We start from the raw sequence: 170,662 nt of genomic DNA, 5'->3' as shown, positions 1-170,662 counted from the left end.
GTCGTCGGAGCCCGGCGCGGTCTCGCCGTCGAGGAGGAGGGAGGCGGCGACGTCGGCGCGCAGCTGGCCGAGGGTGCGCTCGTCGTGGGGGAGGTCCTTCAGGCTGCGCGCGGCGCGGTCGGCGCGGTCGAAAGCTCCGTGCGCTTCCGGGGCGGGGAGGTGGAGGTGCAGGGTGGCCATGCCGTCGAGGTCGCTGTCGAGCCAGACGCCGCGGCGGGCGGCGCACCGCGTGTGGCGGTCGGTGAGCGACTCCGGGTGCAGGCGTTCGCGCAGCGACCGCAGGCGCCGCCGGAGCTGGGGAGGGGTGCACTCGCGGGCGATGACCGCTGCGGAGTCGTCGAAGCGGCCGCGCACCTCCGCGGGCTCGCGCAGCGACCGCAGGCGCCGCCGGAGCTGGGGAGGGGTGCACTCGCGGGCGATGACCGCTGCGGAGTCGTCGAAGCGGCCGCGCACCTCCGCGGGGAGATCCAGTGCGGCCCGGATGATCACGCGCGCGTGCTCGGGTGCGATCGCGGCCTCGCGCAGGGCCGTGAGTGTTTCGGGCAGTTCGTTGACGAGCATCCGGCTCTCCTCCACGAGGACGCCTGCCAGGGATTCCGAGACCCGCATGCCTGTCGCGAGCTCGGCGATCAGGGCGCGCATCGCNTTCGTTGACGAGCATCCGGCTCTCCTCCACGAGGACGCCTGCCAGGGATTCCGAGACCCGCATGCCTGTCGCGAGCTCGGCGATCAGGGCGCGCATCGCTGCCTCCTCGCGGTCGACGTGCGCCTGCATGCTCGGATCGACGAGCGCATCCGGGAGCGTCATCGCCGTGCGGCGGGCGAGCTCGATCAGCTCCGCCCTCTGCGCTTCCGCTCGGGAGCGGAACGCGTCGACCGCGCAGGCGGCTCCGACGGCGGCGACGAGGGCGTCGTCGAAGCACTCGCGCACGCTCGGACCGCCACTCGCGGGCCGTGCTTCGACATCCAGGAGAACCATACGCGGATGACACCAGGGACCACCGACACCACAGCCGCAATCGCGCCACGAGGCGGGGGAACGCGCCAGGGAGGGGGTCGGAGGTGGGGCTGCTGGTGGACGTGGATCTCGATACGCCCGCTGCGCGGGCTACCCGATCAGCAGAGGTGGGGGCTTGGCGGGCTGGTCTATCAGTAGAGGGTCGATCCGCGGGGTGTGCTCGGCGCTTGGGCTACGCCCGCCGGTCGCTGCTCCGGCCAGGCGCGGCGGGGCGCGCGGGGGCGGCAGGTACCCTCGGTCGGATGGACGACAGGTACGGGCAGGACGTGCTCGCCGGGGACTGGCGGGCGAAGCACAAGGTCGAGGTGGCGGTCGTCGAGGCCGTGCGCGACCTCGTGGTCGAGGAGGTCGCCTCCGGGTTCGTGGGCGCCGTGCTCGGCGTCGAGATGCGGATGGTGCGGCTCGAGGACCGGTTCGGGAAGGTGCGCGTGTTCCCGATCGGGCCCGGGTTCCTGATCGACGGCAAGCCGGTGTCGCTGAAGGCGCCCGGTCTCAAGCGCGACGCGAACCTCGGCCGGGCGCGCTCCGCCTCCGGATCGTTCCACGTCGCCGACGCGAAGGCGCGCGTCGCGCTGCCCAGCCGCATCTACGTCGAGGGGCGGCACGACGCCGAGCTCGTCGAGAAGGTGTGGGGGCACGACCTGCGGATCGAGGGCGTCGTCGTGGAGTACATCGAGGGCGTGGACCACCTCGACGAGCTGGTCCGCGCGTTCCGTCCGGGCCCGGGCCGGCGCATCGGGGTGCTCGTCGACCACCTCGTCCGCGGGTCGAAGGAGTCGCGGATCGCCGACACCGTCGCCGCCGGCCCGCACGGCGAGCACGTCCTGGTCGTGGGCCACCCCTACATCGACATCTGGCAGGCGGTGAAGCCGGACCGCGTCGGGCTCGAGCGCTGGCCCGAGATCCCGCGCTCGATCGAGTGGAAGCACGGCATCTGCAAGGCGCTCGGCTGGCCGCACGAGGAGCAGGCCGACATCGCCCGCGCGTGGCAGCGGATCCTGGCGACGGTGACGACGTTCCGCGACCTGGAGCCGGCGCTGCTGGGACGGGTGGAGCAGCTGATCGACTTCGTGACGGAACCCGCGTGAGAGCCGCGGTCGCCCTCGCGTTCGACGTCGTCCTCGTCGCGGTGTTCGTCCTGATCGGACGTCGCAGCCACGAGGAGGGAGGCGAGCTGCTCGGGTTCCTGACCACGTTCTGGCCGTTCCTCACGGGACTGCTCGCCGGCTGGGCGCTCGCGCGCTCGTGGCGTGCTCCCGACCGGATCGTGCCGACCGGGCTGATCGTCTGGGCGGGCACGGTCGTCGTGGGGCTGCTGCTCCGGATCGTCTCGCAGCAGGGCGTGCAGTGGAGCTTCGTGATCGTCACCGCGCTCGTGCTGGGCGCGTTCCTCCTGGGGCGGCGGACCCTCACGCGGCTCGCGGCACGGCGTCGAAGGCGCTGACCCTCAGCCCAGCACCTGCACCCCGAAGTGCTGCGCGAACAGCGGCAGCATCAGGCTCAGCTGCAGCTCCGTCAGCGCCGCTCCGCGCAGGCCGTCGAGCCCGCCGAGCACGTGCAGCTCGGCGCCGCGCAGATCGAGGTGCTCGAGACGGGCGCCGCCGAGCTCGAGGGAGCGGACGTCGCAGTCGACGAGGCGGACCCGGGCTCCGGTGGCCCCGCCCAGGTCGAGTTCGTCGATCGTGCAGCGCTCGAGCAGGACGTCGCGGAGCGCGGCCCCGCGCAGGTTCACGTAGCCGAGCTTGCAGTCGGCGATCCGCACCTGCTCGAGGGTGCTCTCGTAGAGCTCGGCCGAGCCGAGCCTCGAGCCGAGCAGCTCGACCGAGCGCCATCGGCTGCGGGCCGCGGAGAGGCCGGGCACGTCGATCCGCTCGACGCGCGACTCGACGACGGAGGCGGCGCGCAGCTGAGCCCCGGAGAGGACGGCGGCGGAGAGCAGGCACTCGCTGATCGAGAGGGCGGTGAGGTCGGCCCCGGTGAGGTCGACCCCGTCGAAGTGCAGGCCCTCGGCGTGCTCGCGGGCACCGAGATCACCGGCGAACCCCTCGGCGAGGGAGTCGAGGCGGAGGGGATCGAGTCGGGGAGCGGGGATCGCGGCGCGCATCCGGGGAGCCTAGCCCGCACCGCCGACGCGGATCCCGCTCCGGCGCCCCTCTCACCCCGGCGTCGGTGCGGCCTGGGAGGATGGACGGATGAACCCGACGCTGCTCGAACGGATGCCGACGCCCGACGCCGACGGGCGCGTGGACGACGACGCCGTCTACCTGGCGTTCACGGAGTGGGCCGAGGCGCGCGGACTGCCGCTCTACCCGGCGCAGGACGAGTCGATGCTCGAGATCGCCTCCGGAGCGAACCTGATCCTCTCGACGCCGACCGGCACCGGCAAGTCGCTCGTCGCGATCGGCGCGCATGCCGCTGCCCTCGCCGCCGGGAAGCGCAGCTACTACACGGCGCCGATCAAGGCGCTCGTGTCCGAGAAGTTCTTCGCCCTCGTCGACGTGTTCGGGGCGGCGAACGTCGGGATGGTGACGGGCGACTCCTCCGTCAACGCCGACGCCCCGATCATCTGCTGCACGGCCGAGATCCTGGCGAACCTGGCGCTGCGCCACGGGGCCGGGACCGCCGTCGACCAGGTGGTGATGGACGAGTTCCACTTCTACGCGGACCCCTCGCGCGGCTGGGCCTGGCAGGTGCCGCTGCTGACGCTGCCCCACGTGCAGTTCGTCCTGATGTCGGCGACGCTGGGCGACGTGACGGCGCTCGCCGCCGACCTCACCCGCCGCACGGGACGCGAGACGGCCCGCGTGACGGGCGTGGAGCGTCCGGTGCCGCTGCACTACTTCTACGAGATCGCGCCGATCCACGACTCGATCGAGGAACTGCTCGCGACGAACCAGTCGCCCGTCTACGTCGTGCACTTCTCGCAGGCTGCGGCTCTCGAGCGCGCGCAGGCGCTCACGAGCGCCAACATCGCCAGCCGCGAGCACCGCGACCGCATCGCCGAGGTGATCGGCGGTTTCCGCTTCACCACGGCCTTCGGCAAGACCCTCTCGCGGCTGCTGCGGCTGGGCATCGGCGTGCACCACGCCGGCATGCTGCCGAAGTACCGACGGCTCGTCGAGCAGCTCGCCCAGCAGGGAATGCTGCGGGTCATCTGCGGCACCGACACCCTGGGCGTCGGGATCAACGTGCCCATCCGCACGGTGCTGCTCACGGCGCTGACGAAGTACGACGGCACCAGGATGCGTCAGCTCTCGGCGCGCGAGTTCCACCAGATCGCCGGCCGCGCCGGTCGCGCCGGCTACGACACCGCGGGCACCGTGGTCGTACAGGCGCCCGAGCACGAGTCCGAGAACCGCAAGGCGCTCGACAAGATGGGCGACGATCCGAAGAAGCGGAGGAAGTGGGTCGCCAAGCGCGCGCCGCAGGGCTTCGTCAGCTGGGGCGAGCCGAGCTTCCGCAAACTCGTCGACGCGGAGCCCGAGACGCTCACCTCGCACATGACCATCACCTCGGCGATGCTCCTCAACGTGATCGCGCGCGGCGGCGACGCCTTCGCGAACGTGCACGCGCTGATCTTCGACAACCACGAGCCGTGGAAGCGGCAGCTGCAGCTCGCCCGTCGGGCGCTGGGCATCTACCGGACGCTGCGCGAGGCGGGCGTGGTCGAGCAGAGCGTCGGCGCCGACGGCGTGGTGCGCATCCGCCTGACCGTCGACCTGCAGCCCAACTTCGCGCTCAACCAGCCGCTCTCGCCGTTCGCGCTCGCGGTGTTCGACGTGCTCGACCCCGAGTCGCCGACCTTCGCGCTCGACGTGATCTCGGTGCTCGAGTCGACGCTCGACGACCCGCGGCAGATCCTCGGCGCCCAGCAGTTCCAGGCGCGCGGCGACGCGGTGGCGGCGATGAAGGCCGACGGGATCGAGTACGAGGAGCGGATGGAGCTGCTCGAGTCGGTCACCCACCCCAAGCCGCTCGAGGAGCTGCTCGAGGCGACGTTCGCGACCTACACCGCGGCGCAGCCCTGGGTCCGCGACTTCGAGCTGTCGCCGAAGTCGGTCGTGCGCGACATGTACGAGCGGGCGATGTCGTTCGGCGAGTACACCGCGTTCTACAAGCTGTCGCGGTCGGAGGGACTCGTCCTGCGCTACCTGTCCGACGCGTTCCGCGCGGCCCGGCAGACGATCCCCGACGAGATCAAGAACGAGGAGCTGCACGACCTGATCGAGTGGCTCGGCGAGCTCGTGCGCCAGGTCGACTCGTCGCTCGTCGACGAGTGGGAGGAGCTGGTCAACCCGGCCCTGCACGACGCCGACCAGGCGATCGTGCCGCCCGCCCCGCGCCGACTCACCGCGAACCAGCGGGCGTTCCGCGTGCTCGTGCGCAACGAGATGTTCCGCCGGGTGTCGCTGGCGGCGCTCGACGACCACGAGGCGCTGGGCGAGCTCGACGCAGCGGCCGGCTTCGACGCGGACGCGTGGGGGGAGGCGCTGGACGACTACTACGACGAGCACGACACGATCGGCACGGGCCCCGACGCCCGCGGGCCGGCGATGCTGCTCGTCGAGCAGACGCCGACGCAGTGGCGGGTGCGGCAGATCCTCGACGACCCGGCCGGCGACCACGACTGGGGCATCTCGGCGACCGTCGATCTCGCCGAATCGGATGAGGCGGGAGCCGCCGTGGTGCGGGTCACGGGCGTGGGGCGGCTCGACGGCGGGAGCTGAGTCGGAGGGTCGTTCCCGCCGCGCCGTCCGTCAGCGTCGGCGCTGCTCGCGCTTGCGCATCTCGGCGGCGATGTCGTCCTCGGTGATCTCCTTCTTCACCGGGCCCCAGATCGAGGCGGCCTGGCCGATGACGCCGATCCCGATGCCGAGCATCGGCCAGATCGGCCAGAAGTAGCCGTCGCCGCCCGAGGCGAACCAGACGGTCGTGGTGATCGCCGAGACGCTCGCCCAGCCGCCGACGGAGCCGAAGAAGTCGCGCTTGCGCTTGAGCTCGCGGACGGCGATGGCCCGGTCGGCGTCCTCGACCCGCTCGGGCGCCGACGGCTCGGCTCCCGTCGCCGGCTCGACGGCCTTCGCGTCCCGTCGTGCTGCGGGATCCGGGGACCCCCACTGGTCGCTCATCCGGCCCCCTCCGTGTCGCTCGCTCCAGACTACGCACGGGCCGCGGCGCCCGCACCGCCGTCAGGACCGGGCGTGCACGTGGGTGCGCTCCATGATGGCGCTGGTCAGCGCCTCGACCGGCTCACGGGCGGCGGTGCTGCTCTCGAGCAGGCGGAAGTCGATGTCCTCGAGCTCGGGCAGGCCGGCGCGGTCGCCGACGGTGACGAGATCCTCCGGGATGAGGGAGCGCGGGAAGACGGCGACGCCGATGCCGGCGCGGACCGCCGCGAGCACGCCGTTCACCTCGCGGGTGTTGCAGGTGATCCGCCAGGTGCGTCCGGCCGCCTCGAGGGCGTCGATCGCGATCTGCCGCGAGACGCTGGGGCCGCGGTAGGCGATCAGCGGCACCGTCTCATCGCGCTCGACGACCGTCTTCTCGTGCGCGACCCAGACCATCGTGTCGCGGCGCACGAGCCGGCCGTCCGTGGATCCGGGAGCGGTCTTGACGAAGATGAGGTCGAGCTGGCCGGCCTCGAGTCGTCGCCGCAGCGGCGCGCTCTGGTCGACGGTCAGCTCGAGCTTGATCTGCGGATGCAGCTGCCGGAAGTGCCGGAGGATGCGGGGGAGCTGCGTGATCGCGAGGTCGTCGGCCGAGCCGAAGCGGAGCCGGCCCTTCATCGCGGTGCCGCTGAAGTAGTCCTCGGCGGCGGCGTGCGCGGCGAGGATCGTGCGGGCGAAGCCGGCCATGGCGACTCCGTTGTCGGTGATCTCGACTTCGCGGGTGTCGCGGACGACGAGGATGCGGTCGGCCGCCTGCTCGAGCCGGCGGACGTGCTGGCTCACGGTCGGCTGGCTGATGCCGAGCCGCGCCGCCGCCCGGGTGAAGCCGCGCGTCTCGGCGACCGCGAGGAAGGTCCGGAGGAGGACGGGGTCGTACACGGAGGCCTCCCGGGGGTCGCGGTCATTGCGAGGGGTGATGCGGGCTCCCTCCCGAATTTACGGGCTCGATGCGCGGAGGGGGAGTCCCTGAGCCTCAGGACGGCTCGGGCTGGCAGTGCGGGCACCACCACGTGCGGCGCCGCTCGGGGTCGTCGGGGACCTCGGCCCGCACGAGCACGACGGTGCCGCAGCGGCGGCACGGACGACCGGCCCGGCCGACCACCCAGTGGCGCTCGCCGGCGCGGGTGTCGCCGGTGGTGGTCTGGAACATGCCGGGGATCGTGACCGAGGCGCGCAGGGCCCTCGCCGAGGTGGCGACGAGTGCGCGGACGTCGAGGGAGCCGACGGGGCGCCAGGGGAACGCCCCGCGGAGGAAGCAGACCTCGTTCGCCCAGAGGTTGCCGAGCCCGGCGAGCATCCGCTGGTCGAGCAGTGCCGCGATCACCGGCCGCTCCGGCGCGCGGAGGAGGCGGGCGACGGCCTCGTCGGCGCTCCAGTCGTCGCGGAGCGGGTCGGGACCGAGGTGCCCGATCGCGGTCGGGAGGTCCCGCTCGTGCAGCAGCTCGACGACCGGGAGCTCGAGGCCCCACAGCGTCGTGCCGTCGTCGAGGCGGAGTCGGACGCGCACGTCGGGGAGGACCCGGCGCGGGACCGCGCGGCCCGGCGCGGTGACGGTCCACGAGCCCTGCATCCGCAGGTGCGTGTGCAGGACCAGCTGCTGGTCGAAGTGCGTCAGCAGGTGCTTGCCGTGCGTCTCGTGGCGGAGGACATGCAGGCCGGTGAGCGCGGTGCCCGCGGCGTTCCCGGAGCGGAGCTCGCCCTCCACGACGAACCGCCCGTCGGCCGCGGAGCGGAGACGGGCGGCGAGTCGGTGGACGCTGTCTCCCTCGGGCACGGGCCGCACTCTAGAGTGCGCGGCCCGTGCCTTCCTGGGGAGTCGGCCCGCCTCAGCGGGCGGGGTACGCCTCCTGGACGGTGCGCTCGGACCCGTCGGGCGCGGTGACCACGATGGTCGCGACGCCCGCGGTGAGTGCGCGCTCGTGCGTGTTGAAGGTCACGCTGAACTCGCGGCCCGGCTTGAGCTTCTTGGTCGACTTGGTCCCGTAGTCGGTCGAGACGACGACCGAGACGGGTTCCGGTCCGTTGTTCACGGCCGTGACCGTGATCGTCGCGAACGGGCCGCGGGCTCCGGTCTCGGCGCTCGTGGCGACGTCGATGGAGGTGACGGGCGCCTCGGGCAGGTCGAGGCCGACGACCACGGGGTCGTGGTCGCTGGAGCGGAACGCGGAGGTGTCGTAGAAGATCGTCGCGTTGTAGTCGTAGCGGCTGTACTCCAGCGCCACGGACTCGCCGCTGTTGATGTTCCAGGTGTCGACTCCGGTGACGATCGCATCGGCGGCGGGGGAGGCGAAGACGTGGTCGAGCGAGCCGACCGCGCCGTCGAACGAGTAGGAGTACTCGCCGCCGTCCTTCGCGCCCTGGTCGAGGTAGCCCGCGTCGGTGATGACCTTCACCGGGTCCTCCTGCGAGTAGGCGTTGAAGTCGCCGAGCAGGTAGACGAGCTCGGTCGCCTTCTCGGTCTTCAGCCGGTCGGCGAAGGCGACGAGCGCGGTGGCCTGGGCGACGCGCGAGGCGTTGGAGGCGCCCTGACCGTCTCCCTGGTCGGCGTCGGCGCCGGATCCGGAGCCCTTCGACTTGAAGTGGTTGACGATCGCGACGAACTCGCTCTCGGCGACGCCGATCAGGCGGAACTCCTGGGCGAGCGGCTTGCGTGCGTTCGAGAACGCGGTGGTGTCGTTCAGGATGACCGACTCGCCGACGGGCTCGATCACGGCCTTCTTGTAGATGAAGGCGGTGCGGATGACGTCCTCGTCGGCCAGCGCGGGGAGCGCGGCGGGCGAGGCGACGTACGCCCACACCTCCGAACCGGCGGCGGCGTTGAGGGCGGCGGTCAGCGTGGCGAGGGCCTCGTCGCGCGGCTTGCCGAACTTGGCGGAGTTCTCGATCTCCTCCAGCGACACGACGCCGGCACCGAGGGCGTTGATCGCGGTGACGATCTTGGCCTGCTGGCGCTCGAGGTCGTCGGCGTTGGCGGCGCCTCGGGCGTCGCAGCCGCTGTTGACGGTGACGGGGTCGCCGTCGCGGTCGGTGTAGAACGTGCAGCCGGCCACCGAGTCGCCGGTGGTCGAGAAGTAGTTGAGCACGTTGAAGGACGCGATCGCCACGTCGCCGCCGACGGCCTCGGGAGCCGCGGTGCGGGTGTCGGCGAACTCGGCCGGCTGCACCGTCTCGGCGTTCTCGACGGTCAGCTGCGTGACGGGCTGGAAGGCCCAGCCGTTGTTGCGGTAGTCGAGCACGACCGGCCCGGTGAAGGTCGTCGGGGCTCCGACGCGGATCGGCTCGGTCGGCGTGAGGTAGGGCAGCGGGATCGCCTTGTTGGCGGCCGACCCGAGGAAGTTGATCGAGGCTCCGTCGTCGAGCACGACGGCGCGGGCCGCGTTGTCGGCGACGACCGCGGCGAGCTCGGGCGATCCCGGGCGGGCGACCTCGGTCGGGGTGAGCAGCGGAGAGGTCCCCGCGGCGAGCCCGATCGAGCCGAAGCTGTTGAGATCGAAGGTGTCGGTCACGGTGAAGGCGCCCTGCGGGGCGATCAGCATGCTCTCGAGCAGTTCGCGCTCCTCGGCCGTGCGGGGCAGCTCGACGGCGGCCGGGACGACCGGGGCGGCGGGTGCCTCGAGGCGGACGACGGTCGCGGCCGAGGTCGGGGTGAGCTCGGTGAGCCCGTTGAACTCGCTCACGGTGCCGGTGATCTCGAGGTGGTCGCCGATCGCGACGGAGCCGACCGACCCGGAGGAGTAGACGAAGACCGCGTCGGAGGCGGTGCGGCCGGTGGTGCTGCCGCCCGTGCCGGGCGTCTGGATCACGTAGCCGTTGTAGCCGCCGGAGGGGTAGCGGGCAGTGACGACTCCCGTCGTGGTGACGGTGCGGCCGACGAGCGGCGACGCGGCTCCGCTGCCCTGGATCTCGGCGATGGTCGCCTTCTCGGCGGGCGCGGGAGGAGTGACGGGCGGCGTCGTGGGGCCGGGGGTGGGCTCCGGCTCGGCGTCGGTGCCGCTCGAGCGGGGCGTCGGCGCTCCGACGGAGAAGTCGGCGCTGTTGACGTCGGTGTCGCCGGCGGTGCCGTCGGCGCGCGAGATCGACTCGGTGTTCGTCGGGACGGCGGCGGCGGTCGTCTCGAAGGTGTTCGAGGTGCCGTAGCCGAGGAGGTCGAGGACCGTGCCGGGCTGCGGGGCGGTGCCGGTCGGCGGGGCGACGAGCGGAGCGGTGCCGTCGACGAGGAAGAGGGTGCCGCCACCCGCCGCGATGTTCAGGCCGTTCGCGACCTGGTCGGGATCGGGCAGCGCCGCGCCGTTCGTGCCGTTGCTCGCGCCCTGCACGAGGAAGTGGCCGCCGGCCGGGACGACGCCCTGGAGTGCGACGGTCGTCGAGGGGTTCGCCGTGCCGGTCGCGGAGCGGTACTGCAGGCTCGTGCCGGCCAGGGCGATGTCGGAGCCGGTGGGGTTGTGGAGCTCGACGTAGCGGTTGCTGTAGACCGCTCCGCTCGAGCCGCCGCGGGTGAAGATCTCGCTGATGACGAGCTCGTCGCCGGCCGGGGCGGCCGAGGCGGACTGGGCGACGAGCGGGGCGGCGACCAGCGCGAGGCCCGCGAGCCCGGCGCCGGCGAGTGCGCGCCTGCGTCGGCGGAAGGGGATGGCGGTGTCGTGCACCGGGGTGTCGGGCATGGGTGTCCTCTCGATCGCCGTCCCGGTGGGGACGGTCTGTCGCGCGTGCGTCGGCGCTGATGGAGCGCGGCCGGTGGTGCTCGTGCCCCTGTAAGGGGCACGAGTAGCCACGCTATGCAGTCCAGATGCCCGCTCCGTGAACCGGGTGTTTCATGAGTGTGAACTCAGCCACCGACATCGCGTCGCGACGGACACGACGGCGCGCGCCACTACGGTCGAGCCATGAGCGATCCCCACGATCTGCGCCGCCGTCTGGTCCGCGCGCACGGCGACTCCCGGGATCGGACGGACGGGTACGCCTCGGCCGACGTCACCGGCTGGTGGCGGGATCCGGGCCTGCTCGCGGCCCTCGGCCCCGGCCTCTCCGCCCTGTTCGCCGACGAGGAGGTGACGGTCGTCCTCGGTCCGCAGACGCGGGGCACTCCGCTGGCCGCCCTGGTCGCCCTGCACCGCGGCGCCGGGCTCGTCGAGGCGCGGAAGGCGTCGGCGCCCGTCGAGGACGGCGTCGACTGGTGGGAGTCGGCGCTCCCGCGCGACTACCGCGACGACCCGATCCACTTCCGGGTGCGCCGCGCCGTCCTGGCTCCGGGGGACCGCGTGCTGCTCGTCGACGACTGGATCGAGACCGGGACGCAGGCCGCCGCCTGCCGTCGCCTGGTCGCCCTCGCCGGGGCGGAGTGGGTGGGCGCGGCCGTCGTGGTCGACGGCCTGGAGGACGACGCGCGGCGCTCCGATCTGCGCGTGCGCTCGCTCCTGCGCGACGCCGAGCTCTGAGCGCTCGCGGCGGACGTCCGGGAACGGCGGCCATGATCGGGGGATGATCTCCTTCGAGCTGGCCCGAGCGCTGCGCACCGCGGGCGTGCGCTGGTCACCGGTCACCGGCGACCGCTTCCGCATCGAGCGGGAGGGGTTCGACGGCGACGTCTTCACCGTCAGCGACATGACGATCGAGGCGCACGAGTACCCCAGCGGCACCGTGCTGGGCTTCAACGGCACCACCGAGTGGGCGCTGGACTCGGTCTCGCTCGAGGACTCGCTCTGGATGCCGCGCGAGGACCAGCTGCGCGAGCTGCTGCGCGGCACGTTCCGCTCGCTGCGCCGCGAGGAGGGCGAGCCCGCGCGCCACGTCGTCGAGATCGTCCTCGGCGGGGTCGCGCGCACCTTCGAGGACGCGGCGCCCGAGAACGCCTACGGCGAGGCGCTCCTGGCGCTGGTGAGCTCGGCCTCGGTCGATCTCGACGACGTCGACGAGCTCGTCTGAGCCGCTGAGGCGCCGGAGGCCCCCGCCGTCCGCGTCAGGACGCGGCCTTCTCCTCGTCGCTCTTCGCGGCCGTCCGCTTCGCCGCGGGCTTCTTCGCGGCGGGCTTCTTCGCCGGGGCCTTCTTCGCGGCCGGCTTCGATCCGGCCGCACCGGACGCGTCGTCCTCGGCCGCCGTCGACGAGCCCTTCGCGGTGCTCTTCTTCGCGGGCGCCTTCTTCGCAGGCGCCTTCTCCGGAGCGTCGCCCGTCGCCCCGCCCTTCGCCCCGCGGCTGCGCTCGACCGAGCGCTTGAGCGCCTCCATCAGGTCGAGCACCTCGCCGCCGCCCTCCTCCTCCGGCTTCTCGCCGAAGGTCGCGGCGGTGTCGAGCGCGTCGCCCTGCTCGATCTTCGCGTCGATCAGGGTGCGCAGCTCCTCCTGGTACGCGTCGGTGAACTTCGACGCGTCGAAGTCCTCGGAGTAGGAGTCGACGAGGTGCGAGGACATCTCGAGCTCGCGCGCCGCGATCCGGGTCGTGCCCTCGAGGGAGGGGAACTCGACCTCGCGGACCTCGTCGGCCCAGAGCAGCGTCTGCAGCATCAGCAGCTTGCCGCGTACGCGCAGCGCCGCCAGACGGGTCTTCTGCCGCAGGGCGAACTCGACGATCGCCGTGCGGTCGGTCTGCTCGAGGGTGCGCCGCAGCAGCACGTACGCCTTGGGGGAGGAGGAGTCGGGCTCGAGGATGTACGCGCGGTCGAACATGATCGGGTCGACCTGGTCGCTGGGCACGAACTGCACCACGTCGATCTCGCGGTCGCGCTCCTCGGGCAGCGCCTTCAGCTCGTCCTTGGTGAGCACGACCGTGTGCTCGCCGTCGTCGTAGGCCTTGTCGATGTGGTCGAACGAGACGACCTCGCCGCAGACCTCGCACTTGCGCTGGTACCGGATCCGCCCGCCGTCGCGGTCGTGCACCTGGTGCAGCGCGATGTCGTGGTCCTCGGTCGCGCTGTAGATCTTGACCGGCACGTTGACCAGGCCGAAGGTGATCGCGCCCTTCCAGATGGCTCGCATGGGTTCAGTGAACACCGTGCGCACCGGCGGCGGGAAGCCCTTCCGGCACTCGACGTCCTCCCGGCCCGCGGGTGTGGAATGGGCGGATGACGAGTGAGGACACGACCAGGAGCGACGAGGACCGGCCGTCGGACCGGCTCCGAGCGGCGCTCCACGCGTCGAACGCGTCGTCGAGGCTGCAGGCGGCGATGAGCGCGGGGACGAGGCCGGCCGACGAGTACGTCCCGGTGCTGGTCGCGCGCTGCGCCGTCGAGCCCGACTTCGGCGTGCGTGAGATGCTCACCTGGGCGCTGGTGCGGCACGACGCCGCGGTCACCGTCGATCCGCTGATCGCCGAGCTGGTCTCGGAGTCGCCGCAGGCCCGCGCGCAGGCCCTGCACACGCTGTCCAAGGTGGGCGATCCCCGGGCGTGGGCCGCGATCACGCCCGCGCTGCTGCACGACGAGCACCTCGAGGTCGCGAAGGCCGCCTGGCGCACCGCCGCCCGCCTCGCACCCCCGGAGGAGCGTTCCGCGCTCGCCCGGCAGCTCGCCGAGCACCTCGGCGACGGCGACCGTCCCGAGCAGCGGAGTCTCACCCGCGCGCTCCTGATGCTCGAGGAGGCCGCGGCGCCCGCCCTCGAGACCGCCGCGCAGTCGGAGGAGCAGCCGAGGCGGATCCACGCGCTCGCGACCCTCCGCCTCCTCGCCGACCCGGACGAGGACGTCGAGGACGCCTTCGATCGCGCCCGCCGCGCCTGACGAGCCCGCACGCGGAGGAGCCCCGGGCGTCGAGGGAGCCTGCAGCAGCAGGCGGCCTCGACGGCCCGGGGCTCCCCGGTCGCGTCGCGCGTGGACTACACGCCGACGCCCGTCGGCAGTTCGCGGTCGGCGAGGTACTCGCGCACCAGGCGCTCGACCGTCGCGCGGTCGAGGCCGAGACTGCCCAGACCTGCGTCGAGGTACTGCTCGGCGTTCTCGGCGGTGATGCCGATCTCGGCGATGATCTCGCGGTAGGTCATGCCCGAGGCGAGCAGTCGCAGGATCTCGGCCCTCGTCGGCAGAGTGACCGGCGTGGGCTCCGGCGTCGGCGGGGTCGGGTTCTTCTCCCCGTCGATCGCCGAGGTGTCGTCGGCGAACGAGGCGGTCACGAACGCGATCGCCTTCGAGGTGATGCCGAGCGCCTCCTGATTGATGTTCGCCAGGTCGTCACCGGCCGAGTGGTAGTTCGGGTCGTGCGGGATGCCGGCGGTGCCGCCGAAGAGCGCGACCTCCTCCTCCGTCTTGATGTCGTCGGCTCCGGTGAAGACGCCCGACGAGGGGATCCCGACCGAGATGAAGCCGTCGTAGTCGCTGCGTCCGTCGAACGCGGTGTCGATCCACGGCTGGCCGATGGAGTCGAAGTAGTCCGTGAACGCCTTCTCGGTGGCGATGGAGCCCGCGGGCACCTCGACCGGGGCCTCGTAGGTGGACTCGTTCGCGTCGTAGACCGACACGACGTAGTTGGGCGAGGCGACCATGTCGAAGTTCATGTACGTCGCGATCTTCGCAGCGTCCTCCTCCGTCAGCGAGTCGACGTAGGTGTAGGAGCCGACCAGGCCGACCTCCTCGGCGCCCCACCAGGCGAAGCGGACCGCGTTCGTGGTCTCGCCGGCCTCGGCCAGCTCGACCGCCGTCTCGAGCAGCGTCGCCGATCCGGAGCCGTTGTCGTTGATGCCGGGGCCCTCGGGCACGCCGTCGAGGTGCGCGCCGAGCATGACCACGTTGTCGTGGTCACCGCCCGCGGTCTCGGCGAGGATGTTGAAGGTGTCGGTGTCGGTGGTCGTCTGCTCGAGGACGAGCGTCGCGCTCGTGGGCAGCGCCGCGAGCAGCGCCTGACCCTCCTCGAGGGTGACGCCGACCGACGGGACGTAGGCCTCGTCGGGAGCGCCGAGCGTGCCGTTCAGCGGCTCGGCGGGGGCGTTGTTGTAGATGATGACCGCGGAGGCGCCCGCCGCTCCCGCGGCCGCGCTCTTCTCCGCGAAGGAGCAGGTGCCGCGGCTGACCAGGGCGACCTTGCCCGTGGCGTCGAGGCCGGCCCAGGCGTCGGCCGTGCAGCCGAGCGGGTCGACGGGAGCGATGAGCTCGCCGGTGACGCCCCCCTCGGGCGTGGACGGCGTGAACGACATCGGGATGCCCTCGACGGCCGGGGTCGTGGTGAGCGAGAACGCGTCGATCGTCTGCGTCGTGGTCGTGAAGTCCTGACGCTCGGTCTCGTAGCCGGCGGCCGCGAGGACGGATTCGACGTACTGCCCGCTGAGCTCGTAGCCGGGCGTGCCGATGGCCCGGTTGCCGCCGTTCGCGTCGGCGATGGCCTGGAACGCCTCCAGGTGCTCCATGATGCCGTCGACCGTGACGGCGTCGGCGAGGTCGGCGGCCTCGACCGCGCTCGCGCTCGGGGCGAAGACGAAGCCGGCGACGAGGGCGCCCGCTCCGATCATCGCGCTGGTGCCGAGGAGTGAGCGCCGGCGTCGTGCGCCTGGTGCTCGGGGTGTGCTGTTCGCCACAGGGGTGTCCCTTCGTCGATGACAGGGGCCGCCGGGTGGGCGGCCGACGCACCCGAATCCTGCGAACGGGGTGCGCTGTGGGCGAGGCTATTCTCAGGTCGACCGAAAAGACACCCTTCCGGGGCTGATTTCACGTCGGCGAAACACGGCGGGCTCGTCCCCGCGGGTGCCGTCTGCAGAGCTCAGACGGTCGCCGGGCTCTCCGCCCACTCCCTCAGCATCGCGACGGTCTCGGCCGGCCGGTCGCGGTGCGGGCTGTGCCCCGCTCCCGCCACGACCGCGTACCGCACCCGCGGATTCGCCCGCAGGACCTCGGCCGCGAGCCGCGGGCCGAAGAACGTGAACACCTGCGGGTCGCCCGCGAGCACCAGCACCGGCGCCGTCAGCGCGGGCACGTCGGCCAGCAGGTCCCACGGGTCGTTGTCGTCGACGACCGCGGCGACGGAGGAGGGGTCGGCCGCGTGCGCCGCCCGTAGCTTCTCGGCGCGGTCGCGCGCGTCCCAGTCGGGCACCGCCTCGGCGAGCTGCTCCTCCGTCGCGGTGAGGGCGTCGAGCTCGTCGGCCCGTACCTCGGCCCGCATCTCCTCGGGCAGGCGCAGGACCGGATCGATCAGCGCGAGCCGCGCAGCCCACTCCGGATCCCGCGCCGCGGCCCGCACGGCCACCGCTCCGCCGAGCGAGTGGCCGACCACCAGCCCCCACGGTCCCGCGCCGTCCGGCCGCAGCGCGAGGACGTCGTCGGCGAAGTCGTCGTGCCGTGAGGAGCCGCCGCGCGGCCCATCGCCGTGGCCGCGCAGGTCGGGCGCGCTCACCGTCCAGCCCGCGGCTCGGAGCGCCTCGGCCACCCGCCACCAGGTCCCCCCGGCGCCGCCGAGTCCGTGCAGGAGGAGTGCCGTCCGTGTCGTCATGGGGGAAGGCTAAGGGGACGTCAGTCGAAGCGCGGGTCCCTTCCGGTGCGCTCGCCGGTCGCGAGGGAGGCGATTCCTGCCAGATCCTCGGCGTCCAGCTCGAAGCCGAAGACGTCGATGTTCGCGCGGATGCGCTCGGGAGTGACGGACTTGGGGATCACGACGATCCCGTTCTGCACGTGCCAGCGCAGCACGATCTGCGCGGGCGAGACTCCGTGGCGCGCGGCGAGCCGGGCCAGCAGGGGCTCCTCCAGCAGGCGACCCCGGGCCAGCGGCGACCAGGCCTCGGTCACGATGCCGCGGGCGGAGTCGAACGCGCGCAGCTCCTCCTGCGGCAGGCGCGGGTGCAGCTCGACCTGGTTGACCGCGGGGACGACCCCGGTCTCGGCGCCCAGGCGCTCGAGGTGCTCGATCGCGAAGTTCGAGACGCCGATCGAGCGGGCCCGGCCCTCCTGCTGCAGTCGCTCGAGCGCGCGGTAGGTGTCGACGTAGCGGTCGCGGGAGGGGATCGGCCAGTGCACGAGGTAGAGGTCGATGTAGTCGGTGCCGAGGAGCTCGAGGCTCCGGTCGAACGCCTCGAGGGTCTCGTCGTAACCGTGGTCGTCGTTCCACACCTTCGTGGTCACGAAGACCTGCTCGCGCGGGATCCCGCTCGCGCGGATGCCCTCGCCGACGCCGCGCTCGTTGGCGTAGAGGGTGGCGGTGTCGATGTGCCGGTAGCCCGCCTCCAGCGCGGTGCCGACGGCGCGGGCGGCCTCGGCGTCGCCGATCTTGTACACGCCGAGTCCGATCTGCGGGATCGCGCGGCCGTCGTTCAGAGGGATCAGGGGGACGCTCATGCCCTCCATGCTGGCACGCGGCCCGGCGCCGTCCCTGGGCGCGGGAGGAGCTCAGAGCTCCCAGTCGAGCTCCCCGTGCGGCCCGACCCGCACCGCGTCCTCGATCAGCGCGGCGAGCCCGGCGACTCCGAACAGCAGTCGCCGCTCGGCCGCTGCGGTCTCGTCGCCCGCGCCGAAGCGGCGGACCGCGAAATAGTGGTCGTGCCCGGGCTGCAGCCCCTCGACGCTCTCGGTGTCGGCGAGGGCGAGCAGGCCCCGGTGCGGCCGGCGACCGGGCCCCAGCCCCAGCCAGAGCGAGCCCGTCTCGAGCACGACCGCCGTGCTCGGCACCAGCGCGCCGTCGCGCATCGACCGCGCCGTGATCATCCAGCCGAAGCCGAGGTGGTGCAGCTGCACCGTGTGCGGCCCCCGCCACGCGTGCGACGGGTCCTCGGCGCGGTAGTAGACGGGGGAGGGGCGGAACGCGCCCTGCCAGAGCGCCGCGGCCAGCTCGCCGCACCACTCCGGCGCCTCGGGATCGGCCCAGGGCTCGACCGCCTGCGCCTGCTCCACCGCGCGTCGATGCGCGCGGACGAGCTCCTCGGCGTCCTCCCGCAGTCCCATCGTCGCCTCACCTCCGGCCGCCGCGTGGGGACCACTTTAGGGGGCGGGCTCCGGAAGGCTCCGAGCGGGCCGACGATCAGGTCGGCAGCTCGACCGGCTCCGTGTCGGGGAGCGGGCTCGAGTCGCGGCCGCGCAGATCCGGGTGGTAGCGGCGGCCGACCGCCGGCACCACGAACCCGACGAACGCGAAGACGGCGGCGACGACGATCGCCGCGGTCGGGCCGTTGCTGTCGATCTGCACGCCGGCGATCGCCGAGCCCAGCGCGGCTCCGATCAGCTGACCGGTGCCGACCCAGCCGTACGCCTCCGCGGTGTCCGAGAACTTCACGCTCGCGGCGGTGATCGTGAAGAGGGCGGCGAGGGCCGGAGCGATGCCGACGCCGGCGAGGAAAAGCGTGATCGAGAGCCACCAGAAGTCGGTCGAGAAGGCGGCGAGCCCCATGCCTACCGTCACGATCAGCATGCGGCGGGCGGTGGCCCAGCGGCTGATCGGGATGTGCCCCAGCGTCAGACCGCCCACGAGCGAGCCGGCCGCGAAGACCGCGAGCACCACTCCCGACTCCACCCCGCCCTCGCCGAACACGGCGACGACGCCCGCCTCGACCGCCGCGCACGCGCCGACCAGGAGGAACCCGACCACGGTCGCCAGCAGCACCGGCGGCTTGGTCAGCACCACGCCGATCCGGCGCTTGGAGCGCGGGATGCGCACCCGCCCGACCTCGGGCGACGCGATGAACCAGATGCCGCCGCCGATCAGGAACACCGCCGCGGTGAGGATGCCCGCCACCGTCGAGATCTGGATCGACACGAAGGTCGTCAGCACCGGCCCGAGCACCCAGATGATCTCCTGCGCCGAGGCGTCCAGCGAGAAGAGAGGGGTGAGCATCGAACTCGGCACCATCTTGGGGTAGATCGTGCGGACGGCGGGCTGCACCGGGGGCATGCTGAGCCCCGCGAGGAAGCCGATCGCGACGAACTGCCAGACCTCGAGCGGCAGCACCGCCATGGCGATGATCGCGGCGGCGCAGACGATCAGGGTCAGCGTGAGCACCCGGCGCATGCCGAGGCGGCCCATCAGCCGGCTGGTCAGCGGGCCGGCGATCGCCTGCCCGATCGACATCGAGCCGAGCACGAGGCCCGCCGCCGCGTACGAGTCGTGCACGTGCTCGACGTGCAGGAGGAAGGCGAGCGAGAGCATCCCGAACGGGAAGCGCGCCGTGAGCTGCGCGGCGATGATGCGCCCCACCCCGGGGGTTCTGAGGAGTTCGGTGTAGCTGCCCACCGGACGACACTAGCCGCCCACGGGGGCCATCGGGGACACGGCCCCGAGGCCGCCGATCAGCCCGCGAGGACCTTCCGGATCCGCTGCAGGGACACGCTCTCGGCGGTGCCCAGCGACTGCGCGAAGAAGCTCACGCGCAGCTCCTCGATCATCCAGCGCGCGCGCTGCAGGTTCTCGGGGGAGTGCGGCGGCAGCGGCAGCACACCGCCGGCCGAGCGGTAGAGCTCGAGTGCCGCCTGCACCTCGTTCAGCCAGACGCGGTCGCGGCCGACGTTCTCCGAGATCTTGCCGAACCGCTCGGTGATCGCCGCGAGGTAGCGCGGCAGGTGCCGCAGCCGCTCGAGGCCGGTGGCCGACACGAAACCCGGATGCACGAGGGCCGACAGCTGCTCGCGGGCGTCGGTCAGTGCCGGCAGCAGGGCCATGCTGGTCGAGTTCTTGAGCGCCTTCTCGGCGGCCCGCGCGGTCGTGAGCACCGTGGTGACCGTCTTCACGGTCTCGAACATCGAGTCCATGACGCTCGCCGAGACCCGGTCGCGCACCGCGTCGAACTCGGCACGGAGGAACAGCATGCCGTCGGGCTTCATCCGCCAGAGCACGGAGTCGACGCAGGCGAGCAGGCAGTCCGTGAAGAGCGCCGTCGTGTTCTGGTACGGGCTCTGCGCGAGCACGAGCTTCTCGTTCGAGCTCAGGTGCTGCTGCACGTAGGCCACCGGGCTCGGCGTCGCGAGCAGGAGCAGGCGCCGCACGCCGCGGGGGTGCTCGCGGGCCTGGTCCTCGGGCGTCGCCATCAGGCGGATCGACACGGAGTCGCCGTCGTCGATGAGCGCCGGGTACGCGCGGATCGTGTTGCCGCCCTGACGGGTGTCGGTGGTGCGCGGCAGCTCGGGCATGTCCCAGGTCTTCAGACCCCGGCGCTCGAGCGCATCGGGCACGCGCGCCTCGACCACGCGGGCGACCTCGTCGCGCACGCGTCCGCGCAGGCGCTCGGCCAGCGGGGCCAGCTCCTTGCCCGCCGCGATCGTCCGGCCGCGCTCGTCGGCGATCGCGAACGTGACCCGGAGGTGCGCCGGGATCCGCTCGAGATCGAAGTCGGAGGCGTCGATCACCACGCCCGCCTCGCGGCGGATCGCTCCGGCGAGCGTCGCGGCGAACGACTCCGTCGGCGGGTTCGGCACGTCCTGCGGCAGCGAGGCGGTGAGCCGCTTCGCCCAGTCGTTCGCGGGGACCACGTTCCGGCGCAGGTGCTTGGGCAGCGCCTTGATCATCGCGGTGACCAGCTCGGCGCGCAGCCCCGGCACGAGCCAGTCGAAGCCCAGCGGAGTGACGCGCGGCAGGAGCGCGAGCGGCACGTGCACGGTCACGCCGTCCTCCTCCGTGCCCGGCTCGAACCGGTAGGAGAGACGGAAGCGCTGGTCGCCCTGGCGCCACTGGGTGGGGAACGCGGTCTCGTCGATCTCCTCTGCGTCCTCGGGCAGCAGGGTCTGCTGCGTCATGGTCAGCAGGTCGGGCTCGTCGTGCTGCTTCGTCTTCCACCAGGAGTCGAAGGAGCGGACGGAGGTGACGTCGCGCGGGATCCGGCGGTCGTAGAAGTCGAAGACGGCCTCGTCGTCGACGAGCAGGTCGCGGCGGCGGGTGCGCTCCTCGAGGCGCTCGAGCTCGGCGCGCAGGGCGCGGTTCGTGCGGTCGAACGCGTGCCGCGACTCCCACTCGCCCTCGACGAGAGCGTGGCGGAGGAACAGCTCGCGGGCGTAGGAGGGGTCGATCCGCGAGAACTGCACGCGGCGGCGCGCGACGAGCGGCACTCCGTAGAGCGTGACGCGCTCGTAGGCGACGGCCGCGCCCTGCGACTTCTCCCAGTGCGGCTCGCTGAACTGCCGCTTCACGAGGTCGCCGGCGATCGCCTCGGCCCAGGCCGGGTCGATGGCGGCGTTCGAGCGGGCGAACAGGCGGCTCGTCTCGACGAGCTCGGCGCTCATCACCGCGTCCGGCAGCTTCTTCGCGAGCGCGCTGCCCGGGAAGATCGAGAACTTGGCGTTGCGGGCGCCGACGTACTGCACGTTCTGGCGCTCGCGGCTCTTCGCCGCTCGCTGCGCCTGCTGCGAGGTCGTGTCCTTGACGCCGATGTGCGAGAGCAGCCCGGCCAGGACCGAGCGGTGGATGCCGTCCGGATCCACGCGCGGCTCGCCGAGCTCGAGGCGCAGCGGCTTCGCGAGCTGGCGGAGCTGGCGGAACACGTCCTGCCACTCCCGCACCCGCAGGTAGTTGAGGTACTCGGCCTTGCAGAGCCGGCGGAAGGCGCTGGAGGAGAGCTCCTGCTGCTTCTCCTCGACGTAGTTCCAGAGGTTGAGCAGCGTGAGGAAGTCGCTCGTCGGGTCGACGAAGCGGGCGTGCTGCTGGTCGGCCTGCGCGCGGCGCTCGAGCGGGCGCTCGCGGACGTCCTGGATCGTGAGCCCGGCGACGATCGCCATGACCTCGCGGCTGGTGTGGTGCGTCCGCGACTCGATCACCATGCGGGCGAACCGCGGATCGATGGGCAGGCGCGCGAGGTCGCGGCCGATGCGGGTGAGCTGCGGGCCCTGCTCCTTCCGCGAGCTGCCACTCCGGCTCGCCTTCTGCGGCGTGTCGCGTACTGGAGTGGCATCTCGCGAGGGAGAGCCGGAGGAGGACGCGCCGGGCGCGCGGATCGCGCCGAGCTCGGTGAGGAGGTCGAGGCCGTCCTTGATGCCGCGCGAGTCGGGCGGCGTGAGGAACGGGAACTCGGCGATGTCGCCGAGGCCGAGCGAGATCATCTGCAGGATGACCGCCGCGAGACCCGTCCGCAGGATCTCGGGGTCGGTGAACTCCGGGCGGCGGAGGTAGTCCTCCTCGGAGTAGAGGCGGATCGCGATGCCGTCGCTGGTGCGGCCCGAGCGGCCGGAGCGCTGGTTCGCCGACGCCTGCGACACGGCCTCGATCGGCAGGCGCTGCACCTTCGACCGCGCGCTGTAGCGCGAGATGCGGGCCGTTCCTCCGTCGATCACGTAGCGGATGCCCGGCACGGTGAGGCTGGTCTCGGCGACGTTCGTCGCGAGGACGACGCGGCGGCGCACGCCCGGAGTGCGCGAACGCTCGAAGACGCGGTGCTGGTCGGCGGCCGACAGCCGCCCGTAGAGCGGCAGCACCTCGGTGCCCGGCAGGGAGAGTCCGCGGATCGCGTCCTCCGCGTCGCGGATCTCGTTCTCGCCCGAGAGGAACACCAGCACATCGCCCGGATCCTCGCGCGCGAGCTCGGCGAGCGCATCGGCGATGCCGGTCATCAGGTCGCGGCTGCCCGCGGTGGCGTCCGGGGTGTCGGAGTCGTCCTCCTCCTCCGGCTCCTCGGCGACGAGCGGGCGGTAGCGGACCTCGACCGGGAACGTGCGCCCCGAGACCTCGATGATCGGCGCGGGCTTCCCCTCGGCGTCGGCGAAGTGCGCGGCGAAGCTGAGCGGATCGATGGTCGCCGACGTGATGATCAGCTTGAGGTCCGGCCGCTGCGGCAGGAGCCGGTGCAGGTAGCCGAGCAGGAAGTCGATGTTGAGGCTGCGCTCGTGCGCCTCGTCGATGATGATCGTGTCGTAGCGGCTGAGCAGCCGGTCGTGGTTCATCTCGTTCAGCAGGATGCCGTCGGTCATCAGCTTGATCCGCGTCGACGCGCTCGCCTTGTCGGTGAAGCGCACCTGGTAGCCGACGACGCCGCCGACCTCGTCGTCGAGCTCCTCCGCGATGCGCTCGGCGATCGTGCGCGCCGCGATGCGCCGCGGCTGCGTGTGCGCGATGCTCTCGCGCCCCAGCTCGAGGCAGATCTTGGGGAGCTGCGTCGTCTTGCCCGATCCGGTCGCCCCGGCGACGATGACGACCTGGTGATCGCGGATCGCGGCGGCGATGTCGTCGCGCCGCGCCGAGACGGGGAGCTCGGGCGGATAGCGGATGCTGAGGACGTCTGACATGAGCCCTCCATCCTACGGCGCCGTGGCAGAATGCCCACGTCCCTCCGCGAGATCCGCCGAGGGCTGCAGACCCTCGAGCGGAGAGCACGGCGTGAATCCGCAGTCCCTGCTCGTCGTCGTGAACATCGTCCTGCTGCTCTTCGCGATCCAGGGCGTGCTGGCGAATCCGCGCCTGGGCCGGGTGGGCAAGGTCGGCTGGGTCGCGTTCATCGTGATCGCCCCGTTCCTCGGCAGCATCGCGTACCTGGTGCTCGGCCGCCGGGGCGGACGGACCGGAGGCGGTGCCTCGCCGAGCGGACCGCAGCGGCCCAGCGGCTGGTTCTTCGAGCGCTGACACGGAGCGCTGACACGGAGCGACGCCCGTCCCCGTCCCGCCTCCCGGCACCGGTAGCCTCCTGGGCACCGTCCCGCTCGCGACCCTGGAGCACCGTGCCCCGCACTCCCCGCCCCTGGCTGATGCTCGCGATCGGAGTGGCCGCGCAGGCCGCGACGACCGTGTTCGTGTCCGTCCCGCCGTTCCTGATCCCCCTCCTGCACACGCAGTACGGCTACTCCCTCGCCGAGGCGGGCCTGCTCGCCGCCGCGCCGAACGTCGGGCTCGTGCTCACCCTCGTCGCGTGGGGAGCCCTCGCCGACCGGTACGGCGAGCGGATCGTGCTCGCGACCGGAGTGGCGGCAACGGCGCTCGCGGGGGTCGGCGCGATGCTCACCGGCGATCTCGTGCTCCTCGGCGTCTTCCTCCTGCTGGGCGGCATGGCGTCCGGCAGCGTCAACGCCGCGAGTGGCCGCGTCGTGATCGGCTGGTTCCCGCGCAACCGCCGCGGGCTCGCCATGGGCATCCGGCAGATGAGCCAGCCGCTCGGAGTCGCGGTCGCGTCGCTCACGGTGCCGCCGCTCGCGAGCGCCGCCGGGGTGCCCGCCGCGCTCGCCCTGCCCGTCGTGCTGCTCGTCGTGCTCGCCGTCGCGTGCACGATCGGCATCGTCGATCCGCCCCGTCCGCCGCGGACCGAGGCCTCGGCTCAGGTGCGGAACCCCTACCGCTCCGGCGCCGCGCTCTGGCGCATCCACGGCGTCTCGGCGCTGCTGGTCGTGCCGCAGTTCACCCTCTCGACCTTCGGACTGGTCTGGCTGATCGCCGACCAGGCCTGGGAGCCGTGGGCGGCCGGCGTGCTGGTCGCCGTCGCGCAGTTCGCCGGCGCGTTCGGGCGCATCGGAGTCGGGGTGCTGAGCGACCGCGTCGGGTCGCGGCTGCGTCCGCTGCGCTGGGTCGCGGTGGCCGGAGTGGCGGCGCTGCTGCTGCTCGCCGCCACGAGCGCGATCGACGGGGCGGTGGCCGTCGCCGCGGTCCTGTTCGTCGCGGCGACGACGATCTCGGTGGCCGACAACGGACTCGCCTTCACCTCGGTCGCCGAGATCGCCGGGCCGTTCTGGTCGGGCCGCGCACTCGGAGCGCAGAACACCGGCCAGTTCGCCGCGGCGGCGATCGCGGCGCCGGCGGTGGGAGCGCTGATCGGCCTGGTCGGCTATCCGTTCGCCTTCGCGATCGTGGCGCTGACGCCCGCGCTGGCGCTGCCGCTCGTGCCGTCGCCGCAGGTGGAGGAGCAGGACCGGAGCTGAGAGGCCCGGACACCGCCCCTTCTGCAACCCCGTGACCGTCCGCGGCGCCGTGTCTAGCCTGTAGCCATGGCCGAACGACTGCGCTCGAGTGTCAGCCCCTATCTCCGCTCGCACGCGGACAACCCCGTCGACTGGTTCCCCTGGGGCGAGGAGGCGTTCGCCGAGGCCGAGCGGCGCGACGTGCCCGTGCTCGTCTCGATCGGCTACGCGACCTGCCACTGGTGCCACGTCATGGCGCGCGAGTCGTTCTCGGATCCGGTCCTCGCCGAGCGGCTGAACGGCGGCTTCGTCGCGGTGAAGGTCGACCGCGAGGAGCACCCCGACGTCGACACCGCCTACCTCACCGCCGCCAGCGCCTTCACGCGCAACCTCGGCTGGCCGCTCACGGTCTTCACCACCCCCGGCGGCGAGCCCTTCTACGCCGGCACCTACTTCCCGCCGCGGGCCGTGGGCGGCGTGCCCGCCTTCTCGGACGTCCTCGACGCGGTCGGCGAGGCGTGGCGGCTGCGGCGCGACGAGGTGCACGCCACCGCCGGCTCGCTCGCGAACGCCCTCCGCGAGGCGACCGCCGCCCTCCCCGCGTCGACGGCGCTTCCCGGTGCGGCCGACCTCGACGCGGCCGTCGAGCGCCTCGCCGCCGAGGAGGACCGCGTGCACGGCGGCTTCGGCACGGCGCCGAAGTTCCCGGTGGCGCCCGTGCTCGGCTTCCTCGCCTCCCGGGCGGGCGGCGCCGAGCTCGCCGAGCGCACCCTCCTGACCCTCGCCGCCTCGCCCCTGCGCGACCGCGACGGCGGCTTCTTCCGCTACGCGACCCAGGAGGACTGGAGCGAGCCGCACTACGAGCGGATGCTCTACGACAACGCCCAGCTGCTCGACGTCGCCGCCCTGCTCCTGGGCCGCACCGGCACCTCCGACCGCGCCGCCGTCACCGGGATCGCGGAGGGGATCGCGTCGTTCCTGATCAGCACTCTGCAGCGGCCGGGCGACGGCTTCGCCAGCGCCCAGGACTCCGAGAGCATCGTCGACGGCCGGCGCTCCGAGGGCGGCTACTACCTCGCCGCGGACCGCTCCGGCCTGGAGCCGCCCGCCCTCGACGAGAAGGTCGTCACGGGCTGGAACGGTCTCGCGATCCAGGCGCTCGCACGCGCCGGGCGTCTCCTCGGGCGATCGGAGTGGCTCGACGCCGCCCGACGCGCCGCCGACTTCCTGCTCTGCCGCCACGTCGTCGACGGCGTGCTCGTCGTGCGCGCCTCGCTCGACGAGCGCGTCTCGGCGGCCCGGCCCGCGCTCGAGGACCTCGGGATGCTCGCCGGCGGGCTCGTGCAGCTGGCGCTCGCCGACGGAGCACCGCGCTACGCCCTCGCCGCCCGCTCGCTGATCGACGGCGCGCTCGACGCCGCCGAGGCGTGGCCGCCGTTCGCCCTGCCCGGCGGCGGCGACCCGGCGCTCGTCGCGCGCGGGCTGCTGCTGGCGGCCGATCCGTCCGAGGGTGCGTACCCCTCCGGCCTGTCGGCGACAGCCGGGGCAGCGCACGAGCTCTTCCTGCTCACGGGGGAGCGGCGCTACCGCGACGCGGCCGACGCGGTCGTCGCCGCGGTGGCTCCCGGAGCCCTGCAGCAGCCGATGGGCTTCGGTGCGGTGCTCGCGCTCGCGTCGTCGCTGGCCGAGCCCGTGACGCAGCTGGTCGTGGTCGCTCCGGAGGCGGCACCGCTGGCCGATCTCGCGCGGGGCGCCCTGGCGACAGAGGTGGGCGTGCTCGCCCTGGTCACCGACCGCGCCGCCGCCGAGTGGTCGGACGCGGGCTTCGAGCTCTTCGAGGGCCGGACCTCCCGCGAGGGTCTGCCGACCGCCTACTCCTGCGAGGCGTTCGTCTGCGCACTGCCGACGACAGACCTGCCGGAGCTCGTCAGGCGGCCGTGACCACCAGGGGCGCGTCCGGGTCGGCCGCCCACTCGTTCAGCGACCCGTCGTAGATGGCCACCTCGCTGACGCCGAGCAGCGTGAGGGCGAGCGCGTCCGCCGCCGCCGCGACGCCTCCTCCGCAGTACAGCACCACCCGCTCGGCGTCGAGCACGTCGCCGAAGAGCGTGCGCAACCGGTCGTGCGGCAGGAGGGTGTTCGTCTCGCGATCCACCAGACGGGCGGCCGGCACGCTCCGGGAGCCGGGGATGTGGCCGCGGCGCGGGCGCTGGCCGGCCTCGCCCGTGAACTCCTTGGGCGGCACCGCGCAGACGAGAGCGCCCGGAGCCTCTCCGCGGACCACCCGCTCGACCTCGGCCTTGTCGACCCAGAGCGGGCGCTCCTCGCGCACGGTGAGTCCGTCGCGCGGTGTCGGAGCGACGTGCCCTGTCTCGAGCGGGCGCGCCTCCTGCCGCCATGCCGTCAGGCCGCCGTCGAGCACCGCGACGGAGTCGAGACCGGCGGTGCGCAGCAGCCACCAGAGCCGCGAGGCCCACTGGCCGACCGCGGAGTCGTAGACGACGACCACCGAGTCGTCGTCGATCCCCAGCGCGCCGACCGCCGCGGCGAACCGCTCGGGGTCGAGCCTCGTGAACGGATGCGGCGCCTCGGCGTCCGAGAGGTGCTCGAGCAGATCCGCGAAGACCGCTCCGGGCACGTGCCCCTCGACGAGGTACTGGTCCTCGCCGGTGAGGTAGCGGTAGCGGCCGTCGAACGCGGGCACGAAGAGCACGCTCGCGTCGATGACGACGAGTCCGTCGCGGCCGAGCTGGTCGGCCAGCCACTGCGTCGAGACGATCGGCCGGGCGAGGTAGGGGGAGCTGCTCACCCGGCCCACGGTAGGCGCCGGCCGTCGCGGCCGCACTCCCGCGCGTAACCCGGGTTCACCTCAGCACTCGATGACGTTGACCGCGAGGCCGCCCTCGCTCGTCTCCTTGTACTTCGAGGACATGTCGATGCCCGTCTGCCGCATCGTCTCGATCACCGTGTCGAGCGAGACCCGGTGCGTCCCGTCCCCGTGCAGGGCGAGCCGCGCGGCGCTGACCGCGGTCGACGCCGCGATGGCGTTCCGCTCGATGCAGGGGATCTGCACCAGTCCGCCGACCGGGTCGCAGGTGAGCCCGAGGTGGTGCTCCATCGCGATCTCGGCGGCGTTCTCGACCTGACGGGGGCTGCCGCCCAGCACGGCGCAGAGGGCGCCGGCCGCCATCGCGCAGGCCGAGCCGACCTCGCCCTGGCAGCCCGCCTCCGCTCCCGAGATCGAGGCGTTGGTCTTGCAGAGCGAGCCGATCGCGGTGGCGGTGAGGAGGAACTCCCGCAGCCCCGCGCGACCGGCCCCGGGCACGAAGCGCAGGTAGTAGTGGCCGACGGCGGGGATGATGCCCGCCGCTCCGTTGGTCGGTGCCGTGACCACGCGCCCGCCCGCCGCGTTCTCCTCGTTGACGGCCAGCGCGAAGGCGTGCAGCCACTCCACGGATGTCGCCCGGGCGCGGTCGAGCGGGTCCTCCTCCAGCGCCTCGAGGCGCTCGCGCATCAGCGACGCGCGGCGCTGCACGGCGAGGCCGCCGGGGAGGACGCCCTCGGTGGCGAGGCCGTGCTCGACGCAGGCGGCCATGGCGTCCCAGATCGCGTCGAGCCGGGCGTCGACGTCGAGGTCCGGATGCAGCGCCGCCTCGTTCGCCGCGGCGATCCCGGCGATGCGCGACCCTGTCCGCTCGCAGATCGCCAGCAGGTCCGAGCCCGAGACGAAGGGGTGCGGATGCGCCGCCAGCGCCGCCAGGTCGGCCCGCTCTCCCGCGCGCCGGATGAAGCCGCCGCCGATCGAGTAGTACGTCTCCTCCCACTCCGGCAGCGCCTCCTCGCCGAGCCAGACGCTGAACGTGAGCGCGTTGGGGTGCTCGGGCAGGCGGGTCCGCGGCTCGAACGCGATGTCGTCGCTCGACATCGGCAGCGGCTGCTCGCCCGCCAGGAGGATCGACCCGTCGACGTCGAGGCGGCGCCAGGCCCCGCGCACCTCCTCGGGATCGCAGGTCTCGGGGTCGAGCCCCGCCAGGCCCGCGACCACCGCGTCGGGGGTGCCGTGGCCGATCCCGGTGGAGCCGAGGGACCCGTACAGGGTGCAGCCGATCCGGCTCACCCGGGGGAGGAGTCCCGCCGACCGCAGGCGCTCGGCGAGGGCAAGGGCGGCGCGCATCGGGCCGACGGTGTGCGAGCTCGACGGACCGATCCCCACGCTGAACAGGTCGAGGACGGAGACGTAGGCGCTCATGACGGGAGACTACGCCCGGTGCGTGCGGAAGGGGCGGGCGCCGATCGGCACCCGCCCCTCGAGTGGTCCTGCGCCTCAGAAGGAGCAGTGCACGTGATCGGCGTGACCGGCGTCACCGGGGCCGAGCGAGCTGCCGGCTCCCATCGCGTCGCAGGCGGCCTGCACCGGCAGGTGGTCGGCGCCGCCCGAGACGGTGACCCCGTCGATCATGTCGATGTCGAACGCGCGCCCGGTGTAGTGCAGCGAGCCCGCGCTGTGCTCCTCGCCCGCGATCGAGGTGACGCGGACCGAGAAGCCGTGCTCGGTGCTCAGTCGCAGGAGGGCGTCGAGCATCACCGGGTCCAGCTGCACGGGACCGGACCCGGCGTGACCCTCGGGACTCGTCATCGCCGGCCGGCCGGCCGCCGTGTCGGTGACGTTCTGCAGGGCTGTGGAGGCGGGATCCGGGGTGAGCGCCACGAACTCGATGCCCGGGTCGTCGAGGATCGCCTGCGCGGTCGCCGCCGCGTCGCCGCTCGGCGGGGGAGTGGTGCCGCCTCCGGTCCCGGCGATCAGCGCCTTCCAGGTGGCAGGTCCGACGATGCCGTCGGCGGTCAGCCCGGCACCGCTCTGGAAGCTCTTCACCGCGGCATCGGTGCCGGAGCCGAACGCCCCGTCGACCGCGATCGAGGCGCCGTTCGCGTTGAGCTGGGTCTGCGCCGCGCTCACGGCGTCACCGGAGTCGCCGCTCCGGACGGTCGTGGCCAGTGCGCCCCACGTCTCCGCGCCGATGACGCCGTCGGCCGCCAGGCCCTTCGCCGACTGGAACGCGGTGGTGGCGCTCGCCGTGCCCGCGCCGAACTCCCCGTCGACGGCGAGCGACTGACCGGAGCCGCGCAGCAGGTACTGCGCGGTGGTCACGTCCTCGCCGCTGGAGCCGGAGGAGAGGACCGGCCAGTCGGCCGCCTGCGCGCTCGTGGCGCCGCCGACGACGACGCCGACGGCGAGGAGCAGGGCGGTGAGGACGGCCAGGGCGCGGGCGCCCAGGCTCCGCGGCCGCTCCTCGACGATCGGGGTGGTGGTGGTCTCTGTCGTGATGCTCATGATCCTCATCCCTCGCTCTCGACGGCCTCGCGGGCCAGGGTCTCCCACTTCGCGTACGCGTCCGGGTAGGCCGAGACCTGCACCGTCTGCGCCGCCTCGGTCACGCTCATCGACTCCCAGCCCGGCACGTCCGTGAGGCCCGTGCTTCCGGTCGGGCTGTTCGCTGCTCCGTAGAAGGCCCGCGACGCGAACACCGGGTCGACGAGGTCGGCCGCGTCGCCCCAGCCGGTCGACGGCCGCTGCTGGAAGAGGCCGACCGAGTCGCGGTCGCCGCCCTCGAGGTTCCGCAGCCGCGACTCCTGCATGGCCGTCGCGATCGCGATGACCCAGCCGTACTCGGGCACACCGGCAGTCTTCCCCTCGGCGATGATCGTGCGCACGTTCGCGAGCTGCTCCTCGCTGAGGGACGCGAACGTCTCGCCGGGCTGACCCGGATCGGGGGTCGTGCCCGAGCCCGAGCCGACGAGCGACTGCCAGGTCTGCGGACCGGCGACGCCGTCGACCGAGAGCCCGGCCTCCGACTGGAAGGCCTCCACCGCCGAGGCGGTCGCCGGCCCGAACGAGCCGTCGACGGTGAGCCCGGCACCGGTCTTGTTCAGCTGCACCTGCAGCGCGGTGACGGCCTCGCCGCTGTCCCCGGAGGAGAGCGTCGTGATCAGCGCGGACCAGGTCTGCTCGCCCACGATCCCGTCAGAGGAGAGGCCGCGCTCGCTCTGGAACGCCCGCACCGCCTCGGCGGTCGCGGGGCCGAAGACGCCGTCGGCGTCGACCGGATGCCCGGCCGCGGTGAGCAGGTGCTGCACCGTCCGCGCGTTGGCGCTGTTCTCGCCCTCGGCCACGACGCTCCACGCGGCGGCCGCGACCTGCGCCGTACTGGTCGCCGCCGCCGGGGCGGCGACGGCGGGGGTGGCGGCGATCGGGCCGAGCGCGAGCGCGCCGCAGGCGACGCCGGCGATCAGGAGGCGCCTGCCGCGGTGCGGGGGCCTCGGCCGCGACGCTGCGCTCGCCGCCGATCCGGTGGTGCTGGGTGTGAAGGTCGTGTTCCTCATCGTCCGTCCAGTTCCTCGATGCCGCGAGCGGCTCGATCGTTGTCCGATCCCGGAGAGTCCGTTCTCCCGTGCACCTCCTGCCTACTCGCCTCGTCGCTGCCCTACGGAGGATCGGAGGGGCCGTCCAGAGACCGTCCACGCGATGCGGAGGCGAATCCGTCGCGCGGGGGAGGCGGCGCGCCGACGCGGAGGAGGACCCTCCTCCTGCCCGCGGACAGCGCGACACGCCCGGGTTGCACAGGTCTCGCCCGCGCTGCTACGGTCGCCGAGCGCGCCACCGGAGCGCGCACCCCCGACGCCTGGAAGGAGCAGTCGCATGACCACGAGACTGCTCGTCGCCGACCGCACGGTCGCGTCCCGCGAAGTCCGCACGGTCGCGTCCCGCGAACATGCGCTGCCCCTCTCGGGCGAGCGCACGCCCGCGAACCTCCAGCCCGGCGTCCTCCGGCTCTCCTAGGCAGCTGCCCAGGCCCCGGACGACACCGGTTCGGGGCCCCACCGCTTCCGCACTCCTCTGCAGGGGAGGCGGCGCGTGCACGGCTCGCGGCATCCCGCCGTCCCGAACGCGTCTCCCCCTATCCCGGCGACCGCCGGGCCTTCACGAGAGGAAGGACCATGCAGAAGACCAGCACCATGCAGAAGATCGGCGATCGCCTCGTCTCCTGGGCGAGCATCCTCGACGACAACGCGCGGGAGCAGGCGCTCACCGCCTCGCGGATGCCGTTCGTGTTCCCGCACTTGGCGCTCATGCCCGACGCGCACCTCGGGCGCGGCGCGACCGTGGGGTCGGTCATCCCGACCCTCGGCGCGATCATCCCCGCGGCCGTCGGAGTCGACATCGGCTGCGGCATGATCGCCGTGCGCACGGGGTTCACGCGCGACGACCTGACCGGCCGCGACCTCGCGGCACTCCGCGAGCAGATCGAGCGCGCCGTGCCGCTCTCGGCGGGCGCCGCGAACCGCAAGGTCGTGGCGACCGCCGAGCCGCGCGTCGCGGAGCTCGCCGCGCTCGCCGAGGCGGCGGGCTTCGACCCGGCGCGCTACTCGAAGCACTGGAGGCTGCAGCTGGGCACGCTCGGCAGCGGCAACCACTTCATCGAGGTCAGCAGCGACGAGACCGGAGCCGTCTGGCTGTTCCTGCACTCCGGCTCCCGCGGTGTGGGCAACCGGATCGCCGGCGAGCACATCCGGATCGCCCGCGACTACTGCGCGCGCCACTGGATCACGCTGCCCGACCCCGACCTCGCCTACCTCGTGGAGGGCACGGCGGAGTTCGACCGGTACATCGCCGAGCTCCGCTGGGCGCAGACGTACGCGCTGCTGAACCGCGAGGAGATGATGGACCGGGTCGTCCGGCAGTTCTCCGAGTGGATCGGCGCGCCGGTCGAGGAGGTGGAGCGGATCAACTGCCACCACAACTTCACCGAGCAGGAGCGCCACTTCGGCCGCGACGTCTGGGTGAGCCGGAAGGGCGCGATCCAGGCCGACGCCGGGCGTCCGGGGCTCATCCCCGGCTCGATGGGCACTGCGTCGTACGTGGTGGTCGGTCGCGGGAACGCGATGTCGCTCGACTCGTCCCCGCACGGAGCCGGTCGCGAGTACTCGCGGGCGGCGGCGCGCCGGACCTTCACGCACGACCAGCTGCGCGAGGCCATGACGGGGATCGAGTACCGCGACACGGACGCGTTCCTCGACGAGATCCCGGCGGCGTACAAGCCGATCGACCGGGTGATGGCCGACGCCGCCGACCTCGTCGAGGTGCGGCACACGCTGCGCCAGCTGGTGAACGTCAAGGGCGACTGAGACGCAGAGGGCGACTGGGACGCAGAGCGCGACTGACGCTCGACGGGCCGGCCGGGGACTCCCCAGCCGGCCCGTCGAGTGTCAGCGGATCGTCTTGCGCGCGGTGATCTGCCCGGTGTCGAAGCCCAGCAGGTGCAGGCCGCCGTGGAAGCGGGCGTGCTCGACCTTGATGCAGCGGTCCATGACCACCGTCAGGCCCTTCGACTCGCCGTACTCGGCCGCCTCCTGGTTCCAGATGCCCAGCTGCACCCAGACGGTCGGGGCGCCGATCGCGACGACGTCGTCGATGACGGAGGGGATGTCGCTCGCCTTGCGGAAGACGTCGACGATGTCGGGCACGACGGGCAGGTCGGCGAGGCTCTTGTAGACCGGCTGCCCGAGGATCTCGGTGGCGTTGGGGTTCACGAAGAACAGCTCGTAGTCGCTCGACTGCTGCAGGTAGGTCGAGACGAAGTACGACGAGCGCGCCGGATTCGGCGAGGCGCCCACGATCGCGACGGTCTTCGCGCGGCGGAGGATGTCGAGGCGCTGCTTCGCGTCCGGGCCGACCCAGGTGCGCTGCGAGCGCAGCATCTTCGCCAGCGGCGAGTTGGTCGGGACGGAGCAGCTGAGCCCGTTGGACAGCTGGACGACGGTGCCGGTGTCGCTCATCGGTCAGACCTCCACGGTGGGGGAGAGGAGGGTCGCGGAGGCGTCCTCCGGGAGCTCGCTCGGCGCGTCCGGCGTGCCGTGCTTCTCGACGGCCGCCGTGAGCGCCTGGTCGAGGTCGTAGATGATGTCGTCGGCGTCCTCGATGCCCACCGAGAGGCGGACGAGGCCGGGCAGCACGCCCGCGTCGAGCAGCTGCTGCTCGGTGAGCTGGGCGTGCGTCGTCGAGGCGGGGTGGATGACCAGCGTCTTCGCGTCGCCGATGTTGGCGAGGTGGCTGGCGAGGTCGACCGATTCGATGAAGGTCTGGCCGACCGCGCGGCCGCCCTTCACGACGAAGCTGAACACCGAGCCCGGCCCCTTCGGCAGGTACTTCTGCGCGCGCTCGTGGTGCGGGTGCGCGGGCAGGCCCGCCCAGTAGACGGCCTCGATCCGCGGATCGGCGTCGAGCCACTCCGCCACGCGGCGGGCGTTGTCGACGTGCGCCTGGATCCGGTACGGCAGCGTCTCGACGCCCTGGGCAAGCAGGAACGCGGAGTGGGGAGCGAGGACCGGGCCGATGTCGCGCAGCTGCTCGGCGCGCAGGCGGGTGAGGAACCCGTACTCGCCGAAGTTGCCGTCCCACGAGAGGTCGCCGTACGAGGCGACGGAGTCGTGCAGCAGCGGGAACTTCTCGTGCGAGTAGTGGAAGCGGCCCGACTCGACGACGACGCCGCCGAGCGTGGTGCCGTGGCCGCCGAGGAACTTGGTGGCCGAGTGGATGACGATGTCGGCGCCCCACTCGATCGGGCGCACGAGATAAGGAGTCGCCACGGTCGAGTCGATGACGAGCGGGATGCCCGCGGCGTGCGCGACGGCCGCGAGGCCCTCGATGTCGGCGATCTCGCCGGAGGGGTTCGCGATGGTCTCGGCGTAGAGGACCTTGGTCTTCTCGGTGATCGCCGCCGCGTAGTCGGCCGGATCGCTCGACTGCACGAAGGTCGTCTCGACCCCGAAGCGGCGCAGCGTCACGTCGAGCTGCGTGATCGATCCGCCGTAGAGGTTGGCGGAGGAGACGACGTGATCACCCGAGCCGACGAGGGCCGCGAAGACGATGAACTGCGCCGAGAGGCCGGACGCGGTGGCGACGGCGCCCAGGCCGCCCTCGAGGCTCGCGACGCGCTCCTCGAACGAGGCGACGGTGGGGTTGGAGAGGCGCGAGTAGACGTTGCCGTACTTCTGCAGCGCGAAGCGCGCCGCGGCGTCGGCGGTGTCGTCGAAGACGAACGCGCTGGTCTGGTAGATCGGCAGCGCGCGCGCACCGGTCACCGGGTCGGGGATGTTGCCCGCGTGGATTGCACGCGTCTTGAAGCCGTACTCGCGATCTGCCATGCGATCGACGTTACCGTCGCCCTCCGACAGCGCGGCGCGAGAGCTGTCGCAGTCCGTAACAGTCCCAGGATCAGACCGTCGCGTGCACCGCCGCCAGCGCCATCGCGGCGATCGCGAACCACGAGCCGAGCGCCACGACGAGCGCCCGCCAGCCGGTCGTCACGAGAGCGCGCAGCCGCACGCCGGTGCCGAGGGCGAACAGCGCCGCCGCGAGCAGCCAGGTCTGGGCGGTGTCGGCACCCGTGAGCAGCCCCTCCGGCAGCGGCACCCAGGTGCGCACGAGCACGGCCGCGAGGAAGCCCACCACGAACAGCGGCACGATCGCGGGACGCGGTCCGACCGCCTCGCCGCCGCGCCGCGTCGCCGCCGCGGCGATCGCGACCATCGGCGCGAGCATGACCACGCGCGTGAGCTTGACGACCACCGCCACCGCGAGGGCCGACGCCCCCGCGACCTGCGCCGTCGCGACGACCTGGCCGACGTCGTGCACCGACGCGCCCACCCAGTGCCCGAACTGCTCCGCCGAGAGTCCCAGCGGATGCTGCAGCGCCGGCAGCACCGCGATCGCGAGCGTCCCGCAGAGCGTCACCAGCGCGACCGGCACGGCCTGCTCCGACTCCTTCGCCCGCGTCGCCCCGGCCATCGCGCCGATGGCGGAGGCGCCGCAGATAGAGAACCCGGCGGCCAGCAGCAGGGGCTCCCGACCCGGCAGTCCGAGCGCCCGCCCGAGCGCCCAGGTGAGCGCGAACGTCGCCAGCACGATGCCCACCACCACGAGGATCGCCGCCCAGCCCAGTGCCGCGATGTCCACGAGCGAGAGCTTCAGCCCCAGCAGTACGATCCCGGTGCGCATGAGGGTCCGGGACGAGAACTTCAGACCCGGCGAGAGCGCACCGCCCAGCGCCGGACGGGCCGCCGGCACCTGAGCCACCACGATCCCGAGCGCGACGGCGGCCGTCAGCATCGGCACCGCCGGCACGAGAGCGTGCACGACGGCCGCGAGCACCGCGGCGGCCGCGCAGACCGCGACTCCGGGTCCGAGACGCCCGATCAGACCCACGACGGGAGCCACATGTGCGCCTGCCAGAAGGCGAACGAGGTCTGCTGCCCGGTCCAGACGGGGTAGAAGAAGGCGGTGAGCGCGGCGGCGAGCACGACGAAGCCGAGCACGAGGACGATCCCGCGGGTCCGCTTGCGGACGGGGTCCTGCGGCGAGCCCATCACGATCCCCGCCGTCATCGCGAGCGCGAGCATCATGTACGGCTGGAACACGACGCAGTAGAACTGGAAGACCGTGCGGTCCAGGTACAGCATCCACGGCAGGTAGCCCGCGACGATGCCCATCAGCACGAAGCCCGCGCGCCACTCCCGGTACCGCGCGAGGCGGTAGAGCAGGTAGAGCAGCGCCGCGACTCCGGCGTACCAGATCAGCGGATTCGCGACCGAGGTGATCGCCTCGGCGCAGCGCACCGCGGTGCAGCCGTCCACGCCCTCGGCGCCGTCGACGAAGTACATGCTGGTCGGCCGGCTCATCAGCAGCCAGGTCAGCGGGTTCGCCTCGTAGGGGTGCGTGGCGCGCAGGTTGATCGAGTAGTCGTACATCTGCACGTGGTAGTGCCAGAGGCTCTGCGCCCAGTCGGGCACCCACGCCAGCGCACCGGTCCAGGCGTTGCCCGGGGCCTCCGTCGCCCACTGCCGGGCCCAGCCGCCGGAAGTCCGGAGCCAGCCGGTCCAGGTGAGGAGGTAGGCGACGAGCGCGATGGGCACGACCAGGAGGAAGGACACCGGGCCCTGCTTGAGCACGGCTCCGCTGCCCCAGAAGGGGACGCCCGCGCGGCGGCGCATCAGCGCGTCGACCACGACGAGGTAGACGCCGTAGGCCGCCAGGAAGTAGATCCCGGTCCACTTCACGCCGGCCGCGAGACCGAAGACGAAGCCCGCCACCAGGAGCCACGGCCGCCACCAGAGCACGGGACCCCAGCTGGGCAGCGCCCCCGCGGCGACCTTCTCGGCGAGCCGCAGCTCCGCCCAGCGGCGGTCCAGCAGCACGGCCGTCACGCCGCACAGCGCGACGAACATGAGGATCCCGTCGAGCAGCGAGACGCGCGACATCACGATCGCGTGGCCGTCGAGGGCGAGGAAGAGGCCCGCGAGCGAGGCGATCAGCGTCGAGCGGAAGAGCAGCCGGCCGACGACGATGACGAGCGCGACCGCGAGGATCCCGACGACCGCCGTCGAGATCCGCCAGCCGACGCTGTCGTCGGCGCCGAACGCGCCCATCCCGAGTCCGATGATCCACTTGCCCAGCGGCGGGTGCACGACGAACGACGGCGCTCCCGTGAACGTGTCCACGTCGCCGGCCGCGAAGCCCGGGTCGGGATCCTCCGGCCACGCGCCCTCGAAGCCGAGGTTCCAGAGCGTCCAGGCGTCCTTCACGTAGAAGGTCTCGTCGAACACGAGGGAGCGCGGGTGCCCGAGGTTCCACAGCCGCAGCACGGCGGCGAGCACGACCACGGCGATCGGCAGACCTAGATCCCACAGCCGTCGCCGGAGCGGGGTGAGGGTCAAGCGTGTGAAGACGTCGTCGAACCAGGAGCCCCGCGGCACGTCGGGCTGCGGCTCGCGCACCCGGGGTGCCGCGGCGACGTCCTCCGCGGGCTCGACGGGAACCGACCGGGTCGCTCCGGCGGAGTCGAGGAGCAGGTCGTCGAAGTCGCGCTGCGGTCGGTCCGTCACCCGGCCATGCTAACGGGGCGTCACGGCACCACGACCGCCCGCCCGCGCACCTTCCCGTCGTGCAGACCGCGGTACGCCTCCGGTGCCTCGTCGAGCGAGAAGCGCTCGGTGTGTACGCCTGGTCCATCCTGCGCATGTCCACTCGACCAGCACGCGTCTGCCGCAGCACGACCTCGAGTCACCGCCCTCGTCGCGGCGGCGGGGACCGCGCCAGGCGTCAGCTCGCGAGGGGCGCGGCGAGCTCGACGGGCGCTGGGAAGAGACACCCGCCTTCTTGCTGATCGACTAGCCCCGAAGGGGCGTATCGAGACCCACGTCTCCCGGAGGGGCTGTCTCTTCCCCGCCCTGCGCTGGTGCCAAAGGGGCCCGTCCGCTCGATGCAGGTCGCATCACCGAGATCATCCAGCGTCGAACTCGCCTACGAGGGTGATCCCGTTCGAGTCGTCGACGGGGACGGTGCGCGTGACGCCCTTGTTCTGCTCCTGCCGTTCGAGGGCGTGCTCGGGGCAGTTCTTGTCGGGTCACCGCACCTCCGTCACGGTCGGAGCGAGAAGAGCTCCTGGGGTGACGTGCCGAGCGCATCGCAGACCAGGGTGAGCGTGGTGAAGCGGATCGCCTTGGCGCGGTTGTTCTTGAGGATCGACAGGTTCGCCATGGTGATCCCGGTCCGCGCCGACAGCTCGGTCAGCGTCACTCCGCGCTCGGCCAGGACGGCGTCGAGATGGCAGACGACGCGGTGGGCGCCTCCGACCTCGTCCCGGGGGTCAGACGACACCATCGACGTCGTCCTCCAGGCGAGCGCCTGCGCGGAAAGCGGCGGTGAGGGCGGCGGCGACGAGCCCGGCGACGATGACGGAGACCGGCCACTGCGGCAGATTCGTGCCGATGCTCTGGTAGTCCCCGCCCAGGAACGCGTCCTGCTGCTCCGGCGTCACCCGTCCGGCTCCGAACAGCAGCCCGATGCGCGTGTTGAGGTAGGTGGTCGCGATCGTGTCGGCGAGCGCCTGGGTGACGCCTCCGGCCAGGAGAGCGATGCTGAGCCGACGCCAACTCGTGAGCACGAACAGGTCGAACGGCCGCGCGAGCGCGATGCCGCGGAGTGCCCGCAGGAGGAAGACCGTCGCAAGCACGATCGTGACCGCGTGCAGCACCGACGGCAGGGCGCAGAGCAGCCGGAGGGAGAGGTCGGCGTCGGCGAGCGTTCCCGACGCGCCGTCGCGCAGATCGGCCTGCAAGAGTTGCGGCAGAGAGCTCAGCGGCAGACGATCGTCGACGCCACCGGTGGCGATCAGCACTCGGCCGGTCGCGATCGTCACTGCCCGGGTCGCCTCGGAGACGACCGTGAATGCGGCAACGATCAGCAGCACGGCCCGTACGACACGCAGAAAGAACGGCCGGTCCCGTACGCGTCCGCTGGCGATCGCCGTCGAGTTCCCCATGGCATCTCCTTATCGATTATCGATGTTATTGAGCAACGATATGCACGGGGTGGCTTCCCTGCAAGGCAGTCGCCGTCCGGCTTGTGCGCATCAGACCTCCCGAACGAGCGGGCCGACTCCTGCTCCTGGGTCCCCGCAGGGGGCTTGCGCTGGTTCGGGGCTGGGAGACTGGCCGCATGATCATCCTCGCGGGCACGCCCATCGGAAACCTCGGCGACGCCTCTCGGCGGCTCGTGGAGGCGCTCTCGACCGCGGAGCACGTCGCCGCCGAGGACACCCGCGTCACGATCCAGCTGCTGCGGGCGCTCGGCATCGAGAACAGGCCGACCCTCTACGCGCTGCACGACCACAACGAGCGCCAGCGGGCGGCCGAGCTGGTCGAGCTCGCCCGCGACCAGGACCTGCTCGTGCTCAGCGACGCCGGCATGCCCACCGTGTCCGATCCGGGCTACCACCTGGTCGAGACCGCGGTGGCCGCCGGAGTCGCGGTCACGGCGCTCCCCGGACCCTCGGCCGTGCTCATGGCGCTCGCCGTCTCGGGGCTGCCGACCGACCGGTTCAGCTTCGAGGGCTTCCTGCCGCGCAAGCACGGCGAGCGAATCTCGACCTTCCGGTCCCTCGTCGACGAGCGCCGCACCATGGTGTTCTTCGAGTCGCCGCACCGCATCGGCGACGCCCTCGCCGACCTCGTCGAGGCGATGGGGCCCGAGCGCCGGGTCGTGGTGTGCCGCGAGCTGACGAAGATGTTCGAGGAGGTGCGCCGGGGCACGGCGGCCGAGCTCGCCGAGTGGGCGGCCGGCGGGCTCCGCGGCGAGATCTGCCTGGTCGTGCAGGGCGCTCCGGAGCGGGAGGCGTCGCAGGAGGACGCGCTCGCCGACGTCCTCGCGCGGGTCGCCGCCGGGGCGCGGCTCAAGGAGGCGTCGGCCGAGGTTGCCGAGCGCACCGGCCTCTCGCGACGCGAGCTCTACGAGGCGGCGCTGGCGTCGCGCCGCGGCTGAGCTCGTCGGGTCGTCACACGGCAGAGCCGGGGCGTCGTCACACAGGAGGAGCGGCACCGCGCGGTGAATAGGATGGTCGCCATGTCCGACGGCGCCTCCTTCTATCTCACGACCCCGATCTTCTACGTCAACGACGTCCCCCACATCGGGCACGCGTACACGGAGGTCGCGGCGGATGTGCTGACCCGCTGGCACCGTCAGGCCGGCGATGACACCTGGCTGCTCACCGGCACCGACGAGCACGGCCAGAAGATCCTGCGCACCGCGACGGCGAACGGCACCACTCCCCAGGAGTGGGCGGACCGACTGGTCGAGACCGCATGGCAGCCTCTCCTGAGCACCATCGACATCGCCAACGACGACTTCATCCGCACCACGGACGAGCGGCACGAGGTCAACGTGCAGAAGTTCCTCCAGACGCTCTACGACGGCGGCGCGATCTACACGGGCGAGTACGAGGGCTACTACTGCGTCGGCTGCGAGGAGTACAAGCAGCTCTCGGACCTCGACGAGGGCACCGGCGACTACGAGGGCCAGTACGTCTGCAAGATCCACTCCAAGCCGGTCGAGCTGCTCAGCGAGAAGAACTACTTCTTCAAGATGAGCGAGTACACCGAGCGCCTGCTCGCGCTCTACGAGGAGCGCCCCGACTTCGTGCAGCCGGAGTCGGCCCGCAACGAGGTCGTCAGCTTCGTGCGCCAGGGCCTCGCCGACCTCTCGATCTCGCGCTCGAGCTTCGACTGGGGCGTGAAGGTCCCGTGGGACGACTCGCACGTCGTCTACGTCTGGTTCGACGCCCTGCTCAACTACGTCACCGCCGTCGGCTACGGTCAGGACGACGAGGAGTTCGCCCGCCGCTGGCCGGCGACCCACATCGTCGGCAAGGACATCCTCCGTTTCCACGCGGTGATCTGGCCCGCCATGCTGATGGCCGCAGGGCTCGACGTGCCCAAGCAGGTCTTCGGCCACGGCTGGCTGCTCGTCGGCGGCGAGAAGATGTCGAAGTCGAAGCTCACCGGCATCGCGCCCGAGCAGATCACCGACACCTTCGGGTCCGACGCGTTCCGCTACTACTTCATGCGCGCGATCACGTTCGGCCAGGACGGCTCGTTCTCGTGGGAGGACCTCTCTGCGCGCTACCAGGCCGAGCTCGCCAACGGGTTCGGCAACCTCGCCTCGCGTGTGATCGCCATGCTCAACCGCTACTACGAGGGTGTCGTGCCCGGGCCCGGAGTCGCCACCGAGGCGGAGGAGCGCGTGCAGCGCACCGTCGCCGCAGCGGCGGCCACGGCGGACGCGGCGATCGACGCCCTCGCCATCCACGACGCGATCACCGCGGTGTGGACCATCGTCGACGAGCTGAACGGCTACATCACTGAGCAGGAGCCGTGGGCGCTCGCCAAGAACGACGCCGACCGCGAGCGGCTCGGCACGGTCCTCTACACGGCGACGGAGGGGCTGCGCGCCCTCGCCGTGCTGCTCTCGCCGGTCGTGCCCCGCGCGACCACGAAGCTGTGGACGGCGCTCGGCGTCGAGGAGTCGCTCGGCTCCCTCGCGGCGCAGCCGATCCGCGAGGCCGGCGACTGGGGCCGCCTGCCCGTCGGCACGACGGTCGGCACCCTCGAGGCCCTCTTCCCCCGCATCGAGACCCCGGCGAGCTGACCGCCCGGCCCCTCCCTCTGCTGATCGAGTAGCCCGCGGAGCGGGCATATCGAGATCCCCGATGTCCGGAGCCGGTGGGTCTCGATACGCCCCTGTGGGGCTGCTCGACCAGCAGCGGGAGGAGGGGCGACCGTTGTCCTCCGGAACGCGCCCGGCCGGACATCCGTCACGAACGGCCGTCCGGGAAGCTCAGGGGCGGCGCTCTGCGACGGCTCAGTCGGCGGTTCGCCGACGATGTGCGCTTGCGCGCCGCTGATGCGTCGTGAACGGAGCTCCACGTCGGGCGCTTCTCTGCTGATCGAGTAGCGCGCGGAGCGCGCGTATCGAGATCCACGGGGTCTCGGAGCCGGTCGGTCTCGACACGCCACTGCGGGGCGACTCGACCAGCGGGCAGGGGCGGCGGGTGCTTCGAGGTCCCCCTCACTCCGGACGCGGGCCGTCCGGACCCTCCCGGTAGCCTGGAGCGCATGACCGACAGTCAGCACGTCCGCGCCCGCGAGAACACCTCCGGCCGCGACCTGACGTACCCTCCGCTGCCCGAGGCCCTCGTGGTCCCCGTCTACGACAACCACACGCACCTCGAGATCGCCGACGGCCTCGAGCCGCTCGACTACCGGGAGCAGCTCGACCGCGCCTCCACGGTCGGCGTCCGCGGCGTCGTCCAGGTCGGCACCGATGTGGCGACCAGCCGCTGGTCGGCCGAGATGGCCGCCTCCGAGCCGCGCATGCTCGCCGCCGTCGCGATCCACCCGAACGAGGCCCCCGAGCTCGACGCGCGGGGCGAGCTCGACGACGCCCTCGCCGTGATCGCCGAGCTCGCGACCCAGCCCCGCGTGCGCGCCGTCGGCGAGACGGGTCTCGACTACTTCCGCACGGGCGAGAGCGGCCGCGGGGCTCAGCAGCGCTCGTTCGAGGAGCACATCCGCATCGCGAAGGAGGCGGGCATCGCGCTGCAGATCCACGACCGCGACGCCCACCGCGAGGTGATGGAGACGCTCCGCCGGGTCGGCGCCCCCGAGCGCACCGTCTTCCACTGCTTCTCCGGCGACGCCGAGATGGCCCGGATGTGCGCGGAGGAGGGCTGGTACCTCTCGTTCGCCGGCAACGTGACCTTCAAGAACGCGGAGCCGCTCCGCGAGGCGCTCGCCGTCACTCCGCGGCACCTGATCCTCGTCGAGACGGACGCGCCGTTCCTCACTCCGATGCCGCTGCGCGGGCGCCCCAACGCCCCCTACCTGCTCCCGCACACCCTGCGCGCCATGGCCGCGCACCTCGAGACCGACGTGGGGCACCTCGCCGCGACGATCGCGTCGAACACCGAGCAGGTGTACGGCGAGTGGGGCGGCGAGGTCGGGTCGGAGCCGACGGAGCCGGTGGGGCAGCTCGCATGAGCGGCCGTCACGCGGCCGAGGTGGAGGCGGCGTCCGTCCCGCGCCTGCTCGGCCCCGCCGAGATCCGCGATCTCGCGCAGCTGCTCGACGTCACTCCGACCAAGAAGCTCGGCCAGAACTTCGTGCACGACGCCAACACCGTGCGCCGCATCGTCAAGCTCGCCGGAGTGCGGGCGGGCGAGACGGTCGTCGAGATCGGCCCGGGCCTGGGCTCGTTGACGCTGGGCCTGCTCGAGGCGGGCTCTCAGGTCGTCGCCGTCGAGATCGACGGGCGCCTCGCCGAGCAGCTGCCGCGCACGGTGGAGCTGATGGCCCCGCGCGCCGAGCTGCACATCGTGCACGCCGACGCGATGCGGGTGCTCGAGCTGCCGGGCGAGCCCGTGCGGCTCGTCGCGAACCTCCCGTACAACATCTCCGTGCCGGTGCTGCTGCACTTCCTCGAGCACTTCCCGAGCATCCGCTCGGGCGTCGTGATGGTGCAGTCCGAGGTCGGCCTCCGCCTCGCCGCGGGTCCCGGCTCGAAGGTCTACGGCGGGCCGAGCGTCAAGGCGGCGTGGTTCGGCTCGTTCTCGACCGGCGGCACCGTCTCGCGGCAGATCTTCTGGCCCGTCCCGAACGTCGACAGCGTGCTCGTGTCGTTCCAGCGCGGCGAGGAGCCGGGCGACGAGGCCCTGCGCCGAGCCGTCTTCGCCGTCGTCGACGCGGCGTTCGCCCAGCGGAGGAAGATGCTGCGGCAGTCGCTCGCCACGCTCTTCGGCGACAGTGCTGCGGCGATCACCGCCCTCGAGTCCGCGGGCGTCCCGCAGACCGCGCGGGGCGAGGAGCTGACCGTGGAGTCGTTCGTCGCGCTGGGCCGGACCCTGGACCCGGCACTCGTGCCGACCCGGGGCGGGGTGCTGCCCGACTCGGGGTCGGACGACCCCGACGAGGACGGCTCGGACCGGGACGAGGGCTCCTCCACCACCCTGTAGCTTGGAGGCATGGCTGCTCGCGCGACGTCGACCGTGGTCCACGCGCGGGCTCCCGGCAAGATCAACGTCTTCCTCAAGGTGGGGGCGGTCCGCGACGACGGCTACCACGAGCTCGCCACGGCGTTCCAGTCTCTGTCGCTCTACGAGGACGTGCGCGCCAGCGCGGCTCCGGACTTCTCGGTCGCCTTCTCCGGCTCGATCGACACGTCCGGCCTCGCGGTCGACGGCAGCAACCTCGCCATCAAGGCCGCGAGAGCGCTCGCTCGGGCCACGGGATACCGCCGGGGCGTGCATCTCGAGATCGAGAAGAACGTCCCGATCGCGGGCGGCATGGGCGGCGGATCGGCCGACGCCGCCGCCACGCTCCTCGCCTGCGACGCGCTCTGGGGCACGGCGTGCACCCGTGAGCAGCTGCTGGGCATCGCCGCGAGCCTGGGCGCCGACGTGCCCTTCGCCTTCACCGGCGGCACGGCGATCGGAGTGGGCCGCGGCGACGAGCTGAGCCCGGCCCTGGCCAAGGGCCGGTTCGAGTGGGTCCTCGTGTTCTCGGAGCAGGGGCTGTCGACCCCCGAGGTCTACAGCGAGCTCGACCGGCACCGCGAGCGCCACCTGCACGACTTCCGCCCGATCTCGGCGTCGCCGTCCGTCGACCCGAACGTGCTGCAGGCGCTCCGGGCGGGCGACGCGGCGATGCTCGCCGACGCGATGCACAACGACCTGCAGGCGCCGGCGCTGCACCTGCAGCCAGGGCTCGCGCGCATCCTCGAGCGCGGCGAGCAGAGCGGAGCCCTCGGCGGCCTCGTGTCCGGCTCCGGCCCCACCGTCGCGTTCCTCGCCGCCGACGCGGATGCGGCGCTCGAGCTCCAGCTGGAGCTGACGACGGCGCGCTACAAGGCGGTCCGCGTGACCGGACCGGTCCACGGGGCGCGACTGCTCTCGATCTGACGATCGACGCCCCAGCCCGCACTCCGGGCGGTGGCTTAGAGTGCGGCCATGCCCCCCAGAAGAGCCGCACTGCTCGCGATCCTCACGGGGATCGTCGCCGCCGCCGTCGCCCTCGCGAGCGCCGAGCTCGTGGCCGTGTTCACCGGCGCGGGAGGCGGTCCGCTCGTCGCGGTCGGCGGCTTCGTGATCGACATCGTGCCCGCCGGGGTGAAGGACGCGACCATCGCGCTGTTCGGCACCGGCGACAAGCTCGTCCTCCTCCTCTCGCTGGCCTTCGCCGTCGCGTTGCTCGCGATCGCCGCGGGACTGCTGGAGTTCCGCCGTCCGCCGTTCGGGGCGCTGCTGCTGGTCGTGGTCGCGGGCCTGGGGGCTCTGGCCGCGGTGACGCGGGAGGGGGCGACCGGCCTGGCCGCAGCTCCGAGCATCGTCGGGATGGTGGCGGGCGTCCTCGTCCTCCGCACCGCCGCGGCACGGCTGCGCGGCTGGGAGCAGGAGCCCGCGCGGGGCGGGACCGACCGCCGCTCGTTCCTCCGCCTCGTGGGCGTCGCGGGTGCCGCGGCGGTCGTCGTGGGCGTCGGGGCGCGGATGGCGACCGCCGCGTCGGCCGCCGTCACCGCGGTGCGCGAGGCCGTGGCGCTGCCGCGCGCCGCCTCGCCCGCTCCGGCCGTCCCTCCGACGGCCGCGCTCGACGACGTCGAGGGGATCAGCTCCTTCGTCACCCCCAACGCCGAGTTCTACCGCATCGACACCGCGCTCTCGGTGCCCTCCGTCGACCCGGCCGAGTGGTCGCTCCGGATCCACGGCATGGTCGAAGAGGAGGTCGAGCTGACCTGGGACGAGCTGCTCGCGCTGCCGCTCGAGGAGCACCTCGTCACGCTGTCCTGCGTGTCGAACGAGGTCGGCGGCGACCTGATCGGCACGGCGCTCTGGCTCGGCTACCCGATCCGCGAGCTGCTGGCCAGGGCGCGCCCGACTGCGGGCGCCGACATGGTGCTCTCGCGCAGCATCGACGGCTTCACCGCCTCCAGCCCGCTGGACGTGCTGCAGGACGAGGGCCGCGCGAGCATCCTCGCCGTCGGCATGAACGGCGAGCCGCTGCCGCTCGAGCACGGCTTCCCGGTGCGGATGGTCGTGCCCGGCCTCTACGGCTACGTCTCCGCGACGAAGTGGGTCACCGAGCTGGAGGTCACGACCTTCGCCGACGACCTCGCCTACTGGTCGACGCGCGGCTGGAGCGAGCGCGGGCCGATCAAGGTCGAGTCGCGGATCGACGTGCCGCGGCAGGGCCAGGCGGTCTCGGCGGGCACCGTCGCCGTCGCCGGAGTCGCCTGGGCGCCTCACACGGGCATCTCGAAGGTCGAGGTCCAGGTCGACGGAGGGGAGTGGCGGCAGGCCCGCCTCGCCGAGGCGGTCACGGCCGACACCTGGATCCAGTGGGTGCTCGAGTGGGACGCGACGCCCGGCGACCACGTGCTGAGCGTCCGGGCCACCGACTCCGAGGGGCTCGTGCAGACCGCCGACGAGGCGCGGCCGGCGCCCGACGGCGCGACAGGCCACCACCGCCGCACGATCGCGGTCGCCTGACCGCGGAGCCCCGCGGAAAAAGGGGACGGTCGAACCCGGCAGTGGAGAGCCCCGTAAAATCGATCCCTATGGCACATCTCCTGGGCGCTGAGGCGCTGCGACTCGAGTACCCCACGCGGGTCATCTTCGACGACGTCTCGCTCGGCATCGAGGAGGGCGACCGCATCGGGATCGTCGGCCGCAACGGCGACGGCAAGTCGACCCTCCTGCGCCTGCTCGCGCAGCGCATCGAGCCGGACTCCGGCCGCGTCACCCACCGCCGCGGCGTCACCCTCGGCATGCTCGACCAGGCCGACACGGTGGACGAGGACCTGACGGTCGCGCAGGCGGTCGTCGGCGGTCTCGAGGAGCACGAGTGGGCGGGCGACGCGCGCACGCGCGACGTGATCGCCGGGCTGCTCCGCGATGTGCCGTGGGACGGCGTCGTCGGCTCCCTCTCGGGAGGGCAGCGCCGCCGCGTCGCGCTCGCGAAGCTGCTGGTCGGCGACTGGGACGTCGTGTTCCTGGACGAGCCCACCAACCACCTCGACGTCGAGGGCATCGCCTGGCTCGCCGAGCACCTCAAGCGCCGCTGGGCCACCGCCTCCGGCGGACTCGCCGTCGTGACCCACGACCGCTGGTTCCTCGACGAGATCTGCACCGCCACCTGGGAGGTGCACGACCGCCTCGTCGAGCCCTTCGAGGGCGGCTACGCGGCGTACATCCTGCAGCGCGTCGAGCGCGATCGGATGGCGACCACGATGGAGGCCAAGCGGCAGAACCTGATGAAGAAGGAGCTCGCGTGGCTGCGCCGCGGAGCCCCCGCCCGCACCGCGAAGCCCAAGTTCCGCATCGACGCCGCCAACCAGCTGATCGAGGACGAGCCTCCCGTGCGCGACTCCGTCTCGCTGTCGCAGCTCGCCGTCTCGCGGCTGGGCAAGGACGTCGTCGACCTGCTCGACGTCACGGTGCGCTACGGCGAGCGGACGGTGCTCAACCGCATCGAGTGGCGCATCGCCCCGGGGGAGCGCACCGGGATCCTCGGCGTGAACGGCGCCGGCAAGTCGACCCTCCTGGGCCTGGTCGCCGGCGGCGTGCAGCCCACGAGCGGGAAGGTGAAGCGCGGCACGACGGTGCGCGTCGCGATCCTCGACCAGCAGCTGCGGGAGCTGACCGAGGTGCAGGACCAGCCGGTCCGCGAGATCATCGCGCAGCAGCGCACCAGCTACTCCATCGGCGGCAAGGACATGACGCCCGGGCAGCTGCTCGAGCGGCTCGGCTTCTCGAGCGCTCAGCTGTCGACGCCGGTGAAGGACCTCTCGGGAGGCCAGCGTCGGCGCCTGCAGCTCCTGCTGATCCTGCTGAGCGAGCCGAACGTGCTGATCCTCGATGAGCCGACCAACGACCTCGACACCGACATGCTCGCCGCGATCGAGGACCTGCTCGACTCCTGGCCCGGCACGCTGCTGGTCGTCTCGCACGACCGGTACCTGCTCGAGCGGGTCACCGACCAGCAGTACGCGGTGTTCGAGGGCGCGTTCCGGCACCTGCCCGGAGGCGTGGAGCAGTACCTGGAGCTGCGCAAGGCGCTCGAGAAGGCGGGCCCGGCCGCGCTGTCGGCGACCGCCTCCGCTGCGCCCTCCGGACTCGGCGGCGCCGAACGGCGCACCGCCGAGAAGGAGGTATCGGCGATCGACCGGCGCCTGCACAAGCTGACCCAGCTGACGAAGACCGTCCACGAGAAGATGGCGACGCACGACCAGGACGACTACGACGGCATCCTGGCGCTGAACGCGACGCTCCGCGGCTACGAGGACGAGACCGCCGAGCTCGAGCTGCGCTGGCTGGAGCTCTCGGAGCAGCTGGAGGGCTAGGGCCCTAGCCGAAGTCGAGCGAGAGCTTGCGGAGCAGCTGCGCGAGCCGCTCCTGCTGCGCGTGCGTCAGCGCGCCCAGCAGCTCCTGCTCGGCGTCGACGAGCCGCGTGATGGCGGCGTCGACGCGAGCGAGCCCGGACGGCGTCATCTGCACGAGGACTCCGCGACCGTCGTTGGGGTCGTCGAGGCGCTCGACCAGGTCGCGCTCGACGAGGCGGTCGATGCGGTTGGTCATGGTGCCGCTGGTGACCATGGTCGCCTGCAGCAGCTGCTTGGGGGAGAGGCGGTAGGGGGCGCCCGCGCGGCGCAGCGCCGACAGCACGTCGAACTCCCACGTCTCGAGCTCCGAGCGGCCGAACGCCGTGCCGCGGGCGCGCTCGAGCTGCTTGGCCAGCCGCCGCATGCGGGAGAAGACCTGCAGCGGCGTGAAGTCCAGGTCGGGTCGTTCCCTCACCCAGGCGTCGACGATGCCGTCGACCTCGTCGTTCGCGCTCACCCCTCCATTGTGGCGGGTGCGGGCCGGTGAGGTTCCCTGGAGGAGACGCCAAGGGGCGGACTCCGGGTTCTCTGCGGGTCCCGGCCGGATGGCAGGATGGACGACGCGCGCGAGCGCGGTCCGCCATGGTGTAACGGCAGCACGGCAGCCTTTGGAGCTGTCCGGTCCAGGTTCGAATCCTGGTGGCGGAGCGGGGATGACGAGCGCGCACCGACCCGGGTGCGCCCGCCGAAGAGGAGACGCGATCATAGACAGCACTCTCGCGGTCGTGATCCTGGCCGCAGGCCAGGGCACCCGCATGAAGTCCAGGACGCCCAAGGTGCTGCACCGGCTGGCGGGACGGCCGCTGCTCGGCCACGTCCTCGACACCGCCGCCTCGCTCCAGGCGCAGCACGTCGTCACGGTCGTCCGGCACGAGCGCGAGCGGGTCGCTCAGGCGGTGCTCGAGCACACGCCCGCAGCCCTCGTGGTCGATCAGGACGAGGTGCCGGGCACCGGCCGCGCGGTCGAGCTCGGGCTCGGCGCCCTGCCCGCCGACTTCGACGGGACCGTCGTGGTGCTCAGCGCCGACGTGCCCCTCCTGGACGCCCCGACGCTCCGGCGCCTCGTCGACGCGCACCTCGCCGAGGCGAACGCGCTGACCATGCTCTCCTGCGTCCTCGAGGACCCGACGGGCTTCGGGCGCATCGTGCGCGGCTCCGACGGCGGCTTCGCCTCGATCGTCGAGCAGAAGGACGCCGACGACGACCAGCTCGCCATCGCCGAGATCAACGCGGGCGTCTACGCCTTCGACGCCAGCGCCCTGCGCGCCGTCATCGGCGGCATCGGCACCGACAACGCGCAGAAGGAGATGTACCTCACCGACGCCGCCGCGGCACTCAAGGCCGCCGGCCGCGCGATCGAGGCCGTCCCGGTGCAGGACCGCTGGCTCGTCGCCGGCATCAACGACCGTGTGCAGCTGGCCGACGCGGCGCTCGAGCTCAACGCGCGCATCGTCCGCCGCTGGCAGCTCGAGGGCGTCACGATCCAGGACCCGGCGACGACCTGGATCGACGTCGACGCGGTCCTCGCGCCCGACGTCGAGATCCTCCCCGGCACGCAGATCAAGGGACCGACCGTCATCGCGACGGGCGCGGTCATCGGCCCGGACACCACGCTCGACTCGTGCGAGATCGGCGAGGACGCGGTCGTCAAGCGCTCCGACGCGACGCTCGCCGTGATCGGCGCGGGCGCGCAGGTCGGCCCCTTCTCGTTTCTCCGCCCGGGCACGGTGCTCGGCGCGAAGGGCAAGATCGGCACCTACGTCGAGACCAAGAACGCGACCATCGGCGCGGGATCGAAGGTCCCGCACCTGTCCTACGTGGGCGACGCGACCATCGGCGAGGAGTCGAACATCGGCGCCGGCTCGATCTTCGCCAACTACGACGGAGTGACCAAGGCGTCCTCCGTGGTCGGCTCCCACGTGCGGGCCGGGTCGCACAACGTCTTCGTCGCCCCCGTTAGAATCGGGGACGGAGCGTACACGGGCGCCGGCACGGTCATCCGCAAGGACATCCCCGCCGGAGCCCTCGGCATCACCGTCGCTCCGCAGCGCAACATGGCCGGTTGGGTGCAGACCCACCGTCCCGGAACCGCGGCGGCGACCGCCGCCGAGGCGGCCGGGGTGCCCGAGCCCGAGGGCTCGGACCGGCCGACCGGAGGAAGCGGAGAACAGTGACGGGCATCACCGCCAGCAACAAGAAGAGCCTGGTCCTGGTCTCGGGGAGGGCGCATCCGGCACTGGCGGAGGCCGTCGCCTCCGAGCTCGGGACCGAGCTGGTCACCACCGAGGGGCGCACCTTCGCGAACGGCGAGCTCTACGTGCGCTACGGCGAGTCCGTGCGCGGTGGCGACGTGTTCGTGCTGCAGTCGCACACCTCGCCGATCAACGAGTGGCTCATGGAGCAGCTGATCATGGTCGACGCGCTCAAGCGCGCCTCGGCCAAGCGGATCACCGTCGTCGCCCCGTTCTACCCCTACGCCCGCCAGGACAAGAAGGGCCGCGGCCGAGAGCCGATCTCGGCCCGCCTGGTCGCCGACCTCTTCAAGGCCGCCGGCGCCGACCGCATCATGTCGGTCGACCTGCACGCCGCGCAGATCCAGGGCTTCTTCGACGGACCCGTCGACCACCTCTTCGCGATGCCGGTGCTGCTCGAGCACTTCCGCGAGAAGCTCGACCCCTCGACCCTCACGGTCGTCTCGCCCGACATGGGCCGCGTGCGCGTCGCCGACATCTGGAGCGACAAGCTCGGGGTGCCGCTGGCGATCATCCACAAGCGCCGCGACCCCAAGGTCGCCAACCAGGTCTCGGTCCACGAGATCGTCGGAGAGGTGAAGGGGCGCGTCTGCCTGCTCGTCGACGACCTCATCGACACCGGGCGCACGATCGCGAAGGCCGCCGAGGCGCTGAAGAACGCCGGAGCGATCGGCGTCGTCGTCGCCGCGACCCACGCGGTCTTCTCGGATCCGGCGCGCGAGCTCCTCAGCTCCGAGTTCATCGACTCGGTCGTGGTCACCGACACCCTGCCGCTCCCGGAGGAGAAGAAGTGGGACCGTCTGACGATCCTGCCGATCGCGCCGCTGCTGGCGCGCGCGATCCACGAGGTGTTCGACGACGGCTCCGTCACCTCGATGTTCGACGGCGACGCCTGATCGACCGGGCCTGAGTTCCGCGCGTGCCCGGGCGAGTGAGCGCTGATCGCGCTCGGGCGCGCCCCGCGGAGCCGACCGGGGCGATCACGCTCGCCGGTCTCTTCCTCGTCTACTCGCCCGCCGCGCTCGAGGCCGGCTGGTGGCTGCTGCTCGGGATCGGCGTCGCCGCGGTGCTGACCGCGATCAGTGCGCTCGCCGACTCCGATCGAGAGCAGCACGACGGTCCGACGGCGGAGTGGCTGGCGCTCGCCGGCCGGGCGCTCGGCGCCTCCGCGCTCGCGCTGACCGCCGCGGACTCGGTTCTCGGCGCGTCCGCGCGGCCCGTCGCGGTGCTGATGCTCGTCGCGGTGACGGTCTTCGTCCTGCGGGGCGGAGTCGTGCGTGCGGGTCTCGCGCGCGGACTCGGCGCCCTGGTGCTCCTCCTGCTGGTGGCCGCCGCCGTGATCGTCGCCGTGGCGCCGCCGGTGCTCCCCGAGTCGGACGTGCGTCCGGGGGGAGTGGAGGGCACCGCGTCCGCCGCGGCGCTCGCGCTGCTGCTGTTCGCTCCGCCGGCATCGGGGACCCTCGTGCGGCTCCGGTCCGCGCTCGTCTCGACGGGCGTCGTCGCCCTCGTCGCCGGTGCGCTCGGGGCGGGACTGCTGCTGCTGGTCGGACCGGCCGTGCTCGCCGGCACCGCCACTCCGCTCCGAGCCGCCGCACTCGGCACCGCTGCCGAGGTGCCCGTCGCGGTCGCCGCCGTGCTCGCGGGGCTGCTCGCCCTCGTCGTGCTGCAGCGCCGCGACGCGGGCGGTCTCGTCCGCCTGGCCGACGCCGACGAGATCCCGGCCGTGCTCGCGCAGCCTTCGCGGCGGACCGGGGTCCCGGTCGTCGCTCAGCTCGTCGTCTGCCTCGTCTCGGTGGTCGCGGTCGTCGTGCTCGACGCGGATGCGCTGCTCGCCTTCGCGGTCGCCGCCCAGCTGGTCGCGCTGATCGTCCGCCGCGTGGAGTGGGGAGCGGCGGCGTTGCGCCTGCCGGCGCTCGTCTCGGCGGTCGGTGCGCTGGTCCTGCTGCTCGCCCTGCCCGCGGCGACCGCGGCCGCGGTGGCGGTGCTGCTCGGGCTCCTGCTGATCGTGCGGGCGTTCCGGCGCTGAGCCGGGCCCTCAGCCTCCGGTCGCCGCCCTCGCGGAGGCGCCGCCGTTCAGGCGCAGGGCGAGCGGATCCGCGCGGACGCGGTCCAGACCCGCTCGGACCGCTCCGAGCGCGACGGCGCGGTCGCCGAGGGTCGAGGGCACGATCCGCGGTGCCGGCGCGTGCACGAGGGTGGCGACCCGCTCCGACACGTCGGCGAGCAGCGGTCCGGCCGAGGCGGCGAGCGCGCCGCCGACGACGAGGAGCGAGACGTCGAGGAGGTTCGCGAGGGTGGCTGCGACGGCCGTCAGCCGGGCGGCCAGGCGGTCGACGACCTCCCGGGCGAGCGGATCGCCCGCCGCGGCGGCGGCCAGCACCTGCTCGGCGCCCGGGTGCTCGACGGCGTCCAGGAGCGACGGGGCGCGACCCGGAGCGGCGAGGGACTCCTGCGCCCACGACCGGGCGAGTGCGGCGACGCCCTCGGCGGATCCGACTCCCTCGACGAGGTCCAGGTAGCGCATCTCGCCGGTAAGCCCGCGCGCGCCGCGGAGCAGCGTGCCGCCCAGGACCACACCGCCGCCCAGGCGCTCGCCCGAGAGCAGGGCGATGTAGTCCGAGCAGCCGATGGCGGCGCCGCGCCAGCCCTCGGCGAGGGCGGCGAGATTGGCGTCGTTGTCGACGACGGCCGACCAGCCGCGCGCGGCGAAGCGGTCGCCGAGGCCGGGGTTCATCGCGCTCCAGAAGCCGTTGTCGCCGACGGGGGAGCGGCCGTCGGCGTCGACGGGCGCCGGGACCCCGAAGGTGACGGCGAGGACCTCGTCGTCCGGGACTCCGGCCCGGCGCAGTGTGCGGTCCAGGATCCGCTCGATGTCCGCGAGGCGGCGCTCGCGCGGCAGCTCCTCGACCGGCTCGTGGTCGACCGGCTCGACGTGGTGCGCGATTGTGTCGCCCAGGAGGTCGGCGACGTCGACTCCGACGCTGTGCTGCCCGGCGTCGACTCCGACGATCACACCGGCCGTCCGCCGAAGCGCGTAGCGGCGCGCGGGGCGGCCCTTCACGTAGTCGCCCGCCGCGCGCTGGTTCGCGAGCTCCTCGATCCAGCCGAGCTCGATGAGGTCGTCGCAGACGGCGATGACGGTCGAGCGGGTGAGGCCGGTGCGCTCGATCAGATCGGAGGCGGTCAGCGGCTCCCCGCTCCACGCGCCCTGCAGGATCTCGAGGGCGTTGCGGCGTCGCTGGAACGAGAACGTGTTCTCGGACATCGGATCCGCCTCCCCTCTTGACCCGGAGCGGATCGGCTGCAACAGTACATCGCGTACTAGATTTTTTACCTAGATTTAGTCGATGAAGCAACTTTTCCACACATACGGGAGACGACGACGTGCCCCTCACCACCCCACCCCTCGGCGGCCTGAGCCGCCGATCCCTCCTCGCCGCGGCGGGAGCGGGCGCCGCCGCGCTCGGCCTCGCCGCCTGCGCCTCGCCCTCCGGCTCCGGCCGCCCCGTCGAGATCGTGTTCCACCAGTCCAAGCCCGAGGTCATCGGCTACTTCGACGAGGTGATCGAGAAGTTCCACGCGGCGCAGTCCCGCGTCCGCGTCGTGCACGACTTCTCCTCCAACCTCTCGGCCGGCTTCGTGCGGTCCAACCCGCCGGACCTCGGCTGCCTGAACTACAACTTCGAGGTCGCGCGCTTCGTCGAGCGGGGCGCGTTCAGCGACCTGTCCGACCTGCCGGAGGCGCAGCGCATCAATCCCGCGCTGCAGCCGCTGATCGAGCAGACCGCGTCCTACCCCGACCGCACCAGCGTGCTGCCCTACTCGCTGATGATGTCGGCGGTGCTCTATAACCGCGAGATCTTCGCGCAGCAGGGGCTCGAGGTGCCGACCACCTGGACCGAGTTCGTCGCCGTCTGCGAGGCGCTGAAGGCCGCAGGCATCACTCCGCTCTACAGCACCTACAAGGACCCGTGGACGGTCTCGCAGGGGCTGTTCGACTACTCCGTCGGCGGCACCGTCGACCTCGAGTCGTTCTTCTCGCAGCTGAAGGAGCAGGGCCCGGATGTGGGCCCCGGGTCGCCGGTCTCCTTCGAGAAGGACTTCGCCGCTCCGGTCGACCAGATGCTGCAGATCGCCGCGTACTCGAACCCGGATGCGGCCAGCCGGGCGTACGGCGACGGCAACCTCGCGTTCTCGAACGGCGAGGCCGCGATGTACTTCCAGGGGCCGTGGGCGCTGAGCGAGATCGCGAAGACCGCGCCCGACCTCTCGATCGGCGCCTTCCCGCTCCCGATGACGGACGACCCCGCGGAGCGCCGGGTACGGGTCAACGTCGACCTCGCGCTCTGGATCCCCGAGGCGTCCACCAAGAAGGAGGCCGCGCGCGAGTTCCTCGCGTTCCTGATGCAGCCCGAGATCATCGACGCCTACAACGCCGACAACAACGCGTTCGGAGTGACGACCGACGCGCCCGCGGTCACCCAGCCCACGCTCGTCGAGCTCCAGGAGTTCTACGACCGGGCCGCCTTCAGCCTCGGCGCCTCGCAGCTCGTGCCGCAGAACATCCCGCTGCAGAACTACCTGCAGGGCATGGTCCTCGGCTCCGATCCGGCCCGCACGCTGCGCACGATCGACGCCGACTGGGCGCGCATCGCGTTCCGCTCCTGACCCCTCCTCCCGCCGACCACTCTCCCCGCCGACCACTCTCAGAGACGAGACACCATGGCCACCACCCTCCCCGCGCGGACGGAGGAGCGGCGCCCCGCCGCCGCCCGCCCCGTCGCGCGCACCACGCCGAAGCGGCGCCGTGACCTCACGTTCCCGCTGTTCCTCCTCCCGGCGCTGATCCTCTTCACGCTCGCGATCACCCTGCCGGCGGTGATGGGCATCTTCTTCAGCTTCACCGACTCCATCGGCTTCGGCGAGTGGAGCTTCATCGGGCTCACCAACTACGTCGCCCTGTTCTCGGACCCGGCGATCCTCGCGTCCTACGGCTTCACCGTCGGGCTCGCGCTGGTCACGGTGCTGCTGGTGAACGTGATCGCGTTCCTGCTCGCCATCGCCCTCACGACGCAGATCCGGGGCAAGGTCGCCCTGCGGGCCGTCTTCGTGCTGCCGATGGTCGTCTCGGGCATCATCATCGCGTTCGTCTTCAACTTCCTCTTCTCGAACTCGCTGCCCGGCTTCGCCGCGTCGATCGGAGCGACTCCGCTGGCGAGCAGCATGCTCGCGAACCCGGATCTGGCGTGGCTCGCGATCGTGATCGTCACCGCCTGGCAGGCGGTCCCCTCCGCCCTGCTGATCTACATCGCCGGGGTGCTCTCGATCCCGGGCGACGTCTACGAGGCGGCCTCGCTCGACGGCGCGTCCAGCTGGGGGCAGCTGCGCTCGATCACGCTGCCGCTGGTCGCGGGCTACGTGGTGATCAACCTCGTCATCGGCTTCAAGAACTTCCTGAACTCGTACGACATCATCGTCGGCCTCACCAACGGCGGACCGGGCACCTCGACCCGCAGCGTCGCGATGACGATCTTCTCGGGCTTCACCAGCGGCGACTACGCCTACCAGATGGCCAACGCCACGATCTTCTTCCTCATCGCGCTCGTGATCGCGCTCGTGCAACTGCGCGTCTCGCGCGGAAAGGCGGCCTTCTGATGACCAGCCAGGTCCCCCTCTCGCCGGCGCTGCCCGGCACCCGCCCCGCGGCGAACGCCGACGCCCGCCGCGGCGGACGCCGGAACCGCTCGAACCTGCTCCTGACCCTCGTGCTCGCGGTCTGCGCACTGACCGTCATCGCTCCGCTCTGGGTCACGGTGACCATGGCGTTCAAGACGACCGCGCAGGCGGTGGACGGCAACGCCTTCTCGATCCCGGCTCCGATCTCGATCGACGGCTTCGTGCAGGCCTGGAACCTCACCGACTTCCCCCGCGGCTTCGCGATCTCGCTGCTCGTCACCGCGATCACCGTCGCCGGGACCATCGTGCTCAGCGCCCTCGCGGCCTACGCCATCTCGCGCAACTGGGAGAAGAAGTTCTACCGCTACTCGTTCTTCTACCTGCTAGCCGCGATGTTCCTGCCGTTCCCCGTGCTCGCCCTCTCGCAGGTCTCGCTCACCGGACTCGTCGGCCTCGACAACCCGATCGGCGTCGCGATCCTGCACGTGATGTTCCAGCTCTCCTTCAGCGTGATGCTGTTCACCGCGTTCCTCCGCTCACTCCCCGAGGAGCTCGAGGAGAGCGCGCGGCTCGACGGAGCGACCACCAACCAGGTCTTCTGGCGACTGGTGTTCCCGCTGCTCGCCCCCATGAGCGCGACCGTCGGCATCTTCGCCTTCCTCGCCTCCTGGAACGACTTCATGATGCCCTCGCTCATCACCTCCGACCCGACGCTGCAGACCCTGCCGGTGCTCCAGAGCATCTTCCAGACCCAGTTCAGCAACGACTACAACGTCGCCTTCGCCTCCTACCTGATGGCGATGGCGCCGGCGATCCTCGTCTACCTCTTCACCCAACGCTGGGTCATGTCCGGCGTGACTCAGGGGGCGATCAAGTAAGTCTCGCGGGTCTCGGGGCGGCGATCTGCGGCGTTGTCGTCGGTCGTCGTAGCTCCGCTACGCCTTCCCTCCTCCGCCTTGCAGCTCACCACCCCGAGACCCGCGACCTCTGCTGGAGGCGCATCCGGCCGTGCTGCGCACGAGCAGACGGGGGAGGGGCCGTGCTGCGCACGAGCCGGGGTAGGAGGGGCCGTGCTGCGCACGAGCCAGGGTAGGAGGGGCCGTGCTGCGCACGAGCCGGGGTAGGAGGGGCCGTGCTGCGCACGAGCAGCTGCTCAGGGGAGGGGCCCACCTCTGCTGATCGAGTAGCCCGCGGAGCGGGCGTATCGAGATCCACGTCCGCCAGAAGGCGGGCGCAACCGACACGACACAACGAACGGAAGGAACGGCATGACCGAGACCCTGCTCACCAGGAGCGGCACCGCGGAGGACGCGCTGTGGTGGCGCCAGGCGGCGGTGTACCAGATCTACCCGCGGAGCTTCGCGGACGCGGACGGGGACGGGATCGGCGACCTGCGAGGGATCATCGCGCGCATCCCCTACCTCCGCGAGCTCGGGATCGACGCCGTGTGGCTGAGCCCGTTCTACCCGTCGGCGCTGGCCGACGGCGGGTACGACGTGGCCGACTACCGCGACGTGGACCCGCGGATCGGGACGCTCGCCGAGTTCGACGAGACGACGCGGCTGCTGCACGAGGCGGGCATCCGCGTGATCGTCGACATCGTGCCGAACCACTCCTCCGATCTGCACCCCTGGTTCCAGGAGGCGCTCGCGGCGCCGAAGGGCTCGCCCGAGCGCGAGCGCTACGTGTTCCGCGACGGCCGCGGCACCGACGGCTCCCTCCCGCCTAGCGACTGGGAGTCGGTGTTCGGCGGGTCGGCTTGGGAGCCGGTCGGCGACGGCCAGTGGTACCTGCACCTCTTCGCCAAGGAGCAGCCCGACTGGAACTGGGCGAACCGCGAGATCCGCGACGACTTCCTCGACACCCTCCGCTTCTGGTCCGACCGCGGTGTCGACGGCTTCCGGATCGACGTGGCCCACTCGCTCGTGAAGGACCTCAGCGAGCCGCTGCCCGCGGCCGCCGAGATCGAGGCCCCGCGGATCGACGGATCGCACCCGTTCTGGGACCGCGACGAGGTGCACGAGGTCTACGCCGAGTGGCGCGCCCTGTTCGACTCCTACGACCCGCCGCGCACCGCCGTGGCCGAGGCCTGGGTCGACGCCTCCCGCCGCGCCCGGTACGCGAGCCCCGAGGGCCTGGGCCAGGCGTTCAACTTCGACCTGCTCGAGGCCGACTTCGACGCGGAGGAGTTCCGCCGCCTGATCTCGTTCAACCTCGAGCTCGCCGCCGAGTCGGGCTCCTCGACGACATGGGTGCTGTCGAACCACGACGTGGTCCGCCACCCGACGCGCTACGGACTGCCGGCCCGCGGGGACGCGGTGACCGCGCCCGCGAAGCAGTGGCTGCTCAGCGGGGGAGCGGAGCTCGAGCTGGACGCCGAGCGGGGACTGCGCCGAGCTCGCGCCGCGACGCTCCTCCTGCTCGCTCTGCCCGGCTCCGCCTACCTCTACCAGGGCGAGGAGCTGGGCCTGCACGAGGTGCCGGCGATCCCGGATGCGCAGCGCCAGGACCCGACCTTCTTCCGCAGCGGCGGCACCGACGTCGGCCGCGACGGCTGCCGGGTGCCCCTGCCCTGGGCGGAGACGGGCGAGTCCCTGGGCTTCGGCCCCGGCGGCGCGCACCTGCCGCAGCCGGAGTGGTTCGCGGACTCGTCCGTCCAGGCGGAGGAGCTCGATAAGGAGTCGACGCTCGCGCTCTACCGCCGCGCGCTGGCCCTGCGGCACGAGCTGCAGTCCGGCGAGCACCTGGAGTGGCTCGACTCCGAGCCCGACGTGCTGCACTTCGCGCGCCCGAACGGCTGGCGCTCGGCGACGAACCTGGGCGCGACCCCGGTCGCGCTGCCCGCCGGCGAGGTGCTGCTCGCGAGCGGTCCGCTGGGCGACGGAGTGGTGCCTCCCGAGACCACGGTCTGGCTGCGCTGAGCCGCTGGACGCGAGAGCGCCCCCGCACCCGATCCGAGGATCGAGGTGCGGGGGCGCTCCGGCGTGTCAGGCGGTCAGTGCGTCGACGGGTCCTGCTCGACCTCGGAGCGGTCGCCCGACCACAGCGTGTGGAAGGTGCCCTCCTTGTCGACGCGCTGGTAGGTGTGCGCGCCGAAGAAGTCGCGCTGCCCCTGCACGAGGGCGGCGGGGAGGCGCTTCGAGGCGAGCGAGTCGTAGTAGGACAGCGCGGCTCCGAAGCCGGGGATCGGCACGCCCGAGAGCGCGGCGGTCGAGACGATGCGGCGCCAGGCGGCCTCGCCGTTCGCGACGGCCTCGGCGAAGTACGGGTCCTCGAGGAGGGTCGAGATGCCCGCGTTCTCGGCGTACGCGTCGACGATGCGGTTGAGGAACTGCGCGCGGATGATGCAGCCCGCGCGCCAGATCTTGGCGACGGCGCCCTTGTCGATCTCCCAGCCGTACTTCTCGGCTCCGGCGATGATCGCGTCGAAGCCCTGCGAGTAGGCGACGACCTTCGAGGCGTAGAGGGCGGCGCGGACGTCGTCCTCGAAGCCGTCGTAGAGGGCGACGGGCGTGGGGCGCGAGGTGGCGCGGTTCTGCACCGCGGCGCGCTGCTCCGGCTTCGACGAGACGGCGCGCGCGAAGACGGCCTCGGCGATGCCGCCGACGGGCACGCCCAGGTCGAGCGCGTTCTGCACGGTCCAGACGCCGGTGCCCTTGGAGCCGGCCTGGTCGAGGACGACGTCGATGAACGGCGAGCCGGTCTCGGCGTCGACCTGGCGCAGCACCTCGGCGGTGATCTCGATCAGGTACGACTCGAGGTCGCCCTTGTTCCACGCGTCGAAGACCTCGGCGATGGCGGCGGGCTCGTGGCCGCCGACGGTGCGGAGGAGGTCGTAGGCCTCGGCGATGAGCTGCATGTCGGCGTACTCGATGCCGTTGTGGATCATCTTGACGAAGTGGCCGGCGCCGTCGGTGCCGATGTGCGTGACGCAGGGCTCGCCCTCGGCGACCGCCGCGATCGAGGAGAGGATCGGGCCGAGGGTCTTGTACGACTCGACCGAGCCGCCGGGCATGATCGAGGGGCCCTTGAGCGCGCCCTCCTCGCCGCCCGAGATGCCGGTGCCGACGAAGTGGATGCCGGTCTCGCGGACCGCCTTCTCGCGGCGGATCGTGTCGGTGAAGAGCGCGTTGCCTCCGTCGACGATGATGTCGCCGGGCTCGAAGACCCTCGTCAGCTGGTCGATGACGGCGTCGGTGCCGCGGCCGGCCTGGACCATGATGATCGCGGTGCGCGGCGTCGCGAGCGAGGCCGCGAAGTCCTCGATGGTCTCGGAGGCGACGAAGCCGGCCTCGGGGTGCTCGGTGATCAGCGTCTCGGTGCGCCCGTAGGAGCGGTTGAAGACGGCCACGGTGTTGCCCTCGCGGCTGGCGAGGTTGCGGGCCAGGTTCGAGCCCATCACCGCCAGACCGACGACTCCGATGTTGGCTGTGGCGGTGGGCTTGTCAGACACGGTTCTCCTCGACGTACGCGTTCAGGGACGCGCCCAGGCTACCGAAGCGGCCCGGCGGCGGCCCGGTCCCGAGCGTGCACATCGGTCGCGGCGGCGATTCACGGCCGTGCGGAGGAGCTCACACGGTGTGGTCGGCCGGCACCCGCTCCGAGGGGATCGGGGGAGGCGGAGGAGTGCCGTCGCCGAAGGGCCGCCCGCCCAGCTCCTCGCGGTGCGACGGGACCCGCCAGCCCGACAGGTCCGGGCCCTTGGGGGCCACTCCGGTCGGATTGATGTCGCGCTGCACCTCGTAGTAGTGCGACTTGATGTGCGTGAAGTCGATGGTGTCGCCGAATCCCGGAGTCGCGAAGAGGTCGCGCGCGTAGCCCCAGAGCGCGGGCATCGCCGAGAGCAGGTTCCGGTTCGCCTTGAAGTGGCTGTAGTAGACGGCGTCGAAGCGGGCGAGCGTCGTGAACAGGCGAACATCCGCCTCGGTGATCGTGTCGCCGACGAGGTAGCGCTGCGTGCTGAGGCGCTCCTCGAGCCAGTCGAGACGGGCCCAGAGCGCGTCGTAGGCACGCTCGTACGACTTCTGCGAACCGGCGAACCCGCACTTGTAGACGCCGTTGTTGACGTCGTGGAAGATCAGCTCGGCGACCTCGTCGATCTCGTCGCGGAGGTGGTCCGGGTAGAGCTCGGGGGCCCCGTCGCGGTGGAACGCGGTCCACTCGGTCGAGAAGTCGAGGGTCATCCGCGGGTAGTCGTTGGTGACGACCTCGCCGGAGGGGATGTCGACGATCGCCGGGACCGTGATGCCGCGCGGGTAGTCGGGGAAGCGCTTCAAGAACGCGTCCTGCAGGCGCGGGATGCCCAGGACCGGGTCGACGCCGCCGGGATCGAGGTCGAACGTCCAGCTGCGCTTGTCGTGGGTCGGACCGCAGATGCCCATCGACAGGGCGTCCTCGAGTCCGAGCAGGCGCCGGACGATCACGGCGCGGTTCGCCCAGGGGCAGGCCCGCGAGACCACGAGGCGGTAGCGGCCGGCCTCGACGGGGAAGCCGTCGCTCCCGTCCGCGGTGATCCGCGTGGGGATGTAGTTCGTGTCGCGGTGGAACCCGTTCTTCTCCACGTAGGAGCCGAAGTCGTCGTCAGTCATGGCCCGAACGCTAACGAGTGCTCCTGATCGCCTCCCGGCAGGAGCCCTCGGGTGGCGGGGGAGGGGATCGGCCGGTAGGGTGGGCAGCTGAACTTCGGCGAGGGATGCACCACGCATCCGTGATCGACGCGGTGGAAGCAGGCGAGGCCCCGAGAGGGGCGCCGCGGACTTTTCCTCACGCTGACATGCGTTCGAGTCGAAACCCCGTCCGTGGCCCCGGCCACGACCCCGATCCGGTGGCGTGCGCGCCGCCCAAGGAGAACATCATGGCTGAACTCACCAACAAGGTCGTCGCGGAGCTCCGCACCTCGTTCGGCAAGGGAGCGGCGCGGAAGATCCGCGCTCAGGACAAGATCCCCGCGGTCCTCTACGGCCACGGCACCGAGCCCCAGCACGTCACGCTGCCGGGCCACCAGGTCCTGCTGCTGACCCGCAAGGCGAACGCGATCCTCGAGCTCGACATCGACGGCACCCCCCAGACCACCCTGGTCAAGGACATCCAGCGCGACCCGGTGCGCCAGATCATCGAGCACATCGACCTCGTGGTCATCAAGCTCGGCGAGAAGGTCTCGGTCGACATCCCCGTGCACGTCGAGGGCGAGGCCGCTCCCGGCACCCTCGTGTCGATCGACGCCAACACGCTCTCGCTCGAGGTCGACGCGACCAAGATCCCGCAGAGCATCGTCATCTCGGTCGACGGCCTCGAGGCCGGCACCCAGATCGCCGCCGGCGACGTCGTGCTGCCCGACGGCGCGACCCTCGTCACCGAGGCCGACGTGCTGGTCGTGAACGTCACCGCCGAGGTCGAGCAGGACCTGGGCGACGAGGACGAGACCCCGGCCTCGGGCGACGTCGTCGCCGAGACCGCCGAGTAGTCTCCCCACCTGCACCACCGGACGGGCCCGCCGCGATCGCGAGCGGGCCCGTTCCGCATCCGGCACGTCCGCATCCGGCACGAGAGAAGGACCACCATGGGCGACACCTGGCTCGTCGTCGGGCTCGGCAACCCGGGCGCGCAGTACGCGCGCAACCGGCACAACGTGGGCCAGATGGTGCTCGACGAGCTCGCGTCGCGGATCGGCGGCTCGTTCCGCCGGCACACGCGCGCGAACGCGACGGTGGCCGAGGGGTTCCTCCGCCCCGGCGGCCCCAAGCTCGTGCTCGGCAAGCCGAACAGCTTCATGAACCTCTCGGGCGGCCCGACCTCGCAGCTGCTCGACTTCTACTCCCTGGCTCCCGAGCGCCTGATCGTCGTGCACGACGAGCTCGACATCCCGTTCGACACCCTGCGCTTGAAGCAGGGCGGTGGCCACGGCGGCCACAACGGCATCCGCGACATCCTCGCCGCGACCGACGGAGCCGACTTCCTCCGCGTGCGCGTGGGCATCGGCCGCCCGCCCGGACGCCAGCCCGCCGCCGACTTCGTCCTCAAGGACTTCGCCGGCCCCGAGCGCGAGACCCTGCCGATCCTTCTGCAGGACGCCGCCGACGCCGTCGAGCTGATCGCCGACTCCGGCCTCGCCGCCGCCCAGCTGAAGTTCCACACGAGCGCCTAGCCCTTCCCTCCCCTGCTGATCGAGTAGCCCGCACCGCGGGCGTATCGAGATCCCCGTCACCAGCTCCGTGTCGGGGGTCCGCAGTAAACTCGGACGGTGCCCCTCAACGAGATCATCTCGGCGCTTTCGCGCGCCTCCACGTTCGACGACGCACTGGCGTACGCGGTGCGCGACGCCGACTTCTCCGTCACCGACGGCCTCCGGGTCCCGCTGCTCGCGGGGCTGCTCGAGCGCCGGGCGGAGGCGGGCCGCCCGCAGGCCGCGCTCGTCGTGACCGCGACGGGCCGCGACTCCGAGAACATCCGCGCCTCGCTCAGCTGCGTGATGCCCGACGCCGACGTCGTCGAGTTCCCCGCGTGGGAGACGCTGCCGCACGAGCGGTTGAGCCCGAGCGCCGAGATCGTCGGCCGCCGCCTCGACGCGCTGCGCCGCATGAAGACCTGGACGGCCGAGAAGCCGCTGGTCGTCGTCGCCTCCGTCCGCGCCGCTCTGCAGCCGGTCGCCGACAACCTCGCCGACATCGCGCCGATCCGCCTGGTGAAGGGCACGCGCGGCTACGACCTCGGCCGCATCTCGGCCGAGCTGGTCGACCTCGCCTACGCGCGCGTCGACATGGTCACGCGGCGCGGCGAGTTCGCCGTCCGCGGCGGCATCCTCGACGTCTTCCCCGCCGTGGCCGAGCACCCGAGCCGCATCGACTTCTTCGGCGACGAGGTCGACTCGATCCGCGCCTTCTCGGTCGCCGACCAGCGCTCGCTGCCCGGCGAGTCCGACTCCGTCGTGCTGCCGCCCAGCCGCGAGCTGCTGCTCGTCCCGGCGGTCCGCCAGCGTGCACGCGAGATGCTGCACGAGTTCCCGAGCCTCTCGGCCATGCTCGCGAAGATCGCCGAGGGCATCCCCGTCGAGGGCATGGAGTCGCTCGCGCCGGCGCTTCTCGAGCGCCTCGTGCCGATCTCGCACTACCTCCCCGAGGGCGCGGCGGTGGCCGTGCTGGCCCCCGAGCGCGTCGCCACCCGCGCCATCAGCCTCGCCGAGACGAACCGCGAGTTCCTCCAGGCCGCCTGGAGCGCCGCGACCGCCGGAGCCGAGGCGCCGATCGATCTCGCCTCGGGCGAGTTCATCCCGCTGGGCGCCCTGCGCGACTCGGTGAAGTTCAGCGCCCCCGGCGCCGCCGCTCCCGACCACCCGTGGTGGACCATGAGCACCTTCCGCCAGGGCCCCGCCGCGGGCGAGGCCGAGGTGCTCCCCGAGGACCTGGGCATCGACGAGATCCTCGCCGTCCGCGTCGAGGGCGAGCCCGTGCCCGGCTTCGGCGCCAACGTCGAGGGCGCGCTCGCGCACGTCCGCTCGCGCCTCGCCGACGGCTGGACCGTCGTGCTGACCGCGCCCGGCACGGGCACCGTCGAGCGCACCGATCAGGTGCTCGCCGAGCACGAGGTCGCGGCGCGCATCGTCGCCGATCTGCCCGGCGAGGTCGAGTCCGGTCTCGCCTACGTGCTCCAGGCGTCCGTCGACCACGGCTTCGAGGTCCCGGAGGCGAAGCTCGCGCTGCTCACCGACACCGAGTTCTACGGACGCACCGTCGGCTACGACTCCCGCGCCGTCAAGAAGCTCGCGTCGCGCCGCAAGAACGTCGTCGATCCGCTGCAGCTCACCCCCGGCGACCACGTCGTGCACGCCACGCACGGCATCGGGCGCTTCGTCGAGCTCTCGCAGCGCGAGGTCTCGAGCGGCGGACGCAACGCGGTGAAGACCAAGCGCGAGTACCTCGTGCTCGAGTACGCGCCGAGCAAGCGCGGCTTCCCCGGCGACAAGCTCCTGGTGCCCACCGATCAGCTCGACCTGCTCTCGCGCTACGTCGGCGGAGAAGCGCCGGCGCTGAGCAAGATGGGCGGCAGCGACTGGGCCCAGGCCAAGAGCAAGGCGCGCCGCGCCGTCCGCGACATCGCCGTCGAGCTCGTGAAGCTCTACTCCGCCCGCATGGCGTCGCCCGGCCACGCGTTCCCGCCGGACACCCCCTGGCAGCGCGAGCTCGAAGAGGCGTTCCCCTTCGCCGAGACGCCCGACCAGCTGACCGTGATCGACGAGGTGAAGGCCGACATGGAGCGGCCGATCCCGATGGACCGCCTGCTCTCGGGCGACGTGGGCTTCGGCAAGACCGAGGTCGCCGTGCGCGCCGCGTTCAAGGCGATCCAGGACGGCAAGCAGGTCGCGATGCTCGTGCCGACGACGCTGCTCGTGCGCCAGCACCTCGAGACCTTCCAGGAGCGCTTTGCCGGCTTCCCGGTGCACCTGCGCGCTCTGAGCCGCTTCCAGAGCGCGAAGGAGTCGAAGGAGACGATCGACGGACTCGCCGACGGCACCGTCGACATGGTCATCGCGACCCATCGCCTCCTCTCGGACAACATCGTCTTCAAAGACCTCGGCCTCCTCGTGATCGACGAGGAGCAGCGCTTCGGCGTCGAGCACAAGGAGAAGCTGAAGGCGCTGAAGAAGAACGTCGACATCCTCTCGATGAGCGCGACCCCCATCCCGCGCACCCTCGAGATGGCCGTCACCGGCATCCGCGAGATGTCGACGCTGGCGACCCCGCCCGAGGAGCGGCACCCGATCCTCACCTTCGTCGGCCCCTACTCCGAGAAGCAGGTCGGCGCCGCGATCCGCCGCGAGCTGCTCCGCGAGGGCCAGGTGTTCTTCGTGCACAACCGCGTCTCGACGATCAACCGAGTGGCCTCCCAGCTCGCCGAGCTGGTGCCGGAGGCGCGCATCGCGGTCGCGCACGGCAAGCTGAGCGAGGCGCAGCTCGAGCGCATCATCGTCGACTTCTGGGAGCGCAAGTTCGACGTGCTCGTCTCGACGACGATCGTCGAGACCGGCCTCGACATCCCCAACGCCAACACCCTCATCGTCGATCGGGCCGACAAGTACGGACTCTCGCAGCTCCACCAGCTGCGCGGACGCGTGGGCCGCGGCCGCGAGCGCGCCTACGCCTACCTGCTCTACGACGAGACGAAGCCGCTCAGCGAGACGGCGCACGACCGTCTGCAGACCCTCGCCGCCAACACCGATCTCGGCGGCGGCATGCAGATCGCGCTGAAAGACCTCGAGATCCGCGGAGCGGGCAACCTGCTCGGCGGCGAGCAGTCCGGTCACATCCAGGGCGTCGGCTTCGACCTCTACCTGCGGATGATCGGCGAGGCCGTCGACACCTTCCGCGGCGACGTCGCCGAGGGCCAGACCGAGCTGCGGCTCGAGCTGCCGGTCGATGCACGGATCCCGGAGGAGTACGTCGACAGCGAGCGGCTGCGCCTCGAGGCGTACCAGAAGCTCTCGGCCGCGTCGTCGCCCACCGCGAAGGAGGGCAGCGTCGAGCTGGTCGTCGAGGAGCTCACCGACCGCTACGGCGAGCTGCCCGAGGCGGTCGAGAACCTGATCCTCGTGTCACGCCTGCGGATGCGCGCGCAGAAGGCCGGGCTCAGCGACGTCGTCGCGATGGGCTCGAACGTCCGGGTCGCCCCGGCGCATCTCGCCGACTCGATCCAGGTCCGGCTGCGCCGGATGTACCCGAGCGCCAAGTACCTGCAGCAGGCGAACGCCGTGGTCGTGCCGATGCCCGTCATCGATGGCGTCCCGCTCAACGACCGCGCGCTCATCGACTGGGTCGCGAACCTGCTCGAGGCGCTCTTCCCCGAGCCGGCCGCGGTCGCGAGCTGACCGACCCCGAACGAAGGATCCACGATGACCGCACCCGCCGACCACTCCGTTCCGCCGCGCGTCCCCGCGCCCGACGAGCCGAGCATCCCCGAGCTCGAGGACGACGAGACGATCGCACCGCGCCCCGAGGAGGAGGTCGCCGACCTCGGCCGAGCCGAGCCCGACCTCGACGACCACTCCTAGCCCGACGACTCTCCGTGAGAGGCCACTTCAGCACGCGACGCGTACCGGAGTGGCCTCTCGCGGCGGTCGTCAGTGCCCGAAGTGCGCCCGGACCTCGGCCTTCCAGCGGTCGCGGTCCTCGGCCGAGATGAACGCGGCGTCGAACGAGTTGAGCGCGAGCTGCTCGAGCTGCTCGTCGTCCATGCCGAGTTCCTCGACCAGCGCGCGGTAGTTCGCGTCGACGTAGCCGCCGAAGTAGGGCGGGTCGTCGCTCGACACCGTCGCGATCAGTCCCTGGCGCAGCATCTCGGGCAGGGGGTGGTCCTTCATCGTGTCCACCGCGCGCAGCGCCACGTTCGACAGCGGGCACACGGTGACCGGCACCTTCTGCACCCGCAGCATCGTCACGACCGCCGGGTCCTCCATCGCGCGGATCCCGTGGTCGATCCGCTCGACCTTCAGGAGCTCGAGGGTCGCGGCCACGGTCTCGGGCCCGCCCTCCTCACCGGCGTGGGCGACGAGGTGCAGCCCCTCGGCCGCGGCCCGCGCGTAGACGTCGACGAACAGCTCCGGTCCGAAGCCGACCTCGTTCGAGTCGAGCCCGACTCCGATGATGTGCTCGCGGTAGGGGAGGATCGCCGTCAGCATCTCGTCGGCCGCCTCGGCGCCCAGATCGCGCAGGAAGCACATGATGAGGTCGGTCGAGATCCCGTGCGTCTCCAGGCTCGTGCCGAGCGCGCGCGTGAGTCCGGCCATGACCGTCTCGAGCGCCACTCCGTTGCCCAGGTGCGTCTGCGGGTCGAAGAAGATCTCGGCGCGCCGCACGTTCGCGAGCTTCGCGCGGTCGAGGTAGCCGGTGGCCAGCTCGAAGAAGTCGCGCTCGGTCTTCAGCACGGTGAGGTTCGAGTAGTGCAGGTCGAGGAACGAGCCGAGGTCCGTGAACGCGTACCGGGCGCGGAGGGCGTCGATGTCCTCCGTCGGCAGCGCGACTCCGTTGCGGCGCGCCATCTCGACGATGTGCTCGGGCTCGATGGTGCCCTCGATGTGGATGTGCAGCTCGGCGCTCGGCGGCGCTCCTCGATCGAGGGGAGTGGTGTCGGGCACGGTGATCCTGTTCCGGGTCGCCGGATGCGCCCCGCGGTGACCCTAGCCGCGTCGTGTTACGTCCCGATGACCGGCGGATGTGGACTCCGCTGGCCGACGGATGCGGCGTGCGCAGTCCGCCGACAGGATGGGGGCATGCCGCTGCTCGCCCGTCGTCGCCGACCCGCGCCCGCGCCCTCCGACGCTCCGCTCGTCCGTCTCCGAGAGGTCGCCGTGCGGACCAGCGAGGCCGAGCTGCTCGCGCCGCTCTCGCTGGAGGTCGAGCCGGGCGAGGTCGTCGCCGTCACGGGCCCCAACGGCAGCGGGAAGACGACCCTGCTCCGCGTGATCGCCGGGCTGACCGCTCCCACCGCCGGCACCGTCGAGGTCGCGGGCGCTCCGGTCGACGAGCGCTCCCGCGAGCACCGGCGCCGCGTCGCCGCTCTCGTCGGCACCCCGCCGCTCGAGCGCGACCTCACCCTCGAGGAGCACCTCGCGATGGTCGCGCTGTCGTGGGGTGCGACGCTCGCCGAGGCCCGCGAGGGTGCCGTCCAGGGCCTCGACTCCCTCGGACTCCTGGCCCTCGCCCGCCGCTTCCCGCACGAGCTCTCCTCGGGCCAGACCCAGCTCGTCTCTCTCGCGCTCGTGCTCGCCCGACCGAGCGAGGTCCTCCTGCTCGACGAGCCGGAGCAGCGTCTCGACGTCGACCGCGTGCCGCTCGCGGTCGAGGTGCTGCGCGAGGCGGCACGCGATCGCGCGGTGCTCATCGCCACGCACAGCCCACTGGTGACCGACGGCCTCGCCACGCGCGAGCTCCGGCTGGGTCGCCGATGAACCGGATCCGCGCGGTCCGCGCCCTGCACCGCTCCCGGTCCGATCATCGCGACCGCGCCTACTCCGGCTACCTCGCCGCCCTCACCGTGCTGGTCGTCGTGCTGCCGGTGCTGCGCGCCCTCGCGCTGCTCGCCGGCGATCCGGCTCCGGCGCTCGCGGGCCTCGAGGCGCCGGTGGTCGTCGGAGTCGCCGCCGGACTGCTCCTGCCCGCCGCGGTCCTCCTGGGCCGGGTCCGCGGCCCGGCGGTCGACGAGCCGCACCCCACCGCCGTGCTCCTCGACACCGACCTGCCCCGGCGCCTCATCCTCCGCCGCCCCCTCGCGCTGTCGAGCGCGTCCGTCGTGCTCGCCGGCACCGGTGGCGCCGTCCTGATCGCGGTCGCGACGGAGTCGTCCCTGCCGCTCGCCGCCGTTGCGGGAGCCGCGGGCGCGGCGGTCCTCGCGGTCGCGTGGCTCGCAGGCGAGTGCCTCCCACCGCGCCGGTCCGCCGGGCTGGCCGCGGCGACGGCCCTCGCGGTGCTGCTGCCCGTCGGGCCGGGAGCCGTCGTCTCGGCCGCGCTCACCGGGTCGGACCTCTCCGCCGCGATCGCCCTCGCCCTGTCCGCCTCCCTCGCGCTGGCCATGGTGCCGCGTCTGCTCGACGCCGTGCGCGGGCCGCTCGTGCTCGCCCAGTCCCGGCAGTGGCGTGCGACGCGCGACCGCGGTGCGATCGGCGAGGTCGCCGACGCGCTCGGGGGCTACCGGGCCCGCCCGCGCCGCCTCCGCGGGCTCTCCGCCGTGCGGATCGCACCGTTCGTCCTCGCCGTGCCGGTCCGCGATGCCGTGGGCGCGCTGCGCACGCCGGGCCGTTCTCTCGCGGGGGCCGCCGCCCTCGCCGCCGCCGGAGTCGCGCTCGCCGCCGCCGCCGTGGCGCCCCCGTCATTGCTCGCCCTGCCCGCGGTGCTCGCCGGCGTCCTCGCGTACTGCGGAGCAGGTGTCTGGAGTGACGGGTTCCGGCACGCCGCCGCGACCGCCGGACAGCCCGCGCTCCTCGCCCCCGCCCCGCTCGACCTGCTCCTCCTGCACGGGATCCTGCCGCTCGTGCTGGCAGTCGGCCTGGTCGTGCTCGCCGCCGTCCTCTCCTCCGGCCCGTGGGCACCCGCCGCGGCCGTGGCCGTCGTCGCGGTCGCGGCGCGCGCGATGGACGCGACACGAGGCCCGCTGCCCCCGTCCCTGCTCGGCCCGGTCCCGCTCCCGATCGGCGACGGCGCCGGTGCCGTCGTGCTGCTCTGGAACCTGGCCGGTGTGCTCGTGACGGGCGCCGCGGCCGTCGGAGTCGCGGCCGCCCCGGGTCTCGTCGCCGCCGTGCCGCCCGTGGTGCTCGCCTGCCTGCTCACCGCGCGGCGCCGCCTCGCCCGAGCCTGAGGAGCGCCGTCGGCCGCGGATGCGAGGATGGCCGGGTGACCGCGCATCCCCTGCTCGACGAGCTCATCCGCACCGTCCACGTCCTCCGCGCTCCGGGCGGCTGCCCGTGGGACGCCGAGCAGACCCACGAGTCGCTCGTGCGCTACCTGATCGAGGAGTCGCACGAACTCGTCGACGCCATCGAGGCGGGCGACCGGGACGACCTCATCGAGGAGCTGGGCGACGTGCTCTACCAGGTGCTCTTCCACGCCGATCTCGCCGCCGACGGAGCCGAGCCCTTCACGATCGAGGACGTCGCGGCGCACATGAACGCCAAGATGATCGGCCGCCACCCGCACGTCTTCGGCGACGCGACCGCCGAGACCGCCGACGACGTGATCGCGGTCTGGGACGAGCTGAAGCGGACCGAGAAGCCGCACCGCACCAGTGTCCTCGACGGCATCCCGCAGGGCATGCCCGCGCTCGCCCTCGCCGACAAGGTGATCGGCAAGGCGACGACCCTCGGCATCGTCGACGCGGGGGAGGGGCCGCTGCCGATCGAGTCCGAGGACGACTTAGGCCCCCTGCTGCTCGCGATCGTCGCCTCCGCTCGGGCGCAGGGCCTGGACGCCGAGCGCGCCCTCCGCACCGCCACCCGCGACCTGCAGGACGAGATCCGGGCCGTCGAGCGCGAGCGCGCCGCCGACTAGCCGCGGTCAGGCGACGCGGCGCCCCTTCGGCAGCCGCGCCGCCGGCGTGGCCGTCCGCCGGATCGCTCCGAGCACCAGTCCGACCGCGAGCACCAGTTGCAGAGCGAGGCCGACGAACCACGACGGCACCGTCTCGGCGAACGTCTCCGCGGGCCCGCGGTACCCCTGCTCCGACGCCCCGGTGCAGTCGATCTCGACCTCCAGCTCCGGCGGGATCTGCGCCTGGCGGACCCCGAGCGCGATGCTCCCGAACAGGTCGGAGGGCTGCCCGTAGGCATCGAGCTGCGCAGGCACCGCGTCGGCGAGGACGACGAACGGATTGAGCGCCAGCAGCCCCCAGTAGTAGTCGTAGCGCGGAGTGACGCTGTCGTACGCCGAGCCGCACGAGGGATCGGGGTTCCCCTCGCCGTCGACGAAGACGGTGCGCGTCTCGGACGTCGTCACCGTCGTCAGGAGGCCGAACGCGATCAGCGATCCGACGCTCAGCGCCGCCACCACGAGGTAGGTGGTGACCACCGACATCAGCGGCCGATCGAGGATCCCGCTGAGCCCCACTCCGATCGCCGCGACCACTCCGAGCTGCACGGCCAGCACGAGCACCGAGACGAGCGCCGAGACCGCCGAGACGCCCCCCACCAGCACCGCCACGAGCAGGAACGGCACTGTGCTGACGAGGAACGCGAGGGCGACCAGCCAGGCCGAGGCGAGCTTGCCGAGCACGAGCTGCGGAGTGGTCAGGAGCGTCACCTGCATCGTCGCCAGCGTTCCCGCATCGCGCTCGCCGTTGATCGCGGCGCCGGACAGCGCGGGCGTGACCAGGCTGCCCAGCAGCAGCACGAAGTAGACGAGGACGGAGTAGATCCAGCCGCCGACCTGGGCGCCGCTGCCCGACAGGACGCCGCTCGCGACGACGAGGAGCCCGGTGACGGCTCCGACCAGCAGGAAGAACAGTCCGAGCAGCACGAAGGACGAGACGCCGCGGACGCGCTGGGCGAGCTCGAGCCGGACGACGAGGCCCGCGCCCCGGAGGAACGGCAGCGCGCGGACGGGCTCGGGAGCGGTCGTCGTGGTCATCGTGTCGACTCCTCGGTGCTCGATCGCCGCAGGTCGGCGAAGGTGTGCTCGAGCTCCCCGACGGCCGGGGCGAAGCGGCTGACCGCGACCCCCGCGCCGACGAGCGCGGCGAGGAGGGCCGCCGCGGCCGCGTCGTCGGCGACGGGCACGAGCACCGCGTCGCGATCCTCCCGGGCGGTGGCGCCCGTCACCCGCGCGACGAGACCGGCGAGCTCGCGCCCGCCGACCGACACCGCCTCGATGCGCCAGATGCGGAGCGATCCGGCCGCGTGCGAGACCGCCTCCTGCGACGCCGTGGTGCCGGAGTCGAGGAACACGGCCGCATCGGCCATCTCGTCGAGCTCGGCGAGCACGTGGCTGGAGACGAGCACCGTCCGTCCCTCGCCCGCGAGCCGCAGGACCAGGTCGCGCAGAGCGATCCGCGCGCCGGGATCCAGGCCGGAGGCGGGCTCGTCGAGCACGAGGACGGCGGGGTCTTGCACGAGCGCCCGCGCGAGGCTCAGGCGCTGCTTCTGCCCGCGAGACAGCACGCGCGTGGGACGGTCGGCGAGCTCGACCAGATCGACCAGGCCGAGCAGCTCGTCGGCGCGCGCCTCGGCGTCGGCGCGGGGCAGTCCGTAGAGCATGCCGGTGGTGCGCAGCGTCGCCCGCGAGGTCAGAGCCGCCCAGGAGCCGAGCACGTCGGGCATCCAGCCGAGCGATGCGCGCACGGCGGCCGGCTCGGCGACCGGGTCGTGCCCGGCCACGAGCAGTCGGCCCGCGTCGGGCCGGAGGAGCGTGGCGAGCAGGAGCATGAGCGTGGTCTTGCCCGCGCCGTTGGGGCCGACCAGCGCGGTCACCTCGCCGGGGCGCGCTTCGAAGGTCGCGTTCCGCACGGCGTGCACGGACCCGAAGGAGCGCGAGACGCCCTCGGCGACGATGCCGCCGATCCCGGATCCGGCGCGGAACCCGCGGCGCACCGCGTCGGGCCCGTCGTCGTAGCGGGCGAACCAGTGCTGGTCGAAGTCGTGCTGGTCCGCGTGCATCCGGTCCCCGTCCGTCGCCGCCCGGAGGTCCCCTCGACCGTCCGGGCGCGGCGAGCCTAGCCGACGCCCGTGTCGGACGGCTCGGCGGCGCCGGGCGCGCGTCCGATGGTCTGGGAGAATCGTCGCCATGGCCTCCTCGATCACCCCGCCCCGCGGCATGCGCGACTTCCTCCCGGCCGACAAGGCGAAGCGCGAGCACGCGCTCTCGGTGATCCGCCGGGTCTACGCGTCGCACGGCTTCGACGAGATCGAGACCCCCGTCGTCGAGGACTTCGAGCGCCTGCACTCGGGACTCGGCGGCGACAACGAGAAGCTCGCCTTCAGCGTGCTGCGCCGCGGCCTCTCGCACGAGGACCTCGCGGCGGCCGCCGACTCCGACGACCCGTCGGCGCTCGCCGACCTGGGGCTCCGCTTCGACCTCACGGTTCCGCTCGCCCGCTTCTACGCGACGCACCGCGCCGAGCTGCCGACCGTGTTCCGCTCGGTGCAGATCGCTCCGGTCTGGCGCGCCGAGCGCCCGCAGAAGGGCCGCTACCGCCAGTTCGTGCAGTGCGACATCGACATCATCGGAGAGCCCGGCCAGCTGGCCGAGGTCGAGCTGATCACGGCGACCGCCTCGGCACTCGACACGCTGGGCCTGCGCGACTGCACCATCCGCATCAACGACCGCCGGCTCCTCCTGGGCATCCTCGAGCACTGCGGATTCGCTCCCGAGCGCTTCCCGCAAGCACTCATCTCGATCGACAAGCTCGACAAGATCGGCGCCGCGGGCGTCGTCGCCGAGCTCGACGCCGACGGTCCCGACGCCGCGGCCGTGCTCGGCGGCTACCTCGCGCGCATCGAGGACGCCGTCGCCGCAGGGGGAGTGCCGATGGAGGAGTCCGCGATCCTCGCGATCCTGCCCGAGGGCGTGGACCCCGAGGCGGTGCTGGCCCTCGAGACCCTGGCCCGCGCGCTGCGCTCCCTGCCGGACGGCGTCTCCCTCCGCTTCGACCCCACGCTCGTGCGGGGCATGGGCTACTACACCGGCACGATCTTCGAGATCGCGCACCCGTCCTCCGGCTCCTCGGTCGGCGGAGGCGGCCGCTACGACGGCATGATCGGCCGGTTCCTGGGCCAGGACGTCCCCGCCTGCGGCTTCTCGATCGGCTTCGAGCGCATCGTCGAGCTGATCGACGTGCCCGTCGCCGAGCGCCCGGACGCGGTGGTGCTCGTCCACGAGCGCGACGCCGCACCGGAGGCGCTGCTCGCGCTGAAGCAGGCGCTGATCGCCCAGGGTTCCCGGGTCCGGCTGGAGCGCCGCAGCAAGAACCTCACTCCGCTGCTCGACCGGGCGACGGCCGCGGGCTTCACCCGCTTCGCCCTCGTGCCCCGGGACACGGCCGGGCTCGACTCCCTGTCGTTCAAGCCACTGGGCTGAGCGCGAGGGGTCTGAGAGGGGTCTCACCCGATCCGCCGGAGTCGACGCGTTCCGTGGCGCGATCCTTGGCGGATCCGTGAGAGCCTTAATACCCGCGAAATCTGCGGACACACCCGAGAAATCTCCCGAGGATAGCGTCGAGGCACCCGATCGGCGCGACTTGGCGCGCCTGGACGGGTACCACGCCGCCACCCGCGCACCACAGCAGCAGCATCACCGCGGCCGCGTCCTGCAGCCCGACGATCTCGACCCGAGGAGTCCCCCTTGACCCTGTCGCCCTTCCGCACCCCGGCCTTCGACCGCCGCAGCCTCCTCCGCATGGCGGGGGTCGCCGGCCTCGCGATCGGCGGCGCGTCCGTCCTCGCCTCCTGCGCCTCCGACTCCTCGGCCTCCACCGGCGGGTCCGGCGAGGGTGGGGACCTCGGCACCCTGAAGGTCCAGCTCTCCTGGATCAAGAACGAGGAGTTCTCTGGCGAGTTCTTCGCCGACTCCAAGGGCTACTACACCGACGCCGGCCTCTCGGGAGTGACCCTGACCGCGGGCCCCTCGACCGGCACCGCCGAGCTGCTCTCGGGCTCCGCCGATGTCGCGCTGAGCGACGCCGTCTCGGTCGGCACCGTGATCGCCCAGCAGGAGGCGCCGCTGAAGATCATCGGCGCGACCTTCCAGAAGAACCCCTTCACGGTCCTCTCCATCGCGACCGCGGGCAACATCGCGACCCCGGCCGACATGGCCGGCAAGAAGATCGGCGTCCAGGCGTCGAACACCTCGCTGTTCCAGGCGCTCCTCGCCGCCAACGGGCTCTCGGAGTCGGACCTCACCGTCGTCCCCGTCGAGTACGACCCCTCGGTCCTCATCAACGGCACGGTCGACGGCTTCATCGCCTACCTGACCAACGAGTCGATCACCGTCGCGAACGAGGGCTACGAGGTCGTCAACCTGCCCTTCGCCGACAACGGGCTCCCGTTCGTCGCCGAGACCTTCACGGTCACCGACCAGACGATCGCGGAGAAGCGCGACGCGGTCAAGGCGTTCCTCGTCGCGGAGATCAAGGGCTGGTCCGACGCGGTCAAGGACCCGGAGGCGGGCGCGATGCTCGCCATCGAGGACTACGGCAAGGACCTCGGCCTCGACGAGGCCTCCTCGAAGGAGGGCGCCACGATCCAGGCCGAGCAGCTCGTCGTCTCGGACGACACCGTCGCCAACGGCCTCTTCACGATCTCGGACGAGCTGCAGAGCGAGACCATCGCGTCCCTCGCCGGCGCCGGCATCGACATCTCGGCGGACGATCTCTTCGACATGACCCTCCTCGCCGAGGTCTACGAGGAGAACCCCGAGCTCGTCGACTACACCGCCTGATCCGGCACTGATCCACCTCCACGAAGGGCACCACCCGTGACCGACACGACCGACGCCGGCATCCTGCGCGAGCAGGATGCCGGCGGCACCGGCATCCAGATCCACGGCCTGTCGAAGACGTTCCGGATGGGCGCCCGCAGCGTCACGGCGCTGCAGGACACCGATCTGCACACCGATCAGGGCAGCTTCCTCGCACTGCTGGGCCCCTCGGGCTGCGGCAAGTCGACGATCCTCCGCATCCTCGCGGGGCTGGAGGAGCCGACGTCCGGCTCCATCCGGGTCGACGGCCGCACCCCCAAGGAGCTGCGCCGCGACAACAAGCTCGGCATCGCGTTCCAGGACCACGCGCTCCTCCCGTGGCGCAGCGTCATGTCGAACATCCGCCTCCCGTTCGAGATCGCGGGCAAGTCGGTCGACCAGTCCTACATCGACGAGCTCATCGACCTCGTCGGCCTCCGCGGGTTCGAGAAGGCCAAGCCCGCGCAGCTCTCGGGAGGCATGCGCCAGCGCGTCTCGATCGCGCGCTGCCTCATCCTCAAGCCCGAGGTGCTCCTGCTCGACGAGCCGTTCGGCGCGCTCGACGACATGACGCGGCAGAAGCTCAACCTCGAGCTGCTGCGCATCTGGACCGAGAAGCCCGCCACCACGCTGCTCGTCACGCACGGCATCTCGGAGGCGATCTTCCTGTCCGACCGCGTCGCCGTGATGAGCCCGCGGCCGGGTCGGGTGAAGGAGATCATCGACATCGACCTCCCGCGCCCGCGCACCCCCGAGATGCAGCGCACGCCCGAGTTCCACGCGTACGTCGACCAGGCGTCCGAGCTCCTGTTCGGCGACGGCGGCGCGGCCGCCGACGACCACTAGGAGGGGCCGCATGGCCACGGCTTCCCCCGCTCCCGCCGTCGAGCGGCGCTCCTTCTCGCTCCCGCCCTGGGCCGCCGGGCTCCTCGGCGTGCTGGGCATCGTCGCCGTCTGGTGGGTGATCGCGCTCGTCAGCGCGCCGACCGGCTCCTCGACCTACGCCGTGGTGCCCACTCCGGTGCAGGTCGTGCAGGTGGCGATCGACGACGGATTCGGCTTCTACTGGCGCAACTTCTCCGTCACGATCGGCGAGGCGGCGGTCGGCTACTTCTGGGGCAACCTCCTCGCCCTGGTGCTCTCGGCTCTCGTCCTCGTCGTGCCGTGGCTGGAGGGGGTCGTGTCGCAGCTCGCGGTCGTCACCTACTGCGTCCCGATCGTCGCCATCGGCACGCTCGTCCTCCTCATCATGGGCGGCGCCGAGGCTCCCGGTCTGCCCAGCGCGACCGCGGTGTTCCTCGCCGGCCTCTCCGTCTTCTTCACCACCGTGGTCGGCAGCCTCCTGGGGCTGAAAGCCGCCGACAAGGCGTCGCTCGACGTGGTCACGGTCTACGGAGGCACGAAGTTCACGCAGCTGCGCAAGGTGCGGATCATCGCGGCGCTCCCCAACATCCTGTCGGCGCTGCAGATCGCGGTCCCCGCGGCCTTCCTCGGCGCGATCCTGGGGGAGTACTTCGGCAAGATCGAGACCGGCGTCGGGCCGATCCTGGTCGCCGCGCAGGTCTCGCTCAACTCGCCCCGCGTCTGGGCGCTCTTCCTGCTCTGCGCGGGCGTCGCGCTCCTGGGCTACGGCATCGTCGGACTGATCGGCCGCCTCGTCGCGCCCTGGTCCTCCGGAAAGCAGGCGTGATCATGACCCTCACCCGAGGCAGGACCGAGCAGTCCACCGAGACGTCGATCCTCGCGGTCGACGAGCTCCGCCGTCAGCTGCGCTCCGCCGCACTCGGAGCGACCCTCAAGAGCCTGCGCAAGAGCGCCCTGATCGCGCTGTCGACGATCGTGATCGTCCTCGCGATCTGGATCGGCGTCATCCTCTTCAGCGGCGTCTCGCCCTACGTCATCAAGGGCCCGTGGGACGTCTGGGACCACCTGGTCGCCGGCGAGAGCGCGGCCGAGCACCGCGCCGAACTGGGAGCGCTCTTCGCGGTCACCCTCTGGGACTCCTTCATCGGCTTCGCCGCGGGACTCGTGGTGGCGATCCTCGTCGCGATCCTCTTCCGGCTGTCCAAGGGCGTCGAGCACGCCCTCATGCCGTTCGCTCTCCTGCTGCGCTCGGTGCCGCTCATCGCGATGGCGCCGCTGATCATCCTGGTCTTCGGCCAGGGCACGATCGCCTCCGTCGCCGTCGTCGGCGGCATCGTGGTGCTGTTCCCCGCGCTGGTCACCATCGCGTTCGGCCTGAACAACGCGTCGCCGCAGATGCTCGACGTGGTCTCGGTCTACGGAGGATCCACCCTCACCGCGATCCGCAAGGTCGCGATCCCCGGCGCCCTCCCGTCGCTGTTCGCCGCGATCCGGGTCTCGGTGCCCGGCGCCATCACGGGCGCCCTGCTGGCCGAGTGGCTGTCGACCGGCAACGGCATCGGCGGCTCGATCTCGGCCTGGTCGGCGCAGGCCCGCTTCGACGACGTCTGGTCCGCGGTCGTGCTCGTCACCGGCGTCTCGCTGGTGCTCTACATGGTCGTGCAGGTCGTCGAGACCTTCGTGCTCTCGCGGATGTCGCTCTCGCTGAACTGAGGCGGGCGCGCGGGGTCAGACGGTGACGAGCGCGTCCACCCGGCTGCCCGCGAGCAGCTCGCGGCCGCCGAGGCCGTCGAGCTCCATCACCACGGCGATGCCCTCGAGGCTCCAGCCGGCCCGCTCGATGAGGCGGCGGCTCGCGTCGAGGGTGCCGCCGGTCGCGAGCACGTCGTCGACGAGCAGGAGGCGCGCGCCCTTCGGCGCCGCGTCCTCGTGCACCTCGAGCGTGGTCGTGCCGTACTCGAGCGTCGCGTCCTCGCGCAGGAGGGCGCGGGGGAGCTTGCCGGGCTTGCGGATGGTGACGACGCCGAGGCCGGCCGAGTAGGCGGCCGCCGCCGCGAGCAGGAAGCCGCGGGCCTCCACTCCGGCGATCGCGTCGATCCGGCCGCGGTAGGGCTCGAGCAGGGCGTCGGCGACCGCCCGCAGCGCCTCGCCGTCGCCGAAGACGGGAGTGAGATCGCGGAACAGGATGCCCGGCTCGGGGAAGTCCGGGACGACCTCCGTGAGGCGCTCGACGAGGGCGGCGGCGGTGCTGGTCACGGGATCCTCCGGGAGGCTCGGGCGGCGCGGTGCGCCGACGTGGGCGCCGTCGCCGCCGGCTCGGGTTCAGGGCCCTGGAAGTCTACGCACGCCCGGCGTTCCCCTCCCGTTCGAAGGCGGTCAGTAGACTCCTTCCCGACCGCTCCCACCCTCCGGGAGCGCACCCGTCAAGAGGAGATAGTTGTGGCCCTTATCGAGGCAGTCGTCGCCCGAGAAATTCTGGACTCCCGTGGCAACCCCACGGTCGAGGTCGAGGTCCTGCTCGAGGACGGCGCGTCCTCGCGTGCGGCCGTGCCGTCGGGCGCGTCCACCGGGGCCTTCGAGGCCTACGAGCTGCGCGACGGCGACTCCGAGCGCTACCTCGGCAAGGGCGTGCAGAAGGCCGTCGATGCCGTCATCGACGAGATCGGCCCGGCCATCGAGGGCTTCGACGCCACCGACCAGCGCCTCGTCGACGCCGAGCTGATCGAGCTCGACGGCACCGAGAACAAGTCGCGCCTGGGCGCGAACGCGATCCTGGGCGTCAGCCTCGCCGTCGCGAAGGCCGCCGCGCAGTCGGCCGACCTCGACCTCTTCCGCTACGTCGGCGGCCCGAACGCGCACACGCTGCCCGTGCCGCTGATGAACATCATCAACGGAGGCGCGCACGCCGACACCGGCGTCGACATCCAGGAGTTCATGGCGGTGCCGCTGGGCGCCGAGTCCTTCTCGGAGGGCCTGCGCTGGGGCGTCGAGATCTACCACGCCCTCAAGGCGCAGCTGAAGAAGGCCGGCTTCGCCACGGGCCTGGGCGACGAGGGCGGCTTCGCCCCCGACCTGCCCACCAACCGCGAGGCGCTCGACTTCATCCTCAAGGCCGTCGAGGCGGCCGGCTTCACGCCCGGCAAGGACATCGGACTCGCGCTCGACGTGGCCTCCTCCGAGTTCTACAACGACGGCGCCTACACGTTCGAGGGCAAGAAGCTCACCGCGGAGGAGCTCTCGGCGTACTACGCGGACCTCGTCGCGAACTACCCGCTGGTCTCCATCGAGGACCCGCTGGACGAGGACGACTGGGCCGGCTGGACCCACCTCACCGCCGAGATCGGCGACAAGGTGCAGCTCGTCGGAGACGACCTCTACGTCACGAACCCCGTGCGCCTGGCCCGCGGCATCGCCGAGAAGGCCGGCAACTCGATCCTCGTGAAGGTCAACCAGATCGGCACGCTCACCGAGACGCTCGACGCCGTGGCGCTCGCCCAGCGCAGCGGCATGACCGCGATCCTCTCGCACCGCTCCGGCGAGACCGAGGACACCACCATCGCCGACCTCGCGGTCGCGGTGGACGGCGGCCAGATCAAGACGGGCGCCCCGGCCCGCTCGGACCGCGTCGCGAAGTACAACCAGCTGCTGCGCATCGAGGAGATCCTGGGAGGTGCGGCGACCTACGCGGGTCGCTCCGCCTTCCCGCGCTTCTCGGCGTAGCCTCGGCCGACGGCCCCGGTCGTCCCGCACCTCGGTGCGGGCGCCGGGGCCGCTCCCGTTCCCCGTCCGTCCCGCCCACCGCGATCGAGGAGGCACCGCCATGGCCCGCCCGCCCCGCCGACCCTCCGCGCCCGGCTCCGCGCCCCGGCGTCCCGAGCCGGAGACGACCGCGGCCCCGGTGAAGCCCGGCGGGAAGAAGCCTTCCCCGTCCTCCGGTCCGGCGGCCGGCTCCTCCACCGGGGCGAAGCGCAGCGGCTCCTCGAGCCGCACCGGATCCCGCCCCGGCACCCCCCGCGCGGGCGGCTCCCGCCCCGCTCGGCCGAAGCAGCCTCCGGCGCCGCCCTCGTCGGCGTGGGTCGCCGGCGTCCGCGGCTCCGGGTTCACGCTCCTGATCATGGGCATCCTGATCCTGGCGGTCGTCGTGCTCGCGCCGAGCATCAAGACCTTCGTCGAGCAGCGTGCCGAGATCGCCGAGCTCCAGCGCACCGTCGACGAGGCGAAGACGCAGTCGCAGAACCTCGACGAGCAGCGCACGCGCTGGTCCGACCCCGCCTTCATCCGTGCGCAGGCCCGCGAGCGGCTCTACTTCGTCATGCCGGGCGAGGTCAGCTACCTGGTGCTCGACGACATCGCCGTCGCCCAGCAGGCGGAGCAGCCGGCGAGCGACTCCGTGCAGCAGACGCCGACCGACTGGGCGGGCGCGCTGCTGTCCTCGATCGCGGTCGCCGGCCTGGGCGAGCCGACGATCGACGAGCTCGCGCCGGCCGAGGAGCCCGCCCCGGCTCCCGCGGCCACCCCCGCACCCTGACCGCCCCGGCGTAGACTGGACCGTTCCGTCCGGTCCGACGTCCCCTGGAGCCCCCGTGACCACGCCCCCCTTCGACCCGCCCACCGAGCGCGACGTCGCCGTCGTCTCCGCCCAGCTGGGGCGTCCCGCCCGCGACGTGGTCGGCATCAGCGCGCGCTGCGTGTGCGGCAACCCGACGGTCGTCTCGACGAGTCCGCGGCTCGCCGACGGCACGCCGTTCCCGACCTTCTACTACCTCACCCACCCCGCCGCGACGGCCGCGATCTCGCAGCTCGAGGCGACCCAGGTGATGGCCGAGTACAACGAGCTCCTCGCCGAGGACGAGCAGGTGCGCGAGGCGTACGCCGCCGCGCACCGCGCGTTCCTGGCCGACCGCGAGAGCGTCGGCTCCGTGCCCGAGATCGCGGGCATCTCCTCCGGCGGCATGCCCGCCCGGGTCAAGTGCCTGCACGCGCTGGCGGCGCACTCGCTCGCGGCCGGTCCCGGAGTGAACCCGATCGGCGATCTCGCGCTCGCGCGGGCCGACTGGTCGCCCGAGCGCTGCGTCTGCCGCCCGTTCGAGCCCGACGGGGCCTGAGCGCTCGATCCCGCCGCCCGGGAACGCCCCGGTCGGCCCGCACTTCGCTAGACTTCCGATTCGTCGGGGTCAGTGCTGCCACCCGCCGTCGAGAGCGGGCACTTCGCGAGTAGTAGGGTGTTCGCACAGTCCATCCCTCTGGAGAGTTCACCGTGCCCAAAATCCTCATCGTCGGTGGCGGCTACGCCGGTTTCTACACCGCGTGGAAGCTCGAGAAGTACCTGCGCGCCGGCGAGGCCGAGGTGACGATCGTCGACCCGCTGCCGTACATGGCCTACCTGCCCTTCCTCCCGGAGGTGGCCGCCGGCTCGATCGAGCCGCGTCACGCCATCGTGTCGCTCCGCCGTCACCTGAAGAAGACCGCGATCCTCGCCGCGAAGGTCACGAAGATCGACCACGCCGCGAAGACCGCCGTGATCACTCCGACCGTGGGCGAGCCCTACGACTTCGAGTACGACCAGATCGTCATCACCGCCGGATCCGTCTCGCGCACCTTCCCGATCCCGGGCGTCGCCGACAACGCGATCGGCCTCAAGACGATCGAGGAGGCGACCGCGATCCGCGACCGCATCCTCACCAACTTCGACAAGGCGGCCACGCTCCCCGCCGGCCCCGAGCGCTCGCGCCTGCTGACCGTCACGGTCGTCGGCGGCGGCTTCGCCGGCATCGAGGTCTTCGCCGAGCTCCGCTCCTTCGCGAGCGCCCTGCTCAAGCGCTACCCCGAGATCGACTTCGAGGAGACGCAGTTCCACCTCGTCGAGGCGATGGGCCGCATCATGCCCGAGGTCGCCCTCGAGACGAGCCACTGGGTGCTGAAGAACCTCGACCAGCGCGGAGCGACGGTCCACCTCGATACGCAGCTCAAGTCGGCCGAGGGCGGCGTCATCGAGCTCTCGACCGGCCAGACCTTCGAGTCCGACCTGATCATCTGGACCGCCGGCGTCATGGCGAACCCGTCGATCAAGAACTCCGACCTCCCGATCGAGGAGCGCGGGCGCCTGCGCGTGCGCCCCGACCTCCGCGTCGGCCACGACGAGGTCCTCGTCGAGGGCGCCTGGGGCGCGGGCGACGCGACCGCCGTGCCCGACCTCACCGGCGGCGGCGTCGGCGGCTACTGCGTGCCGAACGCCCAGCACGCGGTGCGCCAGGGCAAGCTCATGGCCAAGAACATCGTGGCGGTCCTCCGCGGCGAGAAGCCGAAGGACTACTTCCACAAGAACGTCGGAGCGGTCGCCGGTCTCGGCATCGGCGTCGGCGTCTTCCAGTCCGGCAAGATCGCGATCAAGGGGTTCCCGGCCTGGGTCATGCACCGCGGCTACCACGGCCTGGCGATGCCCTCGTGGGAGCGCAAGTTCCGCGTGGTGTGGGGCTGGTGGAACAACCTCTGGCTCGGCCGCGACATCGCCTCGATCGAGGCCCGCGAGTACCCGCGCGGCTCCTTCGAGACCTACGCGTCGCGCCCGAAGCCGGCTCCGGCCGCCGCCGCTCCCGCCGCAGGCACCCCCGGCCCCGCCGGAGCGCCCGTCACGGTCGGCGGAGAGCCCGCGAAGTCCTGACCCCGCTCTCGCGGGGCGCGTGATCGCGCCCCGCGGAAGCCGCCCCCATAGCCCAATCGGCAGAGGCAGACGACTTAAAATCGTCTCAGTCTGGGTTCGAGTCCCAGTGGGGGCACCTCGCGAGCGAGCGTCGAGCGCTCAGGCCGCTCGGGCGTGCTCGCTCCGCAGCCGGGCCGGGTCGGCCAGGAACCTGGCGGCGAGCACCTCGGTGATCTCGCCGGGGGTGCAGTCGGCGCAGAGGACCATCAGGTCCTCCGGGAAGGCCTCGTCCGCTCCGGAGCGATCGAGGACGACGGCATCGGTTCCACAGCTGCTGCATTCGATCATGCGGGTACCGTACGTCCGACCTCCGACATCCGGACCGAGTGGCCCGGCGGGTCCCGCGATCCGCAGGAGGAGTACGGCCGCGGCTACCGGTCGGTGCGGACCCCGTCAATCCCCGATCCGGCGCCGGCGGCTCGAATAGAGTCGTGGCCAGGCGGTTCCTCTGCCGGGATCGCGCGTGCGCCGTCCCCGCGGGAGCCGGAACCGTCCGTATCATCGGAGGGCGAGGTCGTACGGCCCCGTCCTCTTCTCGTGCCGCAGGGCACCGTACCGCACCGCCCGGAGACGGGTGGCAGGAGACCTCCATGGGGAAGCTGCTCTACGGCGCCTCGGGCGTCGAGATCGAATTCGACGACCGCACGCTCACGCACGTCCAGATCGTCATCGCGAACAAGCTGCGCCGTCGCGAGAGCTTCTTCTTCTCCTGGCGCGACGACCCGGCCGTGGGCGACGGCCGCTCGAGCATCTGGCTCGATCCCTCCGTGCCCCTCTACTTCAAGTACTTCGGCGGCCGCGTGCCCTCGATCAACCGCACCTGGATCGACCTCCTCACGGCGTCGGCCAACTCCTCCGGCGGACTGCAGCTCGTGCAGGAGCCGGACGCCGCGCCCACGCCGCCCCCGAAGGGCGAGCAGGGCCCGTAAGGGGTCTGCGCGCCCGCCGTCCTGCACCTCCCCGCACCCGTCAGGAAGAGCGACCATGAAGCGCGACGTCTCCGCCCACCTCACCCTCGACGTGGCGCGCCCCGCGTTCCTCGTGCTCTCGCTCGCGGTCGCGGCGGACTACGCGGCCGAGGAGTCGCTCACCGTGACCCTCGGCGGCGAGGCCGTCCGGCCCCGCGAGGTGCTCGACCAGCACGGTACGAGGCTGCACGTCCTCGAACCCGGGGTCGGCGAGCTGGTGATCGACTACTCCGCCCGCATCGAGGGCCGCCTCGCCCCGCTCGAGGGGGAGGAGGTCGACCGCCTGCGCTACCTGCGGCCGAGCCGGTACGCCGAGTCGGACATCCTGTGGGCGACCGCCCGGGCCGAGTTCGCCGGTCTCGCGGGCTCTGATCTGCTCGCCGCGGTGAGCTCCTGGGTGGGCACCCGACTCGCCTACGTCCCCGGCTCGAGTCTGCCCACCGACGGCGCCGAGCGGACGCTGCTCGCGCGGCAGGGGGTCTGCCGCGACTTCGCGCACCTCGTCGTGGCGCTGCTCCGGGCCCTGGACGTGCCGGCGCGCCTGGTCGCGGTGTACGCACCGGGCCTGCAGCCGATGGACTTCCACGCGGTCGCCGAGGCCTGGGTGGACGGGCAGTGGCGCGTCGTCGACGCGACCACCCTCGCTCCGCGGGGGAGCCTCGTGCGGATCGCCACGGGACGCGATGCCGCCGACACGGCGTTCCTCAGCGTCTACGACGGCGTGGCGACGCTGGGGGAGTTCACCGTGGGCGCGGTCGTGGACGTCCTGCCGGACGACGACGTGCGCGAGCCCGCGTCGATCGGCTGACGCCGCGCACGCGGAGCCGCTCCCGGCGCTACTGCTCCGGTTCGACGAACCGGCGCCACGCCCAGACGGACGTGCAGACGACGGTGAAGGCGACGACGGCGAAGACGACCGGTCCGGCGCCGCCCTCGGTCGCCCAGGCCGCGATCGTGGGCGTGAGCAGCAGGAACAGCACCGTCGTCGCTAGCAGCGTCAGTCCGAGCCACAGCGCGGGCGACCAGCGCAGGATGCTCTGCCCCGCCGGACGGCCCACGGGGAACAGGAGCACGACGCTCGAGCCGACCGCGAGCAGCGTCGTCGCGCTGAGGACCTCGGCGGTGAGGGCGCCGACGAAGGAGCCTCCAGCGGGGACGACGGCCGAGAGGCCCCACGCGAGACCCGCCAGACCCAGGAGGGAGACCACGCGCACCACCGCGAGCTTCGCTCGGTCGACCGCGGTCGCTCCGTCGGGCAGCATCAGGCCGATCACCACGCCGAACAGGAAGGCGGGATCGAGTCCGGCGAAGCGGGAGAGCAGCGCCGCGCCGGCCACGAGCAGCAGTGCGCGCGGGGACGCCACGACGCCGATGCCGGGCAGGCCCAGGCGCCGGCCGACGAGCGCGGGCACGCCGGCCGCCACCGCGTTCACCACGGCCGTGGCGAGGATCACGGCGATCAGCAGGCGGAGGTAGGCGGGCTCGCTGTCCACGCGGCCCGAGAGCAGGGCGAGGCCGGCTGCGCAGCCGATCATCCCGACCACCATCGTGCGGGTCGAGGCGGGCGCGCGGTCCGGCTTGTCGTCGTACTCCACTCGGGCGCGGTTGCGGCCCGTCAGCTGGAAAGCCCGCTCCTGCCGCGGTCCGCGCCCGGCGACGGCCAGACGGGCGGGGACGACCACGAGCGCCAGCGAGGCGACGGCCAGGGCGAGCGACCGCATCCAATCGGCTGCGGTGCCCAGCGGGGCTCCGGAGGAGAGGGCGGTCGTCATGCCGGTCGCCGCACTCCAGCTGCCCGGCTTCGGCGCGCCGCCGACGCCGGGGTCGGGGGCCGGCGCCGCTTCCGGGGTCGTCGGCTCGGGCAGCGGCACGGCGGTGGCGCCGCCGGTCGACTCCGGAGCGGGAGCGGCGGTCGGGGTGCTCGGCCGCACGGGCGCCGGAGTCCGGGTGGGCCGGGGCGACGCGGTGCTCGGCGCGGGGGACGGTGAGCCGGGGACGGCCGACGGCGCGGCGCCCGGCGTGGTGGCTCCGGGCGTCGCGGCGGGGGTCGGAGCGGTCGCCGAGGGTGTCGGCGTCGAGGCCGCGAACGTCGCGTCGATCCACGGGCTCGGGGAGCCGTAGTTGCCGGCGGCGTCGCCCAGGATCGCCGAGACGCGGTGCGGGCCCGCGGTGACGGTGCCGCCGGTGCAGGTCCAGACGCCTCCGCTCACCGCCGCATCGCAGGTGTTGACCCGGTCCACGTAGACGTAGGCGCGCGTGCCGTCGACGCCGGTGCCCGCGTAGACGGCCCCGGTGATCGGGAGGGAGGCGCCGGCACCGGGGGAGGTGATCCGGGGTGCGGGTGGTGCGGCGGTGTCGACCACGAGCCGGACGGCGGCGCTCGGCTCGGAGACCGTGCGCCCGGCGAACGAGGCGCTCTGCGTCGCGGTCACGCGGTAGCTGCCGGGGGTCGGAGTGGGCGCGAGCTGGCAGAACCACGCGCCGGAGCGATCCGCGGTCGCCAGGCACGCCGCTCCGCCGTCGCTCGTCACGGCCACGGCGGCGCCCGGGTAGGCGGTGCCGCGGACGGAGCCCGCCGACGTCGCGGAGCCGTCGACCGACTGGATGACCGGGGGGCTGAGGACGGCGACCTGCACGGTCGCGGTGGTCGTGCCTCCGGAGGCGAGGAGCTCGACCGCGTTCAGCACGAGGGGGCCGTCGTCGAGGTCGGCGCGGCAGCTCCAGGTGTCATCGGAGGCGACCGTCGTGATGCAGAAGGGATCGCCGCCGCCGCGCACACCGACCTGGATCTCGTTCCCCGCCGTTCCCGTCCCGGTGACGGTCGTCGGGCCGCCCGAGATCACGGACCGTGCCGCGGGGGAGGTGATCGAGAGCGGGGCTGCGGCGATGGCGCTCGGCGCCAGCACGGCCGCGGCGAACGCGAGGAGGGCGAGGAGGACGGCGGGTCGCCGTGATGCGCGTGCGGCCCGACGGCTCGGCGTCCTCGCGTCCGGACCCCGGCCCGCGAGGGCTCGACGGCGCAGGGTCATCGGGACGCCCGATGAACCCCCCGGTACTGCTGCGTCGACTCTCGGTGGCACTGTGCGTCCATTGCACGGGCGCCCGCGGGCACTGTCAAGCGGGCACGCCCGTCGTCACCGGATGGACACCGAACCGGTCCTGTGCGGGGGAGCGCGCACCCGGTGGGAGAGCGCTTCCGCGAGAATACCTCCATCGACCCTTTCGGAGGAAGCATGAGCGAGGACGCGGCGCGCGGACGCGACAGGCGGCAGGTGCGCGCCGAGGCCGCGCGCTTCGACGACCCGCGCGAGCTGGGACGGCTCCTGCCCTCCGGGCTGCGGATCGGCCTGGCGCAGAGCGCCTTCCAGACCGAGGGATCGCTCGAGACCGGCGACCGCGGCCGATCCGTGTGGGACGACTTCGCGCTGCGGCGCGGCACCATCGCCGAGGAGGCGACGCCCGAGGTCGCGACCGACTTCCTCCTGCGCTGGCGCGAGGATCTCGCCCTGCTCGTCGATCTCGGCGCGGACGAGCTGAGGCTCTCGCTCTCGTGGCCGCGCGTGCAGCCCGACGGCAGGGGGCCGCTGGACCGCGGCGGGATCGGCTTCTACGACCGCCTGCTCGACGCGCTCGCCGAGGCAGGGATCCGCGTGGTGCTGACGCTGCACCACCGCGACACCCCCTCCGCCCTCGGCGCCGGCTGGATGGACCGCGACACCGCGTTCCGCTTCGGCGACCTGGCGTTCGACGTCGGCGCGAAGCTGGGCGACCGCGTCGACGACTGGGTCACGCTCGACCAGCCGTCCACCGTGATGCTCGAGGGGTACGCGCTCACCCGGCAGGCGCCGGCGGCGGGGCGCCTCCTGAACGCCCTGCCCGCGCTGCACCACCAGCTGCTCGGCCACGGCGTCGCCGTCGAGGCGCTGCGGGCGGCGGAGGTGCGGGGCAGGATCGGTCTCGTCGACGCTCTGGCGCCGGTCGAGCCCGCGAGCGGCTCCGAGGCCGACATCGCGTGGGCCGGGCTCGCCGACGTCCTCCGCAACCGGCTCGTGGCCGACGCGGTGCTCACCGGCGCGTACCCGCAGGGTCCCGAGGAGCTGCCGCCGTTCCTCGAGCGCCTGGCCCGGGTCGATCCCCGGGACCTCGAGCGGCTGTCGGCCCCGCTCGACTTCTACGCCGTGGCTCCGCTGCCGCCGCAGCGCATCGCGGCGGGACGCGATCCGCACGCGCCGACCGGCGTCGGTGCGCCTCCGGTGCTGCCGTTCCACGAGCGGCCCTGGCCGGAGCTGGACCGGACGGGCGACGGCTCGCCCTCGGCCCCGTGGGCGCCGGTGTCGGTCCTCCGGGCGCTGGTCGAGCGGTACGGCGAGGCGCTGCCTCCGCTGGTCGTCACCGCCCTCGGCGCGAGCTTCCCCGACGTGCTCGACCAGGACGGCGCGATCGTCGACACCGAGCGGATCCGCTGGCTCGGCTCGCACCTCGGTGCGCTCGCCGAGGCGGTGCACGAGGGCCTCCCGGTCGAGTCGGTGCAGCTCTGGACTCTCGTGGACGCGTTCGAGTGGCAGCACGGCTACACCCGCCCGCACGGGCTCGTCGCCCTGGACGCGCGCGGCGGCGACCGGGTGCCCAAGGCGTCGTTCGACTGGCTGCGACGGGTGCTCGACGCGCGCTCCTGACCGCTCGTCCGGCCGTGCGTGCGAGACTTCCGCGGTGCGCAGCCTCCTCGCCCTCGCCTCGATCCTCCACGCCGAGCCCGCTCCGGCGCTCGCCGCCCTCGCCGACGTGCTCGCCGTCGACGACGGCTTCGCCCGCACGGCGGACGGGTTCGAGCGGCGCCTGCCGGTAGCGGGCCTCGAGCAGTGGCGGGTCCTCGCCGACGAGGAGGGAGCCCGCGTCGAGTGCGAGTTCGTCGCGCCGGCGGCCTCCTCCGCTCTCGCGGGCGTCCTCGGGCGGCGACGCCTCCGCGAGGCGCCGGAGCGGTTCCGCGCCGTCGTCACGGCGGTCGCGGATCGCGTCGAGCCGCGCTGAGCGTCGCGCATCCGCCCTGGTCGCGACGCCGATCGGGGAATGCCCGAGCACTACTCGGTGTTGTCTAGGGATGACGGGGCGGGGCTCGGAGCCCGGCCCACCGGACCGCTCGGAGGAGCACGACGCAGATGGCAGGAACAGGCATGAACAAGGGACGTGGGACGCGCGGCGGCGACGAGGAGATCGTCTACCGCCGCCACGCGAACGGACGCGGCATGGTCGCACCCGGCTCGCGCGTCTCGGCGTCCGCGTACGTCGAGACGGGCGCCTACGTGGAGCCCGGCGCGACGGTCGGCGAGCGCGCCTGGATCGGCGCCGGGAGCTGGGTCGACCGGGACGCGATGATCGGGCACAGCGCCTTCATCGGCGCGAACGTGCACGTCGGGCCCGAGGCGATCATCGGGCCGGGAGCCCGCATCGGCAGCTACACCCGCATCGGCGGCTCGGCCGTCGTCGCGACGGGTGCACGGGTCGACCGCGACACCGTCGTGCCGGCCGGCGGCCGCTACGGCGCCGAGGAGAGCACCCGCGAGGCGGGCAGGCGCGCCGCCTGAGCCCTCCCACCAGGACGACCCTGTTCCGCCGCCGCCCGGTCTCAGGTGGCCCGGAATAGGGTCGTTCCCATGTTCGAACTCCACCACCTCAGCGCCCAGGAGCAGTGGGACTGGCTGCAGCGCGGCGAGGTCTCGCCGCTCGAGCTGGTCGACCACTACCTCGCCCGGATCGAGCGCTGGAACGGCGAGCTGGGCGCCTTCACGACCGTGACGCCCGACGCGGCCCGGGAGCGCGCCGTGGACCTCGCCCACGGATCCGTCCCGCGCACGGCCGCCCTCTGGGGCCTGGCGAGCGGGGACAAGGACCTGTGGCGCCGCCGCGGCGTCCGGACCACGTCCGGATCGCGACTGCGCGAGTCCTTCGTGCCCGACGCCTCCGACGAGATCGTCGAGGTGCTCGACGCGGCGGGGGCGATCAGCGTGGGCAAGACCGCGGCTCCCGAGTTCGGCATGCCCTCCTACACCGAGAGCCGGGTCGGACCGCCCACGGTGACGCCGTGGGACACGCGCCTGGGTGCCGGGGGGTCGAGCGGAGGAGCGGCGGCGGCCGTGGCCGCGGGGCTCCTGCCGTTCGCGCCGGCGTCCGACGGCGGCGGCTCGATCCGCATCCCGGCCGCCGCGTGCGGACTGGTGGGGCTCAAGCCCTCGCGCGGGCGCGTGCCGGCGATGTCGGGGGTGGGAGGAGTCGGCGGGCTCGTCGTGGCGGGTCCGATCGCGCGCTCGGTCGCCGACGCGGGGCTCCTGCTCGAGGGGCTGCTTGAACGCCGCAACGGCCGAATCCCGCATCCCTACTCGGTGGCCGCTCCGGAGGATCGCGAGGGCTCGTTCCTGGGCGCCGCGATCCGAGGGGAGGGGCGCTTCCAGATCGGCGTGCTCACCGCCTCGCCGTGGGACGACGTGCAGGACATCCGCCTCGAGCCCGAGGCGCAGGCCGCTTTCGACGAGGGGATCGCCGCCCTCTCGGCACTGGGCCACGGACTCGACGACGCCTTCCTGCCGCCGAGCAGCGCCTACCCGGCCGCGTTCAGGACCCTGTGGCAGAGCGGCGCGTCGACCCTGCCGGTCGAGGCGCCCGCGGACCTCGAGCTCCTCGAGCCGCTGACCCGCTGGCTCGTCGTCGAGGGCCGACGTCTCGGCGCCCGCGACGTCGTGGAGGCGGTGTCGGTCCTGACGGCCTTCGAGCGCGCGCTGATCGCCGCCTTCTCGAGCTTCGACGCCGTGCTAGCGCCCGCGATGACGATGACCCCGCGCCCGGTCGGCTGGTACGACGCCGAGGACCCGGAGCGGAACTTCGCGCAGCAGGTGCAGTACACGCCGTTCACCTCGTTCGTGAACGTCGCCGGGCTCCCGGCGATCACTCTGCCCCTCTCGATGACGGACAGCGGCCTGCCGATGGGGATCCAGCTGATCGGACGGCCCGGCGGAGAGGCGGTGCTCCTGTCGATCGGCGCGCAGCTGGAGCGCCGCGCGCGCTGGCAGCGGCGGCATCCCCCGCAGTGGTGACCCGTCACTCCGGCAGATCCTCAGCCGGAGCACTATCCGCTTAGGTAAGGCATGCCTATACTTGCCTCGATGTGCATGTTCGAGGGACGAGACGGCTCGGAGCCGGTCGACGTCAAGCAGTACCTGATCGCGGGTGACGAGACCGTCGTGCCATGGATCCAGAGCGTGCTCGACTCCCTCCCCGCGAACGCCCGGGGCCAGGTGTTCGTCGAGGTCGACGACGCGCGAGGACTGCCCCCGCTCTCGGCTCCCGGCCGCGTCACCGTCACCTGGCTCGGCCGCTCGACGCGCTCCGGCGCCCCGGGCACGGGCGCCCTGTGCCGCCGCGGAATGGCCCTGGAGCGCGCTGTGCGGGCCTGGGTGGGCGAGATGTCCGTCGTCGACGGCGACTACCCGTGGTCGGACGAGCGTCACGACTTCTGCGCGTGGGTCGGGGGAGCGGGGCCGCTCATCGCCGAGCTCGCTGCCGATGTCGAGGCGCGACTGCGCGTCTCGGCCGAGCACGCCGCCCGCTGAACTGTCCGCGGGGTTAGGTGAGGCTCACCTCACCGTGCGATACTGAGCCGATGCCTCCGACGACCGCCGCCCCCGCCCGCCCGGCCTACCGGCCGTACCTCGCGACCGTCTCCCGGGCGACGAGGATCGCTCCGCACTTCATCCGGGTGACCCTCACGGGCGACGACCTCGACTCCGTCGGCTGCACCGGGCCCGACCAGCGGATCAAGCTCGTGGTCCCGACCGCGACCTCCAGCGCCCGCGACTTCCTGGCGTCCGTCGCCGATGCCGACGGCCCGGACGGAGTCGCCGCCGACTGGTACGGCCGCTGGCGCACCCTGCCCGACGAGCAGCGGAACCCCCTGCGCACCTACACGATCCGCGCCGTCCGACCGGACGCCTCCGAGATCGACGTCGACTTCGTCGCGCACGGCGACTCCGGCCCCGCCTCGGCCTGGGTCGGCACCGCCGCGCCCGGCTCCGAGGTCGTCATCATCGCCCCCGACACCCGCTCCGAGCTGCCCGGCGGCGGCGTCGAGTGGCACCCCGGAGCGGCGACGTCGCTCCTGCTCGCCGGCGACGAGACCGCCGTCCCCGCGATCGGCGCGATCCTCGAGAGCCTCCCGGCCGACGCCTCCGGAGCCGCGTTCCTCGAGGTGCCCACCGCCGAGGATCGCCTGACGCTGCGCCACCCGGCCGGTGTGCAGGTCACCTGGCTCGTCCGCGAGAGCGGAGCCGACTGCGGAGCGGCGCTCGACGCCTCCGTCCGCGCCTGGTCGACCCGCTTCCTCACGGCGCACCACCGCGGCGTCGAGGTGTCGGACGTCGACATCGACAGCGGGATCCTCTGGGAGGTGCCCGAGGAGAGCACCGACCCCGGCCTCTACGCCTGGATCGCGGGCGAGGCCGGAGCGGTCAAGCGCATCCGCCGCTGCCTCGTGACCGAGCTCGGCGTCGACCGCAAGCGCGTCGCCTTCATGGGGTACTGGCGCCTCGGCCGCTCCGAAGCCAACTAGCCGAGCGGGCCGCGGGAACGCCGTCTGCAGCGTTGTCGTCGCACCGCGTGGTTCCACCACGCGGAGCTCCTCCGCCTTGCAGCCGACGCCCCCGCGACCCGCTCGCAGGCGTCGCGATCAGAGCGTCGGGGACACCCCCACCAGGCGGCTCGAGAGGTCCCAGAGGTCGGTCCCGAGCACGCGGTCGCGGGCCTGCTTGGCGACGCCTCCGTGGGGCTTGAGGCCGTCGAAGTAGGTGCCGCTCGCGGCGCCGACGTCGGGCTCCGAGCAGAGCGTGATCAACGGCACGGCGCCGGCCTCGGCGGTGATGCCGTAGGAGCCGGACGTGAGCGTCTGCATCGCCTTCATCACGCGGGAGTCGGCTCCGAAGCCGGTGGCGACGAAGCCGGGGTGGAACGAGTAGGCGTCGACGGCGGTCGGCAGCAGGCGCTCGGCGAGCTCGCGGATGAAGAGGATCGTGGCGAGCTTGGAGGTGCCGTAGGCGCTCCAGCCGCCCAGCCACGGGCCCTTCCTGCGGTCGAGGTCCTCGAGCGATAGGCGGCCGAACCGGTTGGCGACGCTCGCCGTCGAGACGACGCGGGCGCCGGGCCGGGACGCCCCGGTCTCGATGAGGCGCGGCAGCAGGAGCCGGGTGAGCAGGAACGGCGCCAGATGGTTGCTCTGGATCGTCCGCTCGTGGCCGTCGGCCGTCGTGCCGCGCTCCGAGACGAGGCCTCCGGCGTTGTTGGCGAGCACGTCGATCCCGTCGAAGCGCTCGAGGAGCGACGCGGCGAGGGCCCGCACGTCGTCGAGGCGGTCGAAGTCGGCGACGAACGGCAGGCCTCCCACGTCCTCGGCGACGGAGCGGGTCCGCTCGGGGTTGCGGCCGACGACCGCGACGGTCGCCCCCGCCTGGGCCAGCTCGCCCGCGGCGACCTTCCCGATCCCGGAGCTCGCTCCGGTGAGCACGACGACGCGCCCCTTCATGTCAGCGACCACGGAGGTATCCGCCCTTCTCGAGACCGGCTTCGATCTCGAATCGATTGCGCAGCGGATCGCGACCCGCCACGAGGTACGCGAACGGGAACCACATCCCGTAGCGCTTCCACTGCTGCACGTGCACGGCCTCGTGCTCGAGGACGCGGTCCGACGCGTTGGCACCCGTCAGATAGCTGATGCCGACGCACGACCCGCCGCGCCCGTAGGCCCAGTCGGGCAGTCCGCGGAAGACGACGAGGCCGTTCCGGCGCTCGATCCGCCCGGTGCTCCAGACGAACCCCCACACGAGGCCCACCGCGCAGGCGAAGAGGTAGCCGGGGCGGGTGACCGCGGGGTCGAGGGCGACGACGGCGACCGCCCGGCGCAGGGCGCTCACGCGCTGTCGCGCCCGTAGGTCTCGAGCAGACGCAGCCACACCTCGCTGATGGTCGGGTAGGAGGGCACGGCGTGCCAGAGGCGCGAGAGCGGCACCTCGCCGACGACGGCGATCGTCGCGGAGTGGATCAGCTCGCCGACCTCCTTGCCGACGAAGGTGACTCCGAGCACGACCCGGCGCTCCTCGTCCACGACCATGCGGGCGGTGCCGGTGTAGCCGACCGCGGCCAGCGAGGCTCCGGCGACCGAGCCGATCTCGTAGTCGACGACGCGCGTGCGGTAGCCCGCCTCCTCGGCGGCGGCCGCCGTCAGTCCGACCGAGGCGACCTCCGGGTCGGTGAAGACGACCTGGGGAACGGCCTCGTGGTCGGCGGTCGCCACGTGCGCACCCCACGGGGCGTCGAGCACGGCGGCGCCGGTGGCGCGGGCCACGATCACGTCGCCCGCGGCGCGCGCCTGGTACTTGCCCTGGTGGGTGAGGAGCGCCCGGTGGTTCACGTCGCCGACTCCGTAGAGCCACGGCGAGGAGCCGCCGATCGGTGCGCCGTCGGCGCCGAGCACGAGCATCGTGTCATCGACGGTGAGCGAGGTCCCGGGCTCGAGGCCCACGGTCTCGAGCCCGATGTCGCGCGTGTGCGGGGCGCGGCCCGTCGCCGCCAGGATCTCGTCGGCCTCGATCGCGGCGCCGCCCTCGAGGGTGACCGCGACGCCGCCGTCGGAGCGGCGCTCGACCGCGGCGGGCGAGGCGCCGAGCCGGACGTCGACACCGAGCTCGCGCAGGGAGTCGCCGACCAGCGCCCCGGCGAACGGCTCGAACGGAGCGAGCAGCCCGCTGCGCGCGAGCAGGGTGACGGCGGAGCCCATGCCGGCGTAGGCGGTCGCCATCTCGACCGCGACGACTCCGCCTCCGACGATCACGAGGCGCGGCGGAACGGTCTCGGCGCTCGTCGCCTCGCGGCTCGTCCAGGGAGCGGCGTCGCGGAGCCCCGGCACGTCGGGCACGAGGGCGGTCGTGCCGGTCGCCACCGCGACGGCCGCACGCGCGCGGAGGACCCGCTCCGTGCCGTCGGGGGCCGTCACGGTCACCTCGCGCTCACCGCTCAGGCGGCCGTGGCCGCGGACGAGCTCGATGCCCGCTCCCTCGAGCCACTGCACCTGGCCGTGGTCGTCGAAGCCGCTCGTGACGGAGTCGCGGTGCGCGAGGAGCGCGGCGACGTCCACTCCGCCCGAGACCGCCTGGGCCGCCCCGGGGAGGTCGCGTGCGGCGCGCAGTGCCATCGGCGCCCGCAGCAGCGCCTTCGACGGCATGCACGCCCAGTAGGAGCACTCGCCGCCCACGAGCTCGCTCTCGACGATCGCGGCGGTGAGGCCGCCCTGCACGGCCCGGTCGGCGATGTTCTCGCCCACGGGGCCGGCTCCGATGACGATCAGGTCGAACTCGTCGGCCGTGCTGCTGTCGGTGCTCATGGTGTCCAGATCCTTCTCGGGCGGCGGCCCGTGACTGCTGACCCGGGACGGTGCGTCCCGGAGGGGGCCGGCGTGCGCCGGCGGGGCTCAGTGGGCGGGCACGATCTCGGCGCGCCAGCCGTCGTAGCGGCCGCCCTCGCTCTCGACGGTCTCGACCACCTGGCGGAGGAAGGCGGTCGTCGCCTCCTCGTCGACGGCCGCGTGGTGGCTCGCGACCAGCACGTGCCGCAGGCGCAAGCGGGAGATCGCGATCTCATAGCCGGAGGCGACCAGCGCGCGACCGGCGCGGCGGGCGCGGCTCGCGCGGGTGAAGACGGCGAAGTGGTCGACCTCGCGCAGCTCCCAGACCTGGTCGCCGTAGCGCAGCCGGATCTCGAGCTGACGGGCGGCGCGCTCGCGCTGCGCCTCGAGGGCGGAGCCGGTGGTCTCGGCGGGGCGGGCGGACTCGAGGATCTCGTCGCTCATCGGCCGGTGAACTCCGCCGTCGTGCGGGCGAGGAACGCCTGCAGGCCGATCGCGGCGTCCTCGGAGGAGGCGAGCCGGGCGAGCTCCGCGGGCAGCGCGGCGGCGGCGGCGTCGGGCGAGGCGACCGCGAAGCGCGCGTTGGCGAGGGCCGCCTGCACGGCGAGCGGTGCCTGAGCGGCGATCCGCTCGGCGAGGGCCGAGGCGGCCTCGGCGACCGTGCCGTCGGGCACCACCTGCTGCACGAGTCCGATGCGGTGCGCCTCGGCGGCGTCGAACAGGTCGCTCGTGAGGATCCAGCGCATCGCGTCGCCCCAGCCGGTCGCCCGCGGGAAGCGCAGCGTGGCTCCGCCGAACGGGAGGATGCCGCGCGCAACCTCGATCTGCCCGAAGCTCGTCGACTCCTCGGCCAGAACCACGTCGCTCGCGAGGGCGAGCTCGATGCCGAGGGTGAGGCACGTGCCCTGCAGGCCGATCACGACGGGCTTGGAGACCGGACGGGTGCGCAGCCCCCACGGGTCGAGTCCGCCCTCGGGCACGAAGTCGAGCCCGCCGGAGGCGATCCGCGGGCCGATGTCGGCCAGGTCGAGGCCGGCGGTGAAGTGGAGGCCGGAGGCCAGGACGACCCCGACGCGCAGATCGGGATCGCGGTCGAGTTCTCCGTACGCGGCCGCGAGGGCCGACAGCAGGGCGAGATCGGCGGCGTTGCGCTTCTCGGGCCGGTCGAGGACGATCTCGAGCACGTGGCCGCGGCGCGCGGTGCGCACGCGTGGGTTCTCGCTCATCGGTCCTCCGCTCGGTCGCGTCCGTCCATCTTGCCCGGTGCCCCCGACACTCCCCGGCTCCCGGTCGCGGATTCGGGGTGCTCGCTCAGGCCCCGCGGGCGAGGGCGCCGACGAGGCGGAGGATCGTGGGCAGGTCGTCGACGGCAGCGGCGGGGGAGGAGGGGGCGAAGGAGGTGAGTCCGGCGCCCGCGAGCGGGAACCGCGCTCGCAGCGCCTCGAGGCTCGCCACGAGCCGTCCGGCCGGCACGCCGAACGGCACGGGGTCGAACAGCCCCGCGAGATCGGCAGGATCGAGCACGTCGAGGTCGATGTGCACGTACACCGCGACCGCCCCGGTGGCCTCGACGGCGGCGACGAGCGCCTCCGGATCGAGCTCGTCGGCCGTCAGGCTGCGGGCACCGCGCTCGAGCAGGCCCTCGAGCTCGCCCGGATCGGTCGACCGCACTCCGGCGAGCACCACGCGGGCGTCGTCGACCCGCTCGTCCGCGCCCGCGCTCAGGAGGCCGACGCCGCGGCCGAGGACGGCCGAGACGACCATGCCCGAGAAGGCGCCGCTGGGCGAGGTGGCGGGGGTGTTCCCATCCGGATGCGCGTCGAGCCAGACGAGCGCGACCGGGCCGTCGGTCGTGCGGACCGCGTGGCCGACGGCGGCGAACTCGACCCCGCAATCGCCTCCGATCGTGATCACGGGGCCGGGACGGCCGACCAGTGCCTCGCGGACGCGCTCCGCGGTCGTCGCGACGGAGGCGTAGCGGCGGATCCCGGTGTCCTGCGCGTCGCCCGCCTCGGCGGGGACCTCGACGATGACGGTGGCGGAGGAAGGGAGGTCGCCGCGGATCGCCTCGGCCCCGTCGACGAGGCGCATGGCCCGCGTCGACGCCGAGCCCTGCCACTGCGGGACCACGAGGAAGGACGCCATGCGTCTCAGTCTGGCACGGGGCGGCGCTCGTCCTCAGACCGCCGGCAGCACGCCGAGCGCGGGGTCGGCGCTGGCCGCCGCGGGCGCCTCGGCGGCGGGCGCGTCGGACCCGTCCAGGTCGACGATCGCCTCGTCGAGAGCGGAGCGCGAGCGCTCGACCGCCCGCCGGGCCTCCTCCAGTGCACCCGCGGGGTCGGCGGCGGCGAGCCGGACCGCGGCGTCGAGCTGCGCGAGCGTCTCCTCCGCGAGGATGCGCGGCGCCGAGGTGATCCGGTCGCCGTGCACGAGCACCAGCAGGCCGACCGCGTCCGCGCCCAGACGGGCGGCCGTGCGGGCGGCCTCGACGAGCAGGAGCTGGCGCTCTGCCTGCGCGTGCGGGTCCCGGTACCCGGCGACGACCGCGTCCAGCGCGGCATCGGCGTCGAGGAGGAGGGAGAGCACCGCGGCGGGGTCGTGCCCGGTCGACGCCGCGCGCGCCTCGTCGGCGTCGAGCAGCAGCCCCCTGGCGGTGGCTCCGGCCGTCGCGACGTCGGCGGCGGAGGCGACCTGTGCGGCCGTCCGCACGCCGGAGAGGGTGTCGGCCCGGTCGAGGTCGTCCCGCACCGAGCGCTCGAGGCCGCTCAGCTGGGCCTCGGCGCGGGCGAGGAGCGCGGTCATCGCCTCGACGCCGGCGAGCAGGGCCTCGGCGTGCTCCTCCGGGGCGTCGGCGGCGCGGTCCGCGGCCTCGCGCAACGGGCGCACCTGCCGCTCGGAGGCGAGGCCGGCGAGGACCGAGACGTCGGCACGGGCGCGCTGCAGCCGCTCCGGGAGGGGCGGGGGAGCGGAGGTCACTCCGCGATCGTACGGCCCGCGTGTTACGGACCGTGTCGCCTCCGCTCGACCGTGCTCGCCGGGGTGCGCAGGATGGACGGCATGACCCGCTCGCTCGCCATCGTGGAGGTCGCCCGGACGCGGCCCGGACGCGACGAGTACCACGCGTACGTGCAGATCCTGAACGGCCGCCTCCTGACCCTCGCCCGCGAACTGGGCTGGGACGCGCAGCGGTACGCGGCCGAGGACCTCGGCGCCGCCCGACTGCTCGCCGAGACCGACGGTGCCGACGCGATAGTGCTGGCCGGCGGCGAGGACATCGCGCCCGAGCGCTACGGAGCCGCCCGCGGCTATCCCGGCGAGGGCCCGCACGCCGAGCGCGCCGACGATGCGCAGATCGCCCTCGTGCACCGCGCTCTCGCCCGCCGCACGCCCCTGCTCGGCATCTGCCGCGGCCTGCAGGTCGTCAACGTCGCCCTCGGCGGCACGCTCGTCCCGGACCTCGGCCCCGACGCCGCGCACGTGAACGCCGCCGCCCCCGCGCACGAGCGGATGCACAGCCACCCGGTGGAGCTCGCCGCGTCCTCGACCCTCGCCGGGCTCTTCGGCGCGGAGGTCCTGGCGGTGCAGAGCGCGCACCACCAGGCCGTCGACCGCCTCGCGCCCGGGCTCGAGATCGTCGCGCGCGCGGACGACGGGGTCGTCGAGGCGATCGAGCACCGCAGCGCCCCGATCGTGGCCGTGCAGTGGCACCCGGAGGATCCGAAGGCCCCCGCGGGCCAGCTCGCGGTGCTCCTCGAGGGCCTCGCGCTCGCGACCGCTCAGGGCGCGTTCGCGGCTCCGGCGCTCGCCGCCTGAGCGGCGCGGCGCCTCAGCGGGCCAGCCGCGCCATCCAGGCCTCGATCTCGTCGGCCGAGCGCGGGATGCCGGCCGACAGGTTCTCGACGCCGTCCTCGGTGACCAGCACGTCGTCCTCGATCCGCACGCCGATGCCGCGCAGCTCCTCGGGCACCGTGAGGTCGTCGGGCTGGAAGTACAGGCCGGGCTCGATCGTGAAGACCATGCCGGCCTCGATCACTCCGTCGAGGTACATCTCGCGCCGGGCCTTCGCGCAGTCGTGCACGTCCAGGCCGAGGTGGTGGCTCGTGCCGTGCACCATGTAGCGGCGGTGCTGCTGGTTGTCGGCTTCGAGCGCCTCCTCGGCGCCGACGGGGAGGAGCCCCCACTCCGCCGTGCGGCGAGCGATCACGGCCATGGCGGCGGCGTGCACCTCGCGGAAGCGGATGCCGGGGCGGACGATCGCGAACGCGGCGTCGGCCGCCTCCCGCACCGTCTCGTGCACCCGGCGCTGCGCCTCGGTGTAGACGCCGTCGACCGGGAAGGTGCGGGTGATGTCGGCGGTGTAGTAGCTCTCCTGCTCGACGCCCGCATCCAGAAGGACGAGCTCGCCGGCGCGCACGGGTCCGTCGTTGCGGGTCCAGTGCAGGATGCAGGCGTGCGGACCGGCGGCGGCGATCGTGTCGTAGCCGACCGCGTTGCCGTCGGCGCGGGCGCGGCCGTTGAACACGCCCTCGATCAGGCGCTCGCCGCGCTCGTGGGCGACGATGCGCGGCAGGTCGGCGAGCACGTCCTCGAAGCCCCTGGCGGTCGCGTCGACGGCGGCACGCAGCTCGGCGATCTCGTAGGAGTCCTTCACCAGGCGCAGCTCGCTGAGGTCGCGCTCGAGGGCGGCGTCGGAGTCGTCCGACGTGCGACCGGCGAGGCGCTCGGCGACCAGCGGGTCGGCCTCGCGCAGCACGGCCACGGACACGTCGTCCTGCGCGTCCAGGACCGCGTCCAGCTCGTCGATGCCGCGGGCCTCGAGCCCGAGGTCGGCCGAGACCTGCGCGAGGGAGGGCCGCGGCCCGATCCAGAACTCGCCGATCTCGGGGTTCGCGTAGAACTCGTCGGAGTCGCGGCCGGCGCGCTCGCGGAAGTACAGCACCGCGCTGTGCCCCGACTCGCCGGGCTCGAGCACGAGGACGGCGCCCGGCTCGGAGTCGGCGCCCCAGCCGGTCAGCCAGGTGAAGGCGGAGTGCGCGCGGAACGGGTAGTCGGTGTCGTTCGCCCGCTGCTTGAGCCGGCCCGCGGGGATCACGACGCGCTCGCCGGTGTGCAGCGCCGAGAGGCGCTCGCGACGGGCGGCGGCGAAGGAGGCCTGCTCGCGCGCGGCGGGCAGCGGCTCGTCCCGCTCGGCCCAGCCGGAGGCGATGAAGTCGCGGAAGCGGTCGGAGGCGGGGGTCGTCGAGCGGTTCGCGGTCGCGCGCGGGGTGGGCGCGGCGGCGGGGTCGGGCGTCGGGGTGGTCTGCTCGTCCGTGTTCGTCATGCCCCCATTCTCCTCCTCGTCCGGGGGAGGGGTCAGGACGTCTCCTTGACCAGACCGCGCACCGAGAGCTGGGCGAGGACCGGCCGGTGGTCGCTCCCCGCGTCGTCCCGGTCGTCGACGACGACGTAGCCCGAGACGTCCCAGCGCCCGGAGAAGAGGACGTGGTCGATGGGAGCGCCCAGCGGCGTCGGGAGCGACGCGGGCCAGGTCCCGAGGGCGGCGCCGCCGGCGAGCGACCCGGCGTCGGTGCAGCCGCCGAGGTCCGCCGTGCCGGGCAGGCCGGCCCAGTGGTCGAGGGTCGAGTTGAGATCGCCGACCACGACCACGTCCTCCTCCGTGCTGCAGAGCGCGGCGAGGCGGGAGAGGTCACTGCGCCAGTCGGCCATCAGCGAGGGGATCGGCGGAGCGGCGTGCACGGCGGCGATCACCGGGCGCTCAGGGGTGTCCGGTCGGACGACGAGTGAGGCGAGGGTGCCGGTGGGGGTGCTCTCGGGGTCGACGGAGTAGGCGCCGAGCGACGGCGCGAGCAGCAGCGCCGTGCCGGCCGTGCTCTCGCTCCCCGCCGCGTAGTGCAGGGTCATCGGGCGGCCGGCGGCACCGAGCGCGGCGGCGATCTCCTGCGCGGGAGCCTCCGACACCTCCACGAGGCTCAGGGCGTCGACCGCGTTCTCGGTCGCGAGTGCGACGACCGTGTCGACGGGCACGGAGTCGAGCGTGTTCCAGGTCAGGATCCGCAGGTCCGCGAGGCGGTGGGCGCGGGGCGGCGAGGAGTCGTCGCCCCGGACGGCCTGCAGACCGGCGAGGACCACGGCGAACGCGAGTCCGAGCCCCGCGATCACGAGCGCGAGCCGGCGCACCGGGCGCACCAGCACCGCCACGACGACGAGGACGACGGCCACCGCCACGGCGCCGAGCGCCGTGCCGAGCCGGAACGAGACGAGCTGGGCGAAGGGCGCCTCGCGAGCGAGACCGAAGAACCCCGGCGCGGTCGCCACGAGCAGGACGATCGCCACCGCCGCGGCCACCGCGGTCTTCACCAGTCTCGTCCCCATCCCGGTCAGGGTAGGGCATCCTCCCGGCCTCGGGCGCAGGACGCGCGTCTACGATGGGGGGCATGCATGTCGCGGGAGGCGGGTTCGACCTCCACACCCACTCCCTCGTCTCCGACGGCACGGAACCGCCCGAGGTGCTCGTGCGCGCGGCGGCCGACGCGGGCCTGGCCGGAGTGGCTCTCACCGATCACGACTCCACCGGCGGCTGGGCCGCCGCGATCGACGCGGCCCGCGATTGCGGCATCGAGCTGGTCCCGGGCATGGAGCTCTCGTCGCGCGTCGGCTGGGCGAGCGTGCACGTGCTCGCGTACCTCGTCGATCCGGAGGATCCGGGTCTCGTCGCCGAGACCGCGCGCATCCGCTCGGAGCGGAGGCACCGCGCCGAGGCGATCGTGACCGCGATCTCGGCCGACTACGACCTCACCTGGGACGACGTCCTCGCGCAGACCCGCCCCGGATCCACGATCGGACGCCCGCACATCGCCGACGCCCTCGTCGCCCGCGGCCTCGCCACCGACCGCTCGGCGGCCTTCGCCGGGATCCTCGACTGGCGCGGCGGCTACTACCGCCCGCACTACGCCCCCGACCCGGTCGACGCGGTCCGCCTCGTCCGCGCCGCGGGCGGCGTGCCGGTGATCGCGCACCCGGCGACCAGCACCCGCGGCATCGTCGTCGAGTCGATGCTGCCGGACCTCGTCGAGGCCGGGCTGTTCGGCCTCGAGGTCGAGCACCGCGAGAACACGGCGGGCGGCCGGACGCGACTGCGGGAGCTCGCCGAGCGCTACGGCCTGGTCACGACCGGGTCGAGCGATTACCACGGCACGGGCAAGCCGAACCGGCTCGGCGAGAACACGACCCCGCGCGCGACGGTCGACGCGATCCGCGCCTCCGCTCGGGGCTGACGCCGACGCTCACCCTCGGGTGGACGCACGAGCCCCCTCGCGCGATCGCTCGCGGAGGGGGCTCGTGAAGGAGTGCGTCAGACCTGCGCGTCGGGGCGCGGGCTGCGGCGGCGCTGGCGCGTCCGGCGGCGCGGCTCGCTGTTGCCGTCGTGGTGCTCCTTGCTCTCGCTCGAGGGCGCCTGGCCGGTCTGCGGTGCGGCGGCCTCGGACTGCTCGCCTGCGCCGCGGGTGCGGCGACGGGGCTCGCGGCCCTCGCGCGGCTCGCGCGGCTCGCGCTGACGGGTGCTGCGCTCGGGCTGCGCGTCGGCCTTCGCCTCGGCGGGGATCGGAGTCGGCTTCAGCCGGCCCTTCGTGCCCACGGGGATGTCGAGGTCGGTGTAGAGGTGCGGCGACGAGGAGTACGTCTCGACCGGGTCGGGCTGGCCGAACTCGAGCGCACGGTTGATGAGGGCCCACTTGTGCAGGTCCTCCCAGTCGACGAACGTGACGGCGATGCCGGTCTTGCCCGCGCGGCCGGTGCGGCCGACGCGGTGCAGGTAGGTCTGGTCGTCGTCCGGGATCGTGTGGTTGATCACGTGGGTGACGTCGTTCACGTCGATGCCGCGGGCGGCGACGTCGGTGGCGATCAGGATGTCCTTCTTGCCGGCCTTGAACGCCGCCATCGCCCGCTCGCGCTGCTCCTGGTTGAGATCGCCGTGCACCGCGGCGGCGTTGAAGCCGCGGTCGTTCAGCTCCTCGACGATGCGGGCCGCGGCGCGCTTGGTGCGGGTGAAGATGACGGTCTTGCCGCGTCCCTCCGACTGCAGGATGCGCGCGATGACCTCGTCCTTGTCGAGCGAGTGCGCCCGGTAGACGATGTGCTTGATGTTGGCCTGCGTGATGCCCTCGTCGGGATCGGTCGCGCGGATGTGGATCGGCTTGTTCATGAAGCGGCGCGCGAGCGCGACGATCGCGCCGGGCATCGTCGCCGAGAACAGCATGGTGTGGCGGGTCTGCGGGGTCTGGGCGAACAGCTTCTCGATGTCCGAGAGGAAGCCGAGGTCGAGCATCTTGTCGGCCTCGTCGAGCACCATCACCTGGACGTTCGCGAGCGACAGCAGGCGCTGACCGGCGAGGTCGAGCAGGCGGCCCGGGGTTCCGACGACGATCTGCGCGCCGGCCTTCAGCTGCTCGATCTGGCCCTCGTACGCCTTGCCGCCGTAGATCGAGACGATCTTGGTGGGGCGGTTCGAGGCGGCGAGCTCGATGTCCTCGGTCACCTGGACGGCCAGCTCGCGCGTCGGGACGACGATGAGCGCCTTGACGCCCGGCTCCGGGTCGGTGCCCAGCGCCTGGATGAGGGGGAGGCCGAAGCCGAAGGTCTTGCCGGTGCCGGTTTTGGCCTGGCCGATGATGTCCTGCTTCTGCAGGGCCAGGGGGATCGTCTGCTCCTGGATGGGGAACGGCTCGAGGATGCCCTTGGAGGCGAGTGCGGCGACGATGTCGTCGTCGATGTTGAGATCGGAGAAAGTCACGGGAGTGAAGCGCCTGTCGTGTCGAACGGTCTACGCCCCTGTACGACTCCGGGCGCAGGGTCACCGATCCAGCGCCGGTGACATCCCGGCGAGTCTACCGCCACGCTCTCTCCGCGGCCCCGAAGGCGGCGGCGGGGCGCACCGCCCGCGCTCTAAGCTGGGCGAATGGCAGCCTGGTTCCGACGCCGACGTCCCTCCGGAGAGGCCCCGCGTCTGACCCCGCGGGGCGAGTCCGCCAAGCGCGACCGCGTCGACCTGGCGGATCTGACCCCCGAGGTGCTGCCCTACCTCGGGCAGGTCGCCTACCTGCAGCTCGCGATCTTCGAGGCGCTCGCCCGAGCCGTCGCCGACACCGACGACCTCGCCGACAAGGAGGCGATCTCGGCCGCGGCCGGCACCGCGCTCTCGAAGCACCACGCGGTGGTCGCCGAGCTCCGCCGGCGCGAGGTGGAGCCGGGCGAGGCGATGGCGCCGTTCCGCCCCGCGATCGACACGTTCGAGCGGCTGACCCGCGGAGCGGACCTGCACGAGACGCTCCTCTCGGCCTACATCACGGCCGGGCTGCTCGACGACTTCTTCATCCGCCTGACCGGGGGGCTCCCGAACGACGTGGGCCCGCGGATCGCCCAGACGCTGGGCGCGGACACCGGCATCGACGGGCTGATCACCATCCTGCGCCGCGAGATCGCCGCCGACGAGCGCCTCGGCTCGCGCCTGGCGGTCTGGGGCCGCCGCCTGGTGGGAGACACCCTGCTCGTCGCGCGCTCGGCGCTGATGGGGTCGGGCAACCCCGACTCGGACGAGTCGCGCATCGAGCCGGTGTTCACCGAGCTGATCGCCTCGCACACCCGGCGGATGGACGCGCTCGGGCTGACCGCCTGAGCCGCCGGCGTCACTCCGCCGAGAAGCCGGGCACGTCGGCGAGCGTCGCGATCGTGCGCTGCCGCCCCCACTCGACGTGCGCGTGAGCCACGGAGGAGGCGAGGCCCGCGTCCCCCGCGGCGACCGCCTCCGCCAGACGCACGTGCTCCTCGTGGCGCACGCGCGGCTCCGCCTGGATGTTCGCGATGTTGAGGCGGTTGCTCCGCTCGTCCAGCGGCCCCATGGTCGAGATCAGCAGCCGGTTGCCGGCGATCGCCTCGATCGCGCCGTGGATGCGGCCGCTCTCGGAGTGGAACCGCGCGAGGTCTCCGTCGGCGAGGGCCGTGCTCGCGTCCGTGACGACGGCGACGAGCGCCGTGGCATCGGCACCGCGGGACACCGCTTCGGCGGCCTTCCGCGCCACGAGGGGCTCGAGCGCCGAGCGGATGTCGTAGAGCTCGTCGACGTCGCGTCGCGTGACGATCGTCACGACGGCGGTGCTCCGAGGCCGCACGGTGACGAGGCCGGCCAGCTCGAGCCAGGGGAGGGCCTCGCGGATCGGGACGCGCGAGACGGCGAGCTCGGCGGCGAGATCGCGCTCCCGGATCGGCTCCCCGGCGGGGAGTCTGCCGTCGAGGATCCTGCGGCGCAGCTCCTCGTAGACGGTCTGCGACATCGTCTTCGCCGGGCTCTTCTCGACCATGGCGCCTCCTCGGGTCTACCTGTGCGGGTGGGGCCAGGGTAACGGGCGTCGCGATCGCCAGCCGTAACAGCGATTTCACGCGGCCGAAACACGCGGGTGGGAGCGCGACCGTACCGTTGGCGAGGTGCTTCGGTATACCGAGCGCCTCCCTGACTCCGTTCGAAAGGATCCGCCCATGAGCACCGTCACGAACCCTCCGCCCTCGACGACGATGGGGGACCGCATCGAGGCCGCCTACTCGCGCATCGGAGTCACGAGCGCGCACGTCGGCATCGTCGCGATGATCCTGTTCGGCGTGTTCTTCGACGCGATCGAGCAGAACACGGTCGGAGTCGCCGGGCCGGTGCTTGCCGCGGACTGGGGCCTGGCCGGGGCGCAGCTCGGTCTGCTCAACACCGCGACGTTCACCGCCGTGGCGCTCGGCCGCGTGCTCGCGGGAGTCGTGATGGACCGGGTCGGCCGGCGGACCCTCCTGGGCGCGAACCTGATGGTCTTCGCGGTCGGCAGCCTGCTCTGCGCCCTCGCGCCGAGCTACGAGATCCTCGTCGCGGCGCGCTTCCTCGTGGGCCTCGGGCTCGGCGGCGAGATCGCGACCGCCGTGATCATGCTCGCGGAGTTCTTCTCGGCCAAGCACCGCGGGACGGCAGTCGGTCTCATCAACGTCGCGGCGGCCGGGCTGGGCAACATGCTCGCCCCGCTGTTCGGAGTCATCGTCTTCACGGTGTTCACGGGCGACGACCGCTGGCGCTGGCTCTTCGGCCTCTTGGTGATCCCCGCCCTCGCCGTCGTGGTCTACCGCCGAGCGCTGCCCGAGACGCCCCGCTACCTCGCGGCCCGCGGACGCGTCGCCGAGGCGAACACGGTCGTCAACCGTCTGGCCCAGGGGCGGCTGCACCGGCCGCTGAACGAGGAGATCGACTACCTCGGTGCTGCCGAGACCGCAACGACCGCGGCCGTGGCGACTCCGCGCTGGACCGAGCTCTTCGGCCGGCGCCACCGCCGCACGACGATCGCCCTCGGAGTGGCGGTGTGCATGTCGTACGCCGCGCAGATCTCGATGCTCACGCTCATCCCGCTGATCCTCACGTCCCGCGGCTTCGACATCACCAGTGCGCTCTGGTATACCCTCGTCATGCAGTCGGGCTCCCTGGTCGGAGCGCTCGTGGCCGCTCTCGCCGCCCGCCGCCTGCCCCGCAAGCTCACGCTCACGGTCGCCGCGATCCTCGGAGTCGGGGCGGGACTGGGCTTCGGCTTCCTCGGCACGACCGTCGCCCTCGTGCTGATGTTCGGCTTCCTCTTCAACTTCTCGGTGATCGTGCTCAACACCACCATCTGGCTGTTCGCCCCGGAGCAGTACCCGACGCGGATCCGCGGGCTCGGCACCTCCGTCATCCTCGCGCTCGGGTCGCTCTCGGGAGGCCTGTTCCCGCTCCTGGCGGGAGCGGTGCTGGACGCCTCCGGGGTCGGCGGCATGTTCGCCCTGCTCGCGGGCCTCTTCGCGATCTGCGCGATCGCCGTGCAGTTCCCCCGCGAGACGGTCGGCCGCCCGATGGCGGAGGACTGAACCGTGCGCACCCTCGTCGTGCTGAACCCGAACACCTCCGCGACCACCACGCGGCTGCTCGTGGGCATCGCCCGGGATGCGGTGCGGGGCCTGGACGTCCGGATCGCGGGGGAGACGGCGGCGAGGGGACCGCGGATCATCACCGATCCGGTCGCGCTCGCGGCCGCGGCGGGCGAGGTCGTGGCGGCGGCCCGGCGCTCGGTTCTGTCGCACGCACCCGACGCCCTCGTCGTGGCAGCGTTCGGCGATCCTGGTGCGGAGGGGGCGGCCCGCGCGACGGGGCTCCCGGTGATCGGGATCGGCGCCGCTGCGGTGCGCGCGGCGGGGCTCGGCGGCCGTCGGTTCGCGATCGCGACGACGACGGCCCGGCTCGAGACGACGCTCCGTTCCTTGGTCGTCTCGGCGGGGCGGTCGGAGGACTACGTCGGGTGCTTCCTGACGGAGACGGCGGCGGAGGAGCTCGAGGACCCCGAGCGCCTGCTCATCGAGCTCCGCGGCGCCGTGCTGCGCGCCGAGGCGGCCGGCGCGGAGGCGGTGATCATCGGCGGAGGACCGCTGAGTGCGGCGGCGCAGGTGCTCGTCGCGGAGTTCACCGGTCGGCTGCCGATCGTCGAGCCGATCCGGGCCGCCGTGGCGGAGGCGCTGCTCGCGACGGAGGTCGCGGCGCCGGTCTGACCCCCCACGGACGACGAACGGCGCGGGAGTCCAGGACTCCCGCGCCGTTCGTTCGTGTCGTGGTCCGCCTAGGGGGTGGCGCGCCCAGCCAGCATCGCCTCGAGCGAGGCGTCGTCGCGGCGGGCGCGCGATCGGCCCAGCACGAGGTCGACGACGATCACGGCGACCGCGGTGAGCGCCAGGACGAGGACCCAGATCAGGCCGCCGTCCCAGGGCAGCCCCGCCCAGGTCAGCGCGACCCAGAGCACCGCGGCGACGACTCCGCCGACCGCGGGCACGAGCACCGAGCCGTGCAGGTGGCGGTGCGGCAGCGAGTACCGGGCGGCGAGGCCCAGCAGGACCCCGCCGATGCCGATGAAGAGGAGCTCCACGTCGTGCTCGGGAAGTGCTTAGGCGACGAAGCCGACGCGGCGCGACTCTTCCGAGCCGAGCTCGACGAACGCGATGGTGTCGGTGGGGACGATGTAGATCTTGCCCTTCTCGTCGCGCAGGCGCAGAACCTTCGCACCGGCCTCGAGAGCGGTGGTGACCGTCTTCTCGACCTCGGTCGCGGACATCGAGGACTCGAAGTTGAGCTCTCGCGGAGTGTTGACGATTCCGATACGGATTTCCACCAGCAGTTGCCTTTCGGGAGGAGGGACGTGGCTGTCACGATACGGCACCGTGCCGAGGCCCCGACGCGGGTTTCGCGCTGAGCGGACCGGGGTCGCGAGCTGCCGCGCCGCGGGCGCCGGGCAGTGTCGGCGGTGTTGGCTAGCGTGGTCGCGTGCCCGCTCCTGGAACCCCCTCCGCCCCTGCCGTCTCCGTCGAGGAGCGGCCGGAGGCCGGCGCACGGATCGAGCTCGACGCCTCGCAGCGAGCCGTTCTGGCACTGCCGGACGGACGCAGCGCCGCCGTGCTCGGAGCGCCGGGTTCGGGCAAGACGACGACGATCGTCGAACTCGTCGCCGAGCGGGTCCTCGAGCGCGGCTACGCCCCCGAGTCCGTCGCCGTCCTCGCCGCGAGCCGCACCGCCGCCACCTCCCTCCGCGACGTCCTCGCCCTCCGACTCGACGTGCCGACGCGCGGGCCCCTGGCGCGCACCGCGACGTCGCTGGCGTTCGAGGCGGTCACCGCCTCCGCCAAGGAGCTCGGCATCGAGCGGCCGACGCTGCTCACCGGCGGCGAGCAGGACGTCCTCCTGTCGGAGCTGATCGAGGGGCACCTGGCCGAGGGCACCGGGCCGCGCTGGCCGGACGGGTTCGGCCCCGAGGTGCTCCGGCTCCGCACCTTCCGCACGGAGCTCCGCGAGTTCGGGATGCGGGCGACCGAGCACGGGCTCGACTCCGCGGCGATCCGGGCGCTCGCGGTCGACGCCGAGCGCGGCGAGTGGGCGGCGGCCGCCGAGTTGATCGACGAGTTCCGCGAGGTCGTCGATTGGATGTCGCCGGACGTCGGCACGAAGCTCGACGCCGCCGAGTTCGCCGCGTTCGCGGCCGAGACCATCCGCGGCGGAGGCGGGGGCGAGCGGATCACCGCGCTGCGACTCGTGGTCGTCGACGACCTGCAGGAGGCGAGCGAGTCGACCGTCGTGCTGCTGCGCGCCCTCGCCGCGCGCGGGGTGACGATCATCGCGTTCGGCGACCCCGACGTGGCGACCAGTGCCTACCGGGGCGCCTCCTCCGACACCCTCGGCCGCTTCTCCGCGAGCATCGGCGTCCCCGACGCCGAGACGCTCGTCCTCGAGCGGGTCCACCGGCATCCGGCCTCGCTGCGGGCGCTGGTCTCGCGGGCGACCCAGCGCATCGGAGCGGCGGCGGCCGGCCGCCAGCGCGCAGCCGGCGCCGACGACGACGCTCCGGGCGCCCCCGCGCCGATCCTCGTGCTGCAGGCGCCGACGGCAGCACGCGAGGCCGCGACCCTGGCGCGGCTGCTGCGCGAGCGGAGGCTGCGCGACGGAGTGCCGTGGCACCGCATGGCCGTGGTCGTGCGGTCGGGCGCGGCGGTGCAGCCGCTCGTGAAGGCGCTCGCCGTGGCCGAGGTGCCGGTGCGCTCCGTCCTCGCCGGCCGCGCGCTCCGCGACGACCACGCCGCCCGATCGCTGCTCGTACTGGTCGGCGTCGCCATCGGCGAGCGACCCCTCGATGCCGCGCTCGCCGCCGAGCTCCTGCTCGGGCCGTTCGGCGGCGTCGACCGGCTGGGCCTGCGCCGACTCCGGCTCGCCCTGCGCGCCGAGGAGCTCGCGGGCGACGGGATCCGCCCGAGCGACGCCCTGCTCGTCGAGGCGCTCTCGGCCCCCGGCCGCTTCGCGACCATCGACTCCGGCCCCGCGCGGCAGGCCGAGCGCCTGGCGGTGACGATCGACCGGGTCCGGCGGCTGCACGACGACCACGGCTCGATCGAGGAGCTGCTCTGGTCGGCCTGGGAGTCGAGCCGGGTCGCGACGTCCTGGCGCGAACTGGCGCTCGGCACCGGGCTCACGGCCGCCGAGGCGAACCGCAACCTCGACGGCGTGGTCGCCCTCTTCAGCGCGGCCCGCCGCTTCGTCGAGCGCGCCGCGGCATCCTCGGCGGTCGGATTCGTCACCGAGATCCTCGAGGCCGAGGTGCCGGAGGACACCCTCGCGCCGCGCTCCCTCGACGACGCGGTGCTGATCGGCACGCCCTCCTCCGTCGTCGGGCTCGAGTTCGACGTGGTGGTCGTCGCGCGGCTCCAGGACGGCGTCTGGCCCAACCTCCGCCAGCGCGGCTCCCTCCTGGATCCCGACGGGCTGGTCCGCGCCGCGCGCGGCGAGGGAGGGCTGCCGCTCGACGGGCGCAAGGCCACCCTCGACGACGAGCTGCGGATGTTCGCGCTCGCCGCCTCCCGCGCGCGCCGCCAGCTCGTGCTCAGCGCGGTGTCCGGCGAGGACGAGACCCCGTCCCTCTTCTTCCGGCTCACGCCTCCCGACGTGCCCCACCTCGACGCCGCCTCGGCGGTGCCCCTCACCCTGCGCGGAGCGGTCGCGGCGCTGCGGCGCACGGCGACCACTCCGAACTCGCCCGACGCCCCGGCGGCGATCCGCGGGCTGCGCGCTCTGGCGCTCGCCGAGGTGCCCGGGGCCGATCCGGTCTCCTGGTACGGAGTCCTCGAGCCCTCGACCAGCGAGCCGCTGTTCGAGCTCGACGACCCGGAGCGACCGGTGTCGGTCTCACCCAGCCGACTCGAGGCGTTCGAGAGCTCGCCGCTCAACTGGTTCGTCGACGCGGTGTCCGGATCGACCACGAGCACGGCGATGGGCGTCGGGACGCTCGTGCACTGGGTGCTCGAGAACGCCGCCGAGCCCGACACCGAGACCCTGTGGGCGCAGCTCGAGTCGCGCTGGCCCGAGCTCGTCTTCGAGTCGCCCTGGCTCGGCGAGCGGCAGAAGCGGCTGACCCGACGGCTGGTCGAGGGGCTGGCCGAGTACCTCGTCGACTTCCGCGAGGCGGGGGGCGAGGTCCTCGGCCGCGAGCAGCAGTTCGAGATCGGAGTGCCGCCGGCCCGCGTGCGCGGATCGATCGACCGCGTCGAGCGCTCGGCCGACGGCTCCGTGACCATCGTCGACCTCAAGACCGGCCGCAGCATCCCACCCCAGGCCGCAGTGGCGGAGCACGCCCAGCTCGGCAGCTACCAGCTCGCGGTCGCGAGCGGGGCCATCGAGGCGGCGGGCTCGGCCGAGCGGGGCGGTGCGAAGCTCCTCTTCGTCTCGGGCGGGGTGCGCGGCAGGCGCTACCGGGAGGTCGTGCAGCCGCGCTTCGGCGAGGAGGAGCTCGAGCGCCTGCGCGAACGGGTGCGCGCCGCGGCGACCGGCATGGCCGCTCCGGCCTTCTCGGGCCTGCTCGACGCCGTGCCGTTCTCTCCGGGGGACGCCCTGCGCTACCGCCAGCACGCCGTGCCGGAGGTCTCGGGGGACGGCACCCTCGCGCTCGACGAGGTCGAGCCCGACGACGACTCCGATGAGGGACAGACGGAGGTGTCCGCGTGATCGACGCCCTCACCATCGCCGAGAAGCTCGACCTCCGCCCGCCGACGGCCGAGCAGCGCGCCGTGATCGAGGCGCCGCTCGCCCCTGCGCTCGTCGTCGCCGGAGCGGGGAGCGGCAAGACCGAGACCATGGCGAACCGCGTGCTGTGGCTCCTCGCCAACGGTCTCGCCGCCCCCTCCGAGGTGCTCGGACTGACGTTCACCCGCAAGGCGGCCGCCGAGCTCGGCGAGCGGATCGGCCGGCGCATCGACCAGCTCGGCGCCGCGGGGCTCCTCCCGCTCGCGGAGGGTCAGACCGAGCCGGATCCCTTCGACGCCGCGACGGTCTCCACCTACAACGCCTTCGCCAACACGATCTTCCGAGACAACGCCGCGCTGATCGGGCGGGAGGGCGACGCGACGGTGCTGTCCGAGGCCTCGGCCTGGCATCTGGCGCGCGGAGTGGTCGCCGACACGTCCGACCCTCGCATCCTCGACGTCGAGGCGAACATCGACCGCCTCACCGACCTCGTCATCGCCCTCGCGCACGACCTCGCCGACAACCTGGCCGACCCGGCCGCCGTCGCGGGCTTCGCCGAAGACTTCATGCGGATCGCCGAGCTGCCCCGGGGCTCGAAGGGGAGCGGTGTCTACCGCGAGGTCGAGAAGGCCGTCCAGGCGGTCGGCGCATTGCCCGTCCTCACCTCCCTCGCCGAGCGCTTCCAGGAGGCGAAGGCCGAGCGCGGCTTCGTCGAGTTCTCCGACCAGGTCGCCCTGGCGCTGCGGATCACCGAGCGGGTGCCGAAGCTCGTCGACGAGCACCGCGCGCGCTACCGGGTCGTGCTGCTGGACGAGTACCAGGACACCTCCGTCCTGCAGACTCGTCTGCTCTCGCGCCTGTTCGCCGGGCAGGGCGTCATGGCGGTCGGCGACCCCCACCAGTCGATCTACGGCTGGCGAGGCGCGAGCGCCGAGGGTCTCGGCCGGTTCGGAGTCGACTTCGGCTCGGCGGCGCGCTTCTCGCTCAGCATGAGCTGGCGCAACGGCCATCGCGTCCTCGCCGCGGCGAACGCGATCGTCCAGCCGCTCGAGGCGACCAGCGGAGTGGCGGTCGACCGGCTCGAGGCCGGTCCCGCCGCGAGCGGGCACCCCGTCGAGCTGACCTTCCCCGAGACCATCGAGGACGAGGCCGACGACGTCGCCCGCTGGTTCGCGGGCCGGCTCGCCGAGAGCCCCGAGCCGCCGTCGGCCGCCGCCCTCTTCCGCGTCCGCGCCCACATGGACCGCTTCGCGGCGGCCCTGGCGAAACACGGCGTGCGGTACCACATCCTCGGGATCGGGGGGCTGCTCCGCCAACCCGAGATCGCCGATCTGGTCGCCGCCCTCACCGTGGTGGAGGATCCGGCCGCCGGCAGCGAGCTCGTCCGCCTCCTCGCCGGCGCGCGCTGGCGGATCGGGGTCAGGGATCTCCGCGCCCTGCGCGACCTCGCCTCCTGGCTCGCCTCGCGCGACCACGCGCACCGGCTGCTGCCCGAGGACGTCCGCGAGCGGATGCGCGCCTCCGTCACCGAGGGCGAGGGCGGCTCGATCATCGAGGCGCTCGATTTCATCGCCTCGCGCCGCCCCGGCGAGGACGGCAGGCTCGACCACTCCGCTCTCTCGGCCTTCAGCGAGCAGGGTCTCGCGCGGATGCACGACGCCGGCACGCTCTTCGCTCGGCTCCGGGCCCGGGCCGGACTCGACCTGCTCGACTTCGTCACCCTCGTCGAGCAGGAGCTCGGCCTCGACATCGAGGTGGAGGCGAACGAGTCGCGCAGTGACGGGCGCGCGAACCTCGAGGCCTTCCGCGAGGCCGTCGCCGGCTACCTGCAGACCGACGACCGGGGCGGCGGCACCGGGTCCTCGCTCCGCGGCTTCCTCCGCTGGCTGGTCCTCGCCGACAAGCGCGACGGCCTGGCGCCCCGACCGGAGGATCCGGAGCCGGGAACGGTGCAGCTGCTGACGATCCACGGCTCGAAGGGCCTCGAGTGGGACCTCGTCGCGGTGCCGCGGATGGTCGACGGCGAGCTCCCGGGTACGCCGGTCGAGGGCTTCCGGGGCTGGGTGCGGCTGGGCGCCATGCCCTACGCCTTCCGCGGCGACGCGGCCGAGCTGCCCGATCTCGACTGGCGGAGCGCCGAGACGCAGAAGGACGTCGTCGACGCGATCGGCGAGTTCGGCGACACCCTGCGCGAGCGCAACGAGTCCGAGGAGCGGCGCCTCGCCTACGTCGCCGTGACCCGCGCCCGCCACCACCTGCTGCTGAGCGGATCGTGGTGGGCGGGGCAGTCCAAGCCCCGCGGGCCCGGCGTGTTCCTCCGCGACCTGGCCGAGGCCGGCACGATCCCCGAGCTCCCCGTCGAGCCGTCCCACCTCGAGAACCCCCTCGAGCGCGCCCCGCGCACCTTCCGCTGGCCGCACGATCCGCTCGGATCGCGGGGGGAGCGCGTGCGCGCGGCCGCCGAGCGGGTGCGGATCGCCGAGCCGGGGCTCCAGGGCCCGCGCGGCGACGACATCCGGCTGCTGCTCGCCGAGCGCGCCGTGCGACTCGCCGGCGGGGAGCGCGTCGCGCTGCCCGTGCGCATCCCCGCCTCGCGCTTCAAGGACGTCATCAGCGCGCCGGAGGAGGTCGCCGCCCAGCTGCGCCGGCCGATGCCCGAGCGCCCGTACCGCCAGACCCGGCTCGGCACGACGTTCCACTCCTGGGTCGAGAACCGCTTCGGCGTCCAGGGCGAGGCGGAGGCGGTCGACACGTTCCCCGACGAGCTCGACGACCTCGGCGGGGCGAGCGTCGAGCAGGAGCGGCTCGCCGCCCTCGTCGAGACCTTCGAGCACTCGGAGTGGGCGGCCCGCCGCCCGGAGGCCGTCGAGATCGAGATCCACCTGCAGCTCGCCGAGCACGTCGTCGTCTGCAAGATCGACGCCGTCTACCCCGTCGCAGGCGGCTACCAGATCGTCGACTGGAAGACCGGCCGCGCCCCGAAGGACGCGGCCGACCTCGAGCTGAAGCAGTTCCAGCTCGCGCTCTACCGGCTGGCCTTCGCGAAGTGGAAGGGCGTGCCGCTCGAGAGCATCGACGCCGTCTTCTACTTCGTGGCCGACGACCTGGTGCTCCGGCCCGAGCGGTTCTACTCGGAGCGGGAGCTCTCGGAGTCGCTCTCCTCGGCCCTCGGGGCGAGGCCGCGGCCGTGAGCCGAGGCGCCGGTCCGGGCGCCGGGCGTGCGGTTCAGCAGCTCCTCGACCTCCGAGACCTCGAGCACGGGGCCCGTGTCGGACGACAGCGGGGCGGAGAGGTCGCCGAGCACGCTGTCGACGAGCGTGTCGAGCATCGCCACCGCGTCGTCGACGATCGCGGAGTCGTCGGTCTCGGTGCCGTGCAGCAGCCAGCGCGCCAGCTCGAGCTCGGCGTAGAGCTGCGCCCGCTGGCGCAGGGTCCGGTCGACCGCTCCCGCGCGCATCCGCGAGTAGGCGGCGAAGGCGGTGCCGGCTCCGGGGGCGCTCAGCAGCCAGTGCAGATCGCGTGCCGGGTCGCCGACGCGCAGCGCCGCCCAGCCCAGCACCGCGGTGACGACCTCGCCCGAGCGCAGGAAGGAGTCCGACGTCATCGAGCCGTTCACCACGGTCGGGTCGAACTGCCAGAGCGACTCGTCCGAGGACGCCGTCTCCCAGCGCGCGACGAGCGCCGCGGGGACGTGCCCGGTGTCGGCGGCGCGCTCGATCACGGCGACCGTCTCGTTCACGCTGTCGCGGGCGGTCGAGACGGGCAGGCCCGCCTCCTGCACGAACGACGCCGGCAGCGAGTGGATCGCTCCGATCGCGCGACCGATCGAGTCGGCGAGCCCGCTCGCCGGGGCGACGTCGTCGATGAGGACGCGGTCGCCGTCGAGGAACTCGTAGACCACGGCCCGGGTGCCGTCGAAGGGCGCCTGCCCGACGCTCGTGTGGAGGTCGAACGGCAGGCGGCTGCGGATCCCCGCGGTCAGCGCGCGCAGCGCGACGAGGTCGCCGAGCTGCTCCTGCTCGGCCAGGGGCGAGGTCGGCACGCGCACGAGGAGCCGGGCCCCCTCGCGGGTCGAGAGCAGGGCGGAGTCGAAGTCCCCGTGGGTCGAGTGGGTGAACGCGCGCGCGGTCCGGACGTCGAGGCCCTCGACGGCCGAAGTGGCCAGCGCGGCTAGAGTGAGATGGGATCTGGCCATGGCTCCAGGTTAGGTCGCTCCGCCCCCGACCGGCCCGTCCGCCACGCGCTCTCCCGCCGATGCCGTGCTCGGGAGACGGCTCCGGCCCAGCGGCTCCGCCCGACCCTTCCCGCGCCTCCCGATCCCGCGGCACCGCCTCCTGGAAAGAGCTCCGAATGACCACGCCCTTCATCGAACGCCTCCCGCTCGCCCGCCAGGCCGTCGATCGCGACTACCTCACCCGCGCCCGTCCGGATCTCTACGACGAGCTGCTCGCCGATCCCGCCACCCGGGTCCTCGCTCTGCGGAAGGATCGCGCCCTCGTCGACGGCGACGCCCTCGCCCTGCAGAGCGCGAGCGCGGTCACGGCCGGCACCCTCCGCGTCTACCTCGGCCGCACCACCGTCGACGCCCCGGGTGAGCCCGCGGGCACGCCCGTCGTCGCCACGGTCCTCACCGAGGCCGCCGCGCTCGAGCTCGAGCCGGACGAGGAGCGCTGGAGCGCGCTGCGCCCGATCGCCGAGCGCCTCAGCCGCCGCGACGCCGGCCTCTTCACCGAGGCGCTCGCGATCGCCAACTGGCACGCCTCCCACGCCTACTCTCCGCGCAACGGCGACCCGACGGTCGTGGAGCAGGGCGGCTGGGTGCGCCGCTCGCCCACAGACGGCAGCCAGGTCTTCCCGCGCACCGACCCCGCGATCATCGTCTGCGTCCTCGACGCCGACGACCGCCTGCTGCTCGGCTCGAACGCGATGTGGGGGGCCGACCGCTTCTCGCTCCTCGCCGGCTTCGTCGAGCCGGGGGAGTCCCTCGAGGCCGCCGTCGTCCGCGAGATCTTCGAGGAGTCGGGCATGCGCGTCGTCGATCCCGTCTACCTCGGTTCGCAGCCGTGGCCGTTCCCCGCCTCGTTGATGGTCGGCTTCACCGCCCGCCTCGCGCCCGACCAGGAGCCGGCCGCGCTGCTCCCCGACGGCGAGGAGATCGTCGACCTCCGCTGGTTCACCCGCGACCAGCTGCGCGACTCGCTCGAGTCGGTCCTGCTGCCGGGCCGCTCCTCCATCGCCCGCGCCATGATCGAGGACTGGTACGGGGGCGAGCTCGAGAACGGGCCCATCGCGTGAGCCTGCTCGACGGACTCGACGAGGGGCAGCGCGAGGCGGCGGAGGCGCTGCTCGGCCCGGTCTGCGTGCTCGCGGGAGCGGGCACGGGCAAGACCCGCACCATCACGCACCGCATCGCCCACGGCGTCGCGACCGGCGTCTACACGCCGAGCCGGGTGATGGCGCTGACCTTCACGAGCCGGTCCGCAGCGGAGCTGCGCTCGCGCCTGCGCGTCCTCGGCGCCGGGGGAGTGCAGGCCCGCACGTTCCACGCCGCGGCGCTGTCGCAGCTGGGTTACTTCTGGCCCCAGCTCGTCGGCGGAACGATGCCGCAGCTGCTCGACGGCAAGGCCCGCCTGCTCGGCCACGCCGCCGAGCGGCTCCGGCTGAAGCTCGACACCGCGACGCTGCGCGACCTCTCGGCCGAGATCGAGTGGCGGAAGGTCTCGGCGCTGTCGCTCGAGCAGTACGCCGTCGCGGCCCGGACCCGTGCGCTCCCCGGTCGGCTGACGCTCGAGCAGACCGTCGCCCTCGTCGACGAGTACGAGGGGCTGAAGGACCAGCGCCGCCAGATCGACTTCGAGGACGTCCTGCTCGTCACTGCGGGCATGCTCGAGTCGGAGCCCGCGATGGCCATGCAGGTCCGCGAGCAGTACCGCTTCTTCGTCGTCGACGAGTACCAGGACGTCAACCCGCTCCAGCAGCGCCTGCTCGAGCTGTGGCTCGGCGACCGCAGCGACCTGTGCGTCGTGGGCGACGCGAGTCAGACCATCTACTCCTTCGCCGGCGCCCGCGCCGACTACCTCCTCGACTTCCCGGGCCACTGGCCCTCCGCCACCGTGGTGCGGCTCGAGGAGAACTACCGCTCCGCGACTCCGATCGTGCAGACGGCGAACCGCCTGATGCGCGGTCGCCCCGGCGCGCTCGTCCTGCACGCCGTCGAGAAGGGCGAGGCGCCCGAGCCCTCCATCGATGCCTACCCCGACGACATCGCGGAGGCGCGCGGCGTGGCCGAGCGGGTCGCCGCCGACATCCAGGCGGGCGTCCGCCCCTCCGACATCGCGATCCTCTTCCGCACGAACTCGCAGTCGGCGGTGCTCGAGCACGCGCTCACCGAGCGCGGCGTCAGCGCGCACATGCGCGGCGGCAAGCGCTTCTTCGACCTGCCCGAGGTGAAGCAGGCGGTCATGCAGCTGCGCGCCGCCTCGGTCTCGATCGCCGGCGAGCCCCTCTTCAAGTCGGTCAGCGACGTCCTCCGCTCGCTCGGCTGGAGCGCCGAGCCGCCGTCGGCCCCCGGCGCCGTCCGCGATCGCTGGGAGTCGCTCGACACCCTCGCCCGCCTGGTCGACGAGGCCCCCGCGGGCTGGAGCTTCCGGCAGTTCACCGACGACCTCCTCGCCCGCCAGCAGGTGCACCACGAGCCCGACCGGGCGGCGGTGACCCTCGCGACCATCCACTCCGCGAAGGGCCTGGAGTGGGAGTCGGTCCACCTGATGGGCCTGTCGGAGGGGCTGCTGCCGATCTCGTACGCGAGCGGTCTCGAGGGCATCGACGAGGAGCGGCGACTCCTCTACGTCGGCATCACCCGCGCCCGCAGGCGGTTGCGCCTGTCGTGGTCGCGCTCGACCGTGGGCCGCGTCACGAGGCGGGAGCCGTCGCGGTTCCTGGAAGAGCTCGGCACGCGCACTCGCGGTGCGGCTCCAGCCTCCGCTCGCTGAAGCCGCCCGAGGCGTCGGAGTAGGTGCGCTCGGTCTCGCGCAGCGCCGTTGATCCCGCGAGGACCCGGCGGAGCACCGCATCGGCCGCCACCACGGCGATCGAGGCGCTGGCGAGGCCCGTCCTGGTCGGGGCGCGGCGGCCGAGCACCTGGATCACGAGCCGCGGCCACTCGGGGTCGAAGTCGATGCGGTCGCGCTCGGCGCAGTGCAGGCAGGGCCCCGCGCCCGGCTCGACCAGCGGACCGACCCGGACGGCCTCGTCGCCGAAGACCACCGCGAGGTGGGGGACGTCCGCCGCCAGCCAGTGCGCCGCCCGTGCGGGAGCGACGGCGAAGTCGGCGAGGAGCACCGCCACGTCCGGGACCTCGTCCTCCGCCACCAGCTCGCAGCCTTCGCCGCGCAGCAGGGTGCGCAGGGCGTCCGCCGCGGCTCCATCGCCCTCGACGACGACGCGCGGCGCCGGCGGCGGGGCGGGGGAGACGTTGCGGGAGAGCACCGGGCGCAGCGTCTCGAGCAGGTCGTCGATCCGGTCGTCGGAGGCGCCCGCCCGTCGCGCGATCAGCCGAGCGGTGCCGGCGCTCGTCCCGACCCGCAGGGCGTGCAGCAGCAGCTCCTCCGCGTAGCCGACGCCCTCGAGGACCGCGTGCGGGCGGTCGAGGCCGATCTGCACCGCGGTCGCGGAGCGCCAGAGGACGGGGAGTCGGGGATCGAGCCGGAGGACCATGCCGAGAGCATGGCCGAAACGACGGAGGGGCCCGCGGAGTTCTCCACAGGCCCCTCGCGCGTCGTCGGATCAGACGGGACGGTCGCCCGTCGGGCCGGTGCCGTCCTCGGAGGAGGCGTCGGGCGTCCCGCCGTTCAGGAGCTCCTCGAGCGCGAGGTCCATCTCGTCCGGCTCCGGAGTCTCGCCCCGGGCCTCCGCGCTGAGCCGCGCCACGAGGCGGCTCGGGTCGTCCAGGTCCTCGGAGCCGGGCAGCAGGTCGGGGTGCGACCACAGGCTGTCGCGCGCCTCCGCTCCGACCGCGTCGGTGACGGCCTGCCACATGGCGGCGGCGTCGCGCAGACGCCGCGGCCGGAGCTCCAGGCCCACGAGGGTCGCGAACGCCGACTCGGCCGGCCCCCCGGAGGCGCGGCGGCGGCAGACGGTCTCGGCGATCGCTCCGGCACTGGGCAGGCGCGTCGTCGCGGCGGCGGTCACCACGTCGACCCAGCCCTCGATGAGCGCGAGGACCGTCTCGAGGCGGGCGTGCGCAGCGAGCTGCTCCTCCGTCTTCGGCGGGATCAGCGCGCCGGAGGTCATCGCGTCGCGCAGCTCCTCGGGGTTCGAGGGGTCGAAGGTCTCGGCGAGCTCCTCGAGGCGGGTGGTGTCGATGCTGATGCCGCGCGCGAAGTCGGTGATCTGCGAGATCAGGGCCAGGCGGAGCCACTTGCCGTGGCGGAAGAGGCGGGCGTGGGCGAGCTCGCGGACCGCCAGGTAGATCTGGACCTGGTCGATCGGGATGTCGAGGCCTTCGCCGAACGCGGCGACGTTCTGCGGCAGGATCGCGGCGTCGCCCTCTTCGAGCAGCGGGATGCCGATGTCGCCGCCCGAGACGACCTCGGCCGCGAGCTGCCCCACGACCTGGCCGAGCTGGAGGGCGAACAGCGTGCCGCCGATGCCGCGCATCATGTTCTCGGCGCCGGCGATCATCGCGCGCATCTCCTCCGGAGCCTGCTCGCGCATCACCCGGGTCAGAGCGTCCGAGATGCTCAGGGCGACGGGCTCGGCGAGCTGCGTCCACACCGGCATCGTGAGAGAGATCCACTCGAGGCGGCTGATGCTGCGCGGCGCACGGCTGAGCTCGGACACGTGGGCGACCTCGTCGAGCCAGAGGGCGGCGACGCCGAAGGCTCCGTCGAGCGGTGCGCGCACGGAGTCGGTGACCGGCACCGAGTCGGTGCGGGCGAGCTGCTTGGCCTGCTCGCTCGCGAGCGTCCAGTTGATCCCGTCGCCGTTCTGCTGCATCGCGCTCTGCAGCTGCGAGAGCAGGTTCTGCAGCGCGACCGGGTCGTTGGGCAGCCCGGCGGCACCGGCCAGCTGGGAGGGATCGATCGGCCCGTCGCCCGAGAGGAACCGGCTCAGCATCTCGCGGAACTCGTCCTCCGAGCCCTCGCCGGGTCGGTCAGCACTGTCGCCTGCGGCCATTCGGATCAGCCCTCCGTCGTTCGCGTGAACGCCCGGGATCGTGACTCGACTCCCAGTCGTGCAAGCTACGTTAGCCCGAGTGCCCGGGCGATCGGCCTGAAGACGACCGCAACCGCAGGGCCCGCTTCCGCCCGCCGCGAACACTCCGGCGGAGCTTCCCCGCACGCCCTGAGGAAGGCCCCCGTGACGCTGTTCTCCGACGATCCCCGGCGCTCTCCCACGCGGGAGCGGCGGGCCTGGGTGGGGCCGGCCGTGCTGTTCTCGGGAGTCGCGCTCGTCGTGGTGCTGGGCGTCGCCCCGGCCCCCTACGTCATCGAGCAGCCGGGCCCCGTCTTCGACACCCTGGGCACGAGCGAGGCCGACGGCGAGGACGTGCCCCTCATCTCCATCCCCGACGAGCCGACCTACCCCACCACCGGAACCCTCGACATGCTGACCGTCTCGGTCGTCGGCAACCCCGAGAGCCTGCCGAGCTGGGTCGAGATCGTCGGCGCCTGGTTCGATCGCAGCAAGGCGGTCGTGCCGGTCGAGTCGATCTTCCCGCGGTCGGTCACCGTCGAGCAGCGCGACGAGGCGAACCAGGCCGAGATGACGGATTCGCAGCAGGAGGCGATCGCCGCCGCGCTGACTGAGCTGGGGTACCCGGTCGATCAGCGCGTGTCCGTCGTGCAGATCCCCGAGGGGTCGCCGTCGGTCGACGTCCTCGAGCCCGGAGACGCGGTCGTCGCGGTCGGGGGTGAGCCGATCGCCGACGTGGCCGCGCTGCGCGAGGCGGTGCAGGCGTCCGGAGCGGGCTCGCCCGTCGACCTGACCGTCGAGCGCGACGGGGAGCAGCAGGACGTCCGCGTCGTGCCTGTCGACCGCGACGGCTCCGCGGTCCTCGGCATCGTCGCCGGCGCCGCGTTCGACTTCCCCTTCGAGGTCGACATCCAGCTCGACGACGTGGGCGGCCCCAGCGCCGGCATGATGTTCGCGCTCGGCATCATCGACAAGCTCACCGAGGGGTCGCTCAACGGAGGAGCGGAGGTGGCCGGCACCGGCACCATCGACGCCGCCGGCGAGGTCGGGCCGATCGGGGGGATCCGGCAGAAGATGTTCGGAGCGGTCGACGCCGGAGCCGACTGGTTCCTCTCTCCTGCGCAGAACTGCGGAGAGGTCGTCGGGCACGTGCCGGACGGCCTGCAGGTGCTCAGTGTCTCCACGCTCGACGAGGCGCTCGCCGCGCTCGAGGGCATCGCCGCGGACGACGTCTCCGGACTGCCGACCTGCGACGCGGCCGAGCCGATCGACTGACCTGCGGCTCCCGCCGGTCGGGGCCGACGCTCAGGTGGGCCGGACACCCGTCGCATAGCATGGGTGCCCTCCCCTCACATCTCGACAGCAAGAGGCTTATCCGTGAGTTCCACAGCAACCGAAACCCCGCCGCGGAAGAGACGGAGCGCCCTCGCCGTCACTGTCGTGGTGGTGGCCGCTCTGGTGGTGGCGTTCTTCGTCTTCGCCGGTCTCTACACCGACATCCTCTGGTACGACCAGCTCGGCTTCCTGTCCGTGCTCACGACGCAGTGGGCGGCCGCGGGCGGGCTCTTCGCCATCGGCTTCGTCGCGATGGCCGTCCCGGTCTTCATCAGCCTCAGCCTCGCTTACCGCCTCCGGCCGGTCTACGCCAAGCTCAACTCGCAGATCGACCGCTACCAGCAGGTGGTCGAGCCGCTGCGGCGCCTCGCAACCTTCGGGATCCCCGCGGTCCTGGGCCTCTTCGCCGGAGTGTCCTCCGCGTCGCGCTGGCAGACCAGCCTGACCTTCTGGAACCGCACGCCCTCGGGTGACGTCGACCCGCAGTTCGGTCTGGACACCTCCTTCTACCTCTTCGAGCTGCCCTTCTACCAGAGCATCGTCGGCTTCGCCTCCGCCGTCCTCATCATCTCGGCGCTCGCCACCCTGGCCACCGGCTACCTCTACGGAGCGATCCGCGTGAACGGCCGCGAGGTGCGCGTCTCGAAGTCCTCCCGCATCCAGGTCGCCATCATCGCTGCGCTCTACCTGCTGGTGCAGGCGGTCAGCCTCTGGCTCGACCAGTACGCGACCCTCACCGACCAGGGCGCGCGCATCACCGGAGCGACCTACGCCACCGTCAACGCCACGATCCCGGGTCTGCAGATCCTCGCGCTGGTCGCGGCGCTCGTCGCGGTCCTCTTCGTCGTCACGGCGTTCATCGGCCGCTGGCGCCTCCCGGTCATCGGAACCGCGCTGCTCATCGTGTCGAGCCTGCTCGTCGGGTCGCTCGCCCCCTGGGTCGTGCAGACCTTCCAGGTGGTGCCGAACGAGCGCACGCTCGAGTCCGAGTACATCCAGCGCAACATCGACATGACCCGGCAGGCTTACGGCGTCGACGACGTCGAGGTGATCCCGTACGACGCGACGACCGATGCCGCTCCGGGGGCGCTGCGATCGGACGCGGAGACCACCGCGAACATCCGCATCATCGACCCCGCGGTCGTGACCGACGCGTTCTCGCAGCTCCAGCAGTTCCGCCAGTACTACTCCTTCGGCGACGACCGCAACTCGCTCGATGTCGACCGCTACTCGATCGACGGCTCGACCCAGGACGCGGTCGTCGGCGTCCGCGAGCTGAACCTCAACGGCCTGGGCAACAACCAGACCTGGTACAACCAGACGCTCGTCTACACCCACGGCTACGGCCTCGTCGCCGCCTACGGCAACCAGCGCTCGGCCGACGGTGAGCCCGTGTTCATCGAGTCCGGCGTGCCCACGACCGGCGACCTCGGCGACTACGAGCCGCGGATCTACTTCGGCGAGAACTCGCCGGCGTACTCGATCGTCGGCGGCACCGAGTCGCGCGACATCGAGCTCGACTACCCCTCGGGCACCGACGGGGCGCAGCAGACGTACACGACCTTCGACGGCGAGGGCGGTCCGTCGCTCGACAACGTCTTCAAGAAGCTCGTCTACGCGATCAAGTTCCAGTCCGAGCAGATCTTCCTGTCGGACGGAGTGAACAGCGAGTCGCAGATCCTCTACGACCGCAACCCGGTCGACCGCGTGCAGAAGGTCGCTCCCTACCTGACCCTCGACTCCGACGCGTACCCGACCGTCGTCGACGACCGCGTGGTCTGGGTGGTGGACGGCTACACCACGTCGGCCGAATACCCCTACTCCGCTGTGCAGAGCCTCTCGCAGGCGATCGCCGACACCAACACCCAGCAGCAGTTCCCGACCGACGACGTGAACTACATCCGCAACTCGGTGAAGGCCACGGTCGACGCCTACGACGGCAAGGTCACCCTGTACGCCTGGGACACCGAGGACCCGATCCTGCAGACCTGGCAGAAGATCTTCCCGTCGACGGTGAAGCCGGTCAGCGACATGTCGGCCGATCTGATCAGCCACGTCCGCTACCCGGAGGACCTCTTCAAGGTCCAGCGCGCGGTGCTCGGCACCTACCACGTGACCGAGGCGGGGTCCTTCTACTCCCGTGAGGACGCCTGGTCGACGCCGAACGACCCGACGAGCGGAGCCGCGACCACGGCCGCCGCGACCGGCGACACCCTGCAGCCGCCGTACTACCTGACGCTGCAGACCCCCGACCAGGACGTCCCGTCGTACTCGCTCTACTCGACGTACATCCCGGCGAGCGTCGCGGGCAGCCAGACGAGCCGCAACGTGCTCACCGGCTACCTCGTGGCCGACTCCGACGCGGGATCCGCGGACGGCGAGGTCGCCGACGGCTACGGCACGCTCCGCCTCCTCGAGCTGCCCAAGGACGACACGGTCCCCGGACCCGGCCAGGTGCAGAACGCGTTCACGACCGACCCCACTGTCGCGAACGAGCTCAACATCCTGTCGCGCGGTGACACCACGGTCACCCGAGGCAACCTGCTGACGCTCCCCGTCGGAGGCGGTCTGCTGTACGTGCAGCCGATCTACGTCCGCTCCAACGGCGACACGAGCTTCCCGCTCCTCCAGAAGGTGCTGGTCGCGTTCGGTGACGACATCGCGTTCGAGGACACCCTCGACGCCGCGCTCGACAGCCTCTTCGGCGGCGACTCGGGAGCGACGGCCGGCGACACGGGCACGCCCACGACTCCGGACACCGGCACCGACCCGGGCACCGACGTCGGGACGGATCCGGGAACGGACACCGAGACCGGTGGATCGGACGCCGACACCGGCGACCAGACGCCGCTGCAGCAGGCGCTCAGCGACGCCCGGACCGCGCTCGACGCTCGCGAGGCGGCCCTGCGCGCCGGCGACCTGACCGCGTTCGCGGCGGCCGACGAGCAGCTGACGGAGGCCCTCGCCCGGGCCCTCGAGGCCGAGGGGGCGCAGTAGCACGATGGTTCAGGTCGACCGCGGCGAGCACCTGCGCTCGGGGGAGTGGCTCGATCTGAACCGCGCCCTCTGGGACGAGCGCGTCGCCGCGCACGTCGACAGCTCGTTCTACGACCTGTCGGCGCTGCGCGGCGGGGCGGGCCGGCTCTTCCCCGTCGAGGAGGAGTCGCTCGCCCGCGTCGCGCCCGACGGCTGGGAGGGCAAGCGGGTGCTGCATCTGCAGTGCCACTTCGGCGCCGACACCCTGGCGCTCGCCCAGCGCGGCGCGGACGTCATCGGAGTCGACTTCTCGATGCCGGCCGTGCGCAAGGCGCGCGAGCTCGCGGCGGAGCTGGGCCTCACGGACCGCGCCCGCTTCGTCTGCGCCAACCTCTACGAGCTGCGGCACATGCTGCCGGAGCCCGACTCGTTCGACGTCGTCGTCACCACCTGGGGCACCGTCGTCTGGCTGCCGGACCTCGTCGAGTGGGCGCGCATCGTGGAGTGGTTCCTCGCTCCCGGCGGCTCCTTCGTCTTCGTCGACACGCACCCCGCAGCGGCGGTCTTCACCGGCTCGCCCGAAGGGCAGGAGCCGCGGTTCCAGCAGCCCTACGACGGCCGCGGCGAGCCCGTCGTCGTCGAGAACTCGGGCGACTACGCGGTGTCGGACGCCTCGTTCGAGAACGTCCGCGCCCACGAGTTCAGCCACCCGATCGGCTCGATCGTGTCGGCGCTGCTCGGTGCGGGCCTGTCTCTGACGGAGCTGCGCGAGGAGCCGATCGCGCCGTGGCGGGTCGTTCCGCAGCTCGTCGAGAGCGACGGAGTGTGGTCCTGGCCCGACCGGGAGTGGCTGCCGCTGGCGCTCGCGATCACAGCCGTGAAGCGGCGCTGAGGGTCGGCCCCTCCCGCTCCTGGCTCTCGATTTGCATTGCTCCCGATCCGCGTGTAATGTCTTCTCTTGTGCCGCGGGGTGGAGCAGTTCGGTAGCTCGCTGGGCTCATAACCCAGAGGTCGTAGGTTCAAATCCTGCCCCCGCAACAAGAAAGCGAAACCCGGTCTCCTCGGAGGCCGGGTTTCGTCGTTAACGGGCACCCGATGGTCGCCCCTCCGCCGATCGAGCAGCCCGCGCGGCGGGCGTCCCTGCTTGCTGATCGAGTAGCCGCGCAGCGGGCGTATCGAGATCCACGTGCTCCAGCAGCCCCGCCTCCCGCGCTCCGTGCTGTGAGGGTCGCGGCACGGTGACCGACGGTCAGGGGATGCGGGTCTCGATACGCCCCTGCGGGGCTACTCGACCAGCAGGCAGACGGGGTCTCCTGTCTGGAGGTCTGCCTCCGCGTGCCCGGCCCGTGGAGGTCGCCTCTCCTCGTGCTGATCGAGCAGCCCGGGCAGCGGGCGCATCGAGCTCCGGTTCAGTCCGCGGCGATCACGCTCAGCACGTTGCCCGCCGGGTCGCGGAACCACGCGATCTCCGGGCCGTGTCCGCGCATCACTCCGGTCGCGTCGGTGGGGAGCTCGTCGTCGTCGTAGATCTTCGTCACGACGTCGGCGCGGTTCAGCTCCGCCACCGCGTCGTCGACCGACTCGACCGAGAGGTTCAGGATCGTGAAGGTCGCGGGCACGTGGTCCTGCTTGGGATACGCGATCGCATGCCCTCCGCCGGGGAGGGCGATCTCGAGGATGCCCATCGAGTTGAGCGACACGTCGAACCCCAGCGTCGTCCCGTAGAAGGCCCTCGCCGCCTCGATGTCGTCGACGCTGAATCCGCTGAACACGCGCTCGCTCCGGACCACGGTGCACCACTTCCCTCCGCGGGTGGCGCCGTTGCCGCCCTCTCGGGCCAGACGCTACTCTGGTCGGCTGCCCGCGTCACCACCGCGGAGGAGGGATCGGCATGGCCCCGGCCCTCCCTCGCGCGCTCCGCCCCTTCGAGACGCGCGGCTACCGCTTCCTCGCCGGCTCCCTCGCGCTCTCCCTCCTCGCGAGCGGGGTGTGGATCGTCGCCCTCGTCTGGCAGGTCATCGCCCTCGGCGGCGGCCCCGGGGACGTCTCGCTGGTGGCGACGGCCAGCGCCCTCGGCCTCGTGCTCGCGGTCCTGCTCGGGGGAGTGCTGGCCGATCGGGTGCCGCAGCGGCGCATCCTGATCGTCGTCGAGGCGGTGCGGGTGCTCGTCGTCCTCGCCGCGGTCGCCCTCTCCTCGGCCGGGATCCTCACGGTCTGGCAGCTGACCGCGGTCGCGTTCGTGCTCGGCGTCGGCGAGGCGTTCTTCTTCCCGGCGTACTCCGCGCTCCTCCCTCGCCTGCTGCCGGCCGATCAGCTCCTCGCCGCGAACGGCGTCGAGGGGGCTCTGCGCCCGATCGCTCAGAGCGCCGCCGGGCCCGCGATCGCGGGTGCGGTGATCGCGGTGTCGGCGCCGTCGGCGGCGTTCGCCGTCGCGGCGGTCGGGTACGCGCTCGCACTCGCGGGACTGCTCCTGGTAGGACCCGTCCCGTTCGAGCGGGCCGCAGACGCCGGAGGGAGCGCGCTCGGCTCGGCGGTCCGCGACCTCCGCGAAGGTTTCGGCTACATGGTGCGCACGCGGTGGCTGCTCGCGACGCTGCTGTTCGCGATCGTCCTCGTGTTCCTGGTCGTCGGTCCGATCGAGGTGCTCGTGCCCTTCGCGGTGCGCGATCAGACCGGGACCGGCGCCTCGGGCTACGCGCTCGCCCTGACGGCCTACGGCGTGGGCGGCGTCGTCGGATCCCTCGTCGTCTCCTCGCGCCCCGTGCCGCGCCGCTACCTGACCACGATGATCCTGCTGTGGGGCTTCGGTGCGCTGCCCTTCGTCCTGCTCGGCGTCGTCGACCAGCTGTGGATGATCGCGGCGATCCTCTTCCTCGACGGCGTCACCGGGGCGGCGGCGCAGGTGCTGTGGGGGACGCTCCTGCAGCAGAGGGTGCCGTCGGCGCTGCTCGGGCGCGTGTCGAGCCTCGACTTCTTCGTGTCCCTCGCTCTGATGCCGGTCTCGATGGCCGTCGCGGGCCCGGTGGGCGAAGCGGTCGGGATCGCGCCGACGTTCGCGGTGGTCGGCGTGCTCGCGGCGGTGTCGGCGGTCGTCACGCTCCTGCTCGCACGGCTGGGCCCGGACGAGCTCGCCCATCCCCTCCGGGACGGGTGAGGAGGGTCGCCGTGCCGGGTGTCGCAGGGCGGTGTGTCGGAGGTGGTCGGCCGGTATCCTCGACGGGGACGCGAAGGGTGACGGTGTGACGGACGAACAGGTGGACGGGACTCCGACGGCCGGCGACGGATCCGGAGCGACCGACCACCCGACCCGGCGCAGTCGCCGGGCCGCCGAGGCGTCGCCGGCGTCCTCGCTCTCCGACTCCGTCCCGGGAGAGGCCGCCCACCGCGGCGATCGACCCGCTCGCGCCGCCGCCGGCCGCCGCGCGGCCCCGGACGCTCCCGTCCTCGCCGTGACCTCGCCCGTCCTCGCTCCGCGGGTCCCCTCCCTTCCGCCCGTGCGCCGCCGCAAGGCCGCGGTGCTCCGTGGAGCGGTCAGCACCGCCGCGGTGGCCGCGATCGCCGGCATGGTCGCCGTCATGGCGCTCCCCGCCTACTCGTTCGACCCCGCCGACGACTCGCAGGCCGCGATCGAGGCGGAGGCGCGCATCCGCGCTCTCGGCACGCAGAAGCTCACCGTGTCGGCATCGGCCGCCCAGGAGCAGGTGATCCGCGACTCCTTCACCGCGCCCACCCAGCAGCAGCTCGACGAGGCGGCCGCCCAGGCGCGCGCTCTCGCCGAGGCCGCCGAGAAGGCCGCCCGCGAGGCCGAGCTGGCAGCGTCGGCGGCCGCGGACCCGACGGCGGCACCCGGCTCCTCGAGCACCTCCGTCACTCCCCGAGAGGAGGGCGACGACTACCCCTGGCGCGACCAGCTCACCGACGACCAGGGCGGCGGCCTCTCGCCGCTGCGCTACTACTACCGCGAGTGCGTCGACTTCGTGGCGTGGCGCCTCAACCGCGACCAGGGCTCGACCGGTGCGCCGTGGAAGTGGACCTGGGGCAACATGACCCCGGGCGGCGGCAGCGCCTACGCGTGGGCGGGCCAGTGGGCCTCCCACGGATGGCAGACCAGCACCACCCCGGTCCCCGGCAGCGTCGCCTGGTTCACCGGCAACCACGTGGCGTACGTGCAGTCGGTCAACTCCGACGGCACGGTCTCGCTCGAGGAGTACAACTGGGGCAACGACCACTCGTACCACACGCGCACGATCCCGGCCTCGAGCGTGCCGCTCTTCCTCTACCCGCCGAGCTGATCGTGTCCACCCGACCCGCTGCGGGCATCGGATTCGCCGTCGCCCAGTTCGCGCCGGTCGCCGACCGCGACGCGAATCTCGCGACAATCCGGCGACTCGTCGAGGTCGCTGTGCAGCGCGGCGCGCGCGTGGTCGTGCTCCCCGAGTACAGCTCGTCCTTCGCCGACCCGCTCGGTCCCGGGACGCTCGCCGCAGGAGAGCCGATCGACGGCGCCTTCGTGCAGGGGCTCGGAGCGATCGCCCGCGAGCTCGACGTGTTCGTGGTCGCCGGCATGGTCGAGGCGATCGAGGATGAGCGTCGCGTCGCCAACACGCTCGTCGCCGTGGATCCCGAGGGCGCGCTGGTCGCGCACTACCGCAAGCTCCACCTCTACGACGCGTTCGGGCAGACCGAGTCGGAGTGGATCGCCCCCGGCGAGATCGGCGTGCCCGAGACCTTCGCCGTCGGCGACCTCGTCGTGGGGCTCCAGACCTGCTACGACCTCCGCTTCCCGGAGGTGACGCGCTGGCTCGTCGACGCGGGGGCGGATGTCGTCGCCGCGCCCGCCGAGTGGGTCAGGGGGCCGCTCAAGGAGGCGCACTGGCGCACGCTCGTCACCGCACGGGCGCTCGAGAACACGATCTACCTCGTCGCCGCCGACCAGACGCCGCCGATCGGCGTCGGGAACAGCATGATCGTCGACCCGATGGGCGTCGAGATCGCGACGCTCGGCGAGGCAGAGGACGTGGCGGTCGCCTGGCTGTCCCGTGAGCGGATCGACGCGGCGCGCGCGAAGAACCCGGCGCTCGCCCTGCGGCGCTTCACGGTCCGTCCGCTGTAGGAGCTGCCGACGGGTCCGCGGAAGACCCCGTCAGGCCCCCAGGCGGGCGAGCCGCCCGGCCGCCTCCTCGAGCACCTCGAACCGCTTGCAGAAGGCGAAGCGCACCAGCGAGCGGTACCCGGCCGCGTCCTCGGGTCGACAGAAGGCCGAGACCGGCACCGCGACCACACCCGCGAGCTCCGGCAGCGACCGGCAGAAGGCCGTCCCGTCGGTCCAGCCCAGCGGGGCGACGTCGGCCACGACGAAGTAGCTCCCGGACGAGGGCGACACCCCGAAGCCCGCGGCCGCGAGACCGGCCGAGAGGATGTCGCGCTTGCGCTCGAGGGTGCCCGCGATCCCGCGGAAGAAGGAGTCGTCGAGCCCCAGACCCCGGGCGACCGCCCCCTGGAACGGCGAGCCGCTGACGTAGGTGAGGAACTGCTTCACCGCGAGGACCGCCGTGATGAGCTCGCGCGGCCCGGTGATCCAGCCGATCTTCCAGCCGGTGGTGCTGAACGTCTTGCCGGCGGAGGAGATCGTCAGCGTGCGCGCCCACGCCCCCGGCAGGGTCGCGATCGGCAGGTGCGGCGAGTCGAAGCGGAGGTGCTCGTAGACCTCGTCGGTCACGATCAGAGCGTCGTGCCGGTGTGCGAGCCGGACGATCAGCTCGAGGGTCTCGACCGGCAGCACCGAGCCGGTCGGGTTGTGCGGGTCGTTGACGAGGATGACGCGCGTGCGATCCGTGACCGCCGCCTCCAGCTCCGCGTGGTCGACCGAGAAATCCGGTCCGCGCAGCAGCACCGTCCGGTGCACGCCCCGGGCGAGGGCGATCAGCGCCCCGTACGCGTCGTAATGCGGAGTGAACGTGACGACCTCGTCCCCGGGCTCCAGCAGGGCGAGGAGGGTCGCGGCGAGGGCCTCGGTGGCGCCGGTCGTGACGAGGACCTCGCCGTCCGGATCGGGCTGGAGACCGTAGAAGCGCTCCTGGTGCGCGGCGACCGCGGTGCGCAGGACCGGGAAGCCCGGACCCGGCGGGTACTGGTTGAGTCCCGATGCGATGGCCTCCCGCGCGGTCTCGAGCACCTCTCGCGGTCCGTCCTCGTCGGGGAAGCCCTGACCGAGGTTGATCGCGCCGGTGCGCTGCGCGAGCGCGCTCATCTCGCTGAAGACGGTGGCGGCGACCTCGCCGCGGGGACCTAGTAGGCCGGCGCCCGCGGCGGCGCGGGTCCAGGATCCGTGGATGCTCACGGCCCCAGTCTGCACGCTCGGGCGGGCGTCGACTTCGAGTCCCGCTTCCAGCCCGGTCATAAGGAACCCCCAGGTTCGGTGGCCAAGCTGACTGAGCTTGGAAGGAGCACTACCCATGACCGAGAGTCACGAGGGTCCTCGTCAGCCCGAGGATCCCACCACGCCGACGGACCCGCAGGCGTCCCCGGCGGCCGAGCAGGGCCGCGGGTCCGAGCACCCCACCCTCCCGCTGCCCGAGGCGTCCGCGCCCCGCCACGAGGCACCCGCGCACCCTGCGGCGGCCCCCCAGCCCACCTCCACCGCGGGTGACGAGGCGCGCCCCGTCGCACCCGCCCCCCGGTACGGCCAGTACGCACCGCCCGCGGCGAGCACGGTCCACAGCTCCGAGAACCCGCCCTCCTCGAGCGCGTTCGGCCCCGGCGGCGAGCAGCCGCCCGCGCCGGCGCCCGCACCCGCCAAGCGCCGTGCGGGCGTCAGCGTCGTCGCCGCCCTCGCCATCGGCGCGGTCGTCGGGGGAGTGGCAGGCGCCGGAGTGTTCGGCCTCTGGTCGGCCTCGAACGGCTCCGCCACCCGCGTCGTCTCCGCCGGCGGCGGTCAGACCATCACGGTGAACAACGCCGAGGACGCGACGACGGCGACCGCGGTGGCCGCGAAGGCGACTCCGAGCGTCGTGACGATCGCGGTGAGCGGCGGCTCATCGGCGGGCACCGGCTCGGGCATCGTCCTGTCCGACGACGGCTACGTGCTCACCAACACCCACGTCGTCACCCTCGACGGAGGCGTCGCCGACGCCGCGGTCACGGTCACCACGAGCGACGGCCGGATCTTCGACGCGACCATCGTCGGCACCGACCCGACCCTCGATCTCGCCGTCATCAAGCTGGCCGACGCGAGCGATCTCACTCCGATCACCTTCGCCGACTCCTCCGAGATCAACGTCGGCGACACCGCCGTCGCGATCGGAGCGCCGCTGGGCCTCTCGGGAACCGTCACCGACGGCATCGTCAGTGCGCTCAACCGCAGCATCCAGGTCGCCTCCTCCGCGGCGCCCGACGACTCCGGCGACAGCTCGAGCGGCGGCACCGACAGCCCGTTCAACTTCGACATCCCGGGTCAGGCTCCGCAGACGCAGGCGACGAGCACGATCTCGCTGCCGGTCATCCAGACCGACGCGGCGATCAACCCGGGCAACTCGGGCGGCGCGCTGCTCGACAGCGACGGCGAGCTCATCGGGGTCAACGTCGCCATCGCGAGCGCGGGCTCCTCGAGCTCGGGCGACCAGAGCGGCAACATCGGAGTCGGCTTCGCCGTACCGAGCGCGGTCGCCGAGCGCGTCGCGAAGGAGATCATCGAGAACGGATCGGCGACGCACGGCCTGCTCGGGGCGAGCGTCACCGACTCCACGGAGGACGTCCTCGGTGCGGCCATCCGCGAGGTCACGTCGGGCGGCGCCGCCGAGGCCGCGGGTCTCCGAGCGGGCGACATCGTCACGGGGATCGACCGCACTCCCATCACGAACGCGTCCGACCTGACCGCGCAGGTGCGCGCCCGCGCGGCCGAGGCCGACGTGCAGATCACCTACGTCCGCAGCGGCCAGAGCTACGAGCTCGACGCGACGCTGGGCACCATGGCGACCAGCTGATCCGCTCCTTCCGCACCATCGGCAGCCCCCGGGGATCCGTCCCCGGGGGCTGCTGCTAGTGTGGGGCGGACTTCTGCCCGGACGCCCTCGAGCGGCCGGATCCTCCCGCACGAACTGGACACATGCAGCCCGAGAACCCGACGGACCAGGCCTCGACGGACGACCTCTCCGGCCTGCCCGGCGTCTCGTATGTCATGCCCGTGCTGAACGAGGTCACGCACGTCCGCGCCGCGGTCGACTCGCTGCTCGCCCAGGACTACACCGGTCCGTTCGACGTCGTCCTCGCCGTCGCCCCGAGCATCGACGGCACCGAGGCGCTCGTCGAGCAGCTGAGCGCGGCCGACCCGCGGATCCGGGTGGTGCCCAACGGCGTCGGCTCCACTCCCGCCGGCCTGAACGCGGCGATCCGCGCCTCCCGTCACCCGGTCGTCGTGCGGGTCGACGCCCACTCGGTGCTGCCGCGCGACTACGCGCGGGTGGCGGTCGAGACGCTCCAGCGCTCCGGCGCGGACAACGTCGGCGGCGTCATGGCGGCGGAGGGGCTCACGCCGTTCCAGCGCGCGGTCGCCCGGGCCTACGGCTCGCGCATCGGCCTCGGCGGCACCCCGCACCACGTCGGCGGCGCGGAGGGACCGGCCGAGACCGTCTACCTCGGCGTCTTCCGGCGGTCGGCTCTCGAGCGGGCCGGCCTGTTCGACGAGCGCTTCAAGCGCGGCCAGGACTGGGAGCTGAACCGCCGCCTGCGCGAGCAGGGCGGCACGGTCTGGTTCACTCCGCGGCTCACGGTCACCTACCGCCCCCGTCCGTCGATGCGCGCGCTGCTCCGCCAGTTCCTCTCGACGGGGATGTGGCGCGGCGAGCTGACCCGCCTGTTCCCGGCGTCCCGGTCGCTGCGCTACTTCGCTCCGCCCGTGCTCGTCGCGCTGCTCGCCCTGGGGCTGCTCCTCGGTCTCGCCGGGGTCGTGCAGGCGCTCGTCGGCGCGGCGCCCTGGCTGCTGCTCGGATTCGCGGTCCCTGCCGGATACCTCCTGCTCGTCGCGGCCGCCACCGTCGCCGTCGCCCGGGTCGACGGCCCGCGTGCGATGCTGTGGTTCGCCGTCGTGATCCCGTCGATCCACGTGGCGTGGGGCACCGGGTTCGTCCTCGGCTTCGCCGGGCTGACGAGCAACATCTCGGCCGCCCGCAACCAGCCGCGCACGCAGGGAGTGCCGACCGGCACCGACGGCACCGACACTGCGAGGGGCGCATGACCGCGACCACGAGACCCCGATCCATCGCCGAGCTGAAGGCCGTCGCGCAGCCCCCCGAGGTGCGCGGGCGTCGCAACGCCGAGCACTGGACGGCATCGCTCTACCTCCGCCGCTTCTCGCCCTACCTGACTTGGGTGCTGCTGCGCACGTCGATCTCGGCGAACGGCGTCACGGGTCTGATGATCCTCGTCGGCTGGAGCGCGGCCGCCGCGCTGCTGATCCCGGGAGTCGCCGGCGCCGCGCTGGCACTGCTCCTCGGGCAGCTGCAGATGCTGGTCGATTGCTGCGACGGCGAGGTCGCCCGCTGGCGGCGCACCTCCTCGCCGGCCGGCGTGTTCCTCGACAAGGTGGGCCACTACACGACGGAGTCGCTCATCCCGATCGCTCTGGGCCTCCGAGCCGCGGGCTTCCCGTTCGAGGCGCCGGGCGACTTCCTCTGGACCACGATCGGCCTCGCGCTGGCGCTGGTCATCGTGCTGAACAAGGCGCTCAACGACATGGTGCACGTGGCGCGCGCGAACGCCGGGCTGACGAAGCTGGCCGACACGAAGGGCGAGGCCGTCCCGTCGTCGTCCGGGCTCGCGGCGCTGCGCCGAGCCGCGCGCTTCGTGCCGTTCCACCGCCTCTACCACTCCGTCGAGCTCACGATGCTCGCCTTCGCCGCCTCGCTCGTCGGCCTGGTGATCGGAGCGGGCACCGCCGACCGCGTGCTGGTGTCGGCGCTCCTGCCGCTCGCGCTGCTCGCCCTCGCCGGGCACTTCGTCGCGATCATGGCCTCGCAGCGTGTCCGCTCCTGACGCGGTTTCGGAGGCGCTGCCCCGCGTCGGCGTCGTCGTCCTGACCCAGGGCACGCGGCCCGACGACCTCGCGGCCGGACTCGCGAGCGTCCTCGCCCAGCGCGGCGTGGAGCTCGACGTGGTCTGCGTCGGCAACGGCTGGACCCCCGAGGGCCTGCCCGAGGGCGTGCGCGCGCTCGCGCTCCCCGAGAACCTCGGGATCCCGGCCGGGAGGAACGCCGGTGTGCCCGCGACCCGCGGCGAGTACCTGTTCTTCCTCGACGACGACGCGCGCGTGCCGTCCCCGGACTTCCTCCGCGACGCGACCGCACTGCTCCGGTCTCCGCGGCGCATCGGACTCGTGCAGCCGCGCGTCGACAGCACCGACGGCACTCCCGCCCCGCGGCGCTGGATCCCGCGGATCCTGAAGGGCGACCCGCGGCGCTCCGGACCGGTCTTCTCGGTCTGGGAGGGCGCCGTCGTGCTGCGCCGCGACGTGTTCGAGGAGATCGGCGGCTGGGCCGATCCGTTCTTCTACGCCCACGAGGGCATCGAGCTGGCCTGGCGGGTCTGGGACACGGGCCGCACCACCTGGTACGCGGGCGAGCTCGTCGCGCAGCACCCGGTGATCCAGCAGACCCGGCACGCCGACTACTACCGGCTGAACGCGCGCAACCGCGTCTGGCTCGCGCGGCGCAACCTGGCCGCTCCGCTGGCCCTCGCCTACGTCGGCTCGTGGACCGCGATCCAGTGCCTGCGCTGGGCGCGGGACGCTCCGGCCCTGCGCGCGTGGTTCGCGGGCTGGCGGGAGGGGTGGCGCACGGACGCCGGTCCGCGACGCGTGCTGTCGTGGCGGACGGTGCTCCGCATGGGTTTCGCCGGTCGTCCGCCCATCGTCTAGCATCGGGGCAGCCGCTCCCGCCGGGGCGGATGCCCCCCGGAAGGACGACGGTGTTCGATTCGACGCAGCTGCTCTCCACGGTGCGCGAGCACCTCGACGAGGGGGACGTGGTCGGCGACGACGACGAGTTCCGCGCTCGTCTCGAGGCGCACCTCCCGCGCCTGGTGGAGCTGCTCGCCCAGGTGTACGGTCACCGCGAGGACCTCGCCGAGCAGATCCTCGGCGTCGTGGCCCTCGCCGCCGCGGCCAGGGCCCAGCGCCCCGAGGAGCTCCGCGCTCTCGACCGCACCCGCGAGCAGCAGCCCGACTGGTTCCTCTCGAACACGGCGCTCGGCGGCGTCTGCTACGTCGACCGCTACGCCGGCGATCTCGAGGGCCTCCGCGCCGAGATCCCCTACTTCCGCGAGATCGGGCTCAACTACCTGCACCTGATGCCGCTCTTCGACGCGCCCGAGGGCGAGTCCGACGGCGGCTACGCGGTGTCGAGCTACCGCCGGGTGCGGCCGGACCTCGGAGACATGGACCAGCTGCGCCTGCTCGCCGCGGACCTCCGCGCGCAGGGCATCGCCCTCGTCGTCGACTTCGTCTTCAACCACACCTCGAACGAGCACGAGTGGGCGCAGCGGGCGCTCGCCGGCGAGAAGCGGTTCGAGGACTACTACTGGATCTTCCCGGACCGCGAGCAGCCGGACGCCTTCGAGCGGACGACCCGCGAGATCTTCCCCGAGGACCACCCCGGCTCCTTCGTCCCTATGGAGGACGGCCGCTGGGTCTGGGCGACGTTCCACCGCTACCAGTGGGACCTCAACTACTCCAACCCCGAGGTCTTCCGCGCGATGGCGGGCGAGATGCTGTTCCTCGCCAACCAGGGGATCGACGCCCTCCGGATGGACGCAGTCGCGTTCATCTGGAAGGAGCTCGGCACGACGTCGGAGTCGCGCCCCGAGGCGCACCTGCTGCTGCGGGCCTTCAACGAGGTGTGCCGCCTGGCCGCTCCGTCGCTGCTGTTCAAGTCCGAGGCGATCGTGCACCCGGACGAGGTCGTCGAGTACATCGACGTGCAGGAGTGCCAGCTCTCGTACAACCCGCTGCAGATGGCGCTGACCTGGGAGGCGCTCGCGACGCGCGACGTCCGCCTCCTCACGCAGGCCCTCGAGCGCCGCCACGCGCTGCCGGAGGGCACGGCGTGGGTCAACTACGTGCGCGGCCACGACGACATCGGCTGGACCTTCGCCGACGAGGACGCCGCGGAGCTCGGGATCGACGCGGGCGGGCACCGCCGGTTCCTCAACGACTTCTACACCGACCGCTTCGACGGCAGCTTCGCGCGGGGCGTCCCGTTCCAGGAGAACCCGCGCACGGGCGACCGGCGCGTCTCGGGGACGACGGCCTCGCTCGCCGGCGTCGAGGCCGGCGATCCCTACGGCATCGAGCGGGTCCTCCTCGCCCACTCGATCGCGCTCAGCACGGGGGGGCTGCCGCTGCTCTACCTCGGCGACGAGGTCGGCCAGCTGAACGACTACGGCTACCGGGAGGACCCGACCACGGCGGGCGACTCGCGCTGGGTCAACCGGCCCCGACGCCCTTTCGAGCGCTACGCCCAGCGGGAGACCCCGGGGACCGACGCGGGCGAGATCTTCGGCGGTCTGCTGCACCTCATCGCGATCCGCAAGGCGGTGCCGCTGTTCGCCGGCAACGCCCTCACCGTCTTCGACGCGCAGAACCGCCACGTCCTCGGCTACCAGCGCCCGGGCGACGGCGAGGCCCTGCTCGTGCTGGCGAACGTCTCGGACGAGGTGCAGGAGATCGCGCCGGAGCGCTTCGGCGGACTCGATCCGGTGGCCCTGGATCTCGTGACCGAGATCACGGTGGACCTGCGCGAGGGCTTCCGGCTCGCTCCGCTGCAGTTCGTCTGGCTCCGGGTGACGACTCCGCGCTGAGCGCGCCCCCGGCGTGCGCGGGGAGGCTTGTAGCCTGGAACGATGACGTCCCGCGATCTCCTCCACCGTCTCGTCCGGGATGCGCGACTGGCGCGGAAGGTCGGCAGCGACCTGCTCGCCTCCCGTCGGGCCAGGGCCACCGTGGCGCGGATCCTCGCCGAGCGGGCGCCCCTGCCCGAGGACCGCTTCGAGATCGGCGTCTACTTCGCCGACGGCGACATCAACCTGTACCAGGTGCGGCAGTGGTACCGCCCGCTGGTCGAGCTCGCGAAGACGCATCCGGTCGTCCTGCTGACCCGGAACGCGAGCGCCGCCGCGGTCCTCCTGCGCGAGAGCCCGGTCCCCGTCGCCTACGTCCGGTCGGTCGTCGACCTCGAGGACACGATCGCCCGCCAGCCGCTGAGCATCGTGCTGTACGTCAACCAGAACGCGCGCAACTTCCAGATGATGCGCTACGGGCGCCGCTGGCACGTCTTCGTCAACCACGGCGAGAGCGACAAGATGTACATGACCACGAACCAGTTCAAGGCCTACGACTACAGTTTCATCGCGGGGGACGCCGCCCTCACCCGCCTCCACCGCGTGCTCTGGGACTTCGACTTCGCCAAGCGGGCGATCCCGATCGGCCGTCCGCAGGCCGACCACTTCGCCGGCCGCACGCCGTTCACTCCGGACGAGCGCCAGGTGGTCCTGTACGCCCCGACCTGGGAGGGCGACCGGGCGGCCGCGGGCTACGGCTCCGTCGCGAGCCACGGCGTCGCCCTCAGCAGAGCGCTCCTCGCCGATCGCCGCTTCCGCCTCGTCTACCGACCGCACCCCCGCAGCGGAGCGGTCGACCCCGCCTACGGGGCGGCGAACCGCGAGATCGTCGCTCTGATCGCCGCGGCGAACGCGGCCGACCGCAGTGCGCAGCACGTCCACGACACGGGAGGCGAGCTCGGCTGGCAGCTGGCCGCCGCCGATGTCGCGATCCTCGACGTGTCGGCGATGGTCTACGACCGACTCGCGACCGGGCGCCCCCTGATGGTCACGCGACCCGTGAGCGCCGACGCCGACGTCGACGAGTCGGGCTATCTCGGCGACGCGGAGTGGCTCCTCGCCCGGGACGCCTCGTCGATCGCGTCCCGGATCGACGGTCTCGAGCACGACGCCGAGGCAGTCGAGCGTCTGCAGCGCTGGGTGGGGCACTACTTCGGCGATACCCGGCCGGGAGCGGCGACCGAGCGCTTCCACGCCGCGATCGAGCACCTGCTGGAGGAGTGGGAGCACCACGCCGCCCTGCACCGCGACGATCCGGCCGTCGACGACCACGATCCGGAGGGCTGACGGCAGGACGACGGCACCCGCGTCAAGTCCCGGTCGAGGCGGAGGGGCGCCTTCTGGGCGCCGCTACGCTCGTCCCATGAGGACCAGACGCATGTTCGCCCGCGCCCGACGGCGCACGGCGGCGCCGACACCGCCCGCGGTCGACTCCGACATCGTCGTGTCGGCCGACCAGGAGCGCCCGGTCTTCACCATCCGCTCGTTCCGAATCGGCCTCTTCGGCGGTCTGGGCGTGCTCGTCGCGCTGGTGCTCGGCGGCCTCGTGGTCGAGCTCAGCACGGTGCTCACCTACGTGTTCGTGGCGCTGTTCTTCTCGCTGGGCCTGGACCCGCTGGTGTCGTGGCTCGAGCGCAAGAGGATCCCGCGCGCTCTCGCGATCACTATCGTGTTCGCGGTCGTGCTCCTGGGCTTCGCGGGGCTGCTCCTCTACATCATCCCGATCCTGGTGGCGCAGCTCACTCTGTTCGTGACCGACGCCCCGCGGATCGTCACCGACATCGCTTCGCAGCCCTGGGTCCTCGATCTGGAGCAGCAGCTGCGGGGCGTGATCAATGTCGACGAGCTGATCCAGACCGTCCAGACCTTCATCGGCGACCCGCAGAACCTGCTCTCGCTCGGCGGCGGCCTGCTCGCTGTCGGGACCGGCATCGCCAGCGGCGTCACCGGCGCGATCATCGTGCTGATCCTGACCCTGTACTTCCTCGCGTCGCTGCGCTCGATGAAGTCGGTCGCCTACCGCTTCGCCCCGGCCTCGCACCGCGCGAAGGCCCGCGAGGTCGGCGAGGAGATCACCGGAGCGGTCGGCCGCTACGTGGTGGGCCAGGTGACGCTCGCGGGCGTCAACGGCGTCCTCACGTTCATCCTCCTGGTCTCGATCGGCGGACCGGTGCCGGCGCTGCTCGCGTGCGTGGCGTTCCTCGGATCGCTGATCCCGCTCGTCGGCACGATCTCGGGCGCGGCGATCATCTCGCTCGCCTGCCTGCTCGCCTCGCCGCTGACCGCCCTCGTCGCGGCGATCTACTACCTCGTCTACATGCAGATCGAGGCGTACGTGCTCAGCCCGCGCATCATGGCGCGCGCTGTCTCCGTTCCCGGCGCTGTCGTCGTGATCGCGGCCGTCGCGGGAGGCACCATCGCGGGCGTGCTCGGCGCGCTCGTCGCGATCCCGGTCGCCGCGTCGATCATCATCGTCGTGCAGAAGGTCGTGTTCCCGCGGCAGGACGCGAAGTAGGGCGCTGCTGCCCGTGCAGCCCGTCGATCAGGAGTGGTCGGGCCGGGTCGCGTCGACGCCCCGGACGAACGCCTCCACCGACGGCGGGGGCGAGCCCTGCACTCCCGTCGCGAGGACCGGCGGCAGCGTCCGGGTGACCAGCGGCACGACTCCGGCCCAGACGCCGTCCGTCTGCTCGGCGTCGTCGGAGGGCCCTGCCGCGCGGATCTTGACGCTCGCCTCGGTCAGCGGCATCCGGAGCACCAGGGTCGCGGCGATCTCCCGCGAAGTGGTGGGGCGCACCTCCCGCGCGCGTCCGGGGAGCAGGCGGTCGACGAGCACGTCGAGCGCCCGGCGCTTCTCCTCGCCCTCCAGGGTCTCGGCCGCGCCGAGGATCATCGCCGAGCGGTAGTTCATCGAGCTGTCGAAGGTGGACCGCGCCACCACGAGTCCGTCGAGGAGCGAGACCGACACCGTCAGCAGCGAGCCCTGTGCGGCGGAGCGCAGCAGTCCTCCTCCGCTGGACCCGTGCAGCAGGAGGGAGTCGCCGTCGCGCGCGAACAGGATCGGCAGCACGATCGCGGCGCCGTCGCGCACCACGGCCACGTGCGCGACGAGCGCCTCGTCGAGCAGGGCGTCGAGGACGGCGCGGTCGGTGACCTGCCGCTCGCGGATCCGGGTGACTCGGGTGCGGTCGGTGACGGGGAGGGTGCTCATGCTCCGATCCTGGCGCGCGTCTGGATCTGTCAGAATGCCACCGGGCCCCGATCCGAGTGGTCCAGAGCGGAGGGCTTCATGGCATCCGGCGACCTCGAGATCCCGCTGCTGCTGGCACCGTCGCCCCGGGGGTCGGTCCGAGCGCACCTCGCGGAGGCGCTGCGCGCCGCCGTGCTCGACGGCCGCTACGCCCCCGGCGAGCCGATCCCGTCGAGCCGTGTGCTGGCCGGGCAGCTCGGAGTCTCGCGCGGGTCGGTCGTGGCCGCGGTGGACCAGCTGGTGGGCGAGGGCTACCTCGTCGCCGAGCCTCGCGCCGCCGTGACGGTGGCGGCGGACGGAGTGGTGGTTCCGGTGCGCGTCACGAGGCCGAGCGGGGAGCGTGCTCCGACCGAGCGCACCGCGCCGCTCCTGGACCTGCGGCCCGGCCGTCCGGACACCCGCGGTCTCGACACCCCCGAGTGGCGCGCGGCCTGGCGGCCGGCCCTCGCCGCACCGCCCTCGGCCCTTCCCGCGCCGACCGGCGATCCCGGCCTCCGCGCGCAGATCGCCGACCAGCTCCGGCGCTCCCGCGGCGTCGACGTCACTCCTGCCGACGTCGTGGTCACGAGCGGCACCGCCGACGCCGTCGCGCTGCTCGTCCGCGCCGCCTCGACCGCGCTTGGCCGCTCCGTGCGGGTCGGAGTGGAGGACCCGGGCTACCCGGCCGTGCGGCGCCGCCTCCTCGCCGAGGGTCACGAGGTGGTCGGCATCGGTCTCGACGCCGACGGGATCGACCTCGCGGCGCTTGCCGCGGCCCGACCCGACGTGGTCGTCGTCACTCCCTCGCACCAGTACCCGACCGGCGGCCGGCTCGCCCTCGCCGCGCGCCTCGAGCTCGTGCGGCGCGCGACGAGCGAGCGGATGCTCGTGATCGAGGACGACTACGACAGCGAGTTCCGCTACGTCGGCGCTCCGCTGCCCGCGCTCGCCTCGCTCGACGCGACCGGGGGAGTGGCGCACGTCGGCTCCTTCTCGAAGACCGTGTCGCCCTGGCTGCGGGTCGCGTTCCTCGCGCTGCCGGCCGCGTCGTGGCTGCGCCCGGCGCTGGCCGGTCTCGACTCCGAGCGCGACGCCTCGGTCTCGGGTCCGACGCAGGAGGCGCTCGACGCGTTCATGGCGGGCGGCGCGTTCCGCCGGCACCTCACCCGCACACGGCGGAGGTACGCGCACCGGCGCGAGCTGGTCCGCGCGTTCTCGGAGCGGATCGGCTGGGGCGAGGCCCAGGGGCTCGACGGAGGGCTGCACGTCGTCCTCTCGTTGCCCCGATCCCTCGCGGCGGCCGACGTCTCCGCCGCGCTGGCCCGGGAGGGGCTCGAGGTGGCGACGCTCGACGCGTACGCGCTGTCGGGCAGGGCGGACCGACCGGCACTGGTCCTGGGCTACGGCCACCTCACCGACCTCGAGCTGACGGCCTCGCTCGGGACGATCGACCGCGTGGTCCGGCGTCTCGCCGACGAGCGTGGTATCCCTGAGGGATGACCTCCGACGCGCTCCACATCACCGACGACCCGGACGCCGACGCGCTGCTGACGCGCGATCCGCTCGCCCTCCTGATCGGCATGCTCCTCGACCAGCAGGTCGCGATGGAGACCGCGTTCGCGGGCCCGCTCAAGATCGAGCAGCGTCTCGAGGCCCTCGGCGCGTCCTTCGACGCCGAGGTGATCGCGGCCCTCGACGAGGAGGCCTTCTCGGAGCTCTGCCGCACCCCGCCGGCCGTCCACCGCTACCCGGCCAACATGGCGGGGCGCGTGCAGACGCTCTGCCGGGCGATCGTCGACGACTGGGGCGCGGACGCCTCCGCGATCTGGACCCGAGACGAGCCCGACGGGAAAGCCGTGCTCGCGCGCCTGAAGGCCCTGCCCGGTTTCGGCGACCAGAAGGCGCGCATCTTCCTCGCGCTGCTCGGCAAGCAGCGCGGCTTCGACGGTGCGGGCTGGCGCGAGGCCGCCGGCGCCTACGGCGAGGAGGGCTCGTTCCGCTCGGTCGCCGACATCGTCTCCCCGGAGTCGCTGACGACGGTGCGCGCGACGAAGCAGGCAGCCAAGGCCGCGGCCAAGGCCTCGAAGTAGCGGAGCCCCGCTAGAGCCGGTCCTCGACCGCGGCGATCAGCGCCGGTCGGTCCTCGCGCAGGATCGAGGATCCCGCGCCGGGGACGCTGCGCACCTCGATGCCGTGGTCCGAGAGCACTCCGGCGAGCGACGGATGCGCGATCGGGTCCTCCGGGAGCACCGCGAGCGTCGGCACCACGACGATGTCGGGGGCGTCGGCGGCACCGCGTGCGGTGAGTCCGGCGGCGGACGCCGGATCCCAGAGCCGGTGCGCCGAGACGTCCAGCTCGATCTGCTCGTCGGTCCAGATCGGGTGGCGGCGCCGCAGCTCGCCGGCGTCGCCCTTCTCGACCTTCGTCAGGGAGCGGGAGCCGCGCAGAGCGGCGGCCGGCCCGCGGGAGTCGGAGAAGGCGGGGTCGAGCAGGATCACGCGCTCCGGCCGGTACTCGTCCGCCAGTCGAGCCGCGACGACCGCGCCGAGGCCGTGCCCGATGATCAGGTCCGGGGTCTGCAGCACCGAGCCGCGCACGTCCGACGCCCAGCGCTCCGGCGAGTAGGCGGTCGATTTCGGCGACCCGCCGTGCCCCGCGAGATCCGGAGCGATCACCCGGTAGCCGTGCTCGTGCAGCGTCGGCACGAGGGCGTACCAGGTGCGCGAGTCCGAGGCGAGTCCGTGCAGGAGGAGCGCCACCCGGTCGCCCTCGCCGCCGTAGTCGCGGACGTGCAGCTCGAGCGGCTCGTATGTGCCGGCGGTCAGCGCGCGCTTGCGCTCGGAGCGGGTCGGCTCGATCACCAGGGCGTTGCCGAAGACCTGCGGGGCGGGACCGAAGGCGTCCCGGGCGTTCTGGACGACCTTCCGGCCGAGCATCGCGTTGCCGACACCTCCGATGGCCGCGCCCACGCCGAAGGGCATGGCGCGCCCGACGAGGCCCGCACCCTGCTGCGTGAGGAAGTGCCGGGTGAAGGAGCGCTTCGCGCGATCGGCGAGCTCCCCGACGAGGAACGAGGGGAGCCCCTTGGTGACCACCGAGCCCCAGTACTGGGTGAGGCCCGCGCCGCCCGCGGCCTGCCCGGCGACCTGGCGCACGAGCTCGCTCCCGGAGGAGCCCATCATCAGCGTGAGGACGAGGGCGCGGGCGCGCTCCGGGTCCTCGAGCCGGATGCCGTGCACCTCGGTGACCGACTGCGCGAAGAGGGCGCTCGCCTCGAGGAACCCGACGGCGCCGGCGCCCGAGAGCGCCACGGAGGCGGCGGTGCCGATGCCGGGGACGACGGCCGTCGCTCCGATGGCCGCCCCGCCGGCCGCGACGCTCGAGAGGTACTGCCGCTCGAGCGAGGTGATGAGCTGCTCCGGGCTCGCATCCGGCCGGCGGCGGCGCAGCGCCCGGATGTTCGCGAGCACGGCCGGCCGCTGCACGGCGAGCACCCTGTCGAGGAGCTTCGCGAACTGCGCGGGGTCGACCGCTCCGGGCTCCGACTTCTCGACGTCCCGGCCGCGGTCCTTCGGCGCCATGTGCTGCAACTCCTGCGTCGTCCGGATGCCGATCGCTCGGCTCCGTCGTCAGTCGGCGGGAGTCGGCGGCTTCGGCGCGTAGTCCTCAGCGTAACGCGCGAGCACCTGATCGATCGGTGCATCCAGCACCAGGGAGCCCTTGTCCAGGTAGAGCCCGCGGGTGCAGAAGCGGCGGAGGTCGCGCTCGTTGTGCGAGACGAAGAACAGCGTGCGCCCGGCCGCCAGGAGCTCCTCGATGCGGGCGTAGCACTTCTCGCGGAAGGCCTTGTCGCCGACCGCGAGCACCTCGTCGACGAGGATGATCGGCTCCTCGAGCCGCGAGACGACCGAGAACGCGATGCGGACCTTCATGCCGCTCGAGAGGTGCTTGTACGGGGTGTCGAGGAAGTCCTGGATCTCGGCGAACTCGATGATCGAGTCGAAGCGCTCGTCGACCTCGCGCCGCGACATGCCGTGCAGACCCGCCGTGAGGTAGACGTTCTCGCGCACGCTCAGATCAGCGACGAACCCGCCGGTGATCTCGATCAGCGGAGCGACTCCGCCGCGCACCTCGACGACGCCCTCGTCGGGCAGCACCACTCCCGCGACGAGCTTCAGGAGGGTCGACTTGCCCTGGCCGTTGCGGCCCACGACCCCGATGGCCTCGCCCCGCCGCACCTCGACGTCCAGACCGCGCAGGGCCCAGAACTCGCCGGGGCGCGAGCGGCGCGCGCGGCCGGCGAAGAGGTCCTTGAAGGAGCGGGTGCCCCGGCGGTTGCGCCGGAAACGGATCCCGAGACCGCGGCACGCGATGACGACCGGTTGCTGATCGGGGGAGGACGTCGAGGTCATCACAGCTCCTTCAGCACGGCGCGCTCGGAGCGGCGGAACACGATCAGGCCGACGACGAGCAGGAGCACCGAGATCAGGGCCGAGGTGAGGATCAGCGGCACGTCGAGCTCGCTCGCGAAGAAGGTGGAGCGGTAGAGCGCGAAGATCCCGCTCAGCGGGTTGAGCGCGGCCCACGGCTGGATCTCGACCGGCAGGTTGTCGGTCGAGTAGATGATCGGCGACGCGTAGAAGAGGAAGCGCAGCACGAGCTTGATGACGCGCTCGAGGTCGCGGAAGAAGACGACCAGCGGAGCGACCAGGAGCCCGACGCCGAGCGTCAGCACACCCTGCAGGAGGATCGCCACCGGGAACAGCAGGACGGCCCAGGTCACCTCCGCCCCGGCGACGACCGCGAACAGCACCAGCACGGGGATGCTCGCGACGAACTCGATCCCCTTCGACAGCACGATGCGTCCGACCCAGATCGTGCGGGGGATCGACGTCGAGCGGACGAGCTTCGCCTCCTTGAGGAACGCGCGCGTCGCGTCCGAGGTGGCCTGGTTGAACCACATCCAGGGCAGGAGCCCGGCGAGGAGGAAGACGATGTACGGGTCCTCGCCGACCGAGCGGTCGAAGACGACGGTGAAGACGAAGTAGTAGATGCCCGACATCACCAGCGGGTCGAGGATCGACCAGAAGTAGCCGAGGGCGCTGGTCGCGTAGCGGACCGTCAGATCGCGGCGGGTGAGCAGCCAGAGGGAGTGGCGGTAGCGCCAGCCCGACGAGCGCCGGTGCCGATCGGCGACCGCGGTGCTCGTGCCGCCCGCGGTGCTCGTGCCGTCCGCTCTGCTCACTGCGCGCGACTCCTCACCCGGCTCGGATCGAGCCGGGGAGGATCCGGGCGTCAGACGAAGAGGTTCGCGCGCTCGAGGTCCTCGGCGAAGTCCACCTCGACGGCGTAGAGGTCGGAGATGTCCATCGGCTCGACGAGCAGTCGGTCCTGCTCGATCGCCAACTCTATGCCACGCTCGAAGTAGTCCTGGGCGTCGACCCGGGCGAGCTGGCGGATGAGCGCGGGCTTGTCGGCCGCCGAGACGTAGTTGATGCCGACGGCCTCGCCGAGACCGCCGCGGACGGTCTTCGAGAGCTCCTCGATGTAGCCCTCGGCGCTCGTCGTGTACTTGACCTCCTCGTCCGAGACTTTGGCGGTGTTCACCGTGACGAAGGACGCGTCCTTCGCGATGAGGGCCGCGGCGCGGTCGAGGATGCGCGGGTCGAAGACCACGTCGCCGTTCATCCAGAGCACGCCGCCCTGGCCCGAGGCCTGGAGGGCGCGGAGCAGGCTCTTGGAGGTGTTGGTCTGGTCGTACTGCTCGTTGTAGACGAACGACGCCGACGGGAACGCCTCGATGATGTGCTCGAGCTTGTAGCCGACCACGATGCTCACGGGCACCGAGGTGCCGAACGCGTGGTGGATGTTGTCGAACTGCTGCTGCATGATCGTGCGGCCGTCGCTGAGCGGCGTGAGCGGCTTCGGGAGGGAGCGGCCGAGGCGGCTGCCCATGCCGGCGGCGAGGATCACGACGGTGGCGGGCGTGCTGCTCGTGCTGCTCGCCTGGCCCCGGTTCGTTCCGTTGTTCGTCATCGTCTGCTCGTCTCCTCGAATTAACCGCTGCGTATCGATCTGATTGCTCCTCGGGTCGAGAGATAGTGTACAGTCCCCGCCCTCGAGGGCCAGGGTGGTTGACCTCGGCCGTGTCGGCGGGTGCGGCGCGGGCCCGGCCGACCGCCGGTCGGGCTTGGTACCGTTGCCGGATGACGTCGACGAACGCCGAGGGGACCGAGCGCTCGCCGCGCCCCGCCGACCCGGAGGGCGCCGTCCGTCCCGATGCGCCCGCCGATCCGGCGCCCGAGGGGCACCCCGTCGTCTACGAGCTGCACGCCGTCACCCGGACCTTCGGCCGCACCGTCGCGGTCGACCGCATCGATCTCGCGGTCCGTGCCGGGACGTTCTACGGCATCATCGGCCCGAACGGTGCGGGCAAGACGACCACGCTGTCCATGATGACGGGGCTCCTGCGCCCCGACACCGGCCGCGTCCTCGTCCACGGCGTCGACGTCTGGAAGGACCCCGCGGCGGCCAAGAGGCTGATCGGCGTCCTGCCCGACCGCCTCCGCCTGTTCGACCGCCTGACCGGGGCGCAGTTCCTCTTCTACGCGGCGGCTCTCCGCGGGATCGACAGAGCCACCGCCAAGCAGCGGGCGCAGGAGCTCGCCGAAGCGCTGGGCCTGACGGACGCGCTCGAGCGCCTCATCTCGGACTACTCGGCCGGCATGGCCAAGAAGGTCGCCCTCGCCGGAGCGATGATCCACGCGCCGCGGGTGCTCGTCCTCGACGAGCCGTTCGAGTCCGTCGACCCCGTGTCCTCGGCGGCGGTGATCACCGTGCTCCGCCGCTTCGTCGCGGGCGGGGGCACCGTCGTGCTCTCGAGCCACGGGCTCGACTTCATCGAGCGCGTCTGCGACGACGTGGCCGTGATCGTCGGGGGCCGGGTGCTCGCCTCCGGAGCGGTGGAGGACGTCGCCGGGACCGTCACCCTCGAGGAGCGCTTCCTCGAGCTGGCGGGCGGCAAGCAGATCGCCGAGGGGCTGCAGTGGTTGCACGACTTCTCCGGCTGAGGCTCGACGTGCTGCTCGGGGCGTTCCGCTCCGGGCCGGCGCGCACCGCCGGGGTGCTCCTGGGAGTCGTCGTCGCGATCGCGGCCGCCGCGGGGATGCTCGCCGGTCTCGGCGCCCTGCGCGAGGATCCCGCCCTCGCGGCCGATGCGACCATCGCGGTCGGCGCCCTCGTGACGGCCGGGTTCCTCGTGCTGCCCTTCCTCCTCGGTCCGCTGGATCCGATGGACCCGCGGGCGTTCCGGCTCTTCGGGATCCCCAGCGCCCGCCTGGCGGCCGCGCTCGCCCTCGCAGGGCTGATCTCGGTGCCGGTGCTGGCGCTGCTCGTGGTCGCTCTCGCGCTGGTGCCCGTGTTCGCCGGTGCAGGAGTCCTCGCGGTGCTCGGGCCCCTGGTCGCCGTCGCCACCGCGGTCCTCTGCGCGCGGATCGGTCTCGCCGCCTCGGCGGCGCTGGTCCCCTCGCGCACCGCCCGCGAGCTCCTCGCGATCCTGGGCCTCCTGCTGCTCCTGGCGGTCCCCGCGGTGCTGGTCGTCGTCACCGGACTCGACTGGGGTGGAGCCGGGACGCGCGCTCTCGACTCCCTCGCGACGGCGCTCGGCGCGACTCCGCTCGGTGCCGCGTGGGCGATCGCCCCGAGCGCGGTCGCGGGCGATCCCGCCGGTCCGCTCGTCGTCGCCCTGCTCACGCTCGCCGCCCTCGGCGGGCTCTGGTGGCTGCTCGTGCGCCTGCTCGTCGAGCGGCCCGAGCGCACCCACCGTCCGGCGCGGGGACTGCGCCTGGGCTGGTTCGACGTCCTCGGCGCCTCGCCCGCCGGAGCGGTCGCCGCCCGCAGCATCACCTACTGGATCCGGGATCCGCGGTATCAGGCGTCACTCGTCGCCGTGCCGGTGCTGCCCGTCGTCGTGATCGTGCTGCTGGCCGTCGTCCAGGTGCCGTTCCCGCTGCTGTCGCTCCTCCCGGTGCCGCTGGTGGTGCTCTTCCTCGGCTGGTTCCTGCACAACGACGTCGCCTACGACGGCTCGGCGTTCTGGCTGCACGTGGCGGCCGGAGTGAGCGGGCGCGCCGACCGCCTCGGCCGCGCGTTCCCGACGCTCCTGCTCGGCCTCCCCGTCGTGGTGCTCGGCTCGCTGGTGTCGAGCGCCACCTCGGGGCTCGACGGTGCACTCCCCGTCCTGCTCGCCGCCAACACCTGCCTCCTGCTGGTGCCGGCCGGAGTGGCGAGCGCCGTGTCCGCGCGGCTCGCGTACCCCGCACCGCGACCGGGCGACAGCCCGTTCGTGCAGCCGCAGGCACCGGGAGCCAGCGGAGCCGGGCCGCAGGCTCTGGCGTTCGGGCTCGGACTCCTGCTGGCCGCACCCGCCGTGGTGCTGGCGATCCGCGCGCTCTTCCTCGATCCGGAGGCGGCGTCGGCCGCGGTGCCGACGGGCTTCGGCAGCGCCGTCGTCGTCTTCGTCCTCGGCGTGCTGGTCGGCGGATGGCTCTTCGACCGCCGGACCGCCGAGCTGGTCTCGTTCACGAGCCGGTACTGAGCCCGGCTGCGAGTCCTCCCGACCCCCGACCCCGCGGTCGTCCGCGCGTAGGATCGAGGGCATGACGACCCGCCCCGAGAACAGCAGCACCGACCCTCTCGAGGGAGGCGGAGGAACCGCCACCCTCGACCGCGAGCTCGAGGAGCTCCTCAATCAGGAGACGATCGAGCCGGGAGACCACGAGCGGTTCTCCCACTACGTGCAGAAGGACAAGATCCTCGAGAGCGCCCTCACCGGCAAGCCGGTCAAGGCGCTCTGCGGCAAGAAGTGGCTGCCGGGACGCGACCCGGAGAAGTTCCCGGTGTGCCCCTCCTGCAAGGAGATCTACGCGCGGATGAAGTGACGCGCGGGGCCCGTGCCGCCGTCGGCGGTGCGGGCCCTCACACGTAGCGCGTCGGGATGACCGGGTCGCCCCGGCCCAGGCGCAGCGCGTCGAGGGGCAGCTCCCCCACTGCCGATGCCCGGTGCTCGCGCGCCGCGGCCGTGCCGGCGGCTCCGAGCGCCTCGTCCAGGATCTCGCCGCTCTCCACGAGCGGCACGAGCAGCGGACGCTCTCCCGCTCCGACGCCGCCCTCCGGTCCGGCGCCCACGTGCACGACCTCCTCCTCGGCCACTCCGTCCGAGAGCAGCCGGCCCGCCGCCTTGCGGCCGCCGATCGAGGCCTTCGAGGCCGACTTCTTCGCGACGGCCACCCAGTCGCCCGCGTCGTCCTCGTGGGCGACGAGCTTGTAGACCATGCCCGCCGTCGGGTGACCGGATCTCGTCGCGACCGAGGTGCCGACGCCGTAGGAGTCGACGGGGGACGCGGCGAGGCCGGCGATGCCGTACTCGTCGAGGTCGTTCGTCACGGTGATCCTCGTGCCCGTGGCCCCCAGGGCGTCGAGCTGCGCGCGCACGGCGGCCACCTGCTGCGGCAGATCGCCGGAGTCGATCCTCACCGCGCCGAGTCCTGTTCCGGCCACGCGCACGGCCAGGTCCACCGCTGCGGTGACGTCGTAGGTGTCGACGAGGAGCGTGGTGCCGGGGCCGAGGGCCGCGACCTGCGCGCGGAACGCGTCCTCCTCCGAGTCGTGCAGCAGCGTGAACGCGTGCGCGGAGGTGCCCATCGTCGGCACGCCCCAGCTGCGGCCCGCCTCGAGGTTGGAGGTGGCACCGAAGCCGGCGATGTACGCGGCGCGCGCGGCGGCGACGGCCGATCGCTCACCGGCCCGCCGCGAGCCCATCTCGGCGAGCGGGCGGCCGTCGGCGGCCGAGACCATGCGGGCGGCGGCGCTCGCGACGGCGCTGTCGTGGTTGAGCACCGAGAGCGCGAGCGTCTCGAGCAGCACGCCCTCGGCGAAGGGCGCCTCGACGATCAGGACGGGGGAGCCGGGCAGGTAGACCTCGCCCTCGCGGTAGCCCCAGACGTCGCCGCTGAAGCGGTAGTCGGCCAGCCAGTCGAGGGTGCGGGAGTCGACCACGCGGTTCTCGCGCAGCCAGTCGAGCTCGGGCTCGCCGAACCGGAAGCGCGAGACGAGCTCGAGCAGCCGCCCGGTGCCGGCGAGGATCCCGTACCGCCGGCCGGCAGGCAGGCTCCGGGCGAAGACCTCGAACATGCACCGCCGATCGGACGTGCCGCTGCCGAGGGCGCCCTCGACCATCGTGAGCTCGTACCGGTCGGTGAGGAAGGCGGTCGCGTCCATGTCCGCAGTCTTCCACGAGGCGGACGGAGCGCGGAGGGGGCTCGCGGTGGCGCCGCTGGGACGGCGGGCTCGCGACGCCGCGGAGGGTCGCGGGTAGGCTGGTCGATCGTGACCGACGCGCCCCTGGGAATCTTCGACTCCGGTGTCGGCGGCCTCACGGTGGCCCGGTCGATCATCGACCAGCTGCAGAACGAGTCGATCGTCTACCTCGGCGACACCGCGCACTCGCCTTACGGCCCCAAGCCCCTGGCCGACGTCCGCGCCTACGCCCTCGACACGCTCGACACCCTGGTCGACCAGGGGGCGAAGCTGCTCGTCATCGCCTGCAACACCGCGTCAGCGGCCATGATGCGGGATGCGCGCGAGCGGTACACGATCGGCCGCGGCATCCCCGTGGTCGAGGTGATCCAGCCTGCTGTGCGCAGCGCCGTGCGCGACACGCGCAACCGCCGCGTCGGCGTCATCGGCACGGTCGGCACCATCCGTTCCCGGGCCTACGACGACGCGTTCGTCGCCGCTCCCGATCTCGAGCTCGTGACCGCGGCCTGCCCGCGCTTCGTCGAGTTCGTCGAGGCGGGAGTCACGTGGAGCGACGAGCTGCTCGCCGTCGCCGAGGAGTACCTCGCGCCGATGAAGGCCGCGGGCGTCGACACGCTCGTGCTCGGCTGCACGCACTACCCGCTCCTGCGCGGCGCGATCGCCTATGTGATGGGGCCGGACGTCCGCCTCGTCTCGAGCGCCGAGGAGACCGCGCTCGACGTGTACCGCACGCTCGTCGCCCACGGCCTGCAGCGGACCGCCCCCGGACCGCCGACCTACCGGTGGGAGGAGACGGGCTCGAGCGACTTCGTCCGCCTCGCCCGACGCTTCCTCGGCCCCGAGGTCTCGAGCGTCGACCTCGTCGAGACCGGCACCATCAACCTGCGCGAGCTGGACCAGTCCGCGCCCCATCGAGGGAGAAGCCAGTGACCGACACCACCCCGAAGGCCGTCGTCCGCAAGGACGGCCGCGCGCCCGACGAACTGCGCACCGTGACCATCGAGCGAGGCTGGAGCACGCAGGCCGAGGGCTCGGCCCTGGTGTCGTTCGGGAACACGAAGGTGCTCTGCACCGCGTCGTTCACCAACGGGGTGCCGCGCTGGCTGCAGGGCAAGGGCAAGGGCTGGGTGACCGCGGAGTACGCGATGCTGCCCCGCTCCACCAACTCCCGCATGGACCGCGAGTCGATCAAGGGCAAGGTCGGCGGGCGCACCCACGAGATCTCCCGCCTGATCGGCCGCAGCCTCCGCGCCGTCGTCGACATGAAGGCGCTGGGCGAGAACACCCTCGTCATCGACTGCGACGTGCTCCAGGCCGACGGAGGCACCCGCACCGCCGCGATCACCGGCGCCTACGTGGCCATGGTCGACGCGATCGAGTGGGCCCGGGGCAAGAAGTACATCGGGCAGAAGGCGGTGCCGTTGATCGACAGCCTCTCGGCCGTCTCCGTCGGCATCATCGACGGCGTGCCGATGCTCGACCTCGCCTACGTCGAGGACGTGCGCGCCGAGACCGACATGAACGTGGTCGTCACCGGCCGCGGGCTCTTCGTCGAGGTGCAGGGCACCGCCGAGGGCGCCCCGTTCGACCGCCGCGAGCTCGACGCCCTGCTCGACCTCGCCGTCTCCGGAGCGTCGGACCTCGCGCGCATCCAGGCCGCGGCGCTCGCCGGGGAGGCCGGCGCGTGAGCCTGGACCTCGTCCTCGCCACCCACAACCCGGGCAAGGTCGAGGAGTTCCGCGCCATGCTCGCCGAGTCCCTGCCGGGCGTCGGCGTCCGCGCCTACGACGGTCCGGAGCCGGTCGAGGACGGGGTGACCTTCGCCGAGAACGCTCTGATCAAGGCGCGCGCCGCTGCCGCGCACACGGGCCTCGTGGCGCTCGCCGACGACTCCGGGATCCGGGTGGACGTCCTCGGCGGCTCTCCCGGCATCTTCTCGGCGCGCTGGTCGGGCACGCCGCACGACGCCGTCGCGAACCTGGAGCTCCTGCTCGCCCAGATCGCCGACGTGCACGAGGAGCACCGCGGGGCGCACTTCGTCTGCACCATCGCCCTCGTCGTCCCGGACCGGGTGCTCGCCGGCGGTCAGGAGATCGTCGTCGAGGGGCGGTGGCCCGGCGCGATCGCCGTCGCCCCGCGCGGGACGAACGGGCACGGCTACGACCCCGTGTTCCTCCCCGAGGGGTCCGACCGCACGGCGGCCGAGCTCTCGCCCGAGGAGAAGAACGCGGCGAGCCACCGCGCGCGGGCGTTCACCGCTCTGCGCGGGGAGCTGACGGAGCTGGCGGCGCGCCTGGCCTGAGGGCCGGGCGACCCGACGGCCGGGCGACCCGACGGGCTCAGTGCTCGCGGCCGCCGTGCGCGCGGCGCTCGTCGTCGAGCGTCGCCGGGTCGAGGACGAGCGCGCTCGCCTCGGCCGCGTCGGTCTCAGGATCGACGGAATGCCTGGCCTTGCGCTGCTGCTGGAAGAAGTGGAACAGCGTCGGCACGATCGCGAGCACGACCGCTCCGATCAGGATGACGTCGATGTAGTGCGACACGAAGTCGGCCACCGGCGGGATGAACGCGAGCAGCCAGCCCAGGAGGGTCACTCCGCTGCCCCAGATCAGCGCGCCGATCAGGTTGTAGAGGCTGTACTTCTTGTAGTTCATGTGCGCGACGCCCGCGGCGATCGGCGCGAAGGTCCGCACGATCGGGACGAAGCGCGCGAGGATCACGGCGAGCCCGCCGAAGCGCTCGAAGAAGGCGTTGGTGCGGCGCACGTTCTCGACGCTGAAGAAGCCCGACTCCTTGCGCTCGAAGATGCGCGGACCGGCCTTGTGCCCGATCAGGTAGCCGACCTCGCCGCCGACGAACGCCGAGAAGCCGATGGCCAGGCAGATGATCCAGATCGGGACGCCGAGCCCGCCGTTCGAGGCGTTCTCGTGCGCGAGGAGGCCCGTGATGACGAGCAGGGTGTCGCCCGGGAAGAGGAAGCCGATCAGCAGCCCGGTCTCGGCGAAGACGATCAGGCAGACCACGAGGACGCCCCACGGCCCGAACGAGGTGAGGATCGTCTCCGGGTCGAGCCAGGGGATCAGGGCGGCGTGGTTCAACAGGTCTCCAGTCGTCTGCAGTGCCGTGGGGCCGGGAGGCGGTCGGGCGGCGTGACAGCGCACAGCGTACCGGTCGACTCCTCACGCGAGCCGTGGATCCGCGACCGGTCGGCACAGGGTCCGCGACCGGCGGACGGGACGACGACGTGGTGCGGAAGGAGGGACTCGAACCCTCACGCCTCTCGGCACAGGAACCTAAATCCTGCGTGTCTGCCATTCCACCACTCCCGCGGGTGCCGCTCCAGTGTAGGAGGGGAGCGCCGCGGCTCAGTGGCCCGGGCGGCGGTGCGGCAGGTACCGCGGGATCCAGCGGGCAAGCGCTCCCGCGCCGACGAGGCCGAGGACTCCGATCGCCCCGGCTGCGAACGGGAGGGAGACCGCCGCGGTGAGCGCCGAGACGACGATCGGAGCCGTCGCGTTGCCGACGTCGCCCGTGAAGCGGAACGCGCCGAGGAACGGGGCGGGGTCCTCGCGCGGCGCCAGGTCGGCTCCGATGGTCATGAGGATGCCCGAGCCGATGCCGTTCGCCACCGCCAGGACGCACGCCACGGCGATGAACCACGGCACCGGGTCGCCGGCGAGGAGGGTGAACGCCAGGACGACGTGCCCGACCCCCAGTCCGATCATCGAGGGGATCGCCGTCGCGCCGCGGCCGAAGCGGTCCATCAGCTGCCCGCCGGCGTAGAACAGGGCGAAGTCGAGCCCGCCGGCGATGCCGATGACGATGGCCGTGTCGGTCTCGCCCATCCCGATGCTGACCGCCCAGAGCGGCAGGATCACCGTGCGGCTCGCCCGGAGCGCGCCGATCATGGCGGCGCCGCTGCCCATCCGGGCGAGGACCCCGCGGTGCTGGCGGAGAGTGGCGACCAGGCCCTGCTGGGGCTCCGGCTCCGGAGCCTCCTCGACCGGGGCGGCCGAGCGGCGGAGGATCGTGGCCGGGTCCGGGACGAGGAGCAGCACGGCGACAGCCGCGACGCAGCAGACGATGTGGATCCAGAAGACGGACTCGACGGTGCCGGTCAGGTGCACCACTCCCGCCGACACGAACGGGCCGATCAGCCAGCCGGCGCGGAACGCCCCCGCGAGGGCGGACAGCGCGCGCGCCCGGTAGCCCACCGGAACGAAGGACGTCATGAACGCGTGCCGCGCCAGCGCGAACACGGCGGTCGCGACTCCGATGACGAAGACGCCGACGGTCAGGCCCACCCACGAGGACGAGAGGAGGCAGATCACGAGACCGAGGATCGACGCGGCCGAGGCGGCGAGCATCGCGCCGCGCTCGCCGATGCGCGAGACCACCCATCCGCTGGGCACGTCGCCCGCGAGCTCGCCGATCATGATCATGCCCGAGACCAGGCCCGCGATCGCCAGCGTCGCCCCGAGGTCGCCGGCAGCGACCGGCAGCAGCGGGATGATCGCACCCTCGCCGATCGAGAAGAGGAGGGTGGGGAGGAACGTCGACAAGAGGAGCGGCCCCACGGGGAACGGGCGCTCGGCGGGGACGGTCACCATCCCCAGCGTACGCGGGGGCCGCGGGTGGTCCCCGGTAGTCTGGGGGCACCATGCTGGACAACGACTTCACCGAGCAGATCACTGCTCTCCGCTCCACCTTCGACGACATCCGCGCCGTGATCGACGTCGATCGCCTCCGCACCCGCATCGCGGAGCTGAACGAGCAGGCCGGCGCCCCCGATCTCTGGGACGACACGGTCAACGCGCAGAAGGTCACGAGCGCGCTCAGCCACCGGCAGTCCGAGCTCGCGCGCATCACCTCGATCGAACGCCGCCTCGACGACCTCGAGGTGCTCGTCGAGATGGCGAACGAGGCCGAGGACGCCGACTCCGAGCAGGAGGCGATCGCCGAGCTCGCCTCGCTGCAGAAGGTGATGGGCGAGCTCGAGGTCCAGACCCTGCTCGACGGCGAGTACGACGACCGCCCTGCGGTGGTCACCATCCGCGCCGGGGCCGGCGGCGTCGACGCCTCCGACTTCGCCGAGATGCTCATGCGCATGTACCTGCGCTGGGCCGAGAAGCACAAGTACTCCGCGACCGTGATGGACGCGAGCTACGCGGAGGAGGCGGGCATCAAGTCGGCCACCTTCCAGATCGACGCCCCCTACGCCTTCGGCACGCTGTCGGTCGAGGCCGGCACGCACCGCCTCGTCCGGATGAGCCCCTTCGGCGCTGCGGGCAAGCGCCAGACGTCCTTCGCGGCGGTCGAGGTCATCCCGCTGATGGAGGAGGCCGGAGCGATCGAGATCCCCGACAACGACATCCGCGTCGACGTCTTCCGCTCCTCGGGCCCCGGCGGCCAGTCGGTCAACACCACCGACTCCGCCGTCCGGCTCACCCACATCCCCACGGGCACGGTCGTCTCGATGCAGAACGAGAAGAGCCAGATCCAGAACCGCGCGGCCGCCATGCGCGTGCTGCAGTCGCGGCTCCTGCTGCTGCAGAAGGAGCAGGAGGCGGCCACCAAGAAGGAGCTCGCCGGGAACATCACGGCGAGCTGGGGCGACCAGATGCGCAGCTACGTGCTCGCTCCGTACCAGATGGTCAAGGACCTTCGGACGGACTACGAGGTCGGCACCCCGGCCCACGTCTTCGACGGCGACCTCGACGGCTTCATCGCCGCCGGGATCCGCTGGCGCAAGTCCGCCTGAGCCGCTCCGCAGCGCTCTCCCGGCCGCCTCGCCCGGCGCGCCGGGGGAGCCCGGCGGCGGCCGCCGGGGCATCGTCGCTTACCCTCGTATCGACATGATTCGCTTCGACAACGTCTCCAAGCAGTATCGCGGCGGCACGAGACCCGCCCTGAACGCCATCGACCTCGAGATCCTGCGGGGCGAGTTCGTCTTCCTCGTCGGCGCCTCCGGGTCCGGCAAGTCGAGCTGCCTCCGCCTGATCCTCAAGGAGGAGCGGCCCTCCTCGGGGTCGATCCACGTGCTCGGGCAGAACCTCGGCAAGATCTCCAGCCGCAAGGTCCCGTACTTCCGCCGCAACATGGGCGTGGTGTTCCAGGACTTCCGCCTGCTGCCGAACAAGTCGGTCTTCGACAACGTCGCGTTCAGCCTGCAGGTCATCGGCAAGTCCAAGGGCTTCATCCAGGAGGCCGTCCCGGACACCCTGAAGATGGTCGGCCTCGCCGGCAAGGCGTCGCGGCTGCCGCACGAGCTCTCGGGCGGCGAGCAGCAGCGCGTCGCCATCGCCCGCGCCGTCGTCAACAAGCCCGCCGTCCTGCTCGCCGACGAGCCCACCGGCAACCTCGACCCCACGACCAGCGCCGGCATCATGGCGCTCCTCGAGCGGATCAACGCCGGCGGCACGACCGTGATCATGGCCACGCACGAGGCCGGCATCGTCGACCAGATGAAGCGCCGCGTCATCGAGCTCTCGGCGGGCAGCATCGTCCGCGACGAGAGCCAGGGCGGCTACGGCCAGACCGAGAGCATCACCGTCGTGCACGACGGAGTGGTCGTGGTCGCGGCCGACGACCACCCCGCCGTCGAGCCGGTCGCCGAGCCCGTCGCCGCCCCCGTGCTGATCGACGGCGAGCTCGCTCCCGCCGAGGTGCCGGAGGTGGACCTGCGGCGCAGCGCCGCACCCGTGGAGCCCGAGTCCGCCTCGCGCACCGGGTCGTTCCTCCGCCCGCGCCTGTCGCAGACCGCCGCGCAGCCCGTCGTGCCCGAGGGGCGCCGCTCCGCTGCCGCGCCGGATCCGGCGCCTGCCGCTCCGGCCGCCGAGGAGTCGACCCCCGCACCCGCCCCCGCCGAGCCGGAGGCGCCCGCCGCCCCGCGCGTCGAGCTCCAGAGTCAGACCGGTCCGATCTACCTCCCCGCCGACACGGGCACTCTGCCCGAGGAGTCCCTCGCGGCCCGCCTGGGCCTGCGCGCGCACGCGGGAGAAGGCGACGAGACCGGCGACGACCAGCAGAACGTAGGACCCGTCAAGTGAGAATGGCACTCATCTGGTCGGAGGTCGCGAGCGGCCTCCGACGCAACGTCTCCATGGTCGTCTCGGTGATCCTGGTGACCTTCATCTCCCTCACCTTCGTCGGCACGGCGATCCTGCTGCAGATGCAGATCGGCCAGATGAAGAACTTCTGGTACGACAAGGCCCAGGTCGCGGTGTACATGTGCACCGCCACCTCCGGCGGCTCGAACTGCAGCGGCTCCGACGCGACGCAGGAGCAGATCGACTCGGTCGAGACGCAGCTCGACGGCTCGACCCTCGCGCCCTACATCGACCGCTTCTACTTCGAGGACCACGACCAGGCGTACGCGAACTTCCAGGAGCAGTTCGCCGGCAACCCGGTCGCCGAGTACGTCACTCCGGACCTGCTGAACCAGACGTTCTGGATCAACCTGCAGGACCCGACGCAGTCGGACGTGCTCGTCGAGAGCCTCTCGAGCGTCTCGGGCGTGGAGAGCGTCACGGACCAGCGGCAGTACCTCGACCAGATCTTCTCGATCCTGAACGCGGCGAGCTACACGGCGATCGGGATCGCGGTGCTCATGCTCGTGGCGGCGGTGCTGCTGATCGCCACGACCATCCGGTTGTCGGCGTTCTCGCGTCGGAGGGAGCTCGGGATCATGCGCCTGGTGGGCGCCTCGAACCGCTTCATCCAGACCCCGTTCATCCTCGAGGGCGTGTTCGCCGCGCTGCTCGGCTCCCTGCTGGCGGGTGTGGCCGTGGTGGCGATCGTGCAGTTCTTCGTGCAGGGGTTCCTCGCCTACCGCATCCCGCTCACGTCGTTCGTGGGCCTGGACGACGCGTTGATCGTGGTCCCGATCCTGGTGGTGGTCGGCGCGATCCTCGCGGCGATCGCCTCCAACGTCGCGATCGCCCGGTACCTGCGGGTCTGACCCGACGGCGCGCGTATACTGATGGGCTGCCCCGGACGGGGCGGCCCATCATCGCTCTCGGACGCAAGGAGCCGCCGTGCCCAGGGAACAGGGACAGAAGGTCGTCGCGACCAATCGCAAGGCGCGCCACGACTACCTCATCGAGGACACCTACGAGGCCGGCCTCGTGCTCACCGGCACCGAGGTCAAGTCGCTGCGCGCGGGCCGGGCGTCCCTCGTCGACGGCTACGCCTTCGTCGACGGCGGAGAGGCGTGGCTCGACGCGGTGCACATCAACGAGTGGGCGCAGGGCACCTGGACGAACCACCCGCCCCGCCGCAAGCGCAAGCTGCTGCTGCACAAGGCGCAGATCCTCAAGATCCACAACAAGGTGAAGGAGGGCGGGTACACGCTGATCCCGCTCTCGCTCTACTTCAGCGACGGCAAGGCCAAGGTCGAGCTCGCGGTCGCCAAGGGCAAGAAGGACTACGACAAGCGCCAGGTGCTCCGCGAGCGCCAGGACCGTCGCGAGGCCGACCGCGCCATGGCGACCCGCCGCCGCCTGGGGGAGTAGGCCGGGAGGGCGTCCGCGCGCAAGCCGGGTCACGGCTCGGCGCGTGCTGGGAGACTGGACGGCGTGACAGCCTCCGAGAGCTCCCCCGACGCACCGCGCACCGCCGCCGAGGAGAGGACCCGCTGGCGGGCCTTCGCCGTGGCGGTGTCGGTGGCGGCCTTCACGATCCTGGACCTCTCGAAGGTCAACGTCGGCCTGCCGTCGATCGAGAAGTCGCTCTCGGCGGACGCGAGTCAGCTGCAGCTGATCGTCGCGGGATACGCGCTCGCGTTCGGTCTCTCGCTCGTGCCGGCCGGACGCCTGGGCGACATCCGCTCGCGACGGCTGCTCTTCCTGATCGGCCTGACCGTCTTCACGCTGACGAGTCTGCTCTGCGCCGTCGCGCCGTCGATCGAGTTGCTCGTCGTCGCCCGCTTCCTGCAGGGGATCGCGGCGGGCATCCAGATGCCCCAGGTGCTCGGGCTCGTGCAGCAGCTCTTCACCGGCGCCGAGCGCGCCCGGGCGTTCGGCGTGTTCGGCGCGGTGATCGGCCTGTCGACGGCGTTCGGTCCGACGCTGGGCGGGCTGCTGATCGCGATCGGCGGCGAGCAGGACGGCTGGCGGCTGCTGTTCTGGATGAACATCCCGCTGGGTGTCGCCGCCCTGGTCCTCGCGTGGCGCCTCCTGCCGCGGGTGCAGCGGAAGTCGGCCGGGGACACCTCTCTCGATCCGGTCGGGCTGCTGCTGCTGGGCGTCGCGATCTTCGCCTTCATGCTCCCGTTCCTGCTGACCACCGGGGCGTCGAGCGATTCGCCGTACCGCTGGTTCTGGCTGCTGCTCGCGGTGGCGGCCGCCGCCGTGTTCGTGCGCTGGGAGTCGCACTACGCGTCGCTCGGGCGCACCCCGGTCATCGACTTCCGCATCTTCCGCACCAGCTCGTACCGCAACGGGATCCTCGTCGCGACGTCGTACTTCGCGGCCATCCCGGCGACGTTCCTGCTCACCACCCTGTTCCTCCAGCAGGGCCTCGGGCTGGCGCCGGTGTTCGCCGGCATGGTGAGCATCCCCTTCGCCCTCACCTCGGCGCTGACCGCCTGGTACGGCGGCAAGCTGGTGCAGACCTACGGCCGCGCCCTCGTCGTGCTGGGCATCGTGCTGGTGGTGGTCGGCTTCACGCTGGTGCTCCTGGCGGCCGAGCTGATGTCGGCCGACACGGCGGCCTACGGCATGGCCGCGGCGATGCTGGTCGCCGGAGCGGGCGGCGGATTCGTCGTCTCGCCCAACCAGACGCTGACGCTGGCCGAGATCCCGCCGGAGCAGGGCGGAGTGGCGGGGTCGGTCGGGCAGCTCGGCCAGCGCCTCGGCACTGCGGTCGGCACGGCCTGCGCCTCCGCCGTCTTCTTCGCGACGCTCGCCAGCGAGGCGGGCATGACCGAGGGTCTCGTGGCGTACCACGACGCGTTCCGGAACGGCTACTTCGTGACCCTCGGGCTGATCGCGCTCGCGCTGGTGCTCGGCCTGCTGGACCTGCGGCGTCGACGGGTGACGGCGCGCGCCGAGTCCTGACCCGCGGCCCCACGCGCTCGCAGGAGCGGCTAGAATGGTCTTCTGCCACTGCGGTTCCACCCGCTCGCGGCAGCCGCCGCTCCTCTCGGGGAGCAGCGGATCCACAACTCGACAGTGTGCGACGACGACCCACTCCAGGGCGGTGCTTCCCAGCATCCGCACCGAGTGCTCGCGGGGATGATCGGTTTCGACATTGCCTGCGAAACTGCGAGAAGCGGGTCGAGGATTCAGGGTTATCTCGTTAACGATCTCTGAAAAACACAGGTGCCGAACAGAAGCGCACCGACTTCGCTCTCGCTGCCTAAGCAGAGTCGATAGTCCGTCAGCCCGTGGGTGCGTCCTCGCCCCGGATCCTGGCGTCATCTAGAGGACTTGCTGCGTCGTTACGCCTGAGGGCGACGCGGGACTCGAACTCGGGCTGGGCCCGTCGACCGATGCGTCAGTGGTAACGGTCGGGGCCGAGTAGAACGCTTTCACTGGCTACACCCGTAGAAGGCGCAGAATCACAGCGATGGACGGGGGTTCAATTCCCCCCATCTCCACCACCGGTCGTCGTCGCACACGTCGAGCAGACAGAAGCCCCGCTCCCGAGAGGGAGGCGGGGCTTCTGCACGTCCGGCGCCGCTCACTCCGGCCGCACGTCGAGCTGGCGCAGTCGACCGTAGAGCGTCAGCAGCTCCACGCGGTCGGCCTCCTCCCGCGCGGGTCCTGCGAGCGTCACGGGCGCGGCCCACGAGCGGTACAGCTCGGTGGGCGTCAGCGCGGCGGCGGCGGTCCCGGGCGGGTAGTCCGAGTGCCCGCGGACGGGCAGCTCGGCGAAGGCGTCCGGGAGGACCCTGGCGAGGGCCTCGATCAGCGGGCGCAGCCGCTCGGAGCGCTCCGCGTCGACCGTGAGGGTCACGGCGTTCATCGCGGCGAGGGCGGCGGAGACGTGCTCGACCGTGTGGGCGTCGTCGCACTCCTCCGTCACGAGCAGCGAGACGATGCCGCGGGCCTTCAGCCAGCCCAGCGTCGCGGCGTCGGCGTCGCCGTGCACGGACAGGACCTTGTCCGAGGCGACGGTGTAGTCGCGCAGCACGGCGGCCCAGTCGGAGTGGCCGCCCTCCTCGAGGGCGTCGGCGGCGGCGATGAGCGCCGTCTCGTGGCGGATGCGGTCGAAGAGAGTGTCCGCGGGCGCGAAGTCCCGCTCGGTGACGGAGCGCCGTTCGGGTGGATCGGCGCTGGTCTCGTGCTGCATGGACGACTCCTCGTCGCTCGTCCGGCGCCCCCCGGGCCGTTCTCGGGTGCCTTCACAGTGCGCCGACTGCTGGCGCGTGTCAACGGGTCCGGGGCAGGGATTGACGGTCGGCGGCGGCCGCACAGCGTCGTCAGCGGGCGGCGCCGAAGAGCGTGCCGGCGGCCGGTCCCGTGGTGGGATCGAACACGGCGCAGAGGATCGTGCGATCGCCGTGCCTCCAGCTCGCCTCGGAGGGCACGATGCTGCGGTACTCCAGCGCGGAGGCGCCGTACGCGACGCCGATCGCGGCCGGGAACTCCAGGTCGCACGCGGCCTTAGCCTGAGCGAGGAGGGTGTTCCGGCTCGTGTAGTCGTCACCGGGTTGCTCGAAGGCGTGGAACACCTCGAGGTCGTGCACGTCGGCGCACGGCACGAGTTCGACGTCGGCGAGGCGGGAGCCGTCGGGGGCGAGGAGGCAGTCGCCCCTCCGCACCGAGAAGGCGTCGACGACGCCCGCCGTCACCACTACTCCGGCCTCGTCCCGGACGGCGTCGGGGGAATCGGACCCGACGACCGAGGAGCAGGAGGCGAGCGCCAGGACGAGGGCCGCGCCGGCGACAAGGCAGAGGCGGCGCCTCATCGGGCCGCCACGATGGCGAGGATCTCGTCGTGCAGGACGCCGTTCGTCGCCAGCGAGCTGCCGTGCCACGGCCCGGCCTCGCCGTCGGCCGAGGTGAAGCGGCCGCCGGCCTCCTCGACGATCGGCACGAGGGCCGCGAGGTCGTAGGGCTTCACGTCGAACTCGCCCGCGCCGTCGAGCAGGCCCTCGGCGACGAGCATGTACGCCCAGGCGTCGCCGTACGCGCGGTCGCGCCAGACGCCGCGCGCCAGCTCGAGCAGCTGATCGAGGCGGCCGGCGCCGTCCCACTGCTGGATGCTGTTGTAGCTGAAGGTCGCGTCGGCCAGGTCGGCGATGCCCGAGACCCGGATCCGGCGCGGCTGCTGCACCGCCGGCGCGGCCAGGACGCCGCGCAGCTCGTCCGGCAGCTCGATCCGGCCCACGGCTCCGGTGCTCTCGTCGGTCCACGCGCCGGAGCCCTTCGCGGCCCACCAGCGCTTGCCGAGGGCGGGCGCCGAGACGACGCCGACGACGGGGACGCCGTCGACCGCGAGGGCGATGAGAGTGGCCCAGATCGGCACGCCGCGGAGGAAGTGGGCCGTGCCGTCGATCGGATCGAGGATCCACTGGCGGGACGCCTCGCCCGAGGTGCCGAACTCCTCGCCCAGGATCGAGTCCTCGGGCCGCTCCTCGCCGAGGATCCCGCGGATCGTCTCCTCGACCGCGCGGTCGGCGTCGGTGACCGGGGTGCGGTCGGGCTTGGTGGTCACGACGAGGTCCCTCGCGAGGAACCGCTCGCTCGAGACGGCGTCGGCCGCGTCGGCGAGGCGGAGGGCGAGGCGGAGGTCGTCGTCGAGGCTCGGAGTCACGGCTCCACGATACTGAGCGGGTCCGTCGCGGGCGTCTCGGCCCGGGTGCGCCCCGCCGTCGCCGCGTCGATTTGACGAGACGGGGGGAGCCACTGCTAATGTGATTCCTCGGTTCGGAAAGCATGTTTCCTCCGGACCACGGCAGCATCGCCACGCACCTCTAGCTCAATCGGCAGAGCAACTGACTCTTAATCAGTGGGTTCTCGGTTCAAGTCCGAGGGGGTGCACCACCCGAGACGCCCGCCCCTCCGGCGGGCGTTTCGTCGTTCCGGGGCGCGGTCGCCCCACGCGCGAGCGGCTCGTCCCGATCCTGGGACGCCCTGCCGCACCTCGCACCCGCCTGGGCATCCGCACGACGTCGCCCCGGCGCTCCCGACCGCGCGGCTCGTCCGTGGAAGGCTGGGCCGCTCGCTCGCCCCCCTCCCCGACGAAAGGACCGACGTGCCCGAAGACGTCCTCCCCGAGATCGGCGGCATCGCACTCGCGGTCGCCGTCGCCGTGGTGATCGCCGTGGTCGTGACCGCCGTGGTCGCCCTCGCGATCCGCATGATCGGCAAGCGCAAGGTCTGGGCGCGGCTGCTCATCCGCCGCGTCCGCATCCCGTTCCGCGTGCTCCTGCTGACGATCGCCGTCTGGATCGCGCTGGCCGCGACGGTGACCGGCGACGTCGCTCCCGAGCTCGTCGACCGGGTCTTCCAGATCGCGACGATCGGAGCGTCGGCCTGGCTGGTCGGCGCGCTCTTCGTGTTCCTGGAGGATCTGGGCGCCGAGCGCTACCGCACCGACACCGTCGACAACCGCCGGGCCCGCCGCCTGCGGACCCAGATGACGATCATCCGGCGCGTCGCAGTGGCCGCCGTCGTGGTCGTGGCCATCGGAGCCGCCCTGCTGACCTTCCCGCAGGCGCGCACCGCGGGAGCGAGCCTCCTGGCCTCGGCGGGTGTGCTCTCGATCGTGGCGGGCCTCGCCGCGCAGTCGAGCCTCACGAACATCTTCGCAGGGGTGCAGCTGGCCTTCAGCGATGCGATCCGCCTCGACGACGTCGTGATCGTCGAGGGCGAGTGGGGGCGGATCGAGGAGATCACGCTGACCTACGTCGTCGTGCACCTCTGGGACGACCGCCGCCTCGTGCTGCCGACGAACTACTTCACCACCCAGCCGTTCCAGAACTGGACCCGCACCGGCTCCGAGCTGCTCGGAGCGGTCGAGCTCGATCTCGACTGGCGCGTGCGCCCGGACGAGATGCGCGAGGAGCTGCACCGGATCCTCGAGCAGACCGACCTCTGGGACCAGCGCGTCAGCGTCCTCCAGGTGACCGACGCTGTCGGCGGGTTCGTGCGGATCCGGGTGCTCGTCACCGCGAAGGACGCGCCGACGCTGTTCGACCTCCGCTGCTACGTGCGCGAGCGGCTCGTGCAGTGGCTGCACGAGAGCGACCCGGTCGCCCTGCCCCGCCAGCGCGTCGAGATGGAGCGGCAGGAGCCCGGAGCGAACGGCGCCGCCCGGCCGACGCCGCCGCGCCAGCACGCGACTCCGGACAACCTGTTCTCGGGGGACGCCGCGTCGAACGAGCGCGGCGCGCTGTTCACCGGGCTGATCGACCTGCGCGACACCCGACGGCCCGACTGACGCGAACGGAGGTCGCCTTCCGCAGGCGGCCTCCGCTGCCGGTCAGCGTCCGATCGAGGACATGTCGGCGTAGCGCTCGCCCACCGGCGGCTCGATGGCCGTGAGCGCCGCGAGCTGCTGCCCGGTCAGGACCAGCGCATCCGCCGCCGCGTTCTCCTCGATCCGCGACACGCGCTTCGTGCCGGGGATCGGCGCGATGTCGTCGCCCTGCGCGAGCAGCCACGCGAGCGCGACCTGCGCCGACGTGGCGCCGACCTCGGCCGCGACCCGGTCGACCTCCTCCACGATGCGGATGTTCGCCTCGAGGTTGCCGTCCGCGAAGCGGGGGTTGGAGCGGCGGAAGTCGTCGTCGCCCAGCGCGTCGACGGAGCGGATGGCTCCGGTCAGGAAGCCGCGTCCCAGCGGCGAGTAGGGCACGAAGCCGATGCCGAGCTCGCGCAGCAGCGGCAGCACCTCGGATTCGGGGTCGCGCGTCCAGAGCGAGTACTCGGACTGCACGGCCGTGACGGGATGCACGGCGTGGGCCCGGCGGATCGTCGCGGGCGCCGCCTCCGACAGTCCGTAGGCCCGGATCTTGCCCTCCTGGATCAGCTCGGCGAAGGCGCCGGCCGTCTCCTCGATCGGCACGCCCGGGTCCATCCGGTGCTGGTAGTAGAGGTCGATCCGATCGGTGCCGAGGCGCTGCAGCGACCCCTCGACCGCGAGGCGGAGGTTCTCGGGGGAGCCGTCGAGGCCGCGCTCGCCGGAGCCGCGGTGCTGGATCATGCCGAACTTGCTGGCGATCACCACCTCGTCGCGACGGTCGGCGAGGGCGCGGCCGACGAGCTCCTCGTTGGTGAACGGGCCGTAGATCTCGGCGGTGTCGATGAAGACGACGCCGAGGTCGACGGCGCGGTGCAGGGTGCGGATCGACTCCGCGTCGTCGGTTCCGGCGCCGGAGTAGAAGGCGGACATGCCCATGGCGCCGAGGCCGAGGCGGGAGACGTCGAGGGCGGTTCCGGGGTCGCCGGCGCCGAGGGTGATCTTCTTCACGAGGTGGTCCTCTCCTGGTAGGCCGCGATCTTGATGTCGATCGCGGCGAGACTGCGGTGGGTCCGCGCGAGCTGCTCCTCGACCTCGGCGCGGTGCGCCCGGAGGAGGGCGAGCCGTTCGGGCTCGCTCGCGGGACCGATCCTGAGCAGACCCGCGTACTCGCGGATGCGCGCGATCGGCATCCCCGTGGCGCGGAGCTTGGTCAGGAAGTCCACCCAGCCGACGTCCGAGGGGCTGTAGCGCCGGTGCCGCGACGACGCCCGCTCGACGGGCTCGAGCATGAGCCCGACGCGCTCGTAGTAGCGCAGCGTGTGCACGGTGAGACCGGTCGCCGCGGCGACCTCCGAGATCGACAGCACGTCGGCGGCGGGCGCCTCGGCGAGGGGGGTGGTGGACATGGCGTCACCCTAGGACTTCGAGCGCGCTCGAAGTCAAGCCGCCCCGGAACCGCGCCCGCTCAGCGCTCCGCCGTCAGGAACGCGGTCAGCGCCTCGGCCAGCTGCGCATCCGACTCCTCGTGGCCGATCGTCGCGACGCCGTCACCCGGCTGCGGGCCGTACCAGCCGAAGGCGGCGTGGTTCGCGCCCTCGATCTCGACGGACTCCGCGGAGGCGGGCAGCAGGTCGCGGGCGGCGGCGACCTTCGCGGGGGTGCTCAATCCGTCCTCCGATCCGCTGACGCTGAGGACGGGGAGGCCGCTCGCCGAGAGGTCGTTCGCGCAGTAGCTGCCCAGCAGCACGAGGCCGGCGACGTCGTCGCCTCCCGCCCACTGGCAGGCCTTCACGCCGCCGAGGGAGTGACCGCCGACGAACCACTCGTCGACCCCCTCCGCCTGGTCGGTGAAGCTCTCGAGCGAACGGAGGTCGAAGAAGGCGAGGTTGAGGACCGGGCGCGTGATGACGACCGTGACGCCCTCCGCCACGAGCGGGGCGAGGGTCGCTTCGTACGACTCCGCATCGACCTTGGCGCCCGGCACGAAGACGAGACCCTCGCCCGACGCGCCGCCGGTCGGAGTCATCACGATCGCGGAGTCGGTGCGCTCGACGCCCACTCCGGGCTCGGCTCGCACGCGCTCGAGGGCCGCCTCGTCCGGCCCGAGGACGATCGAGGACCAGGTGAGGAAGCCGAGCACGGCGACCGCGAGCAGCCCGCCCAGCGCGAGCAGCACGATCCGGAGCGGCCGGCGCCGACGCGCGCTCATCGGCTCGCCGCGATCGCGTCGGCGGCCTGCACGAGAGCGAGGTGCGAGAGCGCCTGCGGAGTGTTGCCGGCGTGGCGGCGGTTCTCGACGTCGTACTCCTCCGACAGCAGGCCCACGTCGTTCGCGAGCGACACCAGCCGGTCCATCAGCGTCCGGGCGTCGTCGAGGCGCCCCGAGGAGGCGTACTGCCGGACGAGCCAGAACGAGCAGGCGAGGAACGGGTGCTCGCCGCCCGGCAGGCCGTCGACCGAGGACTCGGTGCGGTAGCGGTGCAGGAGCCCCTCATGCAGGAGCACGCGCTCCATCTCGGCCACGGTGCCGGTCATCCGCGGATCGTCGGCGTCGACGTAGCCGACCATCGGCAGCACGAGGAGCGACGCGTCGACCTCCGTCGATCCGTACGACTGCACGAAGTGACCGCGCTCGGCGTCGAAGCCCTGCGCGTCGATCTCGGCGCGCACCTCGTCGCGCAGCGCCTCCCAGGTCTCGACCGGGCCGTCGAGGCCGTGCTCGCGGACCGCCCGCACGCCGCGGTCGAGTGCGGCCCAGATCATGACCCGGGAGTGCGTGAAGTGGCGGGGCTCGCCGCGGATCTCCCAGATGCCGTTGTCGGGTCGCTGCCAGTTCTCCTCGACGAAGCCGAGCAGGGCGCGCTGGAGAGGCCACGAGAACCGGTTCTCGTCGACACCCGCGGTGCGCGCCTCGTGCAGCGCGACCATGACCTCGCCGATGACGTCGGCCTGGTACTGGTCGACCGCCGCGTTGCCGATCCGCACGGGCGAGGCACCGTCGTAGCCGGGCAGGCTCGGCATCGTGCGCTCCGCGAGGTCCCGCTCGCCTGCGATGCCGTACATGATCTGCACGTCGGCCGGATCGCCCGCCACCGCGCGGAGCAGCCAGGCGCGCCACTTCTGCGCCTCCTGCTCGAAGCCGTGAGCGAGCAGCGCCTGCAGGGTCAGCGCGGCGTCGCGGAGCCAGACGTAG

At 72.7% G+C, this 170,662-nt stretch carries 152 protein-coding genes, 5 tRNA genes and 1 other RNA gene (1 of these 158 cut by a window edge); 90 read left to right on the top strand and 68 right to left on the bottom strand.

Features of this window, described 5'->3' with window-relative positions:
- Both ASF48_RS20140 and ASF48_RS19980 read right to left on the bottom strand, forming a co-directional pair.
- Nucleotides 1–642, bottom strand: a 642-nt coding sequence (locus ASF48_RS20140; RefSeq protein ID WP_157603196.1) for a DUF222 domain-containing protein, incomplete at its 3' end; no start/stop codon positions are given.
- 4 nt (nucleotides 643–646) lie between these two features.
- Nucleotides 647–979: hypothetical protein (locus ASF48_RS19980; protein WP_235577272.1), on the bottom strand; the 333-nt coding region annotated here is incomplete at its 3' end.
- Nucleotides 980–1,260: 281 nt separating this feature from the next.
- On the opposite strand from ASF48_RS19980, the gene ASF48_RS15995 reads away from it, so the two are divergent.
- Both ASF48_RS15995 and ASF48_RS15990 read left to right on the top strand, forming a co-directional pair.
- Nucleotides 1,261–2,106, top strand: coding sequence for a DUF3097 domain-containing protein (locus ASF48_RS15995; RefSeq protein WP_055793868.1), 846 nt, complete (start codon nucleotides 1,261–1,263; stop codon nucleotides 2,104–2,106).
- Nucleotides 2,103–2,462: a DUF3054 domain-containing protein gene (locus ASF48_RS15990; protein WP_055793865.1), complete on the top strand. Its 360-nt coding sequence runs from the start codon at nucleotides 2,103–2,105 to the stop codon at nucleotides 2,460–2,462. Before ASF48_RS15995 ends, ASF48_RS15990 begins: the two co-directional genes overlap by 4 nt.
- Before the next feature lie 3 nt (nucleotides 2,463–2,465).
- Here the strand turns inward: ASF48_RS15990 and ASF48_RS15985 are convergent, their stop codons facing one another.
- On the bottom strand, nucleotides 2,466–3,122 hold the full coding sequence (locus ASF48_RS15985; protein WP_055793864.1) for a pentapeptide repeat-containing protein: 657 nt from the start codon (nucleotides 3,120–3,122) through the stop codon (nucleotides 2,466–2,468).
- Between the two features lie 88 nt (nucleotides 3,123–3,210).
- Between ASF48_RS15985 and ASF48_RS15980 the strand changes: the two genes are divergently transcribed.
- Nucleotides 3,211–5,745 carry a DEAD/DEAH box helicase gene (locus ASF48_RS15980; protein ID WP_055793862.1) on the top strand — a complete coding sequence of 845 codons (2,535 nt, stop codon included), beginning with the start codon at nucleotides 3,211–3,213 and terminating at the stop codon, nucleotides 5,743–5,745.
- Nucleotides 5,746–5,775: 30 nt separating this feature from the next.
- Here ASF48_RS15980 and ASF48_RS15975 read toward each other — a convergent pair whose 3' ends face one another.
- The 4 genes from ASF48_RS15975 to ASF48_RS15960 form a co-directional block, all read right to left on the bottom strand.
- Nucleotides 5,776–6,147 carry a 2TM domain-containing protein gene (locus ASF48_RS15975; protein ID WP_055793860.1) on the bottom strand — a complete coding sequence of 124 codons (372 nt, stop codon included), beginning with the start codon at nucleotides 6,145–6,147 and terminating at the stop codon, nucleotides 5,776–5,778.
- A 60-nt stretch (nucleotides 6,148–6,207) separates the two neighbouring features.
- A complete protein-coding gene (locus ASF48_RS15970) occupies nucleotides 6,208–7,065 on the bottom strand; it encodes a LysR substrate-binding domain-containing protein (RefSeq protein ID WP_055793858.1) in 858 nt (285 codons plus the stop codon).
- A 94-nt stretch (nucleotides 7,066–7,159) separates the two neighbouring features.
- Nucleotides 7,160–7,960: a DNA-formamidopyrimidine glycosylase family protein gene (locus ASF48_RS15965; protein WP_055793856.1), complete on the bottom strand. Its 801-nt coding sequence runs from the start codon at nucleotides 7,958–7,960 to the stop codon at nucleotides 7,160–7,162.
- 52 nt (nucleotides 7,961–8,012) lie between these two features.
- Nucleotides 8,013–10,847 carry an ExeM/NucH family extracellular endonuclease gene (locus ASF48_RS15960; protein WP_055793854.1) on the bottom strand — a complete coding sequence of 945 codons (2,835 nt, stop codon included), beginning with the start codon at nucleotides 10,845–10,847 and terminating at the stop codon, nucleotides 8,013–8,015.
- Nucleotides 10,848–11,069: 222 nt separating this feature from the next.
- Here ASF48_RS15960 and ASF48_RS15955 point away from each other — a divergent pair, with 222 nt between their 5' ends.
- Both ASF48_RS15955 and ASF48_RS15950 read left to right on the top strand, forming a co-directional pair.
- Complete coding sequence (locus tag ASF48_RS15955; protein ID WP_055793852.1) at nucleotides 11,070–11,621, top strand: phosphoribosyltransferase family protein; 552 nt, start codon at nucleotides 11,070–11,072, stop codon at nucleotides 11,619–11,621.
- Between the two features lie 43 nt (nucleotides 11,622–11,664).
- Entirely contained in the window at nucleotides 11,665–12,108 is a 444-nt protein-coding gene (locus tag ASF48_RS15950; protein ID WP_055793849.1) for a hypothetical protein, read from the top strand.
- A gap of 34 nt (nucleotides 12,109–12,142) precedes the next feature.
- Here the strand turns inward: ASF48_RS15950 and ku are convergent, their stop codons facing one another.
- Nucleotides 12,143–13,156, bottom strand: coding sequence for a non-homologous end joining protein Ku (gene ku / locus ASF48_RS15945; RefSeq protein WP_055793964.1), 1,014 nt, complete (start codon nucleotides 13,154–13,156; stop codon nucleotides 12,143–12,145).
- A gap of 86 nt (nucleotides 13,157–13,242) precedes the next feature.
- On the opposite strand from ku, the gene ASF48_RS15940 reads away from it, so the two are divergent.
- The gene (locus tag ASF48_RS15940) at nucleotides 13,243–13,896 is read left to right on the top strand and encodes a HEAT repeat domain-containing protein (RefSeq protein ID WP_055793847.1); all 654 of its coding nucleotides are present in this window, start codon (nucleotides 13,243–13,245) and stop codon (nucleotides 13,894–13,896) included.
- A 95-nt stretch (nucleotides 13,897–13,991) separates the two neighbouring features.
- Here the strand turns inward: ASF48_RS15940 and ASF48_RS15935 are convergent, their stop codons facing one another.
- The 6 genes from ASF48_RS15935 to hrpA all read right to left on the bottom strand — a co-directional run bounded on the left by ASF48_RS15935 (nucleotide 13,992) and on the right by hrpA (nucleotide 23,283).
- Nucleotides 13,992–15,680, bottom strand: a complete 1,689-nt coding sequence (locus ASF48_RS15935) for a M28 family peptidase (protein ID WP_230673760.1) — start codon at nucleotides 15,678–15,680, stop codon at nucleotides 13,992–13,994.
- 182 nt (nucleotides 15,681–15,862) lie between these two features.
- Nucleotides 15,863–16,588: an alpha/beta fold hydrolase gene (locus ASF48_RS15930; RefSeq protein ID WP_055793843.1), complete on the bottom strand. Its 726-nt coding sequence runs from the start codon at nucleotides 16,586–16,588 to the stop codon at nucleotides 15,863–15,865.
- Between the two features lie 20 nt (nucleotides 16,589–16,608).
- Nucleotides 16,609–17,427, bottom strand: coding sequence for an aldo/keto reductase (locus tag ASF48_RS15925; protein WP_055793842.1), 819 nt, complete (start codon nucleotides 17,425–17,427; stop codon nucleotides 16,609–16,611).
- Between the two features lie 51 nt (nucleotides 17,428–17,478).
- A complete protein-coding gene (locus tag ASF48_RS15920; RefSeq protein ID WP_055793837.1) occupies nucleotides 17,479–18,030 on the bottom strand; it encodes a hypothetical protein in 552 nt (183 codons plus the stop codon).
- A 76-nt stretch (nucleotides 18,031–18,106) separates the two neighbouring features.
- A complete protein-coding gene (locus ASF48_RS15915; protein WP_055793836.1) occupies nucleotides 18,107–19,312 on the bottom strand; it encodes an MFS transporter in 1,206 nt (401 codons plus the stop codon).
- Nucleotides 19,313–19,368: 56 nt separating this feature from the next.
- Complete coding sequence (gene hrpA / locus ASF48_RS15910; protein WP_055793834.1) at nucleotides 19,369–23,283, bottom strand: ATP-dependent RNA helicase HrpA; 3,915 nt, start codon at nucleotides 23,281–23,283, stop codon at nucleotides 19,369–19,371.
- Nucleotides 23,284–23,374: 91 nt separating this feature from the next.
- On the opposite strand from hrpA, the gene ASF48_RS15905 reads away from it, so the two are divergent.
- The 3 genes from ASF48_RS15905 to ASF48_RS15895 all read left to right on the top strand — a co-directional run bounded on the left by ASF48_RS15905 (nucleotide 23,375) and on the right by ASF48_RS15895 (nucleotide 26,820).
- The gene (locus tag ASF48_RS15905; protein ID WP_055793825.1) at nucleotides 23,375–23,617 is read left to right on the top strand and encodes a PLDc N-terminal domain-containing protein; all 243 of its coding nucleotides are present in this window, start codon (nucleotides 23,375–23,377) and stop codon (nucleotides 23,615–23,617) included.
- A gap of 122 nt (nucleotides 23,618–23,739) precedes the next feature.
- Complete coding sequence (locus tag ASF48_RS15900) at nucleotides 23,740–24,900, top strand: MFS transporter (RefSeq protein WP_055793817.1); 1,161 nt, start codon at nucleotides 23,740–23,742, stop codon at nucleotides 24,898–24,900.
- A gap of 66 nt (nucleotides 24,901–24,966) precedes the next feature.
- Nucleotides 24,967–26,820, top strand: a complete 1,854-nt coding sequence (locus tag ASF48_RS15895; RefSeq protein ID WP_055793811.1) for a thioredoxin domain-containing protein — start codon at nucleotides 24,967–24,969, stop codon at nucleotides 26,818–26,820.
- Here the strand turns inward: ASF48_RS15895 and ASF48_RS15890 are convergent.
- The 4 genes from ASF48_RS15890 to ASF48_RS15875 all read right to left on the bottom strand — a co-directional run bounded on the left by ASF48_RS15890 (nucleotide 26,807) and on the right by ASF48_RS15875 (nucleotide 31,260).
- A complete protein-coding gene (locus ASF48_RS15890) occupies nucleotides 26,807–27,688 on the bottom strand; it encodes a sulfurtransferase (RefSeq protein WP_200931027.1) in 882 nt (293 codons plus the stop codon). The two genes, ASF48_RS15895 and ASF48_RS15890, sit on opposite strands and share 14 nt — an antisense overlap.
- Nucleotides 27,689–27,748: 60 nt before the next feature.
- Complete coding sequence (locus ASF48_RS15885; protein WP_055793808.1) at nucleotides 27,749–29,128, bottom strand: L-serine ammonia-lyase; 1,380 nt, start codon at nucleotides 29,126–29,128, stop codon at nucleotides 27,749–27,751.
- A 75-nt stretch (nucleotides 29,129–29,203) separates the two neighbouring features.
- Nucleotides 29,204–30,211, bottom strand: a complete 1,008-nt coding sequence (locus ASF48_RS15880; RefSeq protein WP_162238041.1) for a peptidoglycan-binding domain-containing protein — start codon at nucleotides 30,209–30,211, stop codon at nucleotides 29,204–29,206.
- A 5-nt stretch (nucleotides 30,212–30,216) separates the two neighbouring features.
- On the bottom strand, nucleotides 30,217–31,260 hold the full coding sequence (locus ASF48_RS15875; RefSeq protein ID WP_055793803.1) for a peptidoglycan-binding domain-containing protein: 1,044 nt from the start codon (nucleotides 31,258–31,260) through the stop codon (nucleotides 30,217–30,219).
- A gap of 316 nt (nucleotides 31,261–31,576) precedes the next feature.
- Between ASF48_RS15875 and ASF48_RS19495 the strand changes: the two genes are divergently transcribed.
- Together ASF48_RS19495 and ASF48_RS15870 are read left to right on the top strand one after the other, a co-directional pair.
- Complete coding sequence (locus ASF48_RS19495) at nucleotides 31,577–31,717, top strand: hypothetical protein (protein WP_157603194.1); 141 nt, start codon at nucleotides 31,577–31,579, stop codon at nucleotides 31,715–31,717.
- 176 nt (nucleotides 31,718–31,893) lie between these two features.
- Nucleotides 31,894–33,063 (top strand): RtcB family protein, encoded by a 1,170-nt coding sequence (locus ASF48_RS15870; protein ID WP_055793961.1) that lies wholly within the window; start codon nucleotides 31,894–31,896, stop codon nucleotides 33,061–33,063.
- A gap of 81 nt (nucleotides 33,064–33,144) precedes the next feature.
- Here the strand turns inward: ASF48_RS15870 and ASF48_RS15865 are convergent, their stop codons facing one another.
- The 6 genes from ASF48_RS15865 to ASF48_RS15840 all read right to left on the bottom strand — a co-directional run bounded on the left by ASF48_RS15865 (nucleotide 33,145) and on the right by ASF48_RS15840 (nucleotide 39,257).
- Nucleotides 33,145–33,714: a CoA-binding protein gene (locus tag ASF48_RS15865; RefSeq protein WP_055793796.1), complete on the bottom strand. Its 570-nt coding sequence runs from the start codon at nucleotides 33,712–33,714 to the stop codon at nucleotides 33,145–33,147.
- Nucleotides 33,715–33,717: 3 nt separating this feature from the next.
- A complete protein-coding gene (locus tag ASF48_RS15860; RefSeq protein WP_055793790.1) occupies nucleotides 33,718–35,082 on the bottom strand; it encodes an O-acetylhomoserine aminocarboxypropyltransferase/cysteine synthase family protein in 1,365 nt (454 codons plus the stop codon).
- Nucleotides 35,083–35,152: 70 nt separating this feature from the next.
- Nucleotides 35,153–36,154 (bottom strand): YeiH family protein, encoded by a 1,002-nt coding sequence (locus ASF48_RS19975; RefSeq protein WP_055793787.1) that lies wholly within the window; start codon nucleotides 36,152–36,154, stop codon nucleotides 35,153–35,155.
- Nucleotides 36,133–37,818 carry a dolichyl-phosphate-mannose--protein mannosyltransferase gene (locus ASF48_RS19970; RefSeq protein ID WP_235577271.1) on the bottom strand — a complete coding sequence of 562 codons (1,686 nt, stop codon included), beginning with the start codon at nucleotides 37,816–37,818 and terminating at the stop codon, nucleotides 36,133–36,135. Before ASF48_RS19970 ends, ASF48_RS19975 begins: the two co-directional genes overlap by 22 nt.
- Nucleotides 37,819–38,353: 535 nt before the next feature.
- Nucleotides 38,354–38,596: a helix-turn-helix domain-containing protein gene (locus ASF48_RS15845; RefSeq protein ID WP_055793785.1), complete on the bottom strand. Its 243-nt coding sequence runs from the start codon at nucleotides 38,594–38,596 to the stop codon at nucleotides 38,354–38,356.
- The gene (locus ASF48_RS15840; protein WP_055793784.1) at nucleotides 38,583–39,257 is read right to left on the bottom strand and encodes a hypothetical protein; all 675 of its coding nucleotides are present in this window, start codon (nucleotides 39,255–39,257) and stop codon (nucleotides 38,583–38,585) included. The genes ASF48_RS15845 and ASF48_RS15840 overlap by 14 nt, the downstream gene beginning before the upstream one ends.
- 176 nt (nucleotides 39,258–39,433) lie before the next feature.
- Between ASF48_RS15840 and rsmI the strand changes: the two genes are divergently transcribed.
- The 7 genes from rsmI to ASF48_RS15805 all read left to right on the top strand — a co-directional run bounded on the left by rsmI (nucleotide 39,434) and on the right by ASF48_RS15805 (nucleotide 48,661).
- Nucleotides 39,434–40,255, top strand: coding sequence for a 16S rRNA (cytidine(1402)-2'-O)-methyltransferase (gene rsmI / locus ASF48_RS15835; protein WP_055793782.1), 822 nt, complete (start codon nucleotides 39,434–39,436; stop codon nucleotides 40,253–40,255).
- Nucleotides 40,256–40,336: 81 nt separating this feature from the next.
- Nucleotides 40,337–41,917, top strand: coding sequence for a methionine--tRNA ligase (gene metG / locus ASF48_RS15830; RefSeq protein ID WP_055793957.1), 1,581 nt, complete (start codon nucleotides 40,337–40,339; stop codon nucleotides 41,915–41,917).
- 467 nt (nucleotides 41,918–42,384) lie between these two features.
- A complete protein-coding gene (locus ASF48_RS15825) occupies nucleotides 42,385–43,308 on the top strand; it encodes a TatD family hydrolase (protein WP_055793780.1) in 924 nt (307 codons plus the stop codon).
- A complete protein-coding gene (gene rsmA / locus ASF48_RS15820; RefSeq protein ID WP_082481595.1) occupies nucleotides 43,305–44,279 on the top strand; it encodes a 16S rRNA (adenine(1518)-N(6)/adenine(1519)-N(6))-dimethyltransferase RsmA in 975 nt (324 codons plus the stop codon). Before ASF48_RS15825 ends, rsmA begins: the two co-directional genes overlap by 4 nt.
- A gap of 9 nt (nucleotides 44,280–44,288) precedes the next feature.
- Entirely contained in the window at nucleotides 44,289–45,224 is a 936-nt protein-coding gene (locus tag ASF48_RS15815) for a 4-(cytidine 5'-diphospho)-2-C-methyl-D-erythritol kinase (RefSeq protein ID WP_055793778.1), read from the top strand.
- Between the two features lie 48 nt (nucleotides 45,225–45,272).
- On the top strand, nucleotides 45,273–46,808 hold the full coding sequence (locus tag ASF48_RS15810; RefSeq protein ID WP_055793776.1) for a molybdopterin-dependent oxidoreductase: 1,536 nt from the start codon (nucleotides 45,273–45,275) through the stop codon (nucleotides 46,806–46,808).
- A gap of 68 nt (nucleotides 46,809–46,876) precedes the next feature.
- Entirely contained in the window at nucleotides 46,877–48,661 is a 1,785-nt protein-coding gene (locus ASF48_RS15805; RefSeq protein WP_055793774.1) for an ABC-F family ATP-binding cassette domain-containing protein, read from the top strand.
- Between the two features lie 4 nt (nucleotides 48,662–48,665).
- Here ASF48_RS15805 and ASF48_RS15800 read toward each other — a convergent pair whose 3' ends face one another.
- Nucleotides 48,666–49,157, bottom strand: coding sequence for a MarR family winged helix-turn-helix transcriptional regulator (locus ASF48_RS15800; RefSeq protein ID WP_055793772.1), 492 nt, complete (start codon nucleotides 49,155–49,157; stop codon nucleotides 48,666–48,668).
- Nucleotides 49,158–49,276: 119 nt separating this feature from the next.
- Between ASF48_RS15800 and ASF48_RS15795 the strand changes: the two genes are divergently transcribed.
- The 4 genes from ASF48_RS15795 to ASF48_RS15780 all read left to right on the top strand — a co-directional run bounded on the left by ASF48_RS15795 (nucleotide 49,277) and on the right by ASF48_RS15780 (nucleotide 52,978).
- A tRNA-Gln gene (locus ASF48_RS15795) sits at nucleotides 49,277–49,348 on the top strand.
- Between the two features lie 5 nt (nucleotides 49,349–49,353).
- Complete coding sequence (gene glmU, locus ASF48_RS15790) at nucleotides 49,354–50,874, top strand: bifunctional UDP-N-acetylglucosamine diphosphorylase/glucosamine-1-phosphate N-acetyltransferase GlmU (protein ID WP_082481593.1); 1,521 nt, start codon at nucleotides 49,354–49,356, stop codon at nucleotides 50,872–50,874.
- A complete protein-coding gene (locus ASF48_RS15785; protein ID WP_055793762.1) occupies nucleotides 50,871–51,848 on the top strand; it encodes a ribose-phosphate diphosphokinase in 978 nt (325 codons plus the stop codon). The genes glmU and ASF48_RS15785 overlap by 4 nt, the downstream gene beginning before the upstream one ends.
- A gap of 35 nt (nucleotides 51,849–51,883) precedes the next feature.
- Complete coding sequence (locus tag ASF48_RS15780) at nucleotides 51,884–52,978, top strand: hypothetical protein (RefSeq protein WP_055793754.1); 1,095 nt, start codon at nucleotides 51,884–51,886, stop codon at nucleotides 52,976–52,978.
- Nucleotides 52,979–52,987: 9 nt separating this feature from the next.
- Here ASF48_RS15780 and ASF48_RS15775 read toward each other — a convergent pair whose 3' ends face one another.
- Nucleotides 52,988–54,217, bottom strand: coding sequence for an ROK family transcriptional regulator (locus ASF48_RS15775; RefSeq protein WP_055793752.1), 1,230 nt, complete (start codon nucleotides 54,215–54,217; stop codon nucleotides 52,988–52,990).
- 119 nt (nucleotides 54,218–54,336) lie between these two features.
- Here ASF48_RS15775 and ASF48_RS15770 point away from each other — a divergent pair, with 119 nt between their 5' ends.
- The 4 genes from ASF48_RS15770 (at nucleotide 54,337) to ASF48_RS15755 (ending at nucleotide 59,549) form a co-directional block, all read left to right on the top strand.
- Nucleotides 54,337–55,620, top strand: a complete 1,284-nt coding sequence (locus tag ASF48_RS15770) for an ABC transporter substrate-binding protein (RefSeq protein WP_055793749.1) — start codon at nucleotides 54,337–54,339, stop codon at nucleotides 55,618–55,620.
- Nucleotides 55,621–55,674: 54 nt separating this feature from the next.
- Nucleotides 55,675–56,607, top strand: a complete 933-nt coding sequence (locus ASF48_RS15765) for a carbohydrate ABC transporter permease (RefSeq protein ID WP_055793747.1) — start codon at nucleotides 55,675–55,677, stop codon at nucleotides 56,605–56,607.
- Nucleotides 56,607–57,506 carry a carbohydrate ABC transporter permease gene (locus tag ASF48_RS15760; RefSeq protein ID WP_055793744.1) on the top strand — a complete coding sequence of 300 codons (900 nt, stop codon included), beginning with the start codon at nucleotides 56,607–56,609 and terminating at the stop codon, nucleotides 57,504–57,506. Before ASF48_RS15765 ends, ASF48_RS15760 begins: the two co-directional genes overlap by 1 nt.
- Nucleotides 57,507–57,896: 390 nt before the next feature.
- Nucleotides 57,897–59,549 carry a glycoside hydrolase family 13 protein gene (locus tag ASF48_RS15755; protein WP_055793742.1) on the top strand — a complete coding sequence of 551 codons (1,653 nt, stop codon included), beginning with the start codon at nucleotides 57,897–57,899 and terminating at the stop codon, nucleotides 59,547–59,549.
- 74 nt (nucleotides 59,550–59,623) lie between these two features.
- On the opposite strand, the gene gndA is transcribed toward ASF48_RS15755, so the two are convergent.
- Entirely contained in the window at nucleotides 59,624–61,027 is a 1,404-nt protein-coding gene (gndA, locus tag ASF48_RS15750) for an NADP-dependent phosphogluconate dehydrogenase (protein WP_055793953.1), read from the bottom strand.
- A gap of 172 nt (nucleotides 61,028–61,199) precedes the next feature.
- Nucleotides 61,200–62,216: a glutathione S-transferase family protein gene (locus ASF48_RS15745; protein WP_055793739.1), complete on the bottom strand. Its 1,017-nt coding sequence runs from the start codon at nucleotides 62,214–62,216 to the stop codon at nucleotides 61,200–61,202.
- Nucleotides 62,217–62,482: 266 nt separating this feature from the next.
- Between ASF48_RS15745 and ASF48_RS15740 the strand changes: the two genes are divergently transcribed.
- The 4 genes from ASF48_RS15740 to ASF48_RS19475 all read left to right on the top strand — a co-directional run bounded on the left by ASF48_RS15740 (nucleotide 62,483) and on the right by ASF48_RS19475 (nucleotide 67,669).
- Nucleotides 62,483–63,091, top strand: a complete 609-nt coding sequence (locus ASF48_RS15740; protein WP_157603192.1) for a 50S ribosomal protein L25/general stress protein Ctc — start codon at nucleotides 62,483–62,485, stop codon at nucleotides 63,089–63,091.
- A gap of 96 nt (nucleotides 63,092–63,187) precedes the next feature.
- Complete coding sequence (pth, locus tag ASF48_RS15735) at nucleotides 63,188–63,772, top strand: aminoacyl-tRNA hydrolase (protein ID WP_055793738.1); 585 nt, start codon at nucleotides 63,188–63,190, stop codon at nucleotides 63,770–63,772.
- Nucleotides 63,773–63,868: 96 nt separating this feature from the next.
- Nucleotides 63,869–67,486, top strand: coding sequence for a transcription-repair coupling factor (mfd, locus tag ASF48_RS15730; RefSeq protein ID WP_055793736.1), 3,618 nt, complete (start codon nucleotides 63,869–63,871; stop codon nucleotides 67,484–67,486).
- A gap of 24 nt (nucleotides 67,487–67,510) precedes the next feature.
- Nucleotides 67,511–67,669 (top strand): hypothetical protein, encoded by a 159-nt coding sequence (locus ASF48_RS19475; protein WP_157603191.1) that lies wholly within the window; start codon nucleotides 67,511–67,513, stop codon nucleotides 67,667–67,669.
- 69 nt (nucleotides 67,670–67,738) lie between these two features.
- Here the strand turns inward: ASF48_RS19475 and ASF48_RS15725 are convergent, their stop codons facing one another.
- Complete coding sequence (locus ASF48_RS15725; RefSeq protein ID WP_055793733.1) at nucleotides 67,739–68,752, bottom strand: adenosine deaminase; 1,014 nt, start codon at nucleotides 68,750–68,752, stop codon at nucleotides 67,739–67,741.
- Nucleotides 68,753–68,887: 135 nt separating this feature from the next.
- Between ASF48_RS15725 and ASF48_RS15720 the strand changes: the two genes are divergently transcribed.
- From ASF48_RS15720 to ASF48_RS15710, 3 genes are read left to right on the top strand one after another with little or no spacing between them, the layout of a single operon-like run.
- On the top strand, nucleotides 68,888–69,565 hold the full coding sequence (locus ASF48_RS15720; RefSeq protein ID WP_055793731.1) for an ABC transporter ATP-binding protein: 678 nt from the start codon (nucleotides 68,888–68,890) through the stop codon (nucleotides 69,563–69,565).
- A complete protein-coding gene (locus tag ASF48_RS15715) occupies nucleotides 69,562–70,968 on the top strand; it encodes a hypothetical protein (protein ID WP_055793729.1) in 1,407 nt (468 codons plus the stop codon). Before ASF48_RS15720 ends, ASF48_RS15715 begins: the two co-directional genes overlap by 4 nt.
- 35 nt (nucleotides 70,969–71,003) lie before the next feature.
- Nucleotides 71,004–71,657 carry a MazG family protein gene (locus tag ASF48_RS15710; protein ID WP_235577270.1) on the top strand — a complete coding sequence of 218 codons (654 nt, stop codon included), beginning with the start codon at nucleotides 71,004–71,006 and terminating at the stop codon, nucleotides 71,655–71,657.
- A gap of 6 nt (nucleotides 71,658–71,663) precedes the next feature.
- Here the strand turns inward: ASF48_RS15710 and ASF48_RS15705 are convergent, their stop codons facing one another.
- Nucleotides 71,664–72,731, bottom strand: a complete 1,068-nt coding sequence (locus ASF48_RS15705; protein WP_055793727.1) for an ABC transporter permease — start codon at nucleotides 72,729–72,731, stop codon at nucleotides 71,664–71,666.
- Nucleotides 72,728–73,756 (bottom strand): ABC transporter ATP-binding protein, encoded by a 1,029-nt coding sequence (locus ASF48_RS15700; protein ID WP_082481589.1) that lies wholly within the window; start codon nucleotides 73,754–73,756, stop codon nucleotides 72,728–72,730. Before ASF48_RS15700 ends, ASF48_RS15705 begins: the two co-directional genes overlap by 4 nt.
- Before the next feature lie 127 nt (nucleotides 73,757–73,883).
- Between ASF48_RS15700 and hisS the strand changes: the two genes are divergently transcribed.
- From hisS to ASF48_RS15675, 5 genes are all read left to right on the top strand, one after another.
- Nucleotides 73,884–75,176, top strand: coding sequence for a histidine--tRNA ligase (gene hisS / locus ASF48_RS15695; protein WP_055793726.1), 1,293 nt, complete (start codon nucleotides 73,884–73,886; stop codon nucleotides 75,174–75,176).
- Nucleotides 75,177–75,440: 264 nt separating this feature from the next.
- The gene (locus ASF48_RS15690) at nucleotides 75,441–76,535 is read left to right on the top strand and encodes an ABC transporter substrate-binding protein (RefSeq protein ID WP_235577269.1); all 1,095 of its coding nucleotides are present in this window, start codon (nucleotides 75,441–75,443) and stop codon (nucleotides 76,533–76,535) included.
- Between the two features lie 126 nt (nucleotides 76,536–76,661).
- The gene (locus ASF48_RS15685; protein WP_082481620.1) at nucleotides 76,662–77,399 is read left to right on the top strand and encodes an ABC transporter ATP-binding protein; all 738 of its coding nucleotides are present in this window, start codon (nucleotides 76,662–76,664) and stop codon (nucleotides 77,397–77,399) included.
- A 10-nt stretch (nucleotides 77,400–77,409) separates the two neighbouring features.
- The gene (locus ASF48_RS15680; RefSeq protein WP_055793724.1) at nucleotides 77,410–78,243 is read left to right on the top strand and encodes an ABC transporter permease; all 834 of its coding nucleotides are present in this window, start codon (nucleotides 77,410–77,412) and stop codon (nucleotides 78,241–78,243) included.
- A gap of 2 nt (nucleotides 78,244–78,245) precedes the next feature.
- Nucleotides 78,246–79,130: an ABC transporter permease gene (locus tag ASF48_RS15675; RefSeq protein WP_082481618.1), complete on the top strand. Its 885-nt coding sequence runs from the start codon at nucleotides 78,246–78,248 to the stop codon at nucleotides 79,128–79,130.
- A gap of 15 nt (nucleotides 79,131–79,145) precedes the next feature.
- Here the strand turns inward: ASF48_RS15675 and ASF48_RS15670 are convergent, their stop codons facing one another.
- The gene (locus tag ASF48_RS15670) at nucleotides 79,146–79,673 is read right to left on the bottom strand and encodes an adenine phosphoribosyltransferase (RefSeq protein ID WP_055793721.1); all 528 of its coding nucleotides are present in this window, start codon (nucleotides 79,671–79,673) and stop codon (nucleotides 79,146–79,148) included.
- Between the two features lie 183 nt (nucleotides 79,674–79,856).
- On the opposite strand from ASF48_RS15670, the gene eno reads away from it, so the two are divergent.
- From eno to ASF48_RS15645, 5 genes are all read left to right on the top strand, one after another.
- On the top strand, nucleotides 79,857–81,137 hold the full coding sequence (eno, locus tag ASF48_RS15665; protein ID WP_055793720.1) for a phosphopyruvate hydratase: 1,281 nt from the start codon (nucleotides 79,857–79,859) through the stop codon (nucleotides 81,135–81,137).
- Between the two features lie 100 nt (nucleotides 81,138–81,237).
- Entirely contained in the window at nucleotides 81,238–81,945 is a 708-nt protein-coding gene (locus ASF48_RS19965) for an FtsB family cell division protein (protein ID WP_055793718.1), read from the top strand.
- Between the two features lie 55 nt (nucleotides 81,946–82,000).
- Nucleotides 82,001–82,522, top strand: coding sequence for a DUF501 domain-containing protein (locus ASF48_RS15655; protein ID WP_055793716.1), 522 nt, complete (start codon nucleotides 82,001–82,003; stop codon nucleotides 82,520–82,522).
- Between the two features lie 152 nt (nucleotides 82,523–82,674).
- Complete coding sequence (locus ASF48_RS15650) at nucleotides 82,675–84,078, top strand: NAD(P)/FAD-dependent oxidoreductase (protein ID WP_082481587.1); 1,404 nt, start codon at nucleotides 82,675–82,677, stop codon at nucleotides 84,076–84,078.
- A 41-nt stretch (nucleotides 84,079–84,119) separates the two neighbouring features.
- A tRNA-Leu gene (locus ASF48_RS15645) sits at nucleotides 84,120–84,193 on the top strand.
- Between the two features lie 23 nt (nucleotides 84,194–84,216).
- Here ASF48_RS15645 and ASF48_RS15640 read toward each other — a convergent pair.
- On the bottom strand, nucleotides 84,217–84,405 hold the full coding sequence (locus ASF48_RS15640) for a hypothetical protein (protein WP_055793714.1): 189 nt from the start codon (nucleotides 84,403–84,405) through the stop codon (nucleotides 84,217–84,219).
- Nucleotides 84,406–84,707: 302 nt separating this feature from the next.
- On the opposite strand from ASF48_RS15640, the gene ASF48_RS15635 reads away from it, so the two are divergent.
- Nucleotides 84,708–85,046 (top strand): DUF7882 family protein, encoded by a 339-nt coding sequence (locus tag ASF48_RS15635; RefSeq protein ID WP_055793712.1) that lies wholly within the window; start codon nucleotides 84,708–84,710, stop codon nucleotides 85,044–85,046.
- 55 nt (nucleotides 85,047–85,101) lie between these two features.
- Nucleotides 85,102–85,893 (top strand): transglutaminase-like domain-containing protein, encoded by a 792-nt coding sequence (locus ASF48_RS15630; protein ID WP_055793711.1) that lies wholly within the window; start codon nucleotides 85,102–85,104, stop codon nucleotides 85,891–85,893.
- Between the two features lie 28 nt (nucleotides 85,894–85,921).
- Here ASF48_RS15630 and ASF48_RS15625 read toward each other — a convergent pair whose 3' ends face one another.
- Nucleotides 85,922–88,114: a hypothetical protein gene (locus ASF48_RS15625; protein WP_055793709.1), complete on the bottom strand. Its 2,193-nt coding sequence runs from the start codon at nucleotides 88,112–88,114 to the stop codon at nucleotides 85,922–85,924.
- A gap of 204 nt (nucleotides 88,115–88,318) precedes the next feature.
- Here ASF48_RS15625 and ASF48_RS15620 point away from each other — a divergent pair, with 204 nt between their 5' ends.
- From ASF48_RS15620 to ASF48_RS15595, 6 genes are all read left to right on the top strand, one after another.
- Nucleotides 88,319–89,761 carry a glycoside hydrolase family 1 protein gene (locus ASF48_RS15620; RefSeq protein WP_055793707.1) on the top strand — a complete coding sequence of 481 codons (1,443 nt, stop codon included), beginning with the start codon at nucleotides 88,319–88,321 and terminating at the stop codon, nucleotides 89,759–89,761.
- A 34-nt stretch (nucleotides 89,762–89,795) separates the two neighbouring features.
- Nucleotides 89,796–90,113: a hypothetical protein gene (locus ASF48_RS15615; RefSeq protein WP_055793705.1), complete on the top strand. Its 318-nt coding sequence runs from the start codon at nucleotides 89,796–89,798 to the stop codon at nucleotides 90,111–90,113.
- A gap of 143 nt (nucleotides 90,114–90,256) precedes the next feature.
- Nucleotides 90,257–90,667: a hypothetical protein gene (locus ASF48_RS15610; protein WP_055793703.1), complete on the top strand. Its 411-nt coding sequence runs from the start codon at nucleotides 90,257–90,259 to the stop codon at nucleotides 90,665–90,667.
- A 69-nt stretch (nucleotides 90,668–90,736) separates the two neighbouring features.
- The gene (locus ASF48_RS15605; RefSeq protein ID WP_055793702.1) at nucleotides 90,737–92,170 is read left to right on the top strand and encodes an amidase; all 1,434 of its coding nucleotides are present in this window, start codon (nucleotides 90,737–90,739) and stop codon (nucleotides 92,168–92,170) included.
- A 75-nt stretch (nucleotides 92,171–92,245) separates the two neighbouring features.
- Nucleotides 92,246–92,686, top strand: a complete 441-nt coding sequence (locus ASF48_RS15600; RefSeq protein ID WP_055793700.1) for an SIP domain-containing protein — start codon at nucleotides 92,246–92,248, stop codon at nucleotides 92,684–92,686.
- A 50-nt stretch (nucleotides 92,687–92,736) separates the two neighbouring features.
- Nucleotides 92,737–93,681 (top strand): siderophore-interacting protein, encoded by a 945-nt coding sequence (locus ASF48_RS15595; protein ID WP_055793698.1) that lies wholly within the window; start codon nucleotides 92,737–92,739, stop codon nucleotides 93,679–93,681.
- Nucleotides 93,682–93,798: 117 nt separating this feature from the next.
- Here ASF48_RS15595 and ASF48_RS15590 read toward each other — a convergent pair whose 3' ends face one another.
- The 7 genes from ASF48_RS15590 to ASF48_RS15560 all read right to left on the bottom strand — a co-directional run bounded on the left by ASF48_RS15590 (nucleotide 93,799) and on the right by ASF48_RS15560 (nucleotide 99,498).
- Nucleotides 93,799–94,659 (bottom strand): SDR family NAD(P)-dependent oxidoreductase, encoded by an 861-nt coding sequence (locus ASF48_RS15590; RefSeq protein ID WP_200931026.1) that lies wholly within the window; start codon nucleotides 94,657–94,659, stop codon nucleotides 93,799–93,801.
- Entirely contained in the window at nucleotides 94,649–95,035 is a 387-nt protein-coding gene (locus ASF48_RS15585) for a hypothetical protein (protein ID WP_055793696.1), read from the bottom strand. The genes ASF48_RS15590 and ASF48_RS15585 overlap by 11 nt, the downstream gene beginning before the upstream one ends.
- Nucleotides 95,032–96,501 carry a dihydrolipoyl dehydrogenase family protein gene (locus ASF48_RS15580; protein ID WP_055793694.1) on the bottom strand — a complete coding sequence of 490 codons (1,470 nt, stop codon included), beginning with the start codon at nucleotides 96,499–96,501 and terminating at the stop codon, nucleotides 95,032–95,034. The genes ASF48_RS15585 and ASF48_RS15580 overlap by 4 nt, the downstream gene beginning before the upstream one ends.
- Before the next feature lie 87 nt (nucleotides 96,502–96,588).
- Complete coding sequence (locus ASF48_RS15575) at nucleotides 96,589–96,966, bottom strand: ribonuclease E inhibitor RraB (RefSeq protein WP_055793692.1); 378 nt, start codon at nucleotides 96,964–96,966, stop codon at nucleotides 96,589–96,591.
- Nucleotides 96,963–97,748: a crotonase/enoyl-CoA hydratase family protein gene (locus ASF48_RS15570; protein WP_055793690.1), complete on the bottom strand. Its 786-nt coding sequence runs from the start codon at nucleotides 97,746–97,748 to the stop codon at nucleotides 96,963–96,965. Before ASF48_RS15570 ends, ASF48_RS15575 begins: the two co-directional genes overlap by 4 nt.
- Before the next feature lie 85 nt (nucleotides 97,749–97,833).
- A complete protein-coding gene (locus ASF48_RS15565; protein ID WP_055793688.1) occupies nucleotides 97,834–98,667 on the bottom strand; it encodes an arginase family protein in 834 nt (277 codons plus the stop codon).
- 33 nt (nucleotides 98,668–98,700) lie between these two features.
- Nucleotides 98,701–99,498, bottom strand: coding sequence for a hypothetical protein (locus ASF48_RS15560; protein ID WP_055793686.1), 798 nt, complete (start codon nucleotides 99,496–99,498; stop codon nucleotides 98,701–98,703).
- 81 nt (nucleotides 99,499–99,579) lie between these two features.
- Here ASF48_RS15560 and ASF48_RS15555 point away from each other — a divergent pair, with 81 nt between their 5' ends.
- The gene (locus ASF48_RS15555) at nucleotides 99,580–100,335 is read left to right on the top strand and encodes a gamma-glutamyl-gamma-aminobutyrate hydrolase family protein (protein ID WP_055793684.1); all 756 of its coding nucleotides are present in this window, start codon (nucleotides 99,580–99,582) and stop codon (nucleotides 100,333–100,335) included.
- 13 nt (nucleotides 100,336–100,348) lie between these two features.
- Here ASF48_RS15555 and ASF48_RS15550 read toward each other — a convergent pair whose 3' ends face one another.
- Nucleotides 100,349–101,842 (bottom strand): aminopeptidase P family protein, encoded by a 1,494-nt coding sequence (locus ASF48_RS15550; RefSeq protein WP_055793681.1) that lies wholly within the window; start codon nucleotides 101,840–101,842, stop codon nucleotides 100,349–100,351.
- A 32-nt stretch (nucleotides 101,843–101,874) separates the two neighbouring features.
- Nucleotides 101,875–102,894, bottom strand: coding sequence for an endonuclease/exonuclease/phosphatase family protein (locus tag ASF48_RS15545; RefSeq protein ID WP_082481583.1), 1,020 nt, complete (start codon nucleotides 102,892–102,894; stop codon nucleotides 101,875–101,877).
- A 62-nt stretch (nucleotides 102,895–102,956) separates the two neighbouring features.
- On the opposite strand from ASF48_RS15545, the gene ASF48_RS15540 reads away from it, so the two are divergent.
- On the top strand, nucleotides 102,957–103,796 hold the full coding sequence (locus ASF48_RS15540; RefSeq protein WP_055793677.1) for a PHP domain-containing protein: 840 nt from the start codon (nucleotides 102,957–102,959) through the stop codon (nucleotides 103,794–103,796).
- A gap of 77 nt (nucleotides 103,797–103,873) precedes the next feature.
- Here ASF48_RS15540 and ASF48_RS15535 read toward each other — a convergent pair whose 3' ends face one another.
- Nucleotides 103,874–105,310 carry a DEAD/DEAH box helicase gene (locus tag ASF48_RS15535; protein WP_055793674.1) on the bottom strand — a complete coding sequence of 479 codons (1,437 nt, stop codon included), beginning with the start codon at nucleotides 105,308–105,310 and terminating at the stop codon, nucleotides 103,874–103,876.
- 165 nt (nucleotides 105,311–105,475) lie between these two features.
- Between ASF48_RS15535 and ASF48_RS15530 the strand changes: the two genes are divergently transcribed.
- Nucleotides 105,476–106,192: a ferritin-like fold-containing protein gene (locus ASF48_RS15530; protein WP_055793671.1), complete on the top strand. Its 717-nt coding sequence runs from the start codon at nucleotides 105,476–105,478 to the stop codon at nucleotides 106,190–106,192.
- A gap of 10 nt (nucleotides 106,193–106,202) precedes the next feature.
- Here ASF48_RS15530 and ASF48_RS15525 read toward each other — a convergent pair whose 3' ends face one another.
- On the bottom strand, nucleotides 106,203–106,874 hold the full coding sequence (locus ASF48_RS15525; protein WP_055793669.1) for a GntR family transcriptional regulator: 672 nt from the start codon (nucleotides 106,872–106,874) through the stop codon (nucleotides 106,203–106,205).
- Nucleotides 106,875–107,049: 175 nt separating this feature from the next.
- On the opposite strand from ASF48_RS15525, the gene ASF48_RS15520 reads away from it, so the two are divergent.
- Entirely contained in the window at nucleotides 107,050–108,438 is a 1,389-nt protein-coding gene (locus tag ASF48_RS15520; protein WP_055793667.1) for an MFS transporter, read from the top strand.
- A gap of 3 nt (nucleotides 108,439–108,441) precedes the next feature.
- Nucleotides 108,442–109,113, top strand: coding sequence for an aspartate/glutamate racemase family protein (locus ASF48_RS15515; RefSeq protein ID WP_055793665.1), 672 nt, complete (start codon nucleotides 108,442–108,444; stop codon nucleotides 109,111–109,113).
- Between the two features lie 68 nt (nucleotides 109,114–109,181).
- Here the strand turns inward: ASF48_RS15515 and ASF48_RS15510 are convergent, their stop codons facing one another.
- Together ASF48_RS15510 and ASF48_RS15505 are read right to left on the bottom strand one after the other, a co-directional pair.
- Complete coding sequence (locus tag ASF48_RS15510; protein ID WP_055793663.1) at nucleotides 109,182–109,484, bottom strand: hypothetical protein; 303 nt, start codon at nucleotides 109,482–109,484, stop codon at nucleotides 109,182–109,184.
- A gap of 18 nt (nucleotides 109,485–109,502) precedes the next feature.
- Nucleotides 109,503–109,727, bottom strand: coding sequence for a DUF3107 domain-containing protein (locus ASF48_RS15505; RefSeq protein ID WP_055793661.1), 225 nt, complete (start codon nucleotides 109,725–109,727; stop codon nucleotides 109,503–109,505).
- 152 nt (nucleotides 109,728–109,879) lie between these two features.
- Here ASF48_RS15505 and ASF48_RS15500 point away from each other — a divergent pair, with 152 nt between their 5' ends.
- Both ASF48_RS15500 and ASF48_RS15495 read left to right on the top strand, forming a co-directional pair.
- Nucleotides 109,880–113,098 carry an ATP-dependent DNA helicase gene (locus tag ASF48_RS15500; RefSeq protein ID WP_082481581.1) on the top strand — a complete coding sequence of 1,073 codons (3,219 nt, stop codon included), beginning with the start codon at nucleotides 109,880–109,882 and terminating at the stop codon, nucleotides 113,096–113,098.
- Nucleotides 113,095–116,307 (top strand): ATP-dependent DNA helicase, encoded by a 3,213-nt coding sequence (locus ASF48_RS15495; RefSeq protein WP_055793659.1) that lies wholly within the window; start codon nucleotides 113,095–113,097, stop codon nucleotides 116,305–116,307. Before ASF48_RS15500 ends, ASF48_RS15495 begins: the two co-directional genes overlap by 4 nt.
- Here ASF48_RS15495 and ASF48_RS15490 read toward each other — a convergent pair.
- Nucleotides 116,244–117,311 (bottom strand): phosphotransferase, encoded by a 1,068-nt coding sequence (locus tag ASF48_RS15490; protein ID WP_055793657.1) that lies wholly within the window; start codon nucleotides 117,309–117,311, stop codon nucleotides 116,244–116,246. The two genes, ASF48_RS15495 and ASF48_RS15490, sit on opposite strands and share 64 nt — an antisense overlap.
- Before the next feature lie 155 nt (nucleotides 117,312–117,466).
- Between ASF48_RS15490 and nudC the strand changes: the two genes are divergently transcribed.
- Both nudC and ASF48_RS15480 read left to right on the top strand, forming a co-directional pair.
- Nucleotides 117,467–118,411, top strand: a complete 945-nt coding sequence (nudC, locus tag ASF48_RS15485) for an NAD(+) diphosphatase (RefSeq protein ID WP_055793655.1) — start codon at nucleotides 117,467–117,469, stop codon at nucleotides 118,409–118,411.
- Nucleotides 118,408–120,108, top strand: coding sequence for an ATP-dependent helicase (locus tag ASF48_RS15480; protein ID WP_055793653.1), 1,701 nt, complete (start codon nucleotides 118,408–118,410; stop codon nucleotides 120,106–120,108). The genes nudC and ASF48_RS15480 overlap by 4 nt, the downstream gene beginning before the upstream one ends.
- Here ASF48_RS15480 and ASF48_RS15475 read toward each other — a convergent pair.
- Together ASF48_RS15475 and ASF48_RS15470 are read right to left on the bottom strand one after the other, a co-directional pair.
- Complete coding sequence (locus tag ASF48_RS15475) at nucleotides 120,029–120,832, bottom strand: hypothetical protein (protein ID WP_055793651.1); 804 nt, start codon at nucleotides 120,830–120,832, stop codon at nucleotides 120,029–120,031. The genes ASF48_RS15480 and ASF48_RS15475 overlap by 80 nt on opposite strands.
- 69 nt (nucleotides 120,833–120,901) lie before the next feature.
- The gene (locus tag ASF48_RS15470; protein WP_055793649.1) at nucleotides 120,902–122,293 is read right to left on the bottom strand and encodes a zinc-dependent metalloprotease; all 1,392 of its coding nucleotides are present in this window, start codon (nucleotides 122,291–122,293) and stop codon (nucleotides 120,902–120,904) included.
- A gap of 183 nt (nucleotides 122,294–122,476) precedes the next feature.
- Between ASF48_RS15470 and ASF48_RS15465 the strand changes: the two genes are divergently transcribed.
- The 4 genes from ASF48_RS15465 (at nucleotide 122,477) to ASF48_RS15450 (ending at nucleotide 127,660) form a co-directional block, all read left to right on the top strand.
- The gene (locus ASF48_RS15465; protein ID WP_055793647.1) at nucleotides 122,477–123,586 is read left to right on the top strand and encodes a YlbL family protein; all 1,110 of its coding nucleotides are present in this window, start codon (nucleotides 122,477–122,479) and stop codon (nucleotides 123,584–123,586) included.
- 102 nt (nucleotides 123,587–123,688) lie between these two features.
- Nucleotides 123,689–126,643: a UPF0182 family membrane protein gene (locus ASF48_RS15460; RefSeq protein ID WP_107575517.1), complete on the top strand. Its 2,955-nt coding sequence runs from the start codon at nucleotides 123,689–123,691 to the stop codon at nucleotides 126,641–126,643.
- A gap of 4 nt (nucleotides 126,644–126,647) precedes the next feature.
- Nucleotides 126,648–127,514, top strand: a complete 867-nt coding sequence (locus ASF48_RS15455; RefSeq protein ID WP_055793645.1) for a class I SAM-dependent methyltransferase — start codon at nucleotides 126,648–126,650, stop codon at nucleotides 127,512–127,514.
- 72 nt (nucleotides 127,515–127,586) lie between these two features.
- Nucleotides 127,587–127,660: transfer RNA gene (locus ASF48_RS15450), tRNA-Met, on the top strand.
- Between the two features lie 371 nt (nucleotides 127,661–128,031).
- Here the strand turns inward: ASF48_RS15450 and ASF48_RS15445 are convergent.
- A complete protein-coding gene (locus ASF48_RS15445) occupies nucleotides 128,032–128,412 on the bottom strand; it encodes a VOC family protein (protein WP_055793643.1) in 381 nt (126 codons plus the stop codon).
- A 101-nt stretch (nucleotides 128,413–128,513) separates the two neighbouring features.
- Between ASF48_RS15445 and ASF48_RS15440 the strand changes: the two genes are divergently transcribed.
- The 3 genes from ASF48_RS15440 to ASF48_RS15430 all read left to right on the top strand — a co-directional run bounded on the left by ASF48_RS15440 (nucleotide 128,514) and on the right by ASF48_RS15430 (nucleotide 131,735).
- The gene (locus ASF48_RS15440; RefSeq protein ID WP_055793641.1) at nucleotides 128,514–129,776 is read left to right on the top strand and encodes an MFS transporter; all 1,263 of its coding nucleotides are present in this window, start codon (nucleotides 128,514–128,516) and stop codon (nucleotides 129,774–129,776) included.
- Nucleotides 129,777–129,861: 85 nt separating this feature from the next.
- Nucleotides 129,862–130,914 (top strand): CHAP domain-containing protein, encoded by a 1,053-nt coding sequence (locus ASF48_RS19960; protein WP_157603190.1) that lies wholly within the window; start codon nucleotides 129,862–129,864, stop codon nucleotides 130,912–130,914.
- Between the two features lie 2 nt (nucleotides 130,915–130,916).
- Nucleotides 130,917–131,735 (top strand): carbon-nitrogen hydrolase family protein, encoded by an 819-nt coding sequence (locus ASF48_RS15430; RefSeq protein ID WP_230673919.1) that lies wholly within the window; start codon nucleotides 130,917–130,919, stop codon nucleotides 131,733–131,735.
- A 30-nt stretch (nucleotides 131,736–131,765) separates the two neighbouring features.
- Here ASF48_RS15430 and ASF48_RS15425 read toward each other — a convergent pair whose 3' ends face one another.
- Nucleotides 131,766–132,962, bottom strand: a complete 1,197-nt coding sequence (locus tag ASF48_RS15425; protein WP_055793937.1) for an aminotransferase class I/II-fold pyridoxal phosphate-dependent enzyme — start codon at nucleotides 132,960–132,962, stop codon at nucleotides 131,766–131,768.
- Between the two features lie 115 nt (nucleotides 132,963–133,077).
- Between ASF48_RS15425 and ASF48_RS15420 the strand changes: the two genes are divergently transcribed.
- The 7 genes from ASF48_RS15420 (at nucleotide 133,078) to ASF48_RS15390 (ending at nucleotide 142,025) form a co-directional block, all read left to right on the top strand.
- Nucleotides 133,078–134,604, top strand: coding sequence for a S1C family serine protease (locus ASF48_RS15420; RefSeq protein ID WP_082481579.1), 1,527 nt, complete (start codon nucleotides 133,078–133,080; stop codon nucleotides 134,602–134,604).
- 122 nt (nucleotides 134,605–134,726) lie between these two features.
- A complete protein-coding gene (locus tag ASF48_RS15415) occupies nucleotides 134,727–135,854 on the top strand; it encodes a glycosyltransferase family 2 protein (RefSeq protein ID WP_082481577.1) in 1,128 nt (375 codons plus the stop codon).
- Entirely contained in the window at nucleotides 135,851–136,651 is an 801-nt protein-coding gene (locus ASF48_RS15410; protein ID WP_055793637.1) for a CDP-alcohol phosphatidyltransferase family protein, read from the top strand. Before ASF48_RS15415 ends, ASF48_RS15410 begins: the two co-directional genes overlap by 4 nt.
- Entirely contained in the window at nucleotides 136,638–137,531 is an 894-nt protein-coding gene (locus tag ASF48_RS15405) for a glycosyltransferase family 2 protein (RefSeq protein ID WP_055793635.1), read from the top strand. The genes ASF48_RS15410 and ASF48_RS15405 overlap by 14 nt, the downstream gene beginning before the upstream one ends.
- Nucleotides 137,532–137,581: 50 nt before the next feature.
- Nucleotides 137,582–139,471, top strand: coding sequence for an amylosucrase (locus ASF48_RS15400; protein ID WP_055793633.1), 1,890 nt, complete (start codon nucleotides 137,582–137,584; stop codon nucleotides 139,469–139,471).
- Between the two features lie 42 nt (nucleotides 139,472–139,513).
- On the top strand, nucleotides 139,514–140,797 hold the full coding sequence (locus ASF48_RS15395) for a hypothetical protein (RefSeq protein ID WP_055793631.1): 1,284 nt from the start codon (nucleotides 139,514–139,516) through the stop codon (nucleotides 140,795–140,797).
- A gap of 76 nt (nucleotides 140,798–140,873) precedes the next feature.
- On the top strand, nucleotides 140,874–142,025 hold the full coding sequence (locus ASF48_RS15390) for an AI-2E family transporter (RefSeq protein ID WP_230673926.1): 1,152 nt from the start codon (nucleotides 140,874–140,876) through the stop codon (nucleotides 142,023–142,025).
- 27 nt (nucleotides 142,026–142,052) lie between these two features.
- Here the strand turns inward: ASF48_RS15390 and ASF48_RS15385 are convergent, their stop codons facing one another.
- Nucleotides 142,053–142,721, bottom strand: a complete 669-nt coding sequence (locus tag ASF48_RS15385; protein ID WP_055793627.1) for a pyridoxamine 5'-phosphate oxidase family protein — start codon at nucleotides 142,719–142,721, stop codon at nucleotides 142,053–142,055.
- 78 nt (nucleotides 142,722–142,799) lie between these two features.
- Between ASF48_RS15385 and pdxR the strand changes: the two genes are divergently transcribed.
- A complete protein-coding gene (gene pdxR, locus ASF48_RS15380) occupies nucleotides 142,800–144,239 on the top strand; it encodes a MocR-like pyridoxine biosynthesis transcription factor PdxR (RefSeq protein WP_055793625.1) in 1,440 nt (479 codons plus the stop codon).
- Complete coding sequence (locus ASF48_RS15375; protein ID WP_055793623.1) at nucleotides 144,236–144,829, top strand: HhH-GPD-type base excision DNA repair protein; 594 nt, start codon at nucleotides 144,236–144,238, stop codon at nucleotides 144,827–144,829. The genes pdxR and ASF48_RS15375 overlap by 4 nt, the downstream gene beginning before the upstream one ends.
- Nucleotides 144,830–144,839: 10 nt before the next feature.
- Here ASF48_RS15375 and ASF48_RS19470 read toward each other — a convergent pair whose 3' ends face one another.
- The 4 genes from ASF48_RS19470 to ASF48_RS15355 form a co-directional block, all read right to left on the bottom strand.
- Nucleotides 144,840–146,321: an alpha/beta fold hydrolase gene (locus tag ASF48_RS19470; RefSeq protein WP_157603188.1), complete on the bottom strand. Its 1,482-nt coding sequence runs from the start codon at nucleotides 146,319–146,321 to the stop codon at nucleotides 144,840–144,842.
- A gap of 48 nt (nucleotides 146,322–146,369) precedes the next feature.
- The gene (locus ASF48_RS15365) at nucleotides 146,370–147,152 is read right to left on the bottom strand and encodes an ABC transporter ATP-binding protein (protein ID WP_055793621.1); all 783 of its coding nucleotides are present in this window, start codon (nucleotides 147,150–147,152) and stop codon (nucleotides 146,370–146,372) included.
- Nucleotides 147,152–147,883, bottom strand: a complete 732-nt coding sequence (locus ASF48_RS15360; protein ID WP_230674088.1) for an ABC transporter permease — start codon at nucleotides 147,881–147,883, stop codon at nucleotides 147,152–147,154. The genes ASF48_RS15365 and ASF48_RS15360 overlap by 1 nt, the downstream gene beginning before the upstream one ends.
- A 152-nt stretch (nucleotides 147,884–148,035) precedes the next feature.
- Entirely contained in the window at nucleotides 148,036–148,776 is a 741-nt protein-coding gene (locus tag ASF48_RS15355; protein WP_077222987.1) for a phosphocholine cytidylyltransferase family protein, read from the bottom strand.
- A gap of 170 nt (nucleotides 148,777–148,946) precedes the next feature.
- Between ASF48_RS15355 and ASF48_RS15350 the strand changes: the two genes are divergently transcribed.
- The 3 genes from ASF48_RS15350 (at nucleotide 148,947) to ASF48_RS15340 (ending at nucleotide 151,679) form a co-directional block, all read left to right on the top strand.
- Complete coding sequence (locus ASF48_RS15350) at nucleotides 148,947–149,810, top strand: ABC transporter ATP-binding protein (protein WP_082481573.1); 864 nt, start codon at nucleotides 148,947–148,949, stop codon at nucleotides 149,808–149,810.
- Complete coding sequence (locus ASF48_RS15345) at nucleotides 149,786–151,336, top strand: ABC transporter permease (RefSeq protein WP_157603187.1); 1,551 nt, start codon at nucleotides 149,786–149,788, stop codon at nucleotides 151,334–151,336. Before ASF48_RS15350 ends, ASF48_RS15345 begins: the two co-directional genes overlap by 25 nt.
- 61 nt (nucleotides 151,337–151,397) lie before the next feature.
- Nucleotides 151,398–151,679 (top strand): DUF3039 domain-containing protein, encoded by a 282-nt coding sequence (locus ASF48_RS15340; protein WP_055793615.1) that lies wholly within the window; start codon nucleotides 151,398–151,400, stop codon nucleotides 151,677–151,679.
- Between the two features lie 37 nt (nucleotides 151,680–151,716).
- Here the strand turns inward: ASF48_RS15340 and ASF48_RS15335 are convergent, their stop codons facing one another.
- The gene (locus tag ASF48_RS15335; RefSeq protein WP_055793612.1) at nucleotides 151,717–153,018 is read right to left on the bottom strand and encodes a nicotinate phosphoribosyltransferase; all 1,302 of its coding nucleotides are present in this window, start codon (nucleotides 153,016–153,018) and stop codon (nucleotides 151,717–151,719) included.
- 108 nt (nucleotides 153,019–153,126) lie between these two features.
- Here ASF48_RS15335 and murI point away from each other — a divergent pair, with 108 nt between their 5' ends.
- Genes murI through rdgB form a run of 3 tightly spaced genes read left to right on the top strand, consistent with a single transcriptional unit; the run spans nucleotide 153,127 to nucleotide 155,359 of the window.
- On the top strand, nucleotides 153,127–153,987 hold the full coding sequence (gene murI / locus ASF48_RS15330) for a glutamate racemase (RefSeq protein ID WP_055793611.1): 861 nt from the start codon (nucleotides 153,127–153,129) through the stop codon (nucleotides 153,985–153,987).
- Nucleotides 153,984–154,745, top strand: coding sequence for a ribonuclease PH (gene rph / locus ASF48_RS15325; RefSeq protein ID WP_055793609.1), 762 nt, complete (start codon nucleotides 153,984–153,986; stop codon nucleotides 154,743–154,745). Before murI ends, rph begins: the two co-directional genes overlap by 4 nt.
- On the top strand, nucleotides 154,742–155,359 hold the full coding sequence (rdgB, locus tag ASF48_RS15320; RefSeq protein WP_055793607.1) for an RdgB/HAM1 family non-canonical purine NTP pyrophosphatase: 618 nt from the start codon (nucleotides 154,742–154,744) through the stop codon (nucleotides 155,357–155,359). The genes rph and rdgB overlap by 4 nt, the downstream gene beginning before the upstream one ends.
- 37 nt (nucleotides 155,360–155,396) lie before the next feature.
- Here rdgB and ASF48_RS15315 read toward each other — a convergent pair whose 3' ends face one another.
- From ASF48_RS15315 to ASF48_RS15305, 3 genes are all read right to left on the bottom strand, one after another.
- Nucleotides 155,397–156,155 carry a DedA family protein gene (locus ASF48_RS15315; protein WP_055793930.1) on the bottom strand — a complete coding sequence of 253 codons (759 nt, stop codon included), beginning with the start codon at nucleotides 156,153–156,155 and terminating at the stop codon, nucleotides 155,397–155,399.
- A gap of 144 nt (nucleotides 156,156–156,299) precedes the next feature.
- Nucleotides 156,300–156,383 (bottom strand) — tRNA-Leu (locus ASF48_RS15310).
- 36 nt (nucleotides 156,384–156,419) lie between these two features.
- Nucleotides 156,420–157,664: an MFS transporter gene (locus ASF48_RS15305; RefSeq protein ID WP_055793605.1), complete on the bottom strand. Its 1,245-nt coding sequence runs from the start codon at nucleotides 157,662–157,664 to the stop codon at nucleotides 156,420–156,422.
- Between the two features lie 50 nt (nucleotides 157,665–157,714).
- Here ASF48_RS15305 and prfB point away from each other — a divergent pair, with 50 nt between their 5' ends.
- The 6 genes from prfB to ssrA all read left to right on the top strand — a co-directional run bounded on the left by prfB (nucleotide 157,715) and on the right by ssrA (nucleotide 163,657).
- Nucleotides 157,715–158,815, top strand: a complete 1,101-nt coding sequence (gene prfB, locus ASF48_RS15300; RefSeq protein WP_055793603.1) for a peptide chain release factor 2 — start codon at nucleotides 157,715–157,717, stop codon at nucleotides 158,813–158,815.
- Nucleotides 158,816–158,909: 94 nt separating this feature from the next.
- The gene (ftsE, locus tag ASF48_RS15295; protein ID WP_055793601.1) at nucleotides 158,910–160,103 is read left to right on the top strand and encodes a cell division ATP-binding protein FtsE; all 1,194 of its coding nucleotides are present in this window, start codon (nucleotides 158,910–158,912) and stop codon (nucleotides 160,101–160,103) included.
- The gene (gene ftsX, locus ASF48_RS15290) at nucleotides 160,100–161,014 is read left to right on the top strand and encodes a permease-like cell division protein FtsX (protein ID WP_055793599.1); all 915 of its coding nucleotides are present in this window, start codon (nucleotides 160,100–160,102) and stop codon (nucleotides 161,012–161,014) included. Before ftsE ends, ftsX begins: the two co-directional genes overlap by 4 nt.
- A gap of 76 nt (nucleotides 161,015–161,090) precedes the next feature.
- On the top strand, nucleotides 161,091–161,567 hold the full coding sequence (gene smpB / locus ASF48_RS15285) for an SsrA-binding protein SmpB (protein ID WP_055793597.1): 477 nt from the start codon (nucleotides 161,091–161,093) through the stop codon (nucleotides 161,565–161,567).
- Between the two features lie 54 nt (nucleotides 161,568–161,621).
- A complete protein-coding gene (locus tag ASF48_RS15280) occupies nucleotides 161,622–163,112 on the top strand; it encodes an MFS transporter (RefSeq protein ID WP_082481571.1) in 1,491 nt (496 codons plus the stop codon).
- Nucleotides 163,113–163,285: 173 nt separating this feature from the next.
- Nucleotides 163,286–163,657, top strand: a transfer-messenger RNA (tmRNA) gene (gene ssrA / locus ASF48_RS19090).
- Nucleotides 163,658–163,737: 80 nt separating this feature from the next.
- On the opposite strand, the gene ASF48_RS15275 is transcribed toward ssrA, so the two are convergent.
- From ASF48_RS15275 to ASF48_RS15265, 3 genes are all read right to left on the bottom strand, one after another.
- Complete coding sequence (locus ASF48_RS15275) at nucleotides 163,738–164,349, bottom strand: hypothetical protein (protein WP_055793596.1); 612 nt, start codon at nucleotides 164,347–164,349, stop codon at nucleotides 163,738–163,740.
- Between the two features lie 130 nt (nucleotides 164,350–164,479).
- On the bottom strand, nucleotides 164,480–164,968 hold the full coding sequence (locus tag ASF48_RS15270; RefSeq protein ID WP_055793593.1) for a septum formation family protein: 489 nt from the start codon (nucleotides 164,966–164,968) through the stop codon (nucleotides 164,480–164,482).
- The gene (locus ASF48_RS15265) at nucleotides 164,965–165,816 is read right to left on the bottom strand and encodes an inositol monophosphatase family protein (protein WP_055793591.1); all 852 of its coding nucleotides are present in this window, start codon (nucleotides 165,814–165,816) and stop codon (nucleotides 164,965–164,967) included. The genes ASF48_RS15270 and ASF48_RS15265 overlap by 4 nt, the downstream gene beginning before the upstream one ends.
- A 154-nt stretch (nucleotides 165,817–165,970) precedes the next feature.
- Here ASF48_RS15265 and ASF48_RS15260 point away from each other — a divergent pair.
- Nucleotides 165,971–166,046: transfer RNA gene (locus tag ASF48_RS15260), tRNA-Lys, on the top strand.
- Nucleotides 166,047–166,257: 211 nt separating this feature from the next.
- Nucleotides 166,258–167,445, top strand: a complete 1,188-nt coding sequence (locus ASF48_RS15255) for a mechanosensitive ion channel family protein (RefSeq protein ID WP_235577268.1) — start codon at nucleotides 166,258–166,260, stop codon at nucleotides 167,443–167,445.
- A gap of 42 nt (nucleotides 167,446–167,487) precedes the next feature.
- Here the strand turns inward: ASF48_RS15255 and ASF48_RS15250 are convergent, their stop codons facing one another.
- The 4 genes in view from ASF48_RS15250 to ASF48_RS15235 are tightly spaced (at most 59 nt apart) and all read right to left on the bottom strand, a layout consistent with a single transcriptional unit that may run on beyond the window.
- Nucleotides 167,488–168,477 carry an aldo/keto reductase gene (locus tag ASF48_RS15250; protein WP_055793589.1) on the bottom strand — a complete coding sequence of 330 codons (990 nt, stop codon included), beginning with the start codon at nucleotides 168,475–168,477 and terminating at the stop codon, nucleotides 167,488–167,490.
- On the bottom strand, nucleotides 168,474–168,875 hold the full coding sequence (locus tag ASF48_RS15245; protein ID WP_055793587.1) for a MerR family transcriptional regulator: 402 nt from the start codon (nucleotides 168,873–168,875) through the stop codon (nucleotides 168,474–168,476). The genes ASF48_RS15250 and ASF48_RS15245 overlap by 4 nt, the downstream gene beginning before the upstream one ends.
- A 59-nt stretch (nucleotides 168,876–168,934) precedes the next feature.
- Nucleotides 168,935–169,678, bottom strand: coding sequence for an alpha/beta hydrolase (locus ASF48_RS15240; protein WP_055793586.1), 744 nt, complete (start codon nucleotides 169,676–169,678; stop codon nucleotides 168,935–168,937).
- A protein-coding gene (locus tag ASF48_RS15235) for a glycoside hydrolase family 15 protein (protein ID WP_055793584.1) crosses the window boundary here: on the bottom strand, nucleotides 169,675–170,662 show its 3' portion. 785 nt of this gene lie beyond the right edge of the window; 988 of the gene's 1,773 nt are visible here — the last part of the coding sequence; its start codon lies beyond the right edge, outside the window; it ends in the stop codon at nucleotides 169,675–169,677. The genes ASF48_RS15240 and ASF48_RS15235 overlap by 4 nt, the downstream gene beginning before the upstream one ends.

The organism is Rathayibacter sp. Leaf299 (assembly GCF_001423055.1).
Taxonomy (GTDB): Bacteria; Actinomycetota; Actinomycetes; order Actinomycetales; family Microbacteriaceae; genus Rathayibacter; species Rathayibacter caricis.
This window is presented reverse-complemented; position numbering and strand designations above follow the sequence as displayed.

Excerpts from the sequence above, each read along its gene's own strand:
- ASF48_RS15995 (WP_055793868.1), top strand. The coding sequence starts at position 1,261 with ATGGACGACAGGTACGGGCAGGACGTGCTCGCCGGGGACTGGCGGGCG.
- ASF48_RS15985 (WP_055793864.1), bottom strand. The coding sequence starts at position 3,122 with ATGCGCGCCGCGATCCCCGCTCCCCGACTCGATCCCCTCCGCCTCGAC.
- ASF48_RS15980 (WP_055793862.1), top strand. The coding sequence starts at position 3,211 with ATGAACCCGACGCTGCTCGAACGGATGCCGACGCCCGACGCCGACGGG.
- ASF48_RS15975 (WP_055793860.1), bottom strand. The coding sequence starts at position 6,147 with ATGAGCGACCAGTGGGGGTCCCCGGATCCCGCAGCACGACGGGACGCG.
- ASF48_RS15960 (WP_055793854.1), bottom strand. The coding sequence starts at position 10,847 with ATGCCCGACACCCCGGTGCACGACACCGCCATCCCCTTCCGCCGACGC.
- ASF48_RS15955 (WP_055793852.1), top strand. The coding sequence starts at position 11,070 with ATGAGCGATCCCCACGATCTGCGCCGCCGTCTGGTCCGCGCGCACGGC.
- ASF48_RS15950 (WP_055793849.1), top strand. The coding sequence starts at position 11,665 with ATGATCTCCTTCGAGCTGGCCCGAGCGCTGCGCACCGCGGGCGTGCGC.
- ku (WP_055793964.1), bottom strand. The coding sequence starts at position 13,156 with ATGCGAGCCATCTGGAAGGGCGCGATCACCTTCGGCCTGGTCAACGTG.
- ASF48_RS15940 (WP_055793847.1), top strand. The coding sequence starts at position 13,243 with ATGACGAGTGAGGACACGACCAGGAGCGACGAGGACCGGCCGTCGGAC.
- ASF48_RS15930 (WP_055793843.1), bottom strand. The coding sequence starts at position 16,588 with ATGACGACACGGACGGCACTCCTCCTGCACGGACTCGGCGGCGCCGGG.
- ASF48_RS15925 (WP_055793842.1), bottom strand. The coding sequence starts at position 17,427 with ATGAGCGTCCCCCTGATCCCTCTGAACGACGGCCGCGCGATCCCGCAG.
- ASF48_RS15920 (WP_055793837.1), bottom strand. The coding sequence starts at position 18,030 with ATGGGACTGCGGGAGGACGCCGAGGAGCTCGTCCGCGCGCATCGACGC.
- hrpA (WP_055793834.1), bottom strand. The coding sequence starts at position 23,283 with ATGTCAGACGTCCTCAGCATCCGCTATCCGCCCGAGCTCCCCGTCTCG.
- ASF48_RS15900 (WP_055793817.1), top strand. The coding sequence starts at position 23,740 with ATGCTCGCGATCGGAGTGGCCGCGCAGGCCGCGACGACCGTGTTCGTG.
- ASF48_RS15895 (WP_055793811.1), top strand. The coding sequence starts at position 24,967 with ATGGCCGAACGACTGCGCTCGAGTGTCAGCCCCTATCTCCGCTCGCAC.
- ASF48_RS15885 (WP_055793808.1), bottom strand. The coding sequence starts at position 29,128 with ATGAGCGCCTACGTCTCCGTCCTCGACCTGTTCAGCGTGGGGATCGGT.
- ASF48_RS15880 (WP_162238041.1), bottom strand. The coding sequence starts at position 30,211 with ATGAGCATCACGACAGAGACCACCACCACCCCGATCGTCGAGGAGCGG.
- ASF48_RS15875 (WP_055793803.1), bottom strand. The coding sequence starts at position 31,260 with ATGAGGAACACGACCTTCACACCCAGCACCACCGGATCGGCGGCGAGC.
- ASF48_RS19495 (WP_157603194.1), top strand. The coding sequence starts at position 31,577 with ATGACCACGAGACTGCTCGTCGCCGACCGCACGGTCGCGTCCCGCGAA.
- ASF48_RS15870 (WP_055793961.1), top strand. The coding sequence starts at position 31,894 with ATGCAGAAGATCGGCGATCGCCTCGTCTCCTGGGCGAGCATCCTCGAC.
- ASF48_RS15865 (WP_055793796.1), bottom strand. The coding sequence starts at position 33,714 with ATGAGCGACACCGGCACCGTCGTCCAGCTGTCCAACGGGCTCAGCTGC.
- ASF48_RS15860 (WP_055793790.1), bottom strand. The coding sequence starts at position 35,082 with ATGGCAGATCGCGAGTACGGCTTCAAGACGCGTGCAATCCACGCGGGC.
- ASF48_RS15845 (WP_055793785.1), bottom strand. The coding sequence starts at position 38,596 with ATGGTGTCGTCTGACCCCCGGGACGAGGTCGGAGGCGCCCACCGCGTC.
- ASF48_RS15840 (WP_055793784.1), bottom strand. The coding sequence starts at position 39,257 with ATGGGGAACTCGACGGCGATCGCCAGCGGACGCGTACGGGACCGGCCG.
- rsmI (WP_055793782.1), top strand. The coding sequence starts at position 39,434 with ATGATCATCCTCGCGGGCACGCCCATCGGAAACCTCGGCGACGCCTCT.
- metG (WP_055793957.1), top strand. The coding sequence starts at position 40,337 with ATGTCCGACGGCGCCTCCTTCTATCTCACGACCCCGATCTTCTACGTC.
- ASF48_RS15825 (WP_055793780.1), top strand. The coding sequence starts at position 42,385 with ATGACCGACAGTCAGCACGTCCGCGCCCGCGAGAACACCTCCGGCCGC.
- rsmA (WP_082481595.1), top strand. The coding sequence starts at position 43,305 with ATGAGCGGCCGTCACGCGGCCGAGGTGGAGGCGGCGTCCGTCCCGCGC.
- ASF48_RS15815 (WP_055793778.1), top strand. The coding sequence starts at position 44,289 with ATGGCTGCTCGCGCGACGTCGACCGTGGTCCACGCGCGGGCTCCCGGC.
- ASF48_RS15810 (WP_055793776.1), top strand. The coding sequence starts at position 45,273 with ATGCCCCCCAGAAGAGCCGCACTGCTCGCGATCCTCACGGGGATCGTC.
- ASF48_RS15805 (WP_055793774.1), top strand. The coding sequence starts at position 46,877 with ATGGCACATCTCCTGGGCGCTGAGGCGCTGCGACTCGAGTACCCCACG.
- glmU (WP_082481593.1), top strand. The coding sequence starts at position 49,354 with ATGACGAGCGCGCACCGACCCGGGTGCGCCCGCCGAAGAGGAGACGCG.
- ASF48_RS15775 (WP_055793752.1), bottom strand. The coding sequence starts at position 54,217 with ATGTCCGAGAACACGTTCTCGTTCCAGCGACGCCGCAACGCCCTCGAG.
- ASF48_RS15765 (WP_055793747.1), top strand. The coding sequence starts at position 55,675 with ATGGCCACCACCCTCCCCGCGCGGACGGAGGAGCGGCGCCCCGCCGCC.
- ASF48_RS15760 (WP_055793744.1), top strand. The coding sequence starts at position 56,607 with ATGACCAGCCAGGTCCCCCTCTCGCCGGCGCTGCCCGGCACCCGCCCC.
- ASF48_RS15755 (WP_055793742.1), top strand. The coding sequence starts at position 57,897 with ATGACCGAGACCCTGCTCACCAGGAGCGGCACCGCGGAGGACGCGCTG.
- gndA (WP_055793953.1), bottom strand. The coding sequence starts at position 61,027 with ATGGGCTCGAACCTGGCCCGCAACCTCGCCAGCCGCGAGGGCAACACC.
- ASF48_RS15745 (WP_055793739.1), bottom strand. The coding sequence starts at position 62,216 with ATGACTGACGACGACTTCGGCTCCTACGTGGAGAAGAACGGGTTCCAC.
- ASF48_RS15740 (WP_157603192.1), top strand. The coding sequence starts at position 62,483 with ATGGCTGAACTCACCAACAAGGTCGTCGCGGAGCTCCGCACCTCGTTC.
- pth (WP_055793738.1), top strand. The coding sequence starts at position 63,188 with ATGGGCGACACCTGGCTCGTCGTCGGGCTCGGCAACCCGGGCGCGCAG.
- ASF48_RS19475 (WP_157603191.1), top strand. The coding sequence starts at position 67,511 with ATGACCGCACCCGCCGACCACTCCGTTCCGCCGCGCGTCCCCGCGCCC.
- ASF48_RS15720 (WP_055793731.1), top strand. The coding sequence starts at position 68,888 with ATGCCGCTGCTCGCCCGTCGTCGCCGACCCGCGCCCGCGCCCTCCGAC.
- ASF48_RS15715 (WP_055793729.1), top strand. The coding sequence starts at position 69,562 with ATGAACCGGATCCGCGCGGTCCGCGCCCTGCACCGCTCCCGGTCCGAT.
- ASF48_RS15705 (WP_055793727.1), bottom strand. The coding sequence starts at position 72,731 with ATGACCACGACGACCGCTCCCGAGCCCGTCCGCGCGCTGCCGTTCCTC.
- ASF48_RS15700 (WP_082481589.1), bottom strand. The coding sequence starts at position 73,756 with ATGCACGCGGACCAGCACGACTTCGACCAGCACTGGTTCGCCCGCTAC.
- hisS (WP_055793726.1), top strand. The coding sequence starts at position 73,884 with ATGGCCTCCTCGATCACCCCGCCCCGCGGCATGCGCGACTTCCTCCCG.
- ASF48_RS15685 (WP_082481620.1), top strand. The coding sequence starts at position 76,662 with ATGGGCGCCCGCAGCGTCACGGCGCTGCAGGACACCGATCTGCACACC.
- ASF48_RS15680 (WP_055793724.1), top strand. The coding sequence starts at position 77,410 with ATGGCCACGGCTTCCCCCGCTCCCGCCGTCGAGCGGCGCTCCTTCTCG.
- ASF48_RS15675 (WP_082481618.1), top strand. The coding sequence starts at position 78,246 with ATGACCCTCACCCGAGGCAGGACCGAGCAGTCCACCGAGACGTCGATC.
- ASF48_RS19965 (WP_055793718.1), top strand. The coding sequence starts at position 81,238 with ATGGCCCGCCCGCCCCGCCGACCCTCCGCGCCCGGCTCCGCGCCCCGG.
- ASF48_RS15640 (WP_055793714.1), bottom strand. The coding sequence starts at position 84,405 with ATGATCGAATGCAGCAGCTGTGGAACCGATGCCGTCGTCCTCGATCGC.
- ASF48_RS15635 (WP_055793712.1), top strand. The coding sequence starts at position 84,708 with ATGGGGAAGCTGCTCTACGGCGCCTCGGGCGTCGAGATCGAATTCGAC.
- ASF48_RS15630 (WP_055793711.1), top strand. The coding sequence starts at position 85,102 with ATGAAGCGCGACGTCTCCGCCCACCTCACCCTCGACGTGGCGCGCCCC.
- ASF48_RS15625 (WP_055793709.1), bottom strand. The coding sequence starts at position 88,114 with ATGACCCTGCGCCGTCGAGCCCTCGCGGGCCGGGGTCCGGACGCGAGG.
- ASF48_RS15620 (WP_055793707.1), top strand. The coding sequence starts at position 88,319 with ATGAGCGAGGACGCGGCGCGCGGACGCGACAGGCGGCAGGTGCGCGCC.
- ASF48_RS15610 (WP_055793703.1), top strand. The coding sequence starts at position 90,257 with ATGAACAAGGGACGTGGGACGCGCGGCGGCGACGAGGAGATCGTCTAC.
- ASF48_RS15605 (WP_055793702.1), top strand. The coding sequence starts at position 90,737 with ATGTTCGAACTCCACCACCTCAGCGCCCAGGAGCAGTGGGACTGGCTG.
- ASF48_RS15600 (WP_055793700.1), top strand. The coding sequence starts at position 92,246 with ATGTTCGAGGGACGAGACGGCTCGGAGCCGGTCGACGTCAAGCAGTAC.
- ASF48_RS15595 (WP_055793698.1), top strand. The coding sequence starts at position 92,737 with ATGCCTCCGACGACCGCCGCCCCCGCCCGCCCGGCCTACCGGCCGTAC.
- ASF48_RS15580 (WP_055793694.1), bottom strand. The coding sequence starts at position 96,501 with ATGAGCACCGACAGCAGCACGGCCGACGAGTTCGACCTGATCGTCATC.
- ASF48_RS15575 (WP_055793692.1), bottom strand. The coding sequence starts at position 96,966 with ATGAGCGACGAGATCCTCGAGTCCGCCCGCCCCGCCGAGACCACCGGC.
- ASF48_RS15570 (WP_055793690.1), bottom strand. The coding sequence starts at position 97,748 with ATGAGCGAGAACCCACGCGTGCGCACCGCGCGCCGCGGCCACGTGCTC.
- ASF48_RS15565 (WP_055793688.1), bottom strand. The coding sequence starts at position 98,667 with ATGGCGTCCTTCCTCGTGGTCCCGCAGTGGCAGGGCTCGGCGTCGACG.
- ASF48_RS15555 (WP_055793684.1), top strand. The coding sequence starts at position 99,580 with ATGACCCGCTCGCTCGCCATCGTGGAGGTCGCCCGGACGCGGCCCGGA.
- ASF48_RS15550 (WP_055793681.1), bottom strand. The coding sequence starts at position 101,842 with ATGACGAACACGGACGAGCAGACCACCCCGACGCCCGACCCCGCCGCC.
- ASF48_RS15545 (WP_082481583.1), bottom strand. The coding sequence starts at position 102,894 with ATGGGGACGAGACTGGTGAAGACCGCGGTGGCCGCGGCGGTGGCGATC.
- ASF48_RS15540 (WP_055793677.1), top strand. The coding sequence starts at position 102,957 with ATGCATGTCGCGGGAGGCGGGTTCGACCTCCACACCCACTCCCTCGTC.
- ASF48_RS15530 (WP_055793671.1), top strand. The coding sequence starts at position 105,476 with ATGGCAGCCTGGTTCCGACGCCGACGTCCCTCCGGAGAGGCCCCGCGT.
- ASF48_RS15525 (WP_055793669.1), bottom strand. The coding sequence starts at position 106,874 with ATGGTCGAGAAGAGCCCGGCGAAGACGATGTCGCAGACCGTCTACGAG.
- ASF48_RS15520 (WP_055793667.1), top strand. The coding sequence starts at position 107,050 with ATGAGCACCGTCACGAACCCTCCGCCCTCGACGACGATGGGGGACCGC.
- ASF48_RS15490 (WP_055793657.1), bottom strand. The coding sequence starts at position 117,311 with ATGGCCAGATCCCATCTCACTCTAGCCGCGCTGGCCACTTCGGCCGTC.
- nudC (WP_055793655.1), top strand. The coding sequence starts at position 117,467 with ATGACCACGCCCTTCATCGAACGCCTCCCGCTCGCCCGCCAGGCCGTC.
- ASF48_RS15475 (WP_055793651.1), bottom strand. The coding sequence starts at position 120,832 with ATGGTCCTCCGGCTCGATCCCCGACTCCCCGTCCTCTGGCGCTCCGCG.
- ASF48_RS15470 (WP_055793649.1), bottom strand. The coding sequence starts at position 122,293 with ATGGCCGCAGGCGACAGTGCTGACCGACCCGGCGAGGGCTCGGAGGAC.
- ASF48_RS15455 (WP_055793645.1), top strand. The coding sequence starts at position 126,648 with ATGGTTCAGGTCGACCGCGGCGAGCACCTGCGCTCGGGGGAGTGGCTC.
- ASF48_RS15440 (WP_055793641.1), top strand. The coding sequence starts at position 128,514 with ATGGCCCCGGCCCTCCCTCGCGCGCTCCGCCCCTTCGAGACGCGCGGC.
- ASF48_RS15420 (WP_082481579.1), top strand. The coding sequence starts at position 133,078 with ATGACCGAGAGTCACGAGGGTCCTCGTCAGCCCGAGGATCCCACCACG.
- ASF48_RS15415 (WP_082481577.1), top strand. The coding sequence starts at position 134,727 with ATGCAGCCCGAGAACCCGACGGACCAGGCCTCGACGGACGACCTCTCC.
- ASF48_RS15410 (WP_055793637.1), top strand. The coding sequence starts at position 135,851 with ATGACCGCGACCACGAGACCCCGATCCATCGCCGAGCTGAAGGCCGTC.
- ASF48_RS15395 (WP_055793631.1), top strand. The coding sequence starts at position 139,514 with ATGACGTCCCGCGATCTCCTCCACCGTCTCGTCCGGGATGCGCGACTG.
- ASF48_RS15390 (WP_230673926.1), top strand. The coding sequence starts at position 140,874 with ATGAGGACCAGACGCATGTTCGCCCGCGCCCGACGGCGCACGGCGGCG.
- ASF48_RS15385 (WP_055793627.1), bottom strand. The coding sequence starts at position 142,721 with ATGAGCACCCTCCCCGTCACCGACCGCACCCGAGTCACCCGGATCCGC.
- pdxR (WP_055793625.1), top strand. The coding sequence starts at position 142,800 with ATGGCATCCGGCGACCTCGAGATCCCGCTGCTGCTGGCACCGTCGCCC.
- ASF48_RS15375 (WP_055793623.1), top strand. The coding sequence starts at position 144,236 with ATGACCTCCGACGCGCTCCACATCACCGACGACCCGGACGCCGACGCG.
- ASF48_RS19470 (WP_157603188.1), bottom strand. The coding sequence starts at position 146,321 with ATGGCGCCGAAGGACCGCGGCCGGGACGTCGAGAAGTCGGAGCCCGGA.
- ASF48_RS15365 (WP_055793621.1), bottom strand. The coding sequence starts at position 147,152 with ATGACCTCGACGTCCTCCCCCGATCAGCAACCGGTCGTCATCGCGTGC.
- ASF48_RS15355 (WP_077222987.1), bottom strand. The coding sequence starts at position 148,776 with ATGACGAACAACGGAACGAACCGGGGCCAGGCGAGCAGCACGAGCAGC.
- ASF48_RS15350 (WP_082481573.1), top strand. The coding sequence starts at position 148,947 with ATGACGTCGACGAACGCCGAGGGGACCGAGCGCTCGCCGCGCCCCGCC.
- ASF48_RS15340 (WP_055793615.1), top strand. The coding sequence starts at position 151,398 with ATGACGACCCGCCCCGAGAACAGCAGCACCGACCCTCTCGAGGGAGGC.
- ASF48_RS15335 (WP_055793612.1), bottom strand. The coding sequence starts at position 153,018 with ATGGACGCGACCGCCTTCCTCACCGACCGGTACGAGCTCACGATGGTC.
- ASF48_RS15305 (WP_055793605.1), bottom strand. The coding sequence starts at position 157,664 with ATGGTGACCGTCCCCGCCGAGCGCCCGTTCCCCGTGGGGCCGCTCCTC.
- prfB (WP_055793603.1), top strand. The coding sequence starts at position 157,715 with ATGCTGGACAACGACTTCACCGAGCAGATCACTGCTCTCCGCTCCACC.
- ftsE (WP_055793601.1), top strand. The coding sequence starts at position 158,910 with ATGATTCGCTTCGACAACGTCTCCAAGCAGTATCGCGGCGGCACGAGA.
- ASF48_RS15275 (WP_055793596.1), bottom strand. The coding sequence starts at position 164,349 with ATGCAGCACGAGACCAGCGCCGATCCACCCGAACGGCGCTCCGTCACC.
- ASF48_RS15270 (WP_055793593.1), bottom strand. The coding sequence starts at position 164,968 with ATGAGGCGCCGCCTCTGCCTTGTCGCCGGCGCGGCCCTCGTCCTGGCG.
- ASF48_RS15245 (WP_055793587.1), bottom strand. The coding sequence starts at position 168,875 with ATGTCCACCACCCCCCTCGCCGAGGCGCCCGCCGCCGACGTGCTGTCG.
- ASF48_RS15240 (WP_055793586.1), bottom strand. The coding sequence starts at position 169,678 with ATGAGCGCGCGTCGGCGCCGGCCGCTCCGGATCGTGCTGCTCGCGCTG.